216 protein-coding genes and 3 tRNA genes (2 of these 219 cut by a window edge) are annotated in these 225,304 nt (G+C 64.9%); 109 read left to right on the forward strand and 110 right to left on the reverse strand.

Annotation, left to right across the window (positions count from 1 at the left end; all coding sequences use genetic code 11):
* Positions 1-692 carry the 3' end of an MFS transporter gene (locus QA635_RS00770; protein ID WP_283066207.1) on the forward strand. 721 nt of this gene lie to the left of the window's left edge, so only the last 692 of its 1,413 coding nucleotides appear in the window; the start codon falls outside the window, past its left edge; the stop codon is at positions 690-692.
* Positions 693-796: 104 nt separating this feature from the next.
* Complete coding sequence (locus QA635_RS00775; protein WP_283066209.1) at positions 797-1,549, forward strand: sulfate transporter family protein; 753 nt, start codon at positions 797-799, stop codon at positions 1,547-1,549.
* Here QA635_RS00775 and QA635_RS00780 read toward each other — a convergent pair.
* The 6 genes from QA635_RS00780 to nth form a co-directional block, all read right to left on the reverse strand.
* Entirely contained in the window at positions 1,546-3,111 is a 1,566-nt protein-coding gene (locus tag QA635_RS00780) for a DHA2 family efflux MFS transporter permease subunit (RefSeq protein ID WP_425249115.1), read from the reverse strand. The two genes, QA635_RS00775 and QA635_RS00780, sit on opposite strands and share 4 nt — an antisense overlap.
* The gene (locus QA635_RS00785; protein ID WP_283066211.1) at positions 3,108-3,620 is read right to left on the reverse strand and encodes an isoprenylcysteine carboxyl methyltransferase family protein; all 513 of its coding nucleotides are present in this window, start codon (positions 3,618-3,620) and stop codon (positions 3,108-3,110) included. Before QA635_RS00785 ends, QA635_RS00780 begins: the two co-directional genes overlap by 4 nt.
* Positions 3,617-4,669 carry a type III polyketide synthase gene (locus QA635_RS00790; RefSeq protein WP_283072135.1) on the reverse strand — a complete coding sequence of 351 codons (1,053 nt, stop codon included), beginning with the start codon at positions 4,667-4,669 and terminating at the stop codon, positions 3,617-3,619. Before QA635_RS00790 ends, QA635_RS00785 begins: the two co-directional genes overlap by 4 nt.
* 153 nt (positions 4,670-4,822) lie before the next feature.
* Complete coding sequence (locus QA635_RS00795; RefSeq protein WP_283066213.1) at positions 4,823-6,451, reverse strand: MFS transporter; 1,629 nt, start codon at positions 6,449-6,451, stop codon at positions 4,823-4,825.
* On the reverse strand, positions 6,438-7,583 hold the full coding sequence (locus tag QA635_RS00800; protein ID WP_283066215.1) for an HlyD family secretion protein: 1,146 nt from the start codon (positions 7,581-7,583) through the stop codon (positions 6,438-6,440). Before QA635_RS00800 ends, QA635_RS00795 begins: the two co-directional genes overlap by 14 nt.
* 66 nt (positions 7,584-7,649) lie before the next feature.
* On the reverse strand, positions 7,650-8,435 hold the full coding sequence (gene nth, locus QA635_RS00805; RefSeq protein ID WP_283066218.1) for an endonuclease III: 786 nt from the start codon (positions 8,433-8,435) through the stop codon (positions 7,650-7,652).
* Positions 8,436-8,457: 22 nt separating this feature from the next.
* Between nth and QA635_RS00810 the strand changes: the two genes are divergently transcribed.
* Positions 8,458-9,018 (forward strand): DUF2244 domain-containing protein, encoded by a 561-nt coding sequence (locus tag QA635_RS00810; RefSeq protein ID WP_283066220.1) that lies wholly within the window; start codon positions 8,458-8,460, stop codon positions 9,016-9,018.
* Positions 9,019-9,125: 107 nt separating this feature from the next.
* Positions 9,126-10,022 carry a methylated-DNA--[protein]-cysteine S-methyltransferase gene (locus tag QA635_RS00815; protein ID WP_028335763.1) on the forward strand — a complete coding sequence of 299 codons (897 nt, stop codon included), beginning with the start codon at positions 9,126-9,128 and terminating at the stop codon, positions 10,020-10,022.
* A 169-nt stretch (positions 10,023-10,191) separates the two neighbouring features.
* On the opposite strand, the gene QA635_RS00820 is transcribed toward QA635_RS00815, so the two are convergent.
* The 9 genes from QA635_RS00820 to dnaK all read right to left on the reverse strand — a co-directional run bounded on the left by QA635_RS00820 (position 10,192) and on the right by dnaK (position 17,311).
* Entirely contained in the window at positions 10,192-10,815 is a 624-nt protein-coding gene (locus tag QA635_RS00820; protein ID WP_028341753.1) for a 2,3-bisphosphoglycerate-dependent phosphoglycerate mutase, read from the reverse strand.
* A 47-nt stretch (positions 10,816-10,862) separates the two neighbouring features.
* Complete coding sequence (dapB, locus tag QA635_RS00825) at positions 10,863-11,675, reverse strand: 4-hydroxy-tetrahydrodipicolinate reductase (protein ID WP_016841511.1); 813 nt, start codon at positions 11,673-11,675, stop codon at positions 10,863-10,865.
* A 72-nt stretch (positions 11,676-11,747) separates the two neighbouring features.
* The gene (locus tag QA635_RS00830; RefSeq protein WP_057020363.1) at positions 11,748-12,044 is read right to left on the reverse strand and encodes a DUF1330 domain-containing protein; all 297 of its coding nucleotides are present in this window, start codon (positions 12,042-12,044) and stop codon (positions 11,748-11,750) included.
* A gap of 21 nt (positions 12,045-12,065) precedes the next feature.
* Positions 12,066-12,776, reverse strand: a complete 711-nt coding sequence (gene pyrF / locus QA635_RS00835) for an orotidine-5'-phosphate decarboxylase (protein ID WP_283066226.1) — start codon at positions 12,774-12,776, stop codon at positions 12,066-12,068.
* A gap of 6 nt (positions 12,777-12,782) precedes the next feature.
* The gene (locus QA635_RS00840; protein ID WP_283066228.1) at positions 12,783-13,361 is read right to left on the reverse strand and encodes an NADPH-dependent FMN reductase; all 579 of its coding nucleotides are present in this window, start codon (positions 13,359-13,361) and stop codon (positions 12,783-12,785) included.
* 48 nt (positions 13,362-13,409) lie between these two features.
* Positions 13,410-14,012, reverse strand: coding sequence for a class I SAM-dependent methyltransferase (locus QA635_RS00845; RefSeq protein WP_026192052.1), 603 nt, complete (start codon positions 14,010-14,012; stop codon positions 13,410-13,412).
* Between the two features lie 99 nt (positions 14,013-14,111).
* On the reverse strand, positions 14,112-15,239 hold the full coding sequence (gene dnaJ, locus QA635_RS00850; RefSeq protein WP_057020359.1) for a molecular chaperone DnaJ: 1,128 nt from the start codon (positions 15,237-15,239) through the stop codon (positions 14,112-14,114).
* A gap of 3 nt (positions 15,240-15,242) precedes the next feature.
* Positions 15,243-15,395: a hypothetical protein gene (locus tag QA635_RS00855; RefSeq protein WP_176936801.1), complete on the reverse strand. Its 153-nt coding sequence runs from the start codon at positions 15,393-15,395 to the stop codon at positions 15,243-15,245.
* Positions 15,396-15,409: 14 nt separating this feature from the next.
* Complete coding sequence (gene dnaK, locus QA635_RS00860) at positions 15,410-17,311, reverse strand: molecular chaperone DnaK (RefSeq protein WP_026192053.1); 1,902 nt, start codon at positions 17,309-17,311, stop codon at positions 15,410-15,412.
* Between the two features lie 566 nt (positions 17,312-17,877).
* Here dnaK and QA635_RS00865 point away from each other — a divergent pair.
* The 4 genes from QA635_RS00865 to QA635_RS00880 all read left to right on the forward strand — a co-directional run bounded on the left by QA635_RS00865 (position 17,878) and on the right by QA635_RS00880 (position 20,992).
* Positions 17,878-18,813 carry a hypothetical protein gene (locus QA635_RS00865; protein WP_225163625.1) on the forward strand — a complete coding sequence of 312 codons (936 nt, stop codon included), beginning with the start codon at positions 17,878-17,880 and terminating at the stop codon, positions 18,811-18,813.
* Between the two features lie 97 nt (positions 18,814-18,910).
* Positions 18,911-19,621, forward strand: a complete 711-nt coding sequence (gene pncA / locus QA635_RS00870) for a bifunctional nicotinamidase/pyrazinamidase (protein ID WP_225163624.1) — start codon at positions 18,911-18,913, stop codon at positions 19,619-19,621.
* Positions 19,622-19,643: 22 nt separating this feature from the next.
* Complete coding sequence (locus QA635_RS00875; RefSeq protein WP_283066236.1) at positions 19,644-20,498, forward strand: AraC family transcriptional regulator; 855 nt, start codon at positions 19,644-19,646, stop codon at positions 20,496-20,498.
* Positions 20,499-20,566: 68 nt separating this feature from the next.
* On the forward strand, positions 20,567-20,992 hold the full coding sequence (locus tag QA635_RS00880; RefSeq protein ID WP_283066238.1) for a VOC family protein: 426 nt from the start codon (positions 20,567-20,569) through the stop codon (positions 20,990-20,992).
* Positions 20,993-21,040: 48 nt separating this feature from the next.
* Here the strand turns inward: QA635_RS00880 and grpE are convergent, their stop codons facing one another.
* A complete protein-coding gene (grpE, locus tag QA635_RS00885; protein ID WP_225163623.1) occupies positions 21,041-21,646 on the reverse strand; it encodes a nucleotide exchange factor GrpE in 606 nt (201 codons plus the stop codon).
* Between the two features lie 166 nt (positions 21,647-21,812).
* A complete protein-coding gene (gene hrcA / locus QA635_RS00890; RefSeq protein WP_021078184.1) occupies positions 21,813-22,901 on the reverse strand; it encodes a heat-inducible transcriptional repressor HrcA in 1,089 nt (362 codons plus the stop codon).
* A 170-nt stretch (positions 22,902-23,071) separates the two neighbouring features.
* Between hrcA and rph the strand changes: the two genes are divergently transcribed.
* Genes rph through hemW form a run of 3 tightly spaced genes read left to right on the forward strand, consistent with a single transcriptional unit; the run spans position 23,072 to position 25,576 of the window.
* Complete coding sequence (rph, locus tag QA635_RS00895) at positions 23,072-23,785, forward strand: ribonuclease PH (protein WP_016841497.1); 714 nt, start codon at positions 23,072-23,074, stop codon at positions 23,783-23,785.
* 11 nt (positions 23,786-23,796) lie between these two features.
* Positions 23,797-24,432 (forward strand): RdgB/HAM1 family non-canonical purine NTP pyrophosphatase, encoded by a 636-nt coding sequence (rdgB, locus tag QA635_RS00900; RefSeq protein ID WP_225163622.1) that lies wholly within the window; start codon positions 23,797-23,799, stop codon positions 24,430-24,432.
* Entirely contained in the window at positions 24,419-25,576 is a 1,158-nt protein-coding gene (gene hemW, locus QA635_RS00905; protein WP_283066244.1) for a radical SAM family heme chaperone HemW, read from the forward strand. Before rdgB ends, hemW begins: the two co-directional genes overlap by 14 nt.
* Before the next feature lie 193 nt (positions 25,577-25,769).
* Here the strand turns inward: hemW and QA635_RS00910 are convergent, their stop codons facing one another.
* Positions 25,770-26,984: a penicillin-binding protein activator gene (locus QA635_RS00910; RefSeq protein ID WP_225163620.1), complete on the reverse strand. Its 1,215-nt coding sequence runs from the start codon at positions 26,982-26,984 to the stop codon at positions 25,770-25,772.
* Between the two features lie 219 nt (positions 26,985-27,203).
* Here QA635_RS00910 and rsmI point away from each other — a divergent pair, with 219 nt between their 5' ends.
* From rsmI to QA635_RS00935, 5 genes are all read left to right on the forward strand, one after another.
* Positions 27,204-28,157 carry a 16S rRNA (cytidine(1402)-2'-O)-methyltransferase gene (gene rsmI / locus QA635_RS00915; RefSeq protein WP_092081177.1) on the forward strand — a complete coding sequence of 318 codons (954 nt, stop codon included), beginning with the start codon at positions 27,204-27,206 and terminating at the stop codon, positions 28,155-28,157.
* Positions 28,144-28,527, forward strand: a complete 384-nt coding sequence (locus tag QA635_RS00920) for a YraN family protein (protein WP_283066249.1) — start codon at positions 28,144-28,146, stop codon at positions 28,525-28,527. Before rsmI ends, QA635_RS00920 begins: the two co-directional genes overlap by 14 nt.
* Before the next feature lie 30 nt (positions 28,528-28,557).
* A complete protein-coding gene (gene gshB, locus QA635_RS00925) occupies positions 28,558-29,505 on the forward strand; it encodes a glutathione synthase (protein WP_283066251.1) in 948 nt (315 codons plus the stop codon).
* Positions 29,506-29,692: 187 nt separating this feature from the next.
* Entirely contained in the window at positions 29,693-30,664 is a 972-nt protein-coding gene (locus QA635_RS00930) for an MBL fold metallo-hydrolase (RefSeq protein ID WP_283066253.1), read from the forward strand.
* Positions 30,665-30,877: 213 nt separating this feature from the next.
* Entirely contained in the window at positions 30,878-31,255 is a 378-nt protein-coding gene (locus QA635_RS00935) for a hypothetical protein (protein ID WP_283066255.1), read from the forward strand.
* Between the two features lie 6 nt (positions 31,256-31,261).
* On the opposite strand, the gene QA635_RS00940 is transcribed toward QA635_RS00935, so the two are convergent.
* Positions 31,262-31,417 carry a hypothetical protein gene (locus QA635_RS00940; RefSeq protein WP_283066257.1) on the reverse strand — a complete coding sequence of 52 codons (156 nt, stop codon included), beginning with the start codon at positions 31,415-31,417 and terminating at the stop codon, positions 31,262-31,264.
* On the opposite strand from QA635_RS00940, the gene QA635_RS00945 reads away from it, so the two are divergent.
* Positions 31,416-32,228: a DUF3800 domain-containing protein gene (locus QA635_RS00945; RefSeq protein ID WP_283066259.1), complete on the forward strand. Its 813-nt coding sequence runs from the start codon at positions 31,416-31,418 to the stop codon at positions 32,226-32,228. The genes QA635_RS00940 and QA635_RS00945 overlap by 2 nt on opposite strands.
* Positions 32,229-32,625: 397 nt before the next feature.
* On the opposite strand, the gene fsrB is transcribed toward QA635_RS00945, so the two are convergent.
* Together fsrB and QA635_RS00955 are read right to left on the reverse strand one after the other, a co-directional pair.
* Positions 32,626-33,915, reverse strand: a complete 1,290-nt coding sequence (gene fsrB, locus QA635_RS00950; RefSeq protein WP_283066261.1) for a siderophore utilization protein FsrB — start codon at positions 33,913-33,915, stop codon at positions 32,626-32,628.
* 26 nt (positions 33,916-33,941) lie between these two features.
* A complete protein-coding gene (locus tag QA635_RS00955) occupies positions 33,942-36,104 on the reverse strand; it encodes a TonB-dependent siderophore receptor (RefSeq protein WP_482151235.1) in 2,163 nt (720 codons plus the stop codon).
* A gap of 551 nt (positions 36,105-36,655) precedes the next feature.
* Here QA635_RS00955 and QA635_RS00960 point away from each other — a divergent pair.
* The 3 genes from QA635_RS00960 (at position 36,656) to QA635_RS00970 (ending at position 41,212) form a co-directional block, all read left to right on the forward strand.
* A complete protein-coding gene (locus tag QA635_RS00960) occupies positions 36,656-38,206 on the forward strand; it encodes a YifB family Mg chelatase-like AAA ATPase (RefSeq protein ID WP_283066263.1) in 1,551 nt (516 codons plus the stop codon).
* Between the two features lie 131 nt (positions 38,207-38,337).
* A complete protein-coding gene (locus tag QA635_RS00965) occupies positions 38,338-38,859 on the forward strand; it encodes a hypothetical protein (RefSeq protein ID WP_283066265.1) in 522 nt (173 codons plus the stop codon).
* A 103-nt stretch (positions 38,860-38,962) separates the two neighbouring features.
* Positions 38,963-41,212, forward strand: coding sequence for a PAS domain-containing hybrid sensor histidine kinase/response regulator (locus tag QA635_RS00970; protein ID WP_283066267.1), 2,250 nt, complete (start codon positions 38,963-38,965; stop codon positions 41,210-41,212).
* A 170-nt stretch (positions 41,213-41,382) separates the two neighbouring features.
* On the opposite strand, the gene coaA is transcribed toward QA635_RS00970, so the two are convergent.
* From coaA to hisB, 7 genes are all read right to left on the reverse strand, one after another.
* The gene (coaA, locus tag QA635_RS00975; protein ID WP_026192056.1) at positions 41,383-42,339 is read right to left on the reverse strand and encodes a type I pantothenate kinase; all 957 of its coding nucleotides are present in this window, start codon (positions 42,337-42,339) and stop codon (positions 41,383-41,385) included.
* A gap of 35 nt (positions 42,340-42,374) precedes the next feature.
* Complete coding sequence (locus QA635_RS00980; RefSeq protein WP_283066268.1) at positions 42,375-42,698, reverse strand: phosphoribosyl-ATP diphosphatase; 324 nt, start codon at positions 42,696-42,698, stop codon at positions 42,375-42,377.
* Positions 42,699-42,848: 150 nt separating this feature from the next.
* A complete protein-coding gene (hisF, locus tag QA635_RS00985) occupies positions 42,849-43,625 on the reverse strand; it encodes an imidazole glycerol phosphate synthase subunit HisF (protein ID WP_283066270.1) in 777 nt (258 codons plus the stop codon).
* A gap of 9 nt (positions 43,626-43,634) precedes the next feature.
* On the reverse strand, positions 43,635-44,363 hold the full coding sequence (gene hisA / locus QA635_RS00990) for a 1-(5-phosphoribosyl)-5-[(5-phosphoribosylamino)methylideneamino]imidazole-4-carboxamide isomerase (protein ID WP_283066271.1): 729 nt from the start codon (positions 44,361-44,363) through the stop codon (positions 43,635-43,637).
* Entirely contained in the window at positions 44,360-45,010 is a 651-nt protein-coding gene (gene hisH, locus QA635_RS00995; RefSeq protein ID WP_028341984.1) for an imidazole glycerol phosphate synthase subunit HisH, read from the reverse strand. Before hisH ends, hisA begins: the two co-directional genes overlap by 4 nt.
* Positions 45,007-45,537: a DUF2628 domain-containing protein gene (locus QA635_RS01000; protein WP_283066274.1), complete on the reverse strand. Its 531-nt coding sequence runs from the start codon at positions 45,535-45,537 to the stop codon at positions 45,007-45,009. Before QA635_RS01000 ends, hisH begins: the two co-directional genes overlap by 4 nt.
* 86 nt (positions 45,538-45,623) lie before the next feature.
* A complete protein-coding gene (gene hisB / locus QA635_RS01005; RefSeq protein WP_016841476.1) occupies positions 45,624-46,217 on the reverse strand; it encodes an imidazoleglycerol-phosphate dehydratase HisB in 594 nt (197 codons plus the stop codon).
* 182 nt (positions 46,218-46,399) lie between these two features.
* Here hisB and hslV point away from each other — a divergent pair, with 182 nt between their 5' ends.
* The 5 genes from hslV to QA635_RS01030 all read left to right on the forward strand — a co-directional run bounded on the left by hslV (position 46,400) and on the right by QA635_RS01030 (position 50,690).
* Positions 46,400-46,957 carry an ATP-dependent protease subunit HslV gene (gene hslV / locus QA635_RS01010; RefSeq protein ID WP_057020343.1) on the forward strand — a complete coding sequence of 186 codons (558 nt, stop codon included), beginning with the start codon at positions 46,400-46,402 and terminating at the stop codon, positions 46,955-46,957.
* Between the two features lie 2 nt (positions 46,958-46,959).
* Positions 46,960-47,445: a GNAT family N-acetyltransferase gene (locus QA635_RS01015; RefSeq protein ID WP_283066276.1), complete on the forward strand. Its 486-nt coding sequence runs from the start codon at positions 46,960-46,962 to the stop codon at positions 47,443-47,445.
* Complete coding sequence (locus QA635_RS01020) at positions 47,442-48,038, forward strand: DUF2585 domain-containing protein (RefSeq protein ID WP_225642444.1); 597 nt, start codon at positions 47,442-47,444, stop codon at positions 48,036-48,038. Before QA635_RS01015 ends, QA635_RS01020 begins: the two co-directional genes overlap by 4 nt.
* Before the next feature lie 61 nt (positions 48,039-48,099).
* Positions 48,100-49,404: an ATP-dependent protease ATPase subunit HslU gene (gene hslU, locus QA635_RS01025; protein WP_057020340.1), complete on the forward strand. Its 1,305-nt coding sequence runs from the start codon at positions 48,100-48,102 to the stop codon at positions 49,402-49,404.
* 161 nt (positions 49,405-49,565) lie between these two features.
* Positions 49,566-50,690: a hypothetical protein gene (locus QA635_RS01030; RefSeq protein WP_283066279.1), complete on the forward strand. Its 1,125-nt coding sequence runs from the start codon at positions 49,566-49,568 to the stop codon at positions 50,688-50,690.
* 18 nt (positions 50,691-50,708) lie between these two features.
* On the opposite strand, the gene QA635_RS01035 is transcribed toward QA635_RS01030, so the two are convergent.
* The 3 genes from QA635_RS01035 to QA635_RS01045 form a co-directional block, all read right to left on the reverse strand.
* Positions 50,709-51,299: a Smr/MutS family protein gene (locus QA635_RS01035; protein ID WP_283066280.1), complete on the reverse strand. Its 591-nt coding sequence runs from the start codon at positions 51,297-51,299 to the stop codon at positions 50,709-50,711.
* Positions 51,296-52,741, reverse strand: coding sequence for a murein transglycosylase A (gene mltA / locus QA635_RS01040; protein WP_425249224.1), 1,446 nt, complete (start codon positions 52,739-52,741; stop codon positions 51,296-51,298). Before mltA ends, QA635_RS01035 begins: the two co-directional genes overlap by 4 nt.
* 148 nt (positions 52,742-52,889) lie before the next feature.
* Entirely contained in the window at positions 52,890-53,594 is a 705-nt protein-coding gene (locus tag QA635_RS01045; protein ID WP_283066281.1) for a Tim44/TimA family putative adaptor protein, read from the reverse strand.
* A 411-nt stretch (positions 53,595-54,005) separates the two neighbouring features.
* Between QA635_RS01045 and secB the strand changes: the two genes are divergently transcribed.
* A complete protein-coding gene (gene secB / locus QA635_RS01050; protein WP_069279084.1) occupies positions 54,006-54,494 on the forward strand; it encodes a protein-export chaperone SecB in 489 nt (162 codons plus the stop codon).
* A gap of 167 nt (positions 54,495-54,661) precedes the next feature.
* Here the strand turns inward: secB and dnaQ are convergent, their stop codons facing one another.
* The 4 genes from dnaQ to QA635_RS01070 are packed head-to-tail and all read right to left on the reverse strand — an operon-like array spanning position 54,662 to position 57,519.
* Positions 54,662-55,387, reverse strand: a complete 726-nt coding sequence (gene dnaQ, locus QA635_RS01055; RefSeq protein WP_050383510.1) for a DNA polymerase III subunit epsilon — start codon at positions 55,385-55,387, stop codon at positions 54,662-54,664.
* Positions 55,388-55,417: 30 nt separating this feature from the next.
* Positions 55,418-56,017 carry a dephospho-CoA kinase gene (gene coaE / locus QA635_RS01060; RefSeq protein ID WP_057020333.1) on the reverse strand — a complete coding sequence of 200 codons (600 nt, stop codon included), beginning with the start codon at positions 56,015-56,017 and terminating at the stop codon, positions 55,418-55,420.
* Positions 56,018-56,063: 46 nt separating this feature from the next.
* Positions 56,064-56,672: a Maf family protein gene (locus QA635_RS01065; protein ID WP_283066282.1), complete on the reverse strand. Its 609-nt coding sequence runs from the start codon at positions 56,670-56,672 to the stop codon at positions 56,064-56,066.
* A 10-nt stretch (positions 56,673-56,682) separates the two neighbouring features.
* Complete coding sequence (locus QA635_RS01070; protein ID WP_283066283.1) at positions 56,683-57,519, reverse strand: pyruvate, water dikinase regulatory protein; 837 nt, start codon at positions 57,517-57,519, stop codon at positions 56,683-56,685.
* A gap of 473 nt (positions 57,520-57,992) precedes the next feature.
* On the opposite strand from QA635_RS01070, the gene hemJ reads away from it, so the two are divergent.
* Together hemJ and rho are read left to right on the forward strand one after the other, a co-directional pair.
* The gene (gene hemJ, locus QA635_RS01075) at positions 57,993-58,415 is read left to right on the forward strand and encodes a protoporphyrinogen oxidase HemJ (protein ID WP_028335809.1); all 423 of its coding nucleotides are present in this window, start codon (positions 57,993-57,995) and stop codon (positions 58,413-58,415) included.
* A 252-nt stretch (positions 58,416-58,667) separates the two neighbouring features.
* Complete coding sequence (rho, locus tag QA635_RS01080) at positions 58,668-59,933, forward strand: transcription termination factor Rho (protein ID WP_021078151.1); 1,266 nt, start codon at positions 58,668-58,670, stop codon at positions 59,931-59,933.
* A gap of 120 nt (positions 59,934-60,053) precedes the next feature.
* Here rho and QA635_RS01085 read toward each other — a convergent pair whose 3' ends face one another.
* Positions 60,054-60,332: a hypothetical protein gene (locus QA635_RS01085; protein WP_283072194.1), complete on the reverse strand. Its 279-nt coding sequence runs from the start codon at positions 60,330-60,332 to the stop codon at positions 60,054-60,056.
* Between QA635_RS01085 and mnmE the strand changes: the two genes are divergently transcribed.
* The 5 genes from mnmE to QA635_RS01110 all read left to right on the forward strand — a co-directional run bounded on the left by mnmE (position 60,232) and on the right by QA635_RS01110 (position 66,390).
* The gene (gene mnmE, locus QA635_RS01090; RefSeq protein WP_283066284.1) at positions 60,232-61,557 is read left to right on the forward strand and encodes a tRNA uridine-5-carboxymethylaminomethyl(34) synthesis GTPase MnmE; all 1,326 of its coding nucleotides are present in this window, start codon (positions 60,232-60,234) and stop codon (positions 61,555-61,557) included. The two genes, QA635_RS01085 and mnmE, sit on opposite strands and share 101 nt — an antisense overlap.
* Before the next feature lie 231 nt (positions 61,558-61,788).
* Positions 61,789-63,672, forward strand: coding sequence for a tRNA uridine-5-carboxymethylaminomethyl(34) synthesis enzyme MnmG (gene mnmG, locus QA635_RS01095; RefSeq protein WP_283066285.1), 1,884 nt, complete (start codon positions 61,789-61,791; stop codon positions 63,670-63,672).
* 134 nt (positions 63,673-63,806) lie between these two features.
* Positions 63,807-64,472: a 16S rRNA (guanine(527)-N(7))-methyltransferase RsmG gene (rsmG, locus tag QA635_RS01100; protein ID WP_283066286.1), complete on the forward strand. Its 666-nt coding sequence runs from the start codon at positions 63,807-63,809 to the stop codon at positions 64,470-64,472.
* A 31-nt stretch (positions 64,473-64,503) separates the two neighbouring features.
* A complete protein-coding gene (locus QA635_RS01105; RefSeq protein ID WP_028342002.1) occupies positions 64,504-65,355 on the forward strand; it encodes a ParA family protein in 852 nt (283 codons plus the stop codon).
* Between the two features lie 144 nt (positions 65,356-65,499).
* A complete protein-coding gene (locus QA635_RS01110; protein WP_225161911.1) occupies positions 65,500-66,390 on the forward strand; it encodes a ParB/RepB/Spo0J family partition protein in 891 nt (296 codons plus the stop codon).
* A gap of 155 nt (positions 66,391-66,545) precedes the next feature.
* Here QA635_RS01110 and holA read toward each other — a convergent pair whose 3' ends face one another.
* The 4 genes from holA to QA635_RS01130 all read right to left on the reverse strand — a co-directional run bounded on the left by holA (position 66,546) and on the right by QA635_RS01130 (position 72,816).
* Positions 66,546-67,577 (reverse strand): DNA polymerase III subunit delta, encoded by a 1,032-nt coding sequence (gene holA, locus QA635_RS01115; RefSeq protein ID WP_283066287.1) that lies wholly within the window; start codon positions 67,575-67,577, stop codon positions 66,546-66,548.
* Between the two features lie 8 nt (positions 67,578-67,585).
* The gene (gene lptE / locus QA635_RS01120) at positions 67,586-68,143 is read right to left on the reverse strand and encodes an LPS assembly lipoprotein LptE (protein WP_028342005.1); all 558 of its coding nucleotides are present in this window, start codon (positions 68,141-68,143) and stop codon (positions 67,586-67,588) included.
* On the reverse strand, positions 68,130-70,766 hold the full coding sequence (gene leuS, locus QA635_RS01125; RefSeq protein WP_283066288.1) for a leucine--tRNA ligase: 2,637 nt from the start codon (positions 70,764-70,766) through the stop codon (positions 68,130-68,132). The genes lptE and leuS overlap by 14 nt, the downstream gene beginning before the upstream one ends.
* Positions 70,767-71,124: 358 nt before the next feature.
* A complete protein-coding gene (locus tag QA635_RS01130) occupies positions 71,125-72,816 on the reverse strand; it encodes a sensor domain-containing diguanylate cyclase (RefSeq protein ID WP_225642413.1) in 1,692 nt (563 codons plus the stop codon).
* 109 nt (positions 72,817-72,925) lie between these two features.
* On the opposite strand from QA635_RS01130, the gene QA635_RS01135 reads away from it, so the two are divergent.
* The gene (locus tag QA635_RS01135; RefSeq protein ID WP_283066289.1) at positions 72,926-73,630 is read left to right on the forward strand and encodes a YggS family pyridoxal phosphate-dependent enzyme; all 705 of its coding nucleotides are present in this window, start codon (positions 72,926-72,928) and stop codon (positions 73,628-73,630) included.
* Positions 73,631-73,774: 144 nt separating this feature from the next.
* Here the strand turns inward: QA635_RS01135 and QA635_RS01140 are convergent, their stop codons facing one another.
* Positions 73,775-74,560, reverse strand: a complete 786-nt coding sequence (locus tag QA635_RS01140; RefSeq protein ID WP_283066290.1) for a 2-keto-4-pentenoate hydratase — start codon at positions 74,558-74,560, stop codon at positions 73,775-73,777.
* Positions 74,561-74,664: 104 nt separating this feature from the next.
* On the reverse strand, positions 74,665-75,204 hold the full coding sequence (locus tag QA635_RS01145; RefSeq protein WP_283066291.1) for a L,D-transpeptidase family protein: 540 nt from the start codon (positions 75,202-75,204) through the stop codon (positions 74,665-74,667).
* Positions 75,205-75,446: 242 nt separating this feature from the next.
* Here QA635_RS01145 and QA635_RS01150 point away from each other — a divergent pair, with 242 nt between their 5' ends.
* Together QA635_RS01150 and QA635_RS01155 are read left to right on the forward strand one after the other, a co-directional pair.
* Complete coding sequence (locus QA635_RS01150; protein WP_016841446.1) at positions 75,447-76,133, forward strand: response regulator transcription factor; 687 nt, start codon at positions 75,447-75,449, stop codon at positions 76,131-76,133.
* Between the two features lie 57 nt (positions 76,134-76,190).
* Positions 76,191-76,631, forward strand: a complete 441-nt coding sequence (locus tag QA635_RS01155; protein WP_016841445.1) for a cyclic nucleotide-binding domain-containing protein — start codon at positions 76,191-76,193, stop codon at positions 76,629-76,631.
* Positions 76,632-76,809: 178 nt separating this feature from the next.
* On the opposite strand, the gene QA635_RS01160 is transcribed toward QA635_RS01155, so the two are convergent.
* From QA635_RS01160 to QA635_RS01175, 4 genes are all read right to left on the reverse strand, one after another.
* On the reverse strand, positions 76,810-77,625 hold the full coding sequence (locus QA635_RS01160; protein ID WP_028335822.1) for an exodeoxyribonuclease III: 816 nt from the start codon (positions 77,623-77,625) through the stop codon (positions 76,810-76,812).
* Between the two features lie 157 nt (positions 77,626-77,782).
* Positions 77,783-78,589 carry an outer membrane lipoprotein carrier protein LolA gene (locus QA635_RS01165; RefSeq protein ID WP_016841443.1) on the reverse strand — a complete coding sequence of 269 codons (807 nt, stop codon included), beginning with the start codon at positions 78,587-78,589 and terminating at the stop codon, positions 77,783-77,785.
* A gap of 100 nt (positions 78,590-78,689) precedes the next feature.
* Positions 78,690-81,170, reverse strand: coding sequence for a DNA translocase FtsK (locus QA635_RS01170; RefSeq protein WP_283066292.1), 2,481 nt, complete (start codon positions 81,168-81,170; stop codon positions 78,690-78,692).
* A gap of 16 nt (positions 81,171-81,186) precedes the next feature.
* A complete protein-coding gene (locus QA635_RS01175; protein WP_283066293.1) occupies positions 81,187-82,413 on the reverse strand; it encodes an aminotransferase class I/II-fold pyridoxal phosphate-dependent enzyme in 1,227 nt (408 codons plus the stop codon).
* 179 nt (positions 82,414-82,592) lie between these two features.
* Between QA635_RS01175 and QA635_RS01180 the strand changes: the two genes are divergently transcribed.
* Genes QA635_RS01180 through QA635_RS01200 form a run of 5 tightly spaced genes read left to right on the forward strand, consistent with a single transcriptional unit; the run spans position 82,593 to position 86,205 of the window.
* The gene (locus QA635_RS01180) at positions 82,593-83,123 is read left to right on the forward strand and encodes an NUDIX hydrolase (RefSeq protein WP_283066294.1); all 531 of its coding nucleotides are present in this window, start codon (positions 82,593-82,595) and stop codon (positions 83,121-83,123) included.
* A 22-nt stretch (positions 83,124-83,145) separates the two neighbouring features.
* On the forward strand, positions 83,146-83,619 hold the full coding sequence (tnpA, locus tag QA635_RS01185) for an IS66-like element accessory protein TnpA (protein ID WP_425249116.1): 474 nt from the start codon (positions 83,146-83,148) through the stop codon (positions 83,617-83,619).
* Positions 83,616-83,969, forward strand: coding sequence for an IS66 family insertion sequence element accessory protein TnpB (gene tnpB / locus QA635_RS01190; protein ID WP_283066295.1), 354 nt, complete (start codon positions 83,616-83,618; stop codon positions 83,967-83,969). Before tnpA ends, tnpB begins: the two co-directional genes overlap by 4 nt.
* A gap of 50 nt (positions 83,970-84,019) precedes the next feature.
* Entirely contained in the window at positions 84,020-85,579 is a 1,560-nt protein-coding gene (gene tnpC, locus QA635_RS01195; protein ID WP_283066296.1) for an IS66 family transposase, read from the forward strand.
* Positions 85,576-86,205, forward strand: coding sequence for a UPF0149 family protein (locus QA635_RS01200; protein WP_283066297.1), 630 nt, complete (start codon positions 85,576-85,578; stop codon positions 86,203-86,205). Before tnpC ends, QA635_RS01200 begins: the two co-directional genes overlap by 4 nt.
* Before the next feature lie 164 nt (positions 86,206-86,369).
* On the opposite strand, the gene QA635_RS01205 is transcribed toward QA635_RS01200, so the two are convergent.
* The 3 genes from QA635_RS01205 to QA635_RS01215 all read right to left on the reverse strand — a co-directional run bounded on the left by QA635_RS01205 (position 86,370) and on the right by QA635_RS01215 (position 88,831).
* Positions 86,370-86,774 carry a GFA family protein gene (locus tag QA635_RS01205; RefSeq protein ID WP_016841439.1) on the reverse strand — a complete coding sequence of 135 codons (405 nt, stop codon included), beginning with the start codon at positions 86,772-86,774 and terminating at the stop codon, positions 86,370-86,372.
* 230 nt (positions 86,775-87,004) lie between these two features.
* Positions 87,005-88,453, reverse strand: coding sequence for an ammonium transporter (locus QA635_RS01210; protein WP_057020316.1), 1,449 nt, complete (start codon positions 88,451-88,453; stop codon positions 87,005-87,007).
* A gap of 39 nt (positions 88,454-88,492) precedes the next feature.
* Complete coding sequence (locus QA635_RS01215; protein WP_024583097.1) at positions 88,493-88,831, reverse strand: P-II family nitrogen regulator; 339 nt, start codon at positions 88,829-88,831, stop codon at positions 88,493-88,495.
* Positions 88,832-89,491: 660 nt separating this feature from the next.
* Here QA635_RS01215 and QA635_RS01220 point away from each other — a divergent pair.
* The 6 genes from QA635_RS01220 to QA635_RS01240 all read left to right on the forward strand — a co-directional run bounded on the left by QA635_RS01220 (position 89,492) and on the right by QA635_RS01240 (position 97,226).
* The gene (locus QA635_RS01220) at positions 89,492-89,737 is read left to right on the forward strand and encodes an acyl carrier protein (RefSeq protein WP_225161899.1); all 246 of its coding nucleotides are present in this window, start codon (positions 89,492-89,494) and stop codon (positions 89,735-89,737) included.
* 4 nt (positions 89,738-89,741) lie between these two features.
* Positions 89,742-90,944: an acyl-CoA dehydrogenase family protein gene (locus QA635_RS01225; protein WP_425249117.1), complete on the forward strand. Its 1,203-nt coding sequence runs from the start codon at positions 89,742-89,744 to the stop codon at positions 90,942-90,944.
* A 1-nt stretch (position 90,945) separates the two neighbouring features.
* On the forward strand, positions 90,946-91,869 hold the full coding sequence (locus QA635_RS01230) for an amino acid--[acyl-carrier-protein] ligase (RefSeq protein ID WP_028335830.1): 924 nt from the start codon (positions 90,946-90,948) through the stop codon (positions 91,867-91,869).
* A 1-nt stretch (position 91,870) separates the two neighbouring features.
* Positions 91,871-92,869, forward strand: a complete 999-nt coding sequence (locus QA635_RS01235; RefSeq protein ID WP_283066301.1) for a DUF1839 family protein — start codon at positions 91,871-91,873, stop codon at positions 92,867-92,869.
* Positions 92,870-92,958: 89 nt separating this feature from the next.
* On the forward strand, positions 92,959-95,424 hold the full coding sequence (locus tag QA635_RS41630) for a glycoside hydrolase family 2 protein (protein ID WP_425249225.1): 2,466 nt from the start codon (positions 92,959-92,961) through the stop codon (positions 95,422-95,424).
* Positions 95,421-97,226 carry an alpha/beta fold hydrolase gene (locus QA635_RS01240; RefSeq protein WP_283066303.1) on the forward strand — a complete coding sequence of 602 codons (1,806 nt, stop codon included), beginning with the start codon at positions 95,421-95,423 and terminating at the stop codon, positions 97,224-97,226. The genes QA635_RS41630 and QA635_RS01240 overlap by 4 nt, the downstream gene beginning before the upstream one ends.
* Before the next feature lie 28 nt (positions 97,227-97,254).
* Here QA635_RS01240 and QA635_RS01245 read toward each other — a convergent pair whose 3' ends face one another.
* The 5 genes from QA635_RS01245 to QA635_RS01265 form a co-directional block, all read right to left on the reverse strand.
* Positions 97,255-97,881, reverse strand: a complete 627-nt coding sequence (locus QA635_RS01245) for an ATP-dependent Clp protease proteolytic subunit (protein ID WP_283066305.1) — start codon at positions 97,879-97,881, stop codon at positions 97,255-97,257.
* Positions 97,882-97,932: 51 nt separating this feature from the next.
* Positions 97,933-98,289 carry an SRPBCC family protein gene (locus QA635_RS01250; RefSeq protein WP_283066307.1) on the reverse strand — a complete coding sequence of 119 codons (357 nt, stop codon included), beginning with the start codon at positions 98,287-98,289 and terminating at the stop codon, positions 97,933-97,935.
* Positions 98,286-98,600 carry an ArsR/SmtB family transcription factor gene (locus tag QA635_RS01255; protein ID WP_016841428.1) on the reverse strand — a complete coding sequence of 105 codons (315 nt, stop codon included), beginning with the start codon at positions 98,598-98,600 and terminating at the stop codon, positions 98,286-98,288. The genes QA635_RS01250 and QA635_RS01255 overlap by 4 nt, the downstream gene beginning before the upstream one ends.
* 78 nt (positions 98,601-98,678) lie before the next feature.
* On the reverse strand, positions 98,679-99,998 hold the full coding sequence (locus QA635_RS01260) for an ammonium transporter (protein WP_283072145.1): 1,320 nt from the start codon (positions 99,996-99,998) through the stop codon (positions 98,679-98,681).
* A 146-nt stretch (positions 99,999-100,144) separates the two neighbouring features.
* The gene (locus QA635_RS01265; protein ID WP_028335836.1) at positions 100,145-100,483 is read right to left on the reverse strand and encodes a P-II family nitrogen regulator; all 339 of its coding nucleotides are present in this window, start codon (positions 100,481-100,483) and stop codon (positions 100,145-100,147) included.
* A gap of 330 nt (positions 100,484-100,813) precedes the next feature.
* On the opposite strand from QA635_RS01265, the gene QA635_RS01270 reads away from it, so the two are divergent.
* Entirely contained in the window at positions 100,814-101,704 is an 891-nt protein-coding gene (locus tag QA635_RS01270; protein WP_283066311.1) for a DUF4339 domain-containing protein, read from the forward strand.
* A gap of 43 nt (positions 101,705-101,747) precedes the next feature.
* Here QA635_RS01270 and tesB read toward each other — a convergent pair whose 3' ends face one another.
* The gene (gene tesB / locus QA635_RS01275) at positions 101,748-102,611 is read right to left on the reverse strand and encodes an acyl-CoA thioesterase II (RefSeq protein ID WP_016841424.1); all 864 of its coding nucleotides are present in this window, start codon (positions 102,609-102,611) and stop codon (positions 101,748-101,750) included.
* A gap of 117 nt (positions 102,612-102,728) precedes the next feature.
* Here tesB and QA635_RS01280 point away from each other — a divergent pair, with 117 nt between their 5' ends.
* Positions 102,729-103,949: a ubiquinone biosynthesis hydroxylase gene (locus QA635_RS01280; RefSeq protein ID WP_283066314.1), complete on the forward strand. Its 1,221-nt coding sequence runs from the start codon at positions 102,729-102,731 to the stop codon at positions 103,947-103,949.
* A gap of 98 nt (positions 103,950-104,047) precedes the next feature.
* Here the strand turns inward: QA635_RS01280 and QA635_RS01285 are convergent, their stop codons facing one another.
* Complete coding sequence (locus QA635_RS01285; RefSeq protein WP_029080935.1) at positions 104,048-104,245, reverse strand: Trm112 family protein; 198 nt, start codon at positions 104,243-104,245, stop codon at positions 104,048-104,050.
* Positions 104,246-104,291: 46 nt separating this feature from the next.
* On the reverse strand, positions 104,292-104,828 hold the full coding sequence (locus tag QA635_RS01290) for a TetR/AcrR family transcriptional regulator (protein ID WP_283066317.1): 537 nt from the start codon (positions 104,826-104,828) through the stop codon (positions 104,292-104,294).
* A gap of 94 nt (positions 104,829-104,922) precedes the next feature.
* Between QA635_RS01290 and QA635_RS01295 the strand changes: the two genes are divergently transcribed.
* The 6 genes from QA635_RS01295 (at position 104,923) to QA635_RS01320 (ending at position 110,291) form a co-directional block, all read left to right on the forward strand.
* Entirely contained in the window at positions 104,923-105,273 is a 351-nt protein-coding gene (locus QA635_RS01295) for a hypothetical protein (protein ID WP_283066318.1), read from the forward strand.
* Between the two features lie 12 nt (positions 105,274-105,285).
* Positions 105,286-106,092: a crotonase/enoyl-CoA hydratase family protein gene (locus QA635_RS01300; protein ID WP_283066320.1), complete on the forward strand. Its 807-nt coding sequence runs from the start codon at positions 105,286-105,288 to the stop codon at positions 106,090-106,092.
* Complete coding sequence (locus tag QA635_RS01305; protein WP_283066322.1) at positions 106,089-106,511, forward strand: PaaI family thioesterase; 423 nt, start codon at positions 106,089-106,091, stop codon at positions 106,509-106,511. The genes QA635_RS01300 and QA635_RS01305 overlap by 4 nt, the downstream gene beginning before the upstream one ends.
* 161 nt (positions 106,512-106,672) lie before the next feature.
* On the forward strand, positions 106,673-109,207 hold the full coding sequence (locus QA635_RS01310; RefSeq protein WP_283066324.1) for a bifunctional diguanylate cyclase/phosphodiesterase: 2,535 nt from the start codon (positions 106,673-106,675) through the stop codon (positions 109,205-109,207).
* A gap of 222 nt (positions 109,208-109,429) precedes the next feature.
* Positions 109,430-109,726: a PepSY domain-containing protein gene (locus QA635_RS01315; protein WP_092081268.1), complete on the forward strand. Its 297-nt coding sequence runs from the start codon at positions 109,430-109,432 to the stop codon at positions 109,724-109,726.
* Positions 109,727-109,736: 10 nt separating this feature from the next.
* Positions 109,737-110,291 carry a cytochrome b/b6 domain-containing protein gene (locus tag QA635_RS01320; RefSeq protein ID WP_092081270.1) on the forward strand — a complete coding sequence of 185 codons (555 nt, stop codon included), beginning with the start codon at positions 109,737-109,739 and terminating at the stop codon, positions 110,289-110,291.
* A gap of 69 nt (positions 110,292-110,360) precedes the next feature.
* Here the strand turns inward: QA635_RS01320 and QA635_RS01325 are convergent, their stop codons facing one another.
* Together QA635_RS01325 and trxA are read right to left on the reverse strand one after the other, a co-directional pair.
* The gene (locus tag QA635_RS01325; RefSeq protein ID WP_283066328.1) at positions 110,361-111,035 is read right to left on the reverse strand and encodes an LON peptidase substrate-binding domain-containing protein; all 675 of its coding nucleotides are present in this window, start codon (positions 111,033-111,035) and stop codon (positions 110,361-110,363) included.
* Positions 111,036-111,065: 30 nt separating this feature from the next.
* Positions 111,066-111,986 carry a thioredoxin gene (trxA, locus tag QA635_RS01330; protein WP_026192069.1) on the reverse strand — a complete coding sequence of 307 codons (921 nt, stop codon included), beginning with the start codon at positions 111,984-111,986 and terminating at the stop codon, positions 111,066-111,068.
* 222 nt (positions 111,987-112,208) lie between these two features.
* Here trxA and QA635_RS01335 point away from each other — a divergent pair, with 222 nt between their 5' ends.
* From QA635_RS01335 to QA635_RS01355, 5 genes are all read left to right on the forward strand, one after another.
* A complete protein-coding gene (locus tag QA635_RS01335; RefSeq protein ID WP_283066332.1) occupies positions 112,209-112,700 on the forward strand; it encodes an SRPBCC family protein in 492 nt (163 codons plus the stop codon).
* A 160-nt stretch (positions 112,701-112,860) separates the two neighbouring features.
* Positions 112,861-112,935 (forward strand) — tRNA-Gly (locus QA635_RS01340).
* A gap of 301 nt (positions 112,936-113,236) precedes the next feature.
* Positions 113,237-113,869 (forward strand): DUF2865 domain-containing protein, encoded by a 633-nt coding sequence (locus QA635_RS01345; protein WP_283066334.1) that lies wholly within the window; start codon positions 113,237-113,239, stop codon positions 113,867-113,869.
* Positions 113,870-114,137: 268 nt separating this feature from the next.
* Complete coding sequence (locus QA635_RS01350; RefSeq protein ID WP_283066336.1) at positions 114,138-115,415, forward strand: PQQ-dependent sugar dehydrogenase; 1,278 nt, start codon at positions 114,138-114,140, stop codon at positions 115,413-115,415.
* 194 nt (positions 115,416-115,609) lie between these two features.
* The gene (locus QA635_RS01355) at positions 115,610-116,191 is read left to right on the forward strand and encodes a c-type cytochrome (protein ID WP_283066338.1); all 582 of its coding nucleotides are present in this window, start codon (positions 115,610-115,612) and stop codon (positions 116,189-116,191) included.
* Between the two features lie 106 nt (positions 116,192-116,297).
* On the opposite strand, the gene panE is transcribed toward QA635_RS01355, so the two are convergent.
* The 4 genes from panE to QA635_RS01375 all read right to left on the reverse strand — a co-directional run bounded on the left by panE (position 116,298) and on the right by QA635_RS01375 (position 120,094).
* Positions 116,298-117,218: a 2-dehydropantoate 2-reductase gene (panE, locus tag QA635_RS01360; protein WP_283066340.1), complete on the reverse strand. Its 921-nt coding sequence runs from the start codon at positions 117,216-117,218 to the stop codon at positions 116,298-116,300.
* A 111-nt stretch (positions 117,219-117,329) separates the two neighbouring features.
* On the reverse strand, positions 117,330-117,935 hold the full coding sequence (locus QA635_RS01365; RefSeq protein WP_038382800.1) for a 2-hydroxychromene-2-carboxylate isomerase: 606 nt from the start codon (positions 117,933-117,935) through the stop codon (positions 117,330-117,332).
* Positions 117,936-118,045: 110 nt separating this feature from the next.
* A complete protein-coding gene (locus tag QA635_RS01370; protein ID WP_425249118.1) occupies positions 118,046-119,395 on the reverse strand; it encodes an MATE family efflux transporter in 1,350 nt (449 codons plus the stop codon).
* Between the two features lie 114 nt (positions 119,396-119,509).
* A complete protein-coding gene (locus QA635_RS01375) occupies positions 119,510-120,094 on the reverse strand; it encodes a DUF2239 family protein (protein ID WP_283066342.1) in 585 nt (194 codons plus the stop codon).
* A gap of 131 nt (positions 120,095-120,225) precedes the next feature.
* Here QA635_RS01375 and QA635_RS01380 point away from each other — a divergent pair, with 131 nt between their 5' ends.
* Positions 120,226-120,891 (forward strand): glutathione S-transferase family protein, encoded by a 666-nt coding sequence (locus tag QA635_RS01380; protein WP_225161880.1) that lies wholly within the window; start codon positions 120,226-120,228, stop codon positions 120,889-120,891.
* Between the two features lie 8 nt (positions 120,892-120,899).
* Here QA635_RS01380 and QA635_RS01385 read toward each other — a convergent pair whose 3' ends face one another.
* Positions 120,900-121,328, reverse strand: a complete 429-nt coding sequence (locus tag QA635_RS01385; protein WP_283066344.1) for a DUF1330 domain-containing protein — start codon at positions 121,326-121,328, stop codon at positions 120,900-120,902.
* A gap of 102 nt (positions 121,329-121,430) precedes the next feature.
* Here QA635_RS01385 and QA635_RS01390 point away from each other — a divergent pair, with 102 nt between their 5' ends.
* Positions 121,431-121,766 (forward strand): GIY-YIG nuclease family protein, encoded by a 336-nt coding sequence (locus QA635_RS01390; protein ID WP_283066346.1) that lies wholly within the window; start codon positions 121,431-121,433, stop codon positions 121,764-121,766.
* Between the two features lies 1 nt (position 121,767).
* Here the strand turns inward: QA635_RS01390 and QA635_RS01395 are convergent, their stop codons facing one another.
* The 3 genes from QA635_RS01395 to ggt all read right to left on the reverse strand — a co-directional run bounded on the left by QA635_RS01395 (position 121,768) and on the right by ggt (position 126,089).
* Entirely contained in the window at positions 121,768-122,643 is an 876-nt protein-coding gene (locus QA635_RS01395) for an SDR family oxidoreductase (protein ID WP_028335857.1), read from the reverse strand.
* Between the two features lie 226 nt (positions 122,644-122,869).
* Positions 122,870-124,168, reverse strand: a complete 1,299-nt coding sequence (locus tag QA635_RS01400) for an MFS transporter (RefSeq protein ID WP_283066349.1) — start codon at positions 124,166-124,168, stop codon at positions 122,870-122,872.
* 175 nt (positions 124,169-124,343) lie between these two features.
* Positions 124,344-126,089 (reverse strand): gamma-glutamyltransferase, encoded by a 1,746-nt coding sequence (gene ggt, locus QA635_RS01405; RefSeq protein ID WP_283066351.1) that lies wholly within the window; start codon positions 126,087-126,089, stop codon positions 124,344-124,346.
* Positions 126,090-126,215: 126 nt separating this feature from the next.
* Between ggt and QA635_RS01410 the strand changes: the two genes are divergently transcribed.
* Positions 126,216-127,595: an MFS transporter gene (locus tag QA635_RS01410; RefSeq protein WP_283066353.1), complete on the forward strand. Its 1,380-nt coding sequence runs from the start codon at positions 126,216-126,218 to the stop codon at positions 127,593-127,595.
* A 226-nt stretch (positions 127,596-127,821) separates the two neighbouring features.
* Here QA635_RS01410 and purH read toward each other — a convergent pair whose 3' ends face one another.
* From purH to QA635_RS01425, 3 genes are all read right to left on the reverse strand, one after another.
* Positions 127,822-129,414, reverse strand: coding sequence for a bifunctional phosphoribosylaminoimidazolecarboxamide formyltransferase/IMP cyclohydrolase (gene purH, locus QA635_RS01415; RefSeq protein ID WP_283066355.1), 1,593 nt, complete (start codon positions 129,412-129,414; stop codon positions 127,822-127,824).
* 255 nt (positions 129,415-129,669) lie between these two features.
* The gene (locus QA635_RS01420; RefSeq protein ID WP_283066356.1) at positions 129,670-131,421 is read right to left on the reverse strand and encodes a heparinase II/III family protein; all 1,752 of its coding nucleotides are present in this window, start codon (positions 131,419-131,421) and stop codon (positions 129,670-129,672) included.
* Between the two features lie 153 nt (positions 131,422-131,574).
* Positions 131,575-132,921, reverse strand: coding sequence for an RsmB/NOP family class I SAM-dependent RNA methyltransferase (locus QA635_RS01425; RefSeq protein WP_283066358.1), 1,347 nt, complete (start codon positions 132,919-132,921; stop codon positions 131,575-131,577).
* A gap of 175 nt (positions 132,922-133,096) precedes the next feature.
* On the opposite strand from QA635_RS01425, the gene QA635_RS01430 reads away from it, so the two are divergent.
* Both QA635_RS01430 and QA635_RS01435 read left to right on the forward strand, forming a co-directional pair.
* Positions 133,097-133,324, forward strand: coding sequence for a DUF1674 domain-containing protein (locus tag QA635_RS01430; RefSeq protein WP_225164629.1), 228 nt, complete (start codon positions 133,097-133,099; stop codon positions 133,322-133,324).
* 150 nt (positions 133,325-133,474) lie between these two features.
* On the forward strand, positions 133,475-133,972 hold the full coding sequence (locus tag QA635_RS01435) for a thermonuclease family protein (RefSeq protein WP_341850413.1): 498 nt from the start codon (positions 133,475-133,477) through the stop codon (positions 133,970-133,972).
* An 80-nt stretch (positions 133,973-134,052) separates the two neighbouring features.
* On the opposite strand, the gene QA635_RS01440 is transcribed toward QA635_RS01435, so the two are convergent.
* Complete coding sequence (locus QA635_RS01440; protein ID WP_168858081.1) at positions 134,053-134,568, reverse strand: L,D-transpeptidase; 516 nt, start codon at positions 134,566-134,568, stop codon at positions 134,053-134,055.
* A gap of 341 nt (positions 134,569-134,909) precedes the next feature.
* Positions 134,910-136,862, reverse strand: a complete 1,953-nt coding sequence (acs, locus tag QA635_RS01445; RefSeq protein ID WP_283072149.1) for an acetate--CoA ligase — start codon at positions 136,860-136,862, stop codon at positions 134,910-134,912.
* Positions 136,863-137,636: 774 nt separating this feature from the next.
* On the opposite strand from acs, the gene QA635_RS01450 reads away from it, so the two are divergent.
* Entirely contained in the window at positions 137,637-138,815 is a 1,179-nt protein-coding gene (locus QA635_RS01450; protein ID WP_283066363.1) for a DNA topoisomerase IB, read from the forward strand.
* A gap of 153 nt (positions 138,816-138,968) precedes the next feature.
* On the opposite strand, the gene QA635_RS01455 is transcribed toward QA635_RS01450, so the two are convergent.
* The 4 genes from QA635_RS01455 to tsaD form a co-directional block, all read right to left on the reverse strand.
* Positions 138,969-139,382: an EVE domain-containing protein gene (locus QA635_RS01455; RefSeq protein WP_057021328.1), complete on the reverse strand. Its 414-nt coding sequence runs from the start codon at positions 139,380-139,382 to the stop codon at positions 138,969-138,971.
* Between the two features lie 90 nt (positions 139,383-139,472).
* The gene (locus QA635_RS01460) at positions 139,473-140,585 is read right to left on the reverse strand and encodes an alpha/beta hydrolase (RefSeq protein ID WP_283066365.1); all 1,113 of its coding nucleotides are present in this window, start codon (positions 140,583-140,585) and stop codon (positions 139,473-139,475) included.
* Between the two features lie 117 nt (positions 140,586-140,702).
* Positions 140,703-141,680 (reverse strand): NAD(P)H-dependent glycerol-3-phosphate dehydrogenase, encoded by a 978-nt coding sequence (locus QA635_RS01465; protein ID WP_283066367.1) that lies wholly within the window; start codon positions 141,678-141,680, stop codon positions 140,703-140,705.
* A 188-nt stretch (positions 141,681-141,868) separates the two neighbouring features.
* Entirely contained in the window at positions 141,869-142,942 is a 1,074-nt protein-coding gene (gene tsaD, locus QA635_RS01470) for a tRNA (adenosine(37)-N6)-threonylcarbamoyltransferase complex transferase subunit TsaD (protein WP_283072151.1), read from the reverse strand.
* A 174-nt stretch (positions 142,943-143,116) separates the two neighbouring features.
* Here tsaD and QA635_RS01475 point away from each other — a divergent pair, with 174 nt between their 5' ends.
* From QA635_RS01475 to QA635_RS01505, 7 genes are all read left to right on the forward strand, one after another.
* Positions 143,117-143,857, forward strand: coding sequence for a uroporphyrinogen-III synthase (locus QA635_RS01475; RefSeq protein WP_283072153.1), 741 nt, complete (start codon positions 143,117-143,119; stop codon positions 143,855-143,857).
* A gap of 213 nt (positions 143,858-144,070) precedes the next feature.
* Positions 144,071-145,342, forward strand: a complete 1,272-nt coding sequence (locus tag QA635_RS01480; RefSeq protein WP_283066368.1) for a COG4223 family protein — start codon at positions 144,071-144,073, stop codon at positions 145,340-145,342.
* Positions 145,343-145,362: 20 nt separating this feature from the next.
* On the forward strand, positions 145,363-147,144 hold the full coding sequence (locus QA635_RS01485; protein ID WP_283066370.1) for a heme biosynthesis protein HemY: 1,782 nt from the start codon (positions 145,363-145,365) through the stop codon (positions 147,142-147,144).
* Between the two features lie 108 nt (positions 147,145-147,252).
* A tRNA-Thr gene (locus tag QA635_RS01490) sits at positions 147,253-147,328 on the forward strand.
* Between the two features lie 281 nt (positions 147,329-147,609).
* Positions 147,610-148,992 (forward strand): DNA methyltransferase, encoded by a 1,383-nt coding sequence (locus QA635_RS01495; RefSeq protein ID WP_283066372.1) that lies wholly within the window; start codon positions 147,610-147,612, stop codon positions 148,990-148,992.
* Positions 148,993-150,132, forward strand: a complete 1,140-nt coding sequence (locus QA635_RS01500) for a DUF262 domain-containing protein (protein WP_283066374.1) — start codon at positions 148,993-148,995, stop codon at positions 150,130-150,132.
* On the forward strand, positions 150,119-150,865 hold the full coding sequence (locus tag QA635_RS01505) for an MAE_28990/MAE_18760 family HEPN-like nuclease (protein WP_283066375.1): 747 nt from the start codon (positions 150,119-150,121) through the stop codon (positions 150,863-150,865). Before QA635_RS01500 ends, QA635_RS01505 begins: the two co-directional genes overlap by 14 nt.
* A gap of 98 nt (positions 150,866-150,963) precedes the next feature.
* On the opposite strand, the gene QA635_RS01510 is transcribed toward QA635_RS01505, so the two are convergent.
* The 3 genes from QA635_RS01510 to QA635_RS01520 all read right to left on the reverse strand — a co-directional run bounded on the left by QA635_RS01510 (position 150,964) and on the right by QA635_RS01520 (position 154,707).
* Complete coding sequence (locus QA635_RS01510; RefSeq protein ID WP_283066377.1) at positions 150,964-151,986, reverse strand: hypothetical protein; 1,023 nt, start codon at positions 151,984-151,986, stop codon at positions 150,964-150,966.
* A 378-nt stretch (positions 151,987-152,364) separates the two neighbouring features.
* Entirely contained in the window at positions 152,365-153,228 is an 864-nt protein-coding gene (locus tag QA635_RS01515) for a carbonic anhydrase (RefSeq protein WP_283066379.1), read from the reverse strand.
* Positions 153,229-153,654: 426 nt separating this feature from the next.
* Positions 153,655-154,707 (reverse strand): polysaccharide deacetylase family protein, encoded by a 1,053-nt coding sequence (locus QA635_RS01520; RefSeq protein ID WP_283066380.1) that lies wholly within the window; start codon positions 154,705-154,707, stop codon positions 153,655-153,657.
* 313 nt (positions 154,708-155,020) lie between these two features.
* On the opposite strand from QA635_RS01520, the gene QA635_RS01525 reads away from it, so the two are divergent.
* Positions 155,021-155,236, forward strand: coding sequence for a cysteine rich repeat-containing protein (locus tag QA635_RS01525; protein WP_168858072.1), 216 nt, complete (start codon positions 155,021-155,023; stop codon positions 155,234-155,236).
* Positions 155,237-155,351: 115 nt separating this feature from the next.
* Here QA635_RS01525 and QA635_RS01530 read toward each other — a convergent pair whose 3' ends face one another.
* On the reverse strand, positions 155,352-157,031 hold the full coding sequence (locus QA635_RS01530; RefSeq protein ID WP_092087790.1) for an MFS transporter: 1,680 nt from the start codon (positions 157,029-157,031) through the stop codon (positions 155,352-155,354).
* Between the two features lie 171 nt (positions 157,032-157,202).
* Between QA635_RS01530 and QA635_RS01535 the strand changes: the two genes are divergently transcribed.
* The 7 genes from QA635_RS01535 (at position 157,203) to QA635_RS01565 (ending at position 165,097) form a co-directional block, all read left to right on the forward strand.
* Complete coding sequence (locus tag QA635_RS01535; protein WP_283066383.1) at positions 157,203-158,594, forward strand: hydrolase; 1,392 nt, start codon at positions 157,203-157,205, stop codon at positions 158,592-158,594.
* A gap of 83 nt (positions 158,595-158,677) precedes the next feature.
* Positions 158,678-160,063: a cytochrome P450 gene (locus tag QA635_RS01540; RefSeq protein WP_283066385.1), complete on the forward strand. Its 1,386-nt coding sequence runs from the start codon at positions 158,678-158,680 to the stop codon at positions 160,061-160,063.
* A gap of 41 nt (positions 160,064-160,104) precedes the next feature.
* The gene (locus QA635_RS01545) at positions 160,105-161,514 is read left to right on the forward strand and encodes an adenylate/guanylate cyclase domain-containing protein (RefSeq protein ID WP_076834983.1); all 1,410 of its coding nucleotides are present in this window, start codon (positions 160,105-160,107) and stop codon (positions 161,512-161,514) included.
* Between the two features lie 175 nt (positions 161,515-161,689).
* The gene (locus QA635_RS01550) at positions 161,690-162,193 is read left to right on the forward strand and encodes a tellurite resistance TerB family protein (protein ID WP_016847256.1); all 504 of its coding nucleotides are present in this window, start codon (positions 161,690-161,692) and stop codon (positions 162,191-162,193) included.
* A 227-nt stretch (positions 162,194-162,420) separates the two neighbouring features.
* Positions 162,421-163,200 carry an SDR family NAD(P)-dependent oxidoreductase gene (locus QA635_RS01555; RefSeq protein ID WP_283066391.1) on the forward strand — a complete coding sequence of 260 codons (780 nt, stop codon included), beginning with the start codon at positions 162,421-162,423 and terminating at the stop codon, positions 163,198-163,200.
* Between the two features lie 143 nt (positions 163,201-163,343).
* Positions 163,344-164,171, forward strand: coding sequence for a glutamine amidotransferase (locus QA635_RS01560; RefSeq protein WP_283066392.1), 828 nt, complete (start codon positions 163,344-163,346; stop codon positions 164,169-164,171).
* 116 nt (positions 164,172-164,287) lie between these two features.
* Positions 164,288-165,097 (forward strand): enoyl-CoA hydratase, encoded by an 810-nt coding sequence (locus QA635_RS01565; RefSeq protein ID WP_283066394.1) that lies wholly within the window; start codon positions 164,288-164,290, stop codon positions 165,095-165,097.
* 330 nt (positions 165,098-165,427) lie between these two features.
* Here the strand turns inward: QA635_RS01565 and QA635_RS01570 are convergent.
* A tRNA-Ala gene (locus QA635_RS01570) sits at positions 165,428-165,503 on the reverse strand.
* A gap of 296 nt (positions 165,504-165,799) precedes the next feature.
* Between QA635_RS01570 and QA635_RS01575 the strand changes: the two genes are divergently transcribed.
* From QA635_RS01575 to folD, 3 genes are read left to right on the forward strand one after another with little or no spacing between them, the layout of a single operon-like run.
* Positions 165,800-166,090, forward strand: coding sequence for a YggT family protein (locus QA635_RS01575; protein ID WP_016847252.1), 291 nt, complete (start codon positions 165,800-165,802; stop codon positions 166,088-166,090).
* Between the two features lie 21 nt (positions 166,091-166,111).
* Positions 166,112-166,447: a DUF167 domain-containing protein gene (locus tag QA635_RS01580; protein WP_425249119.1), complete on the forward strand. Its 336-nt coding sequence runs from the start codon at positions 166,112-166,114 to the stop codon at positions 166,445-166,447.
* Between the two features lies 1 nt (position 166,448).
* The gene (gene folD / locus QA635_RS01585; protein WP_283066400.1) at positions 166,449-167,333 is read left to right on the forward strand and encodes a bifunctional methylenetetrahydrofolate dehydrogenase/methenyltetrahydrofolate cyclohydrolase FolD; all 885 of its coding nucleotides are present in this window, start codon (positions 166,449-166,451) and stop codon (positions 167,331-167,333) included.
* 154 nt (positions 167,334-167,487) lie between these two features.
* On the opposite strand, the gene ppa is transcribed toward folD, so the two are convergent.
* Together ppa and QA635_RS01595 are read right to left on the reverse strand one after the other, a co-directional pair.
* Positions 167,488-168,018 carry an inorganic diphosphatase gene (gene ppa / locus QA635_RS01590; RefSeq protein ID WP_028337382.1) on the reverse strand — a complete coding sequence of 177 codons (531 nt, stop codon included), beginning with the start codon at positions 168,016-168,018 and terminating at the stop codon, positions 167,488-167,490.
* 165 nt (positions 168,019-168,183) lie between these two features.
* Entirely contained in the window at positions 168,184-168,693 is a 510-nt protein-coding gene (locus QA635_RS01595) for a GNAT family N-acetyltransferase (RefSeq protein ID WP_016847248.1), read from the reverse strand.
* A 374-nt stretch (positions 168,694-169,067) separates the two neighbouring features.
* Here QA635_RS01595 and QA635_RS01600 point away from each other — a divergent pair, with 374 nt between their 5' ends.
* The 4 genes from QA635_RS01600 (at position 169,068) to QA635_RS01615 (ending at position 172,437) form a co-directional block, all read left to right on the forward strand.
* Positions 169,068-169,535 carry a DUF2269 family protein gene (locus QA635_RS01600; protein WP_283066403.1) on the forward strand — a complete coding sequence of 156 codons (468 nt, stop codon included), beginning with the start codon at positions 169,068-169,070 and terminating at the stop codon, positions 169,533-169,535.
* A gap of 116 nt (positions 169,536-169,651) precedes the next feature.
* Positions 169,652-170,980, forward strand: coding sequence for an SDR family oxidoreductase (locus tag QA635_RS01605; RefSeq protein WP_283066405.1), 1,329 nt, complete (start codon positions 169,652-169,654; stop codon positions 170,978-170,980).
* 58 nt (positions 170,981-171,038) lie between these two features.
* Positions 171,039-171,446: a thiol-disulfide oxidoreductase DCC family protein gene (locus QA635_RS01610; RefSeq protein WP_092087810.1), complete on the forward strand. Its 408-nt coding sequence runs from the start codon at positions 171,039-171,041 to the stop codon at positions 171,444-171,446.
* An 85-nt stretch (positions 171,447-171,531) separates the two neighbouring features.
* Entirely contained in the window at positions 171,532-172,437 is a 906-nt protein-coding gene (locus tag QA635_RS01615) for an HNH endonuclease (protein ID WP_283066408.1), read from the forward strand.
* 21 nt (positions 172,438-172,458) lie between these two features.
* On the opposite strand, the gene QA635_RS01620 is transcribed toward QA635_RS01615, so the two are convergent.
* From QA635_RS01620 to QA635_RS01645, 6 genes are all read right to left on the reverse strand, one after another.
* Entirely contained in the window at positions 172,459-173,706 is a 1,248-nt protein-coding gene (locus QA635_RS01620; RefSeq protein WP_283066410.1) for a flavin monoamine oxidase family protein, read from the reverse strand.
* A 178-nt stretch (positions 173,707-173,884) separates the two neighbouring features.
* The gene (gene typA, locus QA635_RS01625) at positions 173,885-175,711 is read right to left on the reverse strand and encodes a translational GTPase TypA (RefSeq protein ID WP_016847242.1); all 1,827 of its coding nucleotides are present in this window, start codon (positions 175,709-175,711) and stop codon (positions 173,885-173,887) included.
* 276 nt (positions 175,712-175,987) lie between these two features.
* Entirely contained in the window at positions 175,988-176,209 is a 222-nt protein-coding gene (locus tag QA635_RS01630) for a hypothetical protein (RefSeq protein ID WP_283066413.1), read from the reverse strand.
* 11 nt (positions 176,210-176,220) lie between these two features.
* The gene (locus QA635_RS01635) at positions 176,221-176,499 is read right to left on the reverse strand and encodes a hypothetical protein (RefSeq protein ID WP_229160663.1); all 279 of its coding nucleotides are present in this window, start codon (positions 176,497-176,499) and stop codon (positions 176,221-176,223) included.
* The gene (locus tag QA635_RS01640) at positions 176,496-177,941 is read right to left on the reverse strand and encodes a radical SAM protein (protein ID WP_283066417.1); all 1,446 of its coding nucleotides are present in this window, start codon (positions 177,939-177,941) and stop codon (positions 176,496-176,498) included. Before QA635_RS01640 ends, QA635_RS01635 begins: the two co-directional genes overlap by 4 nt.
* Positions 177,922-178,641 (reverse strand): prolipoprotein diacylglyceryl transferase, encoded by a 720-nt coding sequence (locus QA635_RS01645; RefSeq protein WP_283066419.1) that lies wholly within the window; start codon positions 178,639-178,641, stop codon positions 177,922-177,924. Before QA635_RS01645 ends, QA635_RS01640 begins: the two co-directional genes overlap by 20 nt.
* 303 nt (positions 178,642-178,944) lie before the next feature.
* Here QA635_RS01645 and QA635_RS01650 point away from each other — a divergent pair, with 303 nt between their 5' ends.
* The 4 genes from QA635_RS01650 (at position 178,945) to QA635_RS01665 (ending at position 184,415) form a co-directional block, all read left to right on the forward strand.
* Entirely contained in the window at positions 178,945-180,324 is a 1,380-nt protein-coding gene (locus QA635_RS01650; protein ID WP_283066421.1) for a hypothetical protein, read from the forward strand.
* A gap of 266 nt (positions 180,325-180,590) precedes the next feature.
* Positions 180,591-181,049, forward strand: coding sequence for a hypothetical protein (locus tag QA635_RS01655; RefSeq protein WP_028343759.1), 459 nt, complete (start codon positions 180,591-180,593; stop codon positions 181,047-181,049).
* A gap of 157 nt (positions 181,050-181,206) precedes the next feature.
* Positions 181,207-182,946 carry a type I secretion system permease/ATPase gene (locus QA635_RS01660; RefSeq protein ID WP_283066423.1) on the forward strand — a complete coding sequence of 580 codons (1,740 nt, stop codon included), beginning with the start codon at positions 181,207-181,209 and terminating at the stop codon, positions 182,944-182,946.
* Entirely contained in the window at positions 182,943-184,415 is a 1,473-nt protein-coding gene (locus tag QA635_RS01665; RefSeq protein WP_425249120.1) for an HlyD family type I secretion periplasmic adaptor subunit, read from the forward strand. The genes QA635_RS01660 and QA635_RS01665 overlap by 4 nt, the downstream gene beginning before the upstream one ends.
* Positions 184,416-184,430: 15 nt before the next feature.
* Here the strand turns inward: QA635_RS01665 and QA635_RS01670 are convergent, their stop codons facing one another.
* From QA635_RS01670 to QA635_RS01680, 3 genes are all read right to left on the reverse strand, one after another.
* On the reverse strand, positions 184,431-185,201 hold the full coding sequence (locus QA635_RS01670; protein WP_253605580.1) for a response regulator transcription factor: 771 nt from the start codon (positions 185,199-185,201) through the stop codon (positions 184,431-184,433).
* 205 nt (positions 185,202-185,406) lie between these two features.
* Positions 185,407-185,991, reverse strand: a complete 585-nt coding sequence (locus QA635_RS01675) for a hypothetical protein (protein ID WP_283066427.1) — start codon at positions 185,989-185,991, stop codon at positions 185,407-185,409.
* Between the two features lie 192 nt (positions 185,992-186,183).
* Positions 186,184-186,948 (reverse strand): Crp/Fnr family transcriptional regulator, encoded by a 765-nt coding sequence (locus tag QA635_RS01680; RefSeq protein ID WP_283066428.1) that lies wholly within the window; start codon positions 186,946-186,948, stop codon positions 186,184-186,186.
* Between the two features lie 203 nt (positions 186,949-187,151).
* On the opposite strand from QA635_RS01680, the gene QA635_RS01685 reads away from it, so the two are divergent.
* Together QA635_RS01685 and QA635_RS01690 are read left to right on the forward strand one after the other, a co-directional pair.
* Positions 187,152-187,526 (forward strand): response regulator, encoded by a 375-nt coding sequence (locus QA635_RS01685; protein ID WP_283066430.1) that lies wholly within the window; start codon positions 187,152-187,154, stop codon positions 187,524-187,526.
* Positions 187,527-187,618: 92 nt separating this feature from the next.
* The gene (locus QA635_RS01690; RefSeq protein WP_283066432.1) at positions 187,619-188,740 is read left to right on the forward strand and encodes a hypothetical protein; all 1,122 of its coding nucleotides are present in this window, start codon (positions 187,619-187,621) and stop codon (positions 188,738-188,740) included.
* Between the two features lie 22 nt (positions 188,741-188,762).
* Here the strand turns inward: QA635_RS01690 and QA635_RS01695 are convergent, their stop codons facing one another.
* The 3 genes from QA635_RS01695 to QA635_RS01705 all read right to left on the reverse strand — a co-directional run bounded on the left by QA635_RS01695 (position 188,763) and on the right by QA635_RS01705 (position 193,215).
* Positions 188,763-189,524: an N-acetylmuramoyl-L-alanine amidase family protein gene (locus QA635_RS01695; protein WP_425249226.1), complete on the reverse strand. Its 762-nt coding sequence runs from the start codon at positions 189,522-189,524 to the stop codon at positions 188,763-188,765.
* A gap of 543 nt (positions 189,525-190,067) precedes the next feature.
* Positions 190,068-191,630, reverse strand: coding sequence for an alkaline phosphatase D family protein (locus QA635_RS01700; protein ID WP_283066434.1), 1,563 nt, complete (start codon positions 191,628-191,630; stop codon positions 190,068-190,070).
* 181 nt (positions 191,631-191,811) lie between these two features.
* On the reverse strand, positions 191,812-193,215 hold the full coding sequence (locus tag QA635_RS01705; protein ID WP_283066436.1) for a TAXI family TRAP transporter solute-binding subunit: 1,404 nt from the start codon (positions 193,213-193,215) through the stop codon (positions 191,812-191,814).
* A gap of 212 nt (positions 193,216-193,427) precedes the next feature.
* Between QA635_RS01705 and QA635_RS01710 the strand changes: the two genes are divergently transcribed.
* Both QA635_RS01710 and QA635_RS01715 read left to right on the forward strand, forming a co-directional pair.
* On the forward strand, positions 193,428-193,733 hold the full coding sequence (locus QA635_RS01710) for a 4a-hydroxytetrahydrobiopterin dehydratase (RefSeq protein WP_092087879.1): 306 nt from the start codon (positions 193,428-193,430) through the stop codon (positions 193,731-193,733).
* 91 nt (positions 193,734-193,824) lie between these two features.
* On the forward strand, positions 193,825-194,202 hold the full coding sequence (locus tag QA635_RS01715) for a YkvA family protein (RefSeq protein ID WP_283066437.1): 378 nt from the start codon (positions 193,825-193,827) through the stop codon (positions 194,200-194,202).
* Between the two features lie 249 nt (positions 194,203-194,451).
* On the opposite strand, the gene QA635_RS01720 is transcribed toward QA635_RS01715, so the two are convergent.
* Positions 194,452-195,432: an NADPH:quinone oxidoreductase family protein gene (locus tag QA635_RS01720; RefSeq protein ID WP_283066439.1), complete on the reverse strand. Its 981-nt coding sequence runs from the start codon at positions 195,430-195,432 to the stop codon at positions 194,452-194,454.
* Between the two features lie 90 nt (positions 195,433-195,522).
* On the opposite strand from QA635_RS01720, the gene QA635_RS01725 reads away from it, so the two are divergent.
* From QA635_RS01725 to argG, 7 genes are all read left to right on the forward strand, one after another.
* Complete coding sequence (locus QA635_RS01725) at positions 195,523-196,359, forward strand: SDR family oxidoreductase (RefSeq protein ID WP_283066441.1); 837 nt, start codon at positions 195,523-195,525, stop codon at positions 196,357-196,359.
* Between the two features lie 154 nt (positions 196,360-196,513).
* A complete protein-coding gene (locus QA635_RS01730; RefSeq protein ID WP_050383624.1) occupies positions 196,514-197,107 on the forward strand; it encodes an invasion associated locus B family protein in 594 nt (197 codons plus the stop codon).
* Between the two features lie 125 nt (positions 197,108-197,232).
* On the forward strand, positions 197,233-198,447 hold the full coding sequence (gene rlmN, locus QA635_RS01735; RefSeq protein ID WP_092087850.1) for a dual-specificity RNA methyltransferase RlmN: 1,215 nt from the start codon (positions 197,233-197,235) through the stop codon (positions 198,445-198,447).
* Positions 198,448-198,597: 150 nt separating this feature from the next.
* A complete protein-coding gene (locus QA635_RS01740; RefSeq protein WP_225163123.1) occupies positions 198,598-199,083 on the forward strand; it encodes a hypothetical protein in 486 nt (161 codons plus the stop codon).
* Between the two features lie 19 nt (positions 199,084-199,102).
* Positions 199,103-199,405: a hypothetical protein gene (locus tag QA635_RS01745; protein ID WP_156436599.1), complete on the forward strand. Its 303-nt coding sequence runs from the start codon at positions 199,103-199,105 to the stop codon at positions 199,403-199,405.
* Positions 199,406-199,442: 37 nt separating this feature from the next.
* Complete coding sequence (locus tag QA635_RS01750) at positions 199,443-200,225, forward strand: phosphatase PAP2 family protein (RefSeq protein WP_283066445.1); 783 nt, start codon at positions 199,443-199,445, stop codon at positions 200,223-200,225.
* Positions 200,226-200,367: 142 nt separating this feature from the next.
* Positions 200,368-201,705, forward strand: coding sequence for an argininosuccinate synthase (gene argG, locus QA635_RS01755; protein WP_253605560.1), 1,338 nt, complete (start codon positions 200,368-200,370; stop codon positions 201,703-201,705).
* Positions 201,706-201,874: 169 nt separating this feature from the next.
* Here the strand turns inward: argG and QA635_RS01760 are convergent, their stop codons facing one another.
* Positions 201,875-202,462: a TetR/AcrR family transcriptional regulator gene (locus QA635_RS01760; protein WP_092087858.1), complete on the reverse strand. Its 588-nt coding sequence runs from the start codon at positions 202,460-202,462 to the stop codon at positions 201,875-201,877.
* Positions 202,463-202,558: 96 nt separating this feature from the next.
* Here QA635_RS01760 and QA635_RS01765 point away from each other — a divergent pair, with 96 nt between their 5' ends.
* Both QA635_RS01765 and QA635_RS01770 read left to right on the forward strand, forming a co-directional pair.
* Complete coding sequence (locus tag QA635_RS01765) at positions 202,559-202,924, forward strand: nuclear transport factor 2 family protein (protein WP_253605556.1); 366 nt, start codon at positions 202,559-202,561, stop codon at positions 202,922-202,924.
* A gap of 110 nt (positions 202,925-203,034) precedes the next feature.
* Positions 203,035-204,792 carry an alkaline phosphatase gene (locus QA635_RS01770; protein ID WP_283066450.1) on the forward strand — a complete coding sequence of 586 codons (1,758 nt, stop codon included), beginning with the start codon at positions 203,035-203,037 and terminating at the stop codon, positions 204,790-204,792.
* Positions 204,793-204,864: 72 nt separating this feature from the next.
* Here the strand turns inward: QA635_RS01770 and QA635_RS41945 are convergent, their stop codons facing one another.
* From QA635_RS41945 to QA635_RS01800, 6 genes are all read right to left on the reverse strand, one after another.
* On the reverse strand, positions 204,865-207,201 hold the full coding sequence (locus QA635_RS41945) for an OmpA family protein (protein ID WP_283066451.1): 2,337 nt from the start codon (positions 207,199-207,201) through the stop codon (positions 204,865-204,867).
* A 230-nt stretch (positions 207,202-207,431) separates the two neighbouring features.
* Positions 207,432-207,665 (reverse strand): hypothetical protein, encoded by a 234-nt coding sequence (locus QA635_RS01780; RefSeq protein WP_225163158.1) that lies wholly within the window; start codon positions 207,663-207,665, stop codon positions 207,432-207,434.
* Positions 207,666-207,774: 109 nt separating this feature from the next.
* Positions 207,775-208,161 carry a VOC family protein gene (locus tag QA635_RS01785; protein ID WP_057021286.1) on the reverse strand — a complete coding sequence of 129 codons (387 nt, stop codon included), beginning with the start codon at positions 208,159-208,161 and terminating at the stop codon, positions 207,775-207,777.
* 186 nt (positions 208,162-208,347) lie between these two features.
* Positions 208,348-209,205, reverse strand: a complete 858-nt coding sequence (locus tag QA635_RS01790) for an FkbM family methyltransferase (protein WP_225642224.1) — start codon at positions 209,203-209,205, stop codon at positions 208,348-208,350.
* Positions 209,206-209,235: 30 nt separating this feature from the next.
* Complete coding sequence (locus QA635_RS01795) at positions 209,236-211,284, reverse strand: ABC transporter ATP-binding protein/permease (protein WP_283066454.1); 2,049 nt, start codon at positions 211,282-211,284, stop codon at positions 209,236-209,238.
* Between the two features lie 267 nt (positions 211,285-211,551).
* Positions 211,552-213,696 carry a hybrid sensor histidine kinase/response regulator gene (locus QA635_RS01800; RefSeq protein WP_283066456.1) on the reverse strand — a complete coding sequence of 715 codons (2,145 nt, stop codon included), beginning with the start codon at positions 213,694-213,696 and terminating at the stop codon, positions 211,552-211,554.
* 331 nt (positions 213,697-214,027) lie between these two features.
* On the opposite strand from QA635_RS01800, the gene QA635_RS01805 reads away from it, so the two are divergent.
* The 3 genes from QA635_RS01805 to QA635_RS01815 all read left to right on the forward strand — a co-directional run bounded on the left by QA635_RS01805 (position 214,028) and on the right by QA635_RS01815 (position 219,063).
* Positions 214,028-214,315: a FeoA family protein gene (locus QA635_RS01805; protein WP_026192088.1), complete on the forward strand. Its 288-nt coding sequence runs from the start codon at positions 214,028-214,030 to the stop codon at positions 214,313-214,315.
* On the forward strand, positions 214,312-216,186 hold the full coding sequence (gene feoB / locus QA635_RS01810) for a ferrous iron transporter B (RefSeq protein ID WP_092086924.1): 1,875 nt from the start codon (positions 214,312-214,314) through the stop codon (positions 216,184-216,186). Before QA635_RS01805 ends, feoB begins: the two co-directional genes overlap by 4 nt.
* Positions 216,187-216,312: 126 nt before the next feature.
* Entirely contained in the window at positions 216,313-219,063 is a 2,751-nt protein-coding gene (locus QA635_RS01815; RefSeq protein ID WP_283066458.1) for a bifunctional acetate--CoA ligase family protein/GNAT family N-acetyltransferase, read from the forward strand.
* Between the two features lie 28 nt (positions 219,064-219,091).
* Here QA635_RS01815 and QA635_RS01820 read toward each other — a convergent pair whose 3' ends face one another.
* From QA635_RS01820 to QA635_RS01840, 5 genes are all read right to left on the reverse strand, one after another.
* Entirely contained in the window at positions 219,092-219,877 is a 786-nt protein-coding gene (locus QA635_RS01820) for a succinate dehydrogenase iron-sulfur subunit (protein WP_028337893.1), read from the reverse strand.
* Positions 219,878-219,895: 18 nt separating this feature from the next.
* Positions 219,896-221,734 (reverse strand): succinate dehydrogenase flavoprotein subunit, encoded by a 1,839-nt coding sequence (gene sdhA / locus QA635_RS01825; RefSeq protein ID WP_057018135.1) that lies wholly within the window; start codon positions 221,732-221,734, stop codon positions 219,896-219,898.
* Between the two features lie 3 nt (positions 221,735-221,737).
* Positions 221,738-222,112 carry a succinate dehydrogenase, hydrophobic membrane anchor protein gene (gene sdhD / locus QA635_RS01830; RefSeq protein ID WP_141341401.1) on the reverse strand — a complete coding sequence of 125 codons (375 nt, stop codon included), beginning with the start codon at positions 222,110-222,112 and terminating at the stop codon, positions 221,738-221,740.
* Between the two features lie 14 nt (positions 222,113-222,126).
* Positions 222,127-222,525, reverse strand: coding sequence for a succinate dehydrogenase, cytochrome b556 subunit (gene sdhC, locus QA635_RS01835; RefSeq protein ID WP_028337891.1), 399 nt, complete (start codon positions 222,523-222,525; stop codon positions 222,127-222,129).
* 229 nt (positions 222,526-222,754) lie between these two features.
* Positions 222,755-223,675: a LysR family transcriptional regulator gene (locus QA635_RS01840; protein WP_283066460.1), complete on the reverse strand. Its 921-nt coding sequence runs from the start codon at positions 223,673-223,675 to the stop codon at positions 222,755-222,757.
* A 144-nt stretch (positions 223,676-223,819) separates the two neighbouring features.
* Between QA635_RS01840 and QA635_RS01845 the strand changes: the two genes are divergently transcribed.
* On the forward strand, positions 223,820-224,680 hold the full coding sequence (locus QA635_RS01845) for a sulfite exporter TauE/SafE family protein (protein WP_283072157.1): 861 nt from the start codon (positions 223,820-223,822) through the stop codon (positions 224,678-224,680).
* Here QA635_RS01845 and QA635_RS01850 read toward each other — a convergent pair.
* Together QA635_RS01850 and QA635_RS01855 are read right to left on the reverse strand one after the other, a co-directional pair.
* Entirely contained in the window at positions 224,658-225,182 is a 525-nt protein-coding gene (locus QA635_RS01850) for a DUF3658 domain-containing protein (protein ID WP_283066462.1), read from the reverse strand. The genes QA635_RS01845 and QA635_RS01850 overlap by 23 nt on opposite strands.
* Before the next feature lie 27 nt (positions 225,183-225,209).
* Positions 225,210-225,304 carry the 3' portion of a malonate--CoA ligase gene (locus tag QA635_RS01855; protein ID WP_283066464.1) on the reverse strand. Its footprint extends 1,435 nt past the window's final position, so 95 of the gene's 1,530 nt are visible here — the last part of the coding sequence; its start codon lies off the right edge, out of view; the stop codon is at positions 225,210-225,212.

Consider the following 225,304-nt stretch of genomic DNA (forward strand, 5'->3'; position numbering starts at 1 on the left):
AGCAGATCATGCGAACACTCGAGGCCGCATCGCCTGCGGCTGCGCCGCGCCCCGCTGCCACGGCGGCGATGGTGCCGGCACGTGCGCCGGCCGAGACCGGCTATGCCGACCTGTTCAGGCCGCCCTACGTCTCGCTCGTCGTGCTGTTCATGATCTTCAATCTCTGCCAGGCGTTCGGCGTCTACGGCTTCTCCAACTGGGTTCCGGCGCTCTTGGTGCAGAAGGGCATCAACGTCACCAAGAGCCTGCAATATTCCTTCATCATCGCCTTCGCCTATCCGCTCGCGCCGCTCCTGGCCGCGACCTTCGCCGACCGCTTCGAGCGCAAATGGATCATCTGCGGCGCGGCCGCCGCGATCTCGGTGTTCGGCCTCGCCTTCTCGCAGCTCACCGAGCCGGTGCTGCTGATCGCCAGCGGCGTGCTGGTGACGGGGGCCAACATGACGCTGTCCTACGCCTATCACGCCTACCAGACCGAGGTGTTCCCGACCGCGATCCGGGCGCGCGCCGCGGGCCTCGTCTATTCGATGAGCCGGCTCAGCGCGACCTTCTCCGGCTTCATCGTGGCGTTCATGCTGAAGGAGGCCGGCGTCGGCGGCGTGTTCGGCCTGATCACCGCGGCCATGGTCATCGTGATCATTGCTATCGGTGTCTGGGGGCCGAACGTCCGCGGCAGGCCGCTCGACGCCTAGAGGATTTCGTTCGAAAACGCTCTCACCGCGGCACAAACGGCACTTGCCGAAGCCATATTGGGTGTCTACCTCTCGCGGGTCATTTGTGCAGAGGTAACCCAGTCATGTTCGCCGCCGCCGTCAAGGCGCTTTCGCAAATCCTGTCGCCGCCGATGCGCTCGATCCTGTGGCGCTCGATCGGGCTTGCGCTGGTGCTGATCACCGTGCTGGCGATCGGCTTGCAGCGGCTGCTGAGCTGGTTTGCCGACTATGGAGAGGTCTGGGCCGAAGGCATGCTCGGCCCCAACTTCCATTCCACGCTGCACGTGCTGTCCTGGATCGTCTCGATCTCGGCGGGCCTTGGCGTCGTGCTCGGCGGCATCTTCCTGATGCCCGCGATCACCTCGCTGGTAGCGAGCCTGTTTGTCGACGACGTCGCAGACCATGTCGAGCGCGAGCATTATCCGGCCGACCATCCCGGCGTGGCGCTGCCGGTCACGCTCGCGACGATCGAGGGCGTCAAGACCGCGCTGCTGACGATCCTGGTCTATCTGGTCGCGCTGCCGTTCGTGCTGTTCGCGGGCGCGGGCTTCATCATCTTCTTCCTCGCGACCGCCTGGCTGCTCGGCCGCGAATATTTCGAGCTTGCGGCGATGCGGTTCCGCTCGCCCGATGACGCCAAGGCGATGCGCAAGGAGAACGCGGCGACAGTCTTTACCGCGGGCCTGTTCATCGCCGCCTTCGTCTCGATCCCGATCGTCAATCTGGCGACGCCGCTGTTCGGCATGGCGTTCATGGTGCACATGTACAAGCGGCTGTCGGGCCCGCGGCGCGAGCTGATCGAGCCGGCGCGGCGAACCAACGTGTCCTCGGTCTAGGTGGTATCCGGAAGCCCCGGCGGCGATGCCGATACCCGATCGCTTGCGAATGGCACGAGCAGCAGTCCGACGATCGCCACGCAGGCGAGCATCACCCATGCCTCGTTGACGGTGAGTGCGAGCGACGCCCGTTCGACCAACGGCCGGATGAACGTCACCGTGGCGTCGTCCGGCAGACCCGGCGGGCGGTCGATCAGCAACTTCGGATCGAGCCCGATCGCCTGCGCCGCGGTGACATCCCCCGCCAGCAGGCGCACGCGGAAATCCTCGCCATAGATCGGACTTCGCCCGTAGAGGATGGTATCGATCAGGGCGATCCCGATCGCGCCGCCCAGATTGCGCATCAGATTGAACAGTCCGCTGGCGTCGGCAATGTCCGCCTCCGGCAGGGCACCCAGCGCAATGCGCGTCGGTGGCAGCAGGCAGAACATGATCGCGACGCCGCGCACGACCTGCGGCCAGAACATCTCGCCAAAATCCGCCGTGCGCGGCTGAATGGCGCTCCAGGCGAGGCCGAGCGCGAACAAGGCGAAGCCCGCGCCGGTCAACCGCCGCGCGCCGACGCGGCTCTCCAGGACCGCCGCGAGCGGCGCCGCGGCGAGCTGCGCAACTCCCGTGACCAGCATGATCGTGCCGATCTCGAAGGCGTCATGGCGGCGGACGAAACCGAGGAATACCGGCATCAGATAGGTCGATCCATACAGCCCAACGCCGAGGCAAAAGCTCAGTGCGCAACCGATCGCGAACGGACGCCGCTTGAAAAGCGTCAATTGCGCGATCGGATCCACCGCGCGGAGCGTGCGCCGGATCAACAGCGCCATCCCGGCAATGCTTCCGATCAGCAGGCCGAGGCAAGGCATCGACGCCCAACCGCGTTGCGGCGCTTCCTTCAGACCGATCATGAAGCTTGCGAGCGTCGCTGCGAGGAGGACAAGCGACCATTTATCCAGTCTGGAGAACGCACGGAGCTGCACGCCTTCCCTCGGAAGCAGCAACGGCGTGACTGTGGCTGCCACCGTTCCCGGAACCAGATTGATCAGGAACAGCCATGGCCACGACCAGGTCTGCGTGATCCAGCCGCCAACGACGGGTCCAACGGTCGGCGCGAGCACCGCGACGACGCCGCCGATCGTGGCGGCTACCGGATGAAGCCGCGCCGGAAACAGCGTGAACACGGCGGAGAACACTGCGGGGATCAGCACGCCGCCGGAAAATCCCTGCAGCACGCGAAACGCCAGCAGCGCAGCAAAACCGCCGCTGAGGGCGCAGCCGACCGAGGCGACAGTGAAGAGGCTCACCGCAAGCGCAAACAGCCACCGCAACGACAGCGCGTGCGTGAGCAGGCCGGTCAGCGGGATCGCGATGACTTCCGCGATCAGATAGGCGGTCTGGATCCAGCTCATCGCCGCCGGCGAGATCGCAAGCGCGCGCTGGATCGTCGGCAACGAGGTTGCGACGACCTGGATGTCGAGAATCGCCATGAACATGCCGAAGCACATCAGGAGGAAGCCGGCCCAGGTCGCAGCCGATGGGCCGTCGGTTCGGTGATCCGCCTTGCTCATGGCGTGCTTGTGCGTGGCCATTCGGAAACGGAGAGCGCGCGGTTCTCGATCCGAATCCGGACCGCAAGCACCGCGAGATTGAGGAGGGTAAAGATCAGCGCCAATCGCGGCAGGTGGAGCGCGAGGGGAAGAAGTGCGATTTCACCGACCACGACGGCGTAGTTTGGATGCGGGAAATATCGGTACGGCCCGGATGCGACCAGCGGCGCGCCCGGCAGCACGACGATTCGCGTGGTCCATCGCGGCCCCAGCGCGACGAGGATCCATATCCGCAAGCCTTGCAGCACCAGGAAACCCGCCAGCGCGGCCAGATTGACGTCCTGGTCGCGGCCCCAGATCCACAGCGCGGTCAGCCAGCCGGCGTGAACCAGGACAATGAGCGGGTAGTGATTGGCGCCGACCTCGACCGCGCCTCGTGCGAGAAGCCGCTCGGTGTTGCGACGTGACAGCACGAGCTCGCCGAGACGCTGCAGCGTGACCAGCGAGAGGATGACCGACGCGAAGCTCACGCCGCGTGCCTGAGCGCAACGCAGCTGAGCGTGAAGCCCGGCCCGAGCGCCGTGAGCAGCGAGCGCGGCGGCAATCCCTTGGCGCAGGCTCGTTCGAGAACAAAGAGAACCGTCGGGCCCGACATGTTGCCGCAAGCCGCGATGACGTCGCGTTCGTGATCGAGCGTGCCCTGATCGAGCGCGAGTGCCCGCTCCAGCGCGGCGATGACCTTGGCGCCGCCGGGATGGCAGAGGAAGCGGTCGATATCATCGGCCGTCAGCTGCATCCGCGCGAGGATCTCGGCGACGGCCGGCCCAACATGGTCGCGGACGAAATCCGGAATGGTTCGCTGAAAGACCACGCCGAATCCTTCCGGATCGACCGTCCAGCCCATGATGTCGAGCGTATCCGGCCACAGCTTTTCGCCCGTCGCCTCGATCCGCGTCGCACCACCGTCCCCGGCGCGCAGCACGATCGCGGCCGCGCCATCGCCGAACAGGCTGGCCGCAACGATATTTGCCTTGGTGAGCTCATCGTGCCGGACCGCGAGCGTGCAGAGTTCGAGCGCAACCAGCAGCACGTTCACTCCCGGCCGCGCTTCGGCCAGCCGCGCCGCGATCGACAGGCCCGACACGCCGCCCGCGCAGCCCAGGCCGAACACCGGCACGCGCGACACATCCGTCCGCAGACCGAGCTTGCCGGCGACGCGCGCCTCCAGCGTCGGCGTGGCTATCCCCGTCGAGCACACCGTGACCACGATATCGATGTCCCGGCCGGTCAGGTCGGCGCGCGCAATCGCCTTGCGGGCCACGTCGACGTACAGCGTCTCCGCGCCCTCCAGGAACGCCAGCGTTCGCTCCGGCCAGCCGCGCCGTTCGAGATACCATTCGATCGGCTTGACGCCGTAGCGATGCTGGATGCCGGTGTTGGCGAACAGGCTGGAGAGCGTCTCGAATTCGGCATAGCGGTCGGCGAGGAGATTGCGCGCGGCCTGCAGGACCTGTCCCTGATGGAATAGATGCGGTGGAACCGCCGTCGCCAGGGAAACAAGCGCGGCCGTCTGCTTTATCTCGATCATCGTGGCTCCATTTCCCCCGCTCTTGGAACCGCGCGATGAGCAAAATATTTCAACACGCCTGCGACATCGCGCGGGCGCCGTATTCACTATAAATTGACCTGATAAGTTAACCTGGCGCCGATATCCGCGCCGCCGCTTCGCAAATCAGGAAGCGGTGGCGCCCAGCCTGCGCATCACGCTCTTCACCAAGCCGAGCGGCGCCGGCGACAACGGGCCCTGCGGCGCGCGCGTGATGAAGGCGACCAGGACCAGCGCGAGGATCGCGAGCCAGAAGCACAGCCAGAAGCCGTCGATATAGGCGAGCGTGTTGGCCTCGCGCTGCACCAGCGCCGCCAGCGTGCCGACGGCGCGCCCCGTCGCGGTCCCGATGCCGTGGCCGGAAAATTCACCTGCCAGCCGCTTCAGCAGGTTCACGACGTCGATATCGCCGTTCTGGATGTGCTGTCCGAGATAGTTGGAGTGGATCTGCTCGCGAACGCGCAGCCAGGTCCCCATCAGGGCGACGCCGATCTCGGCGCCGCCGAGGCGCATGATCTGGATATAGGCCGCGAACGCCGTCGCCCGCGACGGATCGGAATTCGACAGCGCCATGATGATGATCGGCAGCAGCGTGAACGCCTGCCCGATCGACGTGAGCAGGACGATGCCGACAAAGTCCTCGCGCGCCCAGACATGGCTCAGCTGCGTGCCCCAGAGATTGGCGGCCGCGAACGCCGAGAAGCCGAGCACCACGACGATGCGCGGATCGAGGTGGCGCAGCAGCAGAATCGAGATCGGCACCAGCACGAACATCGGCAGCGCGCCGTAGGTGAACAGCAGCACGCCCGACTGCTCCGGCCGCAGCGCGCCGACGGTGCCGAGGAAGTTCGGCACCAGCGACGAATTCGACAGGCTGGTCAGCGTGTACAGCAGGATGACGACCAGCGAGAGCCCGACGTTGCGCGAGAACAGCACGTTGAAATGCGCCCACGGCCGGCGCGCGACCATTTCGTTGATCATGAAGGCGACGATCAACAGCCCGCCGCCGATCAAGAGCGCCATCACCGTGCCTGACGAGAGCCAGTCCAACCGGTTGCCCTGATCGAGCCCGGCATAGACCATCGACACCCCGGCGCCGAGCAGCAGCATGCCGCCCCAATCGGCATGGTGCAGCAGGTCGCGATTAACCGGCTCGTTCGGCGTGCCGAGATACACCATCAGCCCCATCAGCGGCGCGATCACCACGCCCTGCCAATACAGCCACTGCCAGCCGAGATGCTCGACATAGAAACCGACCAGCGAGCTCGAGGAGTCGAGCGCGAAGCCGACGCGGATCGAGTACATCGCAATCGCCGGCAACCACCATCGGATCGGCAAATTGCGCAGGATGATCATCAGCGTCGCCGGCACGAAGGTGCCGAGCAGCATGCCGTGGGCTATGCTGAGCGCGATCAGCGTCGTGTAGTCGCGCACGAACGGGATGGTCAGCGAGACCACCGCATAGACCAGGCTCGGAATACCGAGCACCCGCCGCAGCCCGAATACGGTGGCAAGCCAGGCCACCGCAGGCGCGACGAAGATCTGCGAGCCGATGGCAGCCGTCGAGAGCCAGGCGCCCTCGTCGAAGCTGAGCGAGAACGCGCCGCGCAGATCGGGCAGGCCGACCGAGGTCAGTCGGCTGTCGAAATTCGCCAGGAACGCGCCGAGCAGCACGGCGACGACCGCGAACAGCGGATAGCGCGCGACGTCGCCGCGCGAGACCGGACCACGGTCGCGGTCGTCACTTTCCGCCATTGGCGACCGCCTCGCCGGTGTCGATCCGCGTGACGACCGACATGCCCGGCAGCAGGCGCTCGAGCAAGGGCTGGCCCTTGTCGAACTGGATCCGCACCGGAATGCGCTGCACCACCTTGGTGAAATTGCCGGTGGCGTTATCGGGCGGCAGCAGCGCGAATTGCGATCCGCTCGCCGGCGCGATGCGCTCGACGACGCCGCGCAGCTTCTGGCCCGCGAACGTATCCACGGTGACCTCGACCGGCTGGCCCGGCTTGACGTTGGTCAGCTGGGTCTCCTTGTAGTTGGCGATCACATAGACGTTCGGCAGCGGCACGACGTTGATCAGATTGGCGCCGATGTTGACGTAGTCGCCCGGCTGGACCTGGCGCTCGCCGGTGACGCCGTCGAACGGCGCGACGATCTTGGTGTAGCCAAGCTTGAGCTTGGCCGATGCCAATAGCGCCTTGGCGGCGTCGAGGTCGGCGGCACGCTGCTTCTTGGTGCCTTGCAGGACCTCGAGCTGATGGCGCTGCGCCGCGATCACAGCGCGGCTGGCGCGCACATCGGCTTCCGCCTTGGCGTAGGATGCGGTGGCCTGCTCGAGCCGCTGCCGCGTGCCGGCGTCGGTTTGCGACAGCGACTGCTGACGCTCTTCCTCCTGCCGTGCCAGGGTCTGCTGCGCCTCCGCGGACAGCCGCGCAGCTTCGGCCTGCGCGATGGTCGCATATTGCAGCTCGACCTGGTTGTTGAGGTTGTCGAGCACGGCCTGCGCACCGACCACGCCGGCCTCGGCCTGCGCCACCTGCGCCTGATAATCGGCGGGATCGATCTGCACCAAGAGATCGCCGGCCTTGACGCGCTGGAAATCGGAGACGCCGACGGTGAGCACCTCGCCGGACACGCGGCTGGAGAGCTGGGTCAATTCGGCGCGCACATAGGCATCATTGGTGGTCTGGATCGTGGCGCTGCCGACCCAGGCATCCCAGCGACTGGTCGCCACCGCGACGAACACCAGCGCGACGAGCACGGCAAACAGCGGAATCGCGAAACGGCTCCAGAAGCCGCTTGCCGAAGGTTGCGGCTTGGCAGGCGCCGCAGCAGGCGTGGTCTGGCTGGCGGGTGACGAACCATCTTCAACCTGCTCTGCCACACCACACTCCTCAAGCACGCGTACAAACGCCGGACGAACCTATTAGCACATGACGACGATCATGCCTCAGACGGTCTTTTCCGGCCACCGGCAGAGATCATTGATCAGACATACGTCGCAACGTGGACCGCGGGCGAGGCAGGTGTAGCGGCCATGCAGGATCAGCCAGTGATGGGCGTGCAGCATGAACTCGGTCGGGATCACCTTTTCCAATCCCAACTCGACCTCGAGCGGCGTCTTGCCGGGCGCGAGGCCGGTGCGATTGCCGACGCGAAACACATGGGTGTCGACCGCCATCGTGTGCTCGCCGAATGCCATGTTGAGCACGACATTCGCGGTCTTGCGGCCGGCGCCGGGCAGCGATTCGATCTCGGCACGCGTGCGCGGCACCTCGCCGCCGAACTCGGCGATCAGCTTCTGCGACAGCGCGATGACGTTCTTGGCCTTGTTGCGATAGAGCCCGATGGTCTTGATGTAGTCGCGCACTTTGTCTTCGCCGAGCTCAAGCATCTTGTCCGGCGTGTCGGCGACCGCGAACAGCGCTCGCGTCGCCTTGTTGACGCCGGCATCGGTCGCCTGCGCCGACAGCACCACCGCAACCAGCAGCGTGTAGGGGTTGAGGTGCTCGAGCTCGCCCTTGGGTTCGGGATTGGCTTTGCGGAACCGGTCGAAAGCCTCGTAGACCTCCTCCGATGTCCACGGCTTCGGCTTTACGGTTCGCTTGGCGACCTTCTTGGCCGCCTTCTTTGCCCCGCGTTTGGGCAGCAGCCTTGCCGCATTCGCAGGCTTCTTCTTCGATGCGGAACGAACGCTTGATGTGCTGGCGCGTTGAGAGCGGATGATTTTGGCCATGAACCGGATATACTGATACGCCATGACCGCAGGCAACGACTTTGATCCGGGCGAAGACCGCAGGGCCAATGATCTCGCGGCTGATGCCGCTGAGGCCGAGCCCAAACTGTTCTCGGCATTGCTGACGCCGCACCGCTCGCTGAATCGCACCGGCTTTATCGTGCTGATGTCGTTCGTCACCGTGGTCAGCTTCATCGCCGGCGCGGTGTTCTGGTGGCTCGGCGCCTGGCCGATCTTCGGCTTCTTCGGCCTCGACGCGCTGGTGATCTATTGGGCGTTCAAGGTCAATTTCCGCTCCGCCAAGGCGAGCGAGGAGATCACCGTCACACCGTCGGAACTGAGGGTGCGCAGGATCAGCCATCGCGGCCATGTGGCGGAATGGGTGCTCAATCCGCTCTGGGTGCGGCTCGAGCAGATCTCGCATGAGGAGTTCGGCATCGAGCGGCTTTATCTGGTCTCCCGGGGCCGCCGGGTCAGCGTCGGCAGCTTCCTCGGCCCGGACGAAAAGGCCAGCTTCTCCAAGGCCTTGACGGCGGCGCTCAACGCCGCGAAACGCGGCCCGACTTACAACCCCATCCACTAGGTCTTATTTGAGCATGATCTTTTCGGAAAACCGGTCTCCACTTTTCCGGATCATGCTTGTCAGAAATCGGGTGGTTTGGACACGCCATGGCTCCTAAATCAGACACCATGATGACACTCGCCATACACGACCAGCGCCTGGCCAAGCCGGGCCTCCAGAGCGCCGCGCTGCGCGACTATGACTCGGTTCGGCGCGCCATCGCGTTCATCTCGGAGCATTGGCGCACACAGCCGACCATCGAAGCGATGGCCGATGCCGCCGCCGTCACGCCGGATGAGTTGCACCATCTGTTCCGCCGCTGGGCCGGGCTGACGCCGAAGGCCTTCATGCAGGCGCTGACCCTGGACCACGCCAAGAACCTGCTGCGCGATTCCGCCAGCGTGCTCGATGCGGCACTCGACTCCGGCCTGTCAGGGCCGGGACGGCTGCACGACCTATTCGTCACGCATGAGGCGATGTCGCCGGGCGAATGGAAGACCGGCGCAGGCGGCATGACGCTGCGCTACGGCTTCCATCCCTCGCCGTTCGGCACCGCGATCGTGATCGCAACGGATCGCGGGCTTGCGGGGCTTGCCTTCGCCGATCACGGCGACGAGCAGACCGCATTCGCCGACATGAAGCGGCGCTGGCCGAACGCGACCTATGTCGAGGACACCGACGGCACCACCGCGCTGGCGCAGCGCGTGTTCGATACAAGGTTGTGGCGGGCGGACCAGCCGCTGCGCGTCGTCTTGATCGGCACCGACTTCGAGGTGCGGGTGTGGGAGACGCTGCTCAAGGTCCCGATGGGCCGCGCGGTCAGCTATTCCGACATCGCCTGCAAGATCAACAGCCCGAAAGCCTCGCGCGCGGTCGGCGCCGCGGTCGGCCGCAATCCGGTGTCGTTCGTGGTGCCCTGCCATCGCGCACTCGGCAAGAGCGGCGCGCTGACCGGCTATCACTGGGGCATCACCCGCAAGCAGGCGATGCTGGGCTGGGAAGCCGGCCAAGTCGGATTGCACTGATCGTCTGCAAGCGACAAACGAAGCGTGCGGTCTCTTACCGTCACCCTGAGGAGCGCGCTCTTGCGCGCGTCTCGAAGGGTCGACGGCCACCAGCGGGGCCGATTCATCCTTCGAGGCTCGCTCCGCTCGCGCCTCAGGATGACGGGTTGAGCGGAGTGATCGTCTGAGCCTACCCCGCGAGATCGACCTTGGACGCAACGGTGGAATCGGCATTGAGCCGATAGACCACCGGCGCGCCGGTGGCGAGCTCGCGCTTGAGGATCTGCTCCGGCGTCAGCTTCTCCAGCACCATGATCAGCGCGCGCAGCGAATTGCCGTGGGCGGCGATCAGCGTGCGCTGGCCGCGCAGCACGCCGGGCAGGATCTCCTGCACGTAATAGGGCAGCGTGCGCGCCAGCGTATCCTTCAGGCTTTCACCGCCGGGCGGCGGCACGTCGTAGGAACGGCGCCAGATCAGAACCTGATCCTCGCCCCACTTCTTGCGGGCGTCGTCCTTGTTGAGGCCGGAGAGATCACCGTAATCGCGTTCATTGAGCGCGAGATTCTTCGTGGTCGGCAATCCGGTCTGGCCGATCTGCTCCAGCATCAGCTTCAGCGTGTGCTGCGCACGGGTAAGATCGGAGGTGAACGCGACATCGAACGACAGGCCCTGCGCCTTCAGCTTGCGGCCGGCCTCGTTCGCTTCGTTGACGCCCTGCTCGGTGAGATCAGGGTCCTTCCACCCGGTGAACAGGTTCTTCAGATTCCAGTCGCTCTGACCGTGACGAACGAGCACAAGGAGACGATCACTCATTTCAGATTCCGTTTTCGCTTAGCTGGATTTCATTCCGTCGAGCGGTGTCAGTCGCTCAACCCGAGGACGTCGGCCATCGAATACATGCCGGGCTTCTTGCCATGCGCCCACAGCGCTGCCTTCAGCGCGCCCTGCGCGAACAGCGCGCGATCCTCTGCATGGTGCGAGAGCGTGATGCGCTCGGAGGGGCCGGCAAAGATCACGCTGTGATCGCCGGCCGCAGTGCCGCCGCGCAACGAGGCAAAGCCGATATCGCCCGCGCGCCGCGCACCGGTGAGGCCATCGCGGCCGCGCGCCGAATGCTGATCGAGCGCGATTCCGCGTCCCGCGGCCGCGGCTTCACCGAGCATCAAGGCAGTGCCCGACGGCGCATCGATCTTGGACTTGTGGTGCATCTCCAGAATTTCGATGTCAAAGCTCTGGTCGAGCGATTGCGCGACGCGCTTGACCAGCGCGGCGAGCAGATTGACACCAAGGCTCATATTGCCTGATTTCACCACGATGGCGCGGTTGGTCACGCTGCGGATCACCGCATCGTCGGACGGCGACATCCCGGTGGTGCCGATGACGTGAACGAGGCCGCGCTCGGCCGCGATCGCGACGTTGGCGATGGTCGCGGCCGGCACGGTGAAATCCAGGATGCCGTCGGCACCGGCCGACATCGACCACAGATCGGCCGACAGCTTGACGTCATTGGCGGGGAGGCCGGCGAGCACGCCGGCGTCCTTGCCGAGCAGTTCCGAGCCCGGCGCTTCCAGCGCGCCGACCAGCACCGCCCCCGGGGTTTCGGAAATCACCCGGGTCAGCGTGCGGCCCATCCGGCCGCCGGCTCCCGCAACGATCAAACGCATGTCAGCCATGGCTCACCTCTCCACGCGATATAGCGAGCCAAGGCTGTTCCGGCAACCGAACCGGCTACCCGATGTGCGGGACTATGGGCTGTCGTGCCCCTCGATGATGATGAGGTCGGCGATCGAATGCGGCTGCCGCACCTTGATGTTGGCTTGGTATTCCGGCGATTGGTAGCAAGCGAGCGCGGTCGCGTAATCGGGGAATTCGATCACGACATTGCGGGAGCGGCTCTGGCCCTCCACGCCGGTGAACTTGCCACCGCGAACGATGAACTTGCCGCCGAATTTCTGGAAGATGGCGGGGTTGGCCGCCATGTAGGGCTTGTAGCCTTCCTCATTGTGAACGTCGACGCGTCCAATCCAGTATCCCTTCGCCATCTCTGTTCTCCCTCTTGTTGTTCAGGCGAGCGCCTGGGCGATTTCGGCGTGAATGGCTTCGGCTGATGCCTTCGGGTCGGCGGCTTCCATCACCGGACGTCCGACCACGAGATAGTCGGCGCCGGCGGCAATGGCGCGAGCCGGCGTCATGATGCGCTTCTGGTCGCCGGTCGCCGAGCCTGCGGGGCGGATGCCAGGGGTCACCAGGTTCATCTGGTCGCCGACGATCTTGCGCAAGGCGGCGGCCTCCTCGGGCGAGCTGACGAGGCCGTCGACGCCAAGCGCCTGCGCCTGTTTGGCGCGCGCTTCGACGAGATCGGAGACGTTGAGGCGATAGCCCGCCGCATGCAGGTCGGCGTCGTCGTAGGAGGTCAGCACCGTCACCGCGAGGATCTTCAGGCCGGAGCCGGCGCGGGCCTCGACCGCGGCCTTCATGGTCTGCGGGTAGGCATGCACGGTGAGAAAGGTTGCGCCGAGCCCGGCGACGCTTTCGACCCCGCGCGCGACGGTGTTGCCGATGTCGTGCAGCTTCAGATCGAGGAAGACCTTCTTGCCGCTGCCTGCAAGCTGCTTCGCCAGGATGAGGCCGCCGGCATAACCGAGCTGATAGCCGATCTTGTAGAAGGTGACGGCATCGCCTAGCCGGTCGATCATCGCCTCGGCGCTGGCGACAGACGGCAGATCGAGCGCCACGATCAACCGGTCTCTTGGAGCGATCCTGGCTGGCTGCATGTCACCTCACATCATGCGTTGGGATTGGTCGATCAGCTGCCGCACCAGCGCCTGCATCGCGTCGATGTCGGCCTGGTGCTTCAGATGATCCATATCGTCGTAGGCCTGCTCGGCAAATGACAGCGCGAGCTGGTTTGGGATCACGGTGGCGCGGCACGCCGTCAGGATCAGGCGCAGCGCAGCCAGCGCGCGGGTGCCGCCGAGCCGGTTGCCGGATGCGGCTGAAATCGCGAACGCGCGGCCGTGGAACACCTGACCTCGCACTTCATGCGGATCCTGCACGCGGCTCACCCAGTCGATCGTATTCTTCACCAGCGCCGGCACCGAGGAATTGTATTCCGGCGTCACGATCAGCACGCCATGATGGGCGCCGATCATCCGCTTCAAATTCACGGCATGCTGCGGCACGCCGGATTTCGCCTGCAGGTCGCCGTCATAGATCGGCAGCGGAAAATCGCCGAGCGAGATGCGGGTGACGTCGGCGCCGGATTGCGCCAGTTCGTGCGCCAGCACGGCAGCCAGCTTCGCATTGAGCGAGCCTGACCGAAGCGATCCGGGGATCACGAGGATTTTCAGCGCGGACATTTTGAAATCGCAGGTAAGGCGCTCGCCCGGCGCGACGGCGCCGGGTGGTCAGCCCTTGCGATACACCCAGACCCGCGCGGGCGGAAGGTTCATCCAGATCCGCTCGGAGGCCTCTGTGGACACGCCCGGCAGCGACTTCGGAATCGGAGGCACCACCGAATAGGTGAACTGAATGAACGGCGCGCCGGGTGCGAGCGCCAGGAAGGCGTCACGGACCAGCCTCAGGCGGGTCAGCATCGGCTTGGTGACGAGCGGCAGGCCGGAGACCACGGCTGAGGCGGGAGATTTAAGTACCTCCCACAGAGTATCGCGCAGCGTATAGGCATCCCCCTGGACGACCCTGGCGTGCGGATAGCGTTCGCGCAGCAAGGCGCAGAAGCCGGGATTGTATTCGACCAGGACGAGACGCTTTTGATCCACGCCGTGCTCGATCAACGCGTTGGTAATCGCCCCGGTGCCGGGTCCAAGTTCGACGACCGGCCCCTCGGCGTCGGGATCGACATATTGCGCCATGGTGCGGGCGAGCAGCCGTCCGGACGGCATCACCGCGCCCATATGCAGCGGCTTCTCCATCCATGAACGGAGAAATCGAACCTCGTCGTCGAGACGGAGGGGCTTCTTCGACGCACGCACGGACGATTGCAAAGGCATGTCGCTACCAGGCGGGGACCGCACAATCGAGCGGTTGTCAGAAAACAGTCACAAAGACGTATAGGTCGAAGTCGTTACGGTCAAGCATAACGACTGCGGCTAGACGGAGCGATTGCCAAAGAAGTCCTTGACCTTAGAGAAGAAACCCGCGGCCTCCGGCTGGGTTGCGCCGGACGACAGCTTTTCGAACTCCATCAGCAGTTCTTGCTGCTTCTTGGTCAGATTCTGCGGCGTTTCGACCACGACCTGGACATACATGTCGCCGGTCTGGCGCGAACGGAGCACCGGCATACCCTTTGATGCGATGCGGAATCGCCGGCTGGACTGGGTGCCGGCCGGCACCTTCACCTTCGTCTTGCCCTTGTCGATGGTCGGCACTTCGAATTCGCCACCGAGCGCTGCGGTCACCATCGAGATCGGCACACGGCAGTGCAGGTCGGCGCCGTCGCGCTGGAAGAACTGGTGCGTGGTCAGCGACAGGAAGATGTAGAGGTCGCCGGGCGGTCCGCCGCGGACACCGGCCTCGCCTTCGCCGGCGAGACGAATGCGGGTGCCGTCCTCGACGCCCGGGGGAATGTTGACCGACAGCGTGCGCTCGCGCGTCACCCGGCCGGAACCGGCGCAGGAGGTGCAGGCATCCTCGATCATCTGGCCGCGTCCCTGACAGCCGGGACAGGTCCGCTCCAGCGTGAAGAAGCCCTGGGCCTGCCGGATACGGCCGGCGCCGCCGCAATGTGAGCACGTCTTCGGCTTGGTACCGGCCTTGGCGCCGGTGCCCGAGCAGGATTCGCAGGTGACCGAGACCGGGATCTCGATCTGCGCGGTCTTGCCCTGGAAGGCCTCCTCGAGCGTGATCTCCATGTTGTAGCGCAGGTCGGCGCCGCGCTCGCGGCCACCGCCGCGGCGCTGCCCGGCCATGCCGAACAGGTCTTCGAAAATGTCGGAGAAGGATGAGGCGAAGCCGGCGCCGAAGCCGGGGCCGCCGCCGCCCATGCCCTGCTCGAAAGCGGCATGGCCGAAGCGGTCATAGGCGGCGCGCTTGTCGCCGTCCTTCAGCACCTCATAGGCTTCGTTGATTTCCTTGAACCGGACTTCGCTGGTGGCGTCGCCCGGATTCTTGTCCGGATGCCATTTCATCGCGAGCTTGCGGAAAGCCGATTTCAGCTTGGTCTCGTCCGCGTTCCGCTCAACCTCGAGGGTCTCGTAATAGCAGCGCTTGGTGGACATCCTTCAATTCCGTCCGAAGTTCATCGCGATCGCCAAAGATTGCGCCAAGGATTGCGTAAAGGATTGCGCCTGTCTGGAAGATGCAGCGATCGCCTTAAAGAAAAATGACCCCCACTCCTCCGAGACGCGGCGCGTGCTCATTGGTGTGAGGGTCATGATCGCAAATCCGCTTAAGCAGACTTCTTGCTGTTCTTGTCGTCGTCGACCTCGGTGAACTCCGCGTCGACAACGTCATCCTTAGCAGCGTCCTTGGCCGCATCGGCCTCGGCCTGCTGCTTGTACATGGCCTCGCCGAGCTTCATCGAAGCCTGCGCCAGCGTGTTGGTCTTGGCCTTGATCGCCTCGGCGTCGTCGCCCTTCAGCGCTTCCTTGAGGTCGCTGACGGCGTCTTCGATCGCGCGGCGCTCGGTGTCGGCGATCTTCGAACCGTGTTCGGCCAGAGCCTTCTCGGTCGAGTGAACCAGACCGTCGGCATGATTCTTGGCGTCGACAGCCTCGCGGCGCTTCTTGTCCTCGGCCGCGTTGACCTCGGCGTCCTTGACCATCTTGTCGATGTCGGCTTCGGACAGACCGCCGGATGCCTGGATCCGGATCTGCTGTTCCTTGCCGGTCGCCTTGTCCTTGGCCGAGACGTTGACGATACCGTTGGCGTCGATGTCGAAGGTCACCTCGATCTGCGGCATGCCGCGCGGAGCCGGCGGAATACCCATCAGGTCGAACTGGCCGAGCATCTTGTTGTCGGCCGCCATTTCACGCTCGCCCTGGAAGACCCGGATGGTGACAGCGCCCTGATTGTCTTCGGCGGTCGAGAACACCTGGCTCTTCTTGGTCGGGATCGTGGTGTTGCGGTCGATGATGCGGGTGAACACACCGCCCAGCGTCTCGATGCCCAGCGACAGCGGGGTCACGTCGAGCAGCAGCACGTCCTTGACGTCGCCCTGCAGCACGCCGGCCTGGATCGCAGCGCCGATCGCGACGACCTCGTCGGGATTGACGCCCTTGTGCGGCTCCTTGCCGAAGAACTGCTTCACGACTTCCTGGATCTTCGGCATGCGGGTCATGCCGCCGACCAGCACCACTTCGCCGATCTCACCAGCGGTCAGGCCGGCATCCTTCAGCGCCTTGCGGCACGGCTCGATGGTCTTCTCGACGAGATCGGCCACTAGCGCCTCGAACTTGGCGCGGGTCAGCTTCATCGTCAGATGCTTCGGACCGGTCTGGTCAGCCGTGATGAACGGCAGGTTGATTTCGGTCTGCGTGGTCGACGACAGCTCGATCTTGGCCTTCTCCGCAGCCTCCTTCAGGCGCTGCAGGGCAAGCTTGTCGTTGCGCAGGTTGATGCCCTGCTCCTTCTGGAATTCGTCGGCGAGATAGCCGACCAGGCGCATGTCGAAATCTTCACCGCCGAGGAAGGTGTCGCCGTTGGTCGACTTCACCTCGAACACGCCGTCGCCGATCTCGAGGATCGAGACGTCGAAGGTGCCGCCGCCGAGGTCGTACACGGCGATCGTGCCGGACTTCGACTTGTCGAGACCGTAGGCGAGCGCGGCAGCCGTCGGCTCGTTGATGATGCGCAGCACTTCGAGGCCGGCGATCTTGCCGGCGTCCTTGGTGGCCTGACGCTGCGCGTCGTTGAAATAGGCGGGAACCGTGATGACGGCCTGCTCGACCTTCTGGCCGAGATGCGCCTCAGCGGTCTCCTTCATCTTCTGCAGAATGAAGGCCGAGACCTGCGAGGGCGAATAGGTCTTGCCATCGGCTTCGACCCAGGCGTCGCCGTTCGATGCCTTGACGATCTTGTAGGGAACGAGCTTCTTGTCCTTCTCGACCATCGGGTCGTCATAGCGGCGGCCAATGAGGCGCTTCACCGCGAAGAACGTACGCTCGGGATTGGTCACCGCCTGGCGCTTCGCCGGCTGGCCGACGAGGCGCTCGCCATCGTCAGTGAAAGCAACGATCGACGGCGTCGTTCGCATGCCCTCGGCATTCTCGATCACCTTGGCGTTCTTGCCATCCATTACGGCGACGCACGAATTCGTGGTGCCGAGGTCGATCCCAATGACCTTACCCATGGTTTTGATATCCTCTTTGCTACGGCAGGTTGGTTGGGCCCTGACGGCGCTCCGTACCGAACCCCCAGACGTTCACATACTCGCGATATTGCGACGGTGAGCCTGATATAGGAGAGAGGGTCCTGCCCGCAAGGACTGGACGCAACGTTGAGGCCTGAAAAGACTGACGTTTGAAAGATTGTGTCAGCCCGGCTGCAGCGCCGGTTCAAGCCCGATCCAAGTTAACAAATCGGCAATGATGCGGCACGCCGTCGACCGCGAACATCCGCCACGAGACGTCCGCGCTGTTGAGTGAACACTCACAAACGTCGTATGCGGAAGCGGGCGCAGGCCGAGGGCGCGCTGTTTGGCCGCTGGTGGCCGATCGTCGGAAACGTCGGGAAACTGGAAAGTGCCAGCCAATCGGGACGAAAAGCCCATGGAATCGGGCCTGCAGGCCCGGAGCGCGGCTTTGGCGGCCTGTTGCAGGGTCATCAAAACCGCTAAAAGCGGTCCGACTGAAAGAGGCCATCCAGCCCTGCACCGGCCCCGTTGCGCGGCCACCAAGCAAAACCGGTAGATCCCCCATGACGCCTTTTCGACTTCTCGTTGCGGTTGCCTTGCTGCTTGCTGCCACCTGTCGTGGCTTTGCCGCCGACGTGGTGTTTCCGCCGGGCGCGCATGTCGGGATGAAGCCGCTGGTGGGGCTCAACCGCGCCAAGTCGTTCATCGGCTTCGAGACCGAGGACCAGGGCGTGAAGGTCTTGATCGCCGATCTGCCCGCGGACGCCTACAACGAGGTCGTGAGCGCCTTCAAGGCCAACCCGGCCGGCAGCGGAAACATCAAGCCGGAGAGCCTCGAGACGCCGGCCGGCCTCGCCTATTACACCGTGGAGAGCGCGCGTGACGGCACCACCAATGTGCGGCGCTATTCCATGATCCTGCCGGGACCGACCTTCTCAGGCTATGTCGCGGTGCAGGTGCCGGAGAACGCGAGCAAGATCTACACCGACGACGCCGTGCGGCAGATGTTCGCCACCGCCCAGATCCGCAACGAGGTGCCGGTCGACGAACAGCTCGGCATGATGCCGTTCAAGGTCACCGAGCTCAGCAGCTTCAAGAATGTCCGCATGCTGGCGCCGGGCGCGGCGCTGCTGATGGCCGACGGCGACGAGAAGGGCCTTGAGACCAAGCCATTCATGCTGCTTGGCATCATCGGCTCGGCCCCGGCCACACCGGATGATCGCGGTCGCTTCGCCCAGCAGATCGCCACCACGATCCCCGGCGTGCGCGACGGGCGGATCACCATGTCCGAACCGATCCGGATCGACGGCCAGCCCGGCTTCGAGACGCGCATCGACGCCGTCAGCGGCAAGGACAATACCCCGGTGACCATCGTGCAGTGGCTGCGGTTCGGCGCGCAAACATCGATGCGCATCATCGGTAGCTCCCCGCGCACCGATTGGGAGAAGGCCTTCCCGCGCTTCCGCGCGGTGCGCGACGGCATCCAGCCGCGCGGCTGATCAGCCGCTCGCAGCTCCAGTCGGAAAAATCCCACTTTCGTCGTTCGCCGAACGGAACTAGCCTCCTCGTGCAATTATCAAAGCGAGGAGGGGCGCGATGCCGGATCGACGACAGGTTGTTGCAGGGCTCGGTACGCTGGCGCTTGCGGCGCTAATTCCAAAACATCTCTGGGCGGCTGCGATCAAGCCCGACGACGGCTCCGCGCTGCTCGTGATCGACGTCCAGAACTGCTTCCTGCCCGGCGGCAGCCTTGCCGTGAAGGACGGCGAGCAGGTGGTGCCAGTGATCAACCGGATCGCCAAGAGCTTTGCCAATGTGGTGATGACGCAGGACTGGCACACGCCCGGACACATCTCCTTTGCCTCGACCCATTCCGGCAAGAAGCCGTTCGAGATCGTCGATCTTGCCTATGGCAAGCAGGTGCTGTGGCCCGACCACTGCGTCCAGGGTACCGACGGCGCCTCGCTGTCGAAGGAACTCGCGATCCCGCACGCCGAGCTGATCATCCGCAAGGGTTTTCACAAGGACGTCGACAGCTACTCCGCCTTCACCGAGGCCGACGGCAAGACCACCACCGGGCTCGCCGCGTATCTGAAGGCGCGCAACGTCGAGCGGGTTTTCGTGGCCGGGCTCGCCACCGATTTCTGCGTGGCATGGACCGCGCTCGATGCGCGCAAGGCCGGCTTCGAGACCTATGTGGTGGAAGATGCCTGCCGCGGCATCGACACCCAGGGATCGCTCGCCAAGGCCTGGGACGACATGGCCAAGGCCGGCGTCAAGCGCATCCAGTCCTCGGATATCGCGTAGGACGCCGCCTCGCGAGATCCGCATGGCCGAGCCTGCGTCACCCGTTGCATTCGATCTCGCGCAGCGCCTGCCATCGCCGCGCATCGCGGGCCTGATCGTCCGGATCACCGGTTATCGCGAGACCGCAACAGGCCGGTTCGCGCAGCGGCAGACCGCGCCGCTGATCGTCCCGCTGATCATCAGTTTCGGCTCGCCGTTCCTGATCGCGCTGTCGCGCGAGCCCAGTGCGGCCGATCGTCAGCTCAGCTTCGCCGCCGGCCTGCATGCCGGGCCTGTTTACATCGAGTCCGACGGGCGCGCCGCCTGCGTGCAGGTCGATTTCACCCCGCTTGGCGCCTACAGCTTCTTCGGCGGCGCCGTGACCGACCTGGTCGGGCGCATGGTCGATATCGACGATGTGCTCGGCCATGATGGCCGTCGTCTGCGCGAGCAACTCGGCGCCGTGACCTGCTGGCAGCGCCGCTTCGACCTGATCGAGGCGTTCGTGCTGCGCCGCGCCGGCCACATGCCGTCTCCCGAAATCGCGTTCGCCTATCGAAAACTGGCGCGTTCGACCGGTGCCATCAGCATCACGGCATTGGCCGACGAGATCGGCTGGAGCCGCAAGCATCTGGCTGGCCGGTTTCGGTCCGAACTCGGCCTCGCCCCCAAATCGCTGGCGCGCATGATGCGGTTTCACCGGGCGAGCCGGCTGGCGCAAAGCGGCGCAGCGCTTGGCTGGGCGGGGATCGCGGCGGAAAGCGGCTATGCCGACCAGGCCCATCTCGCCCGCGAGTTCGTCGAATTCGCAGGCGAACCGCCGACCGCCTGGGCGCGCCGCCAGGCCTTGACCGACCGCCGGCTGGTTCACGCCGGCGACGGGCTGGCGGACTGGTAACAAACCTTCAAGCCGACGCCGCGTTGCCTCGTGCAGGATGGCGCCGTCAGCCAAGGAGGTGAGCGACCATGACGCACGACATCGAACCGCCCCGCATCTACCCGACCCTGCGCTGCAAGGACGCCGAGGCGATGACCAATTGGCTCACGACGGTGCTTGGGTTCACCGAACACGTCGTCTACCGCGATGGCGGCGTCATCCATCACGCCGAGCTCGCCTATGGTTCCTCGATGCTGATGCTGGGCCAGAGCCGCGACGACGCATATGGCAGGCTGGTCGGCGACCTCGACAACCGCCGCACCGACTCGATCTATATCGCGGTCGACGATCCCGACGCGCTGCACGCGAAGGTCAAGGCTGCCGGCGCCAAGATCGAGATGGAACTGCGCGATACCGACTATGGCAGCCGCGACTTCGCCTGCCGCGATCCGGAAGGAAATCTCTGGAGCTTCGGCACCTATTGGCCGAAGGCCCGCGAGAAGCCGCGACCATGAGCCCGCGCAATCCGCGAGCTCGCAAACGGGCAGCCGGGATCGGACGGATCAGGCGGTGATGTCGGCGGTCGGGGCGGCCTTGGCGCCGCCCTTGGAGACGCCGACCAGTGCCGGACGCAGGATGCGCTCGCCGATCATGTAACCGGCCTGCACGACCTGCACCACGGTGCCCGACGGCACCGACGGATCAGGCACCTCGAACATGGCCTGCTGGAAGTTCGGATCGAACTTCTCGCCGATCGGGTCGAACTTCTTGACGCCGTTCTTCTCCAGCGCGTTGAGCAGCGAACGTTCGGTCAGCTCGACGCCTTCGATCAGCGCCTTCAGGCCGGGATCGGCGGCTTCCTTGGTTTCGGACGGCACCGCATCGAGCGCGCGCTGCAGGTTGTCGGCGATATCGAGCACGTCGCGGGCAAAGCCGGTGATGCCGTAGGTCTTGGCGTCGGCGACCTCGCGGCGGGTGCGCTGGCGGAGATTCTCCATCTCGGCCAGCGTGCGCAGCGTCCGGTCGCGCGCCTCGGCGAGTTCCTTGGTCAGCGCCTCCGCCGATCCGGCCTCGGGCTCGTCAGGCATGATGTAGGGCTTCGAGACCACGGGCTCACCCGTCGGCGCCGAATTCTCGGTGTTGTCATTGGCCCGGTTCGGATCGGTCATGGCTTGCCTTCTCGAAAACTCGCGTCGGTTCAAATCTTGGGGATTGCTTGCCGGGATATCGTGCTTTGGGCGGCGAAAATCAAGCGCAACATACCGGTCTCGGGAACTGGGATCTCCGGCTTGGGTGAAGAAAACCCGTCAAATGAAAGCGAAATCGCCCCTCCGGTCAGCCGCCCAGCATCTTGCTGACGATGCGCGCGGCATAGTCGACGGTCGGGATCACTCGCGCATAGTTCAGCCGCGTCGGTCCGATCACGCCGAGGACGCCCACGATCCGCCCCTGGGCGTCGCCGTAGGGCGCGATGATGGTCGAGGAACCCGACAGCGAGAACAGCTTGTTCTCCGAGCCGATGAAGATCCGCACGCCCTCGCCGCGCTCGGCGCGGCCGAGCAGATCGATCACGCCGCGCTTGGTTTCGAGATCGTCGAACAGCGACTTGATGCGCTCCAGGTCGTCGAGCGCATGCAGATCCTCGAGCAGATTGGCGTGACCGCGCACGATCAGCTGGCGGTCCTCGCTCTCGCCGCCGGACCAGCTCGCGATGCCCGCCGCGACCACCTTTTGCGTGAGCTGATCGAGCTCGGCGCGGTTTTGCGTCAGTGCCGTCTCGAGCTCGAGCCGCGCTTCGGCCAGCGTCCGGCCGCGGATCCGCGCATTGAGGAAATTGGTCGCTTCGGTCAGGGCCGAGGATGGAACACCCGGCGGCAGCGCCAGGACGCGGTTTTCGACCTGGCCGTCTTCGCCGACCAACACGACCAGCGCCTTTTCCGGCTCCAGCCGGACGAACTCGATATGCTTCAGCCGTGCATTCGACTTCTGCGTCAGCACCACCGCCGCGGCGCGGGTCAGTCCCGACAGCCGCGTCAAGGCTTCGCCGAGCGCGGCCTCGACGGATTGGGCGCGGCCGACGGCAGCAAGCTGGGTCTGGATCGATTGACGCTCGGCCTCGGTGAGGTCGCCGACCTGCATCAGCGCATCGACGAAGAAGCGCAGCCCGAGTTCGGTCGGCAACCGGCCGGCGGAGGTGTGCGGCGCATAGATCAGGCCGAGCTGCTCAAGATCCGACATCACATTGCGGACCGAGGCCGGCGACAGCGGTAATGCGATCAGGCGCGAAATGTTGCGCGAACCGACCGGCTCGCCGGTCGCGAGATAGCTTTCGACGATTTGACGAAAAATGTCGCGCGAACGCTCGTTGAGCTGGGCGAGCCCGGCATGCGGCGCAATCAGGCCAATCGGATCGTGGTGAGTCACACTCCAGTCCCTCACAATTACTGCATAATTTGTCGATCCGGGAGGCCGATGACAAGCATGCATTCGGTCCCCTCGTACCGGACCATACCGGGGCCGAAAACCCTTGCCGCTGCCCCTTCCCGCTCCTACAAGCACGGCCAGCCAATTTTCTCGGATTTCTGGAGGATTTCATGCGGCCAAGCCGCCGTGCACCCGATGAACTGCGTCCCGTGTCGCTGGAACGCGGCGTCGTCAAATATGCCGAGGGTTCCTGCATGGTGAAGTTCGGCGACACCCATGTGCTGGTGACCGCCACGCTGGAAGAGCGGTTGCCGCCGTGGCTGAAGGGCCAGGGCCGCGGCTGGGTCACCGCCGAATACGGCATGCTGCCGCGTGCCACCCTGGAACGCACCCGCCGCGAGGCCTCGGCCGGCAAGCAGGGCGGCCGGACGGTCGAGATTCAGCGGCTGATCGGCCGCTCGCTGCGCGCGGCCGTCGATCTGGAGGCGCTCGGCGAGCGCCAGATCACGGTCGATTGCGACGTCATCCAGGCCGACGGCGGCACCCGCACCGCCTCAATCACCGGTGCCTGGGTGGCGCTGGCCGACTGCATCAACTGGATGAAGACCCGCAACATGCTGAAGACCAACGTGTTGCGCGACAATGTGGCGGCGATCTCCTGCGGCATCTACCAGGGCACGCCGGTGCTCGATCTCGACTATGCCGAGGATTCCGAAGCCGACACCGACGCCAATTTCGTCATGACCGGCGACGGCCGGATCATCGAGGTGCAGGGCACCGCCGAGAAGACGCCGTTCTCGGAAGGTGAATTCCTGGCGCTGATGGCGCTGGCGCGCAAAGGTGTCGCGCGTCTGGTCGACTTGCAAAAGATCGCGGTGGCGTAGTCAGATTGGCCATGCACCGCCGAATCACCGGAAGGCTCGTCATCGCCACACATAATCCCGGCAAGCTTGCCGAGATGCGGGAACTGCTGGCGCCGCACGGCGTGGAGGTGGTGTCGGCCGGCGAGCTCGACCTCGCCGAGCCCGAGGAGACCGGCGACAATTTTCGCGCCAACGCGGCGATCAAGGCGATCGCGGCCGCGAAGGCGACCGGACTGCCTGCGTTCGCCGACGATTCCGGCCTCGTGGTCGACGCGCTCGACGGCGCGCCCGGGATCTACTCGGCGCGCTGGGCCGGCGAGGGCAAGGACTTCATGGCGGCGATGACGCGGATCGAGCGGCTGCTGCAGGAGCGCGGCGCCACAACGCCGGACCGGCGCAAGGCCCACTTCGTGTCGGCGTTGTGCGTGGCCTGGCCCGACGATCATCTCGAGGAGGTCGAGGCGCGCGCCGATGGAACCCTGGTCTGGCCGCCGCGCGGCACCGCCGGCTTCGGCTACGATCCGGCCTTCCTGCCCGACGGCTACACACGGACCTTCGGCGAGATGACCAGCATCGAGAAGCACGGCCTGCCGCCGCTGGGACTCGGCCTGTCGCATCGCGCCCGCGCCTTCGTGAAGCTCGCGGAGATCTGCCTTGAGCCACGCTGACCGAGAAGCCTTCGGCGTCTACGTGCACTGGCCGTTCTGCCTGTCGAAATGCCCGTATTGTGATTTCAACAGCCATGTGCGGCATGCGCCGGTCGACGAGGGGCGTTTCGTGCGCGCGTTCGCCCGCGAGATCGAGACGACCGCCGTGCGCGTGCCGGGGCGGCAGGTGTCCTCGATCTTCCTCGGCGGCGGCACGCCTTCGCTGATGCAGCCGCAGACCGTCGGTGCCGTGCTCGATGCGATCGGCAAGCACTGGACGGTGGCGCGCGATGTCGAGGTCACGCTCGAGGCCAATCCGACCAGCGTCGAGGCGACGCGCTTTCGCGGCTATCGTGCAGCCGGCGTCAACCGCGTCTCGCTCGGCGTGCAGGCGCTCGATGACGCCTCGCTGAAGGCGCTGGGCCGCCTGCACACCGCGCGCGAGGCGCTCGACGCGGTCGCGATCGCGCGCTCTGCGTTCGACCGTTACTCGTTCGATCTGATCTATGCCAGGCCCGACCAGACGCCGCGGATGTGGGCCGATGAATTGAAGCAGGCGATCTCGGAAGCGGCCGAGCATCTGTCGCTCTACCAGCTCACGATCGAGGAAGGCACGCCGTTCTTCGGGCTGCATGCCGCCGGCAAATTGCAGACGCCGGATGAGGCGACCGCGCGCGCGCTCTACGACGTGACGCAGGAGGTCTGCGCCCGCGAGGGATTGCCGGCCTATGAGATCTCCAATCACGCCCGCGCCGGCGCGGAGTGCAAGCACAACCTCGTCTACTGGCGCGGCGAGGAATATGCCGGCATCGGCCCCGGCGCACATGGAAGGCTCGACATCGATGGCGTCAGGCACGCGACCGCAACCGAGCGGCGCCCCGAGGCGTGGCTGTTGAACGTCGAGGAGCGCGGTCACGGCGTCGTCAGCGATGACAGCCTCAACAGCGAAGAACGCGCCGACGAGTTTCTGCTGATGGGATTGCGGCTCGCCGAGGGCATCGATCCCAAGCGCTATGCGAAGCTCTCCGGCCGCCAGCTCGACCCGCACCGGATCGCCCAGCTGCGCGAGGAAGGCGCGATCGCCGTCGACGCCGACGGACGACTGCGGGTGACGACGTCGGGATTCCCGGTGCTCGACGCGGTCGTTGCGGATCTCGCCGCCTAGAGCCTATCCCGTTCCGATTGAATCGGAACGGGGCCCTAGATTCTTGTTTTGACGCGTTTTCTTCACGCGAACCGGTATCCACTTCGCTCGAAAACGCTCTAGGTGCACGCTGCCAAAATATCGAAAACAACCCCATGCAAAGGAGCTGGCGGGTGCCGGCGCTCGACAAGGCAGCTTGACCGCCCGACGAAAATCAAGCGCCAAAGCTCTTCGGCGAGCCTGCCACCGGCGTGCTGCCGCCTGAGGCCACCTTCATGACCGCAAGGCCGCGCTCATTGGTGCCATCGGAGCGGAAGCGGAACAGACCGTCGATGCCGGCAAAGCCGGACGGATTGGTCAGAGTCTCCGGCGCAAAGCGTTGCGCCCCTTGCGTGCGCGCGAGCGCCGCCATCAGCGCCACCGCATCATAGGCAAGCGTCGCGGTGCGCACCGGCTCGCCGCCATATTTGCTGCGGTAGCGGCCGGCGAAGCTGCGGAAGCCGGACGGATCGGGCGCGGCATAGAGGCCGCCCTGCAAGACGGGACTCGCGAACACCCGCGGATTGTCCCACAGCCCGGTGCCGAGCAGCTGGATGTTGCGCAGATTGGCGCCGGCTGCGGTCAAGGCATCGGCGGTCGCGACGACCGAATCACCATCGTCGGCGATCAGCAGCGCGTCGGCCTGGCCGAGCGCCTGCGCCACGGTTCGCGCCGGCGTCGCGCGATCGGCGCCATATTTCTCGAAGGCGACGACGCGGCCGTTCTTGCGGCCGACCGCCTGCTTGAACGCGGCCTCGACCACATTGCCATAGGCATTATCCGGCACCATCGCGGCGAACGAACGCTTTCCGATCCCGGCGGAGTAGTCGACGATGCGATTGATGTCGGACTCCGGCAGGAAGCTCAGCAGATAGACGCCGCGCCCGGCCACGCTCGAATCGGTCGAGAACGCGATCACCGAGGTTCCGCGCGGCCGCGTCAGTTGCGCGACGGCCGGCACCGAGCCTGCGAACAGCGGTCCCAGAATGATCTCGGCGCCTTCGGACAGTGCCTGCTGGGCACCTTGCGATGCACCCTGCGCGCTGCCGCCATCGTCCTTGATCAGGAGCTGGATGTTCGGGTTCTGAAATTCCGCCAGCGCCATCTCGGCCGCGTTCCGCATCGACTGGGCGGCAAGCCCGGCATTGCCGGACGCCGACAGCGGCAGGATCAGGCCGATCTTGACCTGCCCGGTGCCGACCGCCTGCGGCTGCTGCTGCGGGCCGGCAGGACCGCCTTCCTGGTTGCCGCCGAACGGGCTGGAAAACTGGCTCAAGCTTTGCTGCACGCCGGAACAGGCCGTCAGCAGCGGCGCGCCCACGATGAGGCCGAGCGCGGTCCGCCGGGTGGTGCCCGACGGCGGGGACTTGCGGTGATGCGGGCCTTCCATCGTCTCTCTTCTCTTGGCCGACCGTGATCAGCCAGGACTCCATCCAGCTCTGATGAGGCGGGTGGATTCAGGCATATTCTCGGCGAATAGTTAACTAAAACAAAAGGATTATGGCCCCGCGGCGCCCTTGCCGCGGCCTCCATTTCCCCGTCAGCCAGCGTTCCGTCACCGCCGTTTGCGGATGTGGCGCAAGCGCTGCCATCCCTCTAGATTGGCATTATGCGCGCAAAAGCCAGTTCCCTCCACAGTTCGGATGCCACGACAGGCGCTGCGGCCAGAACATTTTCGATCGGCGGCCAGCAATTGGCCGCGCCAAGGGCGGCACCCGGGCTCCATCTGGTCGCGACCCCGATCGGAAATCTCGCCGACATCACCCTGCGCGCGCTGGAAACGCTGGCCGGCGTCGACGTCATCGCCTGCGAGGACACGAGGATTACCCGCCGGCTGACCGAGCGTTATGCGATCGCCGCCGAGCTTGCGCTCTACCACGAGCACAACGCGGCCCAGGCCCGCCCCAAGATCCTGGAGCGCCTGGCGCAGGGCGCCGCGATCGCGCTGGTTTCGGACGCCGGCACGCCACTGATCTCCGATCCCGGTTTCAAGCTGGTGCGCGACGTCTGCGCCGCCGGGCATGCCGTCATCGCGGTGCCGGGGCCATCATCGGTGCTGACGGCGCTGTCGGTCGCGGCATTGCCGACCGACCGGTTTTTCTTCGAGGGATTTTTGCCCGCCAAGGAGCACGCGCGTCGCGCACGGCTCAACGAGCTGGCGAGGGTCGATTCGACGCTCGTGATGTTCGAATCAGGCAATCGCGTACAGGACACGCTGCGCGATCTCGCCGCGATCATGGCCGGCCGCGATGCCGCGATCTGCCGCGAGCTGACCAAGCTGCACGAGGAGATCACGCGCGCGCCGGTGGCCGAGCTGGCGGCAGGCGCGGACGCGCTGGAAACGCGCGGCGAGTTCGTGCTGGTCATCGGACCTCCGGCCGATGATGCCGGGGTGATGGACCAGGATGCGCTCGACGATCTGCTGCGGGCGCAGCTCGGCCGCGGCAGCGTCAAGGATGCGGTCGCCCATGCGGTCGAACTGTCGGGCCGGCCGCGCCGCGAGGTCTATGCCCGTGCCCTCGAGCTTGCGAAGACCATCGGGGACGGCAATGGCGAAGACTGACAGCGCCTCGCCCGAGCGCGTCGCGGCGTTCCGGACCGGCATCTCGGCGGAGAGCCGCGCCGCAGCGCTTCTGATCGCCAAGGGCTATCACATCCTGGCACGACGCTTCCGCACCCCCTTTGGCGAGATCGACCTGGTGGTGCGCCGGCGCAATCTGCTGGCCTTCGTCGAGGTCAAGGCCCGGGCCAGCCTCGACGACGCCGCCTATGCGGTGACGCCGCGGCAGCAGCTGCGCATCATCAATGCCGCCCAGGCCTGGCTGATGGCGCATCCCGAACATGCCGAATTCGAGCTCAGATTCGACGCCGTGCTGATTGCGCCGAAGAGCCTGCCGCGCCATCTGTTAGCGGCATTCGATGCAAGCCCTTAACGTTATCCTCAGACCTCGCGGAACATGCCTATGAAATTGAAGATCGCCGTCCAGATGGATCCCATCGCGCGCATCAATATTCGCGGCGATTCGACCTTTGCGCTGCTGCTCGAGGCGCAAAAGCGCGGCCACGGCATTTCCTACTACACGCCCGACAAGCTGTCGCTGCGCGGCGAGGAGCTGGTGGCGCCGGTGCAGCCTCTCACCGTGCGCGACGAGATCGGCAATCACTTCACGCTGGGCGAGCCGAAGCGCGAGCCGCTCAACGGCTTCGACGTCGTGCTGCTGCGCCAGGATCCGCCGTTCGACCTCGCCTACATCACCTCGACCCATTTGCTCGAGCGCATCCATCCGAAGACCTTGGTCGTCAACGACCCGGCCAGCGTGCGCAACGCGCCGGAAAAGCTGTTCGTGATGAATTTCCCGCAGCTGATGCCGCCAACCCTGATCTCGCGCGATCTCGACGAGATCAACGCATTCCGCGACCAGCATGGCGCCGTCGTCATGAAACCGTTGCACGGCCATGGCGGCGCCGCCGTCTTTCGCGTGATGCCGCAGGACATGAACTTCGGCTCGCTGTTCGACATGTTCTCCGTCACGTTCAAGGAGCCTTGGGTGATCCAGCGCTTCCTTCCCGAGGTGAAGCATGGCGACAAGCGCATCATCCTGGTCGACGGCGAGTTCGCCGGCGCCGTCAACCGCGTGCCGGCGGCGGACGATCTGCGCTCCAACATGGTCCGTGGCGGCGCGGCCACGGCGACCGAGCTCTCCGATCGCGAGCGCGAAATCTGCGCCACGCTCGGACCTGCGCTGCGCGAACGCGGCCTGCTGTTCGTCGGCATCGACGTGATCGACGGCAACCTCACCGAGATCAACGTCACCTCACCGACCGGCATCCGCGCAATCCAGCGGCTCAATGGCCCCGACGTCGCGGCGATGATCTGGGATGCCATCGAGAAGAAGCGCGCCGCGAAATAATCCTCCCTTGTGCGCCGCACAGCTGGCTGAAATTTAGCCAGCGTTCGATCACGCATGCGTTCTCCTTATTCTTCTTGCCAGCTTGCGCAGGCGAGGGCAGCATCCTCTCGCCTGCGTCAGGTCAAGCGGCGGGTCAACGCGCGGGCAACAACGCGAAAATCTTATAAAAATTCTGGAGGAAGACGTTATGACGCTCAATGTCTCACGACGATCCTTGCTCGCGCTCGGTGCCGGTCTCGGCGCCAGCACCCTGCTCGGGGGCACCGCACAGGCACGCGCGCCGAAGCTCGGCACGCAGACACCCTACTGGCACCGCTTCATGCTCGGCGAAGCCGAAGTGACCGTCGTATCCGACGGGCCGCTTCCGCTCGGCGATCCCTCCGGCACTTTCACCGGTGTGCCGAAGGAGGAGGTGAAGAAGATGCTCTCCGACAACTTCCTCTCGCCCGACAATGTCGTGCTCGAGCAGAATTCGCCGATCGTCAATACCGGCGACAAGCTGATCCTGTTCGATACCGGCATGGGCACGTCGCAACTGTTCGGCAAGACCACCGGGCGGCAGCAGAAGAGCATGAAGGAAGCCGGCATCAAGCCGGAGGACATCGACGCGGTCGTGCTGTCGCACGCGCATATCGATCATATCGGCGGCATTGTCGGCACCGACGACAAGCCGCTGTTTCCGAATGCGCAATACTACATTGCCCAGAGCGATCTCGAATTCTGGACCGACGAAGGCAAGATGGGCAGCCCGTTGAAGGACTTCATCGTGCATGCCCGCAAGAACCTGCTGCCGGTGCGCGACCGCATCGTGTTCTTCAAGGACGGCCAGGAATTCCTGCCCGGCGTGACGGCAATCGCGGCGCCCGGCCACACCGTGGGCCACACCATCTTCATGGTGAGCTCGGGTGGCAAATCCTTCGCGTTCCTTGGCGACCTCTCGCATCACGCGGTGCTGCTGCTGGAGCGTCCGCGGATGGAGTTCTCCTACGACACCGATCCGAAGCAGGCGGCGGCGTCGCGGGTCAAGCTGCTGGAGATGCTGGCGGCGAACAAGACGGCCGTGATGTCCTATCACTTCGCCTGGCCGGGCTACGGCCACGTCGCCAAGGTCGGCGAAGGCTTCCACTACTATCCAGAGCCGATGCAGATGAACCTGTGACGGCGAGGCATTCGGGGACGGCGCGCGTCGCCCCCGAATGTTCCCTTAGTGTTCTTGCGCTAGACGCGCAATTGTGCACTTCGCATACCCAACGCGTGGATAACCTAGCGTTTTGAGTCATTTAGCTAAGGTTGGACTCGCGCAAAAATCGCGGTTCCGGTTATGAGTCCCGCAGGTTGTTACAACCTGATCCGCTCAACCGGAGATTCGCCGATGTCTGACAATCCGTTCAGCCAGCGCCCGCTTGGTGCGCTCTTTATCGAAAGCCTTCAGCCCGTCTTGCCCGAAGATGGCGGCGAGGGCGTCGTCATCGGCGTCAACATCTATTTGGCTAGGCCAGACGGCAAGCCAGACGGGCCGCATGTCCGAGTCGATGTAATGGCTCCTCTTTCTCCAGAAGCAAGCGTTCGAGACGCGCGACACGCAGCTCTAGAGAGGGTGCTTCATGTACTTCGGCGGATTGGTGAAGAGACGCCAGAGAGTTTGAACGCTCAATGGGAAGAGAGCTTCCGAGAAGCTGCCGTCGACGCCAAGAATAGTATCTCATTGGGGGACGGATTTTCCCTCACTATTGGGGGCGCCTCGACTTAGCGCCGATTACTTCTTTGGCTTGGACGACTTTTTGCTTACGCCGGGCTTCTGCTTGGCGATCTTGCCCAGCCTCTCATTGAACCGCTTTTCGTTGCCGTCCGTTTCGAGGTCGCGGGCGGCCTGCTTAAACTTATCGATCTGACTTTTTTGAGCCTTCGACATGGACCTAGCTCCGAACGGCATTGATATTTACTACATCGACGAATCTGAACGGCATCCGTTATCGGTCGCTAGCTCAGTATGCGTCCCATTCCTGCGGCCAAAAAAAGATAGCGGCGGGTGGGAGTTTGTTTGGGGTAAACACCTCGATAGCTCCCTATCGTGGCGGCGCAGTCTTTCCCGCGATCATTCAATACGATTCCGCGAGGAACTGCACGGATACAAAATACTACGGCACCAGGGGCTGTATCACAAATCCCACCGCAATCTGTCACCGACGGAGGCGACGGCACTTTATAAAGGCGCCCTATCCTCGCTGGATTGGCTGCCAAATGGCGCAATCATGAGTGCCTCTGCGACTGATAATTCCGAACTTATGGGCCATCGCGGAATAGCGGCATGTCTACTGGGGCTGTTTCAGCGCATTCGCAACGACTGCAACCACCGAAAGGTAAACGCCCTAATGTTTTTCGACGAAGGCCATTCTTCGTATATTCGTCTCTACAGGATGGCTCAGAAGTATCTGCCCGTTGGATCTAAATTAGGCGGATGGGAAGGCGGAAAGCGAACCAAGAACCTGCCGCTTTCGATGTTCCCAAAGGATGCAAACACCAAGAGTTCTGAACTGTCTTACTTTTTGCAGGTGGCCGATCTTGTGAGCTATGCGGCCCGCCTGAAACTAGAGAATGAGCGAGGCTCCTTAGCGGCCAAGCGCATCGCTAGAGACCATCATAAGGTCTATGACTCGATCCCAATCGCCAAACTAAACCGACTAGCGACTTTCAAGCGCAACGACGCGATAGTACCCACATAAAAACCGCCCCCAGTAGCCCAAGGGCGGCTTCTATAAAGTCCCACGCACTCCGAGACGCACAAAGCGAACAAGGCGCTGCGGGCACCGACAAGATATAGATTCCATCTTAAGAATCAATAGCTTACTAAGCTGTTGATTTTAGACTCTTTTCCGTCTTGCGCGCTCAAACGCCACTAGGTTGACGATACGTAAGTCGGTTGCCTGTTACGCCACCTATGGTCTTCTCGGCCCGATCCTGGATCATCCACGCCAAGCGCAACGCGGTTACTGTGTCCGGAGCCGATGCAGATGAACCTGTGACGGACTGATTGCGAAGACGGACTGCCTCGGGAGCGGCCGCCGCCGCTCCCGAATGCATTTGCCGCGCGGTGCAAGGAGCCCACGGGAGGCGCCCGGCCTATTCCGCCGGCGCAAGGCGGCTCTCGGGGCGTGTGCGCATCGTCTCTCGCGCGCCCATCCGCGCACGACGCTTGCGCCACCAGATCACGACGCCCGTTACCGACAGCGCCGCAACCACCAATCCCATCAGCGAGATCAGGATGCGCCCGGGCAAGCCGGCGATCCGGCCGGAATGCAACGGAAACTGCATCTGCACGAACACGTCGGCCGCGGTGCCGACCCATGGCAGCCGCTCGCCGAGCGGACGGCCGTCCTCGCTGTCGTAGTAAAGCTGCGCCGGCCCGACGCCCGCGGCGCCATGTTCGTCTCCCGGCTCGAAGAATGCGACCGCATAGACGCCATGGGCCGGACCATAATTGATCGAACCGATCGGTGTGGTCCAGCCGCGCGCCTTGCCGTCGGCCGCGGCCCGCGCGGCGATCTCCGCATAGGTCATCCTCGGCTCGATCGGATCGTCAAGATGACGATATGGTCGCTGCTCGTAGGGTGTTGGCGTGTAGTTGGACACGGTCTTCATCAACGGCGAGAACACCTCGAAATAGAGGTTCAGCGAGAATGCCGTGAATGCGATCACGAACAGCAAGGCCCAGGTCCACAGGCTGAAGGCACGATGAATGTCGAAATTGATTCGATAGGCGCTGCCTGAGGTCTTGATCTTCCAGGCCGGCGCCCAGCGGGTCCAGAAACCCTTGCCGCGCGGGCCCGATATCGCCGACGCCCGCTCCGCCCTGGCGCGCCGCCGCGACGGCAGGGTCAGGTAGAAGCCGACGAAACAATCGATCGTCCAGATCACGGCGATGACGCCGAGGAAGCGCATGCCCCAGCGATCGCTGCCCCAGAATTCGGGGATATGCATCGTGTAGTGCAGCTTGTAGAGGAACGAGACGAAGTTTTCGCGGGTCACCGGCCAGACCGCGCCCCAATAGCGGCGTCCGAGCTCGACGCCGGTGTTGGGATCGAGGAAGACCTGGTTGTAGTCGAGCGTGTAACGTGTGCCGGTCGCCGGATCGATCCGCGGCAGCACGAAGAACCACAGCGACTCGCCTTTCTCCGCCGTCATGAACATGTGGACGACGCGGGCGCGATGATCGCGCTGCTCGATCAGCCGGGCGAGCTCGACCGACGGGATCGCCGGTCCGGAGCTCGTCACCTCGAACAGCTTCCTGTTGAGCACATCGTCGATCTCGTGATCCCACGAGATGATCGCGCCGGTGACGCCCGAGAAGAACAGGAAGGCCGCGGTGAGAAGGCCCGCCCAGCGATGCAGTCGTCCGAAGATGGGTCTCATGGGGATTTCAGCAAGTTGTGGGGTGATCACCAGCGATAGGTCAGCTTCGCGATCGCCTTGCGGCCCTCCGCGTAGAAGCAGCTGGTGTTGCCGTAGCAGGCTGCCACGTAGCGCGTATCGGCGAGGTTGGTGACGTTGAGCGAGAGGCGATAATTGTCCCTGGTATAGGCGACGAGCGCATCGACGACCGTCGACGCCGGCACCTTGAAGGTGTTGGCGTCGTCACCGAACGTCGATCCGACATAGCGGACGCCGGCCCCGAACTGGACGCCGGCGAGCGGACCGCCCTGAACGGTGTAATCGCCCCACAGCGAGAAACGGTTGAGCGGCACCGTGGTCGGCGCCTTGCCGACATTGACGGGATCCTTGGTGACTTCAGCGTCGACATAGGCGTAGCCGCCGCGGATGTTGACGCCCTCGACCAGCGTCGCGGTGCCTTCGAGCTCGACGCCGCGCGACCTGACTTCGCCGGTCTGCTCGGCGAAATAGAACGGCGGGGCGTAGGTGACGACGTTGGACCGGGTCAGGTCGAAGGCGGCCAGCGTGATCAGTGCATTGATGCCGACCGGCTGGTACTTGACGCCGACTTCGTACTGCACGCCGGACTCCGGCTTCAGCAGATCGCCGGCGGCGTTGATGCTCAGCACCGGCAGGAATGATTCCGAATAGCTGAAATAGGGCGCTACGCCATTGTCGAAATTGTACATCACGGCGGCGCGGCCGGTGAATGCCGAGGCGTCGGTCGAGGTCGACGTTTTCGCGAGATTGTTGTCGAGGTCGGTGGTGACGAAATCCTGCCGCCCGCCAAGCATGAACGACAGCCGGCCGAGCCGGATCTGGTCCTGCAGATAGAGGCCGGCCTGCGACTGCTTGATGCCGGTGTCGTCATACGGTCCGTTGTTGGTCCAGCTGTTGGTATAGACCGGCGCAAAGACGTTGAGCTTGCCGGTGCTGTAGCTCGAGGCCATGTCGCGGAACGAGGTGTTGCGGTAATCGACGCCGAACAGCGTCGTGTGGCTCAGCATGCCGGTGACGAACTTGCCCTGCAGCTGGTTGTCGACCGTGAAGGAATCGATCGTCGAGCTGCCGCCGGCGCCGCCGCGCGACAGCAGGCCCGCGGCCTCGTCGGCCGCCGATGCATAGCCGGTGCCGTAGAAGCTCTTCTGCTCGTTGTGCATCCACGAATAACGCAGGTTCTGGCGGAAGGTCAGCGCCTCGTTGAAGTCGTGCGACAGCATGTAGCCGACAGAGGATTGCTCGGTGTCGAACTGGTTGAAGCCGGGCTCGCCGACGAAGCGCGTGTTCGGAATGTAGCGACCGTTATTGGCCCAGACGGTGCCGGACGGCGGCAGGAATTGCAGGCCCCAGCCGGTGCGTTCCTTCTGGTAGTTCGCGAGGAAGGTGATCGTGGTGTCCTCGTTCGGCTTCACGGTGACGGCGGGCGCGATGAAGACGCGATTGTCCTTGGTGTAGTCGACCTGGGTCTCGCCATCGCGCGCGACGCCGGTCAGGCGCCACAGCACGGTTCCTTCCTTGTTGGCGCGGCCGCCGATGTCGAACTCGCCCTGATAACGGTTGAAGCTGCCGCCCGACAGCGACACTTCCCCGAACTCGCGCGCGGTCGGCAGCTTGCTGACATAGTTGAGGATGCCGCCGGTGCCGCTGCCGCCGAACATCGCCGACGATGGCCCCTTCAGGACCTCGAGGCGCTCGGCCCCGTACGGATCGAGCCCGAGGAAGTGCACATAGTTGCTGCTCGGCAGCCGCAGGCCGTCGAGATAGAGGCCCGGCATCGTCATGTCGAAGCCGCGGATCTGCAGGCCGCCGAAGCGGGTGTCCGAGCCGCCATTCACGTCGCCGCTGACGCCAGCGGTGTAGCGCAATGCCGCGCCCACCGATTCCGCACCCTGGTTCCTGATCTGGTCCGTCGTGACGACCGAGATCGATTGCGGGATTTCGATCAGCGGCGTGTCGGTCTTGGTCGCCGTGCCCGAACGTGTGGCAACGAACCCGACCACCGGACCGCCGGCTCGCTCGCTGGCGCCGGCACCCGATAGTGCCGCCGCTGGCGGCGTCGCCTGCTGGGATCGAGCCACGCGGTTGGCGCGGCTCGCGCGTGCGGCCACCGGACGACGAACCGGTTTTGCATTCGCAGTGATCGCGCGCTGCTGGGGGGCGTCCACGCTCACCGGCGGCAGTTCCGATTGTGCGTCGGCGCGTTCGGTCGTGACTCCTGCGGCAAGGACGGCGGCGGTACATAGACCGATCGTTCGCAGCGCTGGATGTTGACGGGTGGAATGCGAAGCAAGTCGATCGATCACGCGAAGGCGCCCCTGATGTCAGCCTGGATGGATTTGTGATCCGGCTCTACAGCGCGGGGCTCGCGAGTACAGACCTCGGCAGTTGGAATAGATCGAGACTGCGCGCGCGATCAGCGTGCGATCGCTGAAACAGCAAGGAAATCGACGACACGCTGCGACAATAAGCGCGCGATGCTCGTCGTGCTGGAATGATTCTTGAAAATGATTCCTGCAGTTGTCGACGATGCGAGCTGTGTTCGATCGCGCGAGGCGCGCGTCATCGCGCGCGACGCCTGACGCTTCCGCGCCGGCGGAAGCGGATGCGCCGCGCGGTGAATTGGTACCGGGCGACCAGCCCTCGGCGCCGTGAACGTTCTTGTAATGTTCTTGCACTTGCCGCCCGGTTCCGCTACCTTTGATTGCGGAAGAATAGGGGCAGCATGGTCCAGCGCGTTTCCACCGTCGCATTCGAGGGGATCGAGGCCCGCGCGGTCGACGTGCAGGTGCAGGTCGCGCCGGGATTGCCCGCGTTCGCGATCGTCGGCCTGCCCGACAAGGCGGTGTCGGAAGCCCGCGAACGCGTGCGTTCGGCGCTGATCGCCTCCGGCCTCGCGCTTCCCGCGCGCCGCATCACCGTCAACCTCGCACCCGCCGACCTGCCCAAGGAGGGCAGCCATTACGACCTGCCGATCGCGCTCGGCCTGATGGCGGCGATCGGCGCGATCCCGCCGGATGCGCTGAACGGCTTCACCGTGCTCGGCGAGCTCGGGCTCGACGGCTCGCTCGCAGCCGTTGCGGGCGTGCTGCCCGCGGCAATCGGCGCCAATTCGCGCGACGAGGGATTGATCTGCCCGGCCGCCTGCGGCTCGGAAGCCGCCTGGGCCAGTCCGGACATCCAGATCATCGCGGCACATTCGCTGATCCAGATCGCCAACCACTTCAAGGGCACGCAGGTGCTGTCGCGGCCGCAGCCGAAGGTGCAAGACCAGAACGACGCGCGCGAGGAAACGCTTCTGGACCTGCGCGACATCAAGGGCCAGGAGAGCGCGAAACGCGCGCTCGAGATCGCCGCCGCCGGCGGTCATCATCTGTTGATGATCGGATCGCCCGGCGCCGGCAAATCGATGCTGGCGGCGCGACTGCCCTCGATCCTGCCGCCGCTGTCGCCGTCGGAGCTGCTCGAAGTCTCGATGATCGCCTCGGTTGCCGGCGAGATCCGCGACGGCGCCTTGACCGCGCGACGCCCGTTCCGCAGCCCGCATCATTCCGCCAGCATGGCGGCGCTGACCGGCGGCGGCATGCGCGCCAAGCCGGGCGAGATTTCGCTCGCGCATCAAGGCGTGCTGTTCCTCGACGAATTGCCGGAGTTCGATCCGCGCGTGCTGGATTCGCTGCGCCAGCCGCTGGAGAACGGCGAGGTATCGGTGAGCCGGGCCAACCACCGCGTCACCTATCCGGCGCGCTTCATGCTGGTTGCGGCGATGAACCCGTGCCGTTGCGGCCATGCCTATGAGCCCGGCTATTCCTGCAAGCGCGGCCGGCTCGACCGCTGCACCGCCGACTACCAGATGCGGATCTCCGGCCCGCTGATGGATCGCATCGACCTGCGGATCGAGGTGCCCGCCGTGACCGCGGCGGATCTGATCCTGCCGCCGCCGGCGGAAGGATCGGCCGAGGTCGCCGCCCGCGTCGCGGCCGCGCGCGACATCCAGCTCGCGCGCTATGCGGCAGCCGGCATGCCGCATGTCCGCACCAATGCGGAAGCGCCGAGCTCGCTGCTCGAGACCATCGCGCAGCCCGACGCCCATGGACAGAAGCTGCTCCGCGAGGCCGCCGACAACATGCACCTCACCGCGCGCGGCTATCACCGCGTGCTGCGCGTGGCGCGCACGCTTGCCGATCTCGACGGCGCCGAGACGATCGGCCGGCTACATCTCGCCGAAGCGCTGTCCTATCGTGCATTGGCCGACGATTTGCGCCGCGCGGCGTGATCCGAATCGAAGCCCTGTCCCGATTCGCGCCGCATTGCCCCGCGTCAACGCGGCGGTAACGAGTTTTGTTTACGCTCCGCAAACCATAAGCACCGCGATCGGCGGCATGCTTGGGTCGAGCGAGTTGTGTCATGTTGCGTTTGAAGATTTTGACCTCGGTGGTTCCCCTTGCCGTGGCCGCGGTCCTTGCCCGCGCCGAATTCCTGCCGGGCCCGCGGCCCTGCATCGAGGTGGGCGGCGCCACGATGCAGATCGCATCGATCCCCTGGCTGGCGCAGCTTCACGTCAGCTTCACTGACGACCCCAGCCAAGCCACCGTCCGGGTCCAGATCGCCGACAGCGCCGACGCCGCCGACTTCACCGTGATCGACGACATCGACGATGCCGAGGCCGGCGCCTGCGAGCGCAGCGCGGCGGCGCAGCTGATCGGGATTTCCGGCGATGCCTCGGCAACCGGCCCCGTCATCTATCTGACGCATGATGACGGTCCGTCCGACTACCGTGTCTTCGTGCAGTCGAAGACGTTCTCGGTGCGGGATGCCGCGGCCTTGATCGTCAGCGCCCGCGGCGGACACCACCGCCTCGAAGCCGCATCGCCCGCACCTGACACGCGCGTCCCGAACCGGGTCATGGCGGAGTTAACCCCCCGCTAACCCTGTTCTGAGGGCAGCGCGAAATGGCCACCAATTTCAAGCACTTTGCAAGCTGGCCGACGCATCGTCAGCGCCAGATCAAGCTGTTTCAGGGTCACCATTGATGGGGCGTTTCTTCCGGATCAAGTTGCGCCTTCGCCGCTTTCTCCGGCGCCATTCCTGGGTCGCGACGATCGTGCGCTCGTTCACGATCTTCTCCGTCGCGTTCGGCAGCGCCTTCGGGTTCATTTCGGGCGCGCTCTCGCAACAGAGCGGCTACGATCCCAATGCATTCGCGATCGGGGTCAGCTTCCTGTTCGCGATCGCCTGCCTCTGGATCGTGACGCTCGGCATCCGCCTGCGGCTGATGCGCAAGCGGCTCCGCACCATCGCCATGCACAATGAAGCGATGGCCGACCGCAACTGGGAACTGCAGGAGGCCGAGCAGCGCGCATCCACCCTGTTCGAGGCGCAGGACGATCTGATCGTGCTGCGCGACCTCGACGGGCTCATCACCTATGCCAACGACGCCTATTGCGAGCTGGCGCAGAAGCCCCGCGGCGAATTGATCGGCGGCACCGCAACGCTGAAGGTGCTTGAACAAGGCGACACCGCGCTCGAATCCAACGGCACACGGGTCTACGACCAGAAGATCGAGGGACCGCTCGGGCCGCGCTGGATCGCCTGGCGTGAGGGCCTCGTGCGCAACGATGCCGGCGCGCCGGCGGAAATGCAGAGCGTCGGCCGCGACGTCACCGACCGCACCGAGAGCGAGCACGCGCTCGCCGAAGCGCGCGATCAGGCCGACGCCGCCAACCGCGCCAAGTCGCGCTTCCTTGCGATGGCGAGCCACGAGATCCGCACGCCGCTCAACGGAATCATCGGCATGAGTGGATTGCTGATGGATACGCAGCTGACGTTGGAGCAGATGACCTACGTCAAGGCGGTCAAGACATCGGGCGACGCGCTGCTCGCGCTGATCGAGGAGCTGCTCGATTATTCCAAGATCGAAGCCGGCAAGATCGATCTCGAACAGCGCGTGTTCGCGCTGTCCGGCCTGATCGAGGACATCACCGAGCTGCTGGCGCCGCGCGCGCAGACCAAGGGCATCGAGATCGCCGCCTATGTCGACGAACGGCTGCCGATGCAGGTGACCGGCGACGCCGCGCGGCTGCGTCAGGTGCTGCTCAATCTCGCCGGCAACGCCATCAAGTTCACCGCGACCGGTGGCGTGGCGCTGATCGTCGAGCCCGGCATCTGGCCGAACGAGATCAGCTTCCTGGTCCGCGACACCGGCATCGGCATCGCGCCGGAAGCGCAGCAGCGCATCTTCCGGGAGTTCGAGCAGGCCGACGACCGGATCGCGCGCAGCTATGGCGGCACCGGCCTCGGCCTTTCGATCAGCGACCGCATCGTCAAGCGGATGGGCGGCCGCATCACGCTCGCAAGCACGCCGGGCGCAGGCTCGACCTTCGAGGTGTCGATCCCGCTCGTCGCGGCCGATACCGGCGAGGTCAACGGCTTCGCCGCGCCCGACTTGACGGCACAGTCGATCATGCTGGTGGCGCCGCACAGCATCGAGGTCTCGCTGATCTCGCGGCGGTTGCAGCGTTGGGGTGCGCAGACCTGCATCGTGTCGGATGCCGGTGTCGCCGAGGCGTTGCTGCCGGAGCGGAGCTGGCACGCGGTGCTGATCGACCACACGCTCGGCACGCCGGCGATGGAGGCGTTTGCCGACGCCGCCCGCCTCCATGCAACCCATCGCATCGTGATGTTCACGCCGGCGACGCGGCAGGACCTTTCGGCCTCCGAGTCAGCCATGTTCACCGGCTACCTGGTGAAGCCATTGCGCGCGTCGTCGCTCGCCGCGCGCCTGACCGCATCGCCGGAAATCGCTGCGCCGAGCCTCGCGATCGAGGCGGCCGCCGAGTCCGCGCCCGCTGCGCTTGCATCGGCGCTGCCGGACAAGGGGCTCTCGATCCTGGTCGCCGAGGACAATGAGATCAACGCGCTGTTGATGCGCTCGCTGCTCGCCCGGCTCGGCCACAACGTGGTCATCACCACCAATGGCGAGCAGGCGATGGAGTCCTGGCTGTCGGCGACCTCAGCCGGCACGCCCTATGATCTCGTGCTGATGGATATCCAGATGCCGCGCCTCAACGGCATCGAGACCACCAAGCAGATCCGCGCCCATGAAGCGGCGCAATCCGTCCGCCGGACCCCGATCCTGGCACTGACGGCAAATACGCTGGTGGAGGACCGCTATGCCTGCTTCGAAGCCGGCATGGACGGTTTTCTGATCAAGCCGCTCGACCGCGAGAAGCTGGAAGAAGCGCTCGCGGGCCTCGCCGCCGCGCGGCACATCGCAGCGTAGCAGCCACTAACCCCGCGTCGTCCCTGCGCAAGCAGGGACCCATAACCACCGAACCTGGTTTTGTATCCTACTGCGGCCGCAGCCCTGCAAATTACAGACAGCTGTGGTTATGGGTCCCCGCGTTCGCGGGGACGACAACAGTGGATGTGGCGGACTTAATCCAGCAACGGCTACAGCCGGCGCAGCGCGACCGACTGCACCACGTGGTCGGCGCCCTTCTTCAGGATCAGCGTCGCGCGCGGGCGGGTCGGCAGGATGTTGTCCTCGAGATTGGCGAGGTTGGTGCGCTCCCAGATCGCGATCGCGGTCGCCGTTGCTTCCTCGTCCGACAGCGGCGCGTAGCGGTGGAAGTAGGACCTCGGATCGGTGAACGCGGTGTCGCGCAGCGCCAGGAAGCGCTTGATGTACCACTCCCGCAGCACGGCCTCGTCGGCGTCGATATAGACCGAGAAGTCGAAGAAGTCGGAGACGAACGGCACCGCCTTGCCGTCGCGCGGCAGCCGCCCGGTCTGCAGCACGTTGACGCCCTCGACGATCAGGATGTCGGGCTGGTCGATCTCGACCCATTTGTTCGGCACGATGTCGTAGGTCAGATGCGAATAGACCGGCGCGCGCACGCGGCGTCGTCCGGCCTTGATGTCGCTGAGGAACGACAGCAGCGTCGGCAGGTCGTAGCTTTCCGGGAAGCCCTTCTTCTGCATGATGCCCTGCCGCTCGAGCACGGCATTCGGAAACAGGAAACCGTCGGTCGTGATCAGGTCGACCTTCGGCCGCGGCGACCAGCGCGCCAGCAGCGCCTGCAGCACGCGTGCCGTGGTCGACTTGCCGACCGCGACGGATCCGGCGACGCCGACGATGTAGGGCATCTTGCGGTCGCGGATGTTGAGGAACTGGCGCTGCGAGTAATACAGCCGCTGCGTCGCATCGACATAGATCGAGAGCAGCCGCGACAGCGGCAGGTAGATGTCCTCGACCTCCTGCAAATCGAGGCGATCGTGCATCGAACGCAGGCGATCGAACTCGCCGGGCTCGAGCGTCATCGGCGTGTCGTCACGCAGATGCGACCATTGCTGGCGCGTGAAGATGCGGTAGGGGTTGTACTGTTGATCTGGTGCCCGGATGTCCATGAGGCCGCCCCTCTCGATGCGCTCGATCATTTGCGCTAGTCGCGCTTGCGCGACGCCTTCTCTTCCAGTCCCGACATCGAGGTGCGCTTCTCCAGCGCGGCCTCGACATCCTCCAGCTTCACGCCGCGGGATTTCAACAGAACCAGCAGGTGAAACACGAGATCGGCACTTTCCGCGATGAGGTGATCGCGGTCATTCTCGACCGCGGCGATCACGGTCTCGACCGCTTCCTCGCCCAATTTCTTGGCGCAATGCTCCGCGCCCTTGTCGAGCAGCTTGCGGGTGTAGGACGCCTCACCGCCCGATGCAGCGCGGGCGTCGATGGTGGCGGCCAGATCGTGGAGCGTGAAACGCGACATCAACTCAACTCAAGCATGCACAGCGGCACCGCACGGTTGCCACCCCTTAGGTGGGGACTTAGCATTTTTGTGACAAGGAGTCCCAGCTCTCCCTGTTTGAGCGTGGTCTTCACGGAAAACCGGATTCCACTTTTCCTGACCACGCTCACGCTAGGGATCGAGCCGCATCGGCAGGCCGGCGCGCACCATGTGATCCTTGGCCTCGCGGATGGTGAATTCCCCGAAGTGGAAGATCGACGCGGCCAGCACGCCGGTGGCGTGACCCTCGCGGACGCCGTCGACCAGGTGGTCGAGATTGCCGACACCACCGGAAGCGATGACCGGTACGGGGACACTGTCCGCGATCGCCCGGGTCAGCGGTAGGTCAAAACCCTGCCTGGTGCCGTCCCGGTCCATCGAGGTCAGCAGGATTTCGCCGGCGCCGAGCGCGACGACCTCCTGGGCGTATTCGATGGCGTCGATCCCGGTGGCATTCCGTCCACCATGGGTGAAGATCTCCCAGCGGTCCGAGCCGCCGGCGCGCTTGACCCGCTTGGCGTCGATCGCGACCACGATGCATTGCTCGCCGTATTTCTCGGCCGCTTCCTTGACGAATTCGCGCCGGCTGACTGCCGCCGAATTGATCGAGACCTTGTCGGCGCCAGACCGCAGCAGGGTCTTGATGTCGTCGACGGTGCGGACGCCGCCGCCCACGGTCAGCGGCATGAAGCAGGCTTCCGCCGTCCGCCGCACCACATCCAGCATGATGCCGCGGTTTTCGTGGGTGGCGGTGATGTCGAGGAAGGTGAGCTCGTCGGCGCCGGCGGCGTCATAGGCGATCGCGGCTTCGACCGGGTCGCCGGCGTCGCGCAGATCGACGAAGTTGACGCCCTTGACCACGCGCCCGTCCTTGACGTCGAGACAGGGGATCACGCGAACCTTGAACATGATCTCCTCCTACGCGCCGCGGATCAGCTGAAGGGCAGCGGCCGGATCGAGCCGTCCGTCATAGAGCGCGCGGCCGACGATCGCGCCGGCGAGCTTTTTGGCGCGCGGCTCCAGCAGCGCCTTGACGTCGTCGATCGAGGCAAAGCCGCCGGAGGCGATCGCCGGAATCGAGATGCGGTCGGCAAGCGCAATGGTCGCATCGAGATTGAGGCCCTTGAGCAGGCCGTCGCGGGCGATGTCGGTGAAGATGATCGCGGCGACGCCGGCATCCTCGAAGCGCTGCGCGATCTCGAGCGCGGTCACATGCGAGGTCTCGGCCCAGCCTTCGACCGCCACCTTGCCGTCGCGCGCATCGAGGCCCACGGCGACACGGCCGGGGAATGTCTTCGCCGCGCCCTTCACCAGCTCGGGATCGCGCACCGCGGCGGTGCCGATGATGACGCGCGTGATGCCCTTGTCGAGCCAGGCCTCGATGGTCTTGAGGTCGCGGATGCCGCCGCCGAGCTGCACCGGCATGGTGACGGCCTTCAGCATCGCCTCCACCGCATGCGCATTCATCGGCTTGCCGGCGAAGGCGCCGTCAAGATCGACGACGTGGAGATATTCGAAGCCCTGCGCGGCAAAGCTCGCCGCCTGCGCCGCCGGATCGAGATTGAACACGGTGGCGCGCGCCATGTCGCCCTGCTCCAGGCGTACGCACTGGCCGTTCTTCAGATCAATCGCTGGAAAGAGAATCACGGCTTCCACTTCAAGAAATTGGCGATCAAAGCGAGGCCGAAGCGCTGGCTCTTCTCGGGGTGAAACTGGGTGCCGATCGCGGTGTCCTTGCCGACGATCGCGGTCACCGGCCCGCCATAGTCGGCGCGCGCGAGCACGTCCGCCTCATTGGCGGCGTTGAGGTGATAGGAGTGCACGAAATAGGCGTGACGTCCCTTCGGCCCGAGCGGCAGCCGCTCCAGCACCGGATGCTCGCGCACCATGTCGAGCGTATTCCAGCCCATATGCGGGACCTTCAGGCTCTCGTCGCGCGGCTCGATCTTCTCGACATCGCCGCCGATCCAGTTGAAGCCCTCGGTGATCACGTGCTCCTTGCCGCGCGTCGCCATCAGCTGCATGCCGACGCAGATGCCGAAGAACGGCCGCGCCTTGACCCGCACCGCCTCGGTGAGCGCTTCCAGCATGCCGTCGACCGCGTCGACGCCGCGGCGGCAATCGGCGAACGCGCCGACACCGGGCAGCACGATGCGATCGGCGCGATACACCGCGTCGGGATCGCGCGTCACCTTGATGGCTTGCGGATCCTCCATGCTGCGCGCGGCGCGCTCAAAGGCCTTGGCCGCCGAATGCAGATTGCCGGAGCCGTAATCGATGATTGCAACGGTCATCGCGATCCTCCTGGCTCTGGAAACAATCCGATGATGCCGCCCTGCGGCATCGACGGGGGTTTTGAGAATGACTGACCCGGAACGTCGCGGGTTGGCGGCGGCCCGCCGCGATCGACCGAGCGCTGATCGTTGACGGCGCCGCGATGCCGCGCGGTCCAGCGCGCGAAGAAACGGCGCTCGGCGGCCTCCGCATCGTCGCCCACGACGATATCGATCTGGCGCCACCTGCGCCGCGACAGCGTCCAGCGCTGCAGGGTCGCGGCCTCGAGGCCAAGCAACACCATCAGCACCAGGTCGACGAAGAAGATCGCGCTACGGCCGACGCCAAGCTTGGCCAGCGCGTAATCGATCACGAAAGTAAGAACGAACCAGCCGATCAGCGCCAGCCAGAGCCGATGCCAGGCCAGCCAGATCACGCCCGCAACCGCGGCCCAGAAATGGAAGCCGTCGCGCACGAAGACGAACTTGTCGGTCGCCGCGAGATCGGCGCCGTTGGCCACGGGGGCATGCACTGTATAGACCGGCATCGAACGCTCCGCCGAGGATGGACTCTTAGTTAAAGCATGATCCTTCGGAAAACCGGCATCCGCTTTTCCGGATCATGCTCCAGAGATCAGCCGCCGAGCTGACCCTTGGTCGAGGGCACTTCGCCCTGGGCACGCGGATCGATCGCAATTGCCGTCCGCAGCGCCCTCGCCAGACCCTTGAAACAGGATTCGGCGATATGATGGCTGTTCTCGCCATATAGGGTCTCGACGTGCAGAGTCACGCCGGCGTTCATCGCGAAGGCGTTGAACCATTCGCGCACCAGCTCGGTGTCGAACTCACCGATCTTGTCGCGCGGGAATTCGGCCTTGAACACCAGCACCGGGCGGCCGGAGATGTCGATAACGACGCGCGACAGCGTCTCGTCCATCGGCATGTGGATCGAGGCGTAGCGGGTGATGCCGGCCATGTTGCCGAGCGCCTGCTTCACGGCCTGCCCGAGCGCGATCCCGACGTCTTCGGTGGTGTGGTGGTAATCGACATGGAGATCGCCATCCGCCTTCACCGTGATGTCGATGCGCGAATGCCGGGCCAGGAGGTCGAGCATATGGTCGAAGAAGCCGATCCCGGTCGAAACCGTGGATACGCCTGCTCCGTCGAGGTTGACCGTCACCTCGATGTCGGTCTCCTTGGTCTTGCGCTTGATGGTTGCGGTGCGCATGAAAATTGAGCTTTCCCGTGCCGAAAACGCCGGTCTTTTAACAGGCTGATGTCACCTTCGCTACTGCGGGATGACCTCGAAACGTCCCAACTTGGGGCCATGGTGACCGGAATTCGTTGCTAAATCCCCCGATTGTAACCCCCTGCCCGACCGCCTAAATCTGCCCGGAAGAGAGGTAACCTATGCAAGCATCCCCAAATGAGCTGCCGGTCTGGCATGGCACCACGATCTGCACGGTCCGCAAGGGCGGCAAGGTGGTGATTGGCGGCGACGGGCAGGTCTCGATCGGCCAGACCGTGATCAAGGCCAATGCCAAGAAGGTCCGCCGGATCGGCAAGGGCGACGTGATCGGCGGCTTTGCCGGCGCCACCGCCGACGCCTTCACCCTGTTCGAGCGGCTGGAAAGCAAGCTGGAGCAATATCCGGGGCAACTGACCCGGGCGGCCGTCGAGCTCGCCAAGGACTGGCGGACCGACCGCTACCTGCGCCGGCTGGAGGCCATGATGATCGTGGCCGACAAGGACGTTTCCCTGGTGCTGACCGGCACCGGCGACGTTTTGGAGCCCGAATCCGGGGTCATGGCGATCGGTTCCGGCGGCAATTACGCCCTCGCCGCGGCCCGCGCGCTGGTCGATACCGACAAGGACGCCGAGACCATCGTCCGCCGCGCGCTGGATATCGCCGCTGATATCTGCGTCTACACCAACCGGAACGTGACGATCGAGACGATCGGCGGCTGAGCATGGCCCGCCCCTATCATTTCCGCCCGATGACGCCGGCCGACCTGCCGCAGATCAAGCAGTGGCTGGCGTTGCCGCATGTGCGGGAATGGGGGGGGGATCCGGCCGAGCAATATGCGCTGGTCAGCGGCGACCTCGACGAGCCGGCCATGGACCAGTTCATCGTCGCAACCGACGGGTCCGATTTGGGCTACATCCAGTGCTACGACCTGACGGCGTGGAGTTCCGGCTTCGGCGCCCAGCCCGAGGGCACGCGCGGGATCGACCTCTTCATCGGCGAGCCCAGCATGATGGCAGGTGGCCACGGCTCGGCACTGATCCGCGCCTTTGTCGATGACCGCCTGGCGCAGGGCGCGCCACGCATCGTCACCGATCCCGATCCGGCCAATGCGCGCGCGATCCGCGCCTATGAGAAGGCGGGTTTTCAGAAGGTGGGTATGGTCGATACGCCGGACGGACCGGCGCAGCTGATGGCGCGCGACGCATGACGATCGCGCACAAGCCCATCACCGGCGTTTCAGCGTGGCATTGGCTGGCGATCGCGGCAGCACTTCTCGTGCTGCAGGCGGCGCTGCTTTATGCGATGGGCCGTCTGCCGATCTGTGCCTGCGGCTACGTCAAGCTCTGGCATGGCTCGGTTCAGAGCTCGGAGAACTCGCAGCACATCGCCGATTGGTACACGCTGTCGCATGTGCTGCATGGCCTGCTGTTCTACGGTCTGACCTTCCTCCTGCTGCCGCGCCTCGCCTGGCCCGGGCGGCTGATTGTCGCGATGCTGATCGAAGGCAGCTGGGAGCTCGTCGAAAACTCCAACTGGATCATCGAGCGCTACCGCGCCGGCACGATCTCGCTGGACTATTACGGCGACACCATCGTCAATTCGGTGTCGGACACCCTTGCGATGGTTGTCGGCTTCCTGCTGGCGCGCAAGCTGCCGATCGCGGCGACCGTCGCGCTCGGCGTGTTGTTCGAAACCGTGCTGCTGCTTCACATTCGCGACAATCTGACACTGAACATCATCATGCTGATCCACCCGTTCGAGGCGATCAGGCAGTGGCAGGCCGGGCCGCCGATTCTTTAGAGGACGATGCCTTGGAAGACTGCCGCTTGCCGAGACCGCGATTCCAACCTAGCTAGAGCCAATGACTCACTTCTCTCCCCGTGAAATCGTTTCTGAACTCGACCGCTTCATCGTCGGCCAGACCGACGCCAAGCGCGCCGTCTCGATCGCGCTGCGCAACCGCTGGCGGCGGCTGCAGCTCGCCGGTTCCCTGCGCGAGGAGGTTCTGCCCAAGAACATCCTGATGATCGGGCCGACCGGCGTCGGCAAGACCGAGATCGCGCGGCGGCTGGCCAAGCTCGCCGGCGCGCCGTTCCTCAAGGTCGAGGCCACCAAGTTCACCGAGGTCGGCTATGTCGGCCGCGACGTCGAGCAGATCGTCCGCGACCTCGTCGAGGTCGCGATCGCGCAGACCCGCGAGCGCAAGCGCAAGGACGTTCAGGCCCGCGCCCAGCTTGCCGCCGAGGAACGCGTGCTGGACGCGCTGGTCGGCCCGGGATCGAGCCCGGCGACGCGCGAGTCGTTCCGCAAGAAGCTGCGCGCCGGCGAGCTCAACGACAAGGAAATCGAGATCGAGACGCAGTCGGGCGGCAGCGGCATGCCGATGTTTGAGATCCCCGGCATGCCCGGCGCCCAGATGGGCGCGATCTCGCTCGGCGACATCTTCGGCAAGATGGGCGGACGCAGCAAGACCCGCCGCCTGACGGTGGAAGGCTCGCACGAAATCCTCGTCAACGAGGAATCCGACAAGCTGCTCGACACCGATCAGCTGGTGCAGGAGGCGATCAACGCGGTCGAGAACAACGGCATCGTGTTCCTCGACGAGATCGACAAGATCTGCGTGCGCGAGAACCGCGCCGGCGGCGACGTCTCCCGCGAAGGCGTGCAGCGCGACCTGCTGCCGCTGATCGAGGGCACCACGGTCTCGACCAAGCACGGCGCCGTCAAGACCGACCACATCCTGTTCATCGCCTCGGGTGCGTTCCATATCGCCAAGCCGTCGGACCTTTTGCCGGAGCTGCAGGGCCGCCTGCCGATCCGCGTCGAGCTGCAGGCGCTGACCCGCGACGACATGCGCCGAATCCTGACCGAGCCGGAGGCGTCGCTGATCAAGCAATATGTCGCGCTGATGAAGACCGAGGGCGTCACGCTCGACATCACCGACAACGCCATCGACGCGCTGGCCGATGTCGCCGTGGCGGTGAATTCCACGGTCGAGAACATCGGCGCAAGGCGGCTGCAGACCGTGATGGAGCGGGTGCTGGACGAGATCTCCTTCACCGCGCCCGATCGCCACGGCGAGACCATCCAGGTCGACGCCGACTACGTCACCAAGCATGTCGGCGACCTCGCCAAGAACACCGACCTGAGCCGGTTTATTTTGTAGGCGGCCCCGCTAAGATCGTCGTCCCTGCGAAAGCAGGGACCCACAACTCCGCAGCTCGAAGTGACCAAGACTCGGGCCGACATTCCCCTTAGAACTGCCTTCGGTGGTTATGGGTCCCGGGTCGCGCTTCGCTTGCCCGGGACGACGAGAGTGGGCGATCTATGAATCTGCGGGTGTGGCAAAACCCCTGGCGCCTGATGCTGGCCGTCAATGCGGCCGTGCTGGTCGGCGTGTTCCTGCACAAGATCGCGCTGCCGCCCTTCGTTCCCTACATCCATCTGCTGGTCGACTATCATTACGGCTTCACCAAGCGCGCGCTGGTCGGGGCGATCGTGTCGCTGTTCACCGACAAGGTGTCCGTCTGGCTGGTGTTTGCGCTGGCCGGCGCGATCTGGCTGGTGACGCTCGGGCTGTTCATCAAACTGTTCCACCGCACATTCGGCCTCAACGACGCGCATTGGCCGTTGTTCGTCTTCATCGCGGGCTCGCCGTTCTTCCTGAAGAACTTCATGCACACGCTCGGCCATTTCGACATCTATGGCTGTGCGCTGACGATCGTGCTGCTGCTGATCCCGGCGCACTCTGTGATGTATGTGCTGATTGCCGCGCTGTTCTCGATCCTGCTGATCCTGGTCCATCACATCTTCGTCTTGATGTATGTGCCGACCATCGCGGCGATCGTGGTGCTGCGCTTCTACCTGGTGCAAGGCGTGACGCCGCGGAACGCCGTCTTCGGCATCGCGGCGCTCGCCGCGGTCGGCATCCTGTTTCTTGTCGCGCAGTTCGCCGGCACGGTCGACGTGCCCTATGACGAATTCATCCGTCATCTGCAGAGCCGGATGGCCGATCCGTCACGCACCGACCTGCTTCAGTTCGGCTACATCTGGTACCAGCCGCTGTCGAAGGAGTTCGCCGACACCTGGGCGCGCATGCCATCGAACATCCTCGGCGTTCCGGTGTTTGCGCTGCTGATCTGGCTGCATGCGCCGCTTTGGCGCTATTTCGCGCGGCTGATTGGCGCGCTCGCGAGCGACCTGCATCGCCGGATCGTGCTCGGCGCGCTCGTCATGATCAGCGCCGGCTATTTCGTGATGTTCGTGACCGTGTTCGACTATTCGCGTTGGATCTCGAACTGGGCGGTCTGCATGTTCCTGATGCTGCATGCCACCAGGATGCTGCCGGCGTCGAAGGACGTGACGGCGATCCCGGCCGACGACAGAAAGGCGACGATATCAGGCTGGTTCGTGACGCTGATCCCGCGCGTCGGGATCGTCAGGCCGTTCTAACATTTTCGTTGATCATGCTCAGCGCGCGCGCCGGACACGCACGTAAAGCGCGCCCTCGCCGCCATGGCCGATATGCGCTTCCTCGAAGCCGACGACCAGCGAGCGGAACTCCGGCAGGCTGAGCCATTCCGGAACCTGGCGGCGCAGCACGCCGCGTTCGGAATCGAGCCCGCCGACCTTGCCCTTGCCGGTGATGACGAGCACGAAAGTGAGCCCATCGCTGTGCGCGCGCTGCAGGAAGGTGAACAGCACGCGATGCGCGCGCAGCTGGGTCATACCGTGCAGATCGAGCCGCGCATCGATCTCCTGCCGGCCGCGCGAGAGCTTTGCACGTTCGCGACGGCCGATCGGCGCCAGCGGCGGCACGTGCGGGCGTTGCGCCGGCGCGGCCTTGACCGCTGTCGCCGGCTTGACCGGGATGGGTTTGGCAATCGCGTGATGGGTGGCCTGATCAGAGGCGGCGGCGTGGGCCTTCGCGGCGGCGGGCCGCTTGCGCAGTGGCTTGACCTGCTTTGCCACGCTCTCCCAGAGCGCACGCTCCTCTTCGCTCAGCGCGCGCTTGCGCCGCGACGGAGCGGACAGATCGGGAATCGGCGCGGGTCGTTTCATTGATCGCGGTAATGGCGATAGCGCCGGAAGCGCCGCTTCTCCGGTTGCGGAATATCTGGCCGGGCGACCGGCAACGGCACCGGTTCTGCCACAGGTGCGGCCTGCGCGACAGGGGTGGTTGCTGCCGGCGCTGCGGGCGCGACATCCTTCGCGGCCGGGTTCTTGGCGGCGTTGTTGCCAGGGTCTTTCGCCGCGCTTTTGGCCATGCCGGCGGTCGGCACATCCGCAGCCTTCGCCGCCGGCTTGTCCTTCGGCGGCTCGGTCTGCGGAAACAGCTTTGCGATCTTGCCCGAGGGCCGCTCGTCCGGAACCGGCAGCTTGTGGCCGCGCGCGACGGGGTCGAGACCCCTCGGCACGAGCATGACGAACTGCATGTTGTGCCGCAGCCGGCCCGAGACCTTTCCGGCCTCCGCACCGGCGCCGAAATAAAGATCGGCGCGCGCCGGGCCGACGATCGCAGAGCCAGTGTCCTGCGCGATCATCAGCCGGTGGAACGGCGTCTTCGACTGTTCGGATTCGATCGGCAGCTCGCCGGCGATGAAGAACGGCGTGCCGTAGACATGCAGCGCCTTGTCAACCGCGATCGAGCGGCCCGGCGTCAGCGGCACGCCCTGCGCGCCGACGGCCTCGTCCTTGTCGGACAGCGGCACCTCGCGGAAGAAGACAAAGGAGCGGTTCTGCCGGCGCAGGTCCTTGGCGCCGTCAGGGTTCTGCTCCATCCATTCCCTGATCTTCTGCATCGACATCTGATCCTTCGGGATGATGCCGCGGTCGATCAGGACGCGTCCGACCGGCGTATAGGGATAACCATTATGCGCGTCGTAATTGATGCGCAGGGTGGTGCCGTCCTCGAGCTTGATCCGCGCCGAGCCCTGGATCTGCGCGAACAGGAGATCGGTCTGGCTCTTCAGCCAGCAGATCTCGAGCCCGCGACCGGCGATCGCGCCGTCCTCGATCTGGCCGCGGTCGTAATAGGGCACGAGCTTGCGGCGGCCGATCTTGCGATACACCGCGCCGCCATTGGGCAGGCCGACCGAATTCTGCGTCTTGCCGCGCACGAACAGGTTGGACGGACGGCGATAGACCGGCACGTTGTAGACGTCGGTCTGGGTCCGCGATCCATCGAGCACCGGCTCGTAGTAACCGGTGACGAAGCCGGCGTCCTCGCCGAGCCGCGAGATGCGCAACGGCACGAAATTCTGCTCGAAGAAGTCCTTCGCCTTGACGCCGTCGCTCAGCGTGAGCCCCTTGGCGATCCGGCAGGGGTCGCGCAGCGAGCTTCCAAGCGCTTTCGAATCGGCAGGCGCGCCCTGCTGGGCCGCGATCGGCTTGCAGCTGGTACGAAACGCCTGGTAGGCCGCGAGATGATCGTCGGCGCTCCAGCCGGCGACGTTGGACCAGGCGAGCGGCTCATACTGGCTGCCGCTGACCTGCAGCGGCATTTCCAGATTGGGATAGGGGATCGGGTGGCTATGCTCGTGTCGCGGCGGAGGGTGCCGGCTTGATCTGTAGCGCGCGGCGATCGCTGCGGTGGAGCACAGCACCGCGAGCGCGCAGCACGCGACCGCGAGCCGCCCGTAGCTGAGATGCTTAGTGAGCGCTTCCAGTGCCAACCAGCTTCCAATTCGGATCGCGGGAAGTCGAGTCGCGGGCGAATGTCCAGATATCGGTGATGTCGGCGACCTTGTCCGGGCTGCCGTCGACGATGGTGCCGGCCTTGTCGCGCGTGACCGAGATCATCTGCGACACGAAGCGGACGGTGAGCTGGGTCGAGCGGTCGCGCGTCTCCGCGCTGACGATCTCGGCCTTGTCGATCGAGACGAACCGCGTCTCGGTCTTCTGCTCGTGCTTCTCGCGATCCTTGATCGCGGTCTCGAAGCTTTCATAGACCTCGGTCGACAGCAGGTCGCGTAGCGCGCGGCGATCGCCATTGGCGAACGCCAGCACGATCATTTCATAGGCCGAGCGGGCACCTGAGAGGAAATGCCGCGGATCGAACGAGGAATCCTGGACGGCCACCGCGTCGAGACCCTGCGCCAGCGCCGTGCCGGGCTCGGCGATGCCCTTCCAGCGTTCCGTGGGCTCGACCGGCTCGGCGGGCGCCGCCGAGGCCGGCTGGTCGATTACCGATCCCGGGATCGGAACGACGTTGTTGTCCTGACCGCGCTGCACGACGTTGGGCGCGGCGCGATCATAAGGCGGCCGCTCGCTTCCCGTGCGCTGTCCGAGAACGCTGCGCAGGCGCAGGAAGATAAACACGGCCAGCGCCAGGAAGATGATGGTGTAAATATCCACGTCGAATCCGCTTTCTGGTCTCTGCCGGCAACGGGCCGGCCGTCAAAGCGTTCCCGGTCGGGAACAGCAGAGATCACATCACCGATAGAGTCCGAAGATGTAGGCACGAAACTATGCCCGGCCAATGGCGCTTTTTGGCACGGGCAGTGTAGCGCGTTTTGACCCCCGGGGGAAACCGTTCCTTTTCAGGAAATCGCGCATCTTCAATAATTTAGGAAGCTGTTAAGAGATTGGGCAGGCTCGCGCGCGCTGTCCTTTGCCGGGAGAATTTGCCGCCGGCCCGCCCTTTCGTCGTCCTTGTGGACCGAGCCGGGCCTATGATAGCCACTCGCCCGGCATCGGCATTCCCAACACCTTAACGCGTGCCGTCGGACATTCTGTCCATCGAGCGCTGCTCCAGGAGACATTTTCATGACCAATGGCAACGGCGCCCCCGTCGAACAACCCGCTCCCCAGCTCAACGTACTGGCGCAGTACACCAAGGACCTGTCGTTCGAGAACCCGAATGCGCCAGCCTCGCTTGGCCAGCAGCAACAGCAGCCGGCGATCAACATCCAGATCAACGTCTCCGCCAATAACCTGTCGGAGAACGAGTACGAGGTGATCCTCTCGATCGAGGGCAAGGCCGAGACCGCAGGCAAGGTAATGTTCAGCTTCGACCTCGCCTATGCCGGCGTCTTCCGGATCGTGAATGTGCCGAAGGAGAACCTGCACCCGCTGGTCATGATCGAGTGCCCGCGGCTGCTGTTCCCGTTCGCACGCGAGATCGTCGCGACCGCCGTCCGCGACGGCGGCTTCCCGCCCTTGTTGCTCGACCCCGTCGATTTCCTCGGTCTCTACCGCCAGAACATGGAGCGGCAGGCGGCCGCCCAAGCTGCTCCCGGCGTCAAGCCGAGCTGAGTTCTAAACTCGAGAAAATGTAACACGCGCGGAAGTGTGATCCGTCATCCTGAGGAGCCCGCGCTTGCGGGCGTCTCGAAGGATCGACGGCCCGACTGCGGCCGCGCATCCTTCGAGGCTCGCTCCGCTCGCGCCTCAGGATGACGGGGATAGAGCGCAATAGGGGCTCAAGCCGCCGGTGCTGCAGCAGGCGCTGGCGGCGGCAGGTAATCGTTCCAGATCGGCTTGTCGCCGAGCGTGGCAATGAAGGCCCTGTGGGCCTCTCGATCGGCGTCACTGACCCGCGCGAGCAGCGGGGTTTCGCGCTGCCGCCGCGGCGTGTCACCACTATGGCCGCCCGCGCGCGCATCCGACGTTTCCGATGCCAGGATCAGCTGCGACTGCCGCGCGCCGATCAGGTCGATATAGACCTCGGCCAGCAGCTCGGCGTCGAGCAAGGCGCCGTGCTTGGTGCGGCGGGAATTGTCGATCTGATAACGCGAGCAGAGATCGTCGAGCCGGTTCGACACGCCGGGATGCTTGCGCCGTGCTAGCAGCAGCGTATCGACCAGCTGGTCCTTCGGGATCGCCTTCCGCTTGATGCGGTCGAGCTCGGCGTTGATGAAGCTGATGTCGAACGACGCGTTGTGGATCACCAGCGGCGTATCGCCGATGAAGGCCAGGAACTCGTCGACCACTTCAGTGAACAGCGGCTTGGACGCCAGGAACTCGGTCGACAGCCCGTGCACGGCGAACGCTTCCGCCGGCATGTCGCGCTCGGGATTGATGTAGACGTGGTAGGTCTGTCCGGTCGGCATGCGGTTGAAAATCTCGACGCAGCCGATCTCCACCAGCCGGTCGCCGCGCAGCGGATCGAGGCCAGTGGTTTCGGTATCGAGAACGATTTCGCGCATGACGTGATGGAATCCGAAAAGGCGGGCGAATCAGGCGCGCCGCTTCGGCATCTTAACAACCTCGGCCAGAATGTCGCGGATACGCGCCCGCACCGGATCGAGTCCGTGCGAGGTATCCACTATGAAATCCGCGCGTTTGCGCTTCTCGGCGTCCGGCATCTGCTTGGCGATGATGGCGTCGAGCTTGGCCGCATCCATGGTGCCGCGGGCCAACACCCGCTCGCGTTGCAGTTCCGGCGACGTGGTGACGACAACGACGGCATCGACACGCTTCTCGCCGCCGGTTTCGAACAATAGCGGCACGTCGACAACGACGATCGGGTTACCGGCGGCTTCCGCATCGGCGAAGAATTTCTGGCGCGACGCGCCGAGCATCGGATGCACGATCTGCTCGAGCTGCTTCATCGCAGCAGGATCGTGCACCACGCGCGCCGACAGTTTCGCGCGATCTACCTTGCCGCCGGCGGTGGTGCCGGGAAACGCGGCCTCGATCGCCGGCGCGGCTTCACCTTCGTAGAGCTGATGCACGGCCGCATCGGCGTCATAGACCGGCACGCCGGCCTCCATGAACAGTTTGGCCGTGGTGGATTTCCCCATCCCGATCGAGCCGGTCAGTCCAACAATCAGCATCGCATCAACATCGGTTCAGCATCTCCTGTCGCCACGCCTCCGCGCCTCACACCGCGAGCAGTTTCTCGCCGCGCAGGAACGCCAGCAGCGACAATAGCGGCAGGCCGAGGATGGTGAAATGGTCACCTTCGATCCGCTCGAACAGATGCACGCCGAGGCCCTCGAGCTGGTAGGCACCGACGCTGGTCGTCACCGCCTCCCCGGCATGGTCGAGATAGCTCTCGATCTCGCCGGCAGCGAGCCGCCGCATCGTCATGCGGGCCACGCTCACATCGCCGAACAGGACCTTTCCATCGCGTGCGACCGAGACGGCGGAATGCAGCTCATGGGTCTGTCCGGCGAGCAGGCCGAGCTGCTCGGCAGCCTGCGTGCGGCCGGCGGGTTTGCTGAACATCCGTTGTCCCAGCGCCAGCGTCTGGTCGGCGCCGACGACATATTGACCGGACCTCTGCCTGGACACGAACAACGCCTTCTCGCGCGCCAGGAGCGACGCGATCTCGCCCGGCGCCGAAAGGCCGGAATTCTTCTGCACCGCGCGTTCGTCGATGTCGGCCGGCAGCGCCTCGAAATCGAGGCCGGCATTTTCAAGCAGCATCTTTCGCGCGCGGCTCTGCGACGCGAGGATCAGCTTCTGTGGGCCGCACCAGATGCTCATGACGTGAGAATCATTCCGACGGCCGCGCGCGCTGGCGGTCGTTGAAGAGTTTCATCACCGCGGCCGCGGTCTCCTCGATCGAACGCCGTGTGACGTCGAGCAGCGCCCAGTTGAATTTCGCGCTGAGGCGCCGGGCAAAGGCGACCTCGTCGGCTACCGACTGCTTGTCGATGTAGGTGTCATTGTCGCGGTCGCCCATCGTGAGCAGGCGGTTCTGCCGGACCTGGATCAGGCGCTCGGGCGTCGCATGCAGACTGACCACCAGCGGCCTCTTCAGGGTCTCGAGCTGGTGCGGCAGCGGGATGCCCGGCACCAGCGGCACATTCGCCGTTCGGATGCCGCGGTTGGCGAGATAGATCGAGGTCGGTGTCTTCGAGGTACGCGATACCCCGACCAGCACGACATCGGCCTCCTCGAGGCCTTCGACATGCTGACCATCGTCATGCATCATCGTGTAGTTCAGCGCATCGATGCGGCGGAAATATTCCGCGTTCAGCACGTGCTGCGCGCCGACGCGCCCGGTCGTCGCGGCACCCAGATACGCCTCGAACAACTGCATCACCGGCCCGATGATCGACAGGCTCGGAACGTTGATCTCCTTGCACTTGCCCTCGAGCCGGCCGACCAGATCCTTCTCCAGCAGCGTGAACAGGACGATGCCGGGCGATTCCTCGATCTCGTCGAGCACGCGATCGAGCTGCTTCTGGCTGCGCACCAGGGGATAGACATGCTCGACCGCGGTCACATTGGCGTATTGCGCGGCGACCGCGCGCGCCACGGTGATCAGCGTCTCGCCGGTCGAGTCCGACACCAGATGCAAATGGAAGTAGTTGGAGGTCGTCGGCACTAGAGCCCCTGTCTATCCTGTGAATCCCTGTGGAGGTCGAGGAGAAGAATCCGGGCCCATGGCCAGGCCCCTGTATATCTCGCCCCCTTCTTCACAGTACGTCGCAAAAGGATAAGTCGACGTCATGGCGGGGATGATAGTGAAGCAGTGTGGATTTGTCTCTTCATAAGCTGGCCATAGAGGCGCACAACCAATTGAGTCCTGCGACAGATTCCGGATATCCGCCGCCGCCGACCGGAATGTTGAGGGATGTGAACAAGCGCGCAGCAACCGCTGGACCGGATTGCATGAGTCAAATTCACTGCCATTAAGACTCAAACCTTAGATTCTAAAATTAATTAGGTTTAGGAGAGCCGTGTGTGCGGATATGTATCCGTCCCTCGCCGGCGAAGCCTTGCGCGCAACGCTGAGCCCTCCCGAACTGTTCCCCGAAAGGCATCACTGCGATGTTCGACTGGATCAACGCCCTGCCGATCTATGCCTGGGTCAAGGCCCTGCACATCGTCGCCGTGATCTCGTGGATGGCCGGCATGCTCTATCTGCCGCGGCTGTTCGTCTATCATTGCGAGGCCGAGGTCGGCTCCAGGCAGTCCGAGACCTTCAAGGTCATGGAGCGGCGGCTTTTGAAGGGGATCATCAACCCCGCGATGATCGTGACCTGGCTGGCCGGGCTTTTCCTGGTCTGGGCCGGACACTGGTACCTATCCGGCTGGTTTCACGTCAAATTTGCGCTGGTGCTCGCCATGTCGGGTATCCACGGCTTTTTGTCCCGCTGCGTGAAGGATTTCGCTGCCGACCGGAATCAACGAACCCAGAAATTCTATCGTATTATCAACGAGGTGCCGACGGTTCTGATGATCCTGATCGTGATCATGGTGGTGGTGAAGCCGTTCTAGACATCACGATGGTCAAGACGCATGCTTCAGTCCTTCTTGCGAAGGACGAATCGATTTTCTATATAGGATTTATCCCACCCCACGCAGGCGGATGTGGTCGCGTTCCGGTTCTTTTCGGACCGGCGCCGCATCAGGTTTGAAAGCCCAAACGGCACTTTCCTGGCTGAGACCTGCGGACCTTCCTTTGGCGTCCGCTTTTTCCAGAGCCACCTCGCACCCCTTCCCTACCTACTTCCTCACAGGACGACCCCAATGCGGGAAATCAAACTCCAGGACCTCAAATCGAAAACGCCGGCCGAGCTCGTCTCGTTTGCGGAAGAGAATGGGGTCGAGAATGCCAGCACCATGCGCAAGCAGGAGCTGATGTTCGCAATTCTCAAGCAGCTCGCGATCGCCGAGACCGACATTATCGGTGAGGGCGTTGTCGAGGTGCTGTCCGACGGCTTCGGTTTCCTTCGTTCGCCCGACGCGAACTACCTGCCCGGCCCCGACGACATCTACGTTTCGCCGTCGCAGATCCGCCGTTTCGGCCTGCGCACCGGCGACACGATCGAAGGCCATATCCGCAGCCCGAAGGAAGGCGAACGCTATTTCGCGCTGCTGAAAGTCAACACGCTCAATTTCGAAGATCCGGAAAAGTCGAAGCACAAGGTCAATTTCGACAACCTCACGCCGCTGTTTCCCAATCAGCGTTTCCGCATGGAGCTCGAGGATTCCACCAAGAAGGACCTTTCCGCCCGCGTGATCGATATCGTCGCGCCGATCGGCAAGGGCCAGCGCGCGCTGATCGTGGCGCCGCCGCGCACCGGCAAAACGGTGCTGATGCAGAACATCGCGCACTCCATCACCGCCAATCATCCCGACTGCTATCTGATCGTGCTTCTGATCGACGAGCGTCCGGAAGAAGTCACGGACATGCAGCGCTCGGTGAAGGGCGAGGTGGTGTCGTCGACCTTCGACGAGCCTGCGGTGCGTCACGTCCAGGTCGCCGAGATGGTGATCGAGAAGGCCAAGCGCCTCGTCGAGCACGGCCGCGACGTCGTGATCCTGCTCGATTCGATCACGCGCCTCGGCCGCGCCTACAACACCGTCGTGCCGTCATCCGGCAAGGTGCTGACCGGCGGTGTCGACGCCAACGCGCTGCAGCGTCCGAAGCGCTTCTTCGGCGCCGCGCGCAACATCGAGGAGGGCGGTTCGCTGACTATCATCGCGACCGCGCTGGTCGATACCGGCAGCCGCATGGACGAAGTCATCTTCGAAGAGTTCAAGGGCACCGGTAACTCCGAACTGATCCTCGACCGCAAGGTTTCGGACAAGCGGACCTTCCCGGCGATCGATATTGCCCGTTCCGGCACCCGCAAGGAGGAGCTGATCACCGATCCGCAGGTGCTCAAGAAAATGTACGTCCTGCGCCGCATCCTCAATCCGATGGGCACCATGGACGCCATCGACTTCCTGCTCGACAAGCTCCGGAATACGAAGAGCAACTCGGAATTCTTCGATTCCATGAACACCTAAGGCCACGGCCGAAAAGAACAGGGCGCTCCGCACAAACGGGGCGCCTTTTTTCATGCTGCCGATTTGCTGCAGCGAAGTGCAGCATAAAAGGAGCGGCCCCCGCACTGATTTTTCATCTAACTATCTGAATTTATTTATATTTATATCGTAGCTTTGTGATCTAGGTGACGACACCGCAGCAAAATTGCTGCGCGGCTGCTGCAGTGAAATCAGATCATGCTGCGTCGCAGCATTTTGCGGTATGGGGTGCGCTATCGAAGCGGCATTGCCTTTGCCGATTTGCTGGAAGAAATAGGCGATGCATCCGCGCGACCAGACCATCTTCGCATTGTCCTCCGGACGGCCGCCGAGTGCGATCGCCATCGTCAGGTTGTCTGGCCCAATGGCCGAGTCGGTCATTGCAGGACTGGCGGGCAAGACGCCGGTGTCGCGGCTGGCGACCCGCGCGCTGCTCCGCGATTCGAACCATCAACCGATCGATGACGCGGTCGTGCTGTGGTTTCCAGGCCCGGCCAGTGCCACCGGCGAAGACGTCGCCGAATTTCATGTCCATGGCGGACGCGCCGTCTTGGCGGCGATGTTCGATGCGATCGCGGCATTCGACAATGTGCGGCCGGCCGAGCCGGGCGAGTTCACCCGGCGGGCCTTCGAGAACGGTAAGCTCGACCTGACCGAGGCCGAGGGCCTGGACGATCTGATCCACGCCGACACTGACCGGCAGCGGCGCCAGGCGCTGCGCCAGTTGAAGGGGCTGCTCGGCGACCGGGCGCGGGACTGGCGCGAGCGAATCATCGCGGCGTCGGCGCTGATCGAGGCCGGCATCGATTTCTCCGACGAAGGCGATGTGCCGGCCGAGCTGATCGCGCCGGCGCTTGAGAAGATCCGGGCGCTGCATGATGAGATCAAGCAAGTCCTTGCAGGGCAGGGGCAAGGCGAGCGGCTGCGCGACGGTCTGGTGGTCGCGATCGCCGGTCCGCCGAATGTCGGCAAATCGACCCTGATCAATCAGCTCGCCAAGCGCGACGTCGCGATCGTCTCGCCGCATGCCGGCACGACCCGCGATGTGATCGAGGTGCAGCTCGACCTCGACGGCTATCCGGTGACGGTCATCGACACCGCCGGCATCCGCGAGACCGACGACCCGGTCGAGCAGGAGGGTGTCCGCCGCGCCCGCGCCCGCGCCGCGGAGGCCGACCTGGTGCTATGGCTGGCCGACAGCGGCGATGCAAAGGCGGGACATGGCGGCACGACGCCGACCTGGCTGGTGCGGAACAAGATCGACCTGGTCAGGACCACGGCGGGTGAGGGCGGCAGTTACCCCGAATTCAGGATCTCGGCTGCTCGCGGCGACGGGTTGTCAGAGCTCATCGCGGCGTTGGTCGGATTCGCTCAGGACTATTTTGGAACCAGCGAAGGCGGCTTGATCAGTCGGACGCGGCAGCGCGGATTGTTGCAGGAGACCGTCGAATCTCTTCAGCGCAGCATCGACGTGGTCGGGCAGGGCGAAGAACTGGCGGCGGAGGAACTCCGCCGGGCTGCCTACTCACTTGGTCGTCTGCTCGGCCGGGTGGACGTTGAAGACATTCTGGACGTCATCTTCCGCGAGTTCTGCGTCGGGAAGTAGCGGGCGCCCATCTGTTTCACGTGAAACATGGTTTCGATCTGGTTAAGGAACCTCATCCTGTTTCACGTGAAACAATCGCTGTCAGAGAGCCGCGCTGTTTCACGTGAAACAGGTCCATTCGACATTGCGCGCGAAGCGAAGCAAGCCATATTTGCCTCGGGCTTCGGTCTCAGGGCGGCGATCCCAACTTCGTTCTTCCGGCTTTCATGACTCCACGATAGAAGTCCCGGCATGACTTCCAGGGCAGACTCATTTGACGTCATCGTCATCGGCGGCGGCCATGCCGGCTGCGAGGCCGCGAGCGCTTCTGCCCGGATGGGCGCAAAGACCGCCTTGGTGACCCATCGTTTCGCGACCATTGGCGCGATGTCGTGCAATCCCGCCATCGGCGGGCTCGGCAAGGGCCATCTGGTCCGCGAAGTCGATGCACTCGACGGTCTGATGGGCCGGGTGGCCGACGCCGGCGGTATCCAGTTTCGCATGCTCAATCGTCGGAAGGGTCCGGCGGTTCGTGGCCCCCGGGCCCAGGCCGACCGCAAGCTCTATGCGGCTGCGATGCAGGCCGCGATCACCGAGACCGCGAACCTCAGCGTCATCGAAGGCGAGGCGGATGAATTGGTCGTCGTCGATGGCCGCGTGACCGGCATTTGCTTGGGCGATGGCCGCCGACTGTTGGCGGGGGCGGTTGTCATCACGACCGGGACCTTCCTGCGTGGTCTGATCCATCTCGGCGAGAAGAACTGGCCGGCGGGCCGGGTCGGCGAGGCGCCGGCCATGGGCCTGTCGGCTTCCTTTGAACGTGCAGGGTTTGTGCTCGGCCGGCTCAAGACCGGGACGCCGCCGCGCCTCGACGGCACCACGATCGACTGGTCCGCGGTCGAAATGCAGCCCGGAGACGAGCCTCCGGAGCCGTTTTCGGTCATGACTGACCGGATTACGACCCCGCAGATCCAGTGCGGCATCACCCGGACCACGCCGGCGACCCATAAGGTGATCCGCGCCAATGTGCATCGCTCGCCGATGTATTCTGGTCAGATCAAGAGCTCCGGACCGCGCTATTGCCCCTCGATCGAGGACAAGATCGTCCGTTTCGGCGACCGCGACGGCCATCAGATCTTCCTGGAGCCGGAGGGGCTCGACGACACCACGGTCTATCCGAACGGCATCTCGACCTCGCTGCCGGAAGAGGTCCAGCTCGCGATCCTCGCCAGTATTCCAGGCCTCGAGCGGGTGAAGATGGTCCGGCCGGGCTACGCGATCGAATACGACCACGTCGATCCGCGGGAGCTCGATCCGACCCTGCAGACCAGGCGTCTGCGCGGGCTTTTCCTGGCCGGCCAGATCAATGGCACCACGGGCTATGAGGAGGCGGCGGGGCAGGGCGTTGTCGCCGGGCTCAATGCCGCGCTCGCTGCCGGCGATGCCGATCCGATCGTGTTCGACCGCGCCGACGGCTATCTCGGCGTGATGATCGACGATCTCGTGACCCGCGGGATCACCGAGCCGTATCGCATGTTCACTTCGCGCGCCGAATACCGGCTGACGCTGCGGGCCGACAACGCCGACCAGCGCCTGACCGACAAGGGCGTTGCGCTCGGATGCGTCGGAACGGCGCGCTCCGAGCGCCATCGGACCAAGATGGCGGCGCTGGAGGCGGCCAAGCGGCTGGCGAAGTCGCTCGCGATCACGCCGAATGAGGCCGCCAAGCACGGGCTTGCCCTCAATCGTGACGGCAATCGCCGCTCCGCCTTCGAGCTTCTGGCTTATCCGGAGATCGAATGGCCCGCGGTCCGGGCGATCTGGCCGGAGCTGTCGGCCATTGACCCTGCAATCGCGGTGCATCTCGAGATCGATGCCAAATACGATGTCTATCTGAAGCGCCAGACCGCCGATGTCGATGCTTTCCGGCGTGACGAGGGTCTGGTTCTGACCGACGTCGACTATGCCGATGTGCCGGGTCTCTCGAACGAAGCGCGCGCCAAGCTGCAGAAGGCGCAGCCGCGGACGGTCGGCCAGGCCGGCCGGATCGACGGCATGACGCCGGCGGCGCTGGGTATTCTGGCGGCCTATCTCCGACGTGAAGCGCGACGGAAGACTGCAAAGGCCTCTGCCTAACGTTTCACGTGAAACGGCAGGCCCCGGGGCATTGCGAGGAGCGGAAGCGACGAAGCAATCCATCGCTTTCCCAGGTGGCACTATGGATTGCTTCGCTTCGCTCGCAATGACGAGCTCGACCGGCATTCCAGAGAATGGCTTCAATTTCGCAATCCGCCGAACTCAGCGTCTCCGCCAAGGACAGGGCCGCGGCGCTCGCGCTGACGCCTGTTTCACGTGAAACAGAGGCGCGGCTCGACCGCTACGTCGCCCTCCTCCTGGCGTGGCAGGCCAAGACCAATCTCGTCGCGCTATCGACGCTGCCGACCCTCTGGACCCGCCACGTCTCCGATTCGCTGCAGCTCCTGAGTCTGATGCCGACGGCGAAGTCGTGGGTCGATCTCGGCAGCGGCGGCGGCTTCCCCGGTGTCGTGCTCGCCTGCGCGCTGGCCGAGACCCCGGGCGCGTCGATTCATTTGGTTGAGCGAATCGCCAAGAAGGCGGCATTCTTGCGCGAGGCGATACGGGTGACGGGCTCCCCGGGGACGGTGCATCTGGCTGATATCGGGGATACTGTGGATAGAATCCCGGGGCCCATCGATTGCGTCACCGCGCGGGCGCTGGCTCCGTTACATCAACTCATCGGCTTTGCGGAGCCGTGGGTCAAAAACGGCGCCAAGGCGCTGTTTTTGAAGGGTCAAGATGTAGAGGCCGAATTGACCGAGGCCACTAAATATTGGATTATTGAGCCAAAGCTACATGCCAGCCGGACCGGCGGACAGGGCTGGATCGTCGAACTCGGGTCAATCGAGCGGCGCTAGGGGACTCCGCGAGAGCAAATGGTATTTTGGTATGACTGTGATGGACGAGGTTTATCAAGAGGATAAGGCGTCCCAGCCGCCTGGCCATCCGCGCATCCTGTCGCTCGCCAACCAAAAGGGCGGCGTCGGCAAGACCACCACAGCGATCAATCTTGGTACCGCACTCGCTGCGATTGGCGAGCGTGTCCTGATCGTCGATCTCGATCCGCAAGGCAACGCCTCGACCGGCCTCGGCATCGATCGCCGCAACCGCAGCTGCTCGACCTACGACGTCCTGATCGGCGAAGCACCGTTGCGCGATGCGGTGGTCGCGACCGCGGTGCCGCGGCTGCATATCGCGGCTTCCACCATGGATCTCTCCGGCCTCGAGCTCGAGCTCGGTACCACGCCGGGTCGGGCGTTCCGGCTCCGCGATGCGATCGCAGGATTGAACAACAATGTCTCGCCGGAAGCCGACTACACCTATGTGCTGATCGACTGCCCGCCCTCGCTCAATTTGCTCACGGTGAATGCGATGGCGGCGTCGGACGCGATCCTGGTGCCGCTGCAATGCGAGTTCTTCGCGCTCGAAGGTCTGTCGCAATTGCTGCAGACCGTGGAGCAGGTGCGCTCGACGCTCAATCCGAGCCTGTCGATCCACGGCATCGTGCTGACCATGTTCGACTCGCGCAACAACCTCTCCAACCAGGTGGTTGCCGACGTGCGCCAGTTCATGGGCGACAAGGTCTATGACACCATGATCCCGCGCAACGTGCGCATCTCGGAAGCACCGTCCTACGGCAAGCCGGTTCTGGTCTACGATCTCAAATGCGCCGGCAGCGATGCGTATCTCAAGCTCGCCACCGAAGTGATCCAGCGCGAGCGCGAGCTGCGCACGCATTGATGTTGCGTAGGATGGGTAGAGCGAAGCGAAACCCATCACTCTCATTGCGAGCCGCGATGGGTTTCGCTTCGCTCTACCCATCCTACGTTTCTTCTGAAATTCAAGTCTGGAGTACTGCGTGTGAATCCAAGGGAGCTCGCAACAATGGCCGATGAAGCGCGTTCGCGACTGGGGCGCGGGCTGGCAAGCCTGATCGGAGATGTCGGCGGCGAGGCGGCCGCGCATGTCGAGCGGCCGCGCAACCAGCGCAAGGTGCCGATCGAATTCCTCAAGGCCAACCCGCGCAACCCGCGGCGCACCTTCGCCGACACCGAGCTCGGCGAGCTTGCCGATTCGATCAGGCAGCGCGGCGTGATCCAGCCGATCGTGGTGCGTGCGATCAAGGGCGCGCAGGACCGCTACGAGATCATCGCCGGCGAGCGCCGCTGGCGTGCCTCGCAACTCGCCGGCCTGCACGAAGTGCCGATCGTGCCGGTCGAGGTCTCTGATTCCGACGCGCTCGAGATCATGATCATCGAGAACGTCCAGCGCGAAGACCTCAATGCGATGGAAGAGGCGCAGGGCTATCACGCGCTCGCCGACGAGTTCAAACGCAGCCAGGAAGAGATCGCCAAGATCGTCGGCAAGAGCCGCAGCCATGTCGCCAACATGATGCGGCTGACCAAGCTGCCGGCTGAGGTGCAGGCGCTGATCTCGAAGGGCGATCTCTCCGCCGGCCACGCCCGCGCGCTGATCGGCGTGCCGGATCCGCTCGCTGCAGCGAAGCGCATCGTCGCCGAGGGTCTCAACGTTCGCCAGGCCGAGGCGCTGGCGCATGAGGAGGGCGTGCCGGAGCGCAAGCCGCAGAAGGCGCGCAGCGGCAGCGCGGCCAAGGTCGACAAGGATGCCGACACGCTCGCGCTCGAGAAACGCGTCAGCGATGCGCTCGGCCTTGCCGTCACCGTCAGCCATCGCGATCCCGGCGGCACCGTCCAAATCAGCTACCGCAACCTCGAGCAGCTCGACGAGGTGGTGCGGCGGCTGGAGGGCGGTTAGGTCTTCCAATATCCCTTCACGTCATTGCGAGCGAAGCGAAGCAATCCATTTCTCTGCATGCGCGGAGCGATGGATTGCTTCGTCGCTTCAGCGCAAAATTGCTTTGCAATTTTGTCGCGAGCTCCTCGCAATGACGGCCGTACGACCATTGCGTCTCACCCCCGCCGCTTCGCATTCGCCGCGATCGAGAGCAGCGCGCGCTGCGCGATCACGGCGGCGAGCGAGGCCTGCTTGCGCATGTCGAGTGCCGCGGTGGCGAGCTGATCGATCACGTTCACCAGCCGCGGCGGCGTGAAATTGCGCAGCGCGATCTCGACCGCGGGTTTGCGCGAGAAGTGCAGCCGCGGAAATCCGCCGTCGAGCACGGCTGACGCCGGCGTGCCGTCCGCGATCGCCAGCGCCGATTTGTGCAGCCATGCCGCCTGGCGCTGCGCGGCCGAGATGATCACGCCGGGATAGGTGCCGGCGATCATTGCTTTCGTGAACTCGCTTTCGACCAGCGCGGCGTTGCCGGCGAAGGCGCCGTCGACGATCGGGTCGAGCTTCAGCTCGGAGGCGTCGGACACCACGGTCATGACGTCGTCGAGCGTGATCTCGCCCTTGCCGTGCGCGAACAGCGCAAGCTTGCGCAGCTCGTTGCGCGAGGCCATGCGGTCGCCGCCGAGCAGCGACATCAGCACCGCGCGCGCATCTTGCGCGAGCCGCAGATTCGATACGCGCAGCTCGTCCTCGATCAGCTTGGTCAGGTCGCGCTCGGTGTCGGGATAGCAGCCGATCGCTACTGCGTTCTTGGCGCGCTCGCAGATCTTGCGCAGCGGCGATTCCGGCCTGAGCTCGCCGGCCTCGATCACGATGCGGCAATCCCTGAGCGCGGTGGTCTCGGTCAGCGTCTCGACGCCACTCGAGAAGTTGCGCGAGCCGGCGCGGACGCGGATGGCGCGGCGGCCGCCGAACAGCGGCACCGTCATGGCCTCGTCGACCAGCCGGGACGGCTCGGCGGCAAGCTCGTCGCCATCGAGCCGCACCAGCGAGAATGGATCGTTGGGATCGTCGACCGCGGAGGCCATCAGCGCGTCGGCCCGCTCGCGCACCAGCCCGAGGTCCGGGCCGTACAGCAGGATGATCGGACGGCCGGCGTCAGGCCGGGCGAGGAAGCTGTCGATCTCTTTTCCGCGAAGCGCGACCAATGCGGCGATCAGGTTCCGGTGGAGAAGAAGGAGGCGAGCCGGGTCTGGATGTTGTCGGCGATCTCCTGCGCGGCGCGGTCCTCGGCGTCGCGGAAGGCGCGGGCGCGGGCGAAGCGCTGGTAGGAGCCGGGCATGTCGTAGGACACCCGCGAGAACGTGGTGCCGGTCATCACAGACTTGTTCGACGCGATCTCGACCAGGTTGAACTGGGCGTCGATGCCGTAGTTCTCGCTGGTCGGCAACGCCGTGGCCTGGTCGATCATCAGCGAGGAGCGGCTGGTGGTGAAGCGCAGCACCAGCCGATGCGTCGGCGGTGCGCCGGTGGCGGTGCCGTAGAGCTTGAAGGCGAGGGCGTTGCGGACCTCGACGCCGACCCGGGCCTCACGCGAGGCGTTCGGCTTGTCGACCGGCGGAACCTCGACGCCCATCAGCTTCTCGCGCAGAGCGGACGACTGGCCGTCGAGGGTGCGCTCGGCATACATCGGCTGGAAGCATCCGGCCGTCAGCGCGGCCAAGGCAGCCACGGCCACGAGCCGGGCGGCGATCCTGATCCTAGCCGACAACATTGACGATCCTCATGGGCACCACGATCACCTTGCGGACGGGTTTGCCGTCCAAGGCGGCTTTTACCGCATCGAGCGCCAAAACGGCAGCCTCTATATCCGCATTTTGGGCCGCCCGTGGCACGGTAACATCACCTCGTTTTTTACCGTTGACCTGGACGACCAGGGTCACGCTGTCTTCGACCAGCAAATCGCGTTCGATTTGCGGCCAATCGGCCTCGGAAACCAGCCCGGTCTGGCCCAGAACCACCCAGCATTCCTCGGCCAGATGCGGCATCATCGGCGAAAACAGCTGCACCAGGATGGTCGCCGCCTCCTTGACGGCCCAAGAAACATCTGGAGCCAAGTCCGGCGCCGGCTTGTCGCCCTTCGCCAGCACCTCGGACAGCGCATTGGCGAACTCGCGGATATGGGCGAGACACACGTTGAAATGCAACCGCTCGATGCCGGACGACACCTTGTCGAGCGCGCCATGGGCGGCCTTGCGCAGCGCCAGCGCCTCGGGCCCGAACGTCGCCGGCCGGGCCGCCGGCGCCGTCCTGGCGATCTCGGCCGATTCGTTCACCAGCCGCCACAGCCGCTGCACGAAGCGTGAGGCGCCCTGCACGCGCTCGTCGCTCCAGATCACGTCGCGGTCCGGCGGCGAGTCCGACAGCATGAACCAGCGCGCGACGTCGGCGCCGTAGCTCGCGATGATGTCGTCGGGATCGACGGTGTTCTTCTTCGACTTCGACATCTTCTCGATCGGGCCGATCGCGACGTCCTCGCCGGTCGCCATCAGCACCGCGCGGCGGGCGTTGCCGCCAACCTCGATCTTCACCTCGGCCGGCGTGACCCAGCTGCCGTCGGCCTTCTGGTAGGTCTCGTGCACCACCATGCCCTGGGTGAACATGCCGGCGAACGGCTCGCTCATGTCGACGTGGCCGGTGGCCTTCATCGCGCGGGTGAAGAAGCGGCTGTAGAGCAGATGCAGGATCGCGTGCTCGACGCCGCCGATATACTGATCGACCGGCATCATCCGGTTGGCGACCGCGGGCGTGGTCGGCGCGGTCTCGTTCCACGGGTCGGTGAAGCGCGCGAAATACCAGGACGAGTCCACGAAGGTGTCCATCGTGTCGGTCTCGCGCACCGCCTTGCCGCCGCACTTCGGGCAGCTGACGTGCTTCCAGGTCGGATGATGGTCGAGCGCGTTGCCCGGCTTGTCGAAGCTGACATCCTCCGGCAGCGTCACCGGCAACCGGTCGTCGGGCACCGGCACCACGTCGCAGGTCGGGCAGTGGATCACCGGGATCGGGCAGCCCCAGTAGCGCTGGCGCGAAATGCCCCAGTCGCGCAGCCGGAAATTCACCTGCCGCTCGCCGACCGGCGCATTACCGCGCAACTCGGCTTCCAGCCGCTTGGCGACCTCTTCCTTCGCCGCTTCGATCGTCATGCCGTCGAGGAAGCGCGAATTGATCATGCGGCCGTCGCCGTCATAGGCGACGTCGGTGATGACAAACGTCTTCGGGTCCTGGCCCTCGGGGCAGACCACCGGCACATTGCCGAGATTGTACTTGTTGACGAAGTCGAGGTCGCGCTGGTCGTGCGCCGGGCAGCCGAAGATCGCGCCGGTGCCGTATTCCATCAGCACGAAGTTCGCGACATAGACCGGCAGCTTCCAGTTCGGATCGAACGGATGCACCGCCTTGATGCCGGTGTCGAAACCCTGCTTCTCGGCGGTGTCGATGATCGACTGCGCGGTGCCGATCTTCTTGATGTCGGCGATGAACTCCGCGAGCTTCGGGTTCTTCGCGGCGGCGGCTACCGCCAGCGGATGATCCGCCGAGATCGCCATGAACTTGGCGCCGAACAGCGTGTCCGGCCGCGTCGTGAAGATCTTCAGCTCGCTCTCGCCGGCCGGCGTGGTTGCCGCATCCAGCGCGAAGCGGATCAACAGGCCCTCGGAGCGGCCGATCCAGTTGCGCTGCATCAGCCGCACCTTGTCGGGCCAGCGGTCGAGACCATCCAGCGCTTCCAAGAGCTCCTGCGAGTACTTCGTGATCTTGAAGACCCACTGGCTCATCTCGCGCTGTTCGACGACGGCGCCCGAGCGCCAGCCGCGGCCGTCGATCACCTGCTCGTTGGCGAGCACGGTCATGTCGACCGGATCCCAGTTCAGCTTGCGCTTTTCGCGCTCGGCGAGGCCGGCGCGCAGCATGTCCAAAAACATCTTCTGCTGATGCTTGTAGTAGCCGGGGTCGCAGGTCGCGAACTCGCGCGACCAGTCGAGCGACAGCCCGATCGACCGCAGCTGTTTCTTCATCGCGGCGATGTTGTCGTAGGTCCAGGCCTTCGGCGCCACCTTGCGCTCGATCGCGGCATTCTCGGCCGGCAGGCCGAACGCGTCCCAGCCCATCGGGTGCAGCACGTTGTAGCCCCTGGCGCGCATGAAGCGGGCCAGCACGTCGCCGAGCGTGTAGTTGCGGACATGGCCGATATGGATGCGCCCCGACGGGTACGGGAACATCTCGAGCACGTAGTATTTCGGCCGCGGATCGTCGTTCTTGGAGGCGAAGATCGCCTTTTCGTCCCACAGGCGCTGCCAGCGGGGCTCGGATTCACGGGCGTTATAGCGTTCGGCGGTCATGAAATCGCAGGGATTTTGGGTGGCTCTGGGTGATTTTCGGGCCCCGTCCGGGGACGGCGGACTAGGCCACAAAAGCGCCTGCGCGGTCAACGGCTTGGGGCCTCCAAACGTCCCATCCCCTCGCGCAGCCGCCCTGCCGCTGTCGCAGAGGCTCCGTCTGCAGCCTCCTCGTCGTCCTGGCGAAGGCCGGGACACATAATCACAGGGCTTTGTCGAGGAAGGGATTGTGGCCCCAGCTTCGCACGATACCAAACGGTGGGGGTAATGGGTCCTGGCCTTCGCCAAGACGACGCTGAATATGCGGCGTCGCTGATGGTCATGGTTCCGCGCTCATCGTGACGCTCGACCACGCACGATCTCAACTCGCCAGCGCCATCCCGGCTTCATCCAGTGTCTGCAGGAAGCCGTGCTCGATCACGGCATTCCTGCCGCGGCGCTTGGCGGCGTAGAGGGCGGCGTCGGCGGCTTCGATCAGGTCGCCGGGGCGCAGGGTCTCGTTCGGCCTGGTCGTCGCGACGCCGACGCTGACGGTAACGACGCAATGGCTCGAGGACGCGTGCGGCACGGCGAGGCCGAGCACGGCGGTGCGCACGGTCTCGCCGATCGCGAGCGCATGCGCGGCGTCGGTGTTCGGCAGCAGGAGGCAGAATTCCTCGCCGCCATAGCGGCCGGCAAAGCCCATGGTGTCGGCGGCGATCCCGGACAGCACTTCGCCGATTCGGGTCAGGCAGGCATCGCCTTCGGGATGGCCGTAGGTGTCGTTGTAGAGCTTGAAATGATCGACATCGATCATCATCAGCGACAGCTCGCATTCATATTGCTGCGCCCGCATCCATTCGAAGTCGAGCCGGCTCTGGAAGCCGCGGCGGTTGGCGAGGCCAGACAGCGCGTCGATCGAGGCCATCACGGTGAGACGATCGTTGGAGGCGACGAGCTCGCGCTCGCGCTGGCTGAGCTGCGCCGCCATGGCGTTGAAGGCGCGCGCCAGCGGCACGAATTCCGCCGGCAGCTTGTGCTTGGCGACGCGCGCCGACCAGTCGCCCTCGCCGAACCGTCGCGCCATGCCGGTCATCAGCTCGATCGGATGGATGACGAGCCGCTCGGCGCCGACCAGCGCACCCAACAAGACGAACAGGCAGACGAATCCGAGCTGCAGATAGGCGGTGCGGATCTCGCGGTTGATCGCCGCGGTCACCTTGGCCTCGTCCATGCTCACGATCAGCCGGGATTGCGTGCCGGCGATGCGCGCGAAGCTCAGCGTGCGCTGTGCGCCGTCGGACGCCGTGAACGACACCGAGCCGGACGGCTCGTCATAGCTCAGCGCCTTCTCGGCGATCGCCGCCATCAGCGGGATGGTGTCGAGCGAGCGGCCGATCAGGCTCGCATGATCGGCGGGCGCGGCGATCACGACGCCGGTAGAGTCGACCAGCACGGCCGACATGCCGGGTTGACCGCCGAGATTGGCCATGATCTGCGACAGCCAGTCGATATTGATGCCGGCGACCACCACGGCATCCTGCTCCGGATTGATCGCGGCCACCGGATAGGCGGCCATCATCATCGGGCGGCCATTGGTCCTGCCGCGCAGATAGTCGCTGAACACGAAGCCGCGGTTGTCCTGCGCCTTCTTGAAATATTCGCGGTCGCCGACATTGAGGCCGACCTGGACGTTGAGGGTCGAGCACTGCACCAGTCCGTCCCTGGAGACGAACATGATGCTGCGGATCCAGGGCAGCACCGTCGGCAGGCTGGCGCGCAGCACCTCGCAGCTCTGCGCGATGCCGCCGGAAGCGCGGATATAGGCTGCGGACTTCAGCATGGTCTCGACCGAGGAGACCACCTCGCGCTGGGTTTCCGCGGCATGCGCGGTGAGGCTGGCATAGCCGGCCGCGGCCTGCGCGACCTGCTTGCTGCGGGAATCCTCCAGCGTGCGGACGCGGTCCAGCATCAGGGGCGCGACCAGCATCAGCGCAAGCAAGGCCAGCCGGGCACGAATTCCCAGAACCTTCTTGAGCCTGACCCGGTTGCGGTTGAAAGTGACGCCCGACATTCTATTCCCTTGCCCGTGCGCAAGTTAGAATGCAGGGCTTCAAAAAGCCTTTCCCGAATTTGGTAAAATTCGAGCCAACCCCCCGCACCTGTCAGAGAACGGCACAAGCATGACGCAAAGCCCGACCACGCCGTTACCGGCCGATTCACCACATGGCCTCGCCGCCGTCGAACGCGAGATCGTCCATGCCTGCAAGGAAGCGCGGCGCGACCGCGCGTCGGTGACCTTGATCGCGGTGTCGAAGACGTTCGCGGCTGACGCAATTTTGCCGATTATCGGCGCCGGACAGCGCGTATTTGGCGAAAATCGCGTGCAGGAGGCCAAGGGCAAGTGGCCGGCGCTAACCCAGGCTCACCCGGGATTGCGGCTGCATCTGATCGGGCCTTTGCAGTCGAACAAGGCCAAGGAGGCGGTCGCGCTGTTCGATGCGATCCATTCGGTCGACCGCACGAGCATTTGCGAAGCGTTAGCCAAGGAAATCAAAAATCAAGGGAAGCACCCGGAACTGTTCGTCCAGATCAATACCGGTGAGGAGCCGCAGAAGGCCGGCGTCGCGCCGCAGGACGCGGATACCTTCATCGCGGCATGCCGTGACACCTACGGCCTGCCGATCTCGGGACTGATGTGCATCCCGCCGGTCGACCAGGCGCCGGCGCCGCATTTCGCGCTCTGCGCCAAGATCGCCGCACGCAACGGGCTGACGAATCTCTCGATGGGCATGAGCGCGGACTTTGCCGTCGCGATCCAGATGGGGGCCACCCATGTGCGGGTGGGCTCGGCGATCTTCGGGACACGGACGGCGCCGCATAACTAGTGTCGTCCTGGCGAAAGCCAGGACCCATACTCCGCGGCCATTGCAAGGGACACGCGGCCAGATCGGCGGACAACAATTCACTTCGGTGGTTATGGGTCCCTGCTTTCGCAGGGACGACATTGGTGTGTGTGGCGCGTGCGCAGCCTACGCGAACTTCACCGACACTTTTCCGATCGCGCCGAAATCGGCGGCGAATTCGCCGCCGGCGGTGATCGGCAGCGGCGGGTGGCAGGTACCGGTGGTGACGACCTCGCCTGCCCGCAAGGTCAGCCCGATCGCGCGCAGTTCGTTGGCGCACCAGGCGAGCGCTGCGCGGGGATCGCCGAGCACGTTCTTGCCGTGGCCGATGTAGCGCTCGCCGCGCAGCGTGATGGTCGGGCGGTCCTCGACCAGATCGATCGCGCGCCAGTCCGCTGTCGTTGCGGGTCCGAGCACGAACAGATGCGCGCAGGCATTGTCGGCGATCAGCTGCGCCTCGCCGGCGGCGACGAAATCGGCGAAACGCGAATCCGGAATCTCGATCGCCGGATGCAGCGTGCCGACGGCCTCCAACACCTCCTGCACGCTGTAAGGCGTTGTGCGCGGCGCGAGATCGCGCGCCATGCGGAAGGCGTATTCCGGCTCGCCGACGCGCATCTCGTTGCCCTGCATCGACGCGGTGCCGCCATCCGGTATCACCGTCTCGGCAAGGATGCGCCCGGCGAGCGGTCCGGCGACATTGATGTGCTTCTGGCCGGCCGCGCTGGTCGCCGCGATCTTCCAGCCGAACAGTTTTTCGCGCGACTTCTTTTCCAGCCTGGCCTGCACCGCATAGCCCTCGGCGCGATCGCGCGGCCGAATTGCGCCATCGAGCGCTGTGAGCTTGGTGCCGGCGTGCCAGTGATCGTGCAGGATCTTCGAGGCGGCGGCGATCTTGTTGTTGTCGAGCATGCTGTTTCGCTCCCCGCGGGAATTATTTTCTGTTGTGCACGATCTCAGCACAAACGCGTCGCGTCTGTCGCGTGGGAAAAGCGATGTTCAGCCATTCGACAACTCTAGCCGATGATGATCCTGGTCTGCGGCGACATCCGCCGCAACAGCCGCAGCATCGAGGCCTTTGTCATCGAGACGCAGCCCGCGGTCGGCGAAAAGTTCGGCCGCGCCAGATGCAGGAATACAGCGCTGCCGCGACCGGCGACGCGCGGCGCGGCGTTGTGATCGATCTCGACAATGAAGTCGTAGAGATGATCCTCGCGAGTCAGGCGGTCGCCGCCCTGCTCGCGATCGAGCCGGATCGGCTGGTTGTAGTGACGGTCTGCGGGGTCCTCGCACCAGGCGTCCTCGCGGCGGATCGGCCGGGTCGGCAGGAAAGTCGTTGGACGCTGGTGCCGGTCGGCGCGCCACCAGAGCTGGCGCGGATGGAAGACGCCGCGCGGCGTGCCGCCGTCGCCCTCGCGCTTGTTGGCGAGGATTCCGCCGCGTCCGAGCGCCACCGGCACGGTCCAGCCGTCAGCCGACAGCCAGCCCCGGCGCGGGTCGCCGGCGGCTGCTCGGACCTCGATGATGGAGAGCGGGCGATCACGTTTAACTGTCATATAAGTGATTGAAATAGCTGACCTTCCCTTAAGAATCGTTCCAAACTGAGCTTGCCTTGGAGGTTCAGAACATTCTATCTCCCGGCATTACAGGACATTCACGTCCTGCCCCGCCGGATTTGAGGTAGACTGCGTTGCCTTGTGAATCGGTAACAATCGCCTACCTGAACACATATCTAGCCGATGTTACGGCCATAGGCGCCCTCCGCTTCTGACCGCCCCGCCCCCGAAGGATTGTACCTATGGCCAATGCCCGCAAGATCTTGATCGTGGATGACGATACCGATCTGCGCGATACGCTGGTCGAGCAGCTGTCGCTGCACGAGGAATTCGAAGCCTCCGCAGTCGACACCGGCGCCAAGGGCGCCACTGCCGCCAAAGCCAATTCCCCCGATCTGGTCCTGATGGACGTCGGCCTGCCCGACACCGACGGCCGCGAAGTGGTCCGCTCGCTCCGCAAGGGCGGCTTCAAGGCCCCGATCATCATGCTGACCGGCCACGACACCGATTCCGATACGATCCTGGGGCTCGAATCCGGCGCCAACGACTATGTGGCGAAGCCATTTCGCTTCGCGGTGCTGCTGGCCCGGATCCGGGCGCAGCTCCGCCAGCACGAGGCCAGCGAGGACGCGGTGTTCTCGGTCGGCCCCTACTCGTTCCGGCCCGGCTCGAAGATGCTGACCGGCGCCAATGCCAGGAAGGTGCGACTGACCGAGAAGGAAACCGCGATCCTCCGCTTCCTCTACCGCGCCGGCCAGATGCCGGTGTCGCGCGAGACCCTGCTCCAGGAAGTCTGGGGCTACAATTCCGGTGTCACCACCCACACGCTGGAAACCCACATCTACCGCCTCCGCCAGAAGATCGAGAAGGACGCCGCCAATCCGGAAATCCTGGTGACGGAAGCCGGTGGCTACAAGCTGGTGCCGTGATACGCTTTGCGCTCAACGATTCGTGAAATCGAGGCGCACCGCGGTTACCGGACCTGAATGTCGATCGATGATGACGTAGCCCTGCTCGAGCGGGTCCCGACAATGCGTCTGTTGGGCGAGAGTTCCTTGCGCATGCTGGCGATCGGCTCCGAGCAACGTGATTTCAACGCAGGCGACGTGCTGTTCAAGGCCGGCGACGCTGCGGATGCCGGCTATGTCGTGCAGCGCGGCACCTTCCGCGTCGAGGAAGGCGGCGCCGAGATCATCGCCGGCCCCGGCGCGCTGATCGGCGAGCTCGCCTTGATCGTCGCCATGAAGCGGCCCTCGACCGCCACCGCGCTGGAGCGCGGCTCCGTGATCCGCGTCGCGCGCAGCCTGTTCCAGCGCGTGCTGGAAAGCGATCCCGCCGCGGCCCGCCGGCTGCGCGACGAGCTCGCGCTGCGCACCAGCCAGCTCGCAAGCGATATCCTGATGGCGGGCGGGAAGCTGAGTACGTGATCTTTCCGCGCGTCATTCCGCAAGTTCATTGAACCGTCACCCTGAGGTGCGAGCCTTGCGGCGCAATTGCGCCGCTGGGCGAGTCTCGAAGGGTCGACGGCCACCAGCCGGGCCGTGCACCCTTCGAGACGCGCGTTCCGCGCTCCTCAGGATGACGGGTCGAGGGTCGGCGGCGCCCTTAAACCTCCATCACCGCCGTCACCGGCACGTGGTCCGACGGGCGCTCCCAGCTGCGGGCGTCGCGGGTGATCTTGAAATCGCTGACCTGATCCTTCAGCGCGCGCGAGACCCAGATGTGATCGAGCCGTCGGCCGCGATCGCCGACGGTCCAGTCCGCCGCGCGGTAGCTCCACCAGGTGTAGACCTTTTCCGACATCGGGATCCGCTCGCGCGCGATGTCGAACCATTCGCCATGCGCCTGCGCGGCGAGCAGCTTCTCGGTCTCGACCGGCGTGTGCGAGACCACCTTGAGCAGCTGCTTGTGCGACCACACGTCGTTCTCATGCGGCGCGACGTTGAGGTCGCCGACCAGGATGTGGCGGTCGTCGCCGCGCGGATGCAGCGGCTCGCAGGCCTTCATCTCGTCGAGGAATTGCAGCTTGTGCTCGAATTTCGGATTGAGCGCGGGATCGGGAATGTCGCCGCCGGCCGGCACGTAGAAATTATGCAGCACCAGCGGTTTTGACAGCTGCGCCTTCTCGCCGAAGGACACCGAGATGTGTCGTGAATCGATCTTGTCGCAGAACGTCCTGATGTCGGTCGTCTCGAACGGCAGGCGCGAGACGATGGCGACGCCGTGATAGCCCTTCTGTCCGTTCAGCGCGACGTGCTCATAGCCGAGCCGCTTGAAGCGCTTGAGCGGAAACGCGTCGTCGATGCATTTGGTCTCCTGCAGGCACAGCACATCCGGCCGCGCGCTCTTGATGAACTTGGCGACGGTGTCGATGCGCAGGCGCACCGAATTGATGTTCCAGGTGGTGACGGAGAACCGCATGAGGACCGCGTCTTAGCACGGTTCTCGGTGCGGGTTGGCGCTTTGTCCACAAGCAAGCGCTTGTAGGATGGGTAGAGCGAAGCGAAACCCATCATTGACGCGGCGGGCCGTGATCGCGATGGGTTTCGCTGCGCTCTACCCATCCTACGCAGCGCGCCTACCCCGGCGAGGTGCCGGGATAGGTCGTGAAGTCGATCTTGAACAGCGCCGGATCGGGCTTCTGCGTTGCGTCGAGATTGTAGACCGCAACTGTCGTGTCGTAGCCCTGCGGGTCGGTAACGGTCCACTGCTTGAGCTTGCCGTCCTTGGCGCCGATCATCAGCAGGAAGCGGCTGGTGCCGACCAGCGCCTGCTTCTCCTCGATCGTGATGCTGACGAACACGTCGTCGGCGGTGACGCTGATGACGTTGGTGTCCTTCATCAGGTCGATGCGGTCCGACAGCAGATAGCGCAGCGGGGTCTGCGACAGCGGATAGACGTCCTGGGTGGCGAGCCTGCGGTCGCGCACCGCGACCGAGGAGCCGTCCGCGATCACCTCGATCGGGCTCGGATCGTCATACTCGAAGCGCAGCTTGCCGGGCTTCTGGATGTAGAAATCGCCCTTGGTCTTGGTGCCGTCGGGGCCGACCTGGACGAAATTTCCGACCAGCGTTTGCAGCGACGAGAGATAGGCCGAGACCTTGGCGGCCTGCGCCTTCTGGTTGGCGTCGAAGGTCTGGAAGATGTTGGCGGGCACGTTGCGGCGCGGATCGGGAATCACCGGGTTCGGCGGTGCCTGGGTGGCGCCCGTCGTCGTCGGGCCCTTGTCCGCATTGGTCTGCGCGCCGGCGTCCTTCTTTGGCGCAGCCTTGGGTGCGGGCTTCGGGGGCGGCGCATTCTGCGCAGTTGCCGCGCCGGCGATCGCGGCGGTGACGAGAAGAGCCAGCGCGGTGCGCGTGCCGCGGTCAATGAGGTGTTTTGCCATCAGATATGTCAGGTCTCTGTTCGACGCTCGTCCCGCTGCGCCGGATTTTATCCCGCCTCTTCCGAGGGAGATATGGTTTTTCCGTGATGATCGCCCCCGATCAGAACTGGCCTTCTTCCTCCCCGACCAGGATTTCGCGCTTTCCGGCGTGATTCGCCGGGCCGACGATGCCCTCAAGTTCCATCCGCTCCATCAGCGAGGCGGCGCGGTTATAGCCGATCTGCAGCCGGCGCTGAATGTAGGAGGTCGACGCCTTGCGGTCGCGCTTGACGATCGCAACCGCCTGCGTGAACAGATCGCCGCCGCCGTCGCCGCCCATGCCGGTGGCATCGAACACGGCGCCGTCCTCGTCGGTCGGCTCTTCCGCGGTGACGGCTTCGAGATATTCCGGTGCGCCTTGCGTCTTGAGGTGACGCACGACCTTCTCGACTTCCTCGTCGGAGGCGAACGGTCCGTGCACGCGGCTGATGCGGCCGCCGCCCGCCATGTAGAGCATGTCGCCCTGGCCGAGCAGCTGCTCGGCGCCCATCTCGCCAAGGATGGTGCGGCTGTCGATCTTCGACGTCACCTGGAAGGCGATCCGGGTCGGGAAGTTCGCCTTGATCGTGCCGGTGATGACGTCGACCGACGGACGCTGCGTGGCGAGGATGACATGCAGGCCGGCGGCGCGTGCCATCTGTGCGAGGCGCTGCACCGCGCCTTCGATATCCTTGCCGGCGACCATCATCAGGTCGGCCATCTCGTCGACGATGATGACGATGTAGGGCAGCGGCTCGAGGTCGAGCTTCTCTTCCTCGTAGATCGCCTTGCCGCTCTCCTTGTCGAAGCCGGTGTGCACGGTGCGCGTCAGCTCTTCGCCCTTGGCCTTGGCTTCGACGAGGCGCGCATTGTAGCCGTCGATGTTGCGCACGCCGAGCTTGGCCATCCGCTTGTAGCGCTCTTCCATCTCGCGCACGGCCCATTTCAGCGCCACCACCGCCTTCTTCGGATCGGTGACGACGGGCGTCAACAGATGCGGGATGCCGTCATAGACGGAGAGTTCGAGCATCTTCGGATCGACCATGATCAGGCGGCACTGGTCCGGCCGCAGCCGGTAGACCAGGCTCAGGATCATGGTGTTGATCGCGACCGATTTACCGGAGCCGGTGGTGCCGGCGATCAGCATATGCGGCGTGCGCGCCAGATCGATGATGACGGGGTCGCCGCCGATCGTCTTGCCGAGGCACAGCGGCAGCTTCGCAACCGAATCGACGCTTTCCTTGGCGACCAGAAGCTCGCGCAGATAGACCTTCTCGCGATGCGCGTTCGGCAGCTCGATGCCGATCGCGTTACGGCCGGCAACCACGGCGACGCGGGCCGACAGCGCGCTCATCGAGCGCGCGATGTCGTCGGACAACCCGATCACACGCGACGACTTGATGCCGGGCGCCGGCTCGAGCTCGTACAGCGTGACCACCGGGCCGGGATTGGCCTTGACGATCTCGCCGCGCACGCCGAAGTCCTGCAGCACGCCCTCAAGCGAGCGCGAATTGGCTTCGAGCTCGGCCTTGCTCAGCGGCTGTCGATCGCTGGCCTTCGGTGCACTGAGCACGGAGACCGAGGGCAGCTCGAACTTGTCGGAATTCTTCTTCTTTGGCTTCGGCTCGGCCTTCTTGCGCGGGGCGCGGGCGGCGGGAGCTTCGTCCTCCTCGTCCTCCTCTTCCTCATCGTCGTCGAAAGCTTCAGCCTCGTCCTCGTCATGGTCTTCATGCGCGGGTGCGATCGATGGCGCCGAGCGGCCGCCGCCGATATTCGGCTCCTGGCGCTCGAACGCGGCGCTGCGGCCCTGGGCTCCGCTCGAGACCAGCGATTTGTAGGCGGTGGTCAGCAGCCAGCCGAGCCGCGCTTTGGCGCTCATCAGCGCATGGAACAGCCAGCCCAGCGAGACCGAGCTGCGGTCGTTGTCTTCTTCCTCGACGAACGGCTCGTCGTCGTCGGAGATCGGCGTCAGCTCGTCGTCCTGCTCCTTGGCGCCCCAGCCGCAGGCGAACAGGAAGCTTGCCGCCATCGCGACGAACAGGATCAGGCCGAGCACGACGCGATAGATGAAGCCGGGCGGGCCGAACACGACGGCCGGCGCACGCAGCAGCGCGTCGCCGACCACGCCGCCGAGCCCGGTCGGCAGCGGCCATGCGGTGTTGTGCGGCCAGCAGCTGGCGAAGCCCGCCGCGATCACCGTGCACAGGATCCAGCAGCCGAGCCGCAGCGCTTCGCGGTCGAACGGGCGATGCGTCAGCATCCGCCAGCCCCATACCGCGACCGGCAGCACCAGCATGATCGCGCCGAGACCCAGAATCTGCATCAGGAGGTCGGCGCCGATCGCGCCCGGATAGCCGAGCACGTTGCGGATCGCGCGCGAGGTGGCGTGGCTCAGCGACGGATCCTGCACCGACCAGGTCATCAGTGCCGCCGTGATGGCGCCGGACAGCGCGATCAGGCCGAGCCCGGTGAGTTCGCGCAGCCGTCGCGCCAGCGCCTCGCGGAGCGAGAGCGGCAGATGGCCGACCAGGGGGATGACACGTTCGATCGCTGGCATACTCAATCTTCGCGCTTCGCGATTAACCCAGGGTTTCGACCAGGCGATGCATCGCCTCGGCCGTCGATTCACTGTCGGAGACGAGCGCAAGGCGGATATAGCCCGCGCCCGGATTGGAACCGTCGTTCTGCTGGCGCGCCAGATAGCTGCCGGGAATCACGCGCACGCCGGCGTCGCGATAGAGCCTGACCGCCGCCGCCTCGTCGCCGCCGCGCTCGGAGACGTCGAGCCAGACGCAGAAGCCGCCGGCGGGACGCTTGTAGCCGTAGCGGTTGCCGAGGATCTGGTCGGCGAAATCGAACTTGATGCGATAGAGCCTGCGGTTCTCCTCGACATGCGCCTCGTCGCTATAGGCGGCGACCGCGACATGCTGCAGCGGCACCGGCACCTGCGGTGCGGCGACATTGCGCAGCTCGTGGAATGCGGCCAGAAACTTTCTATCGCCCGCGGCGAAGCCGACGCGCATGCCCGGCAGGTTCGAGCGCTTCGACAGCGACTGGAACGCCACGACATTGCTGAAGTCGGGACCGGCGCACTCGAGAACGCTGCCCGGCGCCTCGCGGGTGTAGATTTCCGAGTAGCACTCGTCGCTCAGGATGATGAAGCCGAAGCGATCGGCGAGCTCCTTCAGCCGCGTGAAATAGGCGCGCGAGGCGACCGAGCCCTGCGGATTGGCGGGCGAGGCGATGAAGAACGCGACGGTGCGCGCCAGCGTCGCCTCGTCGATCGAATCAAGGTCGGGCAGGAAACCGTTAGCGAGCGTGGTCGGCAGGTAGATCTGCTCGCAGCCGGCCGCGCGGGCGCCGGCGCCATAGGCCGGATAGAACGGGTTCGGCATCAGGATCGCCGGCCGGCCCTTGCGCGGCGCGACGTAGCGCGAGGCTGATATCGCGGCAAAGAACAGCCCCTCGCGGCTGCCGTTCAGCACCATCACCTCGCTCTCGGGATCGACCGGCCGCGGCAATTGGAACCGGCTTCCCAGCCAGGTCGCGACGGCGCGGCGGAACGGTTCGATGCCCTTGGCGATCGGGTAGCGGCCGAACTCGGCGGTATGCTTTGCCAGCACCGGTCCGACGAAATCGGGCACCGGGTGCTGCGGCTCGCCTAATGACAGCGTAATCAAGGGCTTGGCGGGCTGATACGGCGCCAGCAGCTCGGTCGTGCGCAGGAAAGGGGAACGCTCGGCCTGGCCGGCGGATGCGACATCGCCGGCGCCCTGCGCCAAGCCGGATGAGGCGGTCATTGCCATGGTTGAAATGCCAGCACTTTCACTGCGGTCGGAGGGTAGGGGCGCCGACCGTAAACCGATCAAGTCACCATAGATAGGGCGAGGTTAAGACGCGATTAACCATCGGCGGCGCGGCACGATCGGCCGGCGCGTGATATCAGCGCTCACCCCAAGGCACCGCAGCGAAATTGCTCCGAGACATGATCCACCGCCGCGCCGTCCGGGCGCTCATCATCACCGGCGAGCGCGAAGTCCTGCTGATGCGGATTCGCCCGCCGCACGGCGGCGACTGCTTCTGGATCGCGCCGGGCGGCGGCGTCGAGGGCGACGAGACGGCTGAAGCGACGCTGCAGCGGGAACTGGCCGAGGAGTTGGGGCTGATCGATTTCGAGCCCGGGCCCACCGTCTGGCGGCGTCACCACACCTTCAACTGGGGCGGCCGGCGGATTTCCCAGAAAGAGGAATACCGGATCGTTCACGCGGATCGCTTCGCGCCCGTGATGGCCGACGAGGCCGAGGCGCGCGCGCTCGATTGCTTCCGCTGGTGGCCGATCGCCGACCTACCCGGTGCGAGCGAGCGCCTGACGCCGCTGTCGCTTGCCGACATCCTGGAGCGCTATTTGCGCACCGGCGCGCCAAGCGAGCTGCCGGATGAGGAAGTTTTGATCGTAATCGGCATGAGCCCCCCACCTGGGCATCGCGCGAATGAGCTGCGATACAGCCTGGTATGACCTGTTTTTTTGGAGGTGGGCTATGGCAGATGCCATGCATGAAGCCATGCTTGATGCCAGGCAGGAAGGCGGCTCCTATCGTCGGATCGAGGTGATCACGGGGCAGCGTCGGCGACGGCACTGGACGGCGGAAGAGAAGGCCCAGATCGTGGCGGAGAGCTTCGAGGAAGGGGTCAATATTTCCGAGGTCGCTCGGCGCCATGGCGTTGTCCGTGGGCTGCTGACGGTGTGGCGGCGCAAGTTCGCGACGGCAGCGAGCTTTCAGGCGCCAGGCTTCGTGCCGGTCCGGATCGCTTCCGAGAGCGGTCCGGCGACGGCAGACGAACCGGACCGGTTCGCGTCCGCGCATAAGGTGCTGCCGCAGATGGCATCGCCCCCAGGCAAGCTTGGCGGGATGATTGAGATCGAGGTGGGCGGGGCACGCATCCGGGTCGAGCCCGGAGTGGAGCTGGCGACGCTTTCGACAGTGCTATCGGCGCTTCGGGGCATCCGTTGATTGCATTACGGTCTGACCTCAAGGTGGTGCTGGCGGCACAGCCGGTCGACTTTCGCAAGTCGGTGCACACGCTGTCGGCGCTGGTTAGCGAAGCGCTGCGTGCGAACCCGTATTGCGGCGACGTCTTTGTGTTCCGCAGCAAGCGCATGGACCGAGTGAAGCTTCTGGCGTGGGACGGCAGCGGCATGGTGCTGGTGACGAAGTGGCTGCACCAGGGGCGCTTCACCTGGCCGCCGATCCGCGATGGCGTGGTGTATCTCAGTGCGACGCAGCTCGCGATGCTGCTCGACGGGCTGGAGTGGACGCGTGTCTCACCCAAGCCTGTGAAGCAGCCGGCCGTTGTCGGCTGAGAGGCGAAGATTTTGCTGGAGCCTGTGATGCGCGGATATATCGTTCGATCATGGCGATTCGCCCCGAAGCTCTTCCGACCGACGCAGCGGCTCTGACCGAGATGGTGCTCGCGCTTGACGCCGAGAACGAGAAGCTGCGTGTGGCGATGCAGACGCTGAAGGAGATGATCTTCGGCAAGCGCTCGGAGCGGCTGGTGGCGATCGTGGCCGAGCAGCTCGCGCTCGAACTGGACGATCTCGCGACCGGCGTCACACCACCTGCGTCAGCCAACGACGATCTACCTGCGACGAAGCCGGCTGGGAAGCCGCGCAAGAAGGCGAGGCGCAACATCGGTGCGTTGCCCAAGCATTTGCCGCGCTGCGAGCAGGTGCTCGAGCCGGACACGACAGCGTGCCCGTGCTGTCAGGGCGCTCTGCACAGGATCGGCGAGGATGTGAGCGAGGTGCTGGACGTGATCCCGGCGATCTTGCGGGTACTACGCACGGTTCGTCCCAAATACGCCTGCCGCGGTTGCACCGACGGCGTGGTCCAGGCGAAGGTGCTGCCGCGTTTGGTTGAAGGCGGAATGGCATCGACGGCACTCGTGGCTCACGTGGTGGTCTCGAAGTTCGCCTGGTATCTGCCGCTGTACCGCCAAGTGCAGATCCTGGCTGGCCAGGGCATTCATCTCGACCGCGCAACGCTCGCCGGCTGGGTGAAGCGTGCGGCATGGTGGCTCAAGAGCCTTTATGAGCTTCAGCTGCGGACGATCCAGGCTTCGCCGCGGCTGTTCTGCGACGAGACGCCGATGCCGGTGCTCGATCCCGGACGACATCGCACTCGTATCTGCCAGTTCTGGGCGCATGCGATGGATGATCGCCCATGGGGCGGCCCATCGCCGCCGGCGGTCGCCTATGTGTTTGCCGATGGCCGCGGCACCGAGGAGATCGCCGGGCAATTGACCGGCTTCTCCGGCATTCTGCAGGTGGATGGCTATGCCGCCTACAAAGCGCTTGCCCGCGGTCATGGCGGCGCGATCCAGCTCGCTTTTTGTCTCGCCCATGCCCGACGCAAATTCGTCGAAGTGTACAAGACGATGCAGTCGCCGTTCGCTCACGAAGTGATCGAGCGCCTGCAAGCGGTCTACGCCATCGAGGCCGAGATCCGCGGCTCGAGCGCCGAACAGCGGCTTGCCGCCCGCCGCACCAGGGCCGCACCGCTGATGGAGGTGCTGAAGGCGCGACTGAGCTCGATGCTCGACCAGCTGTTCTCCCAGTCGAAGCTGGCGGAGGCTATCAACTATACGCTCAATCATTGGGATGGGCTGACGCTGTTTCTCCGCGACGGCCGCGTTGAGGTCGACAGCAACACTGTCGAGCGTTCAATGCGCCCGATTGCGATGGGAAGGCGGAACTCATTATTCAGCGGCAGCGAGAGCGGTGCTGAGAGCTGGGCAATCCTCGCATCGCTGGTCAATACGGCAAAGCTCCATGAACTCGATCCGCAGGTCTATCTGGCCGATGTGCTGGAGCGCATCATCTCCGGCCAGACCAAGAGCCACCAGTTGCGCGAACTTCTCGCCTGGAACTGGAAGGCGGCCCGCGAGCTCAGCGCACGGGAGGCTGCATGAGCCGGCGCCGCCATTCATCATCATCTTCATCATCGATGGCGGCAGCCGCGATGCCGCTCGACGAACTTGAGCCTTGGCTGCAGGCTCGCGCCGCGCAGCATCCCATCGCCACGAGTCTTCCTATGCTCGACGGCTATGTCGCCGCGATCGTGGCCGGGCCGGTGTCGATAAGTCCGCCCGACTGGATCTGTCCGTTACTCGCCATCGACGCCGATGCGTTCAACCATGGCGGCACGCCTGAGTTCGCTGCGATTTCGGCCGTCGCGCTGCGCCACAACGACATTAGTAACGTTCTTTCCACCGCGCCACATCGGTTCGCGCCCACCCATGCCCGCAAGCCGAATGGCGACGTTGATGCGCGGCCGTGGTGCCAGGGATTCCATGCCGCCATGCGGCTGAGACTATCGGCATGGACCCCGCTGCTCGACATCCGCAACATAAACCACGGCTTGCTCCTGCCCATCCTGCTGCATTGCGTCGACGATCAGGGGCGTCCACTGCTTGGACCACCAAGGAAAGGCCGCGAGACCGAGGAATTCCTGCGCAACGCCCATACCGACATTTCGGACGTCGTCGAGGCCATGCGCCAGTACTGGATGCCGACCCGCTACGCTCGCGCGCGCTGATCACTGCAGACGTGGGAGCTCATGCCGGTTACTTTTGATCGACTGACGCGGGCTACGCACGCTAGGCCAGAATCTTGCGAAGCGGGATGGATGGCCGGGTCAGGCCCGGCCATGACGATTCCAATTTGCCGGTCGATCCGGGCTACGCGCGCGATACGTGGCGGCTACCGCGCCGGCAGCTTCTCGAACGACGGCTTGCCTTCGGGCAGATGGTGGAAGGTCTGCTTGTCGCAGGTGTAGATCGTCATCTGCGGGGTGAACACCGAGGGGTCGTCGAAGGTGCCGACCTTCAGGATGGTGGCGGGCAGGCCCGGCACCTTGGTCACGAGATGCGTGCCGCATTCCGGGCAGAACTCCCGGGTCACGGCGCGGTCGAGATCCTTGCGGGTGAACTGCTTGGGTTCGCTGGCGGTGTATTTGAAGCCGGTGGTCGGCATCGCCATGAACATGTTCGGCCCGCCGCCCGTGATGTACTGGCATTCGCGGCACAGGCACTGCGCCGCCATCATCGGCTCGCCTTCGGCCTCATAGCGCACGTTGCCGCAATAGCACCTGCCTTGCACCTTCATGACGTCCTCCCGTTTTCGTTGTTTGTAGCCTGTCATTCCACAATGGCAGGCAATTCCGACAATATTTTCTCAAGCCGCGGAAAAAAGAAAGGGGCCCCAGCTTGCGCTGGAGCCCCTCAACGGCCCGGACATTGCCGGGTATGTGTCCGGACCGTAGTTCTGGGAACGACCGCTTGGGGAGGTCGTGCCCCGGGAGAACCCAAATTAACGGCCCTCAAGGGCCGTTAATTTTACATGTTGTAGGCGCGCTCGGTGTGCTCGGTGATGTCGAGGCCTTCACGCTCGGTCTCGACGTTGGCGCGCAGGCCGACGATCACGTCGACGATCTTGTAGAGGATCGCCGAACCGATGCCCGACCACACCAGCGTGGTGCAGACGCCCCAAACCTGCGAGATCATCTGCGCCGCGAAGTCGTAATCGGCGACCTTCGGCGGGATCGCGGTGTAGTCGATGATGCCTGCACCGCCGAGCGCCGGGTTGACCAGGATGCCGGTGCCGAGCGCGCCGACGATGCCGCCGACGCAGTGGACGCCGAACACGTCGAGCGAGTCGTCATAGCCGAGCGCGTTCTTCACGACCGTGCAGAAGAACAGGCAGACCACGCCGACCACGAGGCCGAGCACGATGGCGCCCATCGGACCGGCGTAGCCGGCCGCCGGCGTCACCGCGACGAGGCCCGCCACCGCGCCCGAGAGCGCGCCGAGCAGCGAGGGATGGCCCTTGATGATCCATTCCGCGAACATCCAGGCCAGCGCCGCCGCGGCAGTCGCCACGAAGGAGTTGGTCATGGCGAGCGCAGCGCCGCCATTGGCTTCGAGGTTGGAGCCGGCGTTGAAACCGAACCAGCCGACCCAGAGCAGCGAGGCGCCGATCATGGTCATGGTCAGCGAGTGCGGAGCCATCAGCTCCTTGCCGTAGCCGGTCCGCTTGCCGATCAGTAGCGCGCCGACCAGGCCGGCGATACCCGCGTTGATGTGCACGACGGTGCCGCCCGCGAAGTCGATCGCGCCCTTCTTGAAGATCCAGCCGGCATCGGCGTTGATCTCGTCGAGCTTGGCCTGCGCCGCGGTCTTGGCCGCGCCGTCAGCCGCGGCGGCGAGCGCCTTGGCGGCATCCTGGATCGCGTCCGGGCCCGGCCAGTACCAGACCATGTGCGCGATCGGGAAATAGATCAGCGTCACCCAGAGCGGGATGAACAGCGCGATCGCCGCGAACTTCATGCGTTCGGCGAAGGCGCCGACGATGAGGGCCGGCGTGATCGCCGCGAACGTCATCTGGAAGCACATGTAGATGAGCTCCGAGATGTTGGCGTCGACCGAGAAGGTCGCCGCCTTCGAGTCCGGCGTGACGCCCATCAGGAAGGCCTTGGAGAAGCCGCCGATGAAGTCGGAGCCGCCGGTGAAGGCGAGGCTGTAGCCGTAGAGGGCCCAGAGCACGGTGACGAGGCAGACCGTGTAGAACACCTGCGCCAGCACCGAGAGCATGTTCTTGGAGCGGACCAGGCCGCCATAGAACAGCGCGAGGCCCGGGATGGTCATCAGCAGCACCAGCACCGTCGAGGTCAGCATCCAGGCGTTGTCGCCCTTGTTGACGGTCGGCTCGGCGTAGGCGGCGGTCGCGGCGAACAGGCCGACTGCAAGGGCCGCCAGTCCCGCGCCATAGGGACGCTTGAACGTCATGTTATTTCACTCCTGAGGTCTTAAGGTTTGAGCGCGAAATCAGAGGGCCGCGGCATCGGCCTCGCCGGTGCGGATGCGCACGGCGTGTTCGAGGCTGATGACGAAGATCTTGCCGTCGCCGATCTGGCCGGTCTTGGCGGCGGAGGTGATGGCGTCGATGGTCTTGTCGACCTGATCGGAATTGACCGCGACCTCGATCTTGATCTTCGGCAGGAAGCTCACGGCATATTCGGCGCCGCGATAGATTTCCGTGTGGCCTTTCTGGCGGCCGTAGCCTTTGACTTCCGTCACCGTGAGACCGTGAACGCCAATGGCGGTCAGGGCGTCACGGACCTCTTCGAGTTTGAATGGCTTAATGATCGCCATAACAATTTTCATGAGTCCTATCCCCGCTTGGGCCCGGTGCGAATGAACACCGGGAGTTTCGACTGAGGTTCACCACGCGGAGGACATCCACTACGCGGGCACAGCCTGGACCCTTAGAATCAAATGCCGTGCCAAACGGCCGGAGTTCGCTAATGGATTATGAATCCGGACCTTTTCCCGCTTTACGGGTGGGAGGTGCCCCTGCGCTATTCCGCCGCGCCTAAAATATGGTCAGGCCTGTCTAGAACGCAGGCACGGCTAACTCCGGACACAATTCTGCTCAGCCGCGGGGCAGTAGGCGGTATCCGGCGAGGGCTTCCGGGCCCGCTCCGCGGTCCGCGAACATCCTTTCGATCATTTCGCCATTCGCGTCGGTCGGACGATTGCGCGATGGGAATTTGATGTTGGGTTTCATCGGCTTGTTTGGGTTCCCACCCGAAAACGGGACCGGCGCAACGACAGTTGCGGGCATCCTCGCCACGTCGTTCTGCGCGACGCGGACAAGGGCTCGCATCAGGTACGCCCGCCAGGACAGCAAATGCTGGACTTTTGCCGGCGCTCGTTACGGATCGTTAGCTGTCTGTAACATTGTCGTTCCGGCGTTAACGCCGCGGTTGCCGTCGTTGCGCTATTGCCGCCGCATAAGAACTTCAATGACAGGTGGGGCAACCAATGATTGATCGTATCCGCTTGCTGCTCCAGCAGCAGCCGATGATTTCGCTGGATTTCAACACGATCACCGACGACACGAATCTCTATGACGCAGGGCTGACATCCTTCGCCACGGTGCAGGTGATGCTGGCGCTCGAGGAAGAGTTCAACATCGAATTTCCCGAAGCGATGCTCACGCGACGGACCTTCTCGTCGCTCGCCAACGTCGCGGACGCCGTTTCACGGCTGACACAGCAGGCGGCGTAAAACCATGAGCGTGGTGAGAAAGATAGAGCCCGTGCCGGCCTCTGCCGCCACGCCGGCCGAGCGCATGCGTTTGGTCGCCAAGGTGGCGGCGCAGCAGGTCGATGCGGTAGACCGTGAGGGCCGCTTCCCGGCCGATACCATCGAAGCATTGAAGCGCGAGCGCCTGCTCGGCGTCGCGATTCCCGTCGAGCATGGCGGGGAGGCATTGGGCACGATGGAGATCGCGGAGCTGATCGTTCAGCTCGCCCAGGCGTGCGGCTCGAGCGCCATGATCTACGCCATGCACCAGATCAAGACGTCGAGCTTCGTCAGCCATGGCGGCGCCAGCGACTGGCATCTGGCCTATATGCGCCGCATTGCGGCGGAGCAGTTGCTGATGGCCTCGGCGACCACGGAAGCCGGCATCGGCGGCAATTTGCGCAATTCGATCTGTGCGGTCGAAGTGGCAGACGGCCGCTTCTCGCTGACAAAGGAAGCAACCGTTATTTCCTACGGCCGCCACGCCGACGCGATTCTTGCCACGGCGCGGCGCGCTCCCGACGCGGCAAGCTCCGATCAGGTGATGGTTGTCATTCCCGCGGACCTGAACCGCACGCTGGAGCGCACGTCCGTATGGGATACGCTCGGAATGCGCGGCACCTGTTCGGACGGTTTCCATCTCGTCGCGCACGGTGACGCGGCGCAGATCTTCCCCAAGCCGTTCTCGGAGATCGCGGCACAGTCGATGCTGGCGAGCTCGCATATCTTCTGGGCGGCGACCTGGTTCGGTATCGCCACCGATGCCTTCAATCGCGCGCAAGCATTCGTCAAGGCTGCGGCGCGCAAGCAGGCGGATGGGAGTCTGCCGCCGGGCGCGCTTCGGCTCGCCGAGGCGGCCGCCCTGCTTCAGGAGATGAAGGGTCATCTCACGGCCGCCATTGACCGCTTCGATGCGGCCAAGGGCAATGACGATGCGCTCTCCTCGATTGGCTTTACCGCCGAGATCAACGCGTTGAAGGTCGCTGCGAGCGAGAAGGCTGGGGCGATCGTGCGGCTCGCCATGCTGATCAACGGCATCGTGGGCTACAAGAACGGCACGCCGTTCAGCGTCGGCAGACACCTGCGCGATGTGAGCTCAGCGCCGCTGATGATTTCGAACGACCGTATTCTTTCCAACACCGCGACGCTCCTGCTGATGAGCCGCTTTGACACCAGCCTGAGAGGTTGAGATGGACGCCAAGACGTTCGATGCCAAGAGCCTGCTCGACACCCTGTTCGACAAGAGCATCCTGTTCAAGACCGGAGTAGACGGGCTTTATGGCCGCTCCGGCGTTTTCGAAGACGTGATCGAGCGCTTTGAGCGGCTCGTGACCAGCATCGGAGCGCCAGACAAGGCAACCCGCATCCACTTCCCACCGGGCATGAGCCGCGCCACGCTTGAAGGCAGTGGCTATATGAAAAGCTTCCCGCAGCTTGCAGGCTGCGTGCATTCCTTCATGGGCGGCGAGCGCGAGCACGCGCAGCTTCTCGGCATGATGGCTGCGGGAGAGGACTGGACCGAACTGCAGCAGGCGACGAACGTCGTGCTGACGCCAGCCGCCTGCTATCCGCTCTATCCGACCGTTGCCGCGCGCGGTCCGGTGCCCGATGACGGTGTGCTGTTCGAGCTTTCCTCCTATTGCTTCCGTCATGAGCCTTCCAAGGATCCCGCGCGCATGCAGCTGTTCCGCATGCGCGAATTCGTCCGCATCGGTACGGCCGAGCAGGTGTGCGCCTTCCGCGAAAGCTGGCTGGAGCGCGGCAAGGCGATGATCGAATCCCTCGACCTGCCCTGCGAGGTTGATCTCGCCAACGATCCGTTCTTCGGTCGCGGCGGCAAGATGATGGCCAACAACCAGCGCGACGAGGGACTCAAGTTCGAGCTGCTGATCCCGGTAACCAGTATCGAGAAACCGACGGCCTGCTTATCCTTCAACTATCATCGCGACCATTTTGGCCAGACCTGGGGCCTCAAATTCGCGGATGGCAGCCTGTGTCACTCGGCCTGCGTCGGCTTCGGGCTGGAGCGCGTGGCGCTCGCGCTGTTCCGCCATCACGGCCCTGAGGTCGAGGCATGGCCGGCTTCCGTGCGCGACACGCTTTGGGGCAACTGAAATGCAGAGTGCCATCGCCGGGCTCGATCCGGCCGACTACAAGCCGCACCTGCTACACGACGCGGAGCGGCGATGGCCGCAGACCAACTGCTATGTCGATCTTCTGATCGAAGTCATGCATGCGAACGGGAATGACCCGGTCGCTGCGCTCGGCTTCACCGTGGCGCAGGATTTCGAAGGCGACCAGTTCACGTTCTTCAAGTTCCCGACGGCCGACCTGCAGCGATTGGCCGGCCTGGATATCCAGGAACTGTCCGTGTTCGATCGCCTGGAGACGCACGTTCTCAATCAGATCGAGCGCGGGCGGCTGCCGCTGGTCGAGGTCGATGCCTTCTACCTGCCCGACACGAAGGGCATCACCTATCGCAGCGGCCATTCCAAGACGACGATCGGCGTCAACGTGCTCGATCCCGGGCGCCGCCACATGGCCTACTTCCACAACGACGGCTACTTCGCGCTGGACGGTGAGGACTATGACGGCATTTTCGGGCAGCGCGCCGGCGCGCCGGCCGGCGGCCTGCCGCTGTTTCCCTATGCCGAGTTCGTCAAGTTCGACACCACGCGCCCCTCGCGCGATCCGGTCAGTGCGGCCACGGAAATCCTCGCGCAGCATCTGCGGCGGAGGCCGAAACGCAACCCGCTCGATGCCTATGCGGCGGTGTTCGGCGGCCATGCCGAGGCACTGACCGCCCGGTCACCGGAGTATTTTCACATCTACGCCTTCAACACGTTGCGGCAGGTGGGCGCCAATTTCGAACTCCTCTCCAGTCATCTGGAATGGCTGAGACGGCACGGCGAGACCGGTCTGGCCGAGGCGATCGAAGCCGCCGCGGCAATCGCCGAGGGCGCCAAGGTCATGCAATTCAAGCTCGCCCGCGCCATGGCCCGGCATCGGTTCGATGGGCTCGCGGACGCCATCGGGCCGATGGCCAAGGCATGGCAAACGGTGATGGACGCTCTGGACAGTCGCACGGCGGATCTCGCCAGCAAGGCAGCGTAGGACCGGCCTGCCGGTCATGGGAATGCATGTGTATGGACGCTTTGGTGTCGACGACCGACACGGCCGAGCCTCTGGACAGCGGCTGGTGCATGGTCGTCTCGCCGGCCGGCGCGTGGGCGTCTCCGGCGGCGATTGACGGCAGCGCCGAATGGCTGGAGGCGGCGTGCCCCGGCACGGCCGCTGCTGCGCTGGAACGGCTTGGCCGCTGGGACCGCAACCATCCCACTCCGCTGCACGACCAGGACGTCTGGTATCGTCGCCGGCTCGATGTCACCGGCCCGGCCCGTCTCGTATTTGACGGCTTGGCAACGGTTGCAGAGGTCTGGCTCGACGATCGCCTCGTGCTGTCCTCGACCTCGATGTTCGAGCGCCATGATGTGGCCCTGACGCTTGCCGGCGGCGAGCAACTGGCCATCGCATTCCGCAGCCTCGACCGCCATCTGGAAACCCTGACCGGTCCGCGTGCGCGCTGGCGGCCACGCATGATCGACGATCAGCGGCTGAGGCTCGTACGGACCACGCTGATCGGCCATATGCCGGGTTGGTCCCCTGGCTTCGACATCGTCGGACCATGGCGACCGATCAAGCTGATCCGCGATACCAACCGGCAAGGCGTGCGCGATGTGCAAATGCAGGCCGACCTCGTCGGCACAACAGGGCATCTTTCCATCGCGATCACGCTGGTCGAGCCGTTTGATGACGCGCCGGCCACGGTCGCCTGTGCGGGCGCAGTCGCCGCATTGACCCCAGAGACAGCGACGCGGCTGACGGCGAAACTGGATATTGCGAACGTTGCGCCATGGTGGCCGAGCAGCCATGGCGATCCGGCGCTGCACGAGGTTGTCGTCACGCTCGGCTCGATGCGAGTAACGCTCGGCCGCGTCGGCTTCCGGCATATCGAGATCGATCGCGGCACCGACGGCCGCGGCTTTCGGCTGGTCGTCAACGGCGTATCCGTCTTTTGTCGCGGCTCGGTGTGGACGCCGTCCGACCTGGTGCGGCTGCCGTCCTCACGCGAAGAGATCGCGCGCGACCTCGATCTTGCACGACGGGCGGGCGTCAACATGCTCAGGGTCGGCGGCACGTTCGTCTACGAGGGCGACGCGTTTCACGAACTCTGCGACGAGATGGGCATCCTGGTCTGGCAGGACCTGATGCTCGCCAATTTCGACTATCCGTCGAAGGACGAGGCCTGGTGCGCGTCGCTCTCGCGCGAGGTCGAGGACCTGCTCACGCGGCTCAGGCATTCGCCGTCACTCGCCGTTCTGTGCGGCGGCAGCGAGGTGGCACAGCAGGCGGCGATGATGGGCATGCCGATGTCGATGGATCCGACGCCCTGGTTCGACAAGGTGGTGCGCCCCATCGCTGAAGCGAAGCGTCCCGACCTGGTGCTTGTGACGTCATCGCCATCCGGCGGCAACCTGCCTTTCACGGCTGATGGCGGGCCGATGCATTATTACGGGGTCGGCGCCTATTGCCGGCCGCTGGATGACGCGCGCCGGGCCGAAGTGCGCTTCGCGAGCGAATGCCTTGCCTTTGCCAATGTGCCTGACCAGGCAACGCTGGATGCGCATCTGCCGGTGCCGCCGGTGCACGATCCGCGCTGGAAGGCGGGTGTGCCGCGCGACGTCGGCGCGTCGTGGGACTTCGAGGATGTGCGCGAGCACTATCTGGAAACGCTTTTTTCCGTCGACGCGCGCCGGCTGCGCATCGAAAATACCAGACGCTATCTCGAACTCTCCCGTGCGGTGACGACCGAGGTGGTGGAGCGCACCATCGACGAATGGCGCAGACCCTGTTCGCCGACGGCTGGAGCGCTGCTGTTCTTCTGGAAGGACTTGCGGCCGGGCGCGGGTTGGGGCGTGGTCGATTCGACCGGACGGCCCAAGCCCGTCTGGCACGGGCTGAGGCGCGCATTTGCCCCGCTCCGGCTGATCCTGAGCGACGAGGGCGTCGACGGGCTGACCGTCCATGCCGTCAACGATACCGAGCAGACCGTTCGGGCGACATTATCGTTGACCTGTCTGCGGGACGGCGTCACGCCGGTGGTGTCAGCGCGCCAAACGATCAGCGTGCCGGCGCACGGCGGCCTGTCGCTTTCGGCCTTCTCGGTACTCGGCGCCTTTTTCGATATTTCCTACGCCTATCGCTTCGGGCCGCCCGGACATGAGGTCACCGTTGCAAGGCTGGAAGGCGACGACGGGAAGGTCTTTGCCGAGGCCTTCCATGTGCTGCCGGGCGTCATGACCGCGCAACGCGACGTGGGCCTGACTGTGAGTTTGGTGCGTCGGAAGGACACGTGGCGGCTGCGGCTGGCCTGCAAACGCGCGGCCTACCACGTCTCCATCCAGGACGATCAGTTCGTTCCAACGGAGAACAATTTCCACCTGATGCCGGGCATCGAGCGGGAGGTCGGCCTTGACGGTCCGCCCCTGGCGACACCCGGCGGCGCGGTGACAGCGCTCAATGCCGATCGCGACGCGAGCTATGAGGTGCCGAGAGCGGAAGCATTGGAAGTCGTGCGGACAAAGGAGTCCGCCGGGAGCATGACATGAAACCAGTTGTCTTTGCCGATACCATCGGCTGGCTGAACGTAGCGAAGGGGCGGCGGGGCGTTGTCATCGCCGGCGCGCATGGTCATGAGGATCTGTGCAGTCGCCGATTCCTGAAGCTGTTGTCCGACAGGGCGGCCGCGGCGGGCCTGCCTGTCCTGCTGTTTGACTATCCCGGCTGCGGCGACGCTGCCGGCGACCATTCGGCGCCAGGCCGGGTGATGGCCTGGACCGCAAGCATCGGCGCGGCGATCGACCGGTTGAAGCGGGATTGCGGCGTGGAGGATGTCATCCTCGCCGGCTTCCGTCTCGGCGCGCTGCTGGCCCCGCTCACTGCGGCGGGGCGGGACGACGTGGCAGGCCTCGCGCTGCTTGCGCCACCGAGTTCCGGAAAAACCTATGTGCGCGAAATCACCGCGATGTCGCGCGTGATCGATGGATCGCTCGCCAACAGCGCGGCAAGCGACGCGACGTTCGCCGAGGGCCGCGAGGCCGTCGGCTTCCGGCTTTCGCATGAGACGCTCGCCGATCTGTCGAGGCTGGATTGGCGGCGGGCCGTCGCGGCCCTTCCGCCCCTGCCGATGCTTTTGATCGCGAACGGAAAGCCGTTGGCAGGCTCTGAAATCCGCGACGGTCGAACTTCTTTCGAAGGCGCGACAATCGCCGAGTTCAAGGACTATCACCTGCTCATGTGCGACCCGACCGCGAACCGGATCCCGGCCGACGTTGTCGATTGCTGGGCGGATTGGTTGTCCGACCGGGCCGTCGCCGGCGTAGCTCAGGGCGTCGAGTCCCTGACCGGCCGCGAGCTATTGGAGGGATCGCACTACACGGAAGAGCCGGTTGTGATCAGGCAGGCGCCATTGATCTGTGGCGTGCTGACCCGGCCACGTGACGGCCATGCTGCGGCCGATCCGGTCATCTTCCTCAACTCTGGCGGCGTGCCGCATGTGGGTTGGGCGCGCGGCACGGTCGAGGCGGCGCGCGAGCTTGCCGCCGCCGGCGTGGCGTCGCTACGCATTGACCTGCCGGGCCTCGGCCTGAGCGACGATGCCGGGAGCAATCGTCTGTTCCTCTATGATTCCCGCACCCGCTTCGACGTCAGCGCGGCGATTGACTGGATGCAGCGGGCGGGCTTTGCCAAAGTCGAGCTTGTGGGCACGTGCTCGGGCGCCTTCCAGGCCTTTCACGCTGCGCGCGCGGACCGCCGCGTCCGCGCCCTGACCATGATCAACCCGCTCTGCTTTGCCTGGAACAGTTCCTACGCGTTGGAGCTTACGGCCTGGAAAGCATACGAAGCCTCCAAGGCGAATCGCGGAAGCCAGCCGCAGATCGGGCCGGAGGAGGGGTCTGCGATGACGACCAGGTCCGCCTGGAAGCTGTCAGTGTCAGATAGCGCCAGGCGGCTGGTGCGGCGCGGATTGGAAGCCGTCAAGTCGACGCTGTCGGCGATGCATCCGTCCGCCTTGCTTGGTCGTAACCGCGTCGAGCGCTGGATGCGCGAGCTTTGTAGCCGCGGCGTGCGCGTCCTCATGGTCACCTCGGACGGCGATCTCAGCCTGCAGGAGATCGCACGGCATTTCGGTCAGGACGGCAAACGGCTCACAAGCATCCCTGGAGTGACGCGGTTGACGCTGCCGAACGCCGACCATTCGCTGACGCCTCGTCATGCGCGACGCGCTGTCGTCGCGCGCCTGATCGACCACCGCGGCGGCGGCAGGCGCGGAGGATCGAGCCGTCCCGATGCCGTGCGGGTCACGGCGCAGCATGCCGAGGTGAAGCCTAAATCGATGGCGCTGTCATGAAACGGTTTGGCCGCTCGAGCTACGAAGATCAGCGCGGCACCGGATGATGTTTTTCGGCGGCGTCGCGTTCGGCGAAGACCTTGTCGATCAGTCCCCATTCGAGCGCCTGCTGCGCGGACATGAAGTGATCGCGATCCAGGGTCCGTTCCACGTCGGCTTCGGTGCGCCCGCAGTGCTGCGCATAGAGCCGTATGATGCGCCGCTTGGTCTCCTGCATCTCGGTGGCATGGATCAGGATGTCGGACGCCTGGCCCTGGAAGCCACCGAGCGGCTGATGCACGTGGAGGCTCGCATTCGGCAGCGCGGCGCGGTGACCGGGCTCGCCGGCCATCAAAAGGAATGACCCCATCGAGCGCGCCGTGCCCATGCACAGCGTGTGCACCGGCGCCTTGATGAACTGCATGGTGTCGTACATCGCAAGCCCGCTGGTGATCACGCCGCCATAGGAGTTGATGTAGAGGTTGATCGGCTTGTTAGGGTTGTCGGCTTCGAGGAACAGCAGCTGCGCGCAGACCAGGCCGGACATCGCATCATTGACCTCGCCGTTCAGGAAGATGATGCGCTCGCGCAGCAGCCTGGAATAGATGTCGAAGGAACGTTCGCCGCGGCTCGACTGTTCGACGACCATAGGGACGAGTTGCATCATGTCGCGCATCGGCGACCTCCATTGCTGCAGGTGATGAAGTCTCAACGGGTGTTGAAGTGATCAGGCCGCGCGCATCAGGCAGCGGTTGTTGCTGTTGGCCGGTTGCGGCTGCTTTCCCCTGAGATCACTGGCCTGCTGGATGATGCGAAAGCGGGTGCCGCCGGCCTCGTTCGGCTCGATCCGGAAGGTGACATGGCTTTCGCGAAACGGCGGCTCGGACTCGCGCAGCCGGAAGCGCACCTCTTCGCCAGCGATCGATGACAGGGGTTCAGCGTCCGCGAGATCGCAATCCGGGAGCCAGCGTTCGCGCAGGGCCGGAATGGTCACCGCGCGCCATACTTTTTCAGGCGGTGCATCGAGCTCGTATTCGAGCACCAGGTCGGCGTCGGCATGATCAGGCTCAACTGTGTCGCTCATTGATCCATGTCCTTCAGCAGATCGGAGAGCGCTTCGATGCGCTTCGGCCAATAGGCGCGGTAGCGGGCGAGCCAGGTCCCGATGCTCGCGATGCCGTCCGGGTCGACCTCATAATTCACGAAGCGGCCCTGCCGCTGCTCGCGCACCAGCCCTGCCGCGCGCAGCACCGCCAGATGCTGCGACATTGCCGGCTGGCTGATCTCAAGTCCGTCGCGCAAGGCGCTGGCGTTCAGGCTGCCGCCGGCCAGCTTCTCAAAGACCTTGCGGCGGGTCGGATCGGCCAGAGCCTTGAAGATGTCGGTGTCGACCATGGCGACACATAAGCATACACTTATGTGTCGCGCAAGCCGGAACTGGCTCGACGTTCAGGACGGGGCAAGCCGGACGGCTTACTGCAGCGCCTCGCCGTGCTGGGAGATGTCGAGACCTTCGAGCTCCTGCTGCATCGAGACGCGCAGCGGGACGAAGGCGCTGACCAGCTTGAGCAGCACGAAGGTGACCCCGCCGCACCAGACAAAGGTGACTGCGACGCCGTAGAGCTGGATCAGCAGCTGCTTCGGATTGCCCTCGAGCAGGCCGGACGTGCCGCCGATCGCCGAGGCCGCGAACACGCCGGCAAGCAGCGTGCCGGTCAGGCCGCCGATGCCGTGCACGCCGAACACGTCGAGCGAGTCGTCATACTTGAAGCGATGCTTCAGCCAGGTGCAGGCCCAGAAGCAGACCAGGCCGGCAATGATGCCGATGACGACGCCGTGCCACGGCGCGACGAAGCCGGATGCCGGGGTGATGGTGCCGAGCCCCGCGACCGCACCCGAGATCATGCCGAGCACCGACGGCTTGCGGCGCGTCGCCCATTCGATCGCGCCCCAGGTCAGCGCGCCGGCGCAGGCCGCAAGATGGGTGGCGGTGATCGCCATCACCGCGCGCGAATTGGCCGCGAGTGCCGAACCGCCGTTGAAGCCGAACCAGCCGACCCAGAGCAGGCCGGTGCCGACCACCGCGAGCGACAGATCGAACGGTGAAAGATTGTCATTGCCATAGCCGTGGCGGTTGCCCATCACCTTGGCCGCGACCAGGCCGCTGATGCCGGCGGAGAGATGCACCACAAGACCGCCGGCGAAATCCAGCACGCCCGCTGAAGCGAGGAAGCCGCCGCCCCACACCCAATGCGCCAGCGGCACATAGGCGAAGATGAACCAGCCGATCGAGAACAGCACATAGGCGGAGAACCGCATGCGGTCGGCGACCGAGCCTGCGACCAGCGCCACCGTGATGATCGCGAACGTCATCTGGTACAGCATGAACAGCGCTTCGGGGATGGTCTTCGCCGCCGGATTGATGCTGTCCATGGTGATGCCGGCCAGGAACCAGCGATCGAGCGAGCCGAGCCAAGGACCGTCGCCGACGAAGCTCAGCGAATAGCCGAAGGTGACCCAGAGGATCGAGACGAGCGCAACGGCGGTGAGGCTCTGCGCCATCGTCGCCAGCACGTTCTTCTTGCGCACCATGCCGGAGTAGAACAGCGCCAGTCCGGGGATCGTCATCATCAGCACCAGCGCGGTGGCGACGATCATCCAGGCGGTGTCGGCGGCGTTGACGCCGGAGCTGGATGCCGAGTCTTGCGCGAAGGCCGGCGTGGCTTGCGCGAACAGGATTGCAGCAGTGATCGGCGCAGCTGATATCGCTGCACGAAGAGCTCGTGCCCCCATCATCATTCCCCGGCGGTCGTCGTTTCTTGGTGTGCGGTTGTGGCGTGCGCCGGCGTCGTTGCCGGCGATGATCTCGATCGTTTTGTTGGGCATGATCTCCGCGCAAACGCTTTCCGCGTTTGTCGCGAAGGATCAGGCTCCAGGGTTCAGAGCGCGTCGTTGTCGGTCTCGCCGGTGCGGATGCGCAGCGCATGATCGATCGGCGTCACGAAGATCTTGCCGTCGCCGATCTGGCCGGTGCGGGCGTGCTCGGTGATGACGCTGACCGCCTTGTCGGCGAGCTCGGTATCGACGGCGATCTCGATCCGAAGCTTGGGCAGGAAGTTCACGACATATTCGGCGCCGCGATAGATCTCGGTGTGGCCCTTCTGGCGGCCATAGCCCTTCACCTCGGTCACCGTCATGCCGTGGACGCCGATCGCGGTCAGCGCTTGGCGCACCTCATCGAGCTTGAACGGTTTGATGATCGCGACGACGAGTTTCATGGTTCAGGCCTTCATTCCCTTGAGGTTTTCCGTGTGCGCCCGTCCCGGAGCGGCACTTGCCGTCCCGCGAGCCGGCACCTGCTGCCTCCCGGAGCGGCAATTTGCCATCCCCGAGCGGCACTTCGCGTCCGCCAAATCTGGCAGCTTTCTGGGCAAATGGCATAAAAAACTTGCAGGTTGAAGCGGAAAACATGCGCAGCGCGTGTGCTCCCTCACTGTACGGAATGGAAACGCTCGGCCACAATGTGGCTTTCCCGCCCCGGCCAGCGCTCTTGCTGGTTCGTTTCGCCTATCGCGTGTCCCTGTGCGCGCGCCCCGAGGAAACAAGAAATGTCGAACCGAAACTGGTTTTATGCATCCGAAGGCCAGCAAAAGGGCCCCCTGCCTGAAACCCAGCTCCGCGACCTGATCACCCGGGGCGTGGTGGGGGCCGACACCCTGGTGTGGACCGAGGGCATGGCCGGCTGGCAGAAGGCCGGGGAGATTCCGGGCCTCGTCCCGAGCGCCGGCGCGCCGCCGGCATTTCCGCAGGCCGGCGGACCGCCGCCGGTGGTGGCGTCCGGAAGCTATAGCGGCGGCACGCTGTCCGCCGACTTCCCGATCTGGGGCCTGTTCGGCCGCAGCCTGTTGATGTTCATCGGCCAGATTCTCGTCATCCCGGCGCCGTGGACCGCGACCGGCCTGTACCGCTTTGCGATTCCCTATATCCGCGTGCCGGGCCGCCCGCATTTCGCCTTCACCGGGCAGCCGCTCGACATCTGGTGGGTCTTCATCGTGCTCGGCCTTCTGACCTATGCCGGCGCGGCCAACAGCAACATCGTGACGCTGCTCTCGCTGCTGTTGCAGGGCTTCCTGAGCTGGATGATCGTGCGCTGGATCATCGGTCATCTCAGCTCGAGCGGCCAGGACCTACCGATCTCGTTCAAGGGCAGCCCGGTCGCCTATGTCGGCTGGTACGTGGCGATGGTGGTCTCGGCCATCACCATCATCGGCTGGGCCTGGGTGCTGACCGCCTGGATGCGCTGGATCTGCCGCAACATCGACGGCACGCGCCGCGAGGTCAGCTTCAATGCGTCCGGCATCGAGGTGCTGTGGCGAACCATCGTGTTCACGATCGCCTGCGGCTTCCTGATCCCGATTCCATGGGTGCTGCGCTGGTACGGCAACTGGTTCGTCTCGCAATTCGCGCTGACCGAGCGCGGCGCCTACGCCGGCCAGTAAGCCCGATCGCATCGTGCCCACCGGCTCTGTTCGAGCGTGAGCGCTACGCCTTTCGCTCGCGCACCGAACCTTCTTGCGCGACGGACGCCACCAGCGTGCCGTCGGGCTTGAAGATCAGGCCGCGTGTCAGGCCGCGGCCCGACTGCGCGCTCGGCGAATCCTGCGCGTAGAGCAGCCATTCGTCGGCGCGGAACGGGCGGTGAAACCACATCGCGTGATCGAGGCTCGCGGGCATCATGCGCTTGTCGAACAGCGTGCGGCCGTAGCGCGCCATCACGGCATCGAGCAGCGAGAAATCTGACGCATAGGCGAGCGCGCACAGATGCAGCGCGGGATCGTCGGGCAGCTTGGCCGCGGTGCGGATCCAGACATGGATGCGGCCGTCGTCGATCTTCTGGCCGAAATAACGGCCGAGCTCGACCGGGCGCAGCTCGATCGGCCGGTCGCTCTCGTAATAGCGGCGGATGAACTCCGGCATCTCCTTGAACATCGGCTGCTTCGACACTTCCTCCGCGGTCAGCTTCTCCGGCGGCGGCACGTCGGGCATCTTCTCCTGATGATTGAAGTTGCTCTCTTCCTCGGCATGGAACGAGACCATGATGGAGAAGATCGCGTTGCCGTGCTGGATCGCGGTGACGCGGCGGGTGGTGTAGCTCTTGCCGTCGCGCAGCCGCTCGACCTGGTAGATGATCGGGATCTGCGGATCGCCGGGCAGGATGAAGTAGCAATGGATCGAGTGCGGCAGGCGGCCCTCGACGGTGCGGCAGGCCGCCACCATCGCCTGGCCGATCACCTGGCCGCCGAACACCCGCTGCCAGCTCGTCTTCGGGCTGTTGCCGCGGAACAAATTCACCTCGAGCTGCTCGAGATCGAGGATGGACAGCAGGTCGATCAGGCTCTTGGACATGGATAGGCCCCGGAATGACGATTGGGGCTGTTAGCCGCCCTTGTTTCTAAACTCTGTTTCGCCCAGCTAATATCAGGTAGCAAGTCTCCTTTGATGGCGTAATCGAGTAAGGATCGCATGCCGGCACAGCGAAGTATTGTCATCTGCGGGGGCGCATTTGCGGGGTTGGCGCTGGCCGTGGCGCTGCGCCAGGGGCTTGGGCCCGACATCCCGGTCATCGTGGCCGATCCGGCGCTGAGCCAGCGCCCGAGCCGCGATCCGCGCGCGACCGCGATCGTGGCGGCCTGCCGGCGGCTGTTCGAGACCCTCGGCGTCTGGGGCCAGGTGGCGCCGACGGCGCAGCCGATCACGGATATGGTCGTGACCGACTCCAGGCTGGAGGACGCGACGCGCCCGGTGTTCCTGACCTTCGCCGGCAATGTCGCGCCCGGCGAGCCGTTCGCCCATATGGTCGAGAACCGCTATTTGATCGATGCGCTTGCGAGCCGTGCCGAGGCCGAGGGCGTCGAGCTGCGTGCCGCCGCGGTGTCGAGCTTCGCGTCGCGGCCCGACGGCGTCAGCGTTACGCTGGCCGACGGCACCGTGATCGATGCGAGCCTGCTGGTCGCCGCCGACGGCGCCCGCTCGAAGCTGCGCGAGCGCGCCGGGATTGCGACCCATGGCTGGGACTACGACCAGTCCGGCATCGTGGTCACGGTCGGGCACGAGCGCGAACATCACGGCCGCGCCGAGGAGCATTTCCTGCCCGCCGGGCCGTTCGCGATCCTGCCGCTGACCGGCAATCGCTCGTCGCTGGTGTGGACCGAGACTCGCAACGATGCCGCGCGCATTGTCGCCTTGAACGAAGAGCAATTCCACGCCGAGCTCGAGCAGCGCTTCGGCCTGCATCTCGGCGAGATCAAGCCGCTCGACAAGCCGCGCGCCTTCCCGCTCGGCTATTTCGTCGCGCGCTCGTTCATCGCCGAACGGCTGGCGCTGATCGGCGACGCCGCGCATGTGATCCATCCGATCGCGGGGCAGGGGCTCAACATGGGCCTGAAGGATGTCGCTGCGCTCGCCGAGGTCGTGGTCGATGCGGCGCGGCTCGGCATGGACCTCGGCCAGGCCGACGTGCTCGAGCGCTACCAGCGTTGGCGGCGCTTCGACACGATGGCGATGGGCGTCGCCACCAACTCGCTGAACTTCCTGTTCTCCAACGAATCGACGCTGCTGCGCACCGTGCGCGACATTGGTCTCGGTCTCGTCGATCGCGCGCCGCCGTTGAAGGAGATGTTCATCCGCCAGGCGGCGGGACTGTCAGGCGAGGTGCCGCGGCTGCTAAAGGGCGAGGCGCTTTAGCCCTCGTAGCCCGGATGAAGCGAAGCGAAATCCGGGGCAGACTATCCGCGGTGAGACTTTCCCGGATTGCGCTGCGCTTCATCCGGGCTGCATCGTCTTCAATCGATCTTCCTCGCCTCTTCCGGCAGCATGATCGGAATGCCGTCGCGGATCGGATAGGCGAGCTTGGCGGAGCGCGAGATCAGCTCCTGCCGCGCGGCGTCGAATTCCAGCGGTCCCTTGGTGATCGGGCACACCAGGATTTCCAGCAGTTTTGGGTCGGCGGTGCTATCGAGATGATCGGTCGTGGAATTCATGGGAGTCTCCGGCTCGCCGTGATGTAGCACATCCAAATGTCAGCTGTCAGCGCTTGGCCATCCGCAGCAGCTCGTCGATCGCGGCCTGCTGACGCGGCTTCGGCAGCGCCTGCTCGGACAGCGCGTAGCCGATGAAGGCCCAGTAGAAGATCTGCGCGCGGCCGCGCGCCACGTCGTCGTCGAATCCGGCCTGGCGGAGCAGGGTTTCGATATAGCCGATCCGGCGCTGGTCGACCTCGAGCACGGCGGCGCGCGCCGTGGCATCGGCGGTGGCCCAGCTGCGCACCGCGCGTTCCAACGCCAGCCGCGCCGAGAAGGCACGGCGCAGCAACAGCGCCAGCGCGTCGCCGCCTTCCGGAATGGTCTCGAGCTCCGCGATCACCTGCTCGGCCGCGACCTCGCGCCAATGGGTGAGGATCGCCGCGCGGTAGGCGCCGATGTCGGCGAAATGCCAGTAGAAGCTGCCGCGCGAGACGCCCATGGCCTTGGCCAGCGGCTCGGCCTTGAGCGCCGTGAAGCCGCGTCGCGCCAGCGTCTTCAGGCCCTGATCGAGCCAGTCCTTGACCGAGAGCTGTTCCGTCATGGTTCCCCGTCCGCGCTGCCTACCATACACAAGTGTATTGACAGGCGCCAGCGGCCGGTATCATATCCATACAGTAGTGTATGGAGGCATCGCGATGCGTGATCTTCTGCTGCAGGGCGCCGGCGTCATCGCCATTCTGGTCAGCCTGATCCATGGCGTGCTCGGCGAGACCAGGATATTCGCGCGCGCCACCGTCGAGCCGCCGCGGCTGCGGCTCTTGCTTCGCCTGGTCTATCAGGCTGGCACCGTCGCCTGGATCGGCGGCGGTGTGCTGCTGATCGCCGCGCCCGCGATGGCCTCCGATGCCGCGCGGCACTGGATCGTGGCAACGCTCGGCGTCGTGTTCGGCGTCGCGGCGCTCGCCAACGCGGTGGCGACCCGCTTCCGCCACTTCGGCTGGATGGCGATGAGCGCCGTGGTGGCGCTCGCCGCCGCCGGCTACTAGCGGGGAGAGGCCATGACGACTGATCGCATCAGCCTCAGCATCGCCGATGGCGTCGCGGACGTCAGGCTCAACCGCCCGGACAAGCTCAATGCGCTCGATCCGGCGATGTTCGCCGCGATCGCCGAAATCGGTGCGCAGCTTGCGGATAACCGCAAGCTCCGCGCCGTGGTGCTCTCGGGCGAAGGGCAGGCCTTCTGCGCAGGCCTCGACATGGAGCGTCTGGTCGCAACGACGGAGGGCGAATCCATCCTGCCCTTCGCCGATCTCGGCCGGCGGACCCACGGCATTGCCAACTTCGCGCAGCATCTGGTGTGGCTCTGGCGCGAGCTGCCGGTGCCGGTCATCGCCGCCGTTCATGGCGTTGCGTTCGGCGGCGGCTTTCAGCTGATGCTCGGTGCCGACATCAGATATCTCGCACCCGGCACGCGCCTTGCGATCATCGAGGCCAAATGGGGGTTGGTGCCCGACATGACCGGCACGCAGCTGATGTGCCATCTCGCGCGCGAGGATGTGGTCCGCGAACTCACCTACACCGCGCGCGTCTTCTCCGCGGACGATGCGCTTGGTCATGGCTTCGCCACCCGGATCGTCGAACAGCCGCGCGAGGCCGCGCTGGAGACGGCGCGCGCGATCGCGAACCGCAGCCCGGATGCGATCCGCGCCGCCAAGCGGCTGCTCAATCTTGCAGCCGATCGCGATGCGGCGACCGGACTCGCGGCCGAAACGGCCGAACAGGCGCTTCTGCTCGGCTCGCCCAATCACATCGAGGCCGTCAGGGCGAATCTCGAACGGCGGCCCCCGCAATGGAGTTTTACATGACGACTGGCCCGGGCTTCGATCTCGAACGTCTCGTTGCGACCAATGCGTCGGCGGCCTTCAATCGGCTTGCCGGCTTCGAGGTCGTCACCGCCGGCACCGGCACGGTGGAACTACGGATGCCCTGGCGCGACGATCTCACCCAATATGCGGGACATCTGCATGCCGGCGTGATCGCGGCGCTGCTCGACACCGCATGCGGCTTTGCCGCGGCGTCGATCGCAGGTTCCGTCACCGCATCGCATTTCTCGATGAATTGCCTGAAGCCCGCGCTGGGCCGCTGCTTCATCGCCAAAGGAACCACATTGCGTGCCGGACGCAGGCAGGTCTTCGCGCGCGCGGAACTTTTTGCGGAGAACGAGCAAGGTGAGACCTCGCTGGTTGCAACCGGTGAAACCGTGCTCGTTCCGCTGGCAGGCTAAGCCGCGCGGATCGCGCATGACTGTGAAATTTATGGAGCCATCAATTTCGGTGCGGAATCGGCTTACGCGCGGATAACCATGCCACTGAAAGTTGCAGAATATTATCGAGAAGACAATTCAATCAGCCTAGCCTGTGCGTACGGACAACCATGGACCGACGCATGTTTCGTGTTCTTACGTGCCTTTCAGGTGAGCATGACTGGCGGCTCGTTCTGCTCGCCGGACTGGTCTGCTTCGTTGCCAGTATTGTGGCCGTCAATATTTTTCATCGCGCAATTGCATCGCAGGCGAGGACGCGGCTGATCTGGATTGCGATCGCGGGAGCCGCGATCGGCTACGGCATCTGGGCAACGCATTTCATCGCCATGCTGGCCTATGAGCCGGGAATCCCGACCGGCTACGGTATCGTCCTCACCGCGCTGTCGCTCGCCGCGGCGATGATGCTGACATCCGGCGGCCTCGGCCTTGCCGCCAGTGACTCCAGCCGCTGGCGCGCGCCGGTCGGCGGCGCCGTGATCGGAGCCGGCATCGCCAGCATGCACTATCTCGGGATGTGGGCGCTGGAGGTGCCGGGCCACGTGGTCTGGTCGCTCGATCTCGTGGCGGCCTCCGTCGTGCTCGGCATGCTGTTCGGCTACGCCGCGCTGGCGATCGCGGTCCGCCGTCAGGACCGCTGGATGTCGCTCGTCGCGGCGCTGCTGCTGACGCTTGCGATCGTGTCGCATCATTTCACCGCGATGGGCGCGGTCGAGATCGTTCCGGATCCGTTGCTGGCTCCGGCGGCCCTGTCGCTCTCGCCTGCCTTCCTCGCCATCGTGATCGCCGGTGTGGCGCTGTCGGTGCTCGGGATGAGCCTGGTCGGCGTGCTCGCGGATCGCCGGCTGGCGCTTCGCACCCGCCGCTTCGAGGAGATCATCAGCCAGCTTTCGCTGGCGCGACAGCAGGTCGAGGCGTCGCAGAAGGAGCTGGAGGAGCAGAGGTTCCGGCTGGATACCGCGATCAACCACATGGGCGAGGGCCTCTGCATGTTCGATGCGGAGAAGCGCCTCGTCGTTTGCAATGATCGCTACGCCAAAATGTACCGGCTGCCGCCGGAACTGCTGCAGCCCGGCACGGCCCATCGCGAGATCATCAGGCATCGCATCGCCAACGGCATTCTCAAGGGCGAGACCAGCGACAGCGCCGCGACGCAGGTGCTCGCGACACTGAACGCGCTCCCGGCCGGCGAGATCAACAGCCGGGTCGACGAGCTCGCCGACGGTCGGCTGATCTGCGTGACGCGGCAGCCGATGCCCGGCGGCGGCTGGGTGGCGACGCATCGCGATGTCACCGAGCAGCGGCGCTCCGAGGCCAAGATCACCTATATGGCGCAGCACGACGCGCTGACCGATCTGCCGAATCGCGTGCTGCTCAAGGAATGGATGGAGCGCGCGCTCTCCGGTGCGAGGTGCGGCGGACCGAGTCTTGCGGTGCTGATGCTCGATCTCGACCGCTTCAAGGACGTCAACGACACGCTCGGGCATCCGGCGGGCGACGCGCTGCTGAAGTCGGTGGCCGCGCGCTTGCGCAGATCCGTCAGCGATACGACGCTGGTCGCGCGGCTCGGCGGCGACGAGTTCGCGGTGATCGACCATGTCAGCGATCCGGTCACGGAAGCGGGCCTGCTCGCCGAGAAGATCAGGAAGGCGCTCAGCGAGCCGATCGATCTCGGGGATCATCGGGTGACCACCACGACCAGCATCGGCATTGCGATCGCACCGCGCGACGGCACCGATTCGGACGAGGTGCTGCGCAGCGCCGATCTCGCGCTTTACTCGGCCAAGAGCGGCGGGCGCGGCTCGTTCCGCTTCTTCGAGCCGGAGCTCGATCGGCTGCTGCAGGCCCGCCGCAGCCTCGAGCGCGACATGCGCAGTGCGCTCGCCAACGGCGAGTTCGAGCTGCACTATCAGCCGTTCATCCACGTCGCGAGCGGGGAGACCTGCGGCTTCGAGGCGCTGCTCCGCTGGCACCATCCGCAACGCGGTATGGTATCGCCGGCGCAGTTCATTCCGCTGGCGGAAGAGACCGGCCTGATCGTGCCGCTGGGGGAATGGGTGCTGCGCACCGCCTGTGCGGAAGCCGCCAAATGGCCCGACAACCTCAAGATCGCGATCAACCTGTCGCCCGTGCAGTTCAGGAGTCCGGAATTGGTCCCGGTGATCGTGCACGCGCTGGCGAGTGCGGGAATTTCGCCGGAGCGCCTCGAGCTCGAGGTCACCGAAACGGCCATCATTCAGGACAGCGAAGCGGTGTTTACCGCGCTCAGCCAACTGCACGATCTCGGGGTGCGGATCGCGCTCGACGACTTCGGCACCGGCTACTCGTCGCTGAGCTTTCTGCAGAAGTTTCCGTTCGACAAGGTCAAGATCGACCGCAGCTTCGTGTCCGAGCTCTCGGGCGCGACCGACGAGTCGCGCCGGATCGCGCGCGCGATCGTGCGCTTTGCCGTCAGCCTCGGCAAGACAACGACAGCCGAAGGCGTCGAAACCAGGGAGCAGCTCGACATCCTCCGCGCCGATGCCTGCGTGGAAGTGCAGGGCTTCCATTTCAGCCCGCCGGTGCAGAGCGAGAAGGTCGCGCAGATGATCGGCGGGCGAGCCCCGGCAGCGGCCGAACGGCCTGCGGTTCGTCTCGCAATGGCGGGTGCCGCATCCTGATCGATGGGCTGCGCCGGGCGGCCCCGATACGCATGAGGCGTAAGGCCGCAGCGCGCCGTCAAAACCGAACTGCGCGTGGAGCGCAAAGCGGTTTTCGCGACCGTTAGAATTCCTCTAAAGCCAGCCTCCGCGGCGCTTCCTTGACTTGGCAATCGCCTCAGCATTCTTCACGCATGTGCCCTGCGCGAAGGCGTTGTGGGTATGATTGTCAACGGAGGGGATATGCGCGTGAGAGTGATTTCGAGTGCTGCGCTTGCAGCATGCGTCCTTGGGAGCGTTCTTGGGCTGACCGGATCGGCGGCGTTCGCCGACGGCTACAAGAATTGCACCAAGCTCGACAAGGCGTCGTGGAAGCCGGCAAGCGAAGCCGAAGCCAAGGCCAAGGCGCTCGGCTATGAGGTGCGCCGGTCGAAAATCGAGGGCTCCTGCTACGAGGTGTACGGCGTCAAGGAAGGCAAGCTCTACGAGCTGTTCTACAGCCCGGAAGATCTCAGCCTGAAGCACACCATCGCGAAGTGAAGCAGGCGCGATGACGGAGGCGGCGCCGGGCGCCCGCGGCGCGACCAGCGTGCAGGTCTGGGACCTGCCGCTGCGGCTGTGGCACTGGGCGCTCGCCATCCTCGTTCTGATCGCCTGGGTGACGCCGAGCGCCTATGACCGGCTGCACCGGCTGGCGGGTTATTCGGTGATCGGGCTGCTGGCGTTCCGGCTGATCTGGGGCTTTGCCGGCACGCGCTACGCGCGTTTCGGCAGGCTCGGCGTCCGCCTGCGCGCCGCGCCGCGCTACATCTGGAATCTCCGCCGCGGCATCACCGGGCGCTATATCGGGCTCAATCCGGCGGGCACCGTGATGCTGGTGGCGCTGCTGTTCCTGCTTGCGATCTCGACAATCACGGGCGCGATGGAGGTCACCGTGACCTTCTTCGGTGTCTGGTGGGTCGAGGACACCCACGCCTATGCCTCGGATGCGGTCATCATCCTTGTCGCCCTGCACGTGCTCGGCGTCATCGTGGTCGGCTTGCTGCAGCGTCAGAATCTGGTGCGCGCAATGTTCACCGGCCGCAAGCAACTGCGCAATCGCTGATGGGCGGGGAGCTTTTTGGCTTGAAGCGTTTTCTTCACGCGAGCCGGTCGCCGCTTCGCTCGAAAGCGCCTACTGCACCGGCGGGTCGCCCGAGGTGCGCTTCTTTGCGAGGTCCATCTCGGTAACCGCGATCAGGATCTCGGCGCGGGTCTTCAGGTCCGGCGCCTCGAGCATCGCCTGCTTCTCGGCCGGACCATAGGGCGACATCATCGCCAGCGCATTGACCAGCGCCTCGTTGGGCGCGGACTCGATACCTTCCCAGTCGACCTTCAGATTGTTGGCTTCGAGGAAATCGGCCAGCACTTCGAGCAGCGCCTTGCGGTCGACGGCCTCCTCACCCTTGCGCGCGGTGAAGTCGCCGACGAAGGAGAAGAAGTCGACCTTGCACTGCCGGTACTGCGTCTGCACGGTGAGCTCCTCGACCACCTTGAAGCGCGCGACGCCGGTCAGTTCGAGGATGTAGCGGCCGTCGCCGGATTCGGCGAGCTGGGTGATGCGGCCGACGCAGCCGATCCGGAACAGGACCGGCTTCGCCTCTTTCTGCGAATGCGTCACGTCGGGCTGGATCATGCCGATCAGGCGATGGCCGTCGCGCAGCGCGTCGTCGATCATCGCGAGATATCGCGGCTCGAAGATGTTGAGCGGCATCTGGCCGCGCGGCAGCAGCAACGCGCCGGGCAGCGGGAACACCGGAATCACCTCCGGGAGCTCGCCGGGTCCGCGATATTCGGCATTGATCGGCATCTGCGGTCCCGCTGCTGTGACGGGCGTGCTTTACGAGAACAGGATGGTCGACAACCGCTTGCGCCCCTCGACGGTTGCTTCATCGGTGCCGCCCCACGCCTCAAAGAACTGCACCAGCTGCTTGCGCGCGCCGTCGTCGTTCCACTTGCGGTCACGCCTGACGATGGCGAGCAATTGCTCGGTCGCTTCCGTGCGCTTGCCCATCGCATTGAGCGCGGTGGCGAGATCGAATCGGGCCTGATGATCGAGCGGGTTTGCGGCGACTTTCTGTTCCAGCTCCGCGACCGGGCCGACCGCTTCCGCCTGTTCGGCGAGATCGATCGCCGCCTGCACCGCCTTCACCGCGGCGTCGTTGCGCTTGGATTCCGGAACCATCGCCAGCGTCTGCTTGGCCTGCTCCATCGCACCTGACGTGACGTAGCACTTGGCGAGGCCGGCGAGCGCCGCGATGTTGGTGGCGTCGTGCGCCAGCACCTCGGCATAGATCTGCGCGGCCTGGGCGGCGTCGCCCTCGGCAAGCACGGCGTCGGCCTCGGCCAGGATCTCGGTGAGATTGGGCTCGCCGGCGGCCGGCACGCCCTTGGTGATCTTCTCGATGAAGGCGTTGACCTGGCTCTCCGGCACCGCGCCCATGAAGCCGTCGGCGGGCTGTCCGCCCACGAAGGCGATCACGGCCGGGATCGACTGGATGCCCATCTGGCCGGGGATCTGCGGATGCTCGTCGATGTTCATCTTGACCAGCTTGACCCGGCCCTTGGCGTTACGAACCGCCTTTTCCAGGATCGGCGTGAGCTGGCGGCAGGGACCGCACCACGGCGCCCAGAAGTCGATCATGACCGGCTGACGGCGCGATTCCTCGATGACGTCCTTGACGAAGGTCTGGGTCGTCGTCTCCTTGATCAGATCGGGCGCTGCCTCGGGCGTGGGGCCGCCCTGCTCCATTATCGTCACGTTGTCCTCGCCTGCTTCTGAGGTCGGAAATCCGGTGGGCGTTCTAGCACGCCCGGAACGGCACGTTCAGCCGTTCTGTCAGCTAGAGCATGATCCCGGAAAAGTGGGAACCGGTTTCCGGGATCATGCTCCGTAAATGGCAGTCAGCCGGCAAAATTCAATCGCTTGGCCGCCTGTCCCGTTCCATCGGAGATCGGGTGGGTTGGTGCCGCGGAACGGCCGATGATGGCGATCCGTCATGACAGCAGGGGAGCGCCCGTGGCAAAGGCCTATTACAGCACGGTGTTCGAGCAGCCGGCCGGCGAGGTCTGGAAAATCATCCGCGATTTCAACAATTACCCGGTCTGGGTCCATGGCGCGGGGACGAGCGAGATCGAGGACGGCAAATCCGGCGATACCGTCGGGGCCGTGCGCAATGTGCTGTACCGGGAGCGGCGGATCCGGCAGCGGCTGCTCGCGCAGTCTGACGTCGAACGCATCCAGACCTACGAATTTGTCGATACCCCGACCCTGCCGGTGACGGATTTCAGCGCGACCCTGCAGGTAACCCCGGTGATCGACGGCGACCGGGCCTTTATCGAATGGTGGGCCGTGTTCGATTGCGACCCGACCCGCCGCGTCGAGCTGACGCAGACACTGACCGGCTGGTTCGAGACCTGGCTCGAATCGCTCCGGGACGAGATGGCCCTGAGGTCGGTTCCGGCGGAAATCTAAAAAGAAATCGGCGGCGCAGCCGGTTTCGGCCGATTCGGGGTCAATTTTTAGAGAAACCGTGCGATTTCGTGAGGTTCGGACCGCGCTCTTGTGTTGCATTCACAGACAGCTTTTGGCATAGGTCTGCCGTTGCCGGCGAGCGATCGCCGCCATTTCGGATGCGGGTGTAGCTCAGTGGTAGAGCACGACCTTGCCAAGGTCGGGGTCGAGGGTTCGAGCCCCTTCGCCCGCTCCAAAACTTCTCGCTGACCGAGCTGACAGTCTGATGAAGGCCCGCTGATGAGGCCAGCCCGTTGGCGCGGGCTTTTTGCTGTCCGGCCCAAGGCCGCATCTCCAGGCCGCGATTGCGAGGTCAAGATGCCGCGGCCCGCCGTGGCGGTTTCCGGCTTTTGTTAACCGGCAAACGTTGCATTCTCAAAACTGATAGAAATCTGTGGTTGTGTTGGTGTTGGAATGGTTGCCGCCGGTTTTGCCGGGCGGCAAGCGCGTGAACGATGTCGATCTGTTGGAAGCCGGCTCCCGGGTTAAATCGCCGCTTGGCTCGCGCAAACGTCGCTGCGCTGGTCGTGCTGGTCGGCGCGTGGACATGTTCGGGCGCATCAGCGCAGCAATTGCCGAGCGACTCGGCGTATGCCCCGGCGCTCAGCTTCTCTCCCATGCCTGGCTTTGGGCCGGCGCCTGACTTCGAGCCGGCCGAACGGCCGCGAGCGCGGGTCTACATCACGGCGCGGTCGCACCGGGGCGGCCAGCAAAATTTCTGCGTCAGGACCTGCGACGGCCGCTTCTTTCCGTTGCCGCGCGTCAGCGAGACGGCGGACGTCAAGGCATGCGAGGCGGCCTGTCCCGCTGCCGAGGTGAAGCTGTACTCCGGCTCCGATATCGACAGCGCCAGAACCGAAGCGGGCGACACCTACAAGGCGCTCGCCAATGCATTCCGCTTCCAGCGCGAGATGGTGCCGCAATGCTCCTGCAGCGCCGGCGCGTCCACCGGCCTGTCGCCGATTGCGATCGAGGACGACATGACGCTTCGGACCGGCGACATCATCGCCGCCGATGACGGCTTCAAGATCGCGGCGATCACGAGCGGGCAGCGGCGCAGCGTGTTGTTCAGGCCGCTGTCGAAGGCCAAGGCGCAGGCGCTCGGTCTGGCGCGCCTGTCGTCGCGATAGAGGCGATCACGAGCGTTAGCTTCATTCGAATATCACGCTGCGGTGCAGAATGCCTTGTTATCAGGCAGACTGCTCAGGAAAATTTCGTCTCAAATATCGTCTCAACTAGTTTTGACGCAGCGCACACAGCTCCACGCGCTTTTCAGCCTCGATGAATGTGCTACCATTTTGCCGTCTGACCTACCTCACAGACCGCCACCATCATCTCTCAGGGCGTTCAAAATCAATAACAGGCAAGCTGCAACGGCTTGCGTAGGGGAGTGACGCGATGAAATCCGCTTTCAATCGATCAATACTTGCGTTCGCGGCGATCGCGCTGCTGGCGGGGACGACCTTCGCCAGTGCGCAGCAACAGACAGACAAGAATCGTGCGCTGAAGAAGTACGAATCGGGCACCAAGGAATTCTGGACCCATCCGCCGGACGACTGGTTCCTCGGCGACGAGACCGAAGCGCAGAAGGGCCTTGCCCCGCCGTCGGGTCCGCCGACCGGCGCGTCCGATTCCGAGCTCGCGGCGATGATGAAGAAGATCAAGCTGCCGCCGGGCTTCAAGATCGAGGTCTATGCCTCGAACGTGCTCGCGGCGCGGCAGATGGCCTGGGGCGACAAGGGCACGCTGTTCGTCGGCTCGTTCGGGCTCGGCAACGTCTATGCGATCAAGGACAACAACGGCAAGAAAGAGGTCAAGACCATCCTCAAGGGCCTCAACATGCCGACCGGCCTCGCCTTCCGCGACGGCGCGCTCTACGTCATCGCGGTCGACAAGCTGATCAAGTACGACAACGCCGAAGCCAATCTCGACAATCTCGGCAGCGGCAAGGTAGTGTATGACGACATGCCGTCCTACGCGGCGCATGGCTGGAAATACATTGCCGTCGACAAGGAAGGCTGGTTCTACATTCCGTTCGGACCGCCCTTCAACATCGGCATCCCGCCGACCTCGGTGTCGCAGATCCGCCGCGTCGATCCGAAGACCGGCAACGCGGAAATCTGGGCGCTTGGCGTGCGCAACTCGGTCGGCGGCGACGTCGATCCGCGCACCGGCAAGTACTGGTTCACCGAGAATGCCCGCGACTGGATCAGCGACGATCTGCCGAGCGACAAGCTCAACATGATCTCGAAGATCGGCGAGCACTTCGGCTATCCCTACTGCCACCAGGGCAACCTGCCGGACACCAAGTTCGCGATGGGTCACAAGTGCTCGGAGTTCACCCCGCCGGTCTACAATCTCGGTGCGCACGTCGCGCCGCTCGGCATGAAGTTCTATACCGGCAGCCAATTCCCGGCCGAGTACAAGAACAGCATCCTGATCGCCGAGCACGGCTCCTGGAACCGGCATAAGTACCAGGGCGGCCGCATCGTAAAGATCACCGCGAGCCCTGACGGCAAGAACGCCAAGCAGGAGATCTTCGCCGACGGCTGGATCCAGGGTGACCAGGGGTATCTCGGCCGTCCCGCCGACATCCTGCTCGACAAGGATGGCTCCATCCTCGTCGCCGACGACTGGGCCGGTGCGATCTATCGCATCAGCTACAGCAAGAAGTAACGGTTGAAACAATGCGGGGCTGCGGTGGCCGATCAGGCACCCGCAGCCCCGTTTACGTGGTTCGGCAAGCCCAACGACGGAACAGACTCGTCATGCCCGGACTTGATCCGGGCATCCATCCAAACAAAAACCCTTCTGCAAGCCAGATGGATTGCCGGGCCAAGCCCGGCAATGACCCGTGGAGAAAACTGGCAATGCGTCTTGCGTCCTTTGCAATCCTGTTCGCGGCGGTGATCGCAGTTGCGTCATCCGCCAATGCCGCCGATGTCGCCGCCGGCAAGGCGAAGGCCGAAATCTGCGCCGCTTGTCACGGCGACAACGGCATCTCGCAGACCGAGAACATTCCCTCGCTCGCCGGCCAGCTCGACCAGTACGTTCAATGGCAGCTGGTGTTCTTCCGCGCCGGCGCGCGCAAGAACGAGCAGATGCAGCCGATCGTCGAGCAGCTCAACAACGACGACATCCGAAATCTCGGCGCCTATTTCGCGTCGCTGACGCCGTTCAAGGGCGGCAAGGACGACAATCCGGACTTGTCCGAAAAGGGCAAGCAGGCCGCCGCCGGCCGCCGCTGCGCCTCATGCCATGGCGATACGTTTGCCGGCACCAAGGCGGTGGCCCGCATTGCCGGCCAGCGCGAGGAATATCTCGTCAAGGCGCTGCACGATTACAAGTCGGGCCAGCGCTCCGGCGGCGCCCAGGCCGCGATGGCCGATGTTGCCTATCCGCTGAGCGACGAAGAGATCACCGCGCTCGCGCATTATCTGGCGCATTTGTAGGTACGAAAAATGTGCGTAGCCCGGATGGAGCGCAGCGCAATCCGGGGCGCTCTATCTGCCGCGAGATGATTCCCGGATTTCGCTCCGCTCCATCCGGGCTACAAGATCACCCAGCCCGCTGCTTCTCATACGCCTTGAGATGCGTGTAGGCCGCGCGCAGCTTCGGCACCGGGATCTTGGCGGCGTCGGCGCGCACGATCAGGTCGCCGATCACGTGATCGGCCTCGACCGGCAGCCCCGCCTTGATGTCGCGGAACATCGATGCGGTCATCGGCGAGCCCTCGGTGGTCAGGAGCCCGCGGGTGCGCTGGAAGAACGGGCCGCCCGGGCCATGGCCGGCGTCGGCGGCGATCGCGCTGCATTCGTCGAGGATGCCGAGCAGGAAATCCTTGCCGCCGGGCGCGGCCAGGATGTTGCCGACCGAGGTCCGCATCAGGCTGGTGGAAGCGGCGAGCGAGGCCAGGAACACCCACTTCTCCCACATGTCCTGCATCACATGCTCGCTGGCGTTGGCGCCGTTGATCGCCGAGAAGGTTTCAGCGATCGCGCGCACCCGGTCCGACAGGCCGCCGGCGCGCTCGCCGAAGCCGAGCGACTGCATCGGCTGCAGCTGCACCACCTCGCGCTTCTCGTTCAGCGTCGCCGCGATCGCGCACAGACCGCCGAGCACATGCTGGGCGCCGAACGTCTTGTCGAGCGCATCGAGGTGCAGCATGCCGTTGAGCAGCGGGATGATCGCGGTCTTGTCGCCAACGGCGGGCGCAAACGACTTGATCGCATCCTCGAGATCGAACGCCTTGCAGCTCAACAGCACGACGTCGAACTTGTCCGATAGCTTGTCGGCCCGCACGGTCGGCGGGTTGTTCAGCGTGACATCGCCGTTCGGGCTCTTGATCACGAGCCCGGCGGAGGCGAGCTCGGAAGCGCGGCGAGGGCGCACCAGGAAAGTGACGTCGCGGCCGGCCTGAAGCATCCGGCCACCGAAATAACCGCCGATCGCACCGGCGCCGACCACGAGAACGCGCATGGGAATTTGTCCTTCTTTGTTGTTGCCCGAGGAGGCGAGCGAATAGGGAGTGGCGAATAGATAAGGATACTGTTCGACTATTCGCTACTCGCTATTGGGCATTCGCTCATCTCACTTTCCCGATACCATTTCCTCGACTTCGCGCAGCTGCTCCTTGCCGAAGAAGATCTCGTTGCCGACGAAAAAGGTAGGCGAGCCGAACGCGCCGCGCTCGACGGCGGATGAGGTATATTCGATCAGCTTGGCCTTCACATCGGCGTCCTGTGCGCGGGCGAACAGTTTTGCGGCGTCAAGGCCGGAGGAGGCGATGGCTTTACCGGCGACCTCAGGATCGTCCATCTTCTTGGGCTCGACCCACATGTGGTGGAAGGCGGCCTCGATATACTTCTCGAACACGCCCTCAAACTGGGCGGCGACCGCGGCGCGCATCAGGTTCAGCGTATTGACCGGGAAAAACGGGTTCCAGGTGTAGGGCTTGACGTTGAAGCGCTTGAGAAAGCGTTCGGTCTCGATCTTCTGAAACTCCGGCTTGTTCTTGACGCCCGCTAGCGTCTCGGCCGGCGACTTGTTGTTGGTGGCCTTGAAGATGCCGCCGAGCAGGATCGGGACATATTCGAACTTGACGCCGGTGCGCTTTTCGATCGCCGGGATCGCTTCATGGCTGAGAAAAGCGTTGGGGCTGCCGAAATCGAACAGGAATTGCGGATTTTGGCTCACGGCGGTCTCTCCCTCGGCTCGTCTCGTTTGGACTTGTTTAGCATGGACCTGCTGTCGCAGGCGCCATCAGTAGAATATGATAGTCATCATGTGAGCCGCGGCGCACGATGTCAAATCAGCCGCTTGATGGTCTGCTTGCGCCATACCAGGGCGTAATAGGCCATCTGCAGCACGAACATGGTTGCGAAGGTGACGGGATAGGCGATCCAGATGCCGCTGACGCCGATGGAGCGGCTGAGTAGGATCGCGACCGGCACCTCGACCACCGCGATCGCCAGCGTCGAGAGCAACAGCGGCATCCACACCGTGCCGCCGGCGCGCATCGCGCCCGAAAACACCGTCGCCATGCCGAACAGCACCATGCTCCACAGCACGATGTACAACAGCTGCTGCGCCAGCCCGAGCACGGCATTGTCGACGATGAAGAAGCCCATCAGCGGCCGCGCGAAGAGATAGCCGAGCACGACCAGCCCGCCGGTCAGCGCGAGATTCATCTCGATCCCGGTCCGGACGATGGCGCCGACCCGGGCGGAATCGCCGCGGCCGATCGCCTGCGCGCCGAAGATCGACACCGATATTGCGATCGAGATCGCCGGAAACTGCACATAGCCGATCACCTGGTTGACCGCGCCATAGGCCGCGGTGGCGTCCGAGCCGAAGCCGTTGACGAGGCCGAGCAGCACCAGTTCGGCGAGCGAGACCACCACCATGCCGATCGCGGTCGGAATGCCGAGCCGCAGCACGATGCGCAGCAGCGCGCCGTTCGGCCGCATCGCGCGCAGGAACGCGGCGTCGAAGGCCAGTGCATGCCGGTGCCGCAGCATATGGACATGCAGCCACAGCAGCGTGACCACGCCCGAGACCGCGGAGGCGATGGCAGCGCTGGCGACGCCGAGCATCGGCAGGCCGAGCCAGCCGCGGATCAGCGCCGGCGTCACCACCAGGCCGATGGCGGTCGAGACCGTCAGCGCGACCAGCGGTGTCACGGTGTCGCCGACGCCGCGCATCATCGCCGTCAGCAGCAGGAATGCGAAGGTTATGGGCATCGCGATCATCATGATCCGCGCATAAGCCACCGCGGCGTCGAGGACGTCGGATGGCGTCGCGAGCGCGATCAAGAGCGGGCGGGCGAACAGGCCGCCGAGGACTGCGATCGCCAGCGCGAGCAGCAGCGTCACGGTCATGGTGGTCCCGGCGACCGCCTTCACCCGGTCGGGCTCGCCGGCGCCCCACGCCTGGCCGATCATGACCGAGGCACCGGCGCTCAGGCCGATCACGAAGGAAATGAAGAAGAACATCACCGGAAAGAACACCGAGACCGCGGCGAGCGCGTCGACGCCGATCATCTGGCCGAGATAGACGCCGTTGATGGTGCCGAACAGCGACTGCAGCACGTTGCTGAGCAGCATCGGCGCGAGGAAGGCGAGGAAGGCTTTGCGCAGGGAGGGAGGGTTGGACACGTTCAACTTCCAGAAATTGCGACGTCAGGGACGGCGGACCGGGGGCTGCGGTTCAGTTCGATCAGAACCGAATCGCCGGTAGGCCGGGCCGCCATCCATGTCACTCGAAACCAGTCAGTCCGCTTGATCGCTATAGGCGAGCCGGATCGCGTGATCGCGGATATCGGCCGGCCAGTCCGCGATCAGCGTCGCAAAGCGGCGCCGGTCGTGGGCGAACAGGGCGCGGATCGCATCCTCATAGTTCGGCCGGTTGCCGGCCATCACAGTCATGAAGCGATAGGCGGCGTCCTGCGCGCCGCGCGTGCGATCCTTGTCGCCGCTCGCGCGGCGCGCCTCGTCGACCAGCTTGCGGATCGCAACCGACGCGCCGCCCTTCTGCTGCGCGAGCCAGTCCCAATGCCGTGGCAACAGCGTGATCTCGCGCGCGACGACGCCAAGCTTCGGACGTCCCGGGCCGCGCGGTGCGGTCGGCGCCGGCTCCTCGTCGCGCGCTGGCGCGGGCTGCGGCAGCCGCGCCAGCACGTCGTCGACCGAGCCGCGGAAATCGATATCGACCAGCGCCGAGGTGCGGCCGTTGAACACCAGGATCGCGGCGTCCTTGCGCTGGTCGAGGTGTTGCTTGGCGGCGCGCGCAACCTCCGGGAGGTCGCCGGCCCCGATGCGGTGCTCGCCTTCGAACGCGACATAGGCAGGATTCATGGTAGACCTCTCAGATTGCGCGACATACTGGCCGGATAATTCTTAGCAATCGCGGCGCGTGGATCTCGACTTTCTCGTTTCCCGCTGGCACCAAACGTCGCCCGATTGCGCTGATCTTTCAGAGGATGCCCATGCTGACGGTTCATCACCTCAACAATTCCCGCTCGCAGCGCGTGCTGTGGCTGCTCGAGGAATTGGGCGTGCCCTACGAGATCGTGCGCTACCAGCGGCAGCCTGACATGCGGGCGCCGAAGGAGCTGCGCGCGATCCATCCGCTCGGCAAGTCGCCCGTCGTCACCGACAACGGTCACACGATCGCGGAATCCGGCGCGATCCTCGAATACATCATCGCGACCTGCGGCAACGGGCGCCTGATCCCGCAGGCCGATACGCCGGAGCGGCTGCGCTACACCTATTGGCTGCACTACGCCGAGGGGTCGGCGATGACGCCGCTGCTGCTGAAGCTCCTGTTCACGCTGATGCCGAAGCGCGCGCCGGCGCTGCTGCGGCCCTTGGTGCGCAAGGTTTCCAACACGGCGCTGTCCACGCTGGTCAATCCTCAGCTCAAGCAGCACATGGCCTATTGGGAAGGCGAGCTCGGCAAGAGCGAATGGTTCGCCGGCAGCGAGTTTTCCGGCGCCGACATCCAGATGAGCTTTCCGCTCGAGGCCGCCGCGGCGCGCGGCGGGCTCGAGGACGGCCATCCCAAGTGTGTCGCGTTCCTCGAGCGCATCCACGCCCGCCCGGCCTATGCGCGGGCGCTGGAGAAGGGCGGGCCGTATCAGGTCGGCCGATAAATACGCAGTCATCGCGGCAGCTCGACCAGCGGCAGCAGCCGCGAATCCGCCAGCGCCGCGGTGCGATGTCCGATGCCGGCGCGGTAGGCCTCCGCCACCGCGAAGGCGAGGAACGCGCCACGGCTCTTCTGCCGGATCAGCATCGCGCGATCCCAGCGCTCGCCCTCCGGCCCGATCAGGAACGAGCCGCCCTCACCCATGAACAGGATGTCGCCGCCGCTCTTCCGCAGATGCGGCAGCGTGTGCGCGACATAGCAGTCGTAGGCCTCCGCCCCCGTGATCGGCTGTGGCGGGGCGAGCTCCGGGCTTTGCGAATAGTCGGCGATCGCGCGGAAGCGCAGCAGATTGAGCATCACCAGCTCGCCCGCGATCTCGCGCTGGGCAAAGCCGCGCCCGGCGTTCCAGGTCGGCTCGAGATAGCAGGCGGCGGTGTCCATGTCGGTGTCCCATCGAAGGTTGATGGCACGTTTTACCCGGGCATAATTGCTTTGTCAATAATACCCGGATATAAATAGCCCGACAGAACGACAGGAGTCACCATGAAGACCGAGGACCGCAAGCAAGCCATCGCCGACTACAAGAAACGCGCTGCTGTCGCCGGCGTGTTCGCGATCCGCTGCCGCGCGACCGGCGAGGTCTGGGTCGGGCAGGCGCTCGATCTCGCCAAGATCGAGAACCGCATTTGGTTCACGCTGCGGATGGGCAGTCATCGCAACGCGGAGCTGCAGCGCGCCTGGACAGCCCACGGCGCGGACAATCTCTCACTCGAAACGCTGGAGCGGATCGAGGACGAGGAGCTCGCCTATGTGCGCGACACGCTGCTGAAGGAGCGCGTGCAGCATTGGCGCGCAGAGCTGAATGCGTTCGCGGCGTAGCCTAGTGTGACGGCAGCGGCTGCACGGTGACGCCGGGCGGCGGCACGTCGTCGTCGGGCACGAAGAAGTCCGACATCAGCGGCACCGAGGGATCGACGCGGTAGCGCTCGAAGTCGCGGACGCCATTGGCGTAGAGCACCTTGTCGTCGATGCAGAAATGCCCGGTGAATTCGCGCGACGGCCGGGTGATGATCGCGTAGGCCGCATCGCCCATGATTTCGGGCGTGCGGCTCGCGCGCATCATGGCGTCGCCGCCGAGCAGGTTGCCGACCGCGGCGGTCGCGATCGTGGTGCGCGGCCACAGCGCGTTGACGGCAATGCCGGCCGATTTCAATTCGCCCGCGAGCCCGAGCACGCACATGCTCATGCCGAACTTCGCCATCGTATAGGCGGTCGAGTGCTCGAACCATTTCGTCTTCATGTCGAGCGGCGGCGACAGCATCAGGATGTGCGGATTCTCCGCCTTCTTCAGGTGCGGGATGCAGTATTTCGACACCATGAAGGTGCCGCGGGTGTTAATCCCCATCATCAGGTCGAACCGCTTCATGTCGGTCGCCTGCGAATTGGTCAGGCTGATGGCGCTGGCATTGTTGACGCAGACGTCGATGCCGCCGAATTCGGCGACGGTCTGCTCGATCGCCGCCAGCACCTGGGCTTCGTCCCTGATGTCGCAGAGCACCGGCAGCGCCTTGCCGCCGGCGGCGCGGACCTCGTCGGCGGCGGTGTAGATCGTGCCCTTCAGCTTCGGATGCGGCTCGGCGGTCTTCGCCGCGATCGCGACATTGGCGCCGTCACGCGCGGCGCGCAGCGCGATCGCCAGCCCGATGCCGCGGCTCGCGCCCGAGATGAACAGCGTCTTGCCTTTGAGCGACGTCATGAGAGCCTCCTGTGAGGGACGCACGAGATGATGGCTCCCTCTCCCCTGTGGGAGCCCGAGGCGAGCGAAGCTCGCTCTCGAGGTTGGGGGTGAGGGGTATCTCTCCACACGGCATGCTGCATGGAGAGACCGCAACCCCCCACCCGGATCGCATCTTCAATGCAATCCGGCCTCTCCCACAAGGGGAGAGGCGAAGCGGCGCAAGTCCGACGATCGTTACTCAATCTCAGCCATCCGCATGCAGCACGCGGCCGCGGGTTTCCGGCAGCGCGTAGGCGGCAATGAAGAACACGCCGTAGGCCGCCACTGCGAAGATCGCGATCGCGTTGGCGAGTGTGGTCGTGGTCGACAGCGCGCCGACCAGGAACGGGAACAGCGCGCCGATGCCGCGGCCGAAATTGTAGCAGAAGCCCTGGCCGGAGCCACGCAACCGGGTCGGATACAGTTCGGTCAGGAACGCGCCCATGCCGGAGAAATAGCCCGAGGCAAAGAAGCCGAGCGGGAAGCCCAGCACCCACAGCACCTCGTTGGACAGCGGTAGCTGGGTGTAGAGCAGCACCACCGCGATGGCGCCGATCGAGAAGATCAGGAACAGGTTGCGCCGGCCAATCCGGTCGGCGAGCCAGGCGCCAACCAGATACCCGATGAAGGAGCCGATGATCAGCGTCGCGAGATAACCGGTCGAGCCGACCACCGAAAGCTTGCGCTCGGTGGTGAGGAAGCGCGGCACCCAGAAGGTGATGGCGTAATAGCCGCCCTGCATGCCGGTACCGACCAGGGAGGCCAGCAGCGTGGTCTTCAGGATCGGTCCGTGGAAGATCTCCCACAACGCGGCGGGGCCGCTGCCGGAGGCCTGCGCCTGCGCCATGGTCGCAGCGGAGATTTCCGGCTCGGTGACGTAGCGGCGCAGGTAGAACACGAGCAGCGCCGGCAGCGCGCCGATCACGAACATCCAGCGCCAGGCGTTCTCCGCCGGCAGCACCGAGAACAGGATCGCCTGCGCCAGCACCGCGAGGCCCCAGCCGACCGCCCAGCCCGACTGCACCGAGCCGACCGCGCGTCCGCGATATTGCGGCCGGATCGCCTCGCCGATCAGCACCGCGCCGGCCGCCCATTCCCCGCCGAAGCCGAGGCCGAGCAGCGCGCGGGCGATCAGCAGTTGATCGAAATTCTGCACGACGGCGCAGACCAGCGAGAAGAACGAGAACCAGATGATGGTGAGTTGCAGTGTCTTCACCCGTCCGATGCGGTCGGACAGATAGCCGCCGAGCCAGCCGCCGACGGCCGAGGCCAGCAGCGTCACCGTCCCCGCGAGACCGGCGGTGCCGGGGTCGACCTTCCAGAGCGTGATGATGGTGCCGATGACAAGCGGATAGATCATGAAATCCATGCCGTCGAGCGTCCAGCCCGACGCGCAGGCCCAGAACGTGCGCCGCTCCTGCAGGTTCATGTCGCGATAGAAGGCGAGGAGGCTGGTATCCTCGATCTCTGCGACTTCCATCGATTTGGATTCGGCCGTGCTCATGCGCGTTCCCCGGAGAAATCTTTCACCGGCTGTTTGCGATCCGCGGCCGGAGGTGCGCGGACCGCCAATCTATCGCGATGTTGCAGGCGGGGCAAAGCCGCGTTTGCCACTTCTAGGTCTTTAGTTTGAGCATGATCTTTTCGGAAAACCGCTACGCACTTTTCCGGATCAAGCTCTAGTATCCCGCGGCCTCCGAGCCGCGCGTGCGCGGATCCGGCGCGCCGAGCAGACCGCTGGTCGTGACGAGGATCGAGTTCGCGGAGGAGTAGCCGAGCGGCTCGACCAGTTTGTGGCCCTTGGCGCGCAGATCGCCCAGCACCGCGTCGGGAAAACCGCGCTCGATCCGGACCTCGTCGGGCAGCCATTGATGGTGCATGCGGGGCGCGGCGACCGCGGCCGCGATGTCCATCTTGTAGTCGATCACGTCCACGATGATCTGCGTGACCGCGGAGATGATGCGGCTGCCGCCGGGCGAGCCCGTCACCAGCACCGGCTTGCCGTCCTTCAGCACGATGGTCGGCGACATCGACGACAGCGGGCGCTTGCCGGGCCCCGGCAGATTGGCCTCGAAGCCGACCAGGCCGAAGGCGTTGGAGGCGCCGGGCGCGGCGGTGAAATCGTCGAGCTCGTTGTTGAGCAGCACGCCGGTGCCGTCGGCGACGAGGCCGACGCCGTAGGGAAAGTTCAGCGTGTAGGTGTTGCTGACGGCATTGCCGCCGGCATCGACGACCGAATAATGCGTGGTGTTGTCGCCCTCGTGCGGTTGCTTGGCGTTGCGCACATCGGTCCAGGGCGTGGCGCGGGCAAGATCGATGGTCGCGCGCTGTTTGGCGGCATAGTCCTTGTCGATCAGCAATTGCGTCGGCGCGTCGACGAAGGCGGGATCGCCGAGATAGCGCGCGCGATCGGCATAAGCCCGTTTCATCGCCTCGATCATCACATGCAGCGAGGCGGCTGAGCCCTGCTTCATGTCGGACATCGGAAAGCCTTCGAGGATGTTGAGGATCTCCAGCAGCACGACGCCGCCGGAGGAGGGCTGCGGCATCGAGACGATGTCGTAGCCGCGATAGCTGCCGCGGATCGGCGTGCGGATCACCGGCTGGTAGGATTTCAGATCCTCGAGCGTGAAGATGCCGCCGGCGTTCTTGATGCCGCCGACGAGCTTCTCGGCGACGGCGCCTTGATAGAAGCCGCGCGGGCCTTGTTCGGCTATCGCGGTCAGTACGCCAGCTAGATCGCCCTGGATCAGGCGGTCGCCCTCGCGCAGCGGCGCGCCGTCGGCGTGCGAGAACGTCTTGGCCGAGTTCGGCCAGCGCGACATGCGGCGATACATGTCATTCAGCGTGTCCGATGTGTCGTCGGTGACGATGAAGCCGTCGCGCGCGAGATCGATCGCGGGCTTGAGGATCTGCGCCAGCGTGAACTTGCCGGAGCCATATTTCTCCAGCGCCAGCGCGAGGCCCGCGACCGTGCCGGGCACGCCGATCGCGAGCGCGGAGTTGCGCGACTTGTCGGGATCGGGCTTGCCGTCGGCGTTCAGGAACATGTCGCGGGTAGCGGCCTGCGGCGCAGTCTCGCGATAGTCGATCGCGACATCCTCATTACGCCCGGCAAGATGGATCACCATGAAACCGCCGCCGCCGAAATTGCCGGCGCGCGGATAGGTCACTGCCATCGCAAAGCCGGTGGCGACCGCGGCGTCGACCGCATTGCCGCCCTGTCGCAGGATGTCGGCGCCAATTTGCGCAGCCAGCTTCTCCTGCGCCACCACCATGCCGTTTTCGGCGCGAATGCTGCGAATCGTGTCTGCGGCTGAAGGTTCATAGAAGCGGCGCTGGACCTGGCCGAGGGCAGGCGTCGCGATACCAATCACCAGGAGAGCGGCAAACAGCCGTCGCGACATCGTTGCCGTCAGCGCCATCGAAATGTCCTGCCCTGTTCATCGCCGTATCTGTCAAACCGGCCCATGCTATATGGGAGCGGATTGGAGCGGCAAAAGCCTGCCTGTGGTTCGAGTTGGGGAATATCTTTCGCGATGACGGCAACAATGCAGACGGACGCCGGTGACGCGAAGGCCACCACCAAGGTTTATCCTGGCCGCGCCGCCGTCATCAGCTGGATCTTCTTCGACTGGGCTGCGCAGCCTTATTTCACGCTGATCACGACCTTCGTGTTCGCGCCATATTTCGCGAGCTTCGTCGCGCCTGATGCCGCGAGCGGCCAGGCGCTGTGGGGCTTTGCCACCGCGGCGGCCGGACTTGCGATCGCGCTGCTGTCCCCGGTGTTAGGTGCGATCGCCGATGCCAGCGGCCGGCGCAAGCCGTGGATCGCGGGCTTCGGCGCGCTGCTCGTGATCGGCGCCAGCGCGATGTGGATCGGTAAGCCCGGTAATCCCGATATCATCCCTATGCTGCTGCTCGCCTATGCGATTGCGAGCGTCGGCGTCGAGTTCGCGACCGTGTTCAACAATGCGATGATGCCGACCCTGGTGCCGCCCGACAGGATCGGGCGGCTGTCGGGCACCGGCTGGGCCACCGGCTATGTCGGGGGCATCCTGAGTCTTGTTCTCGTGCTCGGTTTCCTCGCCGCCAATGCGGAGACCGGCCGCACGCTGTTCGGCTTCACGCCGCTGTTCGGTCTCGATCCCGCCATGCATGAAGGCGACCGCATCACCGGGCCGCTGACCGGGCTGTGGTTCATCATCTTCGTGACGCCGATGTTCCTGTTCACGCCGGACTATCCGGCGAAGCGCCCGATGCGCGCGGCGCTCGGCGAAGGCCTGCGCGAGCTCAGGGAATCGTTGTCGAGCCTGCCGAAGCAGAAGTCACTGGCGCGGTTTCTGCTTGCGAACATGATCTACACCGACGGGCTGGTCTCGCTGTTCGCGTTCGGCGGCATCTATGCCGCCGGCACGTTCGGCTGGGACACGATCCGGATCGGCACCTTCGGCATTATTCTCGCTGTGGCCGGCACGTTCGGCGGCTGGATCGGCGGCAAGCTCGACGATGCGTTCGGGCCGAAGCGCGTGATCACCGGCAGCCTCGTGATCCTGCTGTTCGCGATCGTCGTGATCCTCACCGTGAACAAGGATTCCGTCCTGTTCATCCAGGTCGCGCCGCCGGTGCCTGGCGGTCTGTTGTTCGCGGGCGCCGCCGAGCGCGCCTATATCGTGCTGGGCTGCCTGATCGGCGCTACCGGCGCGCCGCTGCAGGCCGCCTCGCGCTCGCTGCTCATCCGCCTCGCGCCGAAGGATCGCATCGCGCAGTATTTTGGCTTGTTCGCGCTCACCGGCAAGGTGACGTCGTTCATCGGCCCGCTCCTGATCGGCGCGATCACCGCGGCGACCGCAAGCCAGAAGGCCGGCATGGCGGTGCTGGTGGCGTTCTTCGTAGCGGGGCTGGCGCTATTGGCGAAGGTGCGGGAATGATCACCGCCGTCGTCCCGGCGAAGGCCGGGACCCATACCGCGTGATCCATCGAAGGCGCGCTGGGGCTAGTTGTCCCTCACCAAGCAACATCGGTGGTTATGGGTCCCTGCTTTCGCAGGGACGACAGCTTCGTAGCCCGGATGGAGCGGAGCGCAATCCGGGGTCTTTGATCCGCGGAGCGACCGTCCCGGATTTCGCTACGCTCCATCCGGGCTACAGATCGTACTCAATGCCGGAAATGCCGCACGCCGGTGAACACCATGGCGATGCCGTGCTCGTCGGCGGCCTTGATCACCTCGTCGTCGCGCATCGAGCCGCCGGGCTGGATCACCGCGGTGGCGCCGGCCTCGATGCAGGCGAGCATGCCGTCGGCGAACGGGAAGAAGGCGTCGGAGGCGACCACCGAACCCTTGGTCAGGGGCTCGGCGAGCTTCAGCTCGGCCGCCGCGTCCAGCGCCTTGCGCGCGGCGATCCGTGCCGAATCGACCCGGCTCATCTGGCCGGCGCCGATGCCGACGGTCGCGAGGTCCTTGGCGTAGATGATGGTGTTCGACTTCACGTGCTTGGCGACGCGGAACGCGAATTTGAGATCGCGCAACTCGGCGTCGGTCGGCGCGCGCTTGGTCGCGACCTTCAGGTTCATGTCCTCGACGACGGCATTGTCGCGGCTCTGCACCAAGAGGCCGCCGGCGACGGTCTTGGCGGTGAGGCCGACCGCGCGCGCGTTCGGCAGGCCGCCGGCGAGCAGCAGGCGCAGATTGCGCCGGCCGGCGATGATCGAGATCGCCTCCTCGGTTGCGTCGGGCGCGATGATCACCTCGGTGAAGATGCCGATGATGGCGCGCGCGGCGTCCGCATCGAGCGTGCGATTGACCGCGATGATGCCGCCATAGGCCGACGTAGAATCGCAGGCCAGCGCGCGGGCATAGGCGGTGGCGAGATCGGGTCCCTCCGCAACGCCGCACGGATTGGCGTGCTTGACGATGACGCAGGCCGCGGTGCGCTGCGGATCGAACTCGCCGACGCATTCATAGGCCGCGTCGGTGTCGTTGATGTTGTTGTAGGACAGTTCCTTGCCCTGCAGCTGGCGTGCGGTCGCAACGCCCGGCCGCTTCTCCGGCGTGGCATAGAACGCTGCGGTCTGGTGCGGGTTCTCGCCATAGCGCAGCGACTGGATCAGCTTGCCGCCGAAGGCGCGGAAATCCGGCGCCTTGGTGTCGAGCTGCACGGCAAACCAGTTCGAGATCGCGGCGTCATAGGCTGCCGTGCGCGCATAGGCCTTGGCGGCGAGCCGCCGGCGCAACTGAAGCGAGGTCGCGCCCTTGTGCGCGGCGAGCTCGTCGAGCACGGCAGAATAGTCGTTCGCCTCGACCACCACGGCGACGTCGTCATGGTTCTTGGCCGCGGCGCGAATCATCGCGGGACCGCCGATGTCGATGTTCTCGATGCACTCCTCGAAGCCGGCGCCTTTGTCGACGGTGGCCTCGAACGGATAGAGGTTGACGACCAAAAGATCGATCGGCGCGATGCCGTGCGAGGCCATCGCCGCGGCGTGTTCCTTGTTGTCGCGGATCGCGAGCAGGCCGCCATGCACCTTCGGGTGCAGCGTCTTGACCCGGCCATCCATCATCTCCGGAAAACCGGTGAGCTCGGAGACGTCCTTGACCTTCAGCCCCGCCGCCGCGATCGCCTTGGCGGTACCGCCGGTCGAGACCAACTCGACGCCATGGTCGGCCAGCGCCTTGGCGAAATCGATCAGTCCGGTCTTGTCGGAAACGGACAACAGAGCGCGGGTCACGCGGCGAAGCTGCTCGGTCATATCGGAAAATCCCTGGCTGTTAAGGCAGCCGGGTAGCATGGTTTTGTGCGGTACGAAACCGGTCTCCGAGGCCGATTCCCCTGAAATTCCGGATGGATTGGGTTGAAATCCTGTCTCCCCGTCATCCTGAGGCGCGAGCGGAGCGAGCCTCGAAGGATGCACGGCCCGGCTGGTGGCCGTCGACCCTTCGAGACGCCGCTTCGCGGCTCCTCAGGGTGACGGGTCTAGGGTCAGTCGCGTTGCCGATACCCTGACCTACAGCGGCAGTTCCGGCTCGCGGCGGGCGTTGCGGCGCGCGTTGGTGGCGGAGGCCGAGGTCGAGGAGCGCACGAAGCTCCAGCGGATGGTGCCGGCCTGCCTCGCGTCCTGCCGGATCACGATCTGGGAGGTGCGGCGCGGGCCGTCATTGCCGGCCAGGAACACGCTGTCCTCGAGATCGACCTTGTCGTCCATCGCCTCGAAGGTCCAGACGTCGCGGTTGGGCAGCACCAGCATCACGCCGCGGGCATCCGACAGCCGGCTCGCCTTCACCGAGGGATGCAAATGGAAGCGCAGCGCGAAATCGGCCTCGCTGCCCTTGATGCGGCCGCCCGGCGCCGGCGACAGGGAGTCCTCGCCCTCCAGCCGCGTGCCGTCCTGCGAGACCATCAGCACGCGGCGGTGGATCACGCCGAAGCGCGAGAGATAGCCGTCCTGCGAGGCGGTCAGCACGTCGCCGTCGGGAACGGCTTCGCGGTAGCTCTCGACATTGCTGGGCCCGCTGGTGATCGGCGCGCCGCGCAGCAGTCGCTTCATCGCCGACAGCTCGACGAACTGGCATGACGACGTATCGCGATAGGTCAGCGTCGAATGCGCCGCGGTGGAGCGCGCGAACGGCCGCCAATTGTCGCGGCCAGTGCTCGGCATGCCGCAATTGACGACGATGCGGCTCACCCCGGAGGACAGCTCGAACGACAGGCAGCCGGCATGCGCGTCCTGGCTGACGCTTGCCGGCGGCGGCGGGCCGGTATCGATGATCAGGGCGGTGTTGCCGGCATCGAGCCGCTGGAAGCCGGTATGCGGCATGCTCGCCATCGGCACGCCGCGGGTGTCGTCATAGGCGAGCAGCGTCGCGACGAGATCCGACGGCGCGGTGCTCATGCCGTTGAACAGCGCGAAGCTGCCGTCGCCGTGCCGGAAGAAGCGCAGCATCGGCATCATGCGGTCGATGGCGTTGAGCAGCGCCGGCGGCGGCGCGATATTCCGTGCGGCAAAGGTCTGCCGCAGCGGCAGGAGATCGCTGAGCAGCTCGACCAGCGCGCCGGGATTGCGCGAGATGTGGCCGCCATCGGGCAGGATCTGGCGCTGCAATTCGTCGGACAGCTTGCGCGTCGCCGCTTTGATGTTGCGCGCCTGGTTGGCGAGACAGAGCGAGGCGTAGCACAGCGCGATCAAGACCTGCAGGCGCGGAACGCCGTCATTGTCGAGCGTCGCGTGGCGCAGATAGCGGATCTCGCGCGCCAGCCCGCGCAGATATTTGCGGTAGAATTTTCCGTCGGTGTCGCCGAGCACCAATGGAGCCTGCGACAACAGCGAGATCACCCGCCGCGCGCGCACATCGGCGCGGCGCTCCAGCGGCCGCTTGCGGGCCTGGTTGGAGATCCAGTCGTCGACCAGCGAACGGGCGTTGGCGCGGGTCAGCGCGGTGTCGGCGGCGCGCAGGTGGCGCAGCCAGCCGAAGCCGAGCAGGGCGGCTTCCCAATCCTCCGACGGCGGTTCGAGATCGAAGATCGAGCGGCCGTGGCAGGTGACGATCTTGCCGGCGAAGACGAATCGTCCGGCATAGATCTCGGCCGCGCGGGTGGCGTCGGCGGTCCGCAGATCGTGCGGGGCGATGACCAGCCGGTCGGTGCGGCCGGGCCAGAGCCGCGACAGCGCAACCGTGCTCCCGCTGGCGCGTGCGAGCATGCTGCGGGCAAAGCGGCCAGCAATCAGCGTCGAGATGCGTCTGCTTTGAGCGACCGACACGCCTAACCTTGCGGGGAGGGAATTTTCAACGAATCCTTATTTAATCCGGAACCGCGGCCAAGACACCTGCCAAGACACCTGCCAAGACACCTGCCCAGGCACCCTCTTGATACCGCACGAATCACTTCGAGCTTAGAGGACTGAAGTTTAAAATCAGGATTTAACCAGCCGGGCGGCGTAAAAGCCATCCAGCCCGCCCAGCCGCGGGTCGGCGTTGGGCAAATGGCTTGGCAAAGTGCGCAGATCGCCGTCGGCGGTGATGATGTCGTCGAGGCCGGCGACCTCGCTCTTCTCGACCGGCGCACGGCGCAGGCCTGATTCGCTCGCCAGCAGCGCGGCGATCGCATGCTCGCCTTCCTCCGGCTCCAGCGAGCAGGTGCAGTAGACCAGCGTGCCGCCGGGCTTCAGCAGATTGGCGGCTTTTTGCAACAGCCGCTTCTGCAGCGCCGACAGCGCGGCGATGTCGCCTTCCTGCCGCAGCCAGGCGACGTCGGGATGGCGGCGGATGGTTCCCGTCGAGCTGCAGGGCGCATCGACCAGGATACCGTCGAAGCTTGCGGCCTCGGCGGGCCATTCGGCGGCGTCGGCGACAACGGTCTCGGCCTGCAACGCCAGACGCGTGAGATTGTCGCGCAGCCGCGCGACGCGCGCCGGCGAGCGGTCGACCGCGGTGACGTGCGCGCCGGCCAGCGCGAGCTGGGCGGTCTTGCCGCCGGGCGCGGCGCAGAGATCCGCGACCGCCTTGTCCTTGATGTCGCCGAACAGCCGCACCGGCAGCGCGGCGGCGGCGTCCTGCACCCACCACTGGCCTTCGGCAAAGCCGGGCAGCATCGTGACGGAACCCTGCAGCAGCGTGCGCACGGTTCCCGTCGGCAGCGTCTCGCCGTGCAGGCGGGTCGCCCATTGCGCCGCGTCCGACTTCACCGTCAGATCGAGCGACGGCTCGTGGCCGAGCGCAAGCGCCATGTCGCGCGCGGTGGCTTCGCCGTAATGCGCGTTCCAGCGCGCCAGCATCCATGGCGGCAGGTCCAGCGTCTGCATGCTGATCTCGTCGATCAGGCCCTGGCCCTCGCGTGCACAGCGGCGCAGCACGGCGTTGACGAGCCCGGCATATTTCGCGGCGCGCCGGTCGGACTGCACCAGCCGTACCGAGAGATCGACCGCGGCGTGGTCGGGCACGTCCATCCAGAGAATCTGTGCGGCGCCGATCAGGAGCGCGCTCTGCGCGCGCGGCGCATCGGTCGGGATGCCGCGATCGAGCAGGCGCGACAGCAGATGGCCGAGCGTGCCGAGCTTGCGCAAGATGGTCGACACCAGCCGGCGCATCAGCGCGCGGTCGCGATCGGCGAGCGATTTCAGGCCGGGATGCGCGCCGGCGCCGTCGAGCTGGTCGTCGAGCGTGCGGTGCTTGTGCAGCACGCCATCGAGGATGTCGGCCGCGATGCGGCGTGCCGCGAGACCGGGGACTTCGGCAGGTACTGCAAATCTTGAAGGAGGCATGAAGCGGAGATATCTCGAAGGTGCTGAGTTACATTCGGCTCATGCCCATCAACTCCATACCACCTCTGGCATGCGAATATGCCAAATGTAAGAATCACCTTGTGGGATTTCGTGATCGTGATGTCGTCACTGAGCCAGCACAGAGATACGGAATCCGCAGGCAGAAAGTTTTGCCATGTCTGATAAATCGCCATCGTCATCGCCGCCGGAGGCCGCGCCGCGCAAGCCGCTGACGCCAGCCGCGCAACGCGCGCTCGCCGAGGCCGCGGCGCGGCGCAAGGCCGCCGAGGAGGCAGCCGCGCAGAACGCGGCCGCGCGGCCGAAGGAGTTCCAGGGTCCGAAGGGGCCGGAACCGACGCGTTATGGCGATTGGGAGACCAAGGGCATCGCCTCGGACTTCTGAGAGCCTTGTGAGAGTCTTGCCTGACGGCTCGACTCAGGCCAGTCTGGGAAAATGTCCCCATACGAAAGAATAAATGCTTATCGTGGGACGGGACGTCCGCCCTTCCGAAGATCACCTTGGGGCCGCCGCGTCTCGGCGGCGCTGCCATGGGTGTTCGTGCTCGGCATTGCCGTCGGCAGCACGCTGCCGATCCGGCAATGGGTGCATCTGCCGCCGCATTGGTCGCTGAGCAGGTCTCGCGACACCGACGTGATCTGGCAGCGGGCCGGCGCGCCCGACACCAGGCACAACGTTGATGTGATCAGGACGATCGACGGCGACACGTTCGAGGCGCGGGTGCATTTCTCGCCGGGCCCGGATCTGTACACGCGAGTCCGGCTGCGCGGCATCGACGCGCCGGAGCTGAAGGCATCCTGCGCGCGCGAACTGCAAATGGCGCAAGCGGCGACGGTGGCGCTGCGCGACCTGCTCGGCCAGGGCGACGTCGCGATCTACAATGTCGGTCCCGACAAATATCAGGGCCGTGTCGTCGCCGACGTCGCGACCAGGAAGACCGACAACGTCTCGGCCGCGCTGCTCGCCGCCGGCCATGTCCGCGCCTACAACGGCGGCTACCGGTTCGGCTGGTGCGGATATTTCGCGCGCTAGGCGACAGCGTCAAACCGGACTGGGCAAACAAAAGCCGCGCAGTTGCGCGGCTTTTCTATCGGCGAAGCGTTCTGCCTGGATCAGCGGGTGACGACGACCGTCGTGCCGATCTCGACGCGCGAATAGAGGTCGGTGATGTCGGTGTTGAGCATGCGGATGCAGCCGTAGGAGACGAAACCGCCGACCGAGCCCGGCACGTTGGTGCCGTGGATCGCGTATTCGCCGCCGGCCAGCGTCATCGCAGCGACGCCCATCGGGTTATGCGGCGAGCCGCCGGCGATCACGTTCGGGATGCTGGGCTTGTCGCGCTTGACCTCGGCGGGCGGCGACCATGCCGGGTTGCGATATTTGCCGTCGATCTTCGTGGTGCCGGCCCACTGTTTGCCGGACTTGCCGACACCGACCGGGTAACGCATCGCGTGGCCGGAATCGAGAATGAGGTAGAGCCGCCGTTCGTTGGTCTTCACTACGATGGTGCCTGGCTCATAGTTGTCGGCGTGTATTCCCACCATTTCCGGCCGGGCTTCGGCCGCCTGCGACATCAAAGCAACCGCACCAAGGGTGGCAGCCAGCGCCACCGCAAACTTCCTCGACATCAACCTCTCCACTTCCCAACAGCTCCCGCAAGGAAGCCAAAAACGAAAATGCAGAGCCCTTGAAAAACCGGGCCTGCCGGTCTCACGCACGCAACATTAACTGCGTGTGTTAACCGGGTGGTTTCACACCGGCCGCGAGACACGTCCTGATGGCGGGAGAGAATGAAAAGTTCGGATTAAAGTAAATGACCTGGAAACAACACTTGGCCACAAATGCGCCTCAATCGCGCCATGCCTCTGACAATCCCGTGAAGCGGCCGTTGGAGCAGGAAACGGGAAGGGCCGCGGCGGTGATCGCGCGCGGCCCTTCTTTGGTCTTCTGATCCTTGCTGCTGCCGGCCTTACGCCGGCGCGCCCTTCTTGTTCTGACGGTTCTGCACGAGGTCGTCGACCACGGCCGGATCGGCCAGGGTCGAGGTGTCGCCGAGGCTCGACGACTCGTCCTCGGCGATCTTGCGCAGGATGCGGCGCATGATCTTGCCGGAGCGGGTCTTGGGCAGGCCGGGCGCGAACTGGATAAGGTCCGGCGAGGCGATCGGCCCGATGTCCTTGCGGACCCAGGCAACCAGCTCCTTGCGCAGCGCCTCGGTCGGCTCGGTGCCCTTCATCAGTGTGACATAGGCGTAGATTCCCTGGCCCTTGATGTCGTGCGGGTAGCCGACGACGGCGGCTTCCGACACCGCCTCATGCGCGACCAGCGAGCTCTCGACCTCGGCGGTGCCCATGCGGTGGCCGGAGACGTTGATGACGTCGTCGACGCGGCCGGTGATCCAGTAGTAGCCGTCGGCATCGCGCCGGCAGCCGTCGCCGGTGAAATACTTGTTCTTGTAGGTCGAGAAATAGGTCTGCTCGAAGCGCGCATGGTCGCCATAGACCGTGCGCATCTGGCCTGGCCATGACTTGGTCAGGCAGAGATTGCCCGAGGTCTCGCCGTCGAGCGTCTTGCCGTCGGCATCGACGATCTCCGGCACCACGCCGAAGAACGGCCGTGTCGCCGAACCCGGCTTCAGCTTGGTCGCGCCGGGCAGCGGCGTGATCAGGATGCCGCCGGTCTCGGTCTGCCACCAGGTGTCGACGATCGGGCAGCGGTCGTCGCCGACCACGCGGTAATACCACTCCCAGGCTTCCGGATTGATCGGCTCGCCGACCGAGCCGAGCAGGCGCAGCGATTTGCGCGAGGTCTTCTTCACCGGCTCGTCGCCACCCTGCATCAGCGCGCGGATCGCGGTCGGTGCGGTGTAGAAGATGTTGACCTTGTGCTTGTCGACCACGTTCCAGAAGCGCGAATTGTCCGGATAGTTCGGCACGCCCTCGAACATCAGCGTGGTCGCGCCGTTAGCGAGCGGCCCGTAGAGAATGTAGCTGTGGCCGGTGACCCAGCCGACGTCGGCGGTGCACCAGTAGATGTCGCCGTCGTGATAATCGAACACGTATTGATGCGTCATCGACGCAAACACGAGGTAGCCGGCCGAGGTGTGCAGCACGCCCTTCGGCGTTCCGGTCGAGCCCGAGGTGTAGAGGATGAACAGCGGGTCCTCGGCGTGCATATGCTCGGCCGGGCATTCCGTCGTCACCATGGCAGCGGCCTCGTGATACCAGAGGTCGCGGGTCGGGTTCATGTCGATCTTGCCGCCGGTGCGCTTCACCACCACGACCCAATCGACGCCGCCGGTCTTGGCGATCGCGGCATCGACGTTGGCCTTCAGCGGCACTTTCCTGCCGCCGCGCAGGCCCTCGTCGGCGGTAATCACCACCTTCGAGTCGCAGTCCTTGATGCGCTGCGCGAGGCTGTCCGGCGAGAAACCGCCGAACACCACCGAATGGATGGCGCCGATCCGCGCGCAGGCCAGCATGGCGTAGGCCGCTTCCGGAATCATCGGCAGATAGATCGTGACGCGATCGCCCTTCTTGACGTTCCGCGTGCGCAGGATATTGGCCATCTTGCAGACTTCGTCGTGCAACTGGCGGTAGGTGATGTGCTTGGATTCGGAGGGATCGTCGCCCTCCCAGATGATCGCGGTCTGGTCGCCGCGCTTGTCGAGATGGCGGTCGATGCAGTTCCAGGCGACGTTCAGCACGCCATCCTCGAACCATTTGATCGAGATGTTGCCCGGTGCGAAGGAGACGTTCTCGACCTTGGTGAAGGGCTTGATCCAGTCGATCCGCTTGCCGTGCTCGGCCCAGAAGCCGTTCGGGTCCTTGACCGAGTGCGCGTACATCTCGCGATATTTGGCGTCATCGATATAGGCGCGCTTGGCCCAGTCGGCCGACACGTCATAGATCTTCTCGGACATCATTTTCCTCCACTCATTGCCGATCGCGCACGACGCGACGGCAAGCCGTCTTGATCATTGCCGCGATTATGCGTTGCCGCATTCCGGCCCGGCAAGGAAAAAGGACTGTCACTTTCGTCGCGTTGAAGCCGCCGGATAGTCCGCCGGCTTCCGCTTGTGATAGGACGGCTTACCGCAACGCATCGACGAGAGAAACCTATGCGCCATCGCTTGCTCGGGGTCACTGGTCTCTTGGTCGTAGTGGTATCGTTCTCTGCGCCGTTCGCCGCCACCGCAGCAGTGTCGCGTGCGATGACGATGCGCTGACGCCGATTTTGATCGACGGCTTCAGGCACAATTGAACGAATTGTCGGACGCCGCGGCGATGAGCTGCGTCAACACGTTCGTGACCGCATAATCCTTGATTGCGGCCAGCGGTTGGACCGGCCCGTGGCTGCCGAGCTCGAGCCGCGCCCCGGCGAGAGCGGCGCGCGAAAGGGCAAGGTCGCTGACCTGATCTGGGGGGACCGCGGTGGACTCCGGCGGTGTCCAAACGCCGGTTTCCGGTACCGCGCTCGCGTCATTTTGTCCGATCCCGGGCAGCCCAAAATCAACGTTAGCGGGCGAATGGCACCCATGAAAGGTACTTTGACACCGTCAATAACTGATTCGCGACTCGCAATGTCGGTCCCGACGCCCTAAATCGCGTTTCCGAGGCCGGACGGCCCACCGGAACGAAGCCCGAAGCAACGGCATTACCGGGAGAACAGCGGAACAAGGCGTCTTGCGAGAGTAATGATGGATCAGCAGAATATCGCGGCTGTGCGGCCCGCTTCCGCCGATCCCGCTGTCGCCTTGGCAAAGGCACTGGGCCAGTGGCCGTCCAAGCCGCCGCGGGCCAGGCTGCAGCCGCCGGCAAAGCTCAAGCTCGACGCACCCGCTGCCATCAGAACGACGGTTGAAGAACTGGCACGCGATCTGGGCCTGCGGCTCGGCGACCAGAACGAGCTGACCATCCGCCGCATCAAGCGCGGCAAGACCTATTCATTCGTCCGTGCCAATGGCTCGCGGGTCCGCGATGCGCGGACGATCCGCCGGCTGCACGCGATGGCCGTTCCGCCGGCCTACCGCCAGGTGCGCTATTCCAGCGATCCGAGCTCGCATCTGCAGGCGGTCGGCCGCGATGCGGCGGGCCGGCTGCAATATCGCTATCACGCCGACTGGGAGAAGGTTCGCGAGCAGCGCAAGGCGCATCGCCTCGCCAAGCTGGTGGCCGCGCTGCCGAAGATCCGGCGCAAGGTCTCGGCGTTTCTGTCCGGGGACGAGCCGACGCGCGAGTTCGCGCTGTCGGCGGTGATCGAGCTGATCGCGCGTACCGCGATCCGGCCCGGCAACGAATCCTATGCGCGCCTCAACGGCACCCGCGGCGCCACCACGCTCTTGAAGTCCAACGTCACGCTTGAGGACGATTCCCTGGTGCTGACCTTCAAGGCCAAGGGCGGCAAGGCCGTGCGCAAGGAATGCGATGCGGCCAAGCTGGTGCGTGCGATCGGCATCCTGCGTGGCGTCCCGGGCAAGCGCATGTTTCAGTATTACGACCGCTCCGGCGTGGTACGGGCCGCCTCGACCACGGCGGTGAACGCGTTCCTGCGCGAGATCGCCGGCATCAAGATCTCGCTGAAGGATTTCCGCACCCTGATGGCGTCGGCCGTCGTCGTGGAATCGCTGTCCCGGATCACGCCGGCCACCAGCCAGCGCGGCCGTAAGCGCCAGGTGCTGGATGCGATCCGTGCCGCCGCCGACCAGCTGTCCAACACGCCGGCGATCTGCCGCAAGAGCTATGTCCACGACACCATCGTCACCGCATTCGAGGACGGCATCCTCGAACGTTTCGCCGCGACGATGGGAGGCTACCGCACCCAGTCCAAGCGCGAGCAATTGCTGGCGCAGGTGGTGATGGCGGCGGGGGCGTAGGTCCGGCAAGCCCGTCGTCCCGGCGAAAGCCGGGACCCATTACCCCAAATGTTGGTTGCGGAAACGAGCTGGAGCCCCAGCGCGCTCCAACAACGCGCGCCTGTGGTTATGGGTCCCTGCTTTCGCAGGGACGACGGTAGAGTTCGTGGAACGCTACAGCCCGCCCATCTTGCAGACGTATTTCCACTCCTCCGCGGTCACCGGCTGCACTGAAAGCCGCGAATACTTTACCAGCGCCATGTCGGCGAGCTTCTTGTCCGCCTTGATCGCGGCCATCGTCACCGGCGTTTTCAGCGGCTTGTCGGCCTTGATGTCGACGCAGACGAACTTGCCGGTCTTGTCGGTCGGGTCGGGATAGGCTTCCTTGATGATCTCGGCGATGCCGACGATCTCCTTGCCCTCGTTGGAATGATAGAAGAACGCCTTGTCGCCCTTCTTCATGTTGACGAGATTCTGCCGTGCCGTGAAGTTGCGCACGCCGGTCCAGGCTTCGCCCTTCGCGCCCTTGGCGACCTGATGGTCCCAGGACCAGACCGACGGTTCGGATTTCACCAGCCAGTAATTCATCGCAACTCACCCCGTTCGATTGCGCTGCAATCTACAGCGACGTGGATGCCCGCGACAAGCGCGGGCATCCGATCCTGGCGCAGCGCGCACTTACTGTTTCAAATATCGATCGAAGAACCTGGCGATGTCGGCGAACGCCTCCTTCGTCTCGGGCGCGTCGGCGTTGAACTGGTACTGGGCGTGCGACTGCCCCTCATAGACATTGAGATCGGCGATCACGCCGGCGCGGCGCAATTTGCGATGCGTGCGAACCGTGTTGCTGAGGAACAGATCGCGCGTGCCCGATGTCAGGATGGTCGGCGGGAAGCCCTTGAAGTCACCATAGATCGGCGAAATGTAGGGATTCTTCAGGCTGGTGCCGTTTGCATAAAGCTTCGCCGCGCGGCCGAGCCAGCCGTCCCAGGTCACCAGCACATTGTCGACCCATTCATTGCTCGCGTAGCTGTCGCCGATCTTGTCGATATCGGACCACGGCGTGCCCGGCGCGATGGCGGCGGGCAGCGGCAGCTTCTCGTCCTTCGCCCGCAACACCATCGCGAGGGTCATCGCCCCGCCCGTCGAGGTGCCGAAGACGGCCAGCCGGCGGTGTTCGTGCGATTTCAGAACCTCCTTCCAGACCGCCATCGCGTCGTCCATCGCGGCCGGATAGGGGAAGTCCGGCGGCATCCGGTAGTCGACGGAGATCACCTTGAAGCCGCCAAAGCCCGCCATCATGATGGCTTCCGGCAACGCGGCTTCGCCGGGGCCGAACACGTAACCACCGCCATGGACGTGGATCAGCAGACGTCGCCTGTTCTCGAGCGCGATCTTGTTCGGGGTCACGATGTAGCAGTGCACGCCGGCAAGCTTGGTTTCCTCGACCTTGACGCCGAGCTTCGCCTTCAGCGCCGGAACACCCGCGATCAGAAGCTTGGCGCGGCGATCGATCAACTCCTTCCATTCCGCCGGGGTTTTGGGGTCGGCATTGAAATGCGGCGGATAGGGCGCGCCGATCATCGCCTGCATCTCGGCAGACACGTCGGCGGTTGGGTTGCCGATCGATTTGAGTGGCGCGACCCGCTTGCCGTTGTCGGCATTGGCGGCGGCCTCGCTCTTGGCAAGGTCGTCGTAGGTGGCGGCCGTTTGGGCGTGGGCGATAGTGGATGAGGCGGTGAGGGCGACGGCGAGGCTGATCGAAAGGATGGCGCGATGCGGTTGACGCATGGTTTTTCCCTTGGGATCCGTTTTTCGATTTGTTGGACCGGGATCCGACGGTTCGCCGCCACGCTAGTATGCCGCGCACGGATCGTGAAGCTCCGCCACGCGCGACCGTGACGTGCGTTACTCCGCCTTGAACGGCCGCGTCAGCAGGCCTTCGATCGCGGCGTCAATGGTCAGCCGGTCGCCCAGGATCGCGGCGACCGCGTTTGACACCGGCATGTCGACCTTCTGCGCGGCGGCGAGCTCGCACAGCACCGGCGCAGTGAACGCGCCTTCGGCGAGCTTGCCGACCGGTGCGGCTTCGCCGCGTCCGAGCGCGAGGCCGAGTGCGAAATTGCGCGATTGCGCGGTCGAGCAGCTGAGCAGGAGATCGCCCAATCCCGACAGGCCTGAGAGCGTTTCGGTGCGCGCGCCGCAGGCGCGGCCCAAGCGCGCGAGCTCGCTGAAGCCGCGCGTGGTCAGCGCGGCGAGCGCGGAGGCGCCGAGACTCTTGCCGACCACGATGCCGGCGGCGATCGCCAGCACGTTCTTGGCCGCGCCGCCGATCTCGACGCCGCGCACGTCGGTGGTGTGATAGGGCCGGAAGGTCGCCGAGCCGAGCGCCTGGACCAGCGCGCGTGCCAGCGTTTCGTCCCTGGTGGCCAGCGTGACGGCGGTCGGCAATCCGCGCGCGACGTCGTCGGCAAAGCTCGGCCCCGACAGGATCGCGGGTACGGCGCGCGGCGCGGCTTCCGCGATCACCTCGGTCATGAATTTATGCGTGCCGTGCTCGATGCCCTTGGCGCAGGCGATGACAGGCGTGTCGGGTTTGAGATGCGGCGCAAGATGCCCGACCGCCGCGCGCAGATGCTGCGCCGGTGTCACGGCCAGGATGATGTCGGCCTGTGCCGCGGCGGCGATGTCCGACGTCACGGCGATGCCGGGATGAAGCCGGACACCAGCCAGCCGCGGATTGACCCGCATCGCCTGGATCTGCGCGGCATGCTCGGCATTGCGCGCATACAGTGTCACCTTGCGCCCGGCGCGCGCCGCGACATCGGCCAATGCCGTGCCCCAGGCGCCGGCTCCGATCACGCTCACGGACATATGCGCCGGCATCAGGCGGGCCTGTCTTCGCTCCCTCTCCCCGCTCTTGCGGGGAGAGGGTTGAGGTGAGGGGCTTTATCCGCGAGCGAGCCGAGTGTTGAGACCTGTACCCCCTCACCCGGATTGCTGCGCAATCCGACCTCTCCCCGCAAGCGGGGCGAGGTGCGACGGTGCCTGATGCGCGCCCCGTCGTACATTGTTCAATATCCGGCGCGGCTGTTGGCGTAGCCGGCCGGCGCCTTGGCGTTGGCGTCGAGCAGCCAGCGCGCGCGCGGCGGCGCCTCCATCGTGTCGGTGAGGCCAAGTGCCATCCGTTCGGCACCGGCCCAGGCGATCATCGCGCCATTGTCGGTGCAGAGCGCCGGCGGCGGGATGATCAGCGTGGTCTGCGCCTTCGCCGCAACCTCCTGCAGCGCGCTGCGGATCGCATGGTTGGCGGCGACGCCCCCGGCCGCGACCAGCGCGCGCGGCGTGCCGAACCGCTCCTGAAACAGCTTTAGGCCGACGCTCAGGCGGTCCGCGGTCGATTCCAGCACCGCGGCCTGGAAACTCGCGCAGAGATCGCTGACGTCCTGCGGCTCGAGCGGCTTCAGCCGGCTGGCTTCATTGCGCACCGCCGTCTTCAGTCCCGACAGCGAGAAATTCGCGTCCGCGCGGCCGAGCATCGGACGCGGAAAGGCAAACCGCGTCGGGTCGCCGCCGGCGGCCGCGCGCTCGACCTCGGGTCCGCCGGGATAGGGCAGCGACAGCATCTTCGCCACCTTGTCGAACGCCTCGCCCATCGCGTCGTCGACCGTGGTGCCAAGCCGCACATATTCACCGACGCCGACCACGGCGACGATCTGGGTGTGTCCGCCCGAGGCCAGGAACAGGCAATAGGGAAACGCCAGCGCGCAGGTCAGCCGCGGCGTCAGCGCGTGTGCCTCGAGATGGTTCACCGCGATCAGGGGCGTATCGTGCACCATCGCGATCGCCTTTGCGGTGGTGAGACCGACGATCACGCCACCGATCAGGCCGGGGCCCGCGGCTGCCGCGACCGCCGACAATTGTCGGTAGCCGATGCCGGCCTCCTTCATCGCAGTGGCGACGATGCCGTCGAGCAGATCGACATGGGCGCGCGCCGCGATCTCCGGCACCACGCCGCCGAAGCGGGCGTGCTCGTCGGTTTGCGAGCGCACCACGTTGGAGAGGATTTTCGCCTGCCCGTCAGCCTGGCGCTCGACCACGGCGGCCGCGGTTTCATCGCAGGTGGTCTCGATCCCCAGCACCAGCATCGGCGGTTCGTGTCCCAATTTCGGTCCTTGTGCTACGAGCATGATCCGGACAGGCCGGAACCGGTGTCCCGCAAGATGATGCTCATCAAAACGTCCGCTCCGGGGTAGCATTGCGAGGTCTTAAAGTGCAATCGGTCGCCGACGTCCAATTTATACGGCTGGAGGCCTGAAACCCTGACAATCCTTGTCACACGACCGCATCCGGATAATGACGCGACGCTCGCGACGCTGCGCCAACGCGGCTTTGACGCCCTGTCGGCGCCGGTGCTGCGCTTCGAGCCGGTGCTGTTCCGCGGCGACGACGATGCGGATTATGATGCCGTCATCCTGACCAGCGCCAATGCGCTGCGCGCCGTCGACCTCGCGACCAGCCGCTTGCTGCGGCTGCCGCTGTTCGCGGTCGGGGCGCACACCGCCGATGCGGCGCGCGCCGCAGGCTTCGACAAGGTGATCGTGGCGAAGGGCGATGCAGTCTCGCTGCGCGATCTCGTGCTCGCACGGGTCGAGGCCGGCGAGCTGCCGGCGTCTGCGACGCTGCTCTATCTCGCCGGCGCCGACCTGTCGCGCGATCTCGCCGGCGAGCTCGGCGAGCGCGGGCTCAGCGTCGTCACCCACACCACCTACCGGATGGCGCCGGTGGCCGGCTTCCCGAGGGAGGTCAGCGACGCCTTCATGGCGAACCGGATCACCGCGGTGCTGCATTATTCCCGCCGCAGCGCGCAGGCCTTTCTGGACACTATACGCGCCGACGGGATCGAGATTTCGGCGCTCGCCTTGCCGCAATGCTGCATCTCGGCGGCCGTCGCCGCGGTGCTCCATGACGCCGGCGCGACCAAGGTGGTGGTGGCGGCGCGGCCGGACGAAAATGCCCTGCTGGAGGCGCTCAGCCGCACCCTGCGGCCGAGACCGGAATAATTCTTTCGTCTGACCATGATGTTAGGCAATGCTCGGCTATTCGGATCGTGCTCTAAGAACCTGGGCCGATTCTGGCGGAGCGTTTTCAAGCGAAGTGGGGACCGGTTCGCGTTAAGAAAACGCGACCAAACAAAAGGACAAGAGCATGATCCAATTCAATCGGATCGCATCATGCTCTACAGTATGCGGCCAGTAGTTTTGAGGACCCCCGCGATGGCTGAAGAAAGGCCAGACGACCCAGGATCTTCGCCGGATTCCCGGCCCAAGCGCGCGCCGCCGACCATCGATCTTCAGGCGACCGAAATCTCCAGCGAACCGTCGACGGCGGAGGGGGCCGAGGAAGCCGCCAAGGAAGTCGCCAAGGAGGCCGACCCGGATGCCGGCAAGGCGTCCGCGGACGCGGCGACGCCCGGGGCCGAGCCCCAAGGCGATGCCGCACCGCAAGCGGAGCCGCAGCCCGAGACCGCCTCCGCGGCGCCGGACGCCGAACCGGCGCGGCCGGTATCGCCCTGGGTGGTGGCTCCGATATCCGGCGCCGTCGCGGCGGCGCTGGTGATCGGGGTCGGCTGGCTGCTCGGCTGGCCCGTCGTGCAGCCGGTCTCGGCGCCGCAACCCAGTGCCGCCATCGACCAGCTCGGCACGCGCCTGAGTGCGCTGGAATCGAAAGCCGACAGGCCGGTCGCGGCGGCCGCCGATCCCGCGGCGACGGCGCGGCTGGAGGCGCTCGACAAATCGATCGCCGCACTGCGCACCGAACTCGCCGCGGCGCGGGCGCAATCCGACAAGCTTGCGGCGGCCGCCAATGACGCGAAGGCCGCGCCGCGCGATGGTGCGGCTGCGCCTGATGTCTCCGCGATCACGGCGCGTATCGACAAGGTCGAAGGCGCGGTGAAGGCGCAGGGTGCGGCGATCGCGAGGCAGGACGGCAAGATCGCCGACACCAAGGCCGAAGCGAAGGCCGACGATGTGCCGCTGCGCCGCGTCGTCGCGGCATCGCTGCTCGACGTCGCGGTGCGTCACGGCGATCCCTATGCCTCCGCGCTCGAAGCCGCGAAAGCGCTGTCGGATGATGCCGAGGTGCTGAAGCCGCTCGCGACGTTTGCGACCTCGGGCGTGCCGAGCCCGAACGCGCTGTGCCGCGAGCTGATCGAGATCGTGCCGAAACTTGCGCCGCCTCCGCCTGAGGCTGCGGCGGCCAGCGCCGGGCTGGTCGATCGTCTGAAGGCCGGTGCCTCCACGCTGATCCAGATCGAGCGGACCGACGGCACGGGGACCGATCGCGGCAGCATCGTCGCGCGCGTGACATCGGCCGCCCTGCATAATGACCTCGCATTGACCGAGCGTGAACTGAAGTCGCTGCCGCCGGCGGATCGCACGGCGGCGCAAGCCTGGCTCGCCAAGGTGGACGCGCGTCGCGCCGCGCTCGACGCGTCGCGTAAATTTGCCGACAACGCCATGGCGGCGCTCGCCACGGTCAACCAGTAAGTCTTTGCAATAGGTCTTTGATGATCCGGATCATTCTGTTCCTGCTGCTGATCGCGCTCGCTGCAGCGGGTGCGGCCTGGTTGGCCGATCAGCCGGGCGATCTCGTGCTGAATTGGGGCGGCTTGCGCTTCACGTCCAAGCAGCCGATGTATCTGCTCGGCCTCGTCGTCGTCGTCGCGATGGTCGCCGGCGTGATCCTGCGCGGGCTCTGGAAGATTCCCGGCCACATCCGCCGCGGCCGGCGCGAGCGACGCCACGCCCGCGGCCGCCACGCCATCACGCAAGGCCTGCTTGCGATCGGGCATGGCGACTCCTCGGCGGCGCGCGCGCATGCCGAAGTGGCGCGGCGCCACGCTGCAAACGATCCGCTGGCATTGCTGCTGCACGCGCAATCGGCGCAGCTCGACGGCGATCGTGACGGCGCGCAGCGCGCCTTCCGCGCCATGGCCGAGCGCGCGGACACGCGGCTGCTTGGATTGCGCGGTCTGTTCATCGAGGCGCAGCGCGCCGACGATCCGGTGGCGGCCGTGATGATCGCCGAGGAAGCGCTGAAGATGTCGCCGTCGTCGTCATGGGCCTCGCATGCGGTGCTCGGCTTCTGCTGCGCCAAGGGCGATTGGGCCGGCGCGCTGTCGATCATCGACAACAACCAGAGCGCCGGATTGATCGACAAGGCGACCTATCGGCGGCAGCGCGGCGTGCTGCTGACGGCGCGGGCGCTGGAGTTCGAGACCGTCGATCGCGACCTGTCGCGCTCGAGCGCGGTGGAGGCGGTCAAGCTGGCGCCGACGCTGATCCCGGCCGCGGTGCTCGCAGCGAAGTTCGAGAGCGAGGCGCATCAGGTGCGCCGCGCGATGCGCATCGTCGAGACCGCGTGGCTGGCGCAGCCGCATCCCGATCTCGCCGACGCCTATTCGCATGTGCGGCTCGGCGATTCCGCGCGCCAGCGCCTGGTGCGGGTCGAGACGCTGGCGGCGAAAACGCCTGGACATATCGAGGGCGCGCTGGCGATCGCGCGCGCCGCGATCGACGCCGCCGAGTTCGCCAAGGCGCGCGCGGCGCTCGAGCCGTTCATCGCGGCGCCGACGCAACGCGTCGCGCTGTTGATGGCCGAGATCGAGCGCACCGAGCATGGCGACAGCGGCCGGGCGCGGGCCTGGACCCTGCGCGCGGTGCGCGCGCTGCACGATCCGGTCTGGACCGCCGACGGTTATGTGTCGGACCGCTGGCGTCCGGTCTCGCCGGTCACCGGCCGGCTCGACGCCTTCCAGTGGCAGACCCCGGTGGCGGCGCTGCCGTCCGACAAGGGCCATGCGATCGAGCCGTCGCCCTTCGAGGAGGCGATGCTGGCGCCGCGGCGGGTCGAGCCGCCAAAGGAAGTCGCCAGCGAGCCTGAAGTGGTCAGGCCGGTTGAGCCGGTCGAGGTGAAGCCGGTCGAGATCAAGCCAGTCGAGGTCAAGCCCTCGGAGCCGGCCGCGCCGACGGCGCAGGATAACGCCCCGCTGCCGGCGGCCATCGAGGCCGAGCCCGCCCAGGCCCCGGCCGAACCCGCCGCTCCGGAACCAGCTCCCGCGCCGGCCGCCGAATCGGCGACCCCGGCGCCGGCCCCCCTGTTCCGGTCGAGGGCCGACCTGCCCAAGGCCGCGCCTGCGCCGATTCCGGCCGTGATCCCGATCATCCGGGCCCCCGACGACCCCGGGGTCGACGAGGACGGCCCGGTGGACGAATTTGCGGAACAAATCGGCCCGCCTAAGGCCCAGGCGGGCGGCTGGCGCGGATTTCTGTCACGTTTGGGAAGCTAATTCGCGGTTAGGTAACGGCTGTATGGTTCGATACCCGCGTTGTCCTTGCCAATCGGGGTCATGCCCGATATCAGGTGGCCGCATGATCCGGCCGTTGCCGAACGGTTCGCCGCAATAGCTCAGTTGGTAGAGCACGTCATTCGTAATGACGGGGTCGGGGGTTCGAGTCCCTCTTGCGGCACCAGTCTTTTCACGTGTCACGTCAGTAGTTTAAAACCGCCACGGGTTATGCCGGGATCCTTGTCGGCGGCCGGCGGGCGAAGCCTCAACGCGGTGCAGCGAGCGTACGGCATCGTGGTTTGAGCTGAAGCCATAGAGCCCGCGCTACGGTCGGCGATCAGGTAGGCGGGCGGCGCCGCGAGCTCATAGGCACGAAGGCTCTCGACTGGAACAGCTCCTCTCATTCACAGCACGCGTCGCGCGGTAGTGCAAGATTGCTGCACTCTGAATGAAACGGCTTCTGACGTGCGCCAGTCGCGCTGGCGGGCTAACGAAAAGGACGAATCGCGTGTAATTGAGTGTAGTCTTGAAGGATCAACGAAAAAAATGCCGCTCAGCGGGCGTCCGATTTCCTCCCCGAAGCGTGATGGTCATGCGCAGACCAGTTGGGAAAGATTTTTCCCATACTACGCTGGTTTCCCAGAGTCGTTTGCTAACGAAATCTTGGAAAACTTGAACCTGAAGCCCGGTGCCACCGTACTCGATCCTTGGAATGGCAGTGGCACCACATCGTACGCGGCCGTTCATCGTGGGCACAAAGCTATTGGGTTAGACATAAACCCTGTGATGGTCATAATTTCGCGAGCGCGCATGCTGCCGTTTAGCGAGATTGACGCACTTGAACCGCTCGCGAAGGCGATTTTGCAGGGAGCGGACCGTAGGGCTGCAATCAAGCAGGACGATCCGCTTTTGTCGTGGTTCGATGTGAAGACAGCGACAGTCCTCCGGACAATTGAACGCAGCATAAACGACAATTTGGTCGGGCCGAGAACGCTATCAAGCAACGACGTTGACCTTGGTCAGATGTCCAGCATTGCGGCGAGCTTCTATGTCTGCCTTTTTTCCGTGATGCGCGATCTCACCAAGCCATTTCGTTCCACGAATCCTACTTGGCTAAAAATCGCTGACGTGAAAGATAAGCGCATTAACGCTGATCGCGCTCTAATCGAAGGCCTGTTTACGACTCAGATAGAAGCCATGGCGACGGTACTCTCTACAGACGTAGTGCACGCAGCGGCGGATCAATCATTTGATATACGAATTGCGGACAGTACGTCTCCTCAGCTGTCGCGTGGCAGTGTTCACGCCGTTCTCACGTCGCCGCCATACTGTACACGGATCGACTATACTGCGGCCACCCGAGTCGAATTAGCCGTCATTGCTCCATTCGTCGCCATCGACACCGGATCACTCGGGCGGAAAATGATTGGTTCAACGCGAGTGCCTGTCGGAACTGTTGAAAGGGATGACAGTTGGGGGCCCGCATGTCAGAAATTCCTGCGCCGCGTTGAACAGCATCCCTCCAAGGCGTCGAACGGCTATTACATCAAAACTCATGTCGACTACTTCGACAAGTTAGCCCGCTCTGTCGCGGCAATCGCCAACTCGCTGAAGTCAAAGGGATCGGCGATCTTTGTGGTACAGGACTCCTTTTACAAGGATATCCACAATGACGTCCCATTATATCTTACCCAAATTGCGGAGCGAAGGCAGCTTGCCTTGAGGCAACGTGCCGATTTTGAAGTTCGACGGTCAATGTCGGGAATCAATCCAAAGACAAGAAACTATCGCAAGAGTTCGACTGCAGTTGAATCTGTCCTATGCTTTGAGAAGATGTCGGAGCGATAAATGGCTGACGGCACTGAACTTGTAGACGAGATAAGCGGCACGCTAAAGCGGGTCAGCACGACCGCGCTGGACATTTCCTTCAACGAACTATTGGATATGGCAGCAGCCGAACCGCCCGAGCTGGACATCACTCCCGACTATCAACGTTTGTTCCGATGGTCGGAAGGGCAGCGCTCACGCTTTATAGAATCCTTGATTCTGGAAATGCCGGTGCCGCCTATCTTCGTGATAGAAGTGGAAGACGGTCGCTATCAATTGATCGATGGATTGCAACGCATTTCGTCATATCTCCACTTTCGAGGGCAGTTGAAGGCGGAGCACCTAGACCCACCGGTGGCAAAGGGTGATTTTTTGACCCTAACGGATTGCGATATCGTCAAATCGCTCAACGGAAAAAAGTTTAGCGATTTGCCCGCGTCGTTGCAGATTCGCCTAAAGCGCGCATTCATCCGTGTTGAGGTAGTCCGCAAAGGGACCGACTCTCATTTCAAGTATCACATGTTCAAGCGGCTCAATACGGGCGGCGAGGGCTTGTCTGAGCAGCAGCTGCGAAACTGCGCAATTCGAATGCTAAGCAGTCAGTTTCCCGACTTTATCGTCAACATGAGTAAGGTTGAGGTATTTCAAACTTGCACGGAGGCGTTGACGCAAGCTCGGGTGCTGTCCGCCGTAGATCAGGAATTAGTGCTTCGCTTCTTCGCGCTAAAAAATAGACGGGCGTCATTCAAGCACGATGTGTCTGAGTTCTTGACCGAGTACATGGAGGACGTTGCTGACCCAGAGAACGATCTATCATTTGATTACGTGGCCGAAGAGGCTAACTTCAGAAAGACCTTCCTGGTGCTGCAGAGAACACTCGCTGAAAAATCGTTTGCCTTCCGAAACAAAGCAGGCAACGACCTTGCCGCAGGATTCAGTATCTATCACTACGAAGCCGTGACTATGGCGTTACAGGCAGTAATCGAAAAGCTGGACCCTGACAATCAGGCGCAGATGCAGACGCTTCGTGATGCGCTGATCGCTATCAAGCTTGATAACACTTTCGTTCAAAAAACGACCGGTGGCGGAAAGAACTCGCCTGGGCTGCTCAACGAGAGGATCACGCTCGTCGAAGCGAGACTTACGAATGCAATCCCCTGAATCGGTCTACAGCGATCTTGAAGCTGACCGGCGGAGCCGAGAGAGCGAGATTCGATTGATTGAACGTCTGCTTGCGATGAGCAGGTTAGACGATGAAAAGAACATGATAAAGCGGTCCCTCATTCTAGTAGCGTACGCCCACTTGGAGGGATTCTGCAAATTCTCGTTGTTTTCGTATGCCGCGGCGCTGAACTCTTCGGGGATGCGCTGCAGCGATGCTTCGATTCCGATCGCTGCGGCGAGCCTTTCGAAAGTTTTCGCTGCGTTGCGCGATCCACAAAGCAAGCATCCCGCTTTTCGACGAAGCATGCCCGACGACGCACAATTGCACTTGGCGGCACGTGAGCAAATCTTCCTAGATGCCTTTCATAGCGTGTCTTCCGGCAAACTCGATATCCCAGACCGAGTCATTGATACTAAGTCAAATCTCTCGCCGGATGTGCTTCGTAAGATGCTGTTTCAACTCGGCTTGAGCTATGCTTCGGTGGAGCAGCACGAATCTAAGCTTGCGAAGCTCCTTGGAATTCGAAACGCAATTGCGCATGGTGACCGCCTAAAGGTTCCGACCGATGTCGAACTAAGCGAATACATGACCATCGTTTTCGCGGTCATGGCCTTTCTGCAAACCGAAATTTTTACTGCGCTAAAGAAACAAGTTTATCTTCGTCATCCGCCGGTCGATCCCGCACCCGAGATGCCTGCGGGAGATGCATCCGCAGGTGCTCTGCAATAGATGGCGCGATCTCTCGTGCGGTGCCACTACTCAAGGATACTTCCCGCATTAGTCTCTGATCCCGGGCGCGTTGTCGATAGCGGATTCGACATTGTCTCCTAGACCCGCGCCCCACACAATCCGCTCATGATCGCAATCGCGACCAGCCCGCTGGCCGCGAGTCCGATGGCCCAGACCCGATCGGCGAGTGTTGTGGCCGCGCCATGCGCGATCAGGACGCCGCGCAATCCCGATGTCAGGTGGGCGAGGACGAAGAACACGCCGAGTGCGTAGTGCGGAACCAGGCGGATGCTCCAGGCGTCGTGGATCAGGCCGGTCGGCGCACCGGACGCCCAGGCCCAGTTGGTGTCGATATGGTGCACGGCGCGCGCCGAGACCAATGCCGAGTTCAGATGAGTGACGATGAACGCCGCGAGGTAGACGCCGGAGCCGATCTGAAACACGCGGTAGGCATCCGCCGGCGCCGAGCTCCAGCGCCAGGCGAGCCGCATCCCGACGGCGACCTGGAACAGCATCAGGCCGACGAGGATGGGTTCGACCATCGGCGATCGATAGACCGTGCGTCCCGCCTTCATCGCGGCGGCGTGGACATCGGGTCCGAGCCAACCCAGCAGATGATTGGTGAGGTGAAACGCGACGTAGAGCAGGATGACCGCTGCGGCGATGCCATGCATCACGCGCCATTTGGCGATCGATGGCGCAATCGCGGCTGACCTTGCCGGGCGCTCTTGCTCGCTGCCGAGCAGCACAAAGAGGCATGCGGCCGCCCAACCTGCGACCCAGACGAGCTCGTCGCTGATTGGGATGTGCAGCAGGCCGAGACCGACGCCGGTCAGCACGAACAAGGGCGGCGCAGCGATGCTGGCATAGGCAAGGCGGCGGGCGCGCAGCTCGAACGACGAAGGCTCGGCCCTGGTCATCCAATACGCGCAGGCAAGACCCAGCAAGGGCGCGGCGGTCGCGGCCAACAGGCAAAGCGCCGCCAGGACCAGTCGCCCAAACGACGCCGGACCAGCAGCGGGAGAGACCGCGAGATGAAATGCATCGAGCAGGAACGGATAGGCCATCGCTCCAGCCGCCGGGATCATCGAACGCAGCTTTTCGGTGGCCGTATTCGCCAAGCCATCGTCGCCCGACCGTACGCGACCTTGTTCGAATGCACTCACTGAGCTCTCCAGGGTTCGGGCATCATGCAAGAGAGGGCCAGACCGACGAATCTATTCCCGGATCATCGTCGGAGGCGCGGCACACAGGCTGGTGCTGTGGATGCTGGCGTGTACGAGCGCGGCGTTGCGCCGAGACCCTGTCTCAAGGCGCAAAAACTACAGCGATACGGGCCCACCGATAGGACCAAGTTCCAACAATCCGACTGGACCACGCCAACCCGTCGGCAGTTGCTGGCTGACGGCGTGATGCATCTCACAAGGTCGTAAGCCGGACGTGGCTCGTCTCCCGGCAAGGGCTTGATCCAGTTCGGACCGGGGGGAAGACGCCGCCGCTCATTCCTTCGCGTTGACAAGCGATTCAATGCGCTGCGACTGCACGATGGCGTCGCCGAGATCGACGAACGCTGCAAGATCTCGAGGTGCCGCCGCCAGCCCGCTCCCGTCGACATCACCGGATCGGGGAGCCCATATCGCGCGGCTCTCCAGAAGATAGACGCCGTAAACCGCTTCGATCCCGGTGTAGGCGTTGGTCCTCAGTTCTTCCTGGATCGAGTAAGCCGCCAGCGCGGCGTTGGTGACAACCGACGTCTCGATCAGGGCTTTTCGATATCCAGGGCGGTGCACGACAGTCGGCCCGAACGCGGCGACCAGCTTTCTCTCGGAAGTCTGCACCACGACCAGCGCGCCATCGAGAATGCTGCGGAGCGAACGCTTGGTCGCGAGCGGCAGGTATTCGCGCGGATTCAGGAATACGTCGACGGCTGTCGTGAGCGCGCCGCATCCGCTGTGGCCGAGCACGACGATGAGCTTGAGGCTGCCGCCGAGGTTCTCGACTGCGTATTTGAGGCTTCCGAGCACCTCTATTCCGAGACCATTGCCCGCGACGCGGACCACGAAGAGATCATTGGGCCCTTCATTGAAAATGAGTTCAACGGGTACACGGGCGTCGGAGCAGCCGAGCACGGCTGCAAATGGTCTTTGTTTCGGTACGGCGCTGTCAGCCAGGAGGCCCAGGTCACGCAGATCGACCGGGATGATCTGCTGTACCGCGCTCGTCTCCTCATCGTGGTCAAGGAGCGTGGCGAAGCTTTTGTTACCCTGCTCCAGACGCAGCAAGGCCGCATGACTGTCCGGCGGGGTGGGCCTGATCGCGACATCGTCGCTGCTATAGCGATACGTGATATCGAAGGTCTTCATGATGGCCGCGCTGTGCTGGGAATATTCGGGCACGCAAGGCGACTCAGTCAAACAGAAACCTGCAATCCTACCGAACGACACATTGGAAAGCCGCCGTTGATTCAGATCAAGATTGCTGCAGGGCGAAGATGACGCAGATTGCCCTGTCCATGATGCCGCCGAGGGGGTGACGTTGTTGCGGCGGGCTGCCGCTGCGCCGGCAGCGCCCGATGCCAGGCGAGCCGCGGCCAACCGCGCATCGGTCGCGATTTCGGAATATTGGAAATATATCCCTGATTTGCCCGACGGGTCAAGTTGCCTGGTCGAGCGCCGGCATCTGCCGGCTCCTTTGCATGGGGTTGTTTTCGATATTTTGGTGGCTCAGAAAGCGAAAGCGCCCCTGGATCGGATCCAGGGGCGCTTTGCGTTGCGAGTGCGTCTGCTGCGTTACTCGGCGACCGTCTGCACGACGTTGCCGATCGGCCGGCCAGTTGCGATCGGCTTCTCGGTCTTCGCCATCATCGCGTCGTATTCGGGCAGCGTCTCGAGCTGGGTCTTGGCCTTCATCCAGACCACCTTGTAGCCGCCGGCCTTGAGCTTGCGGAGCAGCGTCGGCAGCGCCTGCGCGGTGTGCTTCTGCAGGTCGTGCATCAGGATGATGCCCTTGTGCTCCTTGTCGAGCTTGGTCATCACGTTGTTGATCACTTCGTCCGCGCTCTTGGACTTGAAGTCGTTGGAGTCGACGTCGACCGAGAACATCGCGATGTTGCGGGTGCCGAGATAGGCGGTTGTCGCCGGGGTGTGCGCCAGCGCCGGGAAGCGGAAGAACGGAGCAGGGTTCGCACCCAGCGCCAGCTTGACCGCGCTAAAACCCTTCTCGATCTCGTCCTTGGCCTGCTGCTCGGTCAGCTTCTTGCTGGCGAGATGCGCATGCGACCAGGTATGGGCGCCGATGGTGTGGCCGGCGGCGGCGACCTGGCGCAGGATGTCCGGGTGATAGGTGGTGTGCAGGCCGATCGGGAAGAACACCGCCTTGGTGCATTCGTCAGCCAGCGCCTTGAGTACGGCCGGCGTGGTCGGCCACGGCCCGTCGTCGAAGGTCAGCACGACCTCCTTGTCGGTCAGGAAGTCATACTGCTTGTACTGCAGGAAGCCGAAGCCCGGGCCGCCATTGGTGTCGACCACGACGGTGCGGCTGATGCCGAGCGCGTCGGGGTTGGCGCATTTGGGCGCGGCCGCGACGGGGGCGGGCGCCGGGGCAGGAGTGACGGCCGGTGCCGCGGCCTGGGTGGCATCGGCGCGCTTCGACAGCGCGGCGGTCGTCTCGACATCGTCCCTGGCGGCCTGTTTTGCCGCCGCGGGAAGCGGATCGGCCTTGGCCGCAGCCGTGGTTTGCGGAGGAGCCGCGTCGGCACGCGGCGAGGAGGTCCAGAACCACACGCCGGCGATCACGATCGCCGTTACAACACTGGCCAGCATCAGGCCCAACGCACTACGCATCGCTACACACTCTCTCGGAACTTAAGGATACGCCACAGCCGTAACGAGCGATTAATGCCAACAAGGTCTTAACGCGATCCCAACAAGAGGCTGGAAGGACAAGAAAAAGCGGGCTTTACCCATGCGTGATGACCATCACAGTCGGTTTCAAGCTTCTTCGCGGCATGGAAACGCTATAGAACCGGCGTCGCATTCCCTGGGGCCGTTTCCGCTGCGATGAAATCGGAACGGGGCTCCGGATTTCCTATTTGACGCGTTTTCTTCGCGCGAACCGGCACCCCTTCGCGCGAAAACGCTTGAGAGGCTTTGAGAGATGACCCGATTTCTGTTTGCCGTCGTTCCGCTGGTTTTGTTGACGTCGGCCGCCTCGGCGCAGCAGCAGGGGCGCGATGCCTGTTCACGCGATGCCTCGCGGTTCTGCCGCGCCCATCTCGGCGAGGGCGATCAGGTCGTGCTGGCATGCCTGAAGGAGCATCGCAGCCGCCTCAGCAAGGCCTGCCAGCAGACGCTCGCCGATCACGGGCAGTAGACCCATCAGCTGTCATTCCGGGGCATTGCGGAGCGATGAACCCGGAATCTCGAGCTAATAATCTCCAGATTCCGGGATCGCGCTATTCGCGCGCCCCGGAATGACAATGGAGAGACTACGTACTGCTCCCCGCTGCGGTCGCGACCACCGGGATCACCTCCTTGGCGGCGCGGTCGGGGGTCTCGTCCTTCCAGCGCACCGATCCGAACGGACGCTCCAGCATCCGGCGCACGCGGATCGGCTCGGCGCCGATGTGGAAGTCGGCCGCCTTCTGATGCAGTTCGCGCTCGATCTGCGTGGCGCGGTTGCGCTGGCGCAGGAAATCGAGCCAGGTCGGGCAGTGATAGCGCTCGGTCCACAATTCGGGATCGGCGATGTCGCGCGCGATCGACCAGCCATAGGCGCCGTTGCGCTGGCGGCTGAGCTGCACGTCCTGCATCACATTGTGGAAGGCGCGGGCATTGTCTTGCGCCACCCGGTATTCGATCTCGACCACCAGCGGCCCGCTGCGCCCGCTCAGTTGCAGCCGCACCTCGGGATCGGCCAGCGCATCCGTCGCGTCCTCGTTGCGCGCGCCGATCGGCGGCATCCTGAGCCAGATGCCGAGCAGCGGCGACAGCAGCATCAGACCGGCGGAGATCAACAGCGCCATCTCGACGCCGCCGACATCCGTGATGCGGCCCCAGCACCAGCTGCCGATCGCGATACCGCCGGCGATCGCGGCCTGGAAGGCCGCCAGCGAACGTCCCGCGACCCAGCGCGGCGCGGAGAGCTGCACACCGATGTTGAACAGCGCGATCGCCAGCATCCACACCGCTCCGGCAACAACCAGCGCGGCGGCGGTGATCACCGGCTGCTTGCTCACGGCAACCGCGGCGATCGCCGCGCCCATCGTCAAAGCGCAGACCCGTATGGCGGCTTCGCCGCTGAGTCGGCTGCGGATCTCGCTGATGTTGAGCGCGCCGATCACCGCGCCCATGCCGAAGGCGCCGAGCATGATGCCGTAGGTCTGCGCGCCGCCATGCAGGAGGTCGCGCGCCACCAGCGGCATCAGCGCCGAGACCGAGCCGCCGATGATGCCGGTCACCATGGTGCGGGTCAGCACGATCTTGATCGACGGCGAATTGGTGATGTAGCGCACGCCGGAGACGATGGCGCGGTTCAGCCGCTCGCGCGGCAGCCGCGACGGCTCGCTGACGCGATTCCACAGGAACAGCACGACGAGCAGCGGCAGATACAGCACGGCATTGGCGGCGAAGGCCGCGACGGCGCCCGCGGACGCCACCACGATGCCGCCGATCGCCGGACCGAAGCTGCGCGCGATGTTGTAGCTGATGCCGTTCAGCGCGACCGCCGCGGGCAGCGTCTCCGGCGGCACCTGCTCGCTGACCGAGGACTGCCAGGCCGGGCCGAACAGCGCCATGCCGCTGCCGACCACGAAGCACAGCGCGAGCAGGATGTTCGGCGTCACCAGATTGAGCCAGGCCAGCACGGTCAGGATGGTGGCGCCGGTCAGCGCGATCGCCAGCGACACCAGCGCGACGATGCGGCGGTCGTGCATGTCGGCAATGGCCCCGGCCGGCATCGAGATCAGCATCACCGGCAACATCAAGGCGGTCTGCACCAGCGCGACCTTGTCGGCCTCCGCGGTCATCTGCGTCATCGCCCAGGCGGCGCCGACGCCCTGGATCAGGATGCCGAGGTTGGAGAGCAGGCTCGCGAGCCAGATTCGCCTGAAGATTGAATGCCGCAACGGTGCAGTGATACTGTCGGAGCGATCACGCGGTTCGGTCATATCCAGTTCCGGTTGGCCTGCTATGGCTTGTTGGACGATTCCGGCTGCACCAACTGATGCCCGCGAAACGCGTGTCCTGTCCAGCGATTACGGCATTCTTGGCGAGGATAGGGCACAGCTAAAGCACTGAAAGACCTGAGGAAGGTCAAGGGAAGGTCGGGGGAAGGGGCCATGGCGCTGTCGCGGCGGAGAATTTTGCAAGGGGCCGGCGCCCTGTCCCTGCTGGCCGGCCGCCTCGGCGGGCCGGCCTCGGCTCAACCGGTCTTGGCTCAGTCGGCCTTGGCTCAGCCGGCGCCCGCCGGTGACACCCCGCCGATCCTGTTCGTGCACGGCAATGGCGATCACGCCGCGCTCTGGATGACGACGTGCTGGCGGATGGAATCGAACGGCGTGCCGCGCGAGCGCATGGCGGCGATCAATTTCACCGATCCGCTGGCACGCGGTGACGACAAGATCGAGCAGGCGAGCCGCTCCTCGACCGAGGACCAGCGCCGCGAACTCGCCGAGGCGATCAGGGAGCTGAAGCAGAAGACCGGCGCGCCACGGATCGCACTGGTCGGCAGTTCGCGCGGCGGCAATGCGATCCGCAATTACATCAAGAATGGTGGCGGCGGCGACATCAGCCACGCGGTGCTGTGCGGCACGCCCAATCACGGTGTGTATGCGTGGGACGACGGGCTCGGCAACGAATTCAACGGGCGTGGTCCGTTCCTGCGCGGACTGAACGGTGGCGACAGCGAAGTGACTGTTGGCACCCTGTTCCTGACGCTGCGCAGCGATGGCCTCGATAAATATGCGCAAGCCGACGGCCGCTTCGTCGGCAAGCCGGGCACGCCGACCAACGTCACGACGGAAGGGCCGGCGCTGAAAGGCGCGACCAATCTGGTGCTCGGCGCGGTCGATCATCGCGAGACCGCCTTTCATCCGCGCGCCTTTCGCGAGATCTACAAATTCATCGCAAGGCACGAGCCGTCGCGGATCGAGATCGTGCCTGAGACGGCGGTGAGGCTGAGCGGCCTCGTCACGGGCACGCCCGGCGGCGTGCCGACCAACCGGCCGGTGCCGGGGGCCACGGTCGACATCTATCATGTCGCGGCGGAGACCGGCGAGCGCATCGGCGGCCCGCTGCACAGCTCGCAGACCGGCGCCGACGGTCGCTGGGGTCCGGCGCAGGTCGACCCGTCGTGGCCGCTCGAATTCGTGCTGACGTCACCTGGTACGGCGACGACGCACATCTATCGCTCGCCGTTTGTGCGCTCGTCCGAGATCGTGCATCTGCGCGCGGCGCGGCCGCTGGGGCCGGCCGATGCCGGCGCAGGCGCGGTCGCGCTGATGTCGCGGCCGCGCGGCTATTTCGGCCTGCCGCGCGACATCGTGCTGTTCGACGGCAAGGAGCCGGCCGATGTAAAGCCCGGTGTGCCGACCGATTCGGTGACGACGCTGCGGCTCGCCGCGGACGATGTCGGCCGTCCGGTTGCCGCGATCTTCAACGGGGAACGCATTATGATGCGGGCCTGGCCGGTATCGGAAAATCGGATTGCGGTCGCCGAGCTGACTTATTAGGTCTGGTGGAGGGTCCGCGCGCCTTCTTGGCGCCGGGATCGCATGGCCGGATCGGCCGTCGCGTGAGGCAGGAAGCGAGGACCATGAGCATAGCCGAGGTCTACGATATCACGGTCACGCGGCGGCCCCTGGTCCCGCCGGCCCCGCCGCGCGCGCCGGACGATATGGGCGCGTTCCAGCGCATGCGGGTGATGCGCAACTCGCCGATCGAGACCTGGGGCCAGCGCGCCTATGAGGACGACATTGTCCAGGGCCGCTTTCTCAACCATTCGAGCTTCATCCTCAACACGCCGGATGCGATCCGCCATGTGCTGGTCGACAATTACGAGAACTACACCCGCACGCCGGCCGGCCTTCGCGTGCTGCGTCCGATGCTGGGCGAGGGGCTATTGATCGCCGAAGGGCGGGCATGGAAACACCAGCGCCGCACGCTGGCGCCGGCGTTCACGCCGCGCGCGGTGACGACGCTGGTGCCTTACATGATTGCGGCGGTCGACGAGACCATCGCCAAGCTGAAGTCCGCGAGCGGCGGCCCGGTCGATCTGCGCGAGGCGATGCAGCGGATGACGCTGGAGATCGCCGGCCGCACCATGTTCTCGTTTGGCATGGATCGCCACGGCGCCGCGCTGCGGGATTTCGTGATGGAGTATGGCAACACGCTGGCGCGGCCGCACATGCTCGATCTGGTGCTGCCGTTGAACTGGCCGACGCCGCAGGATTTCCGGCGCGCCCGTTTCCGCAAGCGCTGGACCGCGTTCGTCGGCATGCTGATGGCCGAGCGACGTGCGGCCGGCAAGGATGACAACGCGCCGGCCCGCGACCTGTTCGACCTGATGGGCGCGGCGCGCGATCCTGAAACCGGCGAGGCCTTCACCGATGCCCAACTCGGCGACCAGGTCGCCACCATGATCCTGGCCGGCCACGAGACGACTGCGACCGCGCTGTTCTGGGCGCTCTATCTGCTGGCGCTCGATCCCTTGACCCAGGAACAGCTGGCAACCGAAGTCACGAGTGCGGCGACGTCTGGCACGCTCGACATCGAGCGGCTGAAATTCACCCGCGCGGTGATCGACGAAACCATGCGGCTTTATCCGCCGGCGTTCCTGATCGCGCGTGCCGCAGGCGGTCCCGATACCATCGCGGGCCGTCCGGTCAGGAAGGGTGACGTAATCCTGATTGCGCCGTGGCTGTTGCACCGGCATGAGAAGCTGTGGCGCGATCCGAACGCGTTCGTGCCGTCGCGTTTCATGACGGGAACGCCGCCCGATCGGTTCGCCTATCTGCCGTTCGGGGTCGGCGCGCGGGTCTGCATCGGCGCGCATTTTGCGCTGGTCGAGGCGACGCTCGCGCTTGCGAAGATTGTCGGCGCATTCCGCGTCGCGCTGGCGGACAAGGATCCGGTGCTGCCGATCGGCGTGGTGACGACACAGCCGAACCGCTCGCCGGTGTTTACGATCAAGCCGCGCTGACCTTGCGCGGCGGTGTCCCAATGCTCATCTAGGGGCTCACCATGAGCGATACGCAGGCCCATTTCGCAGTCCTCAGGCAGACGACCGATCCGGCCGTCGTCGATGCCATGCAGCAGCTGATCGCGGACGGTCATGATAGGGATCTCAATCGCATCAATCTGCTGGATTTCTCGAGCCGCACCGGGCTCGACCAGGAGAAGGTGATTTCCGGCTTCCTGCATGCGTCGCGGCTCGGCCTGTTCGACATGAGCTGGAATGTGCTGTGCCCGGGCTGCGGCGGCGTGCTCGATGCGCATTCGACGCTGAAGTCGTTGCGTCATGACGACTATAATTGCGCGCTGTGCGCGGCCGGTTACGAGGCGTCCGTCGACGATCTGGTCGAGGTCGCCTTCACCGTCAGCCCGCGCGTGCGCCGCATCGGCGCGCATGATCCGAACACGCTGCCGATCTGGGAATATGTCCGCCAGATGTTCTGGAGCTCAGGCATCGAGCTCAACGAAGACTCGCTGGAGCGCCTGCTCAAGGAGGTGACGCTGGAATCGCTGGAATTGCCGGCCGGCGAAAAGGCGCTGCTGTCGCTGCAATTGCCGAAGCAGTTTCTGATCGTGTTCGAGCCGGTGACGCACTCGGCGCATTTCTTCGACGTGCAGGGCGAGCCGACCACCGAGCGCCAGCAATTCTCGATCGTGTTCAACAAGCTGCAGGCGCCGACCGGCACCACGGTGCTGCGACCGGGGCCGCTCCGGCTGTCGCTGGACAACCAAACCGACACCCGCGTGCTGCCCGCTGTTTGGGTAGCGGCCGATGCGCTGCATGAGCTGCTCGGCAAGCGCAAGCCGATCCTCACCGCGAAGCGGATGCTGTCGAACCAGACCTTCCGCGATGTGTTCAAGGCCGACAACCTCACGGTCGACCAGCGGCTGAAGATCACCGCGCTCACCTTCCTGTTCACCGACCTCAAAGGCTCGACCGCGCTCTATGAACGGGTCGGCGATCTCGCCGCATTCGATCTGGTGCGCGCGCATTTCCACGCGCTGCTCGAGATCATCGCTTCCGAGCACGGCGCCGTCGTGAAGACGATCGGCGACGCCGTGATGGCGACCTTCATCCGGCCAGAGCATGCATTGTCGGCGGGCCTGCGCATGCGGGCGGCGATGAAGCAGCTCAACACCGCGCGCGGCAAGGAAGATCTGATCGTCAAGATCGGCATCCATGAGGGGCCGTGCCTTGCGGTGACGCTCAACGAGCGGCAGGATTATTTCGGCCAGACCGTGAATATCGCAGCCAGGGTGCAGAGCCTGTCGACGTCGCAGGAAATCCATTTGACCCAGCCGGTGATGGAATCGGCTGAGGTCGCGGGCATCCTCGATCGCGCCGCGATCAAGCCGATCCAGAAGGAAGCGGCACTGCGTGGCATTGCCGACAAGCTCGTGGTGTACGAGATACCGTAGTCATATTGCTGAAACGTAATGCTTGCCGAAACGTAATGTCGCAGCGGGAACCTGCGCGGATTGCACCGGTTCTGTTTCCACGCCATATAGATTTCAACGGAGCGGGATCCGGAAAAACTTGATAGCCGGATAGATCGCGCTCAAATCAGGCAGACTTCATTCCACAGAGAGAACGATGCTCGACGGACTTCGCCAATTCATTGCCGATATCGTTTCCCCCGATGCTCAGGCCGACCGCACCTTCGATGACGGCGACTATCGCCTGGCGGCGACCGCGCTGCTGGTGCATGTCGTCTCGCTGGACGGCGAGCCGACGCCGGCCGAGACGCGCAAGCTGCACGGCCTGATCGAGAGCCGTTTCCAGCTCGACCGCGGCGCGGCCGACAAGTTGATCGCCTCTGCCATGCGCGTCGAGGGCGAGGCCGTGGATCTCTATCACTTTACCAGTGTCATCATGCGCTCGGTGAACGAGGAGGGACGGCTGCGCATCGTCGAGATGATGTGGGAGCTGGTCTATGCCGACGGTCAGGTCAGCGAGTTCGAGGACAATGTGGTCTGGCGCGCCGCCGATCTGCTCGGCATTTCCTCGCGCGACCGCATCGATCTCAAGCATCGGGTCGCCGAGAAGCAGGCGGCGCTGCCAAAGGGTCCCTGGGGCACGGCGGACGCCGCAATCTGACGTGATTGCCCGCGCCGGCGGACGCATCGTCACTGGCATTACGGATGACGAAATTTTAATGTCCGCCGCGATTGTGGGCGATCCGACTGAAAATCTGGCGTTTCATCACAAAACCAGTGCCTCGCCGCTGTCCACAAGCTTACACGCGGCTTGCGTCCCACCGCATGCCTATGCTCTCGTCGCCTTGTTGGGTACCTCACTAGAATTTGCAGTAAGAGTTTGAAAACGTGACCGAGCGTGTGACGCTGATAACCGGGGCATCGGCGGGCATAGGCACCGAACTGGCGCGCGTGTTTGCATCGAATGGTCACCGTGTGGCGCTGGTGGCGCGGCGCGCCGACCGCCTGCAGGCGCTCGCCGACGAGCTCGGGGCCAAGGGCGGCGCAGCGCCGATTGTGATCCCCTGTGATCTCCAGCACACAGATGCGGGCGACCGGATCGCGCAGGCCCTGACCGACGCCGGGGTCGAGGTCGAATTTCTCGTCAATAATGCCGGCTTCGGCCTGTTCGGCCGCGCTATCGAACGCGACCGTGCCGAGCAGCTCAACATCATCAACGTCAACATCCGCGCGCTGACCGATCTGACGCTGCGCTTTGCCGACCAGCTGATCCGTAACCGCGGCGGCATCCTCAATCTCGGCTCGATCGCCGGATTTCTGCCGGGCCCCGGCATGGCCGTGTACTACGCCAGCAAGGCCTATGTGCTGTCGTTTACCGAGGCGTTGCGCTGTGAGCTGGCGCCGCAGGGCGTGCGTGTCACCGTGTGTTGCCCGGGCCCGGTACCATCGGAGTTTCAGGATCGCGCCGGGTTTGCCCCCGGATTCGATTCCGCCATCCTCAACGTTTCGCCAGAAGAGGTGGCCCGCCAGGCCTATCGCGGACTGATGGCCAACAAGCGCGCGGTGCTGCCCGGCGCCTTCATCAAGCTGGTGCCGTTTCTGCTCCGGCTGTTTCCGCGCTCCTTCATCCTGACGGCGGTCGGCGGATTTCAGCTCCGCAAGCGCTAGCTTTCCCTGAAAAGCCACTCGTCGCCGTTAAGGCTATTTTCTGGCCCGCGATTTGCTTCGCCTGGGTGTGCGCAAACTCACACGATGTTAACGACCACTTAGCTATGATCGCGCCTTACGTGCCGAAACTTTAAGCAGAGGCAATGTCGTTCCGGACTGACCAGAGCCGTGTCGTGGTGCCCTTTGCCAGCCGAAGGCCGGCCGCGGTCACGCCCGGGGATCAGGCCTTGGATCAGATCTCGGCTCAGGTCTCGTTGCGGCCGGTGCTGATCGTGCTGCATCAGGAGACATCGACTCCCGGCCGGATCGGCAACGCCCTGCGCGCGCTGGGCTACCGCCTCGACATCCGCCGCCCGCGCTTCGGCGACGCGCTGCCCGAAACGCTCGACGCGCATGCCGGCGCGGTGATCTTCGGCGGTCCGATGAGCGCCAATGATGGCGACGACTATGTGCGGCGCGAGATCGACTGGATCGCCGTTCCGCTGCGCGAGCAGCGTCCGTTTCTGGGCATCTGCCTCGGCGCGCAGATGCTGGCGCGGCAGCTCGGCGCCGAGGTCGCGCCGCATCCGCAAGGCCGTGTCGAGGTCGGCTATTATCCGGTCAGGCCGACCGAGGCGGGCCGCGCGCTTTGCCCCGACTGGCCGGAACGGGTCTATCACTGGCACGGCGAGGGATTTCAATTGCCCGCCGGCGCCGACCTGCTCGCGGCGGGCGATGATTTCCCGGTGCAGGCGTTCCAGTTCGGCAACGCCTTCGGCCTGCAATTCCATCCCGACGTGACCTACGCGATGATGCATCGCTGGACCACGCGCGGTTGCGCACGGATGGATTCGCCGGGCGCACAACCGGGTCATCTGCACTTCGCCGAGCGTGCCGTCCACGATGCCGCCGAGCGCGCGTGGCTGAAGCATTTCATCGACGGCTGGATCGCGCGCGTGCCACAGCGGCAGCTGCTGCAGGCCGCGGAATAGCCGCCACGCGGAATTTCGCGCGCGCTTTTCATTCTGGTGAATGTGCTACTGTCGGCCGCCGCGCGCAGGCCGCATCGCCGCGCGTATCAATAACAACAAGGCACAGGGAGATCGCCGTGAGCTACGAGCACATCCTCTATGAGGTCAGCGACAGGATCGCGACCATCACGCTCAATCGCCCCGATCGCATGAATGCGTGGACCGCGATCATGGAGCGCGACGTGCGCCACGCCATGGAGGTGGCGGCCAACGACGACAACGTTCGCGTCATCGTGCTGACCGGCGCGGGCCGCGGCTTCTGCGCCGGCGCCGACATGGACGCGCTGAAGGGAATCGATCCCAACGAGGTCAGGCGCGGCGAGAACATCCCGTTCGACATGAACCGCCGCGCCGACTGGCAGACGCGCTACGCCTACTACCCCGCAATCAGGAAGCCGATCATCGCGATGCTCAACGGCGCCACCGCCGGCATCGGCCTGGTCCACGCGCTCTATTGCGATTTGCGCTTCGCCGCCGACAGCGCGGTGTTCACCACCGCCTTCGCGCGGCGCGGCCTGATCGCCGAACACGGCATCAGTTGGATGCTGCCGCGTATCGTCGGCCATGCCAACGCGCTCGATCTGTTGATGTCGGCGCGGCGGGTGTCGGCCGAGGAGGCGCTGCGCATCGGCCTCGTCAACCGGCTCTCCTCGCCGGAGAAGCTGCGCGAGGAAACCTATGCCTATGCCCGCGACCTTGCCGATTTCGTCTCGCCGTGCGCGATCGCGGTGATCAAGCGCCAGGTCTACGACGTGCCGTTCCAGACGCTCGCCGAAGCCACCATCGATGCCAACCGCGAGATGCAGATCGCGCTGAAGGGCAATGATTTCAGGGAAGGCGTCGCGAGCTTTGTGGAGAAGCGGCCGCCAAGGTTTACCGGGACGTGAGGGGGAGGGTGGGTAAAAGTCCGTCTTCGCCCTTTGGGCGTGGGCAGCTTGCCTCAGCCCGGCTTCGCCCTGCGGGCTACGCCGCGGCAGCCTTCGCTCGCATCGCTACGATGGACTATCCGGGCTTGCCGAGCCGAAGCTCGCGAAGCGAGAGCTTCGTCGGGAAGCGGCCACCGCGGTTTACGGGGACGTAAGGGGGAGGGATTGGGTCGGAGTTCATAACACCAGCCCGGCTTCGCCCTTCGGGCTACGCCGCGGCAGCCTTCGCTCGCATCGCTACGACGGACTATCCGGGCTTGCCGAGCCGAAGCTCGCGAAGCGAGCGAAGGCTGGTGGAGCCAGGCGGGATCGAACCGCCGACCTCGTCATTGCGAACGACGCGCTCTCCCAGCTGAGCTATGGCCCCATCGCGGCCGGGTGTTGCTGAGTATCCCGGCCGTCAGTCGGGCGCCATTTACAGTCCCGCCCAAGGCCAAGTCAAGAACAGTGAAAGCGCGGTTTTCGGGCCCGCTGGCCGGCAGTTCCCTTGTTTGCGGGGGGATGAACCGATATTTAGAGCGTGATCCCGACCCGGCGGACCGCGCGAGTGCCCAGCGCATAGCGGTTTTCCGAAACGATCCTGACCAAACAAGAAGCGCGATGGCGGCTCAGTCCGGTCTCGTTGCGCCTCAATCGGTTGTCTTACCCGCGAGCCCCCCTCATATGCGCGCTGTTCTCGACATCGTCATCATCATCCTCGACCTCTATGTCTGGCTGCTGATCGCCTCCGCCATCCTGTCCTGGCTGGTCGCCTTCAATGTGGTCAACACGCGCAACCAGTTCGTTTCCGCGGTGGCCGAGTTCCTCTACCGGATCACCGAGCCCGTGCTGCGGCCGATCCGCAACGTGATGCCGAATCTGGGCGGGCTCGATATCTCGCCGATCATCGTGATCCTGATCATCATGTTCATCCAGCGGGTGATCGCCTATTACATCTATCCCAACGTGATCTGACCCTTTCTCGACGGGGCCTTGATGGATCCGTGGCGCTATTCCACCGAGGGCATCAGCATCGCGCTGCGCGTGACGCCGCGCGGCGGCCGCGACGACATCGACGGGATCGAGACGCTGCCCAACGGCCGTTCGGTGGTGAAGGTGCGGGTGCGCGCCATCGCCGAGGGCGGCGAGGCCAACCGTGCGGTGACTGAGCTGCTGGCCAAGGCGCTCGGCGTGCCGAAAGCCAGGGTGAAGCTGCTGTCCGGCGCCACCTCGCGGCTCAAGCAGGTCGCGGTGGACGGCGATCCGAAAGGGCTCGGCGATACATTGAGGAAGCTGACGGCGGCCAAGCCGAACCAGCAGACAAGGGACTGACATGACTGCCCGCATCATCGACGGAAAAGCCATCGCCGCCGAGCTTCGCGCCCGCGTCGCCGACGAGGTCGCCCGCGTCAAGCGTGACCACCAGCTCACCCCAGGGCTCGCCGTCGTGCTGGTCGGCCATGATCCCGCGAGCGAGGTCTATGTCCGCAGCAAGCACACCCAGACCCAGGCCGCCGGCATGGCCTCGTTCGAGCACAAGCTGCCGGATGATGTGTCGCAGGCCGATCTGCTGGCGCTGATCGCGCGGCTCAACCGCGATCCCATGGTGCATGGCATCCTGGTGCAGCTGCCGCTGCCGAAGTCGCTGCACACCGAGACCATCATCAACGCGATCGATCCGGCCAAGGACGTCGATGGCCTGCACCCCAACAATGCCGGCCGGCTCGCCGGGGGCTTGGCCGCGCTGTCTCCCTGCACGCCGCTCGGCTGCATCATCCTGACCAAGAGCGTGCACGCCTCGCTCGAAGGCATGAACGCGATCGTGATCGGCCGCTCCAATCTGGTCGGCCGTCCGCTGGTGCAATTGCTGCTGAACGAGAACGCGACGGTGACGATCGCGCATTCGCGCTCGCGCGATCTGCCGAAGCTCTGCGCCCAGGCCGATCTGGTCTATGCCGCGGTCGGCCGGCCCGAGATGGTGCGGGGCGACTGGCTGAAGCCGGGCGCGACCGTGATCGACGTCGGCATCAACCGTATCCCGGTGCCCGGCGGCAAGCCGAAGCTGGTCGGCGATGTCGCGTTCCAGGAAGCCCTCAATGTCGCCGGCGCAATCACGCCGGTGCCCGGCGGCGTCGGGCAGATGACGGTGGCGTGCCTCCTGGTCAACACGCTGCGCGCCGCCTGCGCGATTGCCGGCCTGCCGGCGCCGGCGGTGTGAAATGCTCCCTCGCCCCGCTCTTGCGGGGAGAGGGTTGGGGTGAGGGGCCCCTCTCCGAGGTGGGATTGTCGAGAGACCTGTACCCCCTCACCCGGATCGCATTCCGCTCCGCTACATGCGATCCGACCTCTCCCCGCAAGCGGGGCGAGGTTAGTCACTTCTTCTTCGCGCGCTCGATGCCTTCGAGGATCAGCCTGCGGGCTTCGTCGGCGTCGCCCCAGCGCAGCACCTTCACCCACTTGCCCTTCTCGAGGTCCTTGTAGTGCTCGAAGAAGTGCTGGATCTGCTGCAGCGTGATGTCGGGCAGGTCGCTGTAGTTCTGCACCTTGTCGTAGCGCTGGGTCAGCTTCGATGACGGCACCGCGATGATCTTCTCGTCGCCGCCGGCCTCGTCCTCCATCAGGAGCACGCCGACCACCCGGACGCTCATCACCGCGCCCGGCACGATCGCGCGGGTGTTGACGATCAGCACGTCACAGGGGTCGCCGTCGCCGGACAGCGTGTGCGGGATGAAGCCGTAATTGCCGGGATAGCGCATCGGCGTGTAGAGGAAGCGGTCCACCACGAGCGTACCGGCTTCCTTGTCCATTTCGTACTTGATTGGCTCGCCGCCGACGGCAACCTCGATGATGACGTTGACGTCGTGGGGCGGATTTTTTCCGATCGATATGGCGTCGATACGCATGGATTGCTCCGCGTGGCCTCTGGAAGTTGAGAACGATGTGATTTTTTGGTTGGCGCCGCCGGGCCGCGAAACGGCTCCCGGCCCGACCTTGAGGCCGGGCTGGCCGACGCGCGCAGCGCTGGAGGCTGGTTTAGCCTTGCTGCAGCTGCGAGAGAAGCAGGATTTTCAGTTGGCCCAGGCGAAAGCGACCTTGTCGAGCGACTTGGGCCCGAACCGCTCCGAGGAGCGCGCCACCATCCGGCCGCCCAGCGCACGGTAAAATTCGGTCGCCGGCTCGTTGTCGGAAAGTGCCCAGATCACCATGCTCTTGAGGCCGCTCTGCATCAGGTCGCGGCGGGCGGAGGCGAACAGGCGCCGGCCAAAGCCAAGCCCCTGGAATTCCGGCCGCAGATAGAGCTCGTAGATCTCGCCTTCGAAATGCAGGCTGCGGGCGCGGTTGCGGCCGTAATTGGCGTAGCCTGCGATCCGGTCGCCGAACACCAGTACGCTGACGCGGCTGCCCTTGCGGATGGCGCTGTCCCACCACTGCGGGCCGCGGCGATTGATCAGCTTTTCGAGTTCGGCGCCGGGGATGATTCCCTGATACGCCGAGCGCCAGGCTTCGTCATGGGTAGACGCCACCGCCGCCGCGTCTGCAGCTTTGGCCGGCCGGACCTCGATTAGCGTTGTGCTCATGCCTGCAATCAAAGCAAGTCGGCGGGCCGCCTTCAAGGTCCATCGTTAATTATCGGTTAATCTGTGGATTTTTTGCATCAGTGTCGTGAGAACATGTTCCGAAAGAGGACACTTGCCGGAGTTCAAGCGGCCAACCGCCGATCCGGAGCTGTGCAAAGCGTGGATCGCGAGCGCAGTATGACACTGCCATAGTTGGAAAAAGCTCATTCGGGGGCCGATTCGCGGCCAGGATTCTGCGAGCGAATCCAGACGCGATGTGGGTACTCCGACCGCGCCACGCCTGCGCCGCCGCAGTGGATTTTCGCGCCCGACCGGCCTATGGCAGCGGCGGTATTTGTGCGCGCCGAAGTTGGCCTGATTACGAGCGGACTGCGATGACGCTCTACTTCCTGATCAAATATCTGCACGTGCTCGGCGCCATCGTGATCCTGGGCACCGGGACCGGCATCGCCTTCTTCATGCTGATGGCACATCGAACGCAGGATGCGGCGTTCATCGCGCGCACGGCGGCGACCGTCGTGATCGCGGACATGATCTTCACGCTGAGCGCCGTGCTGCTGCAGCCGGTGAGCGGCGGGCTGCTGATGCTGTTGTCGGCAACGAGCATCACCGAGCGCTGGCTCGTGGTTTCGCTTGCGCTCTATGTGCTGGCCGGCGTGTTCTGGGTTCCCGTCGTCTTCATGCAGATCCAGATGCGCAATCTCGCGCAGGCGGCCGTCGAAAAAGGTCTTCCGCTGCCGCCGCGTTATTTTGCGCTGTTTCGCCGCTGGTTCCTGTTCGGTATTCCCGGCTTTGGCTCCGTGATGATCATCCTCTGGCTGATGATCGCGAAACCATTTTAGCGCAGTGTCGTCATTCCGGGGCGATGCGAAGCATCGAACCGCAGATGCGCAATTGCGCATCGGGGAATAGATTCCGGGTTCGCGCCCCGGAACGACGCCAAATAGTCTTGGGCCTCATGAGTGACGACGCATCACACAACATCCTCGTGCTCGGCGCCTCGGGCCTGATCGGGCGCACGATCACCGACGATCTGAGGGCGCGCGGCTTTCACGTGATCGGGGTCGCGCGGTATTTCACGCCTGCGCAAAAGATGAGCGCGGCCGACCTCGAGCTGCCTGTCATGTCGATGGATGCCGCGGCGCTGACGCAGCTGCTTCGCACGCACCAGGTCGACATCGTCGTGAACTGCCTCGGCGTGCTGCAGGACGGTCCGGGCAGCGACACCCGCGCGGTGCATCGCGACCTCGTCGCGCGGCTGTTGCAGGCGATCGGTGACAGCCACCGCGCCATCCGTCTCGTCCACATTTCGATTCCCGGTATGGCCGATGCGGACCGCACCGCCTTCAGCACCACCAAGCGCGAGGCCGAACGGCTGATCGCGGCGTCCGGGATTCCCCATGCGATCCTGCGTCCGGGCTTCGTCATCGCGCCGTCGGCCTATGGCGGCAGCGCCATGCTGCGCGCGCTGGCGGCGCTGCCGGTCGATCTGCCGGCCGAGGAGGCGGCGACGCCGTTCCAGCCGGTCGCAGTCGAGGATATCGCCGCCACCATCGCCTGGCTTGCGGCGCGCGATGTCGCCGATGAAGCGGTGCGATCGGTGACATGGGACCTGATGCAGGAGCAGCCGATTTCGCTCGGCGGCGTCATCGCCCAGTTCCGCCGGTCGTTCGGTACGGCAAAGCATCTCCGCATCGCGACGCCGCCGGTCCTGATCGATCTCGGCGCTCGCCTCGGCGATCTCGCAAGCCGGCTCGGCTGGATGCCGCCGCTGCGCTCCACCGCGATCGCCGAACTGCGCCGCGGCGTCACCGGCGATCCCACAGGCTGGACGCAAGCGACCGGCATCGTGCCGAAGACAATCGCGCAAGCGGTCGGCGGGCGCCCCGCGACCATTCAGGACAAATGGTTCGCGCGGCTGTTTTTGATCAAAGCGCTGATCTTCGCAAGCCTCGTGCTGTTCTGGGTCGCATCCGGCTTCATCGCGCTGGTGATCTCCTATGACGCCGCGGCGGGCATTTTGCGTGCGCACCATTTCCCGCCGGCTTTGGTCGGGCCGGTGACGGTGTTGACCAGCCTGATGGACATGAGCATTGGGGTGCTGATCGCAATCCGCCGCACCGCGGCGTTCGGTCTGATCGCAGGCATCGTCGCCTCGCTCGGCTACATGGCGGGATCGGCGATCCTGACGCCGGATCTCTGGATCGAGCCGCTCGGCGCGCTGGTGAAGACGGGACCTGCGATCGTGCTGATGCTGGTCGCGCTGTTGATCCTGGATAACCGGTAGCGTTTTCGAGCGAAGTGGGAACCGGTTCGCGTGAAGAAAACGCGTTGAGGGAATCGAGATGAGCACTTGGCCCGACGACGACGTGATCCTCTATGACGGCGTCTGCATCTTCTGCTCGCGCTGGGTCCGCTTCGTCATCGCCCGCGACACGGCACGCCGCTTTCGCTTCACGCCGATCCAGTCCGGCTACGGCACGCGGCTGGCGAAGAGCTTCGGCATCGATCCTGACGACCCCGACACCAACGCCGTCGTCCATGGCGGCGTCGCCTATATGAAATCCGATGCGGCGCTGACGGTGCTGAGCCATCTGCCCGGCTGGCGCTGGACCCGCACGCTGTTCGCGGTCCCCAAGCCGCTGCGCGACGCCGTCTACAGCCTGATCGCCCGCAACCGCTATCGCATCTTCGGGAAGTACGAGACGTGCTTCGTGCCCGACGCCGACATGCGGGCGAGGGTGCTGGAGTAGAGGCCGAAGGTCGGAGACTATCCAAATAGTAGGAGCTACTTTAGATTGAATGGCGTTGAGATAGTTGTGCGCGAAGGTTTCGTTTATGACCAAGGCAGTTTTTACTTCAAAGGTTACACCGAGCTACAAGGACCTGCCCGAAGAGAGGTATCACTTTCCGCGCACATACCTAAATTATGTCCAGCAGACTGTCGGCGACTACATCGTCTACTACGAACCACGAAGATCGAGCTCTGACCTTTCAAGTAGGGGAGGTCGTCAATCTTATTTCGGTGTCGCTCGCGTTAGTTCAGTGATTGAAGACGTCGAACTACCAGACCATTACTTTGCAATTATCGATGGCGCGACGTATCTGGATTTCGACACGGTCGTCCCGTTTCAGGAGCAGGGCGAATACTACGAGAGTGCACTCGAGAAGGATGATGGCAGCACCAACAAGGGTGCGTTTGGTCGAGCTGTACGGCTCATCCCCGATAATGAATTCGACCGGATCTTGCGAGCTGGGTTTGCGCCAATTCTTGGCGAGGTGCCTTCGCCGGAGGCGCCGTCGCCACTTGGATATTCTGAACCGCCGACACCGTTCGAACGACCAGTTGTCGAAATGGTTGTTTCCCGGCCGTTTCGAGAAAAATCATTTATGCATAGTGTACGAGCGGCCTATGCCAATAGATGTGCCATTACAGGTTTGCGGTTGATCAACGGCGGGGGCCGGCCCGAAGTGCAGGCCGCACACATTCAGCCAGTGGCGTCAAACGGGCCCGACTCAGTTCGAAACGGGCTGGCGTTGTCCGGAACAGTGCACTGGATGTTTGATCGAGGACTGATCTCGATTGGCGACGATTACAAGATACTAGTTTCCAAGAATCACGTTCCCGAAGATGCCGTTAGGCTTCTCAATCAAAGCGGATTGATCAATCTTCCGAAAGATCAGACCCTTTATCCAAACCCGCACTATCTGAAATTCCACAGAGACGTTGTTTTCAAAAAGTGAGACGGCCTCACTGCTGGGCAACTATTCTGGTCGGTTGGTCGCCACCACTTCCCGCGCCGCCCGCTCTCCCGAATCCCGCGCGCCGTGCGCGGTCGAGAAAAACTCGGGCGAGGTCGCTTCGCCGGCGAAGAACAGCCGGCCGTCGATCGGCGCGGCCAGCACGGCGCGCTTATCCGCGTGGCCGGGCAGTGCGTGCGAGTAGGAGCCGCGGGCGAACGGGTCGTGGGCCCAGCGGGATTCGCTGAGCGGCTTCAGCTTGCGGCGGAAATCATTGCCGAGGAAGGAGACGATCTCGTCGATGCTGTGCGCGGCGATGGCGCCGTCGCCGGCATTTTCAAGCTGTTGCGCAAAACGGCCGCCGAAGAAACCTTCGATGCACGGCTGGCCGAACGGACGGATGTGATAGGTGCCCATCTCGGTGCGCATGGTGGCGCCGCGCAGATTGCCTTCCTTCGGCAGCGCCTCGGGCTCGGCGAGCGCCAGCGTCACCTTGTCGGCAAGGCCGAGCGGCAGGCCGCGCGCGGCGTCGAGCTTGTCCGGCAGCGCAGGTGAAAAGCGGATCGCCTGATCGGCGATCAGGTTGGTCGGCACGGTGACGATCACCTTGTCCGCCTCAAGCACGCCGCGCGAGGTCTCGATGCGGATGCGCTTGCCGGAGTGATCGATCAGCTTGACCTCGCAGTTCAGCGCGACCGGCACCTGCGCGCCATAGGCCGCGACCAGTGCGCCATAGCCGCGCCGCACCCGCCAATTGATGTCGGTGTCTTCATAGGCGTCGACATCGAGGATCGAAACCTGGTCGAGCTCGCAGCCGTTCACATAGGTGGAGATCGCATCGATCATCGGGTTCCAGCGGTTGCCGGGCTCGAGGTACAGGCTGGCCGGGCAGTCCTTGCCGTGCCGCGCGGCCTGCTCGATGCGGTCGTAGAATTGGTCGAGTGCGTGCGTGAAGTCGTCGCGAGCGGCCTGCGGGAATGCCTCGCCGTAGGCGCGCTCGCGCCACGGCGGCAGGTCCTTGTTGAGCTCGAAGTTGAGTTGCCGGGCGATGCCGACAAAGCTGTTCTGGTCGGCCGAGTGCAGCCAGCCGCAGCCGACGTCGAACACCACGTCAGGCGCGGCCTGAATCGTATGCGCGCGGCCGCCGAGGCGGTCGCGGGCTTCCAGCACGATCGTGGAGAGGCCAGAGTCCTTCAGCGCATTCGCGGCACCGAGGCCTGCGGCGCCGGCACCGATGATGGCGACATCGACCGTGGAGGGAAGGGAAGTCATGTCCCGGCTCTAGCACGTCCGCCGCCGGGCCTGAAGCCGCCACATGCATGACTGTCATCACCCGCGCAGGCGAAGGCGGGTGATCCGTATTCCAGAGACAGAGGAGCTCAAGCCGACAGGTCGCGGCGTACTGGATGCCCCGGACAAGCCGGGGCACGACAGGCTACTACGCCACCGCTTAAGCTACAGCTTCCTTGGCCTTTTCGGCGCGCTTGCGGTCGTTCGGGTCGAGGTGCTTCTTGCGCAGCCGGATCGACTTCGGCGTCACCTCGACGAGCTCGTCGTCCTCGATATAGGCGAGCGCCTTTTCCAGCGTCATCCGGATCGGCGGCGTCAGGCGCACCGCCTCGTCCTTCGAGGTGGTGCGGATGTTGGTGAGCTGCTTGCCCTTCAGCACGTTGATCTCGAGGTCGTTGTCGCGGGTGTGCTCGCCGACGATCATGCCCTTGTAGACCTTCCAGCCCGGCTCGATCATCATCGGGCCGCGGTCTTCCAGCTTGAACATCGCATAGGCCACCGCTTCGCCCTGGTCGTTGGAGATCAGCACGCCGTTGCGGCGGCCCTGGATCTCGCCCTTGTAGGCGGCATAGCCGTGGAAGATGCGGTTCATGATCGCGGTGCCACGGGTGTCGGTGAGCAGTTCGCCCTGGTAGCCGATCAGGCCGCGGGTCGGCGCGTAGAACACCAGCCGCAGGCGGTTGCCGCCGGACGGGCGCATCTCGATCATCTCGGCCTTGCGCTCGCTCATCTTCTGCACGACGACGCCGGAATGCTCCTCGTCGACGTCGATCACGACTTCCTCGATCGGCTCCTGCCAGGCGCCGGTCGCCTCGTCCTTCTGCAGCACGACGCGCGGGCGCGACACCGAGAGCTCAAAGCCCTCGCGGCGCATGGTCTCGATCAGGATCGCGAGCTGCAATTCGCCGCGTCCGGAGACTTCCATGGAATCCTTGTCGGCGGCCTCGACGACGCGCAGCGCGACATTGCCCTCGGCCTCGCGCATCAGGCGGTCGCGGATCATGCGCGAGGTCACCTTGTCGCCTTCGGTGCCGGCGAGCGGCGAGTTGTTGACGATGAACGACATCGACACCGTCGGCGGATCGATCGGCTGCGCCGGCAACGGCGTCTCGACGGTGGGATCGCAGAAGGTGTCGGCAACGGTGCCCTTGGTGAGACCCGCGATCGCGACGATGTCGCCGGCCTCGGCCTCCTCGAGCGGGGTGCGCTCAAGGCCGCGGAAGGCGAGGATCTTGGTCAGGCGGCCGCTTTCGATCAGCTTGCCGTCGGCGGACAGCACCTTGACCTGCTGGTTCGGCTTGATCGAGCCCGAAGAGATGCGGCCGGTGATGATGCGGCCGAGATAGGGGTTGGCCTCGAGGATGGTGCCGATCATGCGGAACGGACCTTCCTCGACCTTCGGCGGCTCGACGTGACGCACGATCAGGTCGAACAGCGGCTGCATGCCGAGGTCCTTCGGACCCTCCGGGCTCTCCGCCATCCAGCCCTGCTTGGCCGACCCGTACAAGATCGGGAAGTCGAGCTGCTCCTCGCTAGCGTCGAGCGCGGCGAACAGGTCGAACACCTCGTTGATGACTTCGGTCGGGCGTGCGTCGGGACGGTCGACCTTGTTGATCACGACGATCGGCTTCAGCCCGATCTTGAGCGCCTTCGACACCACGAACTTGGTCTGCGGCAGCGGGCCCTCGGCGGCGTCGACCAGCACCAGCGCGCCGTCCACCATGTTGAGGATACGCTCGACCTCACCGCCGAAGTCGGCGTGGCCGGGGGTGTCGACGATGTTGACGCGGATGTCCTTCCACTGCACCGAGGCGGCCTTGGCCAGGATGGTGATGCCGCGCTCGCGCTCCAGGTCGTTGGAGTCCATGGCGCGCTCGGTGACCTTCTGGTTCTCGCGGAAGGTGCCGGATTGCTGCAGCAGGCGGTCGACGAGGGTGGTCTTGCCGTGGTCGACGTGGGCGATGATGGCGACGTTGCGAAGGTTCATGGCTCTTCTTCTGGTCGTGCAATGGTCAGATGCGCGATCTCGCCGGACCAGTTTGGCCGGCCGCTCGCTCGCGTGGCCCATTCGGGCCCGGATCACGCTCATACCCAAGAAATTTGACGGGGACGCATCACCCCAAAAAGGAAGCCCGGTCAGAGGACCGGGCACCTTGCGCGTTGCGGCGCAATATAGTCAGAAAACGCCAAAAAACAATGATTTATTGGCTGTTTGGAGGGCTGATTTTGGTTCCAAAGGCGGGTTTTGAAGGGCTTTCAGGTCTTACTTCCGGGTAATCGCGAACACGATCAGGCCAAGCCCGCCCAGCGCCACCAATATCACGAACATGGTGATGGGGTCGCCGCCGGCCCCGGCGCCCATCTTGGCGTTGAGAATGGCGCACAGGACCCCCGGGATCAGCAGGATCACCCCTACCACCAGCATGAGGGCGGTCAGGCAGCCGTTGCGCTGTCTCTGTTCCGGGTTTTGCTGAAAACTGCTCACGATACCCCGGACTAGCGTCCCTTAATCGCGGCGCGGATCAGCATCACGCCGGCGAAGCAGACCGCGAGCCCGAGCAGGATCAGGAAAAGAATGGAGGGATCGGTCTTCGACTCGCTCAGGACGCCGAACCCGAACAGCAGGGCGCAGAGCCCCGGCAGCAGCAGGACCAGCCCGAACAGCACCATGAACGCCGTGGCGCAGCCGCTGCGTGGCGACGGCGGCGGCGGGACGTATTTGTAGGGTGGCTCCGGTGGTGCAGGCGGGATGGGCGGTGGATTGGTCTCGCTCATCGCGGCACCTCCTCGCTTTGCCGTGCCTCTCGATAGGTCTGGCCGGCCAGCGCGGCGCGGATGCCGTCGATCTTGCCGTCACGGTAGAACAGATTGTAGGTGTCGAACGGGATGATCGCGCCGCTCTCGGTGACGAAGTGGATGCAGCTTCGCTTGACGTTGCCGACGCAGAAATTGAAGCGGTCGAGAAACTGCACGATGGTGACGCGGAACACGTTCTCGTAGGTCAGCCCCTCCGGCGCCTCGAAGCTCGGCAGGCAGCACAGCAATTCGCAGACCCGCTCCGAGGTGTTCAGCGGCCCCGACGACAGCGAGAACAGGTCGACAAACTTCTCCCGCAACACCGGATATTTCTCCGGGCTGATGGTGTTGGGCATCACGGCGATGAGCTGCTCCTGCGGGATCAGCGAGGTCAGCGGCAGCACCTTGTCGCCGTTGCGCAGGCCGTAGCCGATCGAGATGCTCTCGGGATTGCAGGGCAACGGGATCATGTCGTCAGCGCCGAACACCCCGGTCTCGATCACGCGCCGGCGGATCTCCGACAGCATGATGCGGTCGGTGTCCTTGTTGAAATGCTCGTTGCGGCCGGCATCCTGCACCGGCTGCAGCGTGACGCCGCGGACGCACTTCCAGGTCAGCGCGTGACGGACGATGTCGCCGATCTCGCCGTCGTTGACGCCGCGCTTGATGGTCGCGACCAGCGTGGTCGAGACGCCGTGGCGCTCGAGATTCTCCAGTGCCTGTTGGCGGATCTTGCGTAAGTCCGCGCCGCGCAGATTGACCAGCGCCTCGCGCTGCAGCGAATCGAACTGCAGATAGATCTCAAGCCCGCGCTTGTTCTCGGCGAACTTCGCCACGAAGTCGGGCTCGCGCGCGATCCTGAGGCCGTTGGTGTTGATCATGACATGGCGGATCGGGCGGGCGCGCACCGCATCCAGAATGGCGAAGAAATCCGGATGCAGCGTCGGCTCGCCGCCGGAGATCTGCACCAGGTCGGGCTCGCCCTCGCTCGCGACCAGCGCGTCCAGCATCTTCTCGATCTTTGCCAGCGGCGTGAAGCTCGAGCGTGCCGGCGAGGAATCCGCAAAGCACACCGGGCAGGTCAAATTGCAATGCTCGGTAATCTCGATCAGCGCCAGGCAGGAGTGCTGCTCGTGGTCGGGGCACAGCCCGCAATCATAGGGGCAGCCGAATTCGGTGTGGCGCTGGAACGCGAGCGGCCGGTCGCCGGGCTTGATGAAATCCTTGCACAGCCGCCAATAGGCCGCATCCGTCGAGACCAGCGTCGACTGCACGCCATGCTGCTTGCAGCGCTTCTCGTACCAGACCTCGTTGCCTGATATCTGGATCTTGGTCGGCACCAGGGCCAGGCAGGTTTCGCATAGCGACTGGGTCTGGCCCCAGAAGATGTAAGGGCGTGCCTTACGCAGCGGCGCGTTCATGCTTCAAGCTCACATTCGGCGCCGTCGCCAGCATGACGGCGGCGTAAATCATGACAAACAGCGACAGCAGGTGAAACAGCGAGAATGGTCCGATCAGCGCGCCATAGGGCTTGATGAATTCCCACAGGAAGCGCTGCAGTCCGTAGTAGAACAGCACGAGGTAGAATCCGTTGGTGATGACGGCGGCATTTCGGTTCAATACGGCCCAGACATAGAAGGCCGCGAACGCCGCCATCGCCAGGCTCTCGTAGTGCTGCACCGGATGGCGCAGCACGCCGTCGCCGAAATCATGGCCCCAAGGCAGCGTGGTCGGCGTGCCATAGGTGAAATCCTCGAGCCCCGCGAAATAGCAGCCGAGACGGCCGACCGCGACGCCGATCGCAAGCGGCAGCGCGAACCGCGCGCCGGTGCGCAGCGAAATCCCGTGTCGCCATTTGTAAAGCTCGATCGCGACGATGCCGCCGGCCAGCGCGCCCTCGACCGAGCGGGCGACGCCCGCCATGCCCGAGAACCACAGGTTCAGCGTGCCGAAAATGTAGGCGCCAATCCCGGCGCCGAACACCAGCGCGGCGATGTAGGGCAGCTCGAAGGATTGCCGGGGGAATTGCAGCCCGCGCCGGCGCGACAGCCACCACATGGCGAGCGCGGCCGCGCCCCATGCTGCAACGTCGAAGACGGCGTGAAGTTCAGCCCCACTCATGAGGCGAGTGTAGCGCGGTTTTCGCGGTCCGCGATAGCGGCTTCCCGATTGCAATGGCGGAACGAGGTTATCAACCCGTCCGCCTGGGAGCGGCGGGCTGATGGACCACGCCGGCGACGCCGGCCCGCGCAAAACGACAAAGGCTGTAACCGCGCAGAACGGATATAGCCGATGTTACGGCGTCCATCCGAAGCGCTATATCCGAACTGACGGCTGGGCTTTCGACCTTCCCAGGATGACATTCTGTCCGGAGTGCAGGACCCGTCCCGATTGCGCGGAGCGATTGCGATGAGGAAGGCTACGATGGATTTTTCGCGGATGTCGGATGGGATCCGGCTGCATCACGCCTCTCATCACCACGATGGGCACGATGGTGACGACGAGTCGGGTCCGGCACCGAGCGGCCCGTTTGCAGGGCTCGATGCGCATCCCGCGACGTCGAATTCCCCGCCTTATGACTCTGGCCCGGGCCAATCCGACCATCCCACCGCGTCGGGGGTCGACACGGGCGGCCACGTCGGCAACCACACTGCGGCGAGCCTGGATGCTTCGGCAACGAAGCCTGCTGCCGGCGCATCCCATTCCGCGACGGGCATCGCTTCGATCGAGAGCGGGGCGAACACCGCCGGGAACGGCGGAGACGGTTACTTTTACGGAGGTATCATTCACGCATCCCTGTTGATCTATGAACCGATCAACATTTCGGTGAGTTTGGGATACGGCTCGGCCGCCGTGGCCAACCAGTCCAACGATTTGAATGTCGATCAATCCGCCTTTCAGATGGCCGGCGTCGGCGGACATGGTGGGAATGACAACCTTGCATCGGGAGGCAGCATCAGTGCTTCCCTGGGCCCCGGCGTGATCGGGAGCGGCGACAACGGCGCCGGAAACGGCGGCAGCGGCTATTTCTCGGGTGCGTTGGTGGACGCTCCGGTGGTGATCTATCATCCGATCAATATTGCGGTGGCGAGCTCAGGCGGCACGGCCTATGCAAGTCAATCGAACACAGTCGACATCGATCAATCGGCCACGCAGATCGCGGGCGTCGGCGGCAGTGGCGGAAATGGCAATGTGGCCTTCGGCGGCAGCATCATCACGCTCGACCCCAGTTGGGGATCAAGCAACGGAGGAAGCGTCTGGGACGTTCAAACGGGCGGGAGTCAGGCCGGCAATGGCGGCGACGGCGCGTCCTACGGGAGTCTCGTGCATTCCTCGATCTTGGTGTACGACCCGATCAACATCGCAGTCGCGGGCTATGGCTCCAACGTTCATTCAGTCCAGACGAATGACGCCGACGTGGATCAATCCGTACTTCAGATCGCCGCCATGGGCGGGCACGGCGGCAATGGCAACGCCGCGACGGGCGGCCATGCAAGCCTTCTTTCCCACGGCTTGTGGGGCGGCTCCGACACGATTGCGACCGGCTCGAACGGCGCAGGCAACGGCGGCAACGGCTATTTTGCCGGCAGCCTGATCGATGTCAGCGTCGCGATCTATGCACCCATCAATATCGCAATCGCGGGGCCCCATTCGACGGCCGTGGCCGACCAGGTCAACAACGTGCACATCGACCAGAGTGCGGTCCAGATTGCCGGACTTGGTGGGGACGGCGGCTTCGGCAATCTCGCGCTGGGTGGCGATCTTTCCGCCCATCTTCTGTCCGATCTTCACCTGTTGGCATAGCGAAACATCGCGCCGCTCGCGCAGGCGGGTCGCAAGGTAGCGGACTCCCTGCGCATGCAAATCTCGCGCGGAGTCGTCCTCCCCGATGTTTCGAGCTCCGATGTTGCGCGACGAATGTCATACTTTCGTACGTAGGTCGACCGACCCGGATGGTGTCCGATTTGACATCTATCGGCAGCGCGCATCGCTGGATCAGACTCGCCCGTGCGCGTCCGCCTGATCGGGATGGATGATGCACGACAGCCAACACAAGGACGGAGGCTCAAATGTTGCCCAAGGCGATCAGCATCTCGGATTCGATCGAATTCAAATCGATCAACACCGGTGGTCAAAGTGTCGGAAATGGCGGCGACGGTACCTTCAAGGGAGCTATCATCAGCAAGCCGACCCTCAACTTCGATCCAACCAACAAGGCAGAAGGCGCCGATGTGCATGTGAACACCGGCGACCACGTCACTCAGACGGCAGATTGGGACGCCGGCGGCGCGAACGCGACGGCCTCGGTGTTTGCGAAGGCCCATGGCGGAAGCGCCGAGTCGAACGGAAGCCAGAAATCCTACAGCGGCCACGATACCTCCAAGGTATACGCCAATACGGATGCCACCCAGATCAACAAGCTCGCGGTGGACCAGCACCAGGAGGTCCTGGCCGGCATCGGCGGCAATGGCGGAGACGGCAACGCCGCGCTGGGTGGAGAAGTGAGCTTCCACCTCGATACATTCTGACCATCGGCTCGTCCGACCGTGGCGGGACCGGCGGCCTTTGCTGCCGGTCCCGCAGTTCAAGCCGATGCCCCGCCGATGCCCTGCCGATGCGCTTCTTGGCAGATCGCGTTGGCTGTCGGGCAAGTGCGCCGGACTTCGATTTCAGGCGGTGACGATCATGCTGATGCCGCCCATTCGGTTGCCTGTCCTGCCGCAGATCTCGACGCCACTGCACGCGGCCCTTTGGTCCTGTGCGGGACCGCTTGGTCTCGTATTCGCGTATAGCTGCAGCTACAACCTGCTTTTGTTTGCGCCCTCCATCTACCTTCTTCAGATCTACGACAGGGTGTTGTCGAGCCGGAGCGGCGACACGCTGCTCCTGCTCACGCTCATTGTCGCGATCACGGTCGTGGTCGGCGGCGTGTTCGATGCCTTGCGGCGCGCTGTCCTGGGTCGCCTTGGCGCCTGGCTCGACGATCGGCTCCGTCCTTGCGTGCTTTCGGCCAGCCTCGAATCCGCGTTTCGCAGCGATTGGACGCGGGCGTCGGACGCCTATCGGGATCTCACCGTGCTGCGCCAGTTCATCGATTCCGGCGCATGTCCGATGCTGTTCGACGCACTCTGGGCGCCCCTGTTCCTCCTGGTCCTCTTTCTCATCCATCCCCTGCTTGGCGTGGTAGGCGCCTGCTGCGTGGCTTTCCTCTTCGCTCTCACGGTTGCCGGAGATCTGGTTACCGAGGACGTTCTGCTCAGATCCGGCGCCGCGCTGTCCAGAAGCTACGGCCGCCTCCAGGCCGCCGCAGGCAACATCCACATGATCCGCGCCATGGGAATGCTCGATAGCGCTGCGCGCACGATCTACCATGACGCGCAGGAGGCACGCAGAGAGCACGATGTGGCAGTCCGGCGAAGCGAGATCGTGATGCTGGTCACCAAGCCGGTCCGCGCGCTGTCGCAGGTGTTGATAATGGGGGCTGCCGCGTGGCTTGTCCTCGATCACGGAAAGAGTCCGGCGATCATTTTTGCTTCGACACTGATGTTCAGCCGCGCGCTCGCGCCGGTCGAAAGTGCGATCGCAGGCTGGAAGTCACTCAGGACGGCCGTGAGTGCCTGTCAGCGGCTCGGCGCGGTTCTCGCCGCGTCCCCCGCCGCCGCCGGACGGCAGGATCCGGAGGTTTCGCAGCGGCAAGCATCGAGCGGTCTCGTTGTCGACAACGTCGGCGTGAGGCTATCGGGGACCAACCACCTTCTGCTGAACGGTGTCTCGTTCACGCTCGCGCGCGGAGAATGCCTTGGCGTTATCGGTGCGTCCGGGTCAGGCAAGTCGCTGCTTGGCCGGGTGATTGCCGGGCTGTCGACGCCAACCCATGGCTGTGTCCTGCTCGACAATACCGACGTCTCGCTGCTTCGCGAGGGCCTAAGCGGTCACCGTCTCGGTTATCTCCCCCAGGACATCGACCTGCTCGGCGATACGATAAGCGATATCATCGCACGGCTTGATGATGCCGATCGGCGGAAGGTCGTGGAAGCGGCCAAGCTGGTCGGAATTCATGAGGCGATCATGCGTCTGCCGAACGGGTACGACACGGTGATTCACCGTGAAAAATCCTTCTCGCGCGGATATCGGCAGCGCCTCGGTCTTGCCCGGGCCTTTTTCGGCGGTCCACGCCTGATCGTTCTCGACGAACCGAATGCCAGTCTCGATTACGGGGGCGAGCGAATGCTGCTGGACGCTATCGAGCGCATGAAGCTCGCCGGTGTCATCCTGGTCGTCGTCACTCATCGTATGGGTCTCCTCGCAGCCACAGACAAGATTGCCATTATGGAAGAGGGGGCGGTCGTCGCTTTCGGCGACAGCGAGGAAATCTTTGAGCGGCACCTGAGCCGACCCCAGGTTACATCGCGGACCGCGCCATGATCCGGAACCCTCTCACCATCTGGAAGCTTCCGACGATATCGAGGTTACCCACGATCTGGGACCAGCTCGTGCGAACGCCGGCAAGCCCCCCGCTCGCCGGACGGCTCGGAGTCGTGGTTACCGCGATCGACGATTTCGAGCCCCTCGAATATCCATGGTGTGCGACCCCGACACCCATCTCCCCGCGTAGACGGCTTCGCGGTATCACCCTGGCGGGCAACCTGCTGGTGCTCTGCTTCATGCTGGGGCTTGGCACATGGGCGTGCCTCGCGCCTCTCGAGAGCGCCGCGATCGCTTCCGGCGTGGTGGAATCAGAATCGAGCCGCAAGACGATTCAGCACCTGGAAGGTGGGATCGTCAGGAAGATCCTGGTTGCGGACGGCGATATCGTGCGAAGCGGACAGACGCTGATCGCGCTGGACGACACCCGGCCCGGTTCGGAGGTGCAAAGCCTTCAAGGCCAGTTGTGGGACGCAATTGCTCGTGCCGCACGGCTTCAGGCCGAGCAGCAGAACTTTGAGAGCATCGCAATCCCGAGCGCGCTGGAACAGGACAGCAAGCGAAATGGGGTGGCCGCCGCCGCAGTATCGGCGCAGCAGTTCATTTTTCAGGCGCGCCGGCAGGTTCATGAGTCGCAGCTTGCGGTCATTCGCGAACGGAGGCTTCAAGTCGAGAGGGAGATCGAAGGTCTCAAGGCTCAGCAGAACGCCACCGGGCAGCGCGTCGACATCGTCCGGGAAGAACTGGATATGGTTACGACGCTCGTGAACAAGGGACTCGAACGGCGGCCGCGACTTCTGAACCTGCAACGTGAACTGGCCGACGTTGAAGGTCGCCGCGGCGAAATCACCGCGCAGATTTCTCGCGCCGGGCAGGTCATCAGCGAGCAGCAGGCCACCTTGTTCAAGCTCGAGAGCGATAGGCAGAACGAGATCGCACAGTCGCTTCGTGAAGCACAGAACCAGATATTCCAGCTCCGCGAGCGGTTGCTTGCGGCCAGGGATCAGCTATCGCGAACGGAGGTGAAGGCGCCTGAGGACGGCGTGATAACCGACTTGCGGATTCATACGACGGGCGGCGTCATCGGGGCGGGTGCTCCGCTCATGGAGCTGGTGCCGCGGCAAGACCGCCTCATCGTGACCGCCCGCCTGAGGCCCGAGGACATTGATGTGGTTCATCCCGGCCTCAATGCCGAGGTGCATCTCGTGCCGTACAATCAGCGTCGCGTACCGCGCCTGAAGGGAACCGTCGTGCACGTATCGGCAGACCGGCTACTCGACAAGCGTACCGACCAGCCATACTACGCGACCAAGATCCGGATCGACGACGCGCAGATCGCCGCAAACGACTTCCAGATCGTCCCCGGTATGCCGGTTCAGGTGTTCATCACCACGGGGCGCGGTACCGTCGCACTTTACGCGCTCAGGCCCCTGCTCGACAGCTTCCGCGGTGCATTCAGAGAGGATTGATCCCGCTCAGGGTGACTAGGTCTCCGGCATTGGGGCTGTGCCCGGGTCGTGATCGCGATTCTGCGCGAGCGACCGGCCGCGCCAGCGGAGGACCGCTTCCGTGCGATTGTGAGCGGCACATTTCCTCATGATATGCTGAATGTGCATTTTGACGGTGCTTTCCGAGAGCTTCAATTTGGCTGCGATCAGCTTGTTGGGCAGGCCGAGCTCCAATTCCGCCAGAACGTGCTGCTCTCGGGGCGTGAGATCGCTCCTGTCGATGGCCGCCCTGGCTGCCTCGTTCATCAGATATGCGGACGCAAGCCCGCGCGCGTCCGGCGGATCGAAACCCGGCATCCTGTTCATTTCGGCGACCGGCAACGGCCTGTAGACGCCGCCGACAAGAACAAGGCGCAGGCCGGCTATGACGACCTCGATTGGTAGCGAGGTGGGAAGAAAGCCGCGAACACCCCGCTGCATCGCGGCTTGTGCGGTCGGCTCGTCGTCATGGTTCGACAGGATTGCGACGGCGGCGTTGGGACAGTGCTCGGCCACGAAGGCAAGATCGTCCTCGACCGAGGGATCGCCGATGGGCTTGTCCGCGATGCTCAGCAGCACCAGACGAACGTCGCGGGCCGACATGCAGTCCAGGCCCTGGACCGTTGCCATGTCGAGGATCTCGAAGTCGGCCAATTCCCGTCTGAGGACGTTGAGAATACATGTGCGCGGCAACAGGTGCGGCTCGATGATCACCAGAACCGGTACGTGAAGCGCTCCATTGAGCCGTTTTGAGGTTATGTCGTCCATGATTTCCTCGGAATGAAAAGAATTTCTGCGACAGTCCCATCGATCCGTATTGCGCATTTACCGTTGCGGCATTCATCCTGAATGCATCATCACGCGCAGCCCCGACATCAGGATCGCATCCATTGCGGGATAGCCTGGCGCCTCGGTGGAAATTCTTTCCGATCAAATCATTTGGACGCGCGCCGCGGCGCGGTCGACGCATCCCCTATTTGCAGATATTTCGATACGCCGTTGACGCCGCCGACCCCGACTTGCCGTCGACGACATATGCTTCATCCTCCTTCACAAGATACAGAAACGGCCTCCCTCCAGTCTCTCCGCCCGACGCACTTCTTCCTTTCACGCGCCCGCAAATCGTGTCCACGGCGCGTCCGAACGTGTTCTTTCGCATGGCGCGCTTCATGTCGCTGAATTCGGCCGATCCCGGATCCTCTATCTGCGCCGCAATCGTGACCTTCGCTTTGGTGAGGACAGGATCTGCTGTGTCCGCGGCGTGTTCCGGTGTCGGGACGTTGATCCTCGTCCGCGGGGACGCCGCCTTGGCGAGGTCGGGCGGTCCGTGTTTCTTCGATGATGGTCTCCTGCCGGATTTTGCCGGGGTTGCAGAATTCGATTTGACGATCGCAGGCGCAGGCGCTAACGCCGCCGGCATTGGCTCTGTGGGTCGGGCGGCTGCAACCTTGTCGAAACAGGGTCTTGACCCACACCCAAGGAAATACCCTCGGGAAGGCGCAAACCAGCCAAAGCCGACCAGGATTCCTGCCAGCGCTCCGACAACAAGCAGTCCCATCCGATTCCCCTCCTCGGGAGCTCGGCTCGCACTCATAACTAGGACTAATTCCGCGCTGGTGATCCTATCTGTTGCGCAAAAGCGTTAAGCGCTCATTAAGCGCGCGGGGTCGGGGCGATAGGACGAACCCCTACGGCGATGTCGGGTTTAGCGTCGGCTTCCGGAAGCATGGCGGATGCGACGAAACACACCCTAGTTCGCCGGGTTGTCCTCGCTGGGATACACGCCGCGCAGCACTTCCTCGAAATGATCCTTGACGGCGTCGTTGCACAGGCAGGAGCGCTGCCGCAGCTTGTCCGCGTCGCGGATCACGATCGCGCCGCGACGCGTCTCCAGCACGCCTTCCGCCTTGAAGTTCTGGATCACGCGGCTGGTGTAGCTGCGGCCGACGCCAAGCAAGGTCGAGAGCTGTTCATGGGTAAGCGGCACCATGCCGTTGCCATTGGTGCGCTCCATCGCCGAGATGATCCATTTCGCCGCGCGCTGCTCGATCGAGTGGATCGCATTGCAGGCGGTCGACTGGAAAATCTGCGCCAGCATGCAGTCGGCATAACGCGCGAAGATGTTGCGCACGGAGATCGACGTCAGCTTGGCGGCGTCGAGCTTGCTGACCGGCAGCCGGGCGAACGGGCCGCCGAACTTGACGGTGATGCGGGTGTAGGCCGGCAGGAAGCCCTGGCTGACGATGCCGCCGACCGCGCCCTCGCGACCGACCAGGATGGTCTCGACATCGCGGCCGTCCTCATTGGGCACCATGTAGGACGCAAGGCTCGGCCCGCATGGAAAATGCACGGTCTGGACGTCGTCGCCGGGATTGTAGAGCAGATCGCCGGCCGCGGCCTCGACCAAGGCAAGGTGCGGCGCGATCAGTTCGTAATCGGCGGCGTTCAGCCGGCGCAAAAGATTGTTGAACGGCCGGTCACTCGTCCCGGCCAACTCGGTCCGTTTCGTGATCATTGGAAATCCTGAGAACCCAACGCGGACCATAATCGGAAAGTTCCCGGATTTATGTTCACTAGTGAACAGACGCGGCAGCCCGCGATGTGATGGGTTTCACCTCGGGAACAGCCGGCGTGCTTTCAGGCGCCGGTCGCGGGCCAATCCGGCCGGACTGATCCGGTCTTTTCATCCATGCTTTAAAAAACGGAAACTGGCACGCCATGGACTTCACCCCCAATGCCGGCATGCCCGGCGACGTCCTCGTGGTTGAGGACGATCCGATCATCTCGCTCTATTTCGAGGACACCATCCTCGGCTTCGGCGCCCGGACGGTGCGCACCGCCGCGAACGTCGCCCGGGCGCTCGAGCTGATCGCCGAACGCGCGCCGGATTTCGCGCTGCTCGACGTCGGCCTCGTCAGGGGCGAGAAGACGTTCGCGATCGCCGAGCGGCTGGATGTGCTGAAGGTGCCGTTCGCTTTCGTCACGGGTTACGGTGCGGATATCCGGCTGCCGGCATCGCTCGCCGACAAGCCGCGACTGACCAAGCCGTGCTCGAGCGAGGCGCTGGAGGCGGCGCTGCGAAACGGACGTTGACGCATTGCCGGCTTCGGCCTCGCCGTCGGCGGGCTCGTCGTCTACGATCCGACCTGTCGGATTCGGCGACGCAAGCGCTTCGGGAAAGCGTCATGGTGATCAGGATATTTGCCGCGCCCGCAGCCGCGCTCGCTCTCGGGCTGCTGCTAGCGCCGCCGTTCGGCTCGGCCGTCGTCGGTCGCTTCGTGTCGCCAGCTCTCGCTACGCCGGCCGCACTCTCGAGCGAGCAATCGGCCGCGCTTGAGACCTATGACAAAGCCCTGAAGGGCTTCGAGTCGATCCTGCGCCAGCGCCGCGCGCAGATCGATTCGAAGCAGCCGCTGCCCGACTTGCCGGGCCAGGCGATCTATCTGGCCCGTGTCGAGATGATGAGCGCCTACAAGGACCTCACCGATGCGCTTCCGTCCAGGATTGGAAGACCCAACAGATTCGGAATCCCCCCGGCCTACTTCAACGCCGACAATGAGCCGCTGCTCGATGAGTACAGGAAGCTCTTCGACGTCATGGAGGCCCCGCCCGCCGGTGCGCAAACATCCGATACGCCATTCAAGGACGTGGTCGATCTGGCGACGGTGATCGCGCGGGCCAAGGGTCTTGACGCCGCCGACGCCGCCGTCGCGGGCCGTATCAGCCTCGGCCTCTTCTTTGCCGAGACGAACGGCAAGCAGAATGCGGGCAATGCACGATCGAACACCTATAAAGGAAGCCTGCAGACCGGCCCGTCCGAGGATCGCGACGGCCGAAGGAAATGGGCCGCCATCAAGGGGTCGATCGCGACGCTCGATCCTGCACTGAGCCGTCGCGACGACCGGGAAGAGGCGCGGGTCGGCAACCTCGACCACAGGTTCAATCACTGGACCGCCGTGCGGGACGGCCTCATGAACGCACACGCCGAACTTTTCCCGCAGGTCGCGGCGATCCAGAAAGCGCTGCCGGACCCGATCGATCAGATGAAGGTCTTTGAGCTGATCCAGATCATTCCCACGCCGACCAGGGCAGCGCTCAAATCGGGCAACCTCGTCGGCTACAGAATTTCCGATCCCAGGATCATGCGATATCTGCGCAACAACAGCGTCTTCGCGTTCGGCCGGGCCGACCGGGCAAGAACATCCGCGACCTTCCGCGAGATCCTCGATGCGATGTGGCTGTTCAACGCCAAGTTCGAGCAGGCGCTTGCCAAGTTCACGGAGATCAAGTCGGGCAAGCCGGGCTGAGGAGGAGTTGATCGCTCGGCCGTCAGGGTGGACCGAGCAGCGCCCATCGCGGCTCGCAGAATTCCTTCACGGCGGAAGCGACGCTGCTGCTGATGAGGTTTTGGCGCTCGGGCGAGTCCATCTCGCGTTCCTCGTCCCGGTTGATGATCGAGCCCGCCTCCAGCAGGATCGCGGGCATCGCGGTCTTTCTCAGCACGATGAGTTCATCATTGCTGTAGACGCCGGTATCCTTGTTCAGCAACGGGTGCTGGTAACGACCCATGATGGCCTGGCTGTATTGCTCGGCATAATGCAGGCCCTGGGCCTTCATTTCCCCGGCGACCAGTTCGGCGAACCGGAGGCTGGTCTTGAAGTCCGGATTGTCCCGGGAGACGAACACGGAGTAGCCGCTGAAGCGGTCGCTGAAGTGGCTTTTCTTGCCCTCGAACTCCCAGTCCTCGAGCATCTTGTTGGGCACGGAGTCATGGTGGATCGACAGCAGCAGATCCGCGTGCAGATTGTTGGCGGCGGCGACCCGCTTGAAGAGGCTCGGTCTCGCTTTGCCTTCGGTCAGCAGTAGCCTGGTTTCGGCAAAGCCTTCGGCCTTCAACCTCTCCTCGATCAGCTTCGCAAGGCGCAGGTTGAAGGTGAACTCGGCGACATTCCGCGCGCTGATCGCGCCTTCCGATTGCGCGGTATGTCCGACATCCAGCACGATCCGGAACGTCGCGGGATCGCATTTGGCAGCGGCCGGCTTGAGAGCTGAAAGCGGCAGGGTGACTGGCCCAAGGGCGGCCAGCCGCATGGCGCGGTGCTTGGGTGGAGCGCGGTGCCTCGCCAATTTGCCGGCCCTTGTCGCCTTCGCGCGCTTCGGCGACTTGGCATGCTTGGGTGAGCTCTTGAAGAGATCGGGCAGCCAGCCGGCATCGCTGACTTCGATCGGCAGCAGCGCGAACACTGCGATCGCGACGACCAACAAGCGGCGAGGCCGAAACCTCGCAACGCTACCACCGAGCACGCGAAAGAATTCGCAGCGCCTCATGCTCCGCCCCTCCGGGCCCCCAGCATAACGGCTCTGACATCGGTACCGGAAGATGCCGGGGAGGTCCATCCCCGGCAATCGCGTTGCCGCGCCTTGGCAAGGCCGTCAAGACGAAGAGTCCGGTTCCGTCCTGGCTGGGACCGAACTAGTGTCCCGAATCCGAAGTTCGCATCATTTGCCGCACCTTCGGAGCGAACTTCGGATTCGATAAGGACACTAGCAAACTTATGATTCTAGTGTGCTTTATGAATGCGAAGTTCGTGAAAGTGGCTGCCGCGAAATCGCACGAACTTCGCATTCAGCACACTAGACCGGCTTCGGGTCGAGGGTGATCGCCCACAGCTCGGCGTCGACGCGGTCGCGCAGGCTCACCGTCATCTGCCCGCTCTTGCCGTCGATCTTGACGTGGCCGAAGAACTGCATGCCCGCCGACGGCGGCAGGTTCTGGTTGCCTTCGCCCGGCGCCTTGATGAACTTGACCTCGGGGCCGAAGGTGTTGTCGAGCTCGTTCGGACCGAACGTGCCGGCATGCAGCGGGCCGGAGACGAATTCCCAGAACGGATCGAACTCCTGGAACTGGGCCTTGTTCGGGTTGTAGTAGTGCGCGGCGGCGTAATGCACGTCGGCGGTCAGCCACACCGTGTTGACGATTCCCGCGGTCTTGATGAAACGCAGGATGTCAGCGATCTCGAGCTCGCGGCCGCGCGCCGGGCCATCGCCCTGCGCAAAGGCTTCCGAGCCCTTCTTGTTGGCGGCATCGTCATAGACGATCAGCGAGAGCGGCATGTCGGAGGCGATCACCTTCCAGGTGGCGCGCGAGTTGAGCAGCGCGCGCTTCAGCCAGGCCATCTGGTCCGGGCCGATGAAATAGGCGTCGGGGCCGTACTGCTCCTGCAGGTTCGGGCCGTTGGGGCCGCGATAGCTGCGCTCATCGAGCATGAAGACGTCGAGATGCGGACCGTAGCTCAGCGTGCGATAGACGCGGCCCGGCTCGACGATGCTCTCGCGCATCGGATACATCTCGTGGAAGGCCTTTGCCGCGCGCGCCGCGAGCACGGTGATGTCGCGCTCCTTGTAGACCGCCGGCAGCTGCTTCGACAGCGACCAGTTGTTGGTCACCTCGTGATCGTCCCACTGCACGAAGATCGGCACCTCGGCATTGAAGGCGCGGACGTTGTTGTCGAGGAAGTTATACTTGTGGGCGGCCCGGTATTCGTCGAGCGTCTCGGCGACCTTGGCCTTCTCGGGGATCGTGACGTTCTTCCAGATCTTGCCGTCGGGAAGCTTCACCTCGGACGGGATCACGCCGTCGGCGTAGATCGTGTCGCCGGAGTGCAGAAGGAAATCCGGAGCGTGCTTCTTCATCGCGGCGAAGGTGATCATGCCGCCGTCGTCGGGATTGATGCCCCAGCCCTGGCCGGCGACATCGCCGCCCCACACGAAGGAGACGTCGCGGCGATCGCTCGGCGCGGTGCGGAAGCGTCCGACCACCGGCTCGCCGACGATGTCGATATGGGCGAGGTCGCGGAAGCGGACGCGATAGAAGATGTCCTGGCCGGAGGGCAGGTTCTCCAGCAGCATCTTGGCGGTGAAGTCGCTCTCGGGCAGCGCCGTGATCGGCGGCAGCGTATGGGCGTCCTTGAACGATTCAGTGGTCGCGACCTCGACCATCATCTGCGACGGCCGGTCCGCGCGCGCCCACACCACGCCGCCGTCGACGCCGACATCGCCGGACTGCACGCCATGGGTGATCACGGGACGGTCGGCGGCGCGCGACAGATAGGGCATCGCAATCACGCCGGCGCCGGCCGCAGCCGCCGTGGAGAGAAAGCGTCGGCGGGTGAGATTTCGCGAGAACCGGATCGTCATGGGGAGCCTCCTCAGGTCACAGCGACAATGCGCCGCAGGCGCGCCAAGACCTAGAAAAATTCCATGACGGAGAGATTACAGCGGTGGGAGTGCGGGACGTAAGGGAAGCACATCTGTCAGGCTCCCTCTCCCGCGTGCGGGGGAGGCAAGGGGAGTTTGCGGATAAAGATTGGCGGCGCCCCTACGCCGTGCCCGCCGCCCTGAACTGCGTGGCAGTCCGTTGCAAATTCTGCGGCATGCTGAACAGCAGCGCCTTGCGGTCGGCGACAGCGTTATGAAGCTGCTCGAGCGCGATGTTGAACGCGGTCAGCGTGCCTTCCTCGATCGCGCCGTGCTCGAAACAGTCCAGCGTGTGGCGCAGGATGTCGTCGGCCTCCGCCTGCATCTGGTCGAGTTCCTCGATCGAATCGCTGTGCCGCGCGGCTTTCAGCATCTCCAGCAGGCGTTCGCGCTGCGAGGTGTTGGTGTTGCGCTCGTCCTGCTTGAGATAGCCGGCGAACCACGCACCGGCCGAGCCCATCGCCGAGAACGCCATCAGACTCCACCAGATGTAGTCGCTGTAGCGGTCGAGGAAGGTTTTTTCCTCGCCGTCGACAAACGCGGCGGCGCCCGGATGCACCGGAATGGTGGCGTCCTTGTCGGTGTCCGGCGTCTCGATCTTGGCGGCGAGCGGGAAATCGGTCTTGAGCGACTGCCGGATCGCGAACAATTGCCGCGTGAATGCCGCGACCGTCGAGTCCGACAGGCCCTTCCGCGCAACGATGTGGTGCGAGAAGCTAATCGTCTTCACCTCATCATCGGGCCGGTCGGCGGAGCCGAGCGAGCCGGCGGGGATTTCCGCGGCCTCATAGGCCGGATGGTTCTGCGCGATCGCCTCGGAGGCGTCGATCGCAAGGAAGCTGGGCTCGCCGCCGTCGCGGACCGACGCCGTGATCGCATCGATCGTGATCTTGCTGTTGGCCGGGCCGACGGCGAGATAGGCGTCGGCCTTGAGATTCTTGATCGCTTCCGCCGCCTCATTGGCCGGGAATTGAACGATCTCGACCTTCATCGGGTCGACGCCGTATTGCGTCAGGATCAGCTTCAGCAGATTGACATTGGCCGGGGTGCGGCCGACGACGCCGATCTTGCGGCCGGCGAGCTGCGCGATCTTGGTGATCCGCGCGGATTTCCGAACCTTGCCCTTGGCGGGCGGAACCCACATCACCACGACATTCTTGCGCAGGGTCGCGACCGCCTGGGCATTCTTCGGCACCTCGAGATCGCCGCGGATGATGGCGAGATCGGCCTTGCCGTCGGCCAGCGTCTGGGCGCTGGCGGTAGCGCCCTCGGTCTGCACCGGCCTCAGCTTGACCTGGGTGTTCTGCTGGTTGTTGAAGGCCTGCGCCAGCGCCTGCACGACCTTGACGTCATCGCTGTTGGCGGGACCGACCGCGATCCGCAGCGTCACCGGACGCACGGCGAAATAATAGCCGGCCAGCAACGTGCCGATGATGGCCAGCGCGCCCGCGATCAAAACGAACATCAGCCGCCGCTTTGCCGAGCGCAGCGGCTTGGGCGACATGCTGGCGGAGCCGTCTGTCATCGATCTCGCAAACAATCGTCGGGGCTCAATCTCGCAAAACTACCAACGCGCATACATCCTCTATGTGTAGCAAATTACTGAATGGACAGATGTTACAACTCCGTCATGGTTACCAGCGGCGATAGGACGCGATTTCGGCCTTAATTTGGGCGTGGATCCCATCCCGGAGGCCGTTGTTAGGCTAAAGTCGGCGTCAAACGGGAGAGTTTACCATGGTCGAACGGCTGTCAGCGGAGGCGAGGAAGGCCGCCCTTTGGGAACTGGCCGGCTGGTCGGAGGCGTCCGGCCGCGAGGCGATCGCCAAGACTTTCGTGTTCAAGGACTTCAACGAGGCCTTCGGGTTCATGGCCCGCGCCGCCTTGGTCGCCGAGAAGAGCGACCATCACCCCGAGTGGAAAAACGTCTACAAGACCGTCGAGGTGGTGCTGTCGACCCACGATGTCGGCGGGGTGACCAAGCGCGACATCGACCTCGCCAAGGCCATGAACGCGATCGCAAGGCAGCTTGGGGTCAGTTGACCCCGGCGCGTGGAACCTTGCGCGGGTCCGCCGATATCCCCAGATTCGCATCGTCCGCCGCCGAATTGGCGCGGCGTCGAGGAACCTTGCGATGACATCGAGCGAACACGGCGCGGGATTTGGGCCTGCCGATCGGCTGGCGCAGGATCCTGAGAGCGTGCGCCGCCGTTTCTGGATCAAGTTCAAGAAGGTGGTGGCGAGCCTGCCCTTCGCGGAGGACCTGCTGGCCGCCTATTACTGCGCCTTCGACCGGCAGACGCCGCGCCATGTGCAGGCGGCGCTGCTCGGGGCGATCGCCTATTTCATCCTGCCGTTCGATTTCGTGCCCGACATGCTGCCGATCCTCGGCTTCACCGATGACGCCGCAGTGCTCGCAACCGCGCTCCGCATGGTGGCAAGCCACATCACGCCGGAGCATCGCGATGCCGCCCGCGCCGCGCTGAAGCGCGGGGTGCCTGCGGAGGAGTGATGTTCTAACCTCCCCTTGAAAAGGGGAGGTCGCTTTGCTCCACAGAGCAAAGCGGGTGGGGATCTGCTCTCTCGGCTTGCAGCGTCGTCTGCGGCGACCCCCATCCCGACCTTCCCCCTTTCAGGGGGAAGGAGAAGAACCTGTAGCCCGGATGAAGCGAAGCGTAATCCGGGGGTGCTCCAACCGCGGATGGCTCGGTCCCGGATTTCGCTTCGCTTCATCCGGGCTACCAAGTTACCGAACCCGTGCTCAGCTTCCCGGGTGCAGGATCACCTTGCCCATCGCCTTGCGGCCGGCGAGCACCTTCAGGGCTTCTGATGTCTGCGACAACGGGAAGGTGCGGTCGACATGCGAGGAGATCTTGCCTTCCGCGGTCCACTGCACGAGCTTCTCGAGGTTCTTGCGGTTCTTGTCCGGATTCTGCCGCGCCCAGGCGCCCCAGAACACGCCGCGGATATCGCAGCCCTTCAGCAGTGCGAGGTTGAGCGGGATCTTCGGAATGTCACCGGCGGCAAAGCCGATCACCAGGAAGCGGCCTTCCCATGCGGTCGAGCGCAGCGCGGCCTCGGCGTAGGAGCCGCCGACCGGATCGAACACGATGTCGGCGCCCTTGCCGCCCGTCAGCTTGCGCAGGCCTTCCTTGAGATCTTCCTTGGCATAGTTCAGCGTCAGCTCGGCGCCGTGCTGCTTGGCGAATGCCAGCTTCTCGTCCGACGAGGCGCAGGCAATCACCTTCAACCCCATCAGTTTGCCGAGCTCGCACGCAGCAAGGCCGGTGCCACCGGCGGCCCCCAGCACCGCGAGCGTCTCGCCCGGCTTCGGGCTCGCGCGATCTTCCAGCGCATGCAGCGCGGTGCCGTAGATGATGATGATGCCGGCGGCGCGGTCGTAGTCGAGATTGTCGGGAATCTTCACGATCGAATTCGCCGGCAGCGCGATCTTGTCGCGCGCGCCGTTGTGGCCGCAGGAAGCGACGACGCGATCGCCGACCTTCAGGTCAGTGACGCCTGCCCCGATGCTTTCGATCACGCCGGCAACTTCGGCAGCCGGCGAGAACGGGAACGGCGGCTTGATCTGGTACTTGCCCTGGATCATCAGGATGTCGAAGAAATTCAGCGCCGCCGCCTTGATCGCGATCACGGCTTCGCCGGGACCTGCCACCGGATCGGGCACGTCAGCCAGCACGAGATCGTCGGGTTGACAGTATTGCGAGCAGAGGATGGCTTTCATGGACACACCTGAGTTTCGGACGCAAAAGGAGCTGAAAGCTTCATGCCGGATTTGCGGCGGAGCGACAATACAGTGCGGAGGGATCAAACTATGTTTGAAAAAGGCCTGCTAGCGAAAAAGCGCATCCTGATCACCGGCGGCGGCTCCGGCCTTGGCGCTGCCATGGGCTACCGCTTCGCCGAACTCGGCGCCGAACTGATTATCTGCGGGCGGCGCGAGGGGCTGCTGGAGGAAACCGCAGCAAAATTCCGCAGCGAGCTCGGCGCCAAGGTTTCCATCGCGCGCTGCGATATCCGCGACGGTGCGGCGGTCGAAGCGATGATGGACCAGGTCTGGCAGGACGCGCCGATCGACATTCTCGTCAACAATGCTGCCGCAACCTTTATTGCGCAGAGCGAACATTTGTCATTCCGTGCGGCGGACGCGATCCTCGCGCCGACACTGCATGGCACGATGTACTGCACGCTCGCCGCCGGCCGCCGCTGGATCGACGGCAAGCACAAGGGCGTGGTGCTCTCGATCCTGTCGACCTCGACCATCACCGGCCGCGCGTTCACGGTGCCGTCCTCGATGGCCAAGACCGCGGTGCTGGCGATGACCAAGAGCCTTGCGGTGGAGTGGGGCCCGAAAGGCATCCGCACCGTCGCGATCGCGCCCGGCGCGTTCCCGACCGCCGGCGCGACCGGACAGTTGCGCCCCGAAGGGCGCGGCGAGAACTGGGCGCATCGCAATCCGCTCGGCCGCGCCGGCGAGCATTCGGAGCTCGCCAATCTCGCGACCTTCCTGATCTCGGATCAGGCCGGCTACCTCAACGGCGAGATGGTGGTGCAGGATGGCGGCTCGCACTTACGCAGTTCCGGTGCCGAGGACCTGCTGCAATGGACCGATGCGCAGTGGGAGAAGCAGCGCGCTGCGCGCGCCAAGTGATAACGCGTCGCGATTACGCGCCCGACGGTGAGCGGCGTTCGCCTTTCGGCCTAACTGCCTTCCCAAAAAAGCGTTTCCCGGTTATCCATCCGAGCCGGCGGAGGGGAATCGCCGGGCCATCTTGCAGTCACAATGATGGGGGAACCAGTTGGCCGTGCGGCAGATTCTGACATCACTGGTTGCTTGTATCCTGTGCGGGTTCATCACCCTCGCGCCGGCGCAGGCTGCGCCCAAGAAGGATACGGCCAAGGAAGCGGCCAAGCCGGCGCCTTCGGCTGCCGCGGCTGCGGCCGGCGGCGCGGAGCCGACGCTGATCGGCCAATTCGGGACCTGGGGCGCGTACACGGCATCGCCCAACGGCAAGAAGGTGTGCTTTGCGCTCGCCAAGCCGTCGTCGTCGAAGACCAATCCGGCGAACCGGCCGCGTGATCCGGCCTATGCCTTCATCTCCACCCGTCCGGCGGAGAAGGTCGTCAACGAAGTCTCGATCATGATCGGCTACACGGTGAAGCCGGGCTCCGAATCGACGCTTCAGGTCGGCGGCGGGACCTATGCGATGTACACGCAGGGCGACGGCCTCTGGATCAAGAATGCGGCCGAGGAGGAGCGGATGGTGGAATCCATGCGCAAATCGGCCGAACTGACGGTAAAAGCCGTCTCGGCCAAGGGCACCGAGACGACAGACACCTTCTCGCTGAAGGGCCTGGCGCAGGCGCTCGACCGGCTCGGGCAGGACTGCCGGCGCTAGAGCATGATCCGGAAAAGTGTGAAGCGATTTTCCGGAAAGATCATGCTCTAAAAATCGACTTAAGGCCTGAAATCGAGGTATTTGGTGGCTTTCCAGTACCGGCTGGAAGGCCTATTTGAGGTTTCATGACCGACACTGTGACCACCCATGCCGTCTCCGGCGCCAGCGCGCTGGTCGAGAAGGTTCCGCTCGAGACCTATGTGCCGCCGGCCAAGCCGTCGCTGATCGGGCTGTCGCGCGCCGAGATCGCCGAGCGCCTGGGCGAGATCGGGGTGCAGGCCGGCCAGCGCAAGATGCGCACCCAGCAGCTCTGGAACTGGATGTATTTCCGCGGCGCCAAGAGCTTTGCCGAGATGACCAACGTCTCGAAGGACATGCGCGCCGAGCTCGAGAAGCATTTTACCGTCGACCGTCCCGAAGTGGTCGCCGAGCAGATCTCCAACGACGGCACCCGAAAATGGCTGCTGCGGCTGCCGAGCGGCGACAAGGTCGAGCGGCCGCACGAGGTCGAGTGCGTCTACATCCCCGAGACCGATCGCGGCACGCTGTGCGTTTCCTCGCAGGTCGGTTGCACGCTGAATTGCGCGTTCTGCCACACCGGCACGCAGCGGCTGGTGCGCAACCTCACCGCCGGCGAGATCGTTGGCCAGGTGATGGTGGCGCGCGACCGGCTGAATGACTGGGCCGACCGCGAGGACGGCACGCGCCGCGTCACCAACATCGTGATGATGGGGATGGGCGAGCCGCTCTACAATTTCGACGCGGTGCGCGATGCGCTGCTGATCGTCGCCGACAATGAGGGCATCGGCATTTCGCGTCGGCGCATCACGCTGTCGACCTCTGGCGTGGTGCCGAACATCCAGCGCACCGGTGACGAGATCGGCGTGATGCTCGCGATCTCGCTGCATGCGGTGCGCGACGAGCTGCGCAACGAGCTGGTGCCGCTGAACCGCAAATATCCGATCAAGGAATTGCTGCAAGCCTGCCGCGATTATCCCGGCGCCTCCAACGCCCGGCGCATCACCTTCGAATATGTGATGCTCAAGGGGGTCAACGATTCGCTCGATGACGCCAAGCTCCTGGTGAAGCTGCTCAAGGGCATTCCGGCGAAGATCAATCTGATCCCGTTCAATCCCTGGCCGGGCACCGCCTACGAATGCTCGGACTGGGAGCAGATCGAAAAATTCTCCGAATACATCTTCAACGCCGGCTACTCCTCGCCGGTGCGCACGCCGCGCGGCCGCGACATCCTCGCCGCCTGCGGCCAGCTCAAGTCGGAGACCGAAAAGCTCTCGGCCCGCGAGCGCCAGGCGCTGCGCGCGATGGCGATGACGGATTGAGTGTGTTTCCATATTTCGTCATGGCCGGGCTTGTCCCGGCCATCCACGTCTTAGCTTTCTCCGCGAGAAGACGTGGATGCCCGGGACAAGCCCGGGCATGACGGAGGAGAGGCTAGTGCCTGGCTTGATGTTCGATGATGGGATGACCCGATGGCCCTGATCGGCCGCCTGTTCGTCGTCGCCTTCGGCTTCCTGATGGCCTGCTTCGTGGCAGGGATCATCGTGGTCGTCGCGGTGCTGTATCCCGAGATCAGCGATTTCGGCGGGCAGATCGACCAGAGCGCGATCAATGTCGTGCTCGGTTTCGGCTTCATCTTCATCTCGGGCTTTGCGCTGCTGCCTGCGCTGATCGTGGTGCTGATCACCGAGGCGTTCTTCATCCGGAGCGTGCTGGCCTATGCCGTCGGCGGCGCGATCGTCGGCGCGGCGTGCTATCTCGGCCTGGTTCCGTTCGATCCCGACATGATGCAATTCCATGGCATCGTGCGCCGGCACATGGAGATCATGACCGGGGCCGGCATCGTCGCGGGCCTGGTCTACTGGCTGATCGCCGGCCGCACCGCCGGCGCCTGGCGCGAGCCGGCGCGACCGTTGCCGCCGCCCCCGCCATTGCCGTCGCAATCGCAGCGGCCGTGACCTCGTCCAGAGTGCCAACATGGATTCGAACCAGAGAGCCGCATCCGCAATCTTGGGAAGCGTGATAAGCGCGCAGTCGGGCAAATTGTCACTTCCCGAGCTTGAGCGAGATATCCTCGCTCAATTGCCGGCGATCGACTCAACCTTGCCCAGAGCGACCCGGGAACTTCTGGATGGACTAGTATTGAGCGTTTTTCAGGCGCAGACGAAAAATGGTGCTGCAGCGCTCAATACTCCGCGGCAGTTTAACTACGACGAAAATGAAGGTGTCGATCACCTGTTTGATCAAGCGGCAAATGCCCTTCGGGCTTACTTGAAATGATTGCGCCACCTCATCCGCCTCGGCTAAACCGCGCGCCATGAACCGGACCGGACTTTTCATCGCGCTGGCGCTGGCGCTCATCGTCGGCATCTTGTTCGGGATCTATCCCGAGCTCGACCTGAAGCTGGCGGCGCTGTTCTACGATGTGGCGCAGAAAACCTTCCCGCTGAAGCTCGACGCGGTGGCGTCGTTTGCGCGCGATGCGGCGATGTGGATCGCCTGGGCGCTGGTGCTGCCGGCGATCGTGACCATCGTCTGGAAATTCATCCGCCCGGACCGGCCGATGCTGATGTCCGGCCGCGCCGCGGTGTTCTTGCTCACCACGATGCTGCTCTCGGCCGGCGTGCTCACCAATTTCACCTTCAAGAATTATTGGGGCCGGCCGCGGCCGGTGTTCGTGACGCAGTTCGGCGGCGACCTGCAATTCATGCCGTGGTGGGACCCGCGCGGCGGCTGCCCGCGCAACTGCTCGTTCTTCTCCGGCGAGGGCGCCACCGCGTTCTGGACCTATGCACCGGCGGCGCTGACGCCGCCCGCGTGGCGGCCGCTGGCCTTTGCCGGGGCCACTGTGTTCGGCATCGTCACCAGCGGGCTTCGCATGGCCTTTGGCGGCCATTTTTTCACCGATGTGGCGATCGCGGGCCTGGTGTCGTTCTTCACGGTCTGGCTGTTCTACGCGCTGATCTACCGCTGGGCAGCGACCCGGCTGACCGACGCCCAGGTCGATGCCGCGCTGACGCGCCTTGCGATGCCCGGCTACCGGTGGATGCAGCGCTGGCGCCGGGGCGGCAAGGCGGCGTCCAGCCAGACCGAGGCCTGATTTGGGCCTGATTAAAGGCGTGCTCAGCCTTCGGAAATTTGATATTCGCCGCAGAGCATGATCCGGAAAAGTGGAAGCCGGTTTTCCGAAAGATCATGCTCAAAACAGAAACATCATTGATTTCGACCGATTGGACCGTCCCATGAGTACGATTCTGAAAAGCCTGCCCACTGGCGAAAAAGTCGGCATCGCGTTCTCGGGCGGGCTCGACACCTCAGCGGCGCTGCTCTGGATGAAGCTGAAGGGCGCCAAGGTCTTCGCCTATACCGCCAATCTCGGCCAGCCCGACGAGGCCGACTACGACGCGATCCCGCGCAAGGCGATGGATTTCGGCGCCGAGAAGGCCCGCCTGGTCGATTGCCGCACCCAGCTGGTCCATGAGGGCATCGCCGCGATCCAGTCCGGCGCGTTCCACATCTCGACCGGCGGCATCACCTATTTCAACACCACGCCGCTCGGCCGCGCGGTGACCGGCACGATGCTGGTCGCGGCGATGCAGGAGGACGGTGTCAACATCTGGGGCGACGGCTCGACCTTCAAGGGCAACGACATCGAGCGCTTCTATCGCTACGGCCTGCTGACCAACCCGAGCCTGCGCATCTACAAGCCCTGGCTCGACCAGCAGTTCATCGACGAGCTTGGCGGCCGCGCCGAGATGTCGGCGTTCATGACCGCGCAAGGCTTCGCCTACAAGATGAGCGCGGAGAAGGCCTATTCGACCGACAGCAATCTGCTCGGCGCGACGCATGAGGCCAAGGATCTCGAGAGCCTTGCGAGCGGCATCACCATCGTCAACCCGATCATGGGCGTGCCGTTCTGGCGCGCCGATTGCGACGTCAAGGCCGAGAAGGTCGTGGTGCGCTTCGAGGAGGGCCAGCCGGTCGCGCTGAACGGCAAGACGTTTGCAGATCCGGTCGCGCTGTTCCTCGAGGCCAATGCGATCGGCGGCCGCCACGGCCTCGGCATGAGCGACCAGATCGAGAATCGCATCATCGAGGCCAAGAGCCGCGGCATCTACGAGGCGCCCGGCATGGCGCTGCTGCACATCGCCTATGAGCGTCTCGTCACCGGCATCCACAACGAAGATACGATCGAGCAGTACCGCATCAGCGGCATGCGGCTCGGCCGCTTGCTCTATCAGGGCCGCTGGTTCGATTCGCAGGCCTTGATGCTGCGCGAGACCGCGCAGCGCTGGGTGGCACGCGCCGTCACCGGCGAGGTGACGCTCGAGCTGCGCCGCGGCAACGACTACTCGATATCAAACACCGAGAGCCCGAACCTCACCTATGCGCCGGAGCGGCTCAGCATGGAGAAGGTCGAGGACGCCGCCTTCACACCGGCCGACCGCATCGGCCAGCTGACGATGCGCAACCTCGACATTGCTGACACCCGCGCCAAGCTCGGCCTGTACAACAAGACCGGCCTCATCTCGAGCGACGAAGGCTCGCAGATCTTCCAGCTCGAGAACGACAAGGACTGAGATGGTGGGCGGGTAGACACAAACTCGGTGTCGTCCCGGCGAAAGTCGGGACCCATAACCACGACCCTCAATTGTTGCGCAACGCTGGGGCCACAGCGCGCTTCGACAACGTTACCCTGTGGTTATGGGTCCCTGCTTTCGCAGGGACGACCCGGGGATGGATGTTGGCCTACTTCATCCTGAGCGCATCGAGCAGCGAGCGGAACGCCCGCGCGTAGTCGGTGCCGGTCTTGCCGATGTCCGGCCCCGCGGAGACCGCGACCGCGGCTTCCGTCACCGCGCCGAGCAACAGCCGCGCCAGCGGCTCGATCGGCTGCCTGGCGATCACGCCGGCGTCCATCGCGGCGGCCAGCGCGCGCGGAAACTTGCCGCCGAAATGTTTCGCGTCGATCTCGCGCCAGCGTTCCCAGCCGAGCACGGCGGGGCCGTCGCGCAAGATGATCTGGCCGGTCGGGCCTTTCGAGCACGCCGCGAAATAGCCCTGCGTGCCCGCCGCCATCGCCGCCAGCGGATCGTTCTCGGCGCGCGAGATGCGGTCGAGATCGGCAACAAGGTCGATCGACACCTGCTCGAACACCGCCTCGAACACCGCCTCCTTGGTCGCGAAGTGATGATAGACCGCGCCCTTGGCGACACGCGCGCCGGCGGCGATGTCGTCCATCGTCGCAGCGGCGAAGCCGCGCTCGCCAAAAATGCGCCGCGCCGCCTTGACGATGGCGGCTCTGGTTTTCTCGCGCCGTTCGGCCTGGGTTGCCATGGCGCATCTCTAGCCCAGTTCCAGACGCAAGCCAATTGACTTACCGACTACCAGTCGATAAATACCGACTATAAGTCGGTAAATGGAGAATGCCCGATGCCCTCGCTCAGGACGTTGCAAGCCTTCGCCGACACGGTCGAGTCCAACGACCATGTCGGCGCGATCAGGAATTTCTATTCAGTCGATGCCCGCACCCAGGAGAATGACGGTGAGTGGCGCGTCGGCCGCGGGGCGCTGGCGGCGCGCGAGGCGGCGGTGCTGGCCGCGGTCGCCGGCGTCAAGACCACGCGGCTCGGGCCGCTCCTGCTTGACGGCGATCATTCGGCGATCTGCTGGCGCTTCGAATTCACCGGCAAGGACGGCAAGGTCCGCAGCATGGAGGAGGTCGCCTGGCAGACCTGGCGCGGCGAGGAGCTGGTCGAAGAGCGCTTCTTCTACGATCCGCAGCAGATGGCGCGCTGAAATCACGCCGGCCTTGCGGCAATACGCCCCGGCGCGCCTCATTGCGCCGTCATCCGCCGCAACTAGCCTCCGCTCCGATGCGCATGATGCGCGAGAGCGGAGCATCGATCATGATCAAGCAAGTTGCCGGTATGGCCGTCACGCTGGCGTTGTCGGCAGCGCCGGCGTTCGCCCAGACGATCTATCCGATCGATCGCGCCGACATCCTCGTCGGCGCCAAATTCGACTTCAAGGTCGAGCTTCCGGGGGTGGTCGATCAAGCAAAGCTCAAGGTCACGCTGAACGGCGCGGACTATGCCGCGGTGTTCGGCCAGGGCGGCACATTCACCGCGCGCGAGGCCGGCCGGGAGCAGTCGGCGCTGTTGCTGCGCGATGTCTCGCTCGCCAAGCCCGGGCAAGTCGCCGTCGAAGTCAGCGACGGCACGCAGAGCCGGAAGGTGACCTGGACCGTCTACGACACCGGGGCACGCAAGGCCAGGAACGTGATCCTGTTCATCGGCGACGGGATGTCGCCGTCGCACCGCGTCGCCGCGCGAATCCTCTCCAAGGGAATCGCGGAGGGCAAGAGCCGCGGCAAGCTTGCGATCGACGACATGCCGCATATGGCGCTGGTCGCGACCGCAGGCTCGGACTCGATCATCACCGATTCGGCGAATGCCGCGAGCGCTTACGCCACCGGCCACAAGGCCGCGGTCAATGCGCTCGGCGTCTACGCCGATCGCACGCCCGATCCGCTCGACGATCCGAGGGTCGAGACCATCGCGAGCCTTGCCAAGCGCCGGGCGGGCCTCGCCGTCGGCATCGTCACCAACACCGAGGTCGAGGACGCGACGCCGGCGGCGATGGTTGCGCATACCCGCCGCCGCGCCGCCTATGACGCGATCGTCGCGCAATATTTCGATGCGAAACCCGACGTGCTGATGGGTGGCGGCTCCGCGAACTTCCTGCCGCAATCCGCGTCCGGATCGAAACGCAAGGACGATGTCGACTATCTGGCGCGCTTCCGCGACGCCGGCTATCCGGTCGCGACGACCGCAGGCGAACTCGCCACGCTCGCGGCCAAACCGGACAGCCGCCAACTGCTCGGCCTGTTCGCCGCCGGCAACATGGACGGCGCGCTCGACCGCAAGTTCCTGAGGGGCGGCGGCGTCAGGAAATTCCCCGAGCAGCCGGACCTGACCGAGCAGATTCAGGCCGCGCTCACGGTGCTGTCGAAACACGAGGCCGGTTTCTTCCTGATGGTCGAGTCCGGCCTGATCGACAAATACGCCCATCTGCTCGACATGGAGCGCGCAATCTACGACACCATCATGCTCGACAATGCGGTGCGGCTGGCAAAGGACTGGGCGAAAGCGCGCAACGACGACACGCTGATCCTGGTCGTGGCCGATCACAACCATCCGAACAGCCTGGTCGGCACCATCAATGACGACATGGCGGCGACACCCAACGTGCCGCTGCGCGAGCGCGTCGGTGTCTACGAGAAAGCCGGGTTCCCGAACTATCCGGCGCCGGACGCCGAAGGTTATCCGTCACGCGTCGATGTCAGCCGGCGGCTTGCAATCTTCTCCGCCAGCCTGCCGGATCACTACGAGACGTTCCGCCCGAAACTCGACGATCCGAACGAGCCGACCGTGAAGGGCGACCAGCCCGACACGTTCAAGGCCAATGACAAGTACAAGGATGTCCCCGGCGTCGTGCTGCGCTTCGGCAATCTGCCGGCGATGATCGGCGCCAGCGTGCATTCCGGCGAGGACGTCATTCTCACCGCGACGGGCCCGGGCAGCGAGCGCGTCCACGGCTCGATGGACAACACCGAAGTGTTCCGCGTGATGGTCGAGGCGCTGGGACTGGGTGCGGAGAAATAGCTCAAACGTGCCGCAGGCATGAAAATGGCCGGGATCGCTCCCGGCCATTCCGTCGCGTCATGTCGCGCCGGCTCAGCGCGGCGGCGCGGCCGAGGCGGTGCCGCCGTTGAGCAGCGGGGTGATGCGGCGGACGGTGACGCGCCGGTTGATGCGGCTCGGTCCGTCGGTCTGCTCCTTCGGATATTGAGAGCCATAGCCCTGCGAGGTCAGGTTCTCAGCCGGCACACCGAACTGCTGCGTCAAGAGCTCGGCGGCGGATTGCGCACGGCGGTCCGACAGCGACAGATTGTCGGTGTCGTTGCCGGTCGCATCCGTGTGGCCCTCGATCAGGAACACCTCGCGCGGGTTGCGCTGGATGGCTCGGTTGAGGCCGTCGGCGATCACCTGCAGCCTCGCCGCCTGATCCGGCGGGATGGTCCACGATCCGGAGTCGAAGTTGATCGTGTTGACGTCGATGCTCGGCATCTGCATGCGGACATTGGGGCTGTAGCGGATCTCGTCGAGCGAGTAGCGCCGATCGATCCGCTGCACCGGCGGTGCCTCCATGGTCTCGTAGATCACGTCGGGCGACGCGTCCTGAGCATCGACGATGTAGCGATCGTAGGGAATGTTGACCACCGGCGGTGGCGCGTCGACATAGAAGCCGCCGACCGCCCGCGGATCGCGATAGCTGTTGTCGATGATGACGACCTCGCGGCCGCCAGTATCCCTGCGGATTCGGCGCAACATCTGGCCGTCGGAGCCGACCACCGTGATGATCTCGCTGCCGTCGGGACGAACCACCACGGTGCGGGTTTCGCCGCCGATCGTCTCGGTGCGGATATCGCGCGCGCCATAGCGGAAACGATAGACGTCGTCGCCGCGGACATAGGCCTGGCCGCCCGGATCGCGGATGATGACGCGGTCCGGCTCGGTGTAGATGGTGCGGCCGCCTTCGACCACCTCCTGCCGCTGGCTGTGCAGGTCGGCGATGCTGCCGCCGATGATGGCGCCGGCGACCACGCCGGCACCGACGGCGGCACCGATCGCGAGCGGCTTGATGTTGTCATGGCGCGGTGGCGGCGGCAGCGGTGCTGCGACGGCAGGCGCGGCGCGGAAGGCGGGCGCAACCGTCGGCGGCGCATATTGCGCGCGGCCGGGCGGCGGCGTTGCGGCGGCCGAGCCGGGGACGACCGACGGTGCCGGCGCGCCCATGGCTGCTCCCTGGGCTGGCGATACGCCGGGCGCGACGCCCGGACGTGCTGCCGGCTGACCCGGAGCCGGGGCCGCGCCGGGCGCGCCCATTGCCGCGCCCGGGGTTGCCGGTGTTCCGGGCGGTGTCGCCGGACGTCCCTGCTGACCTGGCGCCGGTGGCGTCGGCGTCGCGCCGGGTGCCGGAGGCGTTGTTGCGGCAGGCGGGGTGCCTGGACGTGCGGGCTGTGCGCCGGCTGCCGGAGGTGTCGGCGTCGGTGTCGCACCGGGAGCTGTCGCGGCGGGCGGCGTGCCCGGTCGTGCCCCTGCTGCCGGAGGCGTTGTCGTTGCCGAAGGCGCGGGCGTTGACGTCGCCGCGGGCGGCGTGCCCGGCGGTTGCTTGGCGCCGCCAGGACGTTCACCGCGTTCGCCACCCGGACGATCGCCGGGGCGGCGTTCGGCCGGCGCCGTTGTCGGAGCTCCCGGGGTTGCGGGCGTCGGAGTCGGCGTTGCCGCCGTGGGCGGGGTGCCGGGACGTGCTGCCGGCGCGGCATTCGGCGTGGCGCCGGGCGCCGGCGTCGGCGGCGTGTGCGCGGGTCCCGCGCCGGGCGGCGGCGTGCCGGGTCGCTGCGGTGCTGCGGCCGGCGGCGGTGGGGTCGGCGTCGGATGTGCGGGGGCGGCCGCCGGCGGTGGCGGGGTTGGCTTCGCAGGCGCTGCTGCGGGCGGCTCCGGCCGTGCCGGTGACGGCGATGGCTTCGCGGGTGCGGCCACGGGCGGCGGCGGTGTGGGATGTGCGGGAGCAGCCGACGGCGGAGGCGTCGTCGGGCGCGCGGCAGGCGGCTCGGGCCGTGCGGGAGCCGGCGGCGGTGCCGGATGCGGTGCGGCTGCCGGAGGCGGCGTCGGCTTTGCCGGTGCAGCTGCGGGCGGCTCGGGCCGGGCAGGGGCTGCAGGCGGGGTCGGCTTGGCGGGTGCTGCGGCCGGCGGAGCGGGATGCGCGGGTGCCGCGGCGGGAGGTGGCGCCTGCGGATGCGGTGCTGCGGCCGGCGGTGCGGGACGTGCGGGAGCACCCGGCGCACCCGGCGCTGGCCGCGCCTTCGGCTTTCCGTCAGGTCCGGTTTCTTCCTTCTGCTGCGCCTGTGCGACGACCAGAGGCGAAGTTTGGGCGTGCGACGCTGAGGTGGTGAATTGCATCACCGTCAGCGCAGTCGTGGCAAGCAGCACGAGACGAAGCTTTGTCATTGTCTAGGAGTCCCCGGCGGAAAGTCTGGGCAGGAAAGCAAAGTGAGAACCGAACAATTCGGCAGGACGATGAACCGCCAGCCGTTAGGCCGGATTGTGGCGAGCCACGAATCATCGGCGAAGTTTATTTCGACATTATAACGGGTTGCGTGTGTGATTGTTCACCGCGCGTTCAGAAGAAACGCGCCGACACATTTGCGATCGACGTGGAACTTGGGCGCAAGGGCGACTCATCGGCCGGCGAGTCGATCTGTCGCAGGCGGCGGCCCGGACGGTCCAGGCGGTCCGCGCACCGGTGATTCGTCAGGTGTCTTGCCAGGCAACTCGTCCGGTCGCGGCGGCTCGCCGGGTTCGCGCACCGGCTCCGGAATCTCGGGGCGCGGACTGCCGGGCGGAATTCCCGGCGGCGGTTCGCTCGGTGTGCCCGGCGTCGTCGGCGGAATCTCGGGAGGCTCGATCGGCATCATATGGAGGCCCCGCGGCGGTTGCCGATGCCAGATCGCGTCGCGCGCATTGATCGCTCCATCGAAGTTCGAAGCGACAACGGATCGCGCGCCGCGGCGTTCCGATGCTTCACCCGGGCGTGTGGCAGACCGCCTCGATATTGTGGCCGTCGGGGTCGAGCACGAATGCGCCGTAATAGTTCGGGTGGTAATGCGCACGGATGCCGGGCGCGCCGTTGTCGCGGCCGCCGGCTGCCATCGCGGCCTTGTAGAAGGCGTCGACGGTGGCGCGGTCCCTGGCCGTGATGGCGATATGCACCGGCTTGTTCATGGCGCCTTCCCCGCCGATCCAGAAGTCCGGCTTGCCGTCGGCGCCGAAGCCCGCGGCGGGCGCGTGCCCGGTCACCTCCGCGGGCACTTCCATGATCAGGCCGTAGCCGAGCGGCGCCAGCGCCGTCTGGTAGAAAGCCTTCGCGCGTTGATAGTCGGAGACGGAAAAGCCGATATGGTCGATCATCGCGAGCCTCCCTTGTTGTGATGCACTTGCATCCGCGTTCTCGTGTCACCTCCCCTTGCAAAGGGGAGGTCGCTTTGCTCGCGAGAGCAAAGCGGGTGGGGATCTGCTCTCTTCGCAGGCACCGTTCCTGCGGCTGACCCCCATCCCGACCTTCCCCCTTTCAGGGGGAAGGAGAAGACAAGTCTGTCAACTCCGCACCAGCAGCGTGTTGCTCCGCGTCCGGCCCTGCTCGACGTAACCGCGCGCATGCATGTCCGCAATGCAGTCGTCGGTCCATTCGTCCTTCGACAGATGCTCGATCACCACCGCGCGCGGCCACAGTGACTGCGGCGCGTCGCGGAAGAAGCCGATCAGCACGCGGTCCTCGAAACCCTCGACGTCGATCTTGAGCGCGTCGACCTTGCTCGCGCCGGCCTCGTCGAGGATGCGTTGCAGCCGCAGCGACGGCACTTTGAACGCCTTGCCCGTCGGCGTGCCGGTGACGATGTGGCTGGCGCCGAGATTGTCGCCGTCGGTCTCGATCATCAGTTCGCCATCGGTCGGGCCGGCGGCCGCCGCAACCAGGCGCACCTGCGGAAAGCCGGAGGCCTGGGTGTTGAACTTGAGCCGCGCATGCGTCACCGGATGCGGCTCGATCGCGATCACCCTGCCACCGGGCCCGACATCGCGCGCCAGCGCCAGCGCATAGGTGCCGACATTGGCGCCGAGATCGACGAAGGTGCCATCCGCGCCGACATGCGCGCGCAGGAAGGCGAGTTCTTCAAGGTTGTAATCGGGATTGAACAGCGCGCCGCGCTCGGTCGCGCTCGCCTGATGATAGAAGCGGAACGATGCGCCCTGATAGGTCACGTCCAGCGGCCCAGCGCCGAACAGATTGACCAGTTTCGACAGCCAGGGTCGGAACGCGCCGCGCTTCAATCCTGAGCCATGCGCCAGGCGGATGATGGCGGCCTGCGCCGCATTGGGCGCGAAGGCGCCGAACGGCGCCGGCGATATGTCGTTGCTCGGGATCACGCATGGCCTCGTCAAAAGCGCGGCATGCATAGCCGGTTTTGCCGGCAGCGCCAACGCCCGTTACGCCGCCTTGCCCGCTGCCTGCCGTTGCCGCAGGAAGCGGCCGAGCAGCCTTCGCTTACCCTTGCGCGGGATCAGATCGACGTCGCTGACCAGTTTGGCGCCGCCCTTGCGGCGCTCCAGCACGATCTTGCGGCTATGGAACGCTTCGAGCTCGACGCGGTGGGCGACGCTGACGATGGTCGCCTTCGGCAGTTCCGTCGTCACCGTCTCCATCATCTTGTCCTGGCTCTTCTCGTCGAGCGCGGACGTCGCCTCGTCGAGCACGACGATGTCGGGGGCGTGCAGCAGCAGGCGGGCGAAGGCGAGCCGCTGCTTCTCGCCGCCGGACAGGGTCTGGTCCCACGGCGCGTCCTCCTCGATCTTGTCCTTGAGATGGTCGAGGCCGACCTTGTGCAGGGCACGGCTGATCTCATCGACGTTCCAGTCTTCCGCCGCGCCGGGATAGGCCACCGCGCGCCGCAGCGTGCCCGAGGGGACGTAGGGCTTTTGCGGCAGCATGAACAGGCGGCGGTCCTCGTGCAGGCCGACACTGCCGCCGCCCCACGGCCACAGCCCGGCGATGGCGCGCACCAGCGTGCTCTTGCCGGTGCCGGATTCGCCGGCGACCAATAGCCGCTCCCCCGGTTCGATCACCACTTCGGTCTCGCCGACCACCGCGGTGCCGTCGTCCAGCGTGACGGAGAGATCGTTGAGGCTCAGAATGGCCTCGCCCTCGGTCTCGCCGCGCTCGATGCGGCCGAAGCCGTCGCCGGTCTCGGCGCGTTCAAGCCCGTCAAGCGACATCATCAGGGAGGCGATGCGCCGGGCGCAGGCGTTCCAGTCGGCGAGCCGCGGATAGTTGTCGACCAGCCAGCCGAACGCGGTCTGCACGATGGTGAAGGCCGAGGCCGCCTGCATCACCTGACCGAGCGACATGCTGCCGTCGAGGAATTTTGGCGCACACAGCAGCAAGGGTACCACCGGCGCAATGAGGTTAGATCCCTGCGACACCAGCGTCGTGCGCATGTGTTGCCCGGCGAGCCGCGCCCATTGCCGCAACACGTTCGAGAACGTCTTGTCGATGCCGTCGCGCTCCTCGGTTTCGCCGCCGAGCAGCGCGATGCTTTCGCCATTCTCGCGCACGCGGGTCAGGATGTAGCGGAATTCCGCTTCCGCCTGGTTCTTGTCCTCGGAGATCTGCGCGAAGCTGCGGCCGATCGCCGTGATCGAGCCCGACGCGATCGCCGCATAGATGATGGCGGCAATGACCAGGAAGCCCGGGATGCTGATCGACGAGCCGCCGAGCGTCACCGTCAGCGCGCCGCCGATGGTCCAGAGCACGACGATGAAAGTGACGGCCGAGAGCAGCGCCGACGTCACGCCGGCGACGAAGTCGACCGGAGAATCGGTCGCGATCCGCAGATCCTCCGCGATCCGGTATTCCGGATTCTTGTGATCGCCGTCGACGAGGTTGAGCTGGTAGTAGCGGCCGTTCGTCAGCCAGCGCGACACGACGGCGTTGGTCAGCCAGGCGCGCCAGCGCCGCTGGATACCCATGCGGCCGAACACCTGCGCGACCCCCAGCAGCACGCTGCCGATCGCCAGCGGAAAGAAGATGGCCGTCAGGTGGAAGACACTGGCCGCGTCGCGCTTTTCGATCGCATCGAAGATCGCGCGATTCCAGACATTGATGCCGTACTGAACGGCGACATTGGCGACGATCAGCAGCAGCAGGCCGATCGTGAACAGCCACGCCAGCCGGTCGCCGCTCCGGCCCCAATAGCCGCGCGCGCTGATCCAGAACCGCGTCAGCAAATAGTCCTTGCGCGCCTGTTCGGCCTCTTCGGCCGACAATTCGGGATCGGGTTCGACGATTTCCGGCGGCGGTTCGACATCGTCGCCGTTCTCGGCGATCACCTCGACGAATTCCGACTTCTCGTCAGCTTCGCTTGGCGCGGGATCCTTGCGCTCTTGATCGGCCGCCTTTGCGCTCGCTTTCCGGGACGATGAAGTCCCGGCCGACGACGGCCCGTCCGACGATTTGGATCTTGCCTCAGCTTTGCCCATGGCACGATAACGCCAGGCAAATTACCCGGTTCCGCACTGGGACCGGCGGTCAGCTGCGTGTATTGCAACGACGAGTCCCCGCCACAACATCCGCCGCGGCGTATGGCTCCCTGCTTTCGCCGGGACGACGCCTGGGAAGCAACTGTGGACTCTCATTCTCCCCAGCATGCGCGGGTGATGATACCGCGCTGTTTGATATCTTGAATTGCGACTCATCCTCACCGTCGTCCTGGCGAAAGCGTGCTTGAGATGTGCCGCGCAACTACCTCACCCCGCCGGCGCCTGATCGCGCTTCAGCCGGCGCGAGCGCGTTGCTTTGTGCAGCACGCGCGCGAGCTGCTCGGCCGAATAGGGCTTCTGCAGCAGCTCGAAGCCGCCGCTGCCCTGCTGCGACAGCACCTGGCTGTAACCGGAGGCGAGCACGATCGGAAGATCGAGGCGCTGCCGGCGGATCTCTTCCGCAAGCTCGATGCCGCTCATGCCGGGCATCACGACATCGGTGAACACCAGGTCGAACCGGTCGGCGTCGACGGCGAGCTCCTCCAGCGCGTGGGTGGCGTTGTCCACCAGCACGCAGCTGCAGCCGAGCTGGGTCAGCGTGTCGGCGGCAAACTTTCCGACCTCGGCATTGTCCTCGACGATCAGGACCGATGCGCCGGTCCGATCGACCGAGGGCGCGTCGTCGGTGCGCGGCGCTCGCGCGCCATGCCCGCCGACGACGCGTGGCAGATACAACGTGAATGTCGCACCCTTGCCGACCTCGCTGGTGACGGTCACCTCGCCGCCAGACTGCTTGGCGAAGCCGAACACCTGCGACAGGCCGAGGCCGGTGCCGTGACCGACCTCCTTGGTGGTGTAAAACGGCTCGAAGATGCGGCCAAACAGCTCCTGCGGAATTCCGACGCCGGTGTCAGTCACCGACACCGCGACATGGCCGGGCGAGTTCGGCGGCGTGCTGGTCGCGGACGGCAGTCTGTCCACGGCGCGGACAGCGATCGTGAGCCGGCCGACGCCGTCCATGGCGTCGCGCGCGTTCACTGCCATGTTGATGATGGCGGTCTCGAACTGACCGGCATCGGCGTTGACGAGACAGGTCTCGTCCGGCACCTGCGCTGTGATCTCGATGCGCGCGCCGATCAGGGTTGCGATCATCTCGCTCAGGGTGCGGACATTCTGGCAGGCGTCGAACACCTCGGGCTTGAGGGTTTGCCGCCGCGCGAATGCAAGCAGCTGGTTGGTCAGCTTGGCCGCACGGTTCACGGTGTTGGAGATCGCATCGATGTAGCGCTGCCGCCGCGGCTCCGGCAGGTCCGGCCGCCGCAACATGTCGACTGACGCGCGGATCACGGTGAGCAGGTTGTTGAAGTCGTGCGCGACGCCGCCGGTGAGCTGCCCGAGTGCCTCGAGCCGCTGGCCGTGCCGCAATGCCTCCTCGGCCTCGATGCGCCGGTTGGCCTCCTCCTGCAGGCGCTGGGTTCGCCGGAAGGCCAGCGCGAGCAGGCCGAACAGCAGGGCGGTGGCCGGGATCCCGAAGATCAGGTGCTGGGCCATTGTCGACCTCCAGCGCGACTGGATCGCCGAGGTTTCGAGGCCGGCGCTGACATAGATCGGGTATCCGGCCAGCCGCTGGTAGCGCATGCGCCGCTCGATGCCGTCGGCCGGGGATTGGATCGTCATCGTCCCGGCCTCGGGATTGGCGACGATCTGCCGCCCGAGCGGGCCGCTCGGCTCGAACCGGACATCGTGGCCAACGGCAGGGAAGTGCGCCAGCACGGCGCCGTCGGTCCGGATCAGCGCCAGGAAGCTGCCGGGCTCGCGGCCGATCCTGGCGTAGAAATTCTCGAAATATTCCGGAAGCACGGAGGCCTGGATCACGCCGGCAAAGCTGCCGTCGTCGCCGTTGCGGCGCCGGCCGACGCTGAAGAACCGCGAGCCCAGATAGGGCGGCCGCGGCGTCAGCACCTCGCCGATATAGGTGCCGATGTCGCCCTGGGCATGGATCCGGAAGTAATCCCGGTCCGAGAAGTCGACGTTGGGGGCCGGCTGCACCAGGCTGTTGACGAGGGCGCGGCCGTTGGCATCGAACACCCAGACCGATTTCACCTGGGGAAGCGCCATGGCGACCTGCCGCAGCCGCTCGTGCAGGCTCTTCTCGCGCGCGCCGATATCGGCATCGCCCATGCCGCGGACGACCTCGGTGACCTCGGCGAGGCCGCGATCGATGGTCTCGAACACCTTCAGCGCGTGCTCATGGGCGACATCGAGCGTGCGCTGGATCTCCTGGTCGGCGGCCTCGCTGGTCGAGATCCAGGACATTGCGGAGGCAAAAACGAACAGCGCCAGCGGAAGGGCCAGCGCGGCGGCCATCATCCATTGCAGCAGTCTCAGCGAATTGCGTTGTGCGGTCTGCACGGGCGCTCCGGCTCCGCGCGGACCATAACGCAAACCGTTGCGCGGGAGGAAGCGAAACGGCGCCGCCGGGCGCGGCGCGGACGCTCGTTCGCCATTCCGCGACCTGTCAAGGTTACCGGAGGCCAACCCGGATCGATCAATTCGCAGCCGGCTCGCGTCCGGGGCAGCAAGGGCGGCTGCGGTGCGGTGGCATCACGACCTCGTTAGCGCTCGCCGGCAGTCAAGCGGAAAATCGGCCTGGATGGCGCTTCCGGGCGCTGTTTTTAGGAGTTCTAAAACCTCTCACGGGCAAACGCTTGACCCTGTGACTACCTGCTGAAAAACAGGCCGCATGACAGGCGATCCAAACAGCTCTCGGGATAATTTGCAGGACGTCCGGCTCGGACATGCGGATCGCGGTTTTGTCGGAAAGATCATCAGGCTCGATGCGCTCGTGACGGGCTCATCGCTGTCTCCGCAGGAGCTGGAGCAGCGCCTGGTCGAGATGGGATTTGTCGAGGGCGCGCGCGTGGAAATCCTGCATGAAGGCACGATCCGAAAGGACCCGATCGCGGTGCGCGTCGACAACATCACGATCGCGCTGCGCCGGAGCGAAGCCATGGCTGTGATCGTCGAATGACCGCTGCATCCCTGCGCCTGGCGCTGGTCGGCGCGCCGAACACCGGCAAGACGTCGCTGTTCAACAGCCTGACCGGCAGCCGTCAGAAGGTCGCCAACTATCCGGGCGTCACGGTCGAGCGCAAGTCCGGCGGCTTCGTCACGCCGGAGGGCCGCAGCGTGACCGTGCTCGACCTGCCCGGCACCTATTCGTTGCGCGGCCGCAGCCCGGACGAGGAGATCACCCGCGACATCGTGCTGGGCCGCTTCGACGGCGAGGCGGTGCCCGATCTCGTGCTCTGCGTCGCGGACGCCACCAATCTGCGGCTGACCTTGCGGCTGGTGCTCGAGCTGAAGCGGGTCGGCCGGCCGATGATGCTCGTGCTCAACATGATCGATATCGCGAAGCGCCGCGGCGTCACGATCGACATCGATCGGATGTCGCAGGAGCTGGGGCTGCCGATCGTGACCTCGGTCGCGGTCCGCAAGGGCGGCATCGACGAGCTCCTGAAGCGGACCGACGAATTCCTGGCCAAGTCGCATGAGGCGGCGGCCAGCGAATGGACGACGCCGACGATTGCCGACCTCAAGGCGGCGCAGCGCGAGGCGGACCGCATCATCGCGGCGGCGGTGACGCTGCCGACCAAGCCCGACACGCTGACCAACCGGATCGATTCGGTGGTGCTGCATCCGGTCTGGGGTCTCGTGATCCTGGCCGTGATCCTGTTCGTGATGTTCCAGGCGGTGTTCACCTGGGCGCAGCCGGCGATGGAATTTCTGTCGGACAGCTTCGCCGCGCTCGGGCAGCTGATCCACAATTTGCTGCCCGAAAGCTGGAGCCTGTTGCAGAGCTTCCTGCAGAACGGCGTGATCTCCGGCGTCGGCAGCGTGATCGTGTTCCTGCCGCAGATCATCATCATCTTCCTCTTCATCCTGCTGCTGGAAGATTTCGGTTACATGGCGCGCGCCGCGTTCCTGATGGACCGCATCATGGGCGGCGCCGGGCTGCACGGCCGCGCCTTCATTCCGCTGCTGTCGAGCTTTGCCTGCGCAATTCCCGGCATCATGGCGACGCGCGTCATCGACAACCGCCGCGACCGCCTGACCACGATCCTGATCGCGCCGCTGATGACTTGCTCGGCGCGCATTCCGGTCTACACGCTGATCATCTCCGCCTTCGTTCCGGCGACCACGCTGTGGGGCTTCGTCAATCTGCAGGGGCTCGTGATGTTCGGCCTCTACGCTGCCGGCATCACCAGCGCGCTGACGGTCTCGGCGATCGCGAAATTCTTCCTGTGGCGCGATCACGCGCCGGCGCCGTTCATGCTGGAATTGCCCGACTACAAGATGCCGCGGCTGAAAAGCATCGCGATCGGCGTGTTCACCCGCGCCAAGATGTTCCTGTACCGGGCCGGCACCACGATCCTCTCGATGATGGTGCTGATCTGGTTCCTGGCCTCGTTCCCGCAGGCGCCGGCCGGCGCCGAGGGGCCGGCGATCAATTACAGCTTTGCGGCGATGATCGGCCACGCGCTCGAGCCGCTGCTGCGGCCGATCGGCTTCAACTGGCAGATCGCGGTGGCGCTGATCCCGGGCATGGCGGCGCGCGAGGTCGCGGTCGCGGCGCTCGGCACCGTCTATTCGATCGAGGGCGGCAAGGAGGCGGCGGACCAGATCGGCCAGGTGCTGGCGCAGAAATGGACGCTGGCGACCGCGCTGTCGCTGCTGGTCTGGTACATCTTCGCCCCGCAATGCGCCTCGACGCTCGCGGTGATCCGCCGCGAGACCGGCGGCGCGAAGTGGATGGTGGTGACGTTCATCTACATGCTCGCGCTGGCCTATGTCGCGAGCTTCCTGACCTTCAACCTCGCGCAGGCGCTCGGCCTGCATTGATAGGCAACAGTTTCATCATCTCTATTCGAAACTGCGATAGGTGCATGCAACCAAGCGAAGCAGTAGAGTTGGTCGAGGGCGCATGAAGCGGCAGGCGCCTCCGCGTGTTCCCTGCGAGACCCTGCAATGTCGACGTACGGCCTGGAGCGGCTATTTTCGCCTCAAAGCATCGCAATCGTCGGCGGCAGCCCGCGTCCGTCGTCGCTCGGCGCGGCGGTGCTCAGGAACATCAGAGCGAGCGGCTTCACCGGCCGCGTCGGCGTCGTCAATCGGAACTATGCCGACGTGGATGGCGCGCCGACCGTTCCCGATCTGAAGTCGCTGCCGTTCGTTCCGGATCTCGTCGTCATCAGCGCACCGGCGGCGGCGGTTCCCGAAATCGTCGCGGAGGCGGCTTCGGCCGGCGTTGCCGGCGCGGCGATCCTGTCGGCCGGTCTTGGCCATGGCGCGGGCTCGCTCGCGGAGGCCGCGGGGCAGACGGCGCGACGGCATGGCATGCGCCTGATCGGGCCGAATTGCCTCGGCGTCATGGTGCCGCGCGCCAAGCTCAATGCGAGCTTCGCCTCGCATCAGCCGTCCGACGGGCACGTTGCCCTGATCTCGCAGTCCGGCGCGGTCGCGTCGGCGATGATCGAGTGGGCGGCTGAACGGCGGCTCGGCTTCTCCGGCATCGCGTCGATCGGCGACCAGCTCGATGTCGACGTCGCCGACCTCCTGGATTATTTCGCGCTCGACGACCACACCAGCGCGATCCTGATCTACCTCGAGGCCGTCAAGGACGCGCGCAAGTTCATGTCGGCGGCGCGCGCCGCGGCGCGGCTGAAGCCGGTTGTCATCGTCAAGTCGGGACGGATGGCGCAGGGCGCCAAGGCCGCCGCGACCCACACCGGCGCGCTGGCCGGCTCCGATGCGGTCTACGACGCCGCATTCCGCCGCGCCGGCATGCTGCGCGTCTACGACCTGCGCCAGCTGTTCGATTGCGCCGAGCTGCTCGGCCGCGGCTTCATCCCGCGCGGCAACCGGCTGGCGATTCTGACCAATGGCGGCGGGCTCGGCATCCTCGCGACCGACCGGCTGGCCGAACTCGGCGGCGTTCCCGCGACATTGACGGCGGAGACCATCGAACGGCTCGACAAGGTGCTACCGCCGGGCTGGTCCTGCGCCAATCCGGTCGACATCGCGGGCGATGCCGATGCCGACCGCTACGTGGCGGCGCTCAACGCACTGCTCGATGATGCGAACAGCGACGCGGTGCTGGTCGCGAATGTGGAAACCGCGGTGGCGCCAGCCCAGGGGATTGCCGAGGCGGTGGCTCAATGCGTGCGCGACCGCAGGACGAAGCGGAGTGCGGTCGCCGCGCTGGTGCTCGCGGCCTGGGTCGGCGCCGACGAGCGCACCGGCACGATCTTCGAGGCGGCGCGGATTCCGCACTTCCCGACCGAGGACGATGCGGTGCGCGCCTTCATGTATCTGGTGCGCTATCGCGAGGCCTCGACCGCGCTCGCCGCAACCCCGCCTGGCGTCGCATCGGTGTTCACGCCGGAGACGGCGGCGGCGCGGCACGTCGTCGTGAACGCGCTGTCGGAAGGGCGCGCCTGGCTCGACCCAGCCGAAATCGTCGCGCTGTTCGCGGCCTATCATATTCCGATCGTGACGACGCTCGTCGCCGACAGTGCCGAGGACGCCGCCGCGAAGGCGGCGCCGCTCCTCGCCGAGGGACATGCGATCGTGGTCAGGGTGTTCTCGCGCGACATCCGGCACGCCGCCGACGTCGGCGGCGTGATCCTCGACTTGCGCACCAAAAACAGCGTCGTTGAAGCTGCACGGACGGTCATGGCGCGGGCACGAAGTGCCCGGCCCGATGCGATCCTGCAAGGCGTGACGATCCAGCCGATGATCGTGCGGCGCGCGGCGCGCGAACTGATCCTCGGCATCGCCGAAGATCCGACCTTCGGTCCGGTGATCGTGTTCGGGCGTGGCGGCCCCGCGGTCGAGGTGATCAACGACAAGGCGCTGGCGCTGCCGCCGCTCGACATGAATCTCGCCCGCGAGCTGATCGGACGCGCCCGCGTTTCGCGGCTGCTCGGCGGCTATGGCGATGTGCCGGCGGTCCCGGCGGACGTCGTGCCGCTCACCCTCGTCAAGCTGGCGCAGATGGCGGCCGACATTCCCGAGGTCGCCGAGCTCGACATCAATCCGATGCTGGCGGACGAGAGTGGCGTGCTCGCGCTCGATGCGCGGGTCGCGATCCGCAAGCCGGCACGGCTGTTTGCCGGCCACACCCGGCTCGCCGTCAGGCCCTATCCGTCGCAATGGGAAGGTGAGCTTGCGCTGCGCGACGGCTCGCGTGTCACGGTGCGCCCGATGCGGCCGGAAGACGAGCCGATGGTCAGCGAATTCTTCAAGCGCGTCACCGCCGAAGACCTCAGGCTGCGCTTCTTCCATGCGATGAAGGAATTCTCGCACGCCTTCATCGCGCGCCTGACCCAGCTCGACTATGCGCGGGCGATGGCGTTTGTGGCGCTCGATCCGAACACCGGCGAGATGATGGGTGCGGTCCGGCTGCATTCGGACTCGCTGTACGAGAATGCCGAATACGCGATCCTGCTGCAGTCCGATCTCAAGGGCAAAGGCCTCGGCTGGGCGCTGATGCAGCTCCTGATCCACTATGCGCGGTCGGAGGGATTGAAGCGTCTGTCCGGCCAGGTGCTGACCGAGAACACCACGATGATCGGGATGTGCCGCGATCTCGGCTTCACCGTGACGATGGATCCGGACGATCACAGCATCGTCGATGTCGTACTCGACCTCGATCGATCCGGCGTCGATGCGGTCGGCGCCGATATCCTGATCCGGCCCGCTGCGGCTGGCCGCTGATACCAGCGCCAGCCGCGGCTGCAACGGATCAGATCTGGCGTTCGACCAGCTTGAACTTGAGCTCGGCGATCGCCTCGGAGGGATTGAGGCCCTTCGGGCACGCCTTGGCGCAGTTCATGATGGTGTGGCAGCGATAGAGGCGGAATGGATCCTCGAGATTGTCGAGCCGCTCGCCGGTCGCCTCGTCGCGGGAGTCGGTGACCCAGCGGTTTGCCTGCAGCAGCGCGGCGGGGCCGAGGAAGCGCTCGCTGTTCCACCAGTAGCTCGGGCACGAGGTCGAGCAGCAGGCGCACAGGATGCACTCGTAGAGGCCGTCGAGCTTCTCGCGGTCCTCGTGGCTCTGCCTCCACTCCTTCTGCGGCGTCGGCGTCGTGGTCTTCAGCCACGGCTCGATCGAGGCATACTGGGCGTAGAAATTGGTCAGGTCCGGGACCAGGTCCTTCACCACCGGCTGGTGCGGCAGCGGATTGACCTTCACCGCGCCGCCCGCGCCGACGTCGTGCATCGACTTGGTGCAGGCCAGCGTGTTCTGGCCGTCGATGTTCATCGCGCAGGAGCCGCAGACGCCTTCGCGGCAGGAGCGGCGGAAGGTCAGCGTCGGGTCGATGTGGTTCTTGATCCAGATCAGGCCGTCCAGCACCATCGGACCGCAATCATTGGTGTCGACATGATAGGTGTCGACGCTCGGATTCTTGCCGTCGTCCGGGTTCCAGCGATACACCCGAAATTCGCGCGTCTCGGTGGCGCCGGCCGGCTTCGGCCAGGTCTTGCCGCCTGAAATCTTCGAATTCTTCGGAAGTGCGAATTCAACCATGCTTGCTCGCCTTCGTTCTCAGTAGACCCGCGCCTTCGGCGGGATGTACTGCACGTCATTGGTCATCGTGTAGCTGTGCACCGGACGGTACTCGATCGCAGTCTTGCCGGCCGGATCGATCCAGGTCAGCGTGTGCTTCATCCAGTCCTTGTCGTTGCGGTCCGGGAAGTCCTCGCGCGCATGCGCGCCGCGGCTTTCGGTGCGGTTCGCCGCCGAATCCATCGTCACGACCGCCTGCACGATCAGATTGTCGAATTCCAGCGTCTCGACCAGGTCGGAATTCCACACCAGCGAGCGGTCCGACACCGAGATGTCGCCGACGCCGCCATAGACCTTGTGGATCAGGTTCTGGCCTTCCTGCAGCACGTCGCCGGTGCGGAACACCGCGCAATTGTTCTGCATCACATGCTGCATGCTGTCGCGCAGCTTGGCGGTCGGCGTGCCGCCGGAGGCGTGGCGGAAGTGATCGAGCCGGCCGAGCGCGAGATCGGCGGAATCCTTCGGCAGCTCCGGCTGCTTGGCGTTCGCGGTCAGCTTGTCGGCAAGGCGCAGCGCGGCGGCGCGGCCGAACACCACGAGGTCGATCAGCGAGTTGGAGCCAAGGCGGTTGGCGCCGTGCACCGAGACGCAGGCCGCTTCGCCGATTGCCATCAGGCCCGGTACCACCGAATTGTCGTCGCCGTTGCGCTTGGTCAGCACCTCGGCGTGATAGTTGGTGGCGATGCCGCCCATGTTGTAGTGCACGGTCGGCACGATCGGGATCGGCTCGCGGGTGACGTCGACATTGGCGAAGATCTTCGCCGATTCGGAGATGCCCGGCAGCCGCTCATGCAGCACCTTCGGATCGAGGTGGTCGAGATGCAGGAAGATGTGGTCCTTCTTCTTGCCGACGCCGCGGCCTTCGCGGATCTCGATCGTCATCGCGCGCGAGACGACGTCGCGCGAGGCGAGGTCCTTGGCCGACGGCGCATAGCGCTCCATGAAGCGCTCGCCCTCGGAGTTGACGAGATAGCCGCCTTCGCCGCGGGCGCCTTCGGTGACGAGGCAGCCCGAGCCGTAGATGCCGGTCGGATGGAACTGGACGAACTCCATGTCCTGCAGCGGCAGGCCGGCCCGCAGCACCATGCCGCCGCCGTCGCCGGTGCAGGTGTGCGCCGAGGTGCAGGAGGCATAGGCGCGGCCATAGCCGCCGGTCGCCAGGATCGTGGTCTGGGCGCGGAAGCGATGCAGCGTGCCGTCATCGAGCTTGAGCGCGATGACGCCGCGGCAGACGCCCTGATCGTCCATGATCAGGTCGATGGCGAAGAACTCGATGAAGAACTCGGCCGAGTGGCGCAGCGACTGGCCGTACATCGTGTGCAGCATGGCGTGGCCGGTGCGGTCGGCGGCGGCGCAGGTGCGCTGTGCCTGGCTCTTGCCGAAGTCGATGGTCATGCCGCCGAACGGGCGCTGATAGATCTTGCCGTCCTCGGTGCGCGAGAACGGAACGCCCCAATGCTCGAGCTCGTAGACCGCGTCGGGCGCGTTGCGCACCATGTATTCGATCGCGTCCTGGTCGCCGAGCCAGTCCGACCCCTTCACGGTGTCGTACATGTGCCAGCGCCAGTCGTCCTGATGCATGTTGCCGAGCGAGGCCGAGATGCCGCCCTGCGCCGCCACCGTGTGCGAGCGGGTCGGGAACACCTTGGTGATGCAGGCGGTGCGCAGCCCGGCTTCCGAACAGCCGACCACGGCGCGCAGGCCGGCGCCGCCGGCACCGACCACGACGACGTCGTAGGTATGGTCCTGGATCGGGTAGGCCTTGCCGTTCGTGGCCGGGCCACCGTTGGTGGCCTTGCCGTTTCCTTCACCGGCCATGGATCAAACTCCCGACGACAATTTGAGGATTGCGTAGATCGAGGCCAATGCGACCGCGACGCAGAAGAAGTTGTTCGCCATCACGCTGGCGATCTTCAGCTTCTCGTTATGGATGTAGTCCTCGATCACGACCTGCATGCCGATCTTCATGTGCCAGGTGCTGGCGACGATGAAGAGCAGCAGGATGATGGCGATCGGGATCGAGCCGAGGATCTGCGCCGCGCCGGCATGGTTGCGGCCGATCAGCGTGATCACCACGACGATCACGGGAACGATCAGCAGCGTCATCGCAACCGCGGTGAGGCGCTGGCGCCAGAAATCGCCCGTGCCGGTGTGCGCGGAGCCGAGGCCGCGGACGCGCTCCAGCGGCGTGCGCATCGAGGAGGGGCCGCTCATCGTCCACCTCCCACGGCGTAGGCAATGATCCAGACCAAAACGGTCAGCGCGATGCCGGCGACCAGCGCGCCCCAGGTCAGGGCTTCGCGCTCGTTGGCCTTGAAGCCGTAGCCGAGGTCCCAGACGAAATGCCGGATGCCGCTGCACAGATGGTGCATCAGCGCCCATGTGTAGCCGAACACGATCAGCTTGCCGATCGCGCTGCCGGTGAAGGCCTGGACGTTGGCGTAAGCCGAGGGGCCGGAGGCGGCGGCGATCAGCCACCAGGCCAGCAGCAGGGTGCCGAAATAGAGGGCCAGACCTGTGGCGCGGTGGACGATGGACAGCGCCATCGTCAGCGTCCACCGGTAGGTCTGCAAATGGGGTGAAAGCGGTCGTTCGATCCTGGCGGTCATCGGCGGGCTTTATGTTGTGAGGGACCGCGGCCGGCCCATCGGGGAACGCGGTAGAGGAGTTCTATTTACGGAGTCGGATCACCCCGCGCAACGGCCAAATAGCCTTCGGTCGAACCGAAGTTCATTGTTAGAGTTGCCGAATTCTGGTTGATCCGCAGTGTGGTATACCAGATGCAAGGCTGAGCGAACAAAGTAATGAATCAGGATGCTCGTGGATCGATTGGCGCGCTCAGCTGCCCGCAAACGGGGTCCGCAAGGCGTCGATTTCGCCCCACTGCTCCACCAGATAATCGACAAATGCCCTGATCTTAGGCGATGCGAGACGTGACGGCTGAAGCATCAGATGCAGCGGCGTCGGCGCCGCCTCGTGGTCGATCAGCAGGCGCGTCAGGCGACCGCCGGCGAGATCGAACTGCACCTGCCAGGACGGCACGCGGACGATGCCGGCGCCCTCCCGCGCCGCGCTGACCAGCGCGTCGAGGCTATTCATCCAGAGCCGACCGGATATGCGGATTTTGCGACCCGTCTTGCTGCCGTCGGCAAAACGCCACTCCGCGCTGCCGGGCGAATCGGAAAACACCAGGCAGTCATGCCCGGCAAGATCGTCCGGGGTCTGCGGCGCGCCGTGCCGGGCCAGGTAGTCCGGCGACGCGCACACGATCATCTGCAGATCGGTGAGCTTGCGCGCTACGAGCTGCGAGTCGCGCAAGCGGCCGATGCGTATGGCCAGATGGATATCCTCCTCGACCATGTCGACGGCGCGGTCGATCAACAGTAGGTCGACGGACAGCGCAGGATAGCGGTGCAGAAACTCCACCAGCAGGGGCGCGATCACGAGCCGCCCAATCAGGCTCGGCGAGCTGACACGGATCCGCCCCGACGGCTGATGCGGGTCGCGCGCCAGCGCCGCCTCGATCTCCCTGACCTCGCCGAGGATGGATTTCGCGCGCTCGTAGAGAATGCGTCCGTCGTCGGTCAGCGCGAGCTGGCGGGTGGTACGCAGCAGCAGGCGGGTGCCGAAATGCTCCTCGAGCGCGCTGATCTGCCGGCTCACCGAGGTCAGCGAGCTCGGCAGCGCGCGCGCGGCCGCCGACAGGCTGCCGCTCTCGACCGCGCGGACAAAGGCCGCCATCGCCGCAAGCTGGTCCAAACTCGATCCTTCCGTATTTCGCAAGAGAGCCTGCTCAAGAGCATAGATACTCCCGAATCCCAAAAGGGGCTATTGCTCACCGCGAACCGTCTCAGGACGGCGCCGGGGAACCTGGTGTTGCCCTACATCGATACCGCGAAGGACATGATGGCCGGCCTCGATCCCAAGGAGCTAATCGAGCTTGCGCTGCTGCTGATCGCGGTCGGCGCGCTTTCCGGCTTTCTCGCCGGCCTGTTCGGCATCGGCGGCGGCGCGATCCTGGTGCCGGTGTTCTACGAATGCTTCCGCCTCGCCGGCGTCCCGCTCGAGGTGCGGATGCCGCTGTGCATCGGCACCTCGCTCGCGATCATCATCCCGACCTCGCTGAGCTCGTTTCGCGCCCATTATCGTCGCGGCGCGGTCGACATGGCGATCCTGAAGCGCTGGTGGCTGCCGATCGTGATCGGCGTCGCCGCCGGCAGCGTCACCGCGCGCTTTGCGCCGGAGCGGCTGTTCAAGATCGTGTTCGTGATGGTGGCGTGGTCGGCGGCCGCGCGATTGCTGCTGGCGCGCGAGACCTGGAAATTCGGCGACGACGTGCCGAAGGGTTTCCTGATGCGCATCTACGGCTTCTTCGTCGGCCTGTTGTCGACGCTGATGGGCATCGGCGGCGGCCTGTTCGCCAATCTGCTGATGACCTTCTACGGCCGGCCGATCCATCAGGCGGTCGCGACCTCGTCAGCGCTCGCGGTGCTGATCTCGATCCCCGGCGCGCTGGGCTACGTCTATGCCGGCTGGCCCGCCGCCGCGCGCTTCCCCGACGTCACCGCGTTGCAGCTGCCGTTCGCGCTCGGTTACGTCTCGCTGATCGGGGCGCTGCTGGTGATGCCGACCACGCTCGTCACCGCGCCGCTCGGCGTCAAGGTCGCGCACGCACTGTCGAAGCGGGCGCTGGAGGTGGCATTCGGGGCCTATCTCTTCATTGTCGGCGGACGATTTGTGATCAGCCTGCTGGGCGGGCACTGATCGGCTCGTCCTTCAGCCGTACTTCGCTGTGACCCCACCGTCGGAGGTCTCCGACGCCCTCGATCCGATCGGCGTGGGACAGGAATCGCAAGCGTGCTCCGATCATTTCAGGAGCTATCGGCAATTTCAGTTTCTCGCAGTCTGCCATCGCGACCCCTATAATCATCGCGACCTTTTGCCATCGCGATGTCAGGGCCGACATGATGACGTCGTCGAGCGCAGCTTCCGTAGCGCCACGGGGAAGACGCACGTCACTCCACTTCAGTTCGGAGGTCGGGGGAGGCAGTTCTTCGTGAAGCTCCAGCTTCATCAGGTCGCGAAACTGTTCGTAGAGCGGTAGCATCACCTGCCATTCCAGTTCGAGCAGGAGGTCATAAAGCCGACCATCCAATTCAAGCCGCTCCTGCTTTCCGAGCTCCGCAATCGTGATTCGAGCCTTCTTCATCGCCTCGTGCGCGATGACGAGTTGATCGTTAATCTGGATAGCCTGCTCCCGCTTCATCTACCCCCCCACGACGTTCTTGCGGCTTCATCCCTTTGCGTAGATATCCTTATACCTATCGCGCAAAATATTCTTCTGCACCTTGCCCATCGCATTGCGTGGCAACTCGTCGACGACGAAGA

The sequence above is a fragment of the Bradyrhizobium brasilense genome, assembly GCF_029714345.1.
GTDB classification, from domain to species: domain Bacteria; phylum Pseudomonadota; class Alphaproteobacteria; order Rhizobiales; family Xanthobacteraceae; genus Bradyrhizobium; species Bradyrhizobium australafricanum.

Coding starts and splice junctions, on each gene's coding strand:
- QA635_RS00775 (WP_283066209.1), top strand. CDS start 797: ATGTTCGCCGCCGCCGTCAAGGCGCTTTCGCAAATCCTGTCGCCGCCG.
- QA635_RS00780 (WP_425249115.1), bottom strand. CDS start 3,111: ATGAGCAAGGCGGATCACCGAACCGACGGCCCATCGGCTGCGACCTGG.
- QA635_RS00795 (WP_283066213.1), bottom strand. CDS start 6,451: ATGGCGGAAAGTGACGACCGCGACCGTGGTCCGGTCTCGCGCGGCGAC.
- nth (WP_283066218.1), bottom strand. CDS start 8,435: ATGGCCAAAATCATCCGCTCTCAACGCGCCAGCACATCAAGCGTTCGT.
- QA635_RS00810 (WP_283066220.1), top strand. CDS start 8,458: ATGACCGCAGGCAACGACTTTGATCCGGGCGAAGACCGCAGGGCCAAT.
- QA635_RS00815 (WP_028335763.1), top strand. CDS start 9,126: ATGATGACACTCGCCATACACGACCAGCGCCTGGCCAAGCCGGGCCTC.
- QA635_RS00820 (WP_028341753.1), bottom strand. CDS start 10,815: ATGAGTGATCGTCTCCTTGTGCTCGTTCGTCACGGTCAGAGCGACTGG.
- dapB (WP_016841511.1), bottom strand. CDS start 11,675: ATGGCTGACATGCGTTTGATCGTTGCGGGAGCCGGCGGCCGGATGGGC.
- QA635_RS00830 (WP_057020363.1), bottom strand. CDS start 12,044: ATGGCGAAGGGATACTGGATTGGACGCGTCGACGTTCACAATGAGGAA.
- pyrF (WP_283066226.1), bottom strand. CDS start 12,776: ATGCAGCCAGCCAGGATCGCTCCAAGAGACCGGTTGATCGTGGCGCTC.
- QA635_RS00840 (WP_283066228.1), bottom strand. CDS start 13,361: ATGTCCGCGCTGAAAATCCTCGTGATCCCCGGATCGCTTCGGTCAGGC.
- QA635_RS00845 (WP_026192052.1), bottom strand. CDS start 14,012: ATGCCTTTGCAATCGTCCGTGCGTGCGTCGAAGAAGCCCCTCCGTCTC.
- dnaJ (WP_057020359.1), bottom strand. CDS start 15,239: ATGTCCACCAAGCGCTGCTATTACGAGACCCTCGAGGTTGAGCGGAAC.
- QA635_RS00855 (WP_176936801.1), bottom strand. CDS start 15,395: ATGACCCTCACACCAATGAGCACGCGCCGCGTCTCGGAGGAGTGGGGG.
- dnaK (WP_026192053.1), bottom strand. CDS start 17,311: ATGGGTAAGGTCATTGGGATCGACCTCGGCACCACGAATTCGTGCGTC.
- QA635_RS00865 (WP_225163625.1), top strand. CDS start 17,878: ATGACGCCTTTTCGACTTCTCGTTGCGGTTGCCTTGCTGCTTGCTGCC.
- pncA (WP_225163624.1), top strand. CDS start 18,911: ATGCCGGATCGACGACAGGTTGTTGCAGGGCTCGGTACGCTGGCGCTT.
- QA635_RS00875 (WP_283066236.1), top strand. CDS start 19,644: ATGGCCGAGCCTGCGTCACCCGTTGCATTCGATCTCGCGCAGCGCCTG.
- QA635_RS00880 (WP_283066238.1), top strand. CDS start 20,567: ATGACGCACGACATCGAACCGCCCCGCATCTACCCGACCCTGCGCTGC.
- grpE (WP_225163623.1), bottom strand. CDS start 21,646: ATGACCGATCCGAACCGGGCCAATGACAACACCGAGAATTCGGCGCCG.
- rph (WP_016841497.1), top strand. CDS start 23,072: ATGCGGCCAAGCCGCCGTGCACCCGATGAACTGCGTCCCGTGTCGCTG.
- rdgB (WP_225163622.1), top strand. CDS start 23,797: ATGCACCGCCGAATCACCGGAAGGCTCGTCATCGCCACACATAATCCC.
- QA635_RS00910 (WP_225163620.1), bottom strand. CDS start 26,984: ATGGAAGGCCCGCATCACCGCAAGTCCCCGCCGTCGGGCACCACCCGG.
- rsmI (WP_092081177.1), top strand. CDS start 27,204: ATGCGCGCAAAAGCCAGTTCCCTCCACAGTTCGGATGCCACGACAGGC.
- QA635_RS00920 (WP_283066249.1), top strand. CDS start 28,144: ATGGCGAAGACTGACAGCGCCTCGCCCGAGCGCGTCGCGGCGTTCCGG.
- gshB (WP_283066251.1), top strand. CDS start 28,558: ATGAAATTGAAGATCGCCGTCCAGATGGATCCCATCGCGCGCATCAAT.
- QA635_RS00930 (WP_283066253.1), top strand. CDS start 29,693: ATGACGCTCAATGTCTCACGACGATCCTTGCTCGCGCTCGGTGCCGGT.
- QA635_RS00935 (WP_283066255.1), top strand. CDS start 30,878: ATGTCTGACAATCCGTTCAGCCAGCGCCCGCTTGGTGCGCTCTTTATC.
- QA635_RS00945 (WP_283066259.1), top strand. CDS start 31,416: ATGGACCTAGCTCCGAACGGCATTGATATTTACTACATCGACGAATCT.
- QA635_RS00940 (WP_283066257.1), bottom strand. CDS start 31,417: ATGTCGAAGGCTCAAAAAAGTCAGATCGATAAGTTTAAGCAGGCCGCC.
- fsrB (WP_283066261.1), bottom strand. CDS start 33,915: ATGAGACCCATCTTCGGACGACTGCATCGCTGGGCGGGCCTTCTCACC.
- QA635_RS00960 (WP_283066263.1), top strand. CDS start 36,656: ATGGTCCAGCGCGTTTCCACCGTCGCATTCGAGGGGATCGAGGCCCGC.
- QA635_RS00965 (WP_283066265.1), top strand. CDS start 38,338: ATGTTGCGTTTGAAGATTTTGACCTCGGTGGTTCCCCTTGCCGTGGCC.
- QA635_RS00970 (WP_283066267.1), top strand. CDS start 38,963: ATGGGGCGTTTCTTCCGGATCAAGTTGCGCCTTCGCCGCTTTCTCCGG.
- coaA (WP_026192056.1), bottom strand. CDS start 42,339: ATGGACATCCGGGCACCAGATCAACAGTACAACCCCTACCGCATCTTC.
- QA635_RS00980 (WP_283066268.1), bottom strand. CDS start 42,698: ATGTCGCGTTTCACGCTCCACGATCTGGCCGCCACCATCGACGCCCGC.
- hisF (WP_283066270.1), bottom strand. CDS start 43,625: ATGTTCAAGGTTCGCGTGATCCCCTGTCTCGACGTCAAGGACGGGCGC.
- hisH (WP_028341984.1), bottom strand. CDS start 45,010: ATGACCGTTGCAATCATCGATTACGGCTCCGGCAATCTGCATTCGGCG.
- QA635_RS01000 (WP_283066274.1), bottom strand. CDS start 45,537: ATGCCGGTCTATACAGTGCATGCCCCCGTGGCCAACGGCGCCGATCTC.
- hisB (WP_016841476.1), bottom strand. CDS start 46,217: ATGCGCACCGCAACCATCAAGCGCAAGACCAAGGAGACCGACATCGAG.
- hslV (WP_057020343.1), top strand. CDS start 46,400: ATGCAAGCATCCCCAAATGAGCTGCCGGTCTGGCATGGCACCACGATC.
- QA635_RS01015 (WP_283066276.1), top strand. CDS start 46,960: ATGGCCCGCCCCTATCATTTCCGCCCGATGACGCCGGCCGACCTGCCG.
- QA635_RS01020 (WP_225642444.1), top strand. CDS start 47,442: ATGACGATCGCGCACAAGCCCATCACCGGCGTTTCAGCGTGGCATTGG.
- hslU (WP_057020340.1), top strand. CDS start 48,100: ATGACTCACTTCTCTCCCCGTGAAATCGTTTCTGAACTCGACCGCTTC.
- QA635_RS01030 (WP_283066279.1), top strand. CDS start 49,566: ATGAATCTGCGGGTGTGGCAAAACCCCTGGCGCCTGATGCTGGCCGTC.
- QA635_RS01035 (WP_283066280.1), bottom strand. CDS start 51,299: ATGAAACGACCCGCGCCGATTCCCGATCTGTCCGCTCCGTCGCGGCGC.
- mltA (WP_425249224.1), bottom strand. CDS start 52,741: ATGCCGCTGCAGGTCAGCGGCAGCCAGTATGAGCCGCTCGCCTGGTCC.
- secB (WP_069279084.1), top strand. CDS start 54,006: ATGACCAATGGCAACGGCGCCCCCGTCGAACAACCCGCTCCCCAGCTC.
- dnaQ (WP_050383510.1), bottom strand. CDS start 55,387: ATGCGCGAAATCGTTCTCGATACCGAAACCACTGGCCTCGATCCGCTG.
- coaE (WP_057020333.1), bottom strand. CDS start 56,017: ATGCTGATTGTTGGACTGACCGGCTCGATCGGGATGGGGAAATCCACC.
- QA635_RS01065 (WP_283066282.1), bottom strand. CDS start 56,672: ATGAGCATCTGGTGCGGCCCACAGAAGCTGATCCTCGCGTCGCAGAGC.
- rho (WP_021078151.1), top strand. CDS start 58,668: ATGCGGGAAATCAAACTCCAGGACCTCAAATCGAAAACGCCGGCCGAG.
- mnmE (WP_283066284.1), top strand. CDS start 60,232: ATGCATCCGCGCGACCAGACCATCTTCGCATTGTCCTCCGGACGGCCG.
- QA635_RS01085 (WP_283072194.1), bottom strand. CDS start 60,332: ATGACCGACTCGGCCATTGGGCCAGACAACCTGACGATGGCGATCGCA.
- mnmG (WP_283066285.1), top strand. CDS start 61,789: ATGACTTCCAGGGCAGACTCATTTGACGTCATCGTCATCGGCGGCGGC.
- rsmG (WP_283066286.1), top strand. CDS start 63,807: ATGGCTTCAATTTCGCAATCCGCCGAACTCAGCGTCTCCGCCAAGGAC.
- QA635_RS01105 (WP_028342002.1), top strand. CDS start 64,504: ATGACTGTGATGGACGAGGTTTATCAAGAGGATAAGGCGTCCCAGCCG.
- QA635_RS01110 (WP_225161911.1), top strand. CDS start 65,500: ATGGCCGATGAAGCGCGTTCGCGACTGGGGCGCGGGCTGGCAAGCCTG.
- lptE (WP_028342005.1), bottom strand. CDS start 68,143: ATGTTGTCGGCTAGGATCAGGATCGCCGCCCGGCTCGTGGCCGTGGCT.
- leuS (WP_283066288.1), bottom strand. CDS start 70,766: ATGACCGCCGAACGCTATAACGCCCGTGAATCCGAGCCCCGCTGGCAG.
- QA635_RS01130 (WP_225642413.1), bottom strand. CDS start 72,816: ATGTCGGGCGTCACTTTCAACCGCAACCGGGTCAGGCTCAAGAAGGTT.
- QA635_RS01135 (WP_283066289.1), top strand. CDS start 72,926: ATGACGCAAAGCCCGACCACGCCGTTACCGGCCGATTCACCACATGGC.
- QA635_RS01140 (WP_283066290.1), bottom strand. CDS start 74,560: ATGCTCGACAACAACAAGATCGCCGCCGCCTCGAAGATCCTGCACGAT.
- QA635_RS01145 (WP_283066291.1), bottom strand. CDS start 75,204: ATGACAGTTAAACGTGATCGCCCGCTCTCCATCATCGAGGTCCGAGCA.
- QA635_RS01150 (WP_016841446.1), top strand. CDS start 75,447: ATGGCCAATGCCCGCAAGATCTTGATCGTGGATGACGATACCGATCTG.
- QA635_RS01155 (WP_016841445.1), top strand. CDS start 76,191: ATGTCGATCGATGATGACGTAGCCCTGCTCGAGCGGGTCCCGACAATG.
- QA635_RS01160 (WP_028335822.1), bottom strand. CDS start 77,625: ATGCGGTTCTCCGTCACCACCTGGAACATCAATTCGGTGCGCCTGCGC.
- QA635_RS01165 (WP_016841443.1), bottom strand. CDS start 78,589: ATGGCAAAACACCTCATTGACCGCGGCACGCGCACCGCGCTGGCTCTT.
- QA635_RS01175 (WP_283066293.1), bottom strand. CDS start 82,413: ATGGCAATGACCGCCTCATCCGGCTTGGCGCAGGGCGCCGGCGATGTC.
- QA635_RS01180 (WP_283066294.1), top strand. CDS start 82,593: ATGATCCACCGCCGCGCCGTCCGGGCGCTCATCATCACCGGCGAGCGC.
- tnpA (WP_425249116.1), top strand. CDS start 83,146: ATGGCAGATGCCATGCATGAAGCCATGCTTGATGCCAGGCAGGAAGGC.
- tnpC (WP_283066296.1), top strand. CDS start 84,020: ATGGCGATTCGCCCCGAAGCTCTTCCGACCGACGCAGCGGCTCTGACC.
- QA635_RS01200 (WP_283066297.1), top strand. CDS start 85,576: ATGAGCCGGCGCCGCCATTCATCATCATCTTCATCATCGATGGCGGCA.
- QA635_RS01205 (WP_016841439.1), bottom strand. CDS start 86,774: ATGAAGGTGCAAGGCAGGTGCTATTGCGGCAACGTGCGCTATGAGGCC.
- QA635_RS01210 (WP_057020316.1), bottom strand. CDS start 88,453: ATGACGTTCAAGCGTCCCTATGGCGCGGGACTGGCGGCCCTTGCAGTC.
- QA635_RS01215 (WP_024583097.1), bottom strand. CDS start 88,831: ATGAAAATTGTTATGGCGATCATTAAGCCATTCAAACTCGAAGAGGTC.
- QA635_RS01220 (WP_225161899.1), top strand. CDS start 89,492: ATGATTGATCGTATCCGCTTGCTGCTCCAGCAGCAGCCGATGATTTCG.
- QA635_RS01225 (WP_425249117.1), top strand. CDS start 89,742: ATGAGCGTGGTGAGAAAGATAGAGCCCGTGCCGGCCTCTGCCGCCACG.
- QA635_RS01230 (WP_028335830.1), top strand. CDS start 90,946: ATGGACGCCAAGACGTTCGATGCCAAGAGCCTGCTCGACACCCTGTTC.
- QA635_RS01235 (WP_283066301.1), top strand. CDS start 91,871: ATGCAGAGTGCCATCGCCGGGCTCGATCCGGCCGACTACAAGCCGCAC.
- QA635_RS41630 (WP_425249225.1), top strand. CDS start 92,959: ATGGTCGTCTCGCCGGCCGGCGCGTGGGCGTCTCCGGCGGCGATTGAC.
- QA635_RS01240 (WP_283066303.1), top strand. CDS start 95,421: ATGAAACCAGTTGTCTTTGCCGATACCATCGGCTGGCTGAACGTAGCG.
- QA635_RS01245 (WP_283066305.1), bottom strand. CDS start 97,881: ATGCGCGACATGATGCAACTCGTCCCTATGGTCGTCGAACAGTCGAGC.
- QA635_RS01250 (WP_283066307.1), bottom strand. CDS start 98,289: ATGAGCGACACAGTTGAGCCTGATCATGCCGACGCCGACCTGGTGCTC.
- QA635_RS01255 (WP_016841428.1), bottom strand. CDS start 98,600: ATGGTCGACACCGACATCTTCAAGGCTCTGGCCGATCCGACCCGCCGC.
- QA635_RS01260 (WP_283072145.1), bottom strand. CDS start 99,998: ATGGGGGCACGAGCTCTTCGTGCAGCGATATCAGCTGCGCCGATCACT.
- QA635_RS01265 (WP_028335836.1), bottom strand. CDS start 100,483: ATGAAACTCGTCGTCGCGATCATCAAACCGTTCAAGCTCGATGAGGTG.
- QA635_RS01270 (WP_283066311.1), top strand. CDS start 100,814: ATGTCGAACCGAAACTGGTTTTATGCATCCGAAGGCCAGCAAAAGGGC.
- tesB (WP_016841424.1), bottom strand. CDS start 102,611: ATGTCCAAGAGCCTGATCGACCTGCTGTCCATCCTCGATCTCGAGCAG.
- QA635_RS01280 (WP_283066314.1), top strand. CDS start 102,729: ATGCCGGCACAGCGAAGTATTGTCATCTGCGGGGGCGCATTTGCGGGG.
- QA635_RS01285 (WP_029080935.1), bottom strand. CDS start 104,245: ATGAATTCCACGACCGATCATCTCGATAGCACCGCCGACCCAAAACTG.
- QA635_RS01290 (WP_283066317.1), bottom strand. CDS start 104,828: ATGACGGAACAGCTCTCGGTCAAGGACTGGCTCGATCAGGGCCTGAAG.
- QA635_RS01295 (WP_283066318.1), top strand. CDS start 104,923: ATGCGTGATCTTCTGCTGCAGGGCGCCGGCGTCATCGCCATTCTGGTC.
- QA635_RS01300 (WP_283066320.1), top strand. CDS start 105,286: ATGACGACTGATCGCATCAGCCTCAGCATCGCCGATGGCGTCGCGGAC.
- QA635_RS01305 (WP_283066322.1), top strand. CDS start 106,089: ATGACGACTGGCCCGGGCTTCGATCTCGAACGTCTCGTTGCGACCAAT.
- QA635_RS01310 (WP_283066324.1), top strand. CDS start 106,673: ATGTTTCGTGTTCTTACGTGCCTTTCAGGTGAGCATGACTGGCGGCTC.
- QA635_RS01315 (WP_092081268.1), top strand. CDS start 109,430: ATGCGCGTGAGAGTGATTTCGAGTGCTGCGCTTGCAGCATGCGTCCTT.
- QA635_RS01320 (WP_092081270.1), top strand. CDS start 109,737: ATGACGGAGGCGGCGCCGGGCGCCCGCGGCGCGACCAGCGTGCAGGTC.
- QA635_RS01325 (WP_283066328.1), bottom strand. CDS start 111,035: ATGCCGATCAATGCCGAATATCGCGGACCCGGCGAGCTCCCGGAGGTG.
- QA635_RS01335 (WP_283066332.1), top strand. CDS start 112,209: ATGATGGCGATCCGTCATGACAGCAGGGGAGCGCCCGTGGCAAAGGCC.
- QA635_RS01350 (WP_283066336.1), top strand. CDS start 114,138: ATGAAATCCGCTTTCAATCGATCAATACTTGCGTTCGCGGCGATCGCG.
- QA635_RS01355 (WP_283066338.1), top strand. CDS start 115,610: ATGCGTCTTGCGTCCTTTGCAATCCTGTTCGCGGCGGTGATCGCAGTT.
- panE (WP_283066340.1), bottom strand. CDS start 117,218: ATGCGCGTTCTCGTGGTCGGCGCCGGTGCGATCGGCGGTTATTTCGGT.
- QA635_RS01375 (WP_283066342.1), bottom strand. CDS start 120,094: ATGAATCCTGCCTATGTCGCGTTCGAAGGCGAGCACCGCATCGGGGCC.
- QA635_RS01380 (WP_225161880.1), top strand. CDS start 120,226: ATGCTGACGGTTCATCACCTCAACAATTCCCGCTCGCAGCGCGTGCTG.
- QA635_RS01385 (WP_283066344.1), bottom strand. CDS start 121,328: ATGGACACCGCCGCCTGCTATCTCGAGCCGACCTGGAACGCCGGGCGC.
- QA635_RS01390 (WP_283066346.1), top strand. CDS start 121,431: ATGAAGACCGAGGACCGCAAGCAAGCCATCGCCGACTACAAGAAACGC.
- QA635_RS01395 (WP_028335857.1), bottom strand. CDS start 122,643: ATGACGTCGCTCAAAGGCAAGACGCTGTTCATCTCGGGCGCGAGCCGC.
- QA635_RS01400 (WP_283066349.1), bottom strand. CDS start 124,168: ATGAGCACGGCCGAATCCAAATCGATGGAAGTCGCAGAGATCGAGGAT.
- ggt (WP_283066351.1), bottom strand. CDS start 126,089: ATGGCGCTGACGGCAACGATGTCGCGACGGCTGTTTGCCGCTCTCCTG.
- QA635_RS01410 (WP_283066353.1), top strand. CDS start 126,216: ATGCAGACGGACGCCGGTGACGCGAAGGCCACCACCAAGGTTTATCCT.
- purH (WP_283066355.1), bottom strand. CDS start 129,414: ATGACCGAGCAGCTTCGCCGCGTGACCCGCGCTCTGTTGTCCGTTTCC.
- QA635_RS01425 (WP_283066358.1), bottom strand. CDS start 132,921: ATGCCTCCTTCAAGATTTGCAGTACCTGCCGAAGTCCCCGGTCTCGCG.
- QA635_RS01430 (WP_225164629.1), top strand. CDS start 133,097: ATGTCTGATAAATCGCCATCGTCATCGCCGCCGGAGGCCGCGCCGCGC.
- QA635_RS01440 (WP_168858081.1), bottom strand. CDS start 134,568: ATGTCGAGGAAGTTTGCGGTGGCGCTGGCTGCCACCCTTGGTGCGGTT.
- acs (WP_283072149.1), bottom strand. CDS start 136,862: ATGTCCGAGAAGATCTATGACGTGTCGGCCGACTGGGCCAAGCGCGCC.
- QA635_RS01450 (WP_283066363.1), top strand. CDS start 137,637: ATGATGGATCAGCAGAATATCGCGGCTGTGCGGCCCGCTTCCGCCGAT.
- QA635_RS01455 (WP_057021328.1), bottom strand. CDS start 139,382: ATGAATTACTGGCTGGTGAAATCCGAACCGTCGGTCTGGTCCTGGGAC.
- QA635_RS01460 (WP_283066365.1), bottom strand. CDS start 140,585: ATGCGTCAACCGCATCGCGCCATCCTTTCGATCAGCCTCGCCGTCGCC.
- QA635_RS01465 (WP_283066367.1), bottom strand. CDS start 141,680: ATGCCGGCGCATATGTCCGTGAGCGTGATCGGAGCCGGCGCCTGGGGC.
- tsaD (WP_283072151.1), bottom strand. CDS start 142,942: ATGCTGGTGCTGGGGATCGAGACCACCTGCGATGAAACCGCGGCCGCC.
- QA635_RS01480 (WP_283066368.1), top strand. CDS start 144,071: ATGGCTGAAGAAAGGCCAGACGACCCAGGATCTTCGCCGGATTCCCGG.
- QA635_RS01485 (WP_283066370.1), top strand. CDS start 145,363: ATGATCCGGATCATTCTGTTCCTGCTGCTGATCGCGCTCGCTGCAGCG.
- QA635_RS01500 (WP_283066374.1), top strand. CDS start 148,993: ATGGCTGACGGCACTGAACTTGTAGACGAGATAAGCGGCACGCTAAAG.
- QA635_RS01505 (WP_283066375.1), top strand. CDS start 150,119: ATGCAATCCCCTGAATCGGTCTACAGCGATCTTGAAGCTGACCGGCGG.
- QA635_RS01515 (WP_283066379.1), bottom strand. CDS start 153,228: ATGAAGACCTTCGATATCACGTATCGCTATAGCAGCGACGATGTCGCG.
- QA635_RS01520 (WP_283066380.1), bottom strand. CDS start 154,707: ATGCGTAGTGCGTTGGGCCTGATGCTGGCCAGTGTTGTAACGGCGATC.
- QA635_RS01525 (WP_168858072.1), top strand. CDS start 155,021: ATGACCCGATTTCTGTTTGCCGTCGTTCCGCTGGTTTTGTTGACGTCG.
- QA635_RS01530 (WP_092087790.1), bottom strand. CDS start 157,031: ATGACCGAACCGCGTGATCGCTCCGACAGTATCACTGCACCGTTGCGG.
- QA635_RS01535 (WP_283066383.1), top strand. CDS start 157,203: ATGGCGCTGTCGCGGCGGAGAATTTTGCAAGGGGCCGGCGCCCTGTCC.
- QA635_RS01540 (WP_283066385.1), top strand. CDS start 158,678: ATGAGCATAGCCGAGGTCTACGATATCACGGTCACGCGGCGGCCCCTG.
- QA635_RS01545 (WP_076834983.1), top strand. CDS start 160,105: ATGAGCGATACGCAGGCCCATTTCGCAGTCCTCAGGCAGACGACCGAT.
- QA635_RS01550 (WP_016847256.1), top strand. CDS start 161,690: ATGCTCGACGGACTTCGCCAATTCATTGCCGATATCGTTTCCCCCGAT.
- QA635_RS01560 (WP_283066392.1), top strand. CDS start 163,344: ATGTCGTTCCGGACTGACCAGAGCCGTGTCGTGGTGCCCTTTGCCAGC.
- QA635_RS01575 (WP_016847252.1), top strand. CDS start 165,800: ATGCGCGCTGTTCTCGACATCGTCATCATCATCCTCGACCTCTATGTC.
- QA635_RS01580 (WP_425249119.1), top strand. CDS start 166,112: ATGGATCCGTGGCGCTATTCCACCGAGGGCATCAGCATCGCGCTGCGC.
- folD (WP_283066400.1), top strand. CDS start 166,449: ATGACTGCCCGCATCATCGACGGAAAAGCCATCGCCGCCGAGCTTCGC.
- ppa (WP_028337382.1), bottom strand. CDS start 168,018: ATGCGTATCGACGCCATATCGATCGGAAAAAATCCGCCCCACGACGTC.
- QA635_RS01595 (WP_016847248.1), bottom strand. CDS start 168,693: ATGAGCACAACGCTAATCGAGGTCCGGCCGGCCAAAGCTGCAGACGCG.
- QA635_RS01600 (WP_283066403.1), top strand. CDS start 169,068: ATGACGCTCTACTTCCTGATCAAATATCTGCACGTGCTCGGCGCCATC.
- QA635_RS01605 (WP_283066405.1), top strand. CDS start 169,652: ATGAGTGACGACGCATCACACAACATCCTCGTGCTCGGCGCCTCGGGC.
- QA635_RS01610 (WP_092087810.1), top strand. CDS start 171,039: ATGAGCACTTGGCCCGACGACGACGTGATCCTCTATGACGGCGTCTGC.
- QA635_RS01615 (WP_283066408.1), top strand. CDS start 171,532: ATGACCAAGGCAGTTTTTACTTCAAAGGTTACACCGAGCTACAAGGAC.
- QA635_RS01620 (WP_283066410.1), bottom strand. CDS start 173,706: ATGACTTCCCTTCCCTCCACGGTCGATGTCGCCATCATCGGTGCCGGC.
- typA (WP_016847242.1), bottom strand. CDS start 175,711: ATGAACCTTCGCAACGTCGCCATCATCGCCCACGTCGACCACGGCAAG.
- QA635_RS01635 (WP_229160663.1), bottom strand. CDS start 176,499: ATGAGCGAGACCAATCCACCGCCCATCCCGCCTGCACCACCGGAGCCA.
- QA635_RS01640 (WP_283066417.1), bottom strand. CDS start 177,941: ATGAACGCGCCGCTGCGTAAGGCACGCCCTTACATCTTCTGGGGCCAG.
- QA635_RS01645 (WP_283066419.1), bottom strand. CDS start 178,641: ATGAGTGGGGCTGAACTTCACGCCGTCTTCGACGTTGCAGCATGGGGC.
- QA635_RS01650 (WP_283066421.1), top strand. CDS start 178,945: ATGGATTTTTCGCGGATGTCGGATGGGATCCGGCTGCATCACGCCTCT.
- QA635_RS01655 (WP_028343759.1), top strand. CDS start 180,591: ATGTTGCCCAAGGCGATCAGCATCTCGGATTCGATCGAATTCAAATCG.
- QA635_RS01660 (WP_283066423.1), top strand. CDS start 181,207: ATGCTGATGCCGCCCATTCGGTTGCCTGTCCTGCCGCAGATCTCGACG.
- QA635_RS01665 (WP_425249120.1), top strand. CDS start 182,943: ATGATCCGGAACCCTCTCACCATCTGGAAGCTTCCGACGATATCGAGG.
- QA635_RS01670 (WP_253605580.1), bottom strand. CDS start 185,201: ATGGACGACATAACCTCAAAACGGCTCAATGGAGCGCTTCACGTACCG.
- QA635_RS01675 (WP_283066427.1), bottom strand. CDS start 185,991: ATGGGACTGCTTGTTGTCGGAGCGCTGGCAGGAATCCTGGTCGGCTTT.
- QA635_RS01680 (WP_283066428.1), bottom strand. CDS start 186,948: ATGATCACGAAACGGACCGAGTTGGCCGGGACGAGTGACCGGCCGTTC.
- QA635_RS01685 (WP_283066430.1), top strand. CDS start 187,152: ATGGACTTCACCCCCAATGCCGGCATGCCCGGCGACGTCCTCGTGGTT.
- QA635_RS01690 (WP_283066432.1), top strand. CDS start 187,619: ATGGTGATCAGGATATTTGCCGCGCCCGCAGCCGCGCTCGCTCTCGGG.
- QA635_RS01695 (WP_425249226.1), bottom strand. CDS start 189,524: ATGCGGCTGGCCGCCCTTGGGCCAGTCACCCTGCCGCTTTCAGCTCTC.
- QA635_RS01700 (WP_283066434.1), bottom strand. CDS start 191,630: ATGACGATCCGGTTCTCGCGAAATCTCACCCGCCGACGCTTTCTCTCC.
- QA635_RS01705 (WP_283066436.1), bottom strand. CDS start 193,215: ATGACAGACGGCTCCGCCAGCATGTCGCCCAAGCCGCTGCGCTCGGCA.
- QA635_RS01710 (WP_092087879.1), top strand. CDS start 193,428: ATGGTCGAACGGCTGTCAGCGGAGGCGAGGAAGGCCGCCCTTTGGGAA.
- QA635_RS01715 (WP_283066437.1), top strand. CDS start 193,825: ATGACATCGAGCGAACACGGCGCGGGATTTGGGCCTGCCGATCGGCTG.
- QA635_RS01720 (WP_283066439.1), bottom strand. CDS start 195,432: ATGAAAGCCATCCTCTGCTCGCAATACTGTCAACCCGACGATCTCGTG.
- QA635_RS01725 (WP_283066441.1), top strand. CDS start 195,523: ATGTTTGAAAAAGGCCTGCTAGCGAAAAAGCGCATCCTGATCACCGGC.
- rlmN (WP_092087850.1), top strand. CDS start 197,233: ATGACCGACACTGTGACCACCCATGCCGTCTCCGGCGCCAGCGCGCTG.
- QA635_RS01740 (WP_225163123.1), top strand. CDS start 198,598: ATGGCCCTGATCGGCCGCCTGTTCGTCGTCGCCTTCGGCTTCCTGATG.
- QA635_RS01745 (WP_156436599.1), top strand. CDS start 199,103: ATGGATTCGAACCAGAGAGCCGCATCCGCAATCTTGGGAAGCGTGATA.
- QA635_RS01750 (WP_283066445.1), top strand. CDS start 199,443: ATGAACCGGACCGGACTTTTCATCGCGCTGGCGCTGGCGCTCATCGTC.
- argG (WP_253605560.1), top strand. CDS start 200,368: ATGAGTACGATTCTGAAAAGCCTGCCCACTGGCGAAAAAGTCGGCATC.
- QA635_RS01760 (WP_092087858.1), bottom strand. CDS start 202,462: ATGGCAACCCAGGCCGAACGGCGCGAGAAAACCAGAGCCGCCATCGTC.
- QA635_RS01765 (WP_253605556.1), top strand. CDS start 202,559: ATGCCCTCGCTCAGGACGTTGCAAGCCTTCGCCGACACGGTCGAGTCC.
- QA635_RS01770 (WP_283066450.1), top strand. CDS start 203,035: ATGATCAAGCAAGTTGCCGGTATGGCCGTCACGCTGGCGTTGTCGGCA.
- QA635_RS41945 (WP_283066451.1), bottom strand. CDS start 207,201: ATGACAAAGCTTCGTCTCGTGCTGCTTGCCACGACTGCGCTGACGGTG.
- QA635_RS01780 (WP_225163158.1), bottom strand. CDS start 207,665: ATGCCGATCGAGCCTCCCGAGATTCCGCCGACGACGCCGGGCACACCG.
- QA635_RS01785 (WP_057021286.1), bottom strand. CDS start 208,161: ATGATCGACCATATCGGCTTTTCCGTCTCCGACTATCAACGCGCGAAG.
- QA635_RS01790 (WP_225642224.1), bottom strand. CDS start 209,205: ATGCATGCCGCGCTTTTGACGAGGCCATGCGTGATCCCGAGCAACGAC.
- QA635_RS01795 (WP_283066454.1), bottom strand. CDS start 211,284: ATGGGCAAAGCTGAGGCAAGATCCAAATCGTCGGACGGGCCGTCGTCG.
- QA635_RS01805 (WP_026192088.1), top strand. CDS start 214,028: ATGACAGGCGATCCAAACAGCTCTCGGGATAATTTGCAGGACGTCCGG.
- feoB (WP_092086924.1), top strand. CDS start 214,312: ATGACCGCTGCATCCCTGCGCCTGGCGCTGGTCGGCGCGCCGAACACC.
- QA635_RS01815 (WP_283066458.1), top strand. CDS start 216,313: ATGTCGACGTACGGCCTGGAGCGGCTATTTTCGCCTCAAAGCATCGCA.
- QA635_RS01820 (WP_028337893.1), bottom strand. CDS start 219,877: ATGGTTGAATTCGCACTTCCGAAGAATTCGAAGATTTCAGGCGGCAAG.
- sdhA (WP_057018135.1), bottom strand. CDS start 221,734: ATGGCCGGTGAAGGAAACGGCAAGGCCACCAACGGTGGCCCGGCCACG.
- sdhD (WP_141341401.1), bottom strand. CDS start 222,112: ATGCGCACGCCGCTGGAGCGCGTCCGCGGCCTCGGCTCCGCGCACACC.
- sdhC (WP_028337891.1), bottom strand. CDS start 222,525: ATGACCGCCAGGATCGAACGACCGCTTTCACCCCATTTGCAGACCTAC.
- QA635_RS01845 (WP_283072157.1), top strand. CDS start 223,820: ATGATGGCCGGCCTCGATCCCAAGGAGCTAATCGAGCTTGCGCTGCTG.
- QA635_RS01850 (WP_283066462.1), bottom strand. CDS start 225,182: ATGAAGCGGGAGCAGGCTATCCAGATTAACGATCAACTCGTCATCGCG.